Raw genomic sequence first — 230,686 nt, 5'->3', positions numbered from 1 at the left:
TGCGGCTCGACGGCGGATCCCCTGCCCAGGCAGGACTTCTGTTCGCCGAGGCGGGCCGGCGGGCGTTGTCCGGTGGTGCGGCGGAGTCGGCCGTCACGTTGCTCGACCGCGCGCAGAGCCTGCTCACCGACGAGATCAGCCTGCGCGCCGACGTCCTGGAGACGCTGCTGCCCGCGCTGGCGGAGACCGGCGAGTTCGAACGCGCCTTCGCACTCGACCTCTCGACCCTGCAGTCCCTGGAGGGATCGCGGCGCGCGAAGCTCCACTCGCGACTGTCGCGCGTCGCCTTCGTCGCCGGGTGGCTGACCGAGGGCGTGGAGCAGGTGCGCACCGCGAGGGCGTTGCTCGGGCCGGACGCGCCCGACGAGCTGACCGCGCAGCTGGACGTCAACCTGGCCTACCTCACGCTGCACATCCCGAGCCCTGACCGGATCGCGTCCGCGGCGTGCCTGGCTCGGCAGGCGGCGCTGGCGGCGGACCGGGCGGACCTGCCGACGGCGGCGTGCGAGGCGTGGCAGCTGCTCGGCATCATCGCGCGCGAGCAGGACATCGACGAGGCCAACGCGTGCTTCGGCAAGGCGCTCGCACTCGCGGACACGCACCGGATGCCGATCCAGCACGTCTACGCGCTGGTTCGCCTGGCGGGCAACGACTGGCTGCAACACGGCAGCACCACCTCCCTCGACAGCACGCACGCGGAGGCGTGCCGCGCGGGCGCGATAACGGTGGCGCACAACGTGGACGCGATCCTGGCGCTGCAGTCGGTGCTGACCGGCGACTACGCCGCAGCGGCCGAGCAGATCGACAGGTGCCTGCGCACGACCAAGCGGCTGCAGTTCAACTCGCTGATCCGCTACCTGCTGATGGCCAAGGCGACCCTGGCCGCGCACCAGGGCGACCGCGCCGGCACCGACGCAGCCATCGAGGAGTTCGAGGCCGTCGCGAAGAGCGGCGCGCAGGAGCACTCGCTGTGCTTCGGGCTCGCCCGTGCGTTCTGCGCCCTGCTGGAGGAGAACCACGCGCTGGCCGTGGCGGAGCTCGACCGGGCGGTCGAGCTGGAGTCGCAGAACCCCACGACGTTCCACCTGTCCGGCACGCACGGCATGCGGGTGCTGCTCGGTGTGCTCGACGGCCGCTTCGGCTGGTCCGACTACCGGGCATTGACCACGGCGTCCGCCGCGGGCATGCGCTGGAACCGGCAGTTCGTCGAACTGGCGAACGCCGTGCTCCTGGGCCGCGACAACCGTTTCGACGAGGCGCTGCAAGCCTTTCAGCGCGCCGAGGAGGCCGCGTCGATCTACCCGCTGGCCCGGCACCTCGGCTGGCGGCTGGTCGCCGGGGAGGCGCCGGCGTGGGGCGATCCGGTGTCCTGGCTGCGGTCGGCGGAGGAGTTCTTCCACCAGGCCACGATTCCCGCGGTGGCGTCGGCGTGCCGGGGCCTGTTGCGGCAGGCAGGGGCACCGGTGCAGCAGCGGCGCAACGGCACGGACCAGGTACCGCGGCAGCTGCGCGGACACGGCGTGACGGTCCGCGAGTTCGAGGTGTTCGTGTTGCTGGCTGATCGGATGGGCAACAAAGCCATCGGGACCCGGCTGCACATCTCGCCACGTACGGTGGAAAAGCACGTCGCCTCGCTCATCGCGAAGACCGGGCAGCCGGACCGTGAAGCGCTTTCCGCGTATGCCGCAGCCCTCGGACGTTGACTTTTGGATCTGGGCCGAAACGTCGATGGGCATCGGCCGAAAGTCTGATGCAACCTCCGGGACCTATCAGGTGTCCTTATCGGTAGGTTGGTCGAAACGACATGGGGGACGTTCGTGCGCAAAATTGTTCTCGCGCCGCTGTGCGCGCTGGTCACGGTGGCCGTGGCGGCGTGCAGTCCGTCAGGTCCGGAACAGACCAATCCGGAGCTGGCTCCGCGCGGCACGCCGATGACCAAGGTCAAGCCCTCCAAGCAGGACCTGACCACCAAGATCAGCATCTCCGGCAAGGTCGAGATGAACCCGACGTTCGGGCTCGTCGCGCCGGTCGCGGGCGAGGTGCGGTACTTCGACGTCGCCGCGCCGAACGGCACGCCGACGAAGCCCATCCGGGTCGCGACGGTGTGGAAGAACCAGACGCCGAACTACGTCGAGGCCCCGGCGGGGTCCACGTTCAGCGGCAGGCTCGTCGACGACAAGGCGACGGTGACGGCGGGCATGCCGATCGCGTCGGCCAAGCACGTCGGCTACGCGATCGTCGGCGACATCGACGGCCAGCAGGCGTACAAGATCAACGGCGCGCTCACCGACGTCGTGGTGCAGATCAAGAACGGGCCCGGCCCGTTCCCGTGCACCGTGCTCGGCACGATCGCCGCGCTGCCGCAGGGCACCATCCCGGAGAAGCCGCCGGTCACGCCCGACACCAAGGACGAGAAGAAGGACCAGCAGCCCCAGCAGCAGCAGCCCAAGGACCAGCCGCAGCAGCCGAGCTCCTCGACGGGCCTGCGGATCGTGTGCACGGCGCCGGCGGACGTGCAGATGATCAACGGCGCCACCGCGTCGATCGAGGTCACCACGGGCAAGTCGGCGCAGGCGCTGGTCGTTCCCGTCGAGGCGGTCGCGGGTCAGCAGGGCAAGGGCAAGGTCGACGTCATCCAGCCCGACGGTTCGCGCCGCACCACCGACGTGGTGCTGGGCCTGACCGACGGCAAGGTCATCGAGGTCAAGTCCGGCCTCACCGGTGACGAGGAGCTCGCGGTCCCCGGCCCGAACCTGCCGGAAGGCCAGCAGCAGGGCGACCAGCAGCAGAAGCCGACGGGACCGTGATGACGCAGTCCTTCGAACAACCCACGGTCCAGGTGCAGGCACCGCTGCTGCAGCTCAACGGCATCACGAAAGTCCTGAAGGGGCAAGGGGAACCGCGCACCATTCTGTCCGGCGTGGACTTCACCGTCCATCCTGGACAGAGCGTGGCGATCCTCGGCCGGTCCGGTTCCGGCAAGTCGACGCTGCTGTCGCTGATCGGTCTCTTCGACCGCGCCGACGAGGGCAAGTACTACCTGCACGGCGACGACATCACGAAGCTCCCCGAACGCAGGGCCGCGGCGTTGCGCAGTGCGGAGTTCGGGTTCGTCTTCCAGCGCTTCTTCCTGCTCAAGCACCTCACCGCGGCGCAGAACGTGGCGATGGCGCTGGTCAACGGCCAGGGCTGGTCGGCGCGGCGCAAGCGCAAGCAGCAGGTGATGGACGCGCTGGAGCAGGTCGGCATCGCGCACCTCGCGAAGTCCAAGCCCACCAGGCTCTCCGGCGGTGAGCAGCAGCGCGTGGCGATCGCCCGCGCACTCGTCCGCCAGCCGCGCATCATCCTCGCCGACGAGCCCACGGGCGCGCTCGACACGGAGACAGGCAACCTCGTCGTCGAGGTGCTGCTCAACACGACCAGGCAGGGCTGCGGCCTCGTGCTGGTCACGCACGACCACGACCACGCACGCAAGATGGGCCGCGTGATGGAGCTGCGCGACGGGCGGTTCAACTGATGCTTTCCGGCAAGTTCCGGTCCGCCCTGGTCATCGGCGGACAGGGCATCCGTGCCCGAAAACTGCGCACGTTCCTCTCGATGGTCTCGCTGTTCCTGGGTGTTCTCGCCGTCGTGGCCGTGCAGGCGGGCTCCGAGATCGCCGAACGCGCGATGCTCACCGACGTCGAGCTGCAGTCCGGCAAGGACGGCACGGTCATGGGCTACGTCCCCGGCGAGAAGGGCGCGCCGGACATCGTCGAGTCGACGTTCAAGGGCCGCACCGACGCCGTCGCGATGATCAGCTCGCGCGCCGTCATCGGTGAGCCGGGCGTGCGGCCGATCAACGAGGGCGGCATGCCGTTCGAGTACGTCGGCCGCGGCGGCGACTACTACGGCCCGACGATGATCTGCGACTCCAACGGCACCTGCACCGAGCAGAAGCCGCAGGAGAAGAAGCCGGACGGCCAGGCGATCGAGGTCAGCATGGTCGCGCTGACCGGCGACATCCGCCCGTTCAAGCCGTACCGCCCGGTCTCCGGCACCTGGCTCGACTTCGGCACCACCCCGTCGCTCGCGCCGCGGATCGTGCTGAACGAGGAGGCCGCCAAGGGCCTGCGGCAGTACCGCGTGCCCGGCGAGATGATGATCGACGGCGCCACCCACCACGTGTCGCCGCAGATCATCGGCGTCGTGCAGGACGGCTCGCAGCAGCCGCGCGTCTACATGCGTCTCGACGAGCTGCGCACGTGGATGCCCTCGGCCGCCGCGACCACCGAGGCCGACCGGTTCCGCGGTGGCGGCACCCAGCTGGAGCTCTACCTGCAGCCGGGCACCGACGACCTGCAGCAGCTGCTCAAGGCCAAGCTCGCCGGCGCGGGCCTGCCGCAGGACCAGATGCACTTCCAGGTCGTGAAGTCCAAGGAGCGCATGGAGTCCGAGCTGAAGATCCTGCGACTGATCTTCCTCGGCATGGCGTTCCTGGTGCTGCTGATCGGTGTCGCGGGCATCCTGAACGTCGGTCTCGCCACGGTCGGCGAGCGGGTCGAGGAGTTCGCCCTGCGCCGCGCGGTCGGCATGTCCCGGCTGCTGCTCGCGGGCATCGTGCTCGCGGAGACGTTGCTGACCGGCCTGCTGACCGCCGCGCTGGCGATCGGCGCGGGCGCGGCGGGGTTGCAGGTGGCGCTGATGATGTTCGGCAGCCGCTTCCCGTCGCTGGCGGGCACCACCTTCCCGTGGGAGGCGGGTGTCGCCGGTGTGATCGCGGGCCTCGTCGCCGGTGTGCTGGGTGGGCTCATCCCGGCCATCCGCGCGGCGCAGATCCCGATCGCCACAGTCATGCGAGCCTGAGGCGGCTCGTTGCCGGCGAAGCCCCGGACCGCTTGATGCGGGCCGGGGCTTCGTATTCTCCTGGAACTAGTTGAGCTCGTCCGGGTCCGGACCGATGCGGCCACCGCGGTCCAGAGTGGACAGCGCCTCGACCTCGGCGTCCGGCAGCTCGAAGTCGAACACGTCGATGTTCTCCTGGATCCGCGACGGCGTCACGGACTTCGGGATCACGACGTTGCCGATCTGCAGGTGCCAGCGCAGCACGATCTGCGCAGGGGACTTGCCGTGCGCAAGTGCGATCTTCTGCACGACCGGGTCGGAGAGCAGCTCGCCGCCCTGGCCGAGCGGCGACCACGCCTCGGTCGCGATGCCGTGCTCCGCGTTGAACGCGCGCACGTCGGCCTGCTGGAAGTACGGGTGCAGCTCGATCTGGTTGACGGCCGGGACGACGCCGGTCTCGTCGATCAGCCGCCGCAGGTGCGCGGGCTGGAAGTTGGAGACGCCGATCGCGCGGACCCGGCCCTCCTTCTGCAGCTCGACGAACGCCTTCCAGGTGTCGACGTAGTTGTCGCGGGCCGGGGTCGGCCAGTGGATCAGGTAGAGGTCGAGCACGTCGAGGCCGAGCTTGCCCATCGACGCGTCGAACGCGCGCTTCGTCGCGTCGTAGCCGTGGTCGTCGTTCCACAGCTTGGTGGTCACGAAGACCTCGTCACGGGCCACGCCGGACTGCGCGATGGCCGCACCGGTGCCGGCCTCGTTGCCGTAGGCGGCCGCGGTGTCGATGCTGCGGTAGCCCGCCTTCAGCGCCTCCGCGACGGCGGGGGTGGCCTCCGCGTCCGGCACCTGCCAGACGCCGAAACCGAGCTGGGGCATGACAACGCCGTTGTTGAGCTTCACGGTGTTCAAAGGGAAATCCTTACTGTGTCACGGGATGAGCGTCGGTGCGGTGCCGCCGTCTACGCGCAACGCGGCTCCGGTCGTCGCGGACGACAGGTCCGACGCGACGTAGGTGATGAGGTTCGCGACCTCGTGGGGGCGGATCAGGCGGCCCAGCAGCAGCGTGGGACGTTCGGTGCGGACGAACTCCGCCTCCCCGCCGTCGCCGACGCGCTCGCGGATGAACTCCTCGACGCCGGGCGTGAGCGTCGGGCCGGGCAGCACCGAGTTGACGGTGACGCCGGTGCCCTTGACCTCCTGGGCCATGCCGCGCGAGATGGCGATCTGCGCGGTCTTGGTCATGCCGTAATGCACCATCTCGGTCGGCGTGAAGACGCCGGACTCGCTGCTCACGAAGATCACCCGGCCCCAGCCGCGCTCGACCATGCGGGGCGTGTAGTGCCGCGCGAGCCGCACGCCGGACATGACGTTGGTGTCGAAGAACCGCTGCCACTCGGCGTCATCGATCTCGAAGACCGGCTTCGCGCCGTAGATGCCCAGGTTGTTGACCAGCACGTCCACGTCCGGCACCTGGCCGGTCAGCTCTGCCGCGCCCTGTGCGGTCGCGAGGTCCGCCGCGACGCCGCGCACGTCACCGTGGGCGCTGAGCTTGCCGACGGCCTCGGCCACGCGGTCCTCGGCGCGGCCGGTGATGACGACGGCGGCACCCGCTTTGAGCAGCCCCTCGGCGGTGGCGAAGCCGATGCCGGCGGTGGAGCCCGTCACAAGTGCCGTGCGTCCCGACAGATCCATGTCTCTCCCCGGTAGACTTGTTGAAGACGATTACAAGCGTACGCAATAGTTGCACACGCTGTCTATTCGAGAAGGGTTGACCTATGTCACTGGACGACGACGCCGTCCAGGCGCGCGCACAGGGCTGGCGCACGCTCGCGGCGTTGCACGCGCGCATCGAGGACCGCCTCGAGAGAGCACTGCAGAAGGCACACTCCCTCTCCGTCAGCGAGTACACCGTTCTGGACGTGCTCAACCGCCAGGACGGCTTCCACCTTCGGATGAACCAGCTCTCCAACGCCGTGGTGCTCAGCCAGTCAGCCACAACGCGGCTGGTCACGCGACTCGAGGACCGCGGCCTGCTGTCGCGCTACCTCTGCCCGACCGACCGGCGCGGCATCTACACCGAGGTCACCGGGAAGGGCCACGAGCTGCTCGCGCTCGCCCGCCCCACGCACGACGAGGTGCTGTCCGAGTCGCTGTCGGAAGCCGGGGACGTTCCCGAGCTGAAGCCACTCGTTGAGGCGCTCGCCAAGCTCTAGCTGTTCGAGCAAGATCGCGCGCATGGATCTCCACGCCCTGATCCGCGCCGAGGCGCCGTTGGCCGAACAGCAGCGCGCCCTCACCGAACCGGTGCTGGCCGCACTCGTCGACCACGGCGTGCACCGCCTGATCGCCCCGAAGCGCTACGGCGGCGCCGAGCTCGGGCTGCCGCAGTGGAGCCGGGAGGTCCAGGAGCTGTCGCGGTCCGACGCCTCGACCGGCTGGACCGCGATGACGACCACCATCTCGTCGTCGCTGGCCTGGTACCTGCCCGTGGAGGCCGCCGACGAGGTGTTCGGCGACCCACGCGCGTTGATCGCGGGTACCGCCGCGCCGTTGGGCAAGGCCGTGGAGACCGACGGCGGATACCGCGTGACCGGCCGTTGGGGCTGGGGCAGCGCCGTGACTCATGCGTCGTGGGTCATCGGTGGCACGCTCACGCCCGTGGGCCCACGTCTGGCCGTGTATCCGCGTGAGGACGTGACGATCCACGACACGTGGCACGCCGCCGGCCTGCGCGCGACCAGTTCGCACGAGTTCTCTCTCACGGACGCCTTCTTGCCGTTGCGCCGTGCCGTGTGGCCGATCGGCATCACGCCCGGCATCGAGGGCCCGATCACGGTGTTCCCCTACTTCAGCTTCCTGGCCGTGGGCGTCGCGTCCGTGTGCCTGGGCGTGGCCCGCCGCGCGATCGACGAGATCGAGGCGCTGGCCGTCGAGAAGGTCCCGCAGTACGCGACGTCGAGGCTCGCCGAACAGACCGGCGTGCAGATCGAGCTGGCGCTGATGGAGGCGCGGTTGTCGTCGGCGACCGCGTTCCTGCACGAGGCGTTGAGCGCGGCCTGGGAGCACGCGGTGAGCGGATCTCAGACGCCTGATCCCGTGAAGGCGCGGCTGCGGCTGGCCTGCTCGTTCGCCTCGGGCGAGGCCACGGACGTGACGCAGAAGGCGTTCGCGGCGGGTGGCGGCAGCTCGGTGTTCGAGTCCTCTCCCCTGCAACGCTGCCTGCGCGACGTGCACGTGGCGGCGCAGCATACGGTGGTGTCGCGACGGATGCTGGAGACCTACTCGATGCTCAAGCTGGGGCTCGCCCCGGACATGACGAGGTTCTGATGGACGCGCTCGAAGCGATCATGACCACGCGGGCGATCCGCCGGTTCACCGACGAGCCCGTCGCCGTCGACGACGTGTGGACGTGCCTGCGGGCGGCCCAGCAGGGGCCGTCGGGCGGCAACGTCCAGCCCACGCGGTACCTGGTGGTCACCGATCCGGACGTGCGCGCCGAGGTGGGCAGGCTGTACCGCAGCGCGTTCACCCGTTACTCCGAGATGGCGCCGGAACGCACGGACGCCGTCGGCCTGCGGATCGGCCGGTCCGCGAACCACCTCGCCGACACCCTGGCGTCCGTGCCGGTGATCGTGTTCTTCCTCATGCCGCGTCTGCCGTCGCTGGTGGAGGGCATCGACATCGGGCCGGTGCACGCTTCGGTGTACCCCGCTGTCCAGAACTTCTGCCTGGCCGCGCGGGCGCTGGGGCTCGGCACCACGCTGACCACGGTGATCAGGGTGCACCAGGCCGAGACGCTGGAGCTGCTGGGCGTGCCGGAGCGGTGGGAGATCGCCGCGATGGTCCCGCTCGGGCACCCCGCCGAGAAGTTCTCCGTCGCCGTGCGACGCGACGTGGCGGAGGTGACGTCGTTCGACCGCTGGAATTAGTTAGGGTGCATTCATGCCCGACACGCAGTACGAAGACCTGCTCCGCCACGTCCTGAAAGAGGGCGTGCGCAAGGAGGACCGCACCGGCACCGGCACCCGGTCGATCTTCGGCCACCAGCTGCGCTACCCGCTCGCCGCGGGCTTTCCGCTGATGACGACGAAGAAGGTCCACTTCAAGTCGATCGCGTACGAGCTGCTGTGGTTCCTGCGCGGCGACAGCAACGTCGGCTGGCTGCAGGAGCACGGGGTGTCCATCTGGGACGAGTGGGCGTCGCCGGAAGGTGAGCTCGGCCCGGTCTACGGCGTGCAGTGGCGTTCGTGGCCGACCCCGGACGGCGGGCACGTCGACCAGATCGCCGACGTGCTGAAGACGTTGCAGACGAACCCGGACTCGCGCCGGATCATCGTCTCCGCCTGGAACGTCGGCGAGATCGCGAACATGGCGCTGCCGCCGTGCCACGCGTTCTTCCAGTTCTACGTCGCGGACGGCAAGCTCTCCTGCCAGCTCTACCAGCGCAGCGCGGACCTGTTCCTGGGCGTGCCGTTCAACATCGCCTCCTACGCGCTGCTGACGCACATGATCGCCGCGCAGACCGGGCTCGGCGTCGGCGACTTCATCTGGACCGGCGGGGACTGCCACATCTACGACAACCACGTCGAGCAGGTCGAGCTGCAGCTCAGCCGTGACGCGCGCACGTTCCCGGAGCTGAAGATGGCTCCCGCCGCGTCCTTGTTCGACTACAGGTACGAGGACTTCACGATCGAGGGTTACGACCCGCATCCCGGCATCAAGGCCCCGGTGGCGGTGTGATCGGGCTGATCTGGGCCCAGGCCTCGAACGGTGTGATCGGCCGCGACAACGCGATCCCCTGGCGCGTTCCCGAGGACATGGTGCACTTCCGGGAGATCACCGCGGGCTCGGCCGTCCTCATGGGACGCCGCACGTGGGAGTCGCTGCCGCCGCGCTTCCGGCCGTTGCCGGGCCGCCGCAACCTGGTGCTGTCGCGCACCGACCAAGAAGGCGCGGAGACGTTCGACAGCCTGGAGAAGGCCCTCGCGGACGTCACCGGCGACCTCTGGGTGATGGGCGGGTCGGCGGTGTACGCGGCGACGCTGCCGTTCGCCGACCGCGTCGAGGTGACGGAGATCCGCGAGGAGTTCGAGGGCGACACGTTCGCGCCTCCCGTGGACCGTGAGCCGGTCAGCGTCGGCGAGTGGCTGGAGTCGAGCAGCGGACTGCACTACCGGTTCGTCCGCTACTGAAATCGACAGCCCAGACTGTTCAGTCTAGGCTGTCTATCGTGACCGAACCCGCCGCGATCAACCAACGGCTGCGCGTCTTCGTCGGACGGCTGCGGCGCAAGCTGCAGGACGAGTCCTCGGTGCACGACCTGAGCGCACCGCAGGCCTCCGCCCTGGCCAGGTTGTTGCTGCTGGACGAGCCGTCCACCGCCAGTCAGCTCGCGGGCGCGGAACGCGTGAAACCGCAGTCCATGGCCAAGACGCTGGCGTCCCTTTACGAACAGGCCCTGATCGAACGCGCGGCCGACCCCGCGGACGGACGGCGCCAGCTGATCACGCTCACCGCGGAGGGCCGCGCGGCCGCCCAGGGTGCGCGGGCGACCAGGATCGAGTGGCTGACCGAGGCGTTGACCCGGCAGTTCACCGAGTCCGAGCGGCAGGTGATCGCCGAGGCGCTGACGTTGCTGGAGCGCGTGGTGGACGAATGACCACCGCCACGGGGTTCGACCGCCGCCTGATCACCCCACTGGTGGCGGGCGCGGTGCTGAACCCGATCAACACCACGATCCTGTCGGTGGCGCTGGTGCCGATCGGGGCGTCGTTCGGTGAACCGCCCTCGGCGACGGCGTGGCTGATCACCTCGCTGTACGTGGCCACCGCGATCGGGCAGCCGGTGGCAGGCCGCCTGATCGACACCTACGGGCCGCGCAGGCTGTTCCTCCCCGCCACCGCACTCGTCGGGATCGCGGGCGTACTGGGTGCGTTGGCACCGAACCTGGTCGTGCTCGTCGTGGCACGCGTGCTGCTCGGGCTCGGCACGTGCGCCGGCTACCCCGCCGCGATGCGCCTGCTCCGGGACGAGGCCGATCGCACCGGCGAGGACAGTCCCGGCGGCATCCTCACGATCCTGGCGATCGCCACCCAGACCGTCTCCGTGATCGGCCCGCCGCTGGGCGGACTGCTCGTCGACTTCGGCGGCTGGCGCACGACGCTCGCGGTCAACGTGCCGCTCGCCCTGGTCGCGTTCGCGCTGGGGTGGCGCTACTTCCCGCGTGCGCGGCCGGAAGCCGGGGAACGCAAACCTTTGTTCGACCTCGGCGGCCTGAACACGCCGTTGCTGATCACCTACGGCCGCGCGCTGCTCGCGTACCTGGTGTCGTACAGCTTCGTCTACGGCTTCACGCAGTGGCTGGAGGCAGGACGCGGGCTCACCGCGGGTCAGGCGGGCCTGGTGATGCTGCCGATGTTCGGCGTCGGCATCGTCGTGTCGGCGATCACCGGACGCAGCCAGGCGTTGCGCGGCAAGCTGATCGTCGCGTCGGCCGCCCAGATCGTGGCGTGCGTGCTGCTGTTCCTGATGCACCCGGCGAGTCCACTGTGGATTCTCTTCGCGGTCGTGGTGGTCACCGGTGTGCCGCAGGGTCTCAACAGCCTGGCGTTGCAGAACGCCGTGTACCGCCAGGCGGATCCCGCTGCTGTCGGCGCGTCGGCGGGCCTGCTGCGCACGTTCGGTTACCTCGGCGCCATCGTCTCGTCCACCGTGCAGGGACTGGTGTTCGGTGACACCGCCGACACCGACGGCCTGCACGAGCTCGCGGTGTTCCTCGTCGTCGCGAGCGTCGTCTTCCTGCTCGTCAACGTGTTCGACCGCTCTCTGAAAGGCGTGACATGACCACCGCACTGCTCGTCATGGACTTCCAGGCCGGCATCGTCAGCCGCATCCCCGGCGCGGAGGCGTTGCTGGGCAACGTCACCACCGCCATCGACACCGTGCGCGGCCAGGGTGGTCACGTCGGCTGGGTGCGCGTGGCGTTCGACGACGCCGATTTCGCCGCCATCTCTTCCACGAGCGTCATGGCCCGCATGGTGACGCCCGAGACGCGCGACGCGATGCACGCCGACTCCCCCGCCACCCAGCTCCACGCTCAGCTGACTCCGCACGCGGACGACATCGTGGTGCGCAAGACGCGCGTCGGCGCGTTCACCACCACTGACCTCGATGCGCAACTGACCGACCGTGGCGTCACCAAGCTCGTCCTGGCCGGCATCAGCACCAGCGGCGTCGTCCTCAGCACCGTGCGCGAGGCGATGGACCGCGACTACGCGATCACCGTGCTCGCCGACGCGTGCGCCGACCCGGATCCGGCCACCCACGAGTTCCTGACCGGCACGCTCTTCCCCCGGCACGCGACCGTGAGCAGCATCCGGGACCTCTAACGCCGGCCGCCGGGCTCCCATTCGTGCACCTCGACGGCGTCGTAGCGGTCCGCGGTCAGCACCGCCGCCGGGTCGGCCGACCTGACCAGCGCCGCCGTTCCCAGCCACGCGCTGCCGTCGTCGGACAGCAACGGCCCGTACGCGATGAGCTCCTCAGGGCGTGCGGGAACGAGGTCCGCGGCCTCCCCGGAGCCGAACCCGAGCACCAGGTGGCCGCCGCCTCGGGGCGAGTCCCACATGGTCCGCCCGAGCACGTTGCGCCACCGGCGCACCAGCACGTCCCGGTAGCCACCGGCCTGGTAGACGGGCTCGTCGAACGCGAACGCACGGGCCGCCGCCGCGTCCGGCACGTCGACGACGTGCACGCTGCCGGTGAGCACACCGTCCGCGAACGTCGGGCCGCGGGCGATGAGCTCGAAGCCGTCCATGTAGGACCAGTGCTCCTCGATCAGGGCCGAGCGCAACGGCATCGAACCGGGCCGGTCCCGGTGGTAGCAGAGGAACTCCACCTAGAGCCCGACCTCGGTGGTCCACACGGGAAGGACGTACCCCTCGGCCGTCTCCGGCCGGACCTTCGCGAGGTAGGCACCGACGACGTCCTCGAGCTTCGCGTCCGGATCGATCTTCGAGTCGAACGGCAGCGCGTCCTTCTTCGCCGAGGTCGTCGAACACCTCAGGTGCCCTGCCTGCGCGTCGAACCAGACGTAGAACGTCGCGGTCCGCTCCATCAGGGTCACGCGCTCACCGAGGCGTCGCGCGGTGTCCTCGAACGCGGCGACCACCTCCGCCGCCACGGGTGTCTCGTCCTTGCCCTGCCCCAGCGACCAGGTGTTCTCCTCCGCCTGGGCCTGGAGGTCACCCGTCAGCTGCAACGGCTCGTCCGCGACCTCGCGGATCCACTTCGTCAGCGTCACCGGCGCCGTGCCCTCGCGTGCCACGCTTCCACGATCAACTCCTCCAACTCCCCCACCTCGATGTGCTCCAGCCGCACCAGGATCGCGGGATACCCGTTGAAGTGCGGCGTCGTGAAGTAGACCTCGCGGTCCGAAGCCAGCAACGCCTCCTTGGCGCCCAGGTCGGGCACGCGGGCGGCCAGGATCGGCCCGTCCGGGGCCGCCGGTCCCAGCGCTTTCAGGTCGGTCCCCCGCAACGGCCGTTCCCAGACGAAGAGCTTGTCCTTGACCCGCCAGTCGACGACGCCCTCGCGCACCCGTTCCGTGACGTCGGGCATGGCGGTGGCGATCCGGTGCACGTCGTCCCAGGTGGCCATCACAAGCTCCTACAGGTGGTCCGGCGGACGCTGCTGCTCGGCGAGGAACCGTTCGAACTCGGCCCCCAGTTCGTCCGCGCTGGGGATGTCGGTGTTGCCCACAGTCTGGATGAACGCGTCGTACTGCCGCTCGAGCGCTTCCACCACCTGGGCGACCTCCTCCGAGTCCGCGACCTGCCGGTGGATCTCGGCGTCGGCGGCCTGGGCGGCCTCGACCAGCGAGCCGATGGGCAGCGCGAGGCCGGTGGCGCGGGCGAGAGCGTCGAGCAGCGTGACGGCGGCGGTCGGGTACTGCGACTGCGCCAGGTAGTGCGGCACCTGGGCGGCGAAGCCCATCGCGTCGTGGCCCGCCTGGCCGAGGCGGAACTCCAGCAGCCCGGACACGTTGCCCGGCACCTGCACGCGGTTGAAGAACGGCTGGTACTCGCTCACGAGCTCAGGGCGCGTGGCATGACCGATGACGTTCAACGGCCGTGTGTGCGGCACGCCCATGGGAATGCCGTGGAAACCCACGGTCAGACGCACGCCCCACCGATCGATCAGCGAACGCACGGCCTGGATGAACGCCTCCCAGCCGCGGTCCGGTTCCGGCCCGGTGAGCAGCAGGAACGGGTGCCCCGCGCTGTCCCAGAGCAGGTGCACGACCAGTTCCGGGGCGGCGTAGTCCTCCCAGTGGTCGGTCGCGTAGGTCATCAGCGGCCGGCGGGAGCGGTAGTCGATCAGGCCGTCGATGTCGAAGCGCGCGACGACGCGGTTCTCCAGCGTCTCCAGCAGGTGTTCGGCGAGCAGACGGCCCGCGGCGCCGGCGTCCATGAAGCCCTCGAAGTGGTGCAGCAGCACCGCACCCGTGAGGTCCGGGACCTCCGAGTCCACCTCGTACAGGTTCTCCGGGTCCACCGCACGCCTCCTGATCAATCGCTCTCGTCTCGTCCAAGCCAACCACGTGGACACGGAACTGATTCCGCTCGGGTCGATTAGCCCATACGGACCGTGTGCGCGCATCACCTCACGGGTACTCCAGCGCGGTGTATAGGCGCTGGGTGACGCGTGGAGCATTGGTCGCGGCCGTCCTCATTCTCCTCGGAGCGGCGGTGTTCGGCTTCGCACAAATAAAACCCTTCGGTGACGAATCCATCGACCGCAGCCAGCCCGCCATGCTCAAGTCGGTGCGCGACCTGAGCCAGTACCACGCCGCGGCGGGCGAGTTCCAGGTCGTGCTGGACATCGAGAACGACGTCAAGTGGGTGCCGGCGGCCCTGGCGGGCGAACGGACGCTGTTCGTCGCGGCCGGGTCGGTCAACGCCTTCGTGGACCTGGGCACGCTGGCGGACGACGGGCTGGTCGTGTCGCCGGACCGCAAGACCGTGGAGCTGCGGCTGCCGAAGCCACAGCTGGACAAACCGAACCTGCACCACGACAGGTCGTACGTCTTCAGCCAGGAACGCGGGCTGATCAACGACCTGCAGGCGCTGGCGGGACCTCCTGACCAGCAACGGTTCTACGTCGCGGCGGAGGCCAAGCTCGCGGAGGCGGCGCAGAAGTCGGAGATCCTGAAGCGGGCCGAGGACAACACGCGCGTGATGTTGACGGGAATGTTGCAGTCGTTGGGATTCCAGGTGAAAGTCGTAGGCGACTGATACGAACCTTCACCGGCAATCTCGACGAACGTTCATCGGTGACCCACTCGCTCCGGGATAGGATTCGCCGGTGGAAGACGATCTGATGGCCTGGGCACCCGCGCAGGGCGCTGCGCAGGCGCCCGGGATCGCGTTGCCCGGCTTCAGCTCCTTCCGCGTGATCGCGCAGGGCGGCGAGGGCACGATCTACCGCGCCCGGCAGGACGGCCTGGGCCGGGACGTCGCCGTCAAGGTGCTGCAGGTGACCGATCCCGCCACGGTGGCGCGTTTCCGCCGCGAGCTGGCGATCACCGTCGAGCTCGGCCGCCAGCACCCGCACATCGTCACGGTGCTCGACACGGGCACGCTGCCGGACGGCCGGCCGTGCATCGTCATGGAGTTCTACGAACGCGGCTCGCTGCACGACCGGTTGCGCGCCATGGGTCCGTTGCCCGTGCAGGACGTGGTGGCGGCGGGCATCGCGGTGGCGGACGCGCTGGCGTTCGCGCACGGCCAGGGCATCCTGCACAGGGACGTGAAGCCGCAGAACGTCCTGGTGCTCCCGACTTCATACGTGCTGGCCGATTTCGGCATCGCGCGCGGTGCCGACGCGGGGCATTCCGCGTCACTGCAGATGGTCAGCTACCGGCACGCCGCCCCGCAGATGCTGGAGGGCGCGACGCCGTCGTTCGCCGACGACCTCTGGTCGCTCGGCTCGACGCTGTTCACGTTGCTGGAGGGCAAGCCGCCGTTCGCCTCGGACAACCCCGACGAGGACACGCTGCTCTCCTACGTCGGCCGCGTCAGCACCGGCGAACCCCGTCCGCTGACCCGGTTCGACGTGCCCGCGTGGCTGGGCGCGGTGATCACCCGCTGCCTGCGCAAGGACAGGGCCGACCGCTTCGGTTCGGCGCTGGAGCTGCGGGACGCGCTGATGGCCGCGAACGCCGGCACCGCGTTGTCCACTGTGGATCCCGACGCGACGGCGCTGCTGGGTGAGCGGCCCGACTTCTACCCCGAGGGCCCGACCGAGGAGCCCGGCTTCGGACCGCGCGGGTTCCGGCCGGAACCAGAACCGGAACCCGAACCGGAACAAGAGCCCGACGACTCGTGGCAGGGCCGGCTCGAGGATCTGACGTACCGCCAGCACGACTTCGTCCCGACGCCGCCTCCGCGTCCGCAGCCGGTCGCGGTGCTACCGAGCGTAGAGCTGCCTCCCGTCGAACCGATGACCGCGCCGGTCCGCAGGAGCAAACGCGGCGGAGTGCTCGCGTTGCTGGCCGTGATCGCGGTGACGGGCGGCATCGCGACGGGCATCTTCCTCAACCGGGGCGACGACCGCCAGCAGGCCCAACCACCTGTGACGACGACGGCACCGCCCGTGCCGACCTCGGACTCGGCCGACGCGGGACCGTCGCCGAACACCGACCCGAGGTTCATGCCCGTGCTCAAACGCGCGGAGTACCAGGGCAAGGCGATCGAGCTGGAGTGGAGCGACCCCAGCGACGGTCAGGCCGAGTTCGTGGTGGTCGACGTGACCGGCAGCAAACCGAACGCCCTGACGAGGGTGACCGGGGGCAGCACGAAGTACGTCATCGAGGACGGCGGCGGCGACCGGCGTTGTTTCCAGATCGCGGCGCTGGGCTACAACGGCGAACGCGGCAGCTCCGCAAAGGTCTGCGCCAACAAGAACTGACTGTTTCACGACCGTTGTTGTTGCGCACGCACGAACTGGCGTAGGTTGCCCCGGTGCAAAGCGCTCGTTATGCCGGCCCACCGATGTTCGCTCGCGATCGAAAGCGCCGCACTCTCATTGTGTGGGCGGTCATTCCACTCGTGGTCGGCATCGGGATCGGCGTGCTGATCGGCGGTAACCTCCAGTCGCAGTCCCCTCAGAACACCGGCGCGTCGCCCACCTCACCCGCTGTGCCCGATCAGCTCGAATACACGGACATGCCCTGCGACCCCGGCTCGTCCGTCCTCGTCCTGCACTCGCTGGAAGGCGCGATGCCGGAGTCGGAGGTCCGGGTGCTGCTCGACTACGAGACGATGTGGGTGCAGCATCGTGAGAACGCGAACCCCGCGCTGCGCGGCCAAACCGCTTTCCTGACCAGACGCGACGACGTCTGCCCGGTCATCGTCCCGGAGGACACGCGGTTCACCCAGTTCATCTGGCTCGGCCCGTTCCCGTCCGACACCGCGCCCGGTCTGTGCGAGGCGCTGTTCAAGGTCGTCGGGAAGAACTGCATTCCCGCCCAGGTGGTCCGCTGATCCGTCAGCGCCGGAACAACGGCCGCGGGTCGACCGCCCACACCAGCCTGCGCCACCAGGAAGCCTTGCGCCGCACCGCTTTGCGCACCTGACGGGCCAGCCGCCAGCTGTGTTCGTGGTGGACGGGTGCCGGTGCGAACGCGGCCTGGTCGACCATGGCCGCGAGCCGCGCGCCCGGCTCGCCCCACTCGCGCGCCACGTCCGGGACGGTGCGGCTCGGCTTCGGCCGCAGGCCGGCGAGTTGCAACGAGTCGAGCACCTCGTTCCAGGCGCCCACCGGACCGGCCGCACGCAGCCGGACGCGCCGTGAAGTCCTTGCCGCGAAAAGGCCTACGAGCAGCAGCACCGGCGTGAACACCCAGAACGGGAAACCCTTCGGCGCCGGGGGCGCGGCCACCTGGTCGCCCTGCACGGCCGTCGGCTGCACCAGCGGCGGCACCGACGGCAACGAGGTCGGCGTCGGCTTCGCGGTGGTCGACGCGAGCCGGTTGAGCACCTCGCGCTTCGACGCGGCGCTCGGCCCGCTTCCGTTGCCGGACACCGGATCGAACGCGACCCAGCCCCAGCCGCTGAAGTACACCTCCGGCCACGCGGTCGCGTCGGCGGCGCGCACGATCCGCTCGCCGTTCTCCTCCGGCACGGGCTGGAACCCGACCACCACGCGCGTCGGCAGCCCGACGGCCCGCGCGAGCACGGCGTAGGCCGACGCGAACTGCTCCGCCGTCCCCGCCCCCGCACCGGACTCGCCCGCCGCGCCGAACAGGAACGTCTCCAGCCGCGCGTAGGACGACCCGACCGGCGCCTCGGCGTCCGGCCTGCGGTTGAGCCGCACGACCTGTTCGAGCGCGACGGCCTTCTCGTACGGCGTGCGGGCGTTCTGCGTCGCCTGCCGCGCGTAGTCGGCCAACGTGAACGGCAGCCGCGGCAACGCCGTGTACTTCGTTGCGTTGGCAGGAACCTGGGCCTCGGCGAGATCGGCGTCGGCGGGCGTCTCGACGACACCGCGCACCGTGTAGCTCAGCCCCGTCTTCAGTCCTTCCGCGATGACCAGCGACCCGGTGTCCGGGTCCACCATGGCGTCGCTCAGCGACACCGCCTGCGGTCTGCCGACACCCGGCAGCCACTCCCCCTGCAGCCCGGTGATCAGCAGGTCGACGCTGGCGTCCTGGAACTTCCCGCCGGTCGGCAGGTCCGGCGCGTCGACCACGCCGAGCGGGCCGTACGTCGAGGCCGACTCCCAGGAGGCTCCCGAGTACCGGCTCAGCGTCACCAGCCGCACCGGCACCTCGGGCCCGCGCATCCGGAACAGCTCCGCCTCCCCCTGCGCGGCCCACGCGGCGAGCTGCGGCAGCGGGTTGGAGATGGCGATGTCGGTGACCGGCGGCGTGACCAGCTTGCGCGGCTCGAAACCGTTGGTGGGCAACACGAAAGTCAGCAACGTCAGCGCGGCCAGCGTCGTGGCGAGCACGGCGGGCGGCACCACGGGCCCGCGCCGGTCGATGACCAGCCAGCCCAGCGCGAGCACCACGACCAGCGTCAGCGCCACCAGCCCGTACTGGTCCGCGCGGCCCGTGGTGAGCAGCGCCGCCGACACGTACAGGGTGGCCGCGCCGAGCGCCGGCACGAACAGGGCCGTACCGCGCCTGGTCACCGACAGCACCGCACCCGTGGAGATGCCGATGATCAGCAGCAGGCCGGGCACGAGCAGTTCGGGGGTCGCGGGCGCGGGGCGGGCGGCCGTGAGCAGCCTCGGCACGGTGTCGAGCAGCACCCACGTCGGGTCGCGGTCCGGGGACGCGCCGCGGGCCAGGAAGAACCCGCCCGTCATCGCGAGCACCATGACCGCCAGCGCGGCGAGACCTGCCGGCACGAGCCGTTTCAGGGCCAGCGCGAGGAACCCGGTCAGCGCGGCCAGTCCGAAGTAGAGGGTCGCACCGTCCCAGGCCTGCGCCAGTTGCAGCGAACCGACCAGCAGCAGCGCGACGACCCAGCCGAACTTCAGCAGCGAGTTGCTCATCGGGCCACCACCGCGTTCCACGAGTCGACCAGGTCCTCCGCCCGCGCCCCGCTGATCACCAGCACCGACCCGGTGGCACCCACCGGCCGCTTCTCGTCCACCACGAGCACGGTGCCGAACGCGGCCCGCCCCGCCTCCAGGACGAGCGCGGGCACGGTCGTGCCGCTGATCACGGCGACCACGTCGAGGTCGCGCACCGGCACGGTGGGCCTGCCGTCGACGTCGCGCAGTTCCAGGTCCGCCAGCGCGGCCAGGATCGGCGCCGAGTCCTGCTGCTCCTCGAGGTCCGTGCCCCCGGACGACGTCAGCAGCCGCACCGGATGCCCCTGCTCCAGGGCAGAGGTGATGAGCGAGGCCGCCACCTCGACGGCCTCCTCGAAGCGTTGTTCCTCCGCGTAGGACGACGCGCTGTCGTCCAGCAGCACGGCCAGGTGCGGGCGTGCCGGGTCGGCGTCCTCGCGGATCATGAGCGTGCCGGTGCGCGCGGACGTGGCCCAGTGCAGGCGCCTCAGGTCGTCGCCGGGGACGTACTCCCGCAGCCCCACCAGGTCCGTGCCGCCGCGCTCGACGCGTTCGTCGGCGCCGACCTGACCCCGGCGGGCACCGGAGGGCAGACCCCGGACCGGCAGCACGCGCGGCACGACCCGCACCTGGACGACCCCGCCCAGCACGGTGCGCGCCTGTGCCAGACCGGCCAGACCCTTGCGCCGCAACGTCAGCGGGCCCACGTCGAACACACCGCGGCGTTCGGTCGGGATCGCGTAGTCGACGGCCTCGACCGCGCCGGGCGCCAGCAGCGGCACGTCGACGGTCATCGGGGAGCCCGCCACCATGTCGACGGCGTCGAGCGCCACCGGCCAGCGCCCGGTGGACGACAGCTCCAGCCTGCCGTTGCAGCGCGCCAGCCGCGGCACGGTGCGCGGGCGGACCGTGCGCGAGACCGACAGCGGCGACGCGACCAGCACGGAGACGATCGAGGCGACGACCAGTGCGGTCAGCGCCAGACCGAACGCCGCCATGCCCGCGTACCGCCACCACAGACCGACGCCGAGCATCAGCAGGCCCAGCACCGCTGTCCCGGTGCCGCGCACGGTGAGTCTCATTGCGCCGCGGGCTTGGGCACCGCCACGCGCGACAGCACGTCGGACAGCACCTCGGCCGTCGTCACACCCGACAGGACGCTCTCCCGCGTCAGCACCAGACGGTGGGCCAGCACGGGCTCAGCGATGTCCTGGACGTCCTGCGGCACGACGAAATGCCGCCCCTTCGACGCCGCGTACACCTGCGCGCAACGCACGAGCGTCCGCAGACCACGCGTCGAGGAGCCGAGCCGCAGCCGTTCGTCGGTGCGGGTACCGGTGCCCAGGGACGAGATGTACTGCAGGATCGGATCGGCCACGTGCAGCAGCTGCAAGCGGGCGCTGAACGAGCTGACCTCCCGCGGCGACGACACCGTGCGCACGTCGGCGATCCGGCCTGCGCCGCTGCCGGGGCGCAGCACGTCCAGCTCGTCCTCCACCGACGGGTAGCCGATCGAGGTGCGCAGCATGAACCTGTCGAGCTGCGCCTCGGGCAGCCGGTACGTGCCGTCGAGGTCGATCGGGTTCTGCGTCGCCACCACCAGGAACGGGTCGGGCACCGCGTGCCCGACGCCGTCGATCGTGACCGTCCGCTCCTCCATGACCTCCAGCAACGCGGACTGCGTCTTGGCCGCCGCGCGGTTGATCTCGTCGGCCAGCACGATGTTCGCGAACACCGGACCCGGCCGGAACCGGATCTGGCCCGTCTGCGGGTCGTAGACCGAGGTGCCCGTGACGTCCGACGGCAGCAGGTCCGGCGTGAACTGCACGCGCCGCGACAGGCCGCCCAGCGCGCCCGCGACGGCACGCGCCAGCGTCGTCTTCCCCGTGCCCGGCACGTCCTCCAGCAGCACGTGGCCGCCCGCGAACATCGCCACCAGCACCAGGTCGATCACGTCGCGCTTGCCGCGCACGGCGCTCTCGACCGCGTCACCGAGCCGGGTGTGCAGGTCGCGGAAGGCGGAAACCTCACCGGTGTCGATCACTTTTCCTCATCTCCGCGACGAACACCGATGCGCAGCAGGAACGCGCACGCCAGCAGACCCAGGCCACCCGCGCCCATCGGCGCGGTCTCGGCCCCGGCCGGAGCCAGCCGCGGGACGCAGCCGGGTTTGCCCTGACACTCGTCCAGGATGTAGTTCGCGTTCCTGCCCGCGGACTCGACCTGTCCGCCGCCGGTCGCCGCGTAGGCGCGGACGACGATCCGGTTCGCACCCTCCTCCAGCGTGATCCGGGCGGTGGTGGCGTTGCACGGGATGCCGACCGAGTACTCCCAGGTCGTGTTCACGACCTCGCAGCGACCGTTGTGGTTCGCCCAGTCCGCCGGCGGCGCCATGTTCACCGTGCGCGTCGGGATCCGCGGCCCACCGGTGATCCCCGTGATCACCGTGGCGCCCGCGCTCGGCAGGGACGGCGGTGGCGGAGGCGGAGGAGTCGTCGTGGTCGTCGGTGGCGGAGGCGGCGGGGTGTTGGGAGGAGGCGTGTTCGGGGGCGGGGTGTTCGGCGGGGGCGTGTTGGGCGGCGGGGTGTTCGGCGGCGGCGTCACCGTGAAAGCCGCCATGCCCGCGGCACCGGCCGTGGTCGCCGTGGACGCGCGCACCGTCACGTCGAGCCTGCCGCCCGAGCAGAACGTGGAACCCGCGCACGGCACCGAGAGATCAGTGGACGTACCGGCCGACTGCGCCGACACCGAGCCACCGCTGAACGAACCGGAGCCCGCCACGGTGTAGCCCACGACCGGTTCGGCCGACGCGGCCGCGGTCCAGCTCACCGTCACGACGAGCGCCGAGGCGGTGCGCGACTTCTCCCGCACCGTCACCCCCGCGGGCGCGGCCGGGGCCGTGCCACCGGCGGAGGGCGGCGTCGAAGGAGTGGAAGGAGGCGAGGGCACCTCGGTGGTCGGCGGGCCGTTGTTGCCACCGGGGTTGCGCGGCGGCTTCTGCGGCTCGTTCGGGTTCGGCGGCGGGGGCGGCGGCACGGACGGCGGCGGCGAGCGGTCCGGGTCCTTCACCGGGAGCTCGGGGCTGCGGATCGTCAGCGACCGCGTCGCACCGTCCGGGTCGACCAGCACACCGGTGGACGACCCCGGCACGTTCACGAACAACCGGCCGTCGTCGAACACGAGCTCGGGGTCGGCCCCGCCGGACGTGCGCACGTCGTCGCCACCGCGGCTGCCGCCGCGGTCGAGGATGATGACCTTGCCGGATCCCTTGCAGGGCACGTAGACCTTGTCGCGGAACACCGCGGGACGGCCGGGGTTCGGGCATCCCATCGCGCCGACGTCGACCCGCAGCACGCCGCGGCCGACGACCAGCACCACGACCGAGGACGACGGCACCGACGCGGGCACCAGGTCGAGCGGTGAGGTCTGCGCGGCGATCACCTCGGCGTCCGAGCGGTCGGTGGACGAGTCCACGTCCTCACCCGTGCCGTCGCGCACCACGACACCGCCGTCGAGACCGATGAGCGTGACGCCCTGGTCGTGCGGCACCAGCACGGTGCGAGGCCCGGCACCGGTGATCTGGCGCTGCGAGCGCTCCTCGAACCGCTCCTCGTCGTCCGACCAGTCCAGCGACCTCAAAGTGCCGCCGTGGTCGACCAGCCACAGCACGCCGCGCTCGTCCACGACGGCGTCGGCGAGCGGCTGCCCCGCCTGCCAGGTCTGCCCGACGTCGGCCAGCGTCAGCGGGTCGGCGGTGTGCACGGTGCCGGCCGCGCGGTCGACGATGTAGACCATCCCGTTCGCCACCAGCACCTTGCTCGTCGCACCGGGCGGCGCCTGCCGGCGGCCGGAGGCGAGCAGCGTGGCCAGGTCGATGACGGTGATCTCGCCGGTGCGCCGGTTCAGGACGATGAGCCTGCCGTCCTCCTGCGCGATCTCCAGCTGCGAGTCGGGCCCGCTGATCTGCAGCCGCGTCTGCGGCCTGCCCGACACGGGGTTGACCTGCACGACCTCGCCGCGCTGGTCATCACCCAGCCAGGTGAGCCCGTCCGACACCGCGACCGACGTGCGGGAGATGCCCTGACCGAGCGCGGCGCCCGCGAGCACCAGCACCCCCAGCAGTGCCGCGACGAAACTCGCCGACTCCCGCCCTCCACCGGAGATAATGCGTCTGATCCGGTGCCACCAAGACATACCGCGCCCCTCCCTCGCCCGCCGGGGATGCTAACCCTCGGCTATGACAACTTCGGGCGGCGCATGGTTCCCGGATCGCCCGGTCAGCCGACTGGCAGACATCAGGAAGCGTAATGACGGGGTCTGACAGTTTTGAAAACCGAATGGCGTTCCCCCAACTCGACCAACGCTTAAGGCAGAGTGGACGCATGGAGATCCCCGGCATGGGACTTGCCAAGCAGGCGCTCAACACCGCCCTCGACACGACAGTGGCCGTCGCGGCCGTTCCGGCCCGCGTGCTGAGCCTGATCGGCGAGGTCGAACAGCTCGTCCGCAAGGTCAACGGCACGATCGACGCCGTCGACGGCATCGTCGCGAAGGCCGGTGACCTGGTGGACCGCACGGCCAACGTCGTGGCGGACGCGGAGAAGGCCGTCGACGAGGTCCGCGCGATCACCGCGAGCGCGAGCGACGTGGCCGAACGGGCCGGGCTGGTCGTCACCACGGCGGGCCACACCGCGCACACGGCCAACGAGCTGATCGGCATGTTCGAGCCGATCGCCAAGAAAGCCCAGCCGCTCGCGCAGCGGTTCGTGGACGAGCTCTCGCCGCACGAGGTCGAGGCCGCGATCAAGCTGGTCGACGAGCTGCCGGTGCTGACGGAGCACCTGACCAGCGACATCCTGCCGATCCTCGCCACGCTCGACAAGGTCGGCCCCGAGGTGCACCAGCTGCTGGAGGTCACCAGCGACATGCGGCAGGCGATCCTCGGCATCCCCGGCTTCGGGTTCATGCGCAGGCGCGGCGAGAAAAAAGAAGAGGAAGAAGGTGTGAGGGAGCTGGAAAACGGGTAGCCCACCCGAATGACAGCTCTCGCACGCGAAGATCAACTGACCTGGTGGCTGCTGACCAGCGTGTTCGGCCTGCTCGCCGCCATCAACGTCGCACTCGCCGTCACGGAGAGAACGACCTGGCCCTACGCGCTCGCGGCGTTGCTTCTCGCCGCGAGCGCGTGGAGTGCCAGACAGGCGCTCAGGCCTTCCCCGTCGTCTGCTGCGTCAGGTTCGACGAGGCCCCGAACCGGAACGCCCGCACCCGATAGGTCGCGGTTTTCTCGTCTGGAAGTGTGATCACCCCGTACGAGGTCGTGTCCGGGTCGAGCTGCACGGCGACGCGGTAGTCCCCCGCGCCCGCGGGCTTGACCTCGATCAGGTACCCGTCCTCGTCGGACGAGCGGTCCTCCCAGGTGAACAGGATCCCGTTGGCGTGCTTCACCTCCGCCTTCAGGCCCGTCGCCGCCGCCTCGGGCGAGGCCACCGGCTGCGTACCCCCGCCCTCGCGCACGGGCGCGGTCCAGTCCGGCCCCTCGATCTCCGGCACGTCCTCACCAGGGGGCAGCGCGACGTCCACGGTGGCGGAAGCGGGCCCGGTGAACGGCCGCACCCGGTAGTAGAACTGCGTTTCCGGGATCAGGTCCGGATGCTTGTAGATGTTCTTGGCGGGCGCCGCGAACTCCAGGATCGTGTACTCGCCGTCGGCACTGTTCGCGTACTCGACGACCTGCCCGGCCGACCCCGCCTCCGGACGCCACTTCAGCGTCACGTCGATCGGCGAGGTCAGCTCGGACGTCAGCACGGGGTCCTGCTGTTCCTGGCCGCAGGCAGCCAAGAACAGCAGGAGCACCAACACAGTCGTGCGTCGGATCACTTGCGCCAGAACTTGATGTTGCTCCAGACGACCGTGGCAGGTCCTTGACCGCTGGAAGTCCTGTAGGCGCCGAACTTGTCGTAGAAGCTCGAACCCGAGCTCGCGTAGGTGTGCGCACGCGAGCCGTTGATGTACGTGCGGTGTTCCGTGGCCGTGTTGTGCACGGTGTTCACGCGCACGGTCGCACCCACGGTCGCGCCGGTGGCGATGGTGTCGCCCCCGTGCACGGCGTAGAGCCGGCCGCCGCGTTCCACGGCGAGCATCCAGAACGGTCCCGCGCTGGGAGCCTCCCGGAACGTCTGCTTGAGACTGATGCGGGTGCCGCCGAGACTCGTGATCCGGAAGCTCCCCTCGAACTGGCGCGTGCCGCCGGTGTAAGTGGCGTAACGCCGCTCGGCACGCTGGTCACCGCTCGCGGTCGAGCAGGTGAGCTGGAACGTGAGGTTGTCGACGTTGCCACAGCCGCGTTCCTGCACGGTGAACGACGGCGAGTAGCTGGTCCAGGGACCCGTCTCGACCTGTGCCTGCGCCGGTGAGACCGACACGAGCAGACCGGCTGCCAGCGCGATCCCCGCAACGGTGCGGAGTCGTTTGGACATACCGATACCTCCTCAAAGCGTGCTGAGGACAGCACGTTTTCTCAGGGGGCGGTATCGGGAGCGTAGCCGATAATGATCGGATGTTCGACCTCCACCGTCTGCGATTGCTGCGCGAACTTTCCCAAAGGGGAACCCTCGCCGCCGTGGCGCAGGCGCTGAACTACAGCCCGTCGTCGGTGTCGCAGCAGCTCTCCCTGCTGGAGTCCGAGGTCGGTGTACCTCTTCTGGAACCGGTCGGACGGCGGGTCAAGCTCACGCCGCAGGCCGAGATCCTGGTGCGGCACACCGAGGAGGTGCTCGCGCGGCTCGACCAGGCCGAGTCGGAGGTGGCCGCGTCGCTGCACGAGATCACCGGCACGCTGCGGGTCGCGACGTTCCAGACCGCGGCGCTGGCGTTGATCCCTGCGACGCTGGCGCGCATGCGGGACGAGCACCCGTCACTGCGGATCGAGTTCCAGGTGCTCGACCCCGCGGAAGCGCTTTCCGCGTTGAACGCCAGGGACTTCGACCTCGTCTTCGTCGAGGAGTGGCCGGACCAGCCGGAGGCCAGGTTCACCGGCCTCGAGTACCGGGAACTGTGCCGTGACCCGATCCGGCTGGCCGTCCCGCGTGGACTGCCGACGACCGAGATCGGCTCCTACCCGTGGATCATGGAGGCCGAGGGTTTCCCGCAGCGGATCTTCAACGTGAACTGGTGCCGCCACAGCGGTTTCGAGCCGGACGTGCGCTTCTCCTCGACCGACGTGCTGGTGAAGCTGCGGTTCGTGGAACGGGGTCTCGCGGTCGCGTTGCTGCCCGACCTGGTCTGGTACGACCGCGAGGTCACCGTCGACCTGCACGAGCTGCCGGTGCCGATGTCCCGGCTGCTGTTCACTGCGGCACGGGCAGGACGAGGTCAGCATCCGGCCGTGCGGGCGTTCCGCGAGGCGCTGGCGCTCTCCGTAGCGCCGCTCCGACCCCCGCCGTGATCACCAGGGCGATGCCGCACAACGAGATCACGCTCAGGTGCTGGCCGAGCAGCAACGCCCCCGCCAGCGCGGCCGCGGCGGGTTCGAGCGCGAGCACGACGCCGAACGTGCTGGCCTGCAACGTCTTGAGCGCCCTGATCTCCAGCGTGTACGGGATCGCGGACGCCAGCAGCGCCACCAGCGTGCCCAGCAGCAGGATCCTGGGCTCGAACAACGTGGCGCCGGCCGTCGACAGCCCGTACGGCAACGTGAGTGCCGCCGCGATCAGGCTCGCCCCCGCGAGCCCGCCGGTGCCGAGCCCCGCCGTCGCGAGCTTGCGCCCGGCGAGGACGTAGCAGGCCCAGAACGCGGCCGCGAACAACGCGAGCACCACGCCGATCAGGTCGAGCTTCGCCCCGGTGTACTCGTGCACGCCCAAGACGACGACGCCCGCGAGCGCCAGCCCGACCCACACGAAGTCCCTGGGCCGCCTGCTCAGCGCCGCCGCGAGCCCGAGCGGCCCGAGGAACTCGATGGTCACCGCGACGCCGAGCGGGATCCGGTCGATCGCGAGGTAGAACGTGCCGTTCATGCCGGCCATGGTCATCCCGAGCACGAGCGTCTCCTGGCGGAACTTCGGCCGCACGACCACGGCCAGCATCAACGCCGCGATCCCGAGCCTCAGGGCCGTGGCGCCGGGTGCGCCGATCTGGCCGAAGAGCTGGTTCGCGAACGCAGCGCCGAACTGCAGTGAGATGACCGAGCCGAGGACGAGGAAGACCTGCATGCGCTCAGTCTCGGTTCCCCCGTCCCTTCGGTACAGCAAATGTTTTCGAGCGATATCGTTCGGTTTTCCCGAACCTTTAGACTGGCCGGTGCGATGAGACGCAAACCCTCCTCCCCTCTCCCCCAGCGCAACGGCCTGGACGCGGCGCGGTTGAAGCTGCCCTCCGAGGGCTCTTGGCCCTCCCTGCGCGAGCACCTGGTCGAACGCCTGCCGCGGGTCGCCGCCGAGCGCATCGACGAGATGCTGGCCGAGGAACGGATCTGGGGCGTCTCCGGGCCGCTGGGCCTCGACGCGCCGTTCGTGCCCGACTCCTACATCTGGTTCCACCGCGACCTGCCCGTCGAGGTGCCGGTGCCGTTCGAGGTCGGCGTGGTCTACCAGGACGACGACATCGTGGTGGCCGACAAGCCGCACTTCCTCGCGACGATCCCGCGCGGGCAGCACATCATGCAGACCGCGCTGGTGAAGCTGCGCGACTCGCTGGGACTGCCGGACCTCTCCCCCGCGCACCGGCTGGACCGCGTCACGGCAGGGCTCGTGCTGTTCGTGGTGCGCCGCGAGGTGCGCGGCAAGTATCAGACGATGTTCCGCGATCGGTTGGTGCGCAAGGAGTACGAGGCGATCGCCCCGTACGACCCCGCGCTGGAGCTGCCTCGCGTGGTGCGGTCGCGGATCATCAAGGAACGCGGCATCATCACCGCGTTCGAGGAGGCCGGCGAGCCGAACGCCGAGACCCACGTGTCCCTTGTGGAGCATCGCGGTCCCCTCGGCCGCTACCACCTCAAGCCGGTGACCGGCCGCACCCACCAGCTGCGGCTGCACATGTCCGGGCTCGGCGTGCCGATCGTGAACGACGACTTCTACCCCGTGCTGCGGGAGCGTCCGCTGGACGACTTCTCGGCGCCCCTGCAGCTGCTGGCCCACACGTTGTCCTTTGTGGACCCGATCTCCGGTGTGGACCGGTCGTTCACGTCGGGACTGAGGCTGTCCGCCTGGTCATGAGATGTGCGTGCGGCGGGCGTCGATCGGCTGCGGCTCCCAGACCTGGCCCATCCGTTCGAGCAGGCGCCGGGCGAGCGCGCTCGTCTGCGGATGGGTCTCGGTGAACGTCGCCACGACCCGCGCCCGGAACATCAGCCGGCCGCGTGCGGTCGTGCTGTACCAGAACCAGTCCTCGTCGACGACCCTGGCGAGGTGGTCGGTGCCGTCCCGCTCGGCGCGCTGCACGAGCGCGTCCCCGTTCACGAACCACCGCACGCACGCGTCCTCGAGCCCCGCGGTGAACCCGCGTTCCTCGAAGTAGGCCTGCTCCGCGGCCTCCCGCAGCTCGCGGGGCGTCTCGTTGACGGTCGCGCAGGTCGGGAAGCCGATGCGGAGGTAGACGACCTCGGTCAGCCCGTCGCCCAGCGCCGCGCCCTCGAAGTCGACGAACTTCGCGCCGTCCGGTGAGTACATGTCGTTACCGGGACACGGGTCGCCGTGCACCAGGTCGAACTTCCCGGTGTCCTCGAAGACCAGTTCGTCCTCCGCACCCCCGATCTCCACGCCCAGCGCCCGCACGAACCGCAGGAACGGGACGGGGTCCGGGACCGCCTGGCGCGGCAGCAGCCCGGCGTGCTCCGGCCCGGTGGCCCTGTGCAGGCGGGCGAGGCCGCGGGCGTAGGCGATCACCCAGTCCTCCCCGAACGGGTCGGAGCGCAGCCGTTCGAGCACCAGGATCCGCTTCTCGTGGTCGACGTCGAGGACACGCGGCACCACGCCGGTGTGCTCGGCGAGCCGCAGCGCGGTGACCTCACGCTCGAACGCCACCTGGTCACCGACCACCTGCTTGACGACCCGGTCGCCGTCCACCCACACCTGCGACCTATCGCCGCTCGGAAGTAGTTCCACAGCTCCCATCCTATTCTCTGTCCACCGCGAATATTCTCCGGAAAAATAGGCAACTCAGAGCAGAATTGTTCCGCTGTTCGGACCACCGCGTAACAATGCCCGCAAAACCCGCGAATCCATCGGCGTGCAGAACCATGGCGAGCAAGCGGAGCTGGGCAGATTGCCTTCGCTGACCGGGATGAGATTCATCGCGGCGTTCATCGTGTTCGGATTCCACATCAGCGCGGCGGGGTTGTGGCCCTATCTGGATGTGCCGTTCCGTCAAGGTGCCACCGGTGTCAGCTTTTTCTTCATTTTGTCCGGTTTCGTGCTCACCTGGTCCGCCAAACCGGGCACGGCGCCGGCCACCGTCTGGCGGCGCCGGGCGGCGAAGATCTTCCCCAACCACGTCGCGACCTGGCTCGTCGTGCTGGTCGCCGCCGCCGCGGTGACGCCGGCGACGGCACTGACGAACCTGTCGCTGCTGCAGGCGTGGGTGCCGCGCGAGAGCGTCTACTTCAGCCTGAACACTCCCGCCTGGTCGTTGTCGTGTGAACTCGCGTTCTATTTGGCGTTCCCATTGCTGATCAAGTGGCGGATGCGCACACCGTGGCTGATCGCAAGTGCGATGGTGATCGCGATTTTGACAGTTCCGATCATCGCACTGTCAATGCCAGGTCCGATCGAATACTGGTTCGTTTTCGTCTTCCCGCCGGTGCGCGCACTCGAGTTCGTGCTCGGCATGGCCATGGCACGGGTCGTGCAGCAGAAGAAGTGGATCGGGCTCGGACTGTGGCCGGCGAGCGCTTTGTTCGTGGTCGCGTACGTCGGGTCGTGGTACCTGCCGGCCTCGTTCCCGTACGTCGCGGGCACGGTCATCCCGCTGGCGCTGCTGATCCCGGCCGCCGCCGTCGCCGACCTCACCGGCAAGTCCTCGCCGTGGCGGTCGCAGCCGATGGTGTGGCTGGGGACCGTGTCGTTCGCGTTCTACATGGTCCACCAGATCGTCATCCGGGTCAGCGAGAAGTTCCTCGACGTCCACGCGTTCCCGCTGCTCGCCGCGCTCGGGATGTTCGCGGTGTCGATGCTCGCGGCGTGGCTGCTGCACCGGCTGGTCGAGGTGCCCGCGGAACGGTTCATCAAGCGGGCACCCCGGCCAGCACTGGTCACGCCAGTGTCAACGCGTACAGCTCCACCCGCGGATCGTCGGGCAGCGTGACCGAACGGACCGTCTTCGTCGCGTCCAGCCTCAGCGACTGACCGAACAACCGGACAGGCGGCCCGTCAACGCCCTGACCCGCCTTGATGCGGTGCGGCATCTCCAGCACGGTCGGGCCGCCGCCCGCCCAGTCCGCCACCGAGGCGGCGACCTCGGCCGAGGTGCCGTCGGTGTACCAGACGGTGAAGGCGGCCGACACGGGTCCGTTGTGCGACGAGCCCACGACGTGCAGCCATGAGAACTGGCCGGTGGGCAACAGCAGCCCCTGCCCGTGCGCCTCCACGAAGTTCGGCTTCGTGCCGGTGGGGTCGGGCGCCTGGTAGGTGATGCCGCCCCACGTCACGGGACCGGCCGGCGGCAGCAGCGCCGCGTCGTAGCTCCAGCCGCCGCCGTCGAAGTCGCCCGACGCCGAGTCGGCGACCGTGGCCGTGCCGTCGTGGTTGAGCTCCGGCGTCACGTCCACCGAACACGTCGAGAACGCGCACAACGCGGCCGGTTTGACCTCGACCACCGCCTTCAACACCACGGACTCGACCTTCACCGAGATCTCGTACGAGCCCGGCGCGACACCGGCGGGCACCGTCAGCGTCAACGGCACGGTCTTCTGCGTCGGCAGGTGCCGCGACACGATCACGACCGGCTTGGCACCGCTCACCTTCCAGCCCGCGGGCACCGTGGCGACCGGCCGCACGGTCGTCGCGGCCGGCGACTGGGCCAGCACGTCGAGCTGCACCGTCAACGACTGCGCGGCGTCCGAGGTCGGCAGCACGATCTCGGAGCTCCGCAGCGACGCGGACACCGCGCGACGCGAGTCCTCGTTGCCGTCGTTCAACGACGGCGGCTCGTCACCCCGCGAGGTCCCCCACGACGAAGGCTTCGACGACACCTCGTGGGTCAGCTTTCCGCCGCGCTGCAACGAGGACCAGGAGAGCCATGTCTTGCGGACGTCACGGCCGCCGAACGACACGCTCTTGATGTACCGGTTGGTGTCGGACACGCCCTTCGCGGACACGGTCAGCGTCCCGCCCTGCGAGCCGTGCTGTCCGATCCGGACGGTCGCGGACTCGAACTGCGGTGAGGACAACGCCAAGAAGTCCGCGCCGTTGAAGGTCGGGTAGATGCCCAGCGACGAGAAGACGTACCAGGCCGACATCGTGCCCAGGTCGTCGTTGCCCGTCATGCCGTCCGGGCCGGTCGTGAACAACGTCATCGCCGCCCGCACGACCGTCGCGGTCTTCGACGGCGTGCCCGACCACAGGTACATGTACGGCGCGAGCAGGTCGGGTTCGTTGTTCGGGTTGTACGTCGGTTTGCCGTAGTAGTCGTACGGTTCGGTGATCCAGTCGCGCTTCGCAGTACCGGCCGGGTCCAGCAGCAGCTTGTCGTAGACGAAGAACGAGTCGAGCCGCTTCTCGGTCTCCTTGCGGCCGCCCATCAGCGACACCAGCCCGGCCGGGTCCTGCGGCACGAGCCACTGGTACTGGTAGGCACCGCCCTCGTGGAACTGGTGCGAGGCGTCGACCGGGTTGTACGGCGACAGCCACGTGCCGGCGGCGGTGCGCGGCCGGAACTGGCCGATCGAGGAGTCCCACAGGTTGCGGTACCACTGGCCGCGATCGGCGAACAGGCGTGCGTCGGCCTTCTTGCCCAACCCCTTGGCCATCAACGCCAGCGAGGCGTCGGCCGCCGAGTACTCCAGGGTCGCCGAGGCCGGGTGCACGCAGTCGTTGTCGCCGCCCTTGTGCGCGCAGTCCTTGCCCAGTTCCAGGCCGGACGGGATGTAGCCGCGGTCGTTGTAGTAGGTCACACCGGACCGCCCGTTGTAGGGCGAGTCAGCGGGAGGCAGCGACGTGGCGTTGGCGCGCAACAGCTTGTACGTCTCCTCCTCGTAACCCTTGAGCAGCCCCTTCGACCAGGCCTCCACCAGGAACGGCGTCACCGGGTCGCCGGTCATGATGTTGGTCTCGGACGACGCCAAGGCCCAGCGCGGCAACCATCCGCCGTCCCGACCACTGGCCACAACGGACAGTGCGACGTCACGGGCGACCTTCGGTTCCAAGATCTGCAACAGCTGATTTTGTGGTCTGTACGTGTCCCACAGCGAGAAGTTCTGGTACGGCGTGTAACCCGACGCCGTGCGCACCTTGCCGTCGAAGCCCGTGTACTGGCCGTCGACGTCACCGGCGAGGTTCGGGTGCAGCACCGAGTGGTAGAGCGCGGTGTAGAACGCGACCTGGCGATCACGCGGCCCACCGGACACCCGTGCGGCGTCCAGCTGCTTCTTCCACACGTCCTTGGCACCGGCCACGACACCGTCGAAGTCGTAGGAAGGAGCCTCCGCCGCGAGGTTCTTCCGCGCGCCCTCGATGCCGGTGTACGACAGACCGAGCTTCAGCACGACGTCGCGGTCCGCGGTCGCGTCGAACGTGACCCAGGCGCCGTTCCCGCCGGTCCCGGCCGCGTCCCTGGCACCCGGCGTGGGAGCGTTCCCGCGCCACGCGCCGAACGAGGCGAACGGGCGGTCGAACGAGGCCGTGAAGTACACGGTGTGCTCGTCCTTGCCCGCGCAGAACCGGCCGTTGCGCACCCGGCCCTCGATCGTCCTGTCGCCGACGACGTGGATCTCCGAGTCCAGCACCGTCTGGTTGGACCGGCCGGTGTTGAACAGGACGTTCGCCGCCCCGCTCGACGGGAACGTGTAGCGCTGCCACCCGGTCCGCTGCGTGGCCGTGAGCTCGGCGTTCACGCCGTAGCGGGACAGCCCGACGCGGTAGTACCCGGGCTGCGCGGCTTCGTCCGAATGACTGAAATCGGACTTGTAACCGTTGATGTCAACGTTGTCAACGGACCCGACCGTCGGCATGACCGGCAGCTCGCCCATGACGCCGCAGCCGACACCCGACAGGTGTGTCTGCGAGAACCCGTAGATGGAGGTCGCCTTGTAGTCGTACCCACCCTGACCTCCCGTATCAGGGCTGACCTGCACCATCCCGAACGGCACCGAGGCGCCGGGGAAGGTGTTGCCGAAGTTCTGCGTACCCACGAAGGGGTTCACCAGCGCCGAAGGTTCTTCCTCCGCCTGTGCCGCTTGCGCAGGGACTGTTAACCCCAGTAACAGCCCGACTACAACCAGTGTCCGCATGGGAGGCAGTATTGTCCGATCGTCGCCGCCCCGACACCCATCGGAGGTCGGCGATGCGCGCTTTGGCCGCAGTGTTGCTGCTTCTTGTCGCGTTTTGTCAACCGGCGCAGGCCGCGCCCACTCTCGACACCGTCACCACAGCGAGCGTCTACGGGTGCCTGCGCACCAACGGCGCGGGCGTGTACGACGCGACGGTGAACAAGACGTTCGTGACGTACTCGGGGACCAGGCACGACATCTACGTCAAGGCGTTCGACCACGCCGCGAACACGTGGTCGTCGGCCGTCAAGGTCGCCACGCTGAACCTGACGCACGACAACGCCTATCACGACTACCCCGTGCTCACGCAGCTCGGCGACGGCAGGCTGGCGGTCTTCCGCGCCACGCACACGGCGTCGATGCAGCTCTACACCGCGCCTGCGCCACGGTCGATCACCGGCACGTGGACGGCGCGGACGATCAGCACCGACAAGAACACCTACCCCGAGCCGGTCGTCACGGGGAACACGATCCACCTGTTCTACAGCCACAACACGGATCTGTCCTACCCGTACCGCACCTACAAGATGATCAAGTCGACGGACAACGGCAAAACGTGGTCCGCCCCGCGCACGATCATCGACTCGGGCCGCACGGCCGACAGGTACGCCGAGGTGTACGCGTTCGGCGTGACGCAACGCAACGGCCGCGTCTACCTGACCTGGTCGCTGCACGGCGGACCGAAGGGCCACAACGGCGGCGGCAAGAACATCTACGTCGCCTACCTCGACACGGCGTCCGGCACCCTGTTCACGGTCGGCGGCGCGTCACTCGGCACGGTGATCGACTCGTCGGACACCGACAAGGCCAGGGTCGTCACGACCAACCCCACCGATCTCCCCGCGGGCAAGGACCTGCCCGAGGAGAATCCGGTGACGGTGCCGTTGAACGACGGCTCGCTCGTGCTGGGCTACGGCGTGCACACCAGCACCAGCGCCAAGATCGTGCTGTCACGCTTCGCCGGTGGCACTTGGACTTCCACGACGGCCGACACCTCGACGTCGTTGTTCAAGGACCTCACCGCCACCGGAAACGGCGTGGACTTCTCCTACGCCAGCGCGGATCGCAAGCGGGTGCTGGTGAAGTCGTGGACGCCCGGCGGGTCCGTGACGGCGAAGCACGACCTGACGGTGCCGTACTCGGCCGGCGCCGACACGACGTTCTACGCGAACTTCGTGGAGAACCGGCCGAGCGACCTGATCGCCAACACCATCGACTACGAGACCCGCAAGACCAACCACACGGGTACGTGGCCGGTGTTCTCGATTCGAGGCTGATCAGCAGCGCTTGCTGGAGAACGCGGTGAAGTTGTCGTCCTGCTGGACGCTGACCATGCCGTAGGCGGCAGTGCACTGGGACAGGGTGGAGGCCGGCTTGCCCCACAGCTCGACGGGGGCGAACTGGCTGCTGTTGCCGCCCTTGTAGGAGTTCGGTGTGCTGTCGCCGGCACTGCCGTAGACGGCGATCGCGGTCTGCGTTCCCCAGTAGCGGCCGGTGGCGCGGAAGCTTTCCCATACGTAGACGTAGGAGTAGTTCGACCCGCAGCCCGCGAACTGCTTCACGGACGCGATGTTGTTGCCACGCCACTTGATGTACCCGGTCGACCCGATCTGCGCGGCGCTCGCACAGCCGGGCGGCGTCTCCGCGTTGGCGACACCGGGAGCGACGAAACCGAGCAGCACGAACGCGACGGCGATGATGACCCTCTTCATGCGGGTGATCATCGCCGTCCGCGCTGACAACTCGCTGACACACGAGTAAGCAGGAACCCATGCCCGTACAGCTCAACCACACCATCGTCCACGTCAGCGACCAGGACCACTCCGCCCGCTTCCTCACCGAACTGCTCGGCCTGCCCGACCCGGTGCGCTACGGCCCGTTCCTCGTCGTGGAGGTCGCGAACGGCGTCTCGCTCGACTACATGACCGCCCAGGGCCCGATCGCCGAGCAGCACTACGCGTTCCTGGTGAGCGAGGAGGAGTTCGACCAGATCTTCGGCCGCATCCAGGAACGCGGCCTCGACTACTGGGCCGACCCGTTCCACAGCCAGCCTGGGCAGATCAACCGCAACGACGGCGGGCGCGGCGTCTACTGGAACGATCCGGACGGCCACGCGCTGGAGATCATCACCCGCCCGTACGGCTCCGGCAGCTGACGAACCGGTTCACGTATCTAAAAGGTATAGACCACCTCTTGTGCTCGGAGTGCGTTGCCTGCCACCGTGAGAGCGGTAACACGCAGTGGCCGCCCTGACACTCCGAGGAGTTGGTCCCATGTTCAGGACCCGCGCCGCCGCCCTGATCGTCGCGCTGATCGGCGTCTTCACGCTCGTTCAACCGGCGACGGCAGCGCCGTTCATCGTCACCGAAGCGCAGTTCAACCGCATGTTCCCGTCCCCGCCCCGCAACGCCTTCTACACCTACAGCGGCCTGAAGAACGCGATGGCCACGTTCGGCTCGTTCGCGAACCAGGGCAGTGACACGGTGAAGAAGCAGGAGCTCGCGGCGTTCCTGGCCAACGTCTCGCACGAGACCGGCGGTCTGCGCTACATCCGCGAGATCGACCAGAGCGGCGACTACTGCGACGAGACCAAGCCCTACGGCTGCCCCTCGCCCCAGAAGTACTACGGCCGCGGCCCGATCCAGCTGTCGTGGAACTTCAACTACAAGACGGCCGGCGACTACCTCGGCGTCAACCTGCTGGGCAATCCCGAGCTGGTGGCCACGAACGCGACCATCTCGTGGCGGACCGCGATCTGGTACTGGATGACGCAGAACGGTCCTGGCACCATGACCCCGCACAACGCGATGGTCAACTCGCGCGGCTTCGGCCAGACGATCCGCAGCATCAACGGATCCCTGGAGTGCGACGGCCGCAACCCCGGCACGGTGGAGAGCCGCGTCTCGAAGTACCGCTCGTTCACCTCGATCATCGGTGTCGCAACGGGATCGAACCTGTACTGCTAGTGACAAGACAGGTCTAGACCCTTGACTGGTCTGGACCATTGATGCCAACCTCAGCGTGTTCACATACCTGATCCTCCGGGCGCAAAAGACTCCAGGAGTGAGTGACCTTGCTGAGAAAACGAATTCTGGCGTCTCTCGCGGCGGTGACGATGGCGGCGACCGTGGCCGTCCTCGCACCGACCGCGTCTTCACAGGCGGAAGTGTCCGCACAGGCCTGCTCGTTCACCAACTGGGCGGCAGGCACGTGGTACACGGCCGGCTCGATCGTGAAGTACACCAACGGTCAGTACTACGTGGCCGAGCACGACAACCCCGGTTACGACCCGATCATCTCCACTTGGTACTGGGAGCCGACGAGTTGTGACGGCGGTGGAGGTGGCGGCGGTACCTGCACCAGCGCCACGGACTGGGTTGCGGGCCGGCAGTACTACACGGGCAACATCGTGCGGTACAACGGTTCTTACTACATCGCCGAGCACGACAACCCCGGTTACGACCCGGTCATCTCCACTTGGTACTGGGAACCGCACAGCTGCGACGGTGGCGGCGGCGGTGGCGGCGGCAGCTTCGTCGTCAGCCAAGCCCAGTTCGACCAGATGTTCCCGCCGTCATCCCGCAACAGCTTCTACACCTACAGCGGCCTCGTCGAGGCCCTGAGCGCGTTCCCGGCCTTCGCGAAGACCGGCGGCGACACGGTGTCGAAGCAGGAAGCGGCGGCGTTCCTCGCGAACGTCTCCCACGAGACGGGCGGCCTCCGCTACGTCGAGGAGATCGACCAGAGCGGGGACTACTGCGACGAGACCCGGCCGTACGGCTGCCCGGCGGTCCAGAAGTACTACGGCCGCGGTCCCATCCAGCTGTCGTGGAACTTCAACTACAAGACGGCCGGCGACTACCTCGGCATCAACCTGCTGTTGAACCCGGAACTGGTGGCACGACAGTCCCCGATCGCGTGGAAGACGGGTCTCTGGTACTGGAACACCCAGTCCGGCCCCGGTTCCATGACCGGACACGCCGCCATGACCAACGGCTCCGGGTTCGGCCACTCGATCCGCAGCATCAACGGATCGCTGGAGTGCGACGGCCGCAACCCGGGACAGGTTCAGAGCCGCGTCAACAACTACACGCGGTTCACGCAGATCCTCGGCGTGCCGACCGGTGCGAACCTCTACTGCTAGTGGTTGCCCTGACTAGGACTTGAGTGGTCCTGGTTCGGTCGTAGCTTCAATTCATGACCATGGAGCTCAACGACCTGTTGCACGAACTGAACGATCAGCGCAGGACCTTCCGCGTCACAGTGCAAGGTCTCACCGCCGCAGAAGCGGTGAAGCGCACGACCGTCAGCGAGCTCACGCTGGGTGGGTTGCTCAAGCACCTCACCTGGTGTGAGCGCGGCTGGACCCACGTCCTGACCGAGCAGCCGGGCACCCCGCCGGGCATGCTCGACTGGGATCAGTACACCTGGACCGGCGACGACCTCGACGCGTTGCTGGAGTCCTACGACGAAGCGGTGCGCGCGACCGATGAGGCCGTGCGCACCGCTTCGCTCGACAAGCTCGTCCCGCTGCCGTCCGCGCCCTGGGACCAGGACCCGCAGCCGATGTCGATCCGGCGGATCGTGCTGCACCTGATCCGGGAAACCGCGCAGCACGCGGGCCACGCGGACATCCTCCGCGAGACTCTCGACGGTCAGTCGACCACCGCGTTCCTGTACGAGAACTAGGCCGCGAGCTGTTCCTTCACCTGCGCGAGCGACGGGTTCGTGAGCGCGGCGCCGTTCGGGAAGTGGACGGTCGGCACCGTGCGGTTGCCGCCGTTCACCTCCATCACGAAGTCGGCCGCGCCCGGCGTCTCCTCGATGTTGATCTCGACGTACTCGATGCCTTCGCGGTCGAGCGAGCTCTTCAGGATCCGGCAGTAGCCGCACCACGAGGTCGAGTAGACGGTCAGCTGGTCGGGAGCCATCAGGCGCACTCCTCATCGAGGGTTGGTCAGCGTCGTCAGTATCAACGCCCGGCGGCGGGTCCTTCTTCCCAGGGCACCTCTGTGCCCCGCGCCACTGCGGCGAACGGCGATCGTCAGACAATCGTCAGGTCAATTTTCTGCACGGTGAGTGAACATAGTTCGCGCACGACCGAAGATTTCGGCCGTGCAATTGGTCGTGCATTCGCCTGAACCGTGACGATCAATTCAGTCACCCATTCGGCGGCCCGTCACCACGCAGAGTTTCCGATATCGTCTGAATTCCGCCGCCGCTACCGCAGTCGTGAATCAGAAAGGCTCGCCATGCTGAAAACGGTGGCGGCTGCTGCCCTCGCGCTGTCCGCGGTCCTGACCGCGCCCGCCGCGAACGCAGCATCCGATGTTCCTGATTTCGTGACGATCGACGTCGTCACGGTGAACGGTTCCGGCTGCCCCGCCGGCACCGCGGCCGTCGCCGCCGCGGACGACCGCACGGCGTTCACGGTCACGTACAGCCAGTACCTGGCCCAGGCAGGGCAGGGCTCCAGCCCGACGGACTTCCGCAAGAACTGCCAGCTCAACATCAGAGTGAGCTATCCGCAGGGCTTCACGTTCGGCATCGCCCAGGCCGACTACCGCGGGTTCGCCAACCTGCAGCAGGGCGCCACGGGAGTGGAGAAGGGCAACTACTACTTCCAGGGCATGTCCCAGGGCGCGAGCCGCACCCACACGTTCACCGGCCCGAAGAGCGACAACTGGCAGGCCACCGACCGCGCGACGGTGTCGGAAATCATCTACGCGCCGTGCGGGGAAGTCCGCCACCTGAACATCAACACCGAACTGCGCGTGAACGCGGGAACCGCGTCGAAGCTCAACAGCTTCATGACGATGGATTCCACGGACAGCAGTGTGAGCACGAAGTACCAGTTCTCCTGGAAGCGCTGCTGATCCAGGCACCGATTGCCGCCGCCCGTTCATTTCCCTTGAACCCCAGACGGAAAGGTGCCCCATGCTCAACACACTGGCCGCGGCCGTGTTCGCGATGTCGACCATCATCGTCCCGCCCGGCGGCGCCCCCGGCGACACTCCCCCACCGGACCACATCACCATCGACGTCGTGACCATCAACGGCTCCGGCTGCCGGGCGGGGACCGCGGCCGTGGCCGTCAGCCCGGACAACAAGGCGTTCACCGTCACCTACAGCGAGTTCATGGCGCAGGTCGGGCCCCAGGCCCTGCCCACCGACTTCCGCAAGAACTGCCAGCTGAACCTGCGCGTCAACGTGCCGTCCGGCTTCACCTACGGCATCGCGTCCACCGACTACCGCGGCTTCGCCCACCTCGAACGCGGCGCCACGGCCCTGGAGAAGGCCAACTACTACTTCCAGGGCATGTCGCAGACCGAGTACAAGCAGCACAACTACAAGGGCCCGCTCAGCGACGACTGGCAGGCGACGGACACGACCGACGTGGCCGCCATCGTCTACCACCCGTGCGGCGAGAAGCGGAACTTCAACATCAACACGGAGCTCCGGGTCATGGCCGGCACCTCCGACAAGAAGCTCACCAGCTTCATCGCGATGGACTCGACCGACGGGTCCATCGAGACGACCTACCACTTCGCGTGGAAGGTCTGCCCGCCCAAGCCGTAGTACCCGCTAGGTGCCGGGCATTCCGCGAACGGGGTGCCCGGCACGCCCTTGCTCTGGGAAGATCGGTCCCTCGCAACCGTCTGGGGGGACGATGGAGATCCACGCACTGTCCGGAATGGACCAGGGCCCAGAGTTCCACGCGGCGGTGGACGCCATCGCCGCGGTGCTCCCGAAGCCGCGCTACCCGCACCTCCCGGTGTTCCTCGACGACCTGCCGGACTCGTCGGCGCGTCTGGACCTGATGCGGCTCGCCGTGCTCGTCGCGCTGGAACGGGTGGGCAAGAGCGTGCACCCCGTCCCGGTCACCGGGCATTCGGGCCGGCTGCCCGACCACGGGTGGCTGATCTCCCGCGAGGAGCCCTCTCCCGGCCTCACCTTCCTCCAGGGCGAGACGCAGCCGCACGAGCGCATCGCGACCGTGGCCGAAGGCTCGGACGGAGCCGTGCGCGTGACGGTCGGCGGGACGAGGTTCGAGTTCCAGCCGCCGCCAGAAGAGCAGTGCCGGTGGTTGCTGAACGCGGGCGCACGGGGCGCGGCGCTGCGGTTCCCCGTCATGCCGAGCCCAGGTCCGTTCCTGCTCGCGCGGGGGAACGAGCCCGACGAGCTGGTGCTGTGGCGGCTCGGCCTGCCCACCGCCTGGCTGCGGCTGCCCGGCCCGGTCCTGGCCGCGACCTACGTGTCCGCGTCACACCTGAACGCGCTGATCGCCCTGATCGAGGTCGACGGCGAACTGCTGGTGCACGTCACCGGCGACGGGGACACCGACCTGGTCAAGCTGCGCATCCCGATCGACTTCAGCGTCGCTGACGAGGCCGCGCACGACCTGTCACCGCTCTACCTGCACTCGGTCGAGCCCTGGGACGTCCGCGTCTACTTCCGCCGCGCCGGTCAGTGGTGGACGTTGCGCTGGTCCCCCGGCCACGTGCTGCTCGAACCGTCGAACTCCAAGCTGCACCAGCCGGACATCTTTCCCTTCCACACCAAGCTCGACGGCGCGGGCATGGGCCTGCGCGGGCCGGGCTACACCTACGCGTGGGACCGCGGCGGCGCGTGGGAGGCGACGGGAACGGACTGGGAGGACACGCTCATCCCCGTCCCGCCGGGCGAGGACGTGCTGCAGCTGGTGGAGATCGCCGGCGGACCGGCGTTGCTGACCCGCGAGGGCGACGTCGTCCGGGCACGGACGAGGGAGGCCGCGCACACGGTCACCGACTTCGCCGGCCCCCTGGTCCCGCACCACCAGCTGCCCTGGGTGGCGGTGCAGCGCTCGCCCCACCTGGTCGAGATCCTCGACGTCGCGACCGGCGCGGTGCTGCACCGCCTCGACACCGCCTAGATCAGGAAGCGGTACGCCGTCGACCCCGGCTCCACGTGCTGGATCTTGAGCGGCGATTCCTTCATCCGCCCCCACAGCAGGTCGTAGTCCTCGCGACGCCCCAGCTCGATGCACACCAGCGCGGCCCCGGTCTCCCGGTTGTCCCGCTTCATGTACTCGAACTGCACGATGTCGTCGTCCTTGCCGAGCACGTCGTCGAGGAACCGCCGCAGCGCGCCGGGCTCCTGCGGGAACTCCACCAGGAACCAGTGCTTCAGGCCGCGGTGGATCATCGACCGCTCGACGATCTCGGCGTAGCGCGACACGTCGTTGTTGCCTCCGGACAGCAGGCACACGACCGTCGAGTCCGGCGCCACGGAGATCTCCTCCAGCAGCGCCGCCGAGGCGAGCGCGCCCGCGGGCTCCGCGATGATGCCGTCGATCTGGTACAGCTCCAGCATCTCCGTGCAGACCGCGCCCTCGGACACGGTGAGCAGCTCGGCGCCGCTGTCGCGCACCATGGGGAACGTCACGTCACCGGCGCGGCGCACCGCGGCGCCGTCGACGAACGAGTCGACCTCGGGCAGCGTCACCGGGGCGCCCGCCTGGATGGCGGCGATCATGCTCGCGGCGCCGGCGGGCTCCACGCCGATGATGCGGGTGCGCGGGAAGCGCTCCTTGAACCACGTGCCGACGCCGGAGAGCAGGCCTCCGCCGCCGATGGGCACCACGACCACGTCGGGGGCGCCGCCGAGCTGCTGGACGATCTCGAGACCCACGGTGCCCTGGCCCGCGACCGTGCGGCGGTCGTCGAAGGCCGGGACCAGGGTCGCGCCCGTCTGCTGCGCGTACTCCTTGGCCAGCGCGGCCGCGTCGTCGTAGGTGTCGCCGTCCACGACCAGCTGCACCATGCCCTGACCGAGGGCCTGGATGCGGTCGCGTTTCTGGCGCGGGGTGGTCCGCGGCACGTGCACGCGGCCCTCGATGCCCAGGCGGCGGCAGGCGTACGCCATGCCCTGGCCGTGGTTGCCCGCCGACGCGCAGACCGCGCCGCCGAACGCGAACTCGGTCTGGCAGAGCAGGTTGAACGCGCCGCGCAGCTTGTACGAGCGGCCTACCTGAAGGTCCTCGCGCTTGAACCACACGCGCGCGCCGGTCCTCTCGGACAACCGCTGGTTGACCTCCAGCGGCGTCGTGCGTGCGACACCACCGAGCCGGGCTGCGGCCGCGGACACCTCATCAGCGAAGGACATGTCAATACATCTTCCGTGAACGACTTGGGTCTGGCACGCGTACCCCTAGAAGGAAGGGGGCGATGCCGGTGTTTCGCCTTTTGGGCGTGCTAACGCTGCTCATGATGCTCTCCGCGGTTCCCGCGCACGCCCATGGCGCGCCCACTGACCCCGCGAGCAGGGCTTTCCTGTGTTCGCCAGGTCAGCCAACAGCATCATCCCCGCCTTGCCGCAGCGCCATCGCGGCGGGGCTGCCGTCCAAGGAGTGGGACAACATCCGGCTCCCGAACGTGCGCGGCCAGGACCAGGCCATGGTCCCCGACAGCAAGCTGTGCAGCGCCGGCATCGCGAAGTACGCCGGGCTGGACCTGCCGAGCGCGCAGTGGCCGGCGACGAAGCTGAAGAGCACGGACTTCACCTACAAGGCGACGATCCCGCACCAGGGCTCGTTCCGGTTCTACGTGACGCGCGACGGCTACTCGCCGAGCCAGGCGCTGCGCTGGGCCGACCTGGACCAGTTCCTGAACGTGCCCTCTCCCCCGCTCGTGAACGGCTCCTACGAGTTCAAGGTGCAGCTGCCGAAGAACCGGACCGGACGCCACCTGATCTACACGGTCTGGCAGAACACGGACACGCCCGACACCTACTACTCGTGCACGGACGTCGAGATCGCCGCGGCCGCGGCTCCCGCTCCACCGGCCGCCCAGCCCGCCCCCATCGCGGCGCCGCCGGTGAAGGCCGTCCCGCCGACCCAGAACAGCTCCGCGGCCCCGTCCACGAAGCCGTCCGCGCCGAGGTCGAGCGTTCCCCGGCCCGTCCCCGTTGCGTCGAGTGCCGAACAACCTCCTTCCAACGCAACGAGGTTCGGCATGTCGGCCGTGGTGGCCGCACTCGGCGGGCTCGCCGTGCTCGGCGGGATCATGTTGTGGCGCAAAAGAATTCTGTGAACGTCCCGGTCCCCAACAGGTCTAGACCTTCTCTACGATGATCTTCGGGCGCGCAACCCCTGCTACACGAAGGTGTGTACCCGAATGGCTCGAAAACTGTTGGCGTTGCTGGCAATGCTCGCCGCCACCCTCGTCCCGGTCTCGCTCTCGGCGACGAGCACGGCACAGGCGGCCCCGTTCAAGGTCCTCGCGTTCTACAACGGCACGTGGGACGCGGCGCACATCGCGTTCGTGAACGAGGCCAACCCGTGGCTCACCCGCGCGGGTCAGGAGAACGGCTTCACCTACGAGTCGACCCGTGACTGGAACCGGCTCAACAGCCTGACCCCGGCCCAGGCGCAGGTCGTCATCTTCCTCGACGACGCGCCCACCGGTGCCGCGGCCCGCACCGGCTTCCAGCGCTACATCGAGGCCGGCGGCGGCTTCTTCGGCTTCCACGTCAGCGCGTTCACCCAGAACGCGAACGAGTGGCCGTGGTACCACAACACGTTCCTGGCGAAGGGCAACTTCGTCAGCAACACGTGGGGCCCGACGACCGCGGTGCTCAAGGTCGAGACCCGCACGCACCCGTCGACCCTGCGGCTGCCGGAGAAGTTCACCTCGGCCGTCAGCGAGTGGTACAGCTGGGACAAGGACCTGCGGCAGAACCCGAACATCCAGATCCTGGCGAGCGTCGACCCGTCGAGCTTCCCGCTCGGCACCGACCCGAACCAGCAGTGGCGCAGCGGGTACTACCCGATCATGTGGTCGAACAAGAACTACAAGATGATCTACGCGAACTTCGGCCACAACGCCATGGACTACGCGGCGAACAAGCCGCTGTCGTCCACGTTCGCGAGCGCCACGCAGAACAACTTCCTGATCGACAGCCTGCTGTGGCTGGGCGGTGGCGGCACCCCGCCGCCGCAGGGTGAGTTCAAGACGGTCGTCAACCGCGGCAACGGCAAGTGCGTCGACGCCGCGGCCGCGGGTCTGAGCAACGGCACCGTCATCCAGCAGTACGCGTGCAACGGCACCACGGCGCAGAACTTCCGCGTCGTGGCGACGACCGACGGCTACTCCCGCGTCGAGTACCGCAACGACCCGGCCAAGGTGCTGGACGTGAGTGGCCCGTCCACCGCGGACAACACCGGCATCCACCTGTGGGACAACTTCGGCGCGACCAACCAGCAGTGGCGGATCACGACCGGGTCCGACGGCTACTCGACGCTGACGGCCAGGCACTCGAACAAGTGCCTGGCGGCGAACGGCGGCAGCGCTGACGGCGTGCAGCTGGTGCAGACGACCTGCAACGGGTCGGCGGCGCAGAGCTTCAAGATCGGCTAGATCCCAGAGTGCGAAACACGTTCAACCGGCCGGGTCCCGGCCGGTTGGATGTGCTCATGACGACACGACGCGGAACCGTGGCCTGGCTCGTGGGAGCCCTCATGCTCGGCCTCACCTCGGCGAGCGCAGCCGGCACGGAGGCGGCTCCCCCGGGCGAGCAGTACAAGCGCACGGAGCTGTACTTCGGCGGCGAGCTGCAGGACGGCACGCCGATCACCCCGGCGCAGTTCGAGACGTTCCTGGACCGGGAGGTGACCCCGGCCTTCCCCGACGGGCTGACGTGGTTGCCCGCGCACGGCCAGTGGAAGGGCGGCAAGGAGGACTCCTACGTCCTGATCCTGCTGTACCCGCTCTCCGACCGCGGCGCGAACCGCGAGATCGAGGAGATCCGGCGCGACTACAAGTCCCAGTTCGGCCAGGAGTCGGTGCTGCGCGCCGACAGCACGGACAGGGTGTCCTTCTGATCGGCTAGGACGACCGGGAGTGGTTCTGGTCGTCCAGGCGGCCGGAACCACTCACGACCACCCGTTCCCCCGGCATCGGGTCGGTCGGGTGCGAGGCCCCGAGGAACCCGTACATGTCGTTGAGCTGGTGCAGCGCCTGCACCGCGTCCCGCCACACCGGGCAGGGCCACGCGCGATGCCGCCCGTACCAGGCGTGACACGACTTGCACCGGTGCCGCTCGTTCGGCTCGTGCATCCGCAGCAGCCCTCGCCACCAGGGCAGGGCAGCACGAAGCTGCTCACGCAGTTCGAACACCTCGTTGGGCGAGTCCGTCTGCGCGAGCTGGTTCATGGTCTTGTAGACGACGTCGATCACCGAGCGGTGGAACGACCCTTGTCGTTCAGCAAGCGCCATGTCCCGGAACCTCCGCGAAGTGGCGATCGGATGGGCTGACGTGACCGTCCCGGACCGCGCGGACACCCTCCGCAGTTGAGACAGGCACGGGGGGAGTCTATGTTGGGTGTCGGAGGGCTTTCAACTGGTGAAAATCCCGTCACCCAGATAGCCCTTTCCATGGGTGGAGACGCTCACTGCGCGCAACTGGGGAGGCGGCATGGCGGTGCAACGGTCCCTGGCTGACAAGCTCAACCACCTCTTCGCGCGGCACACCGCCCGTTCCGGCCAGGAGTACAGCAACGAGCAGGTCGCGGCGGCCATCGCCGACACCGGCGTGACCATCTCCCAGAGCTACATCTGGCAGCTGCGCAAGGCCAAGAAGGACAACCCGACGTTCAAGCACTTGCAGGCACTGGCAGGCTTCTTCGGTGTGCCCGTGAGCTACTTCTTCGACGACGAGGTCACCGACCGCGTCGACGAGCAGCTGAAATCGTTGCAGGACGAGCAGTCGCGCCTCAACGAGATCGCCTCGGGCAGCGACGCGCAGCTCATGGCGATGCGCGCGGGGGAACTGTCGCCGGACCGCCGCCGCCTGGTCATGGAACTGCTCGACGTCGTCTACCGACAGGAACAGGCCGAGCGCGGCGAAGGATGACTCGTGGCCGAACGAGATTTGCGCAAGCGGTGCCGCCGCCTGCTGAACGAGCTGGACATCCAGCCACCGCTCGACGTGGAGGAGCTCTGCCGCCGCGTCGGTGACCAGCGCGGCAAGCCGATCCGGCTGATCGCCCACCCGATCCCGGTGCCCGGCCCGTACGGCGTGTGGATCGCCACCGCCAAGGCCGACTACATCCTGTACCAGCAGGAGACGTCGAAGGCCCACCAGAACCACATCATCCTGCACGAGCTCGGCCACCTGCTGGCCGGTCACACCAGCGACGAGCAGGACGACGACCTGCTCGCGGGCCTGTACCCCGACCTCGAACCGGACGCCGTGCGGCGCGCGTTGCGGCGCACGTCCTACGACTCCGACCACGAGCGCGAGGCCGAGACGGTCGCGACGATCATCCTGGAATGGGCGTCGGTGCTGGACAAGGTCGCGCCACGCGCGTCGGAGGGGCCCGCGCGCCGCATGTCGAAGTCGCTCGCGGACCGGCTGGGGTGGTTGTAGGTGGAGTACCTCAAGGAGACCCAGGGCATCGTCGCGTTCTCGGCGCTCGCGGTGGTGCTGTACCTGCTGGTGCGGCGCCCGCACGACCCGCGGCTGCGTTCGGTGACGGGCCTGGTGGCCGGCTGGGCGGTCGGCTACCCGTTCGGGCGGGCCGCGGCCAACGGGCGGTGGTTCCTCGGCCTCGACCCGATGGTCTGCCAGCTGATCCAGCACTCGATGCTGCAGGTCGGCGTGTACGGCCTGATCTGCTTCTTCATCTTCTCGGCACTGGACGACGAGAAGGCGCGCAAGCACGCCCTGCTGCAGCTGATCCCGCTCGCCCTGTGCATCAGCTTCATGACGTGGGCGGTGCTCGCGATCCCGGACGACCTGCGGGTGGCGGCGGCCCGCGTGCCGAACTCGCTCGGCGGCGGCCCGACCGGCGTCCTCGCCATCACGGTGTTCTACGCGCTGGGCAACGGCTACCTGCTCTACGGCTTCGCCGCGATGTTCGTGTGGGCCCGCCGCTACGCCCGCGGCGCCGAACCCCGGCTGCGACGCGGCCTGCGGATCACCTCGACGGGCCTCGCACTGCTGGTGCCCGCCGACGCGATCTTCGTGTCGTCCAACGTCTCCCGCTACTTCGGCGAGCCGCTCCCCCGCTGGCTGCTGACCACCGCGGTGTGGTTCCTGCTGCCCGGCGTGCTGCTGTGCGTCGTCGGCGTGATCTACCCGATCGCCGCGATGCGGTTCGCGGCGACTCGCTTGTGGCTGCGGCACTTGCGCGCCTATCACCGGCTCGCTCCGCTGTGGACGTTGCTGAACCAGTCGTTCCCCGAGGACGCCCTGCACCGCGTGCCGTCCCGGCGCGACTCGCTGTCGCTGCGGGGCGTGCACCGGCGCTACTACCGGCGGGTGATCGAGTGCCGCGACGGGCTGGTGCGGATCAGCCCGTACGTCGCGGAGACGCCCGACGAGCTGCCGTTGTCCGACCGGTTGCGGGCCGGGCTGGAGACGCGCAGGTCGGGGGCCGTGACCATGCGACGGCCGATCGCGCTGGCGGTGCCAGAGGAAGACGGCATGGACGCCGACGTGCGGGAGCTCGAAAAGCTCGCGGTGGCTCTCCGCTGAGCTTATGGTCCCGGTGTGGACCTGCCCGTGATGCCGCCGGTGAAACCGATGCTCGCGAAGTCCGTCCCGGCACTGCCACGCGGGGACGGACTCGCGTACGAGCCGAAGTGGGACGGCTTCCGCTGCATCGTGTTCCGCGACGGCGACGAGGTCGAGCTGGGCTCGCGCAACGACAAGCCGCTCACCCGGTACTTCCCCGAGGTCGTCGAGCTGCTGCGGGAGGCGCTGCCGCCGCGGTGCGTGGTGGACGGCGAGATCGTGCTGGTCACGCCCGACGGCCTGAGCTTCGACACGCTCCAGCTGCGGCTGCACCCCGCTGCCTCGCGGGTGCGCAAGCTGTCGGTGGAGACGCCGGCGAGCTTCGTGGCGTTCGACCTGCTGGCCTGCGGGGACTCCGATGTCACCGGACTGTCGCTGGCCGCGCGGCGCGCGATGCTGGAGGAGATCGTCACCGAGGTCCCCGGCGTCTACCTGACACCGTCCACAACGGACCCGGACGTGGCCCAGGACTGGTTCACCCGGTTCGAGGGCGCGGGGTTCGACGGGGTGATGGTGAAGGCCCTGGACGGCGTCTACGAGCCGGACAAGCGTGTGATGTTCAAGGTCAAGCACGAGCGGACGGCCGACTGCGTGGTCGCGGGCTACCGGTGGCACAAGGACGGCGAGACGGTCGGGTCGCTGGTGCTCGGGCTCTACCAGGACGGCGAGCTGCACAACGTCGGCGTGGCCAGCAGCTTCACCGCGGCGCGGCGGCGGGAGCTGGTCGAGGAGCTCAAACCGTTGCTCCACCCCGCCGAGCATCCGTGGAGCGCGTGGGCGACGTACGAGGGTCCCGGCATGAACAGCCGGTGGAACCCCGAGAAGCAGCTTCAGATCGTGCTGCTCGACCCGAGCCGGGTGGCCGAGGTGCGGTACGAGCACGTCCAGGGTGGACGGTTCCGGCACACCGCGCGGCTGGTGCGGTTCCGCGAGGACAAGACGCCGCTGGAGTGCACGTACGAGCAGCTCGAAGAGGTGGCGCCCGCCGAGCTGGACGCCCTGTTCGGTGAGGCCGAACAACGCAGGCGGACAATCGAACCGTGAAGGTGATCAAGCGGGACGGCACGCACGAGATCGAGATCCAGCGATCGAGGTTCCTGTGCCACGTCGCCCGCGTCACCTCCGATGCCGCGGCTTCCGAGTTCTTCGCTCGTGTGCGCAAGGAGCACTGGCAGGCCTCGCACAACTGCACGGCGTTTCGCACTGTCGACACCCAGCGGTCGTCCGATGACGGCGAACCCGCTGGTACGGCCGGCGTTCCGATGCTGGAGGTGCTGACGCGCCGGGATCTCGTGGACACCGCCGTCGTCGTCACCCGCTACTACGGCGGGATCAAGCTCGGTGCCGGTGGCCTGGTCCGTGCGTACGGACGGGCCGTGTCCGAGGCCATCGACTCGTTGGGCACCCTCACCCGCGAACGGCACGAGAGCGTGCTTCTGGCCGTGGACCACGATCAGGCGGGGAAGCTGGAGAACGGGTTGCGCGCGGCCGGGTACCACGTCGCGGACACCGAATACGGTCATGACGTCACCTTCACCGTTCTCACGAAGGACCCGGAGGCGTTCGAGGTCTGGCTCGCCGCTCAGACCGGCGGTTCCGTGACCGCGATCAGGGGCGAGCCGGTGGACCTCGACAGTTAGAACTTGCCCAGATCAGAACTTGTCCGCCCAGTTCAGGGCGTAGTCGGCGACCTCTTCCCAGCCCGGCGTGCCCATGACGAAGTGCGGGCGGTTCGGGAACTCCTTGATCTCGGTGATCGCGGGGCCGGAGTAGCGGCGGGCGTTCTCGCGGTTCATCGACGCGGGCACGACGTTGTCGCCCTCACTCGCGATGAACAGCAGCGGCGCGCGGTTCGGGTTCTTCAGGTCGACCTTGGTCGCGTTGTGGGTGGTGAAGTTCGCGGTCGCGGCCTGCCACAGCGGGCGTCCGGGCGCGGTGATGGCCCACTTCTGCCGCAGGGCCTCGGCCTCGTCCTTCGGCAGGGTGTTCGTGAAGGCGAAGTGCCACTCCTCCGGCGACAGCTCGACGTTGCGCTTGACGTTCGCCGGGTTCTTGAGCACCGGGAACGCGGCCTTGAGCGCCGAGAACGGCAGGCCGAGCGTGCCCTTGGCGGGCGCGGAGTGGATGGCGACACCGGCCTTGCCCAGGCCCCTGTCCAGCAGCTTCTGCGTGATCAGGCCGCCGAACGAGTGGCCCATGATGATCGCGTCCTCCGCGTGGTGCTCGCGGATGAACTTCTCGAGGTGGTCGGTGATCTCGACGACGCCCAGGCCGTTCGCGACCTCCGGGTGTGCCCGCATCTCGGCGACCTCGCCGTAGCCGGGCCAGGTCGGGGTGAGCACCTCGTGGCCGGCCGCCTCGAACCTCTCGGCGACGTTCTGCCAGCTGGCGGAGGTGAGCCACAGTCCGTGAACCAGCACGATCTTCGACATTTCCGTCTCCCTCAGTGGTGGAGAACGCTCGTTCTCCGGTTGTGTTTGCTACAGTAGAGAACGAGCGTTCTCCACAGCAAGGGGTAAACAGGGTGACCACGGACACAGAGACCCGAGAGAGGGTTCTGGAGGCTGCCGACCGGCTGTTCTACGCGAAGAGCGCGCACGCGGTCGGCATGGACGAGCTGCGCACGGAGGCGGGCGTCTCGCTGAAGAAGCTCTACAGCCTCTTCGACGGCAAGGAGTCGCTGGTCGAGGAGGTGCTGCGCCGGCGGGAGGAGGCCATCACCGCCGAGACCATGAAGTACGTGCTGCGCGCGTCGACGCCCGAGGACCAGATCCTCGCGGTCTTCGACTGGATGGCGGACTCGTCCGGGACGACGGACTTCCGCGGCTGCGCGTTCATCAACTCCTACGCGGAGCTGGGGCCGTCCTCGGAGCGCGTGACGGCGGCCGTGCGTCACCAGAAGACCGGCGTGCGGGGAGCGATCGCGGCGATGGTGGCTGCGACCGGGCGGCCGGAGTGGGTGGCGGACTCGATCTTCCTGCTGTTCGAGGGCGCGATGACGAACACGGCGATCACGGTGTCGTCCGAACCGGCCCGCCAAGCGCAGAAAGCGGCGCGCTTCCTGCTGGAAAAGACAGCCTGAAGCGCGCCGCGTTCTACCTGCTATCGGTTACGTGCAGGGCAATGCGTCCGGATCGGCACCCGCCTTGGGCACCCACCGGATGTTCGCGAACGAGGCCTGGAACGCGCCGTCGGTGTAGACGAGGAACGGCGTGTTGACGAGCTCCAGGTCCAGTCCCTTGTCGGAGAAGCAGGAGACCGGGATCTTGACGGTTGACTTCTGCCCGACGGGGAGGTTCCGGAACGCCTGCGTGGCATCGATCTCCGCCATGCACGGGTACTGGCAGTGCGAGCTGATGACCGTGCGGTTGGCAGGAGCCTGGTGCACGATCACGTCGAACACCATGGCCGCGTTGGCGTTGCCGTACCCGCGCAGGTCGGAAGGCGTGGGACTCTGCAGGTAAACCTGGCCGGGGCCGGTGCCGGTCCACGTCGTCTTGAGCGCGTCCTGCTGGACGTTGACGTCGGACTGCACGACGTTGATCTCGGCGTGCGAGGCCTGGCCGTCGGGCCCGACCACGGTGCCGCCCCAGTTCTCGGCGGAACCGATCATCGACTGGTACGGCGCGATGTCCGTGCGGTTGAAGATCTCGAGGTCCTCGGTCGCCGTGCCACCGCCACCACCGGAGCACAGGGCGCCGGGGCTGGTCTCGTCGAGCTTGCCGACGCGGCCGGTCTCCCAGTCGCGCAGGCCGTAGCCGAGCTTGAACAGCGGCTTCTTGGCGGGCTCGCCGGGCAGCGCCGGGCAGGCCTCGCCGGGCCACGAGTAGGACAGCTTGCCGCTGAACCCGTTGTGGCGTCCCTTGATCAGCAGGTCGGCGATGCCGCCGCCCTCGGAGCCCGGCAGCCAGGCGGCCACGAACGCGTCGGAGCGGTTGATCTCCTTGTTCATGTACAGCGCGCGGCCACCGACGTAGACGGTGATGACCGGCTTGCCCTTGCCGGAGACCTTGTCCAGCACGGCGAGGTCCTGCGGCTGCAGGCGCGCGGCCTCGAACGACCGCTTGCCGAGGTCGCCCACACCCTCCGCGTACGGCGTCTCACCGATCACGGCGATGACGGCGTCGAACTGCGAGGCGTCCACACCGTCGGCGGTCGCGGCGAACGTGACGTTCGAGGTGCCCAGGGTGTCCTGGATGCCCTTGAGGATGCTGGTGGCGTTGGGGAAGTCGGCGTTGGTGTTGCCGGTGCCCTGCCACGACAGCGTCCAGCCACCGGTCTGGTTGCCGATGTTGTCGGCGCTCTTGCCGACGACGAGGACCTTGCTGCGCTTGGACAACGGCAGCACGCGCTTGTCGTTCTTCAGCAGCACGGCGGACTCGCGCACGGCCTCGCGGGCGAGTTCCTTGTGCTGCAACGCCTTCGCGTCACCGGCGTGCTCACGCAGCGACGGCTTCTTGGCCTCGAAGATCCCGGCACGCAGCTTGACGCGCAGGATGCGGGTGACGGCGTCGTCGATGCGGGCCATCGGGATCTCGCCGTTCTGGACGGACGCGATCGTGTTGGTGATGAACGCCTTCCAGTCGTTCGGCACCATGAAGATGTCGAGACCGGCGTTGACCGCCTGCGGGCAGCTGCCGTTCGTGCAGCCGGTGACCTGGCCGTGGCCGTTCCAGTCGCCGACGAGCAGGCCGTCGAAGCCCATCTTCTCCTTGAGGATGCCGGTCTGCACGTACTTGGAACCGTGCACCTTGCCCTCGTTGATGACGTCGTTCGTCCAGCTGTTGAACGAGATCATCACCGACTGCGCGCCGGCGGCGAGGGCACCGTAGTAGCCCTGGCCGTGCAGGTTGATCATGTCCTTCTCGGAGAAGGCGTTGACGCCCTGGTCCTTGCCGCCGGTCGTGCCGCCGTCACCGAGGAAGTGCTTCGCGGTGGCGATGACGCCGTCGGAGCTGATGCGCTTCTTCGCGTTGTCCTGCAGACCGCGGACGGCCTCGTAGCCGTAGGCGCGCGTGATGCGCGGGTCCTCGGAGAAGCCCTCGTACGTACGGCCCCAGCGGTCGTCCTGCACGACGGCGAGCGTCGGCGAGAACGCCCAGTCCTGGCCGGTGGCGCGGATCTGCTCGGCCGTGGCCGCGTTGATGTCGCGGATGAGGCACGGGTCCTGCGTGGCGCCGAGACCGATGTTGTGCGGGAAGACCGTCGCACCGTAGACGTTGTTGTTGCCGTGCACCGCGTCGATGCCCCAGATGACGGGGATCTTGGTGCGCGACTGCTTCGACGCCTCGAAGAACGCGTCGGCGAGCGCCAGCCACTCCTGCGGCGTCGCGTTCTTCTTCGCGCCGGGCCAGCTGCCACCACCGTTGAGGACGGAGCCGAACCCGTAGGTCTTGACGTCCTCCGCGGTGATCGCGGCGATCTCGGGCTGCGTCATCTGGCCGACCTTCTCGGCCAGCGTCATGTCCTTGAGGATCGCCTTGATGCGCGCCTCGTCCAAGCGGGCGCCATCGAGCTGGCTCTCGACCTTCGGCCAGCCCTTGAGCTCGGGCAACGACCTCTCGATGCGAGCACAGCCGTGCTCCGTCTTCGGCTGACCGATGACCGTCTGCTGAGGCGGCTTCGGCCAGTGCTGAGCGTCCTGCGCCACGGCCGCCGAGGTTGTGCCGGCGGCGAGCGTCAGCCCCAGCACTGCGGCGAGAGTGCTTCTCCAATGCATGCCGCCGATCCTCAACGGCGTGTTACGTCCACGTCAATGGGAACGCTCTCACGACTTTGTTCCGGAAACTCTCAGGACGAAGTTCCCATACCGGGCCGGGAGTTCGTTCAGAGGACGCGGAGGTCCTGCCGGGGCGTGGTCCAGGCGACCCGGTCGGCCGCCCCGGGATCGGTGAAGGCCAGCACCGATTCATCAAGCCGATGGAACTCGAGGTCGTCCGTCCACGTCTCGTACAACTCCCCTGCGATGAGCAACAAGGGCCGTCCACCGACCATCAAGGACACCTCGGCCACCACACCCTCGTCGCCGTAGACCGTGACCTCGTCGACCGGCCCGGCCGGAAGCTCGCTCAGCACCCGCCAGCGAGTGCCGTGTCCGGGCTCGCGCCACCACTGCGGGTCTTGGACGCGTGCCTCGAACTCCTCCCATTGCGGCCGCCACAGGCCGCAGTGGTCGTAGTGCTCGTAGGTGCCGACGCCGAACCGCCCGCCTTCGAGCACGGCCAGCAGCCCCCACAGCTGCAGGCACGGCACCGCGGGGTCGTGGAACACGTGCGGACCGGCGTCCGGCACGTCCTCGCGCAGCGCGAACTCCACGCCGATCCACGACTCGACGTGCGCGCCTCTCAGCGACGCGAACTCCCGCACCCTGTCGGCCCTCCAGGCCTCCTCGTCCACACCGGCAGTATGTGCGGAAGCCCTGGCAAGTCGCCGCCCAATAAAAGCGAACGGCCCCCGGCTCCAAGCGGAACCGGGGGCCATCACAGGCGTGTGTCAGCCGGCGAGCGCGCGCACCCGCCGCAGCACCTCGTCCGCCCCCAGCGTGCGGGCGACCGCGTGCAGATCGGGACTGGCCTTCGACCCCGTCAACGCCACCCGGATCAGCTGCGCGGCCTCACGGATCGAGCCGGGGTACGCGTCCGGGTTCTTCTTGAGCTCCTTGGGGTTCGGCGCGAACCCGTGCTTCGCGGCGAGCTCGCGGATCTGCCCGAACCACTCCTGGCCGTCCTCCAGGTCCGCGTAGCCGTCCGCGAAGTCCGCGGCGAACGCGGAGATCAGCTCCGGCGACAGCCCACCAAGACGCTCGTCGCTCCGGTCGGACACGAGCGGGAACAGCGACGGGAAGAAGAACCCGTAGGCGGTGCGGAAGTCCGACCACTTGCGCAGGTCCTTGCGCGGGTTCGCGACCTCCGGGCCGCGCTCGACCTGCAGTGCCGCCAGCGCAGCGTCGCGCTCCGAGGCCAGCACCTCCACCAGCTCCGGGTCGTGGGTGGCAGCCCACTCCGACACCAGCGAGATGATCTCCTCGCCGGACAGCGTCGCCACGTAGTCGGCGCAGATGTCGTCGAGCTTCACCAGGTCGACCAGCGGGCCCGCGACGCCGCACTCGGCGAGCGAGATCGGCGCCTCCAGGGCCTCGGCGAGCGGCAGCTCGGCCAGGCGGGCGTTGACCAGGCCGCGCATGTAGTACTGGACGGCCGGCGCCGGGAAGCCCGCCTCGATGAAGAACTCGACGGACGCCTCGGGGTCCTTGCGCTTCGAGAGCTTGCGCCGGGAGCCGCCCTGCTGCTTCATCAGCGGCGCGATGTGGGCGTACTCGACGCGCTCGAAGCCCAGGGCGTCGAACAGCTGCAGGTGCGTCGGCACCGAGGAGATCCACTCCTCGCCGCGGATCACCAGGTTCACGCGCATCAGGTGGTCGTCGACGGCGTGCGCGAAGTGGTACGTGGGCAGGCGCGGCGACTGGTCCGACGCCTTGAGGATCACCACGTCGTTGCGGTTGGCGTCGTGCTCCAGCGGACCCCGGATCGCGTCGACGAACGACGTCCGCTCCCCCGCCTTGCCCGGTGAGCGGAAGCGCACGACGTACGGGCGGCCCTCGTCCAGCGCGGCCTGCACGTCCTCGGCGGTCTTGTCGCGCCAGATCGCCCAGCGGCCGTAGTAGCCGGTCGGCAGCTTCGTGGCCTGCTGCCGCGCGGTGATGTCCGCGAGCTCTTCCTTCGTCGCGAAGCACAGGTACGCGTCACCGGAGCGCACCAGCTCACGCACGTACGTCAGGTAGACCTGCTCGCGCTGCGACTGGTGGTACGGGCCGTAGGCGCCGACCGAGTCGGCCTCGTCGGGCTCGATGCCGAAGTACTTGAACGCCTTGTTGAACTGCTCGACGGCGCCGGGCACCTCACGCGCCTGGTCGGTGTCCTCGACGCGCACGATGTACGAGCCACCGGAGTGGGACGCGAGGTCGCGGTCGATCATGCCGACGTACAGGCCGCCGATGTGCAGGAACCCGGTCGGCGACGGCCCCAGACGGGTGACCTTGGCGCCTTCGGCCAGCCCGCGGGGCGGGTACTGCTCCTCCCAGTGGGACGGCTCCGGCAGGTCCGAGGGGAACAGGGCGTCGACGACGGCACGGTCGAGCATCGCTAGGGGTCTCCAAACCAGGGAAAGAAGTACGCCCAGGTTATCAACGCGCGCGAGCCGAAATGCCGGGCCCCGGATCATCCGCCTAAGCTCACCGGCCATGGCCAAGTACCTCGACGTCCACCCGGTCAACCCGCAGAAGCGCGCCATCGACCAGGCCGTGCGGATCCTGCAGGAGGACGGCCTGATCGCGTACCCCACCGACTCCTGCTACGCGCTCGGCTGCCGCCTGGGCAACAAGGACGGCATCGACCGCATCCGGGAGATCCGCAAGCTCGACGACAAGCACCACTTCACGCTGATGTGCGAGAACTTCGCCCAGCTCGGCCAGTTCGTGGTGGTCGACAACGCGGTGTTCCGCGCGATCAAGGCCTCAACGCCGGGCAACTACACGTTCATCCTGCCCGCGACGAAGGAGGTGCCGCGCCGCATGATGCACGCGAAGAAGAAGACGGTGGGCGCGCGCATCCCGGACCACGTCGTGACGCAGGCGCTGCTCCAGGCCATGGGCGAGCCGCTGCTCACCAGCACCCTGCTCCTGCCGGACGAGAGCGAGCCTCTCGTGCAGGGCTGGGAGATCAAGGACCGGCTCGACCACGTGGTGGACGCGGTGATCGACTCCGGGGAGTGCGGCACCACGCCCACCACGGTGGTGGACTTCTCGAGCGGCGAGGCCGAGATCATCCGCTACGGCGCGGGCGACCCGACCCGGTTCGAATAACTAGGACACGACCAGCGCGTAGTCGGCGTCGGTCGCGGCCGTCTCGACGTGACCGTCCACGTTGACCGAGGTCGCGATCACCTCGACGGTCCAGTTGCCCGCGGCGGGCGTCTGGAGGAGGACGTTCTCCACGGTGTCGACGGTGTTCGCGACGCCGCCCGCCGTGGACCAGTTGCCGGCCAGCAGGCCGTTGTTGCCCCAGTAGACGGTGCCGTCGGGGGCGGTGACCTTCAGCGTCAGGTCGTTGACGGTCGCCTTGGCCGCGGTCGGCGAACCGGCCGGGTCGGTGTAGGCGAGCGTCGCGCGCAACGGCGTCTGACCGTCGGACGCCACGGTGTACTTGCGCGACTGACCGGTGGCCAGCAGGTCGGTCTCGTTCACGAGCACCGGCAGCTTCCAGCCGCCCGCCTTCGCGCGGTCGTAGAGGTTGCGGACCGACGCGGTGCCCCAGCCCTGGTGCGTGCGGGTCTGGTCGTGCGTGGTGCCGGAGAACGCGTGCTGGTCGGCGGTGTTGATGAGCAGCGCCTTGGCCGTCGCGGCGTGCGGGCGGGACGCGAACACGTCGCGGGCCTTGCCGGGGGCGCCGTCGAACACGCCGTCGGCCCACATCTGGAACAGCAGACCGGCGTTGCCGCAGGTGATCGGCGTGGCGCCGGACGTGCCGCCGAACGACGTCGTGTACGCGGTGTCGCTGGTGGACGTGGTGGTGTCGATGCGGTCGTAGAAGTTGGAGATCTCCGGCTTGATGCGGCCGTCGGCGGCGGGGCCGATCGACGCCCCGCCGTTCCACTTGTCGTCGGCGCGCGAGGCGGTGTTGAAGTGGTAGTGGCCGCCGACGGACAGCACGTTCTTCGACCACGCCTGCGGACGGGAGCTTCTGGTGCCCGCGTTGCTCTGCGACTGGCAGATCAGCAGGTCCGTGTCGAACACGATCCGGTCCATCTGCTGCGAGATCGAGTTGTACGCCGTGGTGAGCGAGTCACCCCAGCTGTTCGACTGGAACACGGCCTTGTACTGGCCGGCCGGGTCGACGAGCTGCTTGGTGTGGGCGTAGCGGTCGCCGGTGTTGTAGACGGCCGTGATGCCCTGTCCCTCGGGCAGCAGGCCGCGGTGCGCGGACGAGACGCCGGACGCGAAGATCTGCCCGTACGTCGAGGTGCCGTGCGAGGTGTTCGTCGTGTTGGCGGTGTGCTGCAACGGCGGCCGGGTTCGGAACTCCTGGTGCGTCAGCCGGAACCCGCCGTCCATCACCTCGCCCCGCACGCCCTGGCCCTTGTAGCCGCCGACGCTCTCGACGTAGTTGGCACCGGAGGACTCACGGGAGATCGCCATGTCCGTCTCCGGCGCGGACGCCGGGTCGATCGCGATCACGGCGGGCAGCTTCGCGAGCTGCGCGACCTGTCCCGCGTCCAGGGTGGCCATGATGTGCTCACGGCTGGCGGAGATGACGTTCACCTTGCCGCCCAAGGACCTCACCTTGGCGGCGACGGCCTTCTGGTCGCGCTCGTCCTGCTCCACCAACGTGATCAGGTAGTCGGACGAGCCGCCCAGCGCCATGATCTGCGGCTGGGCCTGGAAGGGGCGCACCCCGCTCACGTAGCTCAGCCGGGTGACGCGCGCGGTGTCCGTCATGCGGGCGAGGTAGGTGCCGTCCTGGACGAACGCGCCGAGCCGCACGCCGAGGCCCTGGAGCTGGTGGCGCTGGGCGTCGTTCAGGGTGGCGCGGAACTGCAGCAGGTAAGCGCTCTCAGCCGGGGCGGCGACGGCAGGAACGCCGCTGATCAGGGCGAACGCGGAAACGACCGACACTATTGTGCGCAGCACGAATACAACCTCCATCGGCAGGGATGGCGGTGGCCGGAGGGAGTCACCGCCCGTGACCAGCACGTTACCGGTGATCACCAGGTCAGGACATCAGTCGTTCGGCGGTGATCATCTCGCGGGACGGTGTAGAAGAATCCGTTCGCCCGCCGATTCCCGTTCACCCGGATGGTGCATCCGGAGTAACGTCCGATCAGGTAAGCCCGACATGCCCGGCAAAGCATTTCCGCGCGGAGGACGGATGCCTGTCTCACCTGAGCAGCTGATGGAAGAACTGCGCACCTTGTGCCGTGGGCGCGGTGTGCAGACTCCCGGTATCGACTTGCACGTCGGACCGGCGCTGCGCCAGGCCTGCGGCATCGTCGAGACGGACGGCGCGGAAGCGGTGCGAACGAAACTGCGGGACTGGGTCGCGAACGCGACGCGCGGTTTCCCGGTCGAGGTCCGCAACGCCGTTCTGGCGCCGCTGGGACTGCACGACGACGCGCAGTTCCGGTTTCTCAACGAACGCATCGAGTGGCTCGCGAAGCAACAGGACCGCGGTGCGCGCACGGTGCGCAGGAGGATGGACGCCGGACTGCAGCGCCTGGTGGAAGTGGCACTGCAGCCGGCCCCGTCGACGGCGCACGTGGCGCCGTCGGAACTGTGGCACGTCAAGGAGTTCGACGCGCTGCTGAAGCTGGACGGTCCGACGCCCGCGTGCACGGAACGCCGGACCGTGGTGGCCGACACCGACGGTGTCAACGAGATCGCCTGGTCGATCACGATCCCCTCCCCCACGTCCGACGGTGCTCCAGGTGACCTGGACGTGGAGGTGTTGCACGGGGTCGAGCTCATCGGCCACGAACGTCCTTCACCGCGGCGCTTCCTGATGAAGCTGCGGTTGCCCCGACCCCTCAACGCGGGACAAACGCACCAGTTTGCACTGGAAGTGCGCGTGCCGCGAGGACAGTCGATGCGTCCGACCTACGTGTTCTGGCCGGAGCGGATGTGCGAGTCGTTCCGGTTGCGGGTGCGGTTCGACCGGGACGACCTGCCGGACTCGGTGTGGCGCGTCGAGGAAGCCCTCGCGCGCGACACCGATGACCTGACGCCTTGGCCGCAGACGCTGCCGCTGGACGAGATCGGTGAGATCGACGTGCAGTTCCCACACCCTCGTCAGGGCCGCGGCTACGGCGTGCAGTGGACGCCACGCGGGTAGCCGGAGACGTTCAGATCATCTCGATGCAGAAGTGCGGTTCCACGGCTGACACCTCCCTTTGATGGCCAGGGAGAACCGCAGTCCGAAGCGGAGTCAGATCACCGTCGCGATGAAGACAGTGCCGGCCATGAATCCCACGAAAAGGCAGATCGCGGCAACCTTCACAACGGTGGCGAGTGAGCAGATCATTCTCATCGAAGAATTCACCTTCTCATTCTGACTGGCTTTCGGGCTGATGTTCTCGCCGATGCACCAAGAGTGGCTTTTCGCCAGTCGAATGAGAACGGGTTTCCTGTTTCACGCTAAATGAGGAAACCCTCTGGGCATTATTTCTGGGTCGTGCGGCGCAGCGCCATCACGAGCAGCGCGTGCGAACTGCCGGCGTGCGGGAGCATGCCCTGGCGGACGAGGTCGAGCGCGTGGCAGAACGGCATGGTCCGCACGCGCAGGTCGGCCTCACCGGGCTCCAGCGCCGGCTCGCCCTGGGTGAGGTCGGTGGCCAGGAAGATGTGGTCGACGTGGTTGCTGAGGCTGTCGGCGCCGTGGATCTGGCCCAGCCGCTCCCACTTCGCCGCGCGCAGCCCCGTCTCCTCCGCGAGCTCACGACGTGCCGCGGCCAGCGGATCGGCGTCCGCGTCGTCGACGGCGCCGCCGGGCAGCCGCCACTCGGTGCCGCCGTGCGTGTAGATCCACTGCCGGGTCAGCACGACCTCGTCGTCGTCCTGGATCGCGAGGACCGTGACCGATCCGGGCGCCACGACGTGCGTGTAGGTGCCGCGACCCCCGTCGGGTCTGACGACGCTGTCGGAGTGCACCTCGAACCACTGCGACCGGTGGACCACGTTGGTCGCCAAGCGCTGCCAGACCATCACCACACCAGCCGCCTCGTCGGACCGCGTCATCACCATGACTCACATGGAACCATCGCCGACCGCTCCAGTTAGCCCCAGTTGATCGTCAATCACAGGCCAATTAATGGACATTCCGCTTTCGGGTGTTTGACGACGTACACACTTCCGGGGGGAGGGGGGTGAAGGCGTTGTCGCCCACGTTCGCCCAGGAGGTTCGCCGCCTGCGCAACGAGCGCGGGCTCTCACTCAGTCAGATGACCGGCCTCGTACCGTACAGCAAGGGACACCTCAGCAAGATCGAGAACGGCCAGGTTCACCCGAACCCCGAAATGGCGAGGCTCTTCGACAACGTCCTTCAGGCTGACGGTCACCTGATCGAACTAGCGGACGCTCCCGCGCGCCCGATCCCCAGCGACCACACCACTCTCCTCACCTTCGACTCGATGTTCGACCACCACCGCGCGCTGGGCCACCGCCTGAGCCCCGAGGTGGTGCTGCCGAGCCTGCGCCCCCAGGTGGAGGCGCTGAGCTCGATGGCCCGGTCGGCCGACGACCCCGACCTGGGGCGCGGACTCTGGCTCCTGGCCGCCCGGTACGCGGAGTACGCGGGCTGGATGGAACAGGAACGCGGCGACGACGCCTCGGCCGCCGAGTTCACCCGGCGCGCCGTGCAGTACGCGGCGAAGGGCGGCGACTCGGAGCTGGCGTCCTGGGCACACGTCCGCATCTCCGAGTTCGCGCTGTACCGCGGCGATGCCCGCGCCACCGTCAGCTACGCGCGTGAGGCAGGCAGGTCCCGTTCGACCGCGGTGCAGGCGGCGGCCGCCCTGCGCGAGGCCCAGGGCTACGCCCTCGCCGGAGCCGCCGACCGCTGCCACGCCGCCCTGGAACGCGCCGCCGAGCTCCAACGAGTGCTGAGCGACTCCCGTTACGGCACAACGAGTCTCATCGACCAGGTGGCCATCGCACGTGCCTGGACGTACCACGACCTCGGCCGCCACGCCGAGGCCGCCGCCATCCTCGACACCCAGATGCCGCTGATCTCCCCCACCGCCCTGCGCGCCCGCACCCGCTTCGGCCTGCGCAGAGCCCTGGCGCACGCCGAGGCAGGCGACGTCGACCACGCCTGCGAACTGGTCGCCGACCTGCTCGACGACATCCGGCAGGTGCAGTCCGCGACCGTCCACATCGACCTGACGGCGTTCAGCAAGTTGTTGTCCCGCTTGAGGCCCGCGTCCGGGCGCGAGGTGGCGGGCGAGATCGGCGACATCCTCTTCGCCTAGGTCCGGAACAGCGTGAGCCCTTCGGTCTCGATCGCCTTGCTCCGTCGGCCGAGACGATCAAGACCGCATCCGGAACCTCACACCGCGGCCCGGTCCTCCCGCTCCAACGCCTCCGCCATCTCCACCCAGGCCTCCGCGACCCCGCGGGCCATGTCCGCCACCAGTTCCCGGCAGTGCGAAGGCACCCCGGACACGACGGTGGCCCACTCCCCGGACGACACCGCGTGCGCCTCCAGCCACCGCAGCACCAACCGGCCGTGCTCGTTGAACCGCAGCGAGGGATCGCGCCGCAGGATCGGCAGCGTGGCGTCGGGATCGCGGACGTCGGCGCGCCCGGCCGGCAGCACCGACTCGGCCCGTTCAGCGGCCCGCATCCGCTCCGGCACCGGGTCCAGCCCGGCACCCAGCCGCCGGCGCACGTCCCGGACGGTCCCCGGCGACACCCCGGCGGCCCGGGCGATGTCGCGCAACGACGCGTCGGGCCGTTCCACCACCATCCGCCCGGCGAGCCTGCGCCCGGCGGCGGAGTTGACCGGCCGGAGCTTGCCGTCGCGGCCCACCCGCACCGGGGCCTGTCCGCCCACGGCGCGCCGCAGCACGCCGACGGACTTGGCCGCCAGGCCGGTGGAGGCGGCGATGGCCCGGTCCGAGCGCTGCGGGTGCGAGCGCAGCAGCCGCCTGGCCGCGGCCTCGCGGTCGGCGGTGGACAGGGTCGAGAGGTTCAGGGACACCGACATGCCGAACAGGTCCTCGGCGGGTCCGTCGACGTACTCGACCTCGACGGACCGGCAGCCGCGCAGCACGGCGGCTTTCAGCCGATGGGTGCCGTCGACGACCTTCATCGTCGGCCGGTGCACCACGATCGGTGACAGATGGGCGCCGGAAGACGCCAGTGAACGGATGAACTCGTCGCTGCAGCCGCGAAGCCGCGGCGAGTCGGCGGAACGCAGCGCTGTGATGTCTACGAGCATGCGAAACCAAGCCCCCCAGGCTGAGTCGTCTCCGGAACCCCCAGGTGTCCGGACGACCAGAGCAGGTTAGCTACTTGTTCAACGGGAGCGCCACTCAATCGCGGGGCAGACATCCATCACCATGTGCAGCCCGGCGTCACGGGCGCGCGCGTACGCCTCGTCGTCCACCACTCCTAGCTGGAACCACACGGCTTTCGCGCCGATCTCCACGGCCTCGTCGACGAACTGGCCGGCGTCCTCCGAACGGCGGAACACGTCCACGACGTCGACCGCGAACGGGATGTCCGCCAGCGCCGCGTACCCCTGCTCACCGTGCACGGTCTCGGCCGAAGGGTGCACCGGCACGATCTTCTTGCCGCGTTGCTGCAGGAACCGCGCCACGCCGTGGGCCGCGCGGGAGGGGTTGTCCGAGAGCCCGACGATGGCCCAGACCTGGCAGTTCTCGAGGATCCAGTCGACGTCTTCACGCATGCCTTCAACACTAACCTTGTGACCCCGGTCACAATTCCCGCAAGCCGGTCGAAACGCACGGGTCCCCGATCGACGCCTGGGTACAAACACGCTCCGGAACACCAGCCAGAGGAGATCGAGATGCGGTTCATGGTCATCGTCAAGGCCAACGAGGACACCGAGAACGGCGTGATGCCCACGACCGAGGAGCTCACCGCGATGGGCAACTACAACGAGGAGCTCGTCAAGGCCGGCGTGATGCTCGCGGGCGACGGTCTCTACCCGAGCGACAAGGGCGCGCGCGTCCGGTTCGACGGCAAGGGTGCGACGACGGTCATCGACGGTCCGTTCACCGAGGCCAAGGAGCTGATCGCGGGCTTCTGGATCTGGGAGCTGCCGAGCCTGCAGGACGCCGTGGAGTGGCTGAAGAAGGCGCCGTTCCAGGAGGGCGAGGTCGAGATCCGCCAGGTCCACGGCGACGAGGCGTTCGGCGAGGCGCTGACGCCGGAGATCAAGGAGCAGGAGGACCGGATGCGCGAGCAGATCGCGTCCCGGGGTCAGTGAGTGCGCGGAAGCGGTACTTCGGGGGCTGAGTGCGCGGTCAGCGCGACGCTCAGCGTGAGCAGCCCGCGCGGCGAGGTCGGACGGCAGCCCGTCAGCCGTTCGATCAGCCGCAGGCGGTGGTCGAGCGTGCTGCGGTGGATGTCCAGCCGCCGTGCCGCCGCCGCGCGGTTGCCGTCCTCGGCGATGAACGCCCGCAGCGCGTCCAGCAACGGCGGCTGCGCCACGACCGGTTCGATCACGCGCACCAGCCGTTCGGTGACGTGCGGCTGGCGCAGCACGGCGAAGTCCGCGAGGACGTTGCGCAGCTCGTAGACGCCCGGCGCGCGGCCAGAGGCGATCCGCAGGACGTCCTCGGCCGTCGCGCGCGCCGCCCCGAGATCACGCCGGGGCGCCCAGGCGACGCCCATCCACACCTCCGCGCCGAGCCGGTCGTGCAGGTCGCGGGCCAGGGCGAGGTGGTCGTCCTGCGCACACGGCAGCAGCACGTAGCCGCCGAGAACGCCGTCGAGCACCAGCGCGTCGGCGTTGTCCCGCACCGCCTCCAGCACCTGCACCGCACCGTCCTCAGTGGACGCGCGGAACGCGATCACGGCGTACGCGAGGGCCAGTCCGTCGAAGGAACCGTTGTCACGGCCGGAGAGCAGTGTTCTGGCGAGCTGGCGGCGGGTCGCCACGTCCTCGACCGGGGGAAGGTCGAACGGACGGAGGATGTCACGCAGCACGTCTCCCAGCAGCCTGCTGTCCAGCACGGTGGTCACGCGTCGCCTCCTTGAGGGGACTGGCGGTGTCGCACCAGAACGTTAGGGAACTGTCGACAGTCGGCACAGCGGCCTTGAGGGAGCCTTAACGTTCGCCCGCGCCCGCTGAATCCGTTCAGCCCCAGGCGTTCGCGCGGCTCATCCCGATCGCCGTGCCCAGAACCGCGAGGTCACGCGGGTTGACCGGGCTCAGTCCGGTGAGCTGCTCGATCTGCCACAACCGGTAGTCGATGGTGCTGCGGTGGATGAACAGCTTCCTGACAGCTACCGCCCGGTTGCCGTCGGCCTCCAGCAGCGCCAGCACGGTCTCGACGAGGACGGGGTTCGCCAGCAGCGGCGCGACGACCTTGTCCAGCTCGTCGCGGACCTCCGGCGTGTCCATCATCGCGCTCTCGAACAGCACGTCGTCGATCCGGTAGATCCCCGGCGGCCGGCCGAGGGACGACACGAGCGCGTCGATCTCGTCCACCTCCCTGCGCGCCAGGGGAACGCGGGCGGCCGGCCGTTCCGCGACGCACAGCCACACCTCGCCGCCGATCTCCGCGGCGACCTCCCGGCACCACGCCAGCGCGGCCGGTTCGGCGACCGGCAGCAGCACGTGACCGGACGACGCCACCAGCACCGTCCCGCGTCTGCGGAAAGCGATCACCACCCGCTCCACCAACGCCCCGCGCACCGAGACCACGGTGTAGAACGCCGCGGCGCCGTCCGGTGCGTCCCCGGCGAGCACCGCGTCCGCCAGTCCTTCGTCACCGGCGCAGAACGACGACATCAGCTCGGCGGCCAGCGCGGTTCCGGCGGAGGCCAGCGCACGGGCGTCACCGCCGTCGTCCAGCATGGCCTCGGTCAGCAACCTGTCGGTGGACCGCAAGGCCACGACCACCTGTGCGACAGGGACTTTCGCCGAACGCAGGCGCGAGCCGACGCGGTGCGCGACCGCCACGGCCGCGTCCTCCCAGCCGTCGGCGTCCGCGGCGGCGGCGCGATAGACGGCCAGGAACTCCTCGTGCAGCAGACGACCGACGTCGAAGAGCACGGGCGACTCCCCTCTTTCACACCTCTGAAGGATTTCAGCGGCCGCGGTGGGGAAATCCCCAGCGTTCTCCAGCGGTACGCCAGTGCCCGCGTCCCTAACGTCGGGTGCATGGCACCTCAGCTGCTCGCCCCGGCGCGGCCGCCGATCCTCGCGCCTTCGAACGAGGCGTGGCGCCAGTTCGCGCACGCCCTCGCCCCCGTCGAGTTCGGCCGCGGCGACGTGCTGCTGCGCCTGGGCGTCCCCGCCGACGACCTCATCGTCATGAGGTCGGGCAAGGCGAAGACGTGCCGCACCTCCCCCGACGGCCGCGAACTGGTGCAGGACTTCCACTGCGCGGGCGATCTGCTGATCGAGCCGACGCTGTTCGACGCGGCACCGTCGGTGTCGACGACGGTCGCGATCACCGACGTGCAGGCCGGCCGGATCTCGCGCGCCGACCTCACGCAGTGGCTCGCGTTGTGCCCGGAGATCACCGAACGGCTGCTGGGCTGCATCGCCCGCCGTCAGCGCGAGTCGCACCAGATGCGCATGGACCTGGTGCAGCTCGACGCCTCCGCGCGCCTGGCGAAAGCGTTGCTGCGCCTGGCAGGACGGTTCGGCACCGACCGCAGGGCCGCGGTGCTGATGATCGAGGACCTCACCCAGGAGGAGCTCGGCCAGTACATCGGGGCGCGCCGCGACACCGTCAACAAGACGCTCTCGGACTTCGCCCAGCGCGGGTGGATCTCGATCGAGCGCAAGAGCATCTTCCTCACCGACCCGGCCCAGCTGTCCCGCCGGGTCCGCGTGGGCATGCCCGCTGTGCCCTCGCAGCGCTGACCAGACAACGCAGGGAGATCCTCACGTGACAACACCGACCCGCACCAGCACGGGCAAGGTCGTGCTGGGAGTCGTGGCCGCCATCGTGGCCGCCTCGATCGGCAACGCCGTCGTTTCCTACCTCGCGCAAGCGCTTGGCGCCGACCCGAACGCCGTGGAAGGCCTGAAACCGCAGGGGTACGTCGTGCTGACCGCGCTGGGGGTGATCATCGCCGCGATCGCGTGGGCCACGATCCGCAAGCGGGCCAAGGATCCCGCGCGCACGCTCGGCAGGCTCGTCCCGATCGTGGTCGTGGTGTCGTTCCTCGCCGACGTCCCGGTGTTCTTCCTTCCGGGCGCTTCGGTCGTCGGCGTGCTCGCACTGATGGTGATGCACGTCGTCGTCGCCGCGGTCTCCGTGCCGATCTTCCGGCGCGTGCTTCCGGTGTAAGAACAGGGAAAACGGCCGGGAGGTACGCCCTCCCGGCCGTTTTCGCGTTCACTCCGAGAGACCGAGCTCCGGCCACACCAGCGTGGTGGCGCCCCAGGTGAGGCCTCCACCGAACGCCGTCAGCAGGACCTTCTGCCCCGCCGCCAGCTCCCCCGACCGCACGCCGTGCGCGAGCGCCAGCGGGATCGACGCGGCGGAGGTGTTGCCGACGTCGGTGATGTTGGAGACGAACTTGTCGCGCGGCACGTCCAGCTCGGCCGACACCGCGTCCAGGATCCGGGTGTTCGCCTGGTGCGCGATCACCCTGTCCACATCGGACGCGACCCAGCCCTGCCGCTTGATGGCGTTGCGGGACGCGGCGGACATGCGCGCGACCGCGTTGGCGAAGACCTCACGGCCCTCCATCTGGAAGAACTTGTCACCATGCGGCACGATGTCGCGCGAGGACCGCTGCCGCGACCCGCCGGCCGGCACGGTGATCAGGTCGGACAGCTCGCCGTCGGAGCCGAGGTCGAACGGCCCGAGCGCGCCCGGCTCGTCCGGTGCCCCCGCCCGCAGCACCACCGCGCCGGCGCCGTCGCCGAAGATGACGGACGTGGTGCGGTCCTGCGGGTTGAGGATCGTCGAGTAGGCGTCCCCGCCGATCATGATCAGGCTGTCCACGATGCCGGCCGTGATCAGCCCGGCGCCGACGCCCAGCCCGTACACGAACCCCGTGCACACGGCCGCGATGTCGAACGCCGGCACGTCGATCAGCCCCAACCGGGACGCGATCTCCGGAGCCGTCGCGGGACAGGGCCTGTCCGGCGTCGTGGTCGCGAGGATCACCGCTCCCGCGCCCGGCACGCCCGCCGAGCGCAGTGCCCGCCGCGCCGCCTCGACCGACAGGTCCGAGGTCGCCATGCCGGGTTCGACCACGTGCCGGGTGGACACCCCGATCCGCGACCGGATCCACTCGTCGGTCGTGTCGAGCTTGGCTGTCAGCTCGTCGTTGGTGACCACCCGCGGCGGGAGCCATGACCCGAGTCCCGCGACCACCGCTGCGCGCATTCTCCGACCTTCCTCACCGTTGCACCGCCAGCACTTCCGGGAGGAAGCGACTGGGAAACCCTTGGAACACCACGGGACGCTGGAACCGTTCGACGGCCCGCACGCCGACGGAGGTGTGGAACGGCGACGTGGTCGCGGGCCAGGGGCCACCGTGGTGCATGGCCTCGGTCGTCGCGATGTCGTTGGGCCACTGGTTCCACACGATCCGGCCCGCGCGCCCGGTCAGTTCGCTGAGAAGCTCGGGCAGGACGTCGTCGTCCTCGCCGTGCACGGTCGCGGTCAGCTGTCCCGGCAACGCGGCGGCGAGCTCCAGCAGTTCGTTGCTGTCGCGGTAGGTCACCACGACGGACACCGGCCCGAAGCACTCGCTGAGCACCTCGTCGTGGCCGTCCAGCACGTCGGCGGCGGTGGTGCGCAACAACGTCGGCGCGTGACCGCCCGCCACGGAACCGCCCTCGACCAGCACGTCGAGGAACTCCGTCAGCGCCTCCACGCCGGTCTCGAACCGCTTCGCCACGAGCTTGTTGAACAACGGCTCCGCCCGCAACGCGCGCACCTCGGCGGCGACATCGCCGGCGAAAGCCTCCGGTACGACGAGAAGTCCTGGTTTGGTGCAGAGCTGCCCGCTCTGCTGCGCGAGCGCCTGGGCGAACCCGCGCGCGATCTCCCGCCCGCGCCTGGCTGCGGCCTCGCGCGTCACGAACACCGGGTTCACGCTGCCGAAGCCGCCGTAGAACGGGATCGGCTCAGGCCGGGTCGCGGCGAGGTGGTGCAGCTCGCGGCCCACGCGGCTGCTGCCGATGAACGCGACGGCCTTGACCCGCGGGTCGAGCACGAGCTGACGGGCCCGGCGCTGACCGTGCACGAGCGCGAACACGCCCTTGGGCAGCACCTCCTCGACGATCTCGGCCGTGCGGTCGGCGAGGTCGGGATAGCTGTGGCTCGCCTTCACCACGACCGGGCACCCGGCGGCCAGAGCCGACGCGGTGTCGCTGCCGGCCACGGAGAACGCGAACGGGTAGGAGGTGGAACCGAAGACCGCGACCGGCCCGAGCGGGACGAGCATGCGGCGCAGGTCCGGCCTCGGTCCGGCGGGCCACGACGGGTCCTCGCGGTCGACGACGACGCCGTTGACCGCGCCCGAGCGCAGGTACGCGGCGAACGAGCGCAGCTGGAAGGTGGTGCGGGCCACCTCCGCGCGCAGGCCGTCCGCGGGAAGCCTGCACTCCCACTCGGCCAGCGAGACCAGGTCATCGGTCTCCCGGTCGAGCGCGGCGGCGACGGCGTCGAGTGCCGCCGCTCGCTCGCCCGGCCTGGTCGCGCCCCACGCACGGGCAGCGTGAGCCGCCCGGTCGAGGATCTCCTCCATGACCGCCTACTTGATGTAGTCGGCGGAGACCCGGGGCGGCCAGCTGGCGACGCTGAGCACGCCGAGGCTGTAGGCGCGGGAGACGAGCGCGGCGCGGTTGGGGGCCTTGAGCTTCTTGAGCATGGTGCCGACGTGGTACTCGACGCCCTGGCGCGACAGGAAGAGCCGCGAGGCGAGGCGCACGGTCGACTCGCCGGTGGCGATGCCCTCGAGGATGCGGGCGTCGAGCTCGGTGAGGATGCGGTTGCGGTCGACCACGACGGCGTTGGGCTGCTCGCCCTTCTCCGGGTTCACGACGACGACGAACTGCACCAGGTCGCCGTGCGCGTCGTGCACCGCGATGCCGGTGATGTCGCCGGTGAACACGGCGTGGCGCGGGCCGATGCCGGCGAGGTGCTCGACGAAGCGCTGGCGGCGGCCCTCGACGAGGCGGTCGAACTGCTTGCGCATCGGGCCGTGCACGCCGGGGTGCAGCAGCTCGTAGAAGCTGCGGCCGAGCAGCGAGTCGCGGGAGTGGCCGAACTGGCTCACGAAGTCGTCGTTGGCCTCGACCACCCGCAGTTGCAGGTCGAGACGCGCGAGGCAGAGACCGGAACGTTCGAGCAGGGAACGGAACACGTCGGCGTCCGGAACGGCGGTGCGGTCATGTGCGAGAGAACCAGCGGCAACAGTGTGCATCAGAGAGAATCCCTCTCGTGCAGAAGCGAAACTTGAGGCGGCCACAAGGCGATCTAGGTTTATTTCCCGATTCTCACCTTGACACGTTGAATCGTAGGAAGATCTGCCGAACCCGGTCAACGAGGTGTGAGGGGTGGCCCCTAATGTTGTGGTAGGGGTGGGCCGGGGGTTCGGGGAGGCGTCCGCGTATTTCGGTAGGACGTTTCGGGTGCGTCTCACCTGATGACGCAGTGGAGTCCTGAGCTGCACGGATGCGGCGTGAGCCGATCGAGACGGCCACCACCCGGTAACTGAGGCGCAGGTCAACTGTGCGGCACATGCGCACAAGAAATTCGTAGATGTGTCGCCGGGGTTACGCGGACGGCGGGTAGGCCCTCGCCAGTGCACCGGGCAGTTCCGTGCGGCGGCGGATGCCGAGCTTCCGGAACGAGTTGGTGAGGTGCTTCTCGATCGCCCGCGAGGTCACGGCCAGCTCGTCCGCAATTTCGGCGTTGGTGAGTCCGCGGACGACCAGTCCGGCGACTTTGAACTCGGCGCGCGTCAATGTCACGACGATGCCGGGTGAATTACCGTCGAGTTCTTCGGCGATTCTCTGGGCGAGCCTTTCCGCGCCGCTTTCCACCGCGAGCCGATGCGCTTCTTCGAGGTGGCGTTGCGCCTGAGGGTCGCCATCGGCGCGTTCGCGCGCGCCGAGCTGAAGCAGTGCCTTGGCCCGTTCGAACGGGTTGGCGTGCAGGACCTGCACGGCCTCCCGCAGCATGCCGGCGCCTTGGGCACCGGGCGTGTAGCGGCCGAGCACGTTCAACGCCCGCCCGATGCCGATCGGCGCGCCCCACTCGACGGCACGGTCCCAGCCTTCCGCCGCCGCCTCTCTCGCGGCCTCGAAGTCACCGAGCTGGGCGTGCAGCCGTGCGACGTTCACGCACCACGGCAGCAGCACGGGATTGCGCCACCCCACGGCGTCGAACATGCGCCCGCAGTCCAGCAGCCGTTCGAGGGCTTGCGCGTGTTCGCCTGCCAGCGCGTCGCCCATCGCGTGCAGCATCCGGTACACGGCCTCCACGCCCGCGGGGTCGTCCCGGTCGCGCCGCGAGGTCAGGAGCTTGCCGATCAGGTCGGGGTCGCGCAGGTCCATGGCGACGGCGGCGAGCCCGATCGCGGCGGTCGTGGTGTCGCCGCGCCAGTCGAGCACGGCCAGGTCGAGGGCGCGTTCGGCCGCCGCGTGCGCCTCCCCCGGCTTGCCCAGGTGCATCAGCACGAACGCCTGCTCGGCGCGGATCAGGGCCTGCTCCACGGTGGTCGCCGCCTGCCGGAGCGCCTCGTCGAGCCACGGCACGGCCTGGTGCGCGGCGTCGGCCACGGCGAGGACCTTGATGAGCAACGGCAACGCGGTGTGCACGTGCCGGGGGTGCGGTGGTTCCTGTGCCAGCACGGTGCTCGCGATCGCCGCGACCTCGTGCGCGGGCAGACGGGCGGTGAGCATGGCGGCGTCGAGCAGCACGATCTGCAGCTCACGTGCGCCGGGCGTGGCACCGCTGATCTGCCCGAGCCGCTGGGCGGAGCCGGCGAGCAGCGCGGGATCCGAGTGCCACGCACACCGTTGCCGTGCCTCGAGCCGGTACGCCAGCTCCTGGTCGTGCGCGAGGCCGGCGGCGACCTGGTCGATGAGGTCGCGCACGGGCCGGGGCGCGGAGCCCAGTGCGGTCGGCGCGATCCGGACGAGCGCCGCGGCCCGTTGCTCGACGTCGCGGAACAACGGCACGGCCGACGCGATGTGCCGGACGGAGGCCGCCGGGTCGAAGAACCGTTCGGCGGTCGCGAGGTCGACGAGCAGCCGGGCGCGTCGCTCGGACGCCTCCGGCACGGTGCGGAGTGCGCGGCGCAGGTAGCGCGCGGCGACCTCGGGCGCACCCCGGCGCATCGCGGTCGCGGCGGCCTCCCCGAGCGTCTCGACCGCCCACCCGCCCCGCACGGTGCTGAGCGCGAGCAGCCGGGCGGCGACCTGTTCGGCCGGCCTGCCGTTGTCGTGCAACAACCTCACGGCCTTCGCCTGCCAGTCCTCCCGTTCGGCGACCGGCATCGACTCCTCGATCGCGTCCCTGACCACCGGCCTGCTGATCACGAGTCCGGCCTGGTCGAGCACGCGCTGGGCCTCGCGCGCCCGCTCCTCGGTGAGCCCGGCGAGCCGCCCGACCAGCTCGTCCTCGCCGAGCACGGCCGCGGCCTTGGCGAAGTCCTGCGCGAACAACGGCTGGGTGGCGAGATCGCGCACGAGCCGTTCCCGCAGCCGCGCGGGCCGCAGCTCCAGCACGTGCGGGACCTGTCCGGCTGTGGGGCTGGTGACGTGGTGCAGCACCGCGCACAGGAACATCGGGTTGCCGCCGGTCACGGCGTGGCAGGCGGTGACGAACTCCTCGTCGGGGTGCCGGCCGGTGCGGCGTTCGACGAGCTCCGCGATCGCCTTGTGCGACAACGGTTCCAGCCGGATCTCGGTGCACTCGCGCAGTCCGCGCGCGTTGTCCCTGGTGGCCGCGACCAGCAGGACCGGCTGGTCCTCCAGCATCGCGGCGAGCACGGCCAGCCAGCGCAGCGACGGGCCGTCGGCCCACTGGAGGTCGTCGATCAGCAGCAGCACCGGCCGCTCGGAGCTGATCGCGCCGACGAGCGCGATGAGGCCGCTGATCGCCGCCTCCTGCACGGCGAACACCGAGTCGGCCGGGGTGTCCTCCTCGAACACGGGCCGCGCCAGCCCCGCAGGGCCGTCGAGCAGCCGGGCGCAGTCGTGGGCGAGCACGGGATCCAGCAGCTGGCGGGCGACCCCGAACGCGAAGTCCTGTTCCAGCAACGAGCAGTCGGCGGTGAGGACGCGGAAACCCTTGGCGTGCGGCCGGATCGCGTCGAGCAGCGAGGACTTGCCGCAGCCCAGCGGCCCGGTGATGACGAACCGGTCGCCGCGGCCCTCGCGGGCACGCCGCAGCGCGTCGGCGAGCCGGCGCAGTTCGTCGGTGCGTTCGAGCAGGATCATCACGAGGCCAGGTAGTCCGCCAGCTCCGCACGGCTGGAGATCCCGAGCTTGCGGTAGGCGCGGGTCAGGTGCACCTCGACGGTCCGCAGCGTCACGAACAGGTGGTCGGCGATCGCCCGGTTCGTGACGCCGGCCGCCGCCAGGTCCGCCACCTTGCGCTCGCTGGCCGTCAGCACCGCCAGGCCGTCCACAGTGGACGGCACGCGCATCCGCCCGCCGGCGCCGAGCAGCAGCGTCCTGGCCGAGTCCGCGAGCGCCCCGCTGCCCGCCCGCAACGCGAGCCCGACCGCGGCCCGCAGGTGCACGCGGGCCTGCCGCTCGTCGCCGAGCTCGGTCCACCGCTGGCCCAGCAGCAGTTCCGTGCGCGCCTGCTGGATGAGCGCGGGCACGGCGGCGAACCCGTCCGAGGCGGCCTTCGCCATGTCCAGCGCGCCGAGTCCCGCAGTCGTGTAGGCCCGTGCCAGCAAGGAGAACGCGGCGGACTCCCGCGACGGCCAGGACTTGGCGAGCCGGTCGGCTTCCCGCACGGCTGCCGTGGCGTCGCGGCCGGTCAGCGTCATGACCTGCACGACGTCGATCCACGTCGGCAGCGCGCCGGGGTCGCTCAGCCCGACCGCGGTCATCACCGCCTGGCAGGCCGCCATCCGTTCGGCGGCCAGCGGGAGGTCGTCGCGCTCGAAGGCGAGCCAGCCGGACGCGCGCAGGTACTCGCGGTGCACGGGTGTGAGGTGCCGGACCTCGTCCTCGTCGACCTCGTCGAGCAGCTTCTCCGCGAGCGGGGTGTTGCCGGTCTGCAACGACAGCCAGGCCAGCAGGACGATCGCGCGCGGCAGCCGCCAGCCGCCGTCGCGCATCACCTGGACCGCCGTGGACGCGTCCTCGGTGGCGCGCGGGAGATCGCCCAGCGACATGTGGACGAGCGCACGTTGCACGAGGGAGCGGCAGCGGGCGAGCGAGTCCCCGTTGCCGTGGAAGGCGTCCACGGCCCGGTCGAGCACGGAAAGCGCTTCCCCGGCATGGCCCGCCACGCGCAGGACCGTCGCGGCCGACAGCATCGACCAGTCGGTCAGCGCCTCCGAGTCGGCGAGGGCGGCCCGCGCGTAACCGACGGCGGTGTCCATGGAACCACCGCCGCGCATCGTGGCCTCCGCGACGACGCCGAGCAGGCACCGTTGTGCCGTCGTGTCTCCCGCCGGCGGTGGCGTGGCCTTCGCGACGGCCGCCGCGACCGCGCGGGCGTCGTCGAGGTCGATCGACAGCTGCACGGCGTCGAGCAGCGTCACCAGGTCCGCGGGCAGCGCGGGGTCACGGGCCAGCCGCAGGAACGTGCGCGTGCGGCCGGTCAACGCGTGCTTCACGGCCAGCGCGGCCCGCAGCCCGGGGTCGGTGGTGCGGTGGAACGCGGCGGCGAGGTGTTCGCACGCCTGCGCGGGGTCGTGCCGCGACAGCTCGGTCGCGAGGCTGACCCGCAGCTCGATGTCGTCGGGCCGGAGCTCGACGAGGCGGCGCAGGTAGCGGGACGCGTCCTGGGGCACCCCGCCCGCGGCCGCCTCGTGCAGCACCTGCGACATCCAGGGCGTGTCGACGGCGGGCAAGTGGACGAGCTGGTCGGCGACCGCCCGCACGTCGTGCCCGAACTCGTCCAGCACGACGGCCGCGCGGTGCCGCAGCTCGGCGACCTCGGCCGGGGCGAGCACGTCGAGCACCCCTGCCCGGTACCAGGCGCGGACGTGGTCGGGCAGGCCCTCGCCGAGCAGGTGGTGCCTGCGCAGGCTGGAGATCCCGTTCTCTGCCACCCGCGCGGACACCCCGGCGAGCGGCCCGACGAGCTCCTCGCGGTCCACGACGACGAGCGCGGTGGCGATGGCGCGCAGGTGTTCCGGCTGGTCGCGCAGCCGTCGTGCGGCGACGAGCTCGACGGACTCCTGGCGCAGCGCCCGCGCGGCGCGGATGTCCGCGAGCACGGTCGTGAGGTGGCTCGGGATGCCTCCGGACAGGCGCAGGCACAGGTTCGTGAACACCGCGTCCGGCGGGAAGTGCAGGGTCGTGGAGATCATGTCGGCGACCTGCGGCGTGGTGAGCGGCTGCAGGTCGACCACGTGCGCACGGGCCAGGTCGGCGTGCAGCGGCGAGTTGTGCGACAGCACGAGGCTGACCGGTTCGTCGCCGAGCCTGCGCAGCACGAAGTCGATCCAGCGCACGGTCGCCTCGTCGCACGCGTCGAGGTCGTCGAGCACCAGGCAGACGGGCGAGCGCCGCGCCAGCGCCACCACGTCGCGCCACATGCCCCGGTACGCGCGGTAGAAGGAGGCGGCGGAACGGTCTTCCAGTTCCGGTACCTCCACACCGGCCTGGGCGAGCAGCCGGCGGGCGACGGCGAGCGGCAGGCGTTCACCCAGGCCGCCCGCGCTCAGCACCGTCGTCCCGGCACGGGTCTCGGTCGCGGCGGCCAGGCGCAGGACGGCGGACTTTCCGGAGCCACGGCCTCCGCGCACGAGCACGGCCTGCGCGCCCCTGCCGAGACGGGCGGCGGTCGTGTGGTGGGCTAACGCGGTGAGCACGCTCTCACGACCGAAGAGCTCCGGTTGCTCGTCCACCGCCTACCGCCTCAGGCTCGAAGAGTGACCCTGCGCTGAGGATAAATGCCCCAGGTGACCGGACCGCAAACTCTGCGAGGCAAGTGTCAAAGTCTGGCACGGTGATTCCGCATTGTGCGGGCCGCGAATCCACCGCCGGTTCCAGTCAGTGAACTAATACGCCACAACGCGGCCCGGCACAACCCGGTACAGGCTCGGTTTCTCCGGGAGGAACGCGAGACCGAAGCGGGTGAGGAACTCGCCGAACTGCGCGTCCACGAAGTCGTCGTCCGGCTTGCCGTCCCAGGTCTCGGCCGCGGCCCTCGCGACGTCGACGGCGGTGCTGTCGTAGACGACGAGGTCCGGCAGGTCGCCCGCGAAGTAGCCGCGTGCCAGCGAGATCGGCGACGAGCTGTCGTCGAGGAAGCCCACCACGTCCCACCTGCCCTCGGTCGCCTCGCTCAGCGCGAGCCGGGCGGCGACCTCGGAGGAGGTGGCGTAGGTGACGCGGTAGCCGCGCCGCACCAGTTCCTCGATCACCGCGAGCGCCGGTAAAGCCTGACCCTGCGCGGGATTGGCGAAGATCGCCACATGCCGCCGTCCCGTGCCGACCTCCTCGGCCATCTGCGATGACCACCCTTCTGCGAACGACGTGCTGCCTGATGCCCGTTGTACGGCATTCAATGCTCGGGAATCTCTCACTTTCCTTTGTTCACGAGCCGGAATCCGCTGCCGGTTTTCTGCCCGAGGTGACCTGTCTCGACGAGCCGGCGCAGTTCCTGTGCGGGCGCGGGTTCCCCGGTGGGAGAGGCGGCGCTGAGCGTCTCCAGAATGGCGAGCGAGACGTCGAGTCCAATGGTGTCGAGGAGCGTGAAGGGGCCCATCGGGTGATGGAACGCGGTCACGATCGCGGTGTCGATCTCGTCGACCGTGACGTCGGTTCGGCCGAGCATGCGAATGGCGTCGTTCAGGTACGGGAACAGCACGTGGTTCACGATGAAACCGACGCGGTCCGCGCAGTCCACCCCGGTCTTGCGCAGCCACTTCACCAGCGCGTGCGCGGTGGCGTGCACGTCGTCGGCGGTGTGCTCGGTGCGGACGATCTCGACGAGCTTCATGACCGGGGCGGGGTTGAAGAAATGCAGCCCGATGACGTCGCGCGGGCGGCTGGTGGCGTTCGCGCAGGCCGTGACGGAAAGGCTCGACGTGGTCGTGGCGATGATGGCGCCGGGTTTGACGACGGCGTCGATGCCTTGCAGCACAGCGCTTTTCACGGCCATGTCCTCGGCGACCGCCTCGATGACGATGTCGGCGCCCGCCAGTGCCTCGCAGCTCGTGCCGACGGTGAGCCGCGCGAGGACGTCCTGGCGGTCCTGCTCGGACATCCTGCCTTTCTGCACGAGTCTGGTCAGAGACGAACAGATTCGTTCTCGCGCGGCCTCGGCCTTTTCCGCGCTGCGGGCGACGAGCGTGGTGGGAATGCCTGCCACGACGAGGATCTCCGCGATGCCCCTGCCCATCAGCCCGGCACCGACGACACCGGCGGCGCGGATCTCGCGCGGCTCGCCGTCGCTGACGCGGTTGCGGGGTGGCGGAAGCAGCTCGCCGCGGTCGTCGTAGCGGTGGAAGCCCCTGCCCGTCTTCCGGCCGAGCCTGCCGTCCGCGACCATGCGGTCCAGCAGCGGCGAGGGGACGTAGGAGTCGTCGCCGGTGGTGTCGTGCAGGTGTCGCAGGGCGGAACGGACGGTGTCGAGCCCGATCAGGTCGAGCAGGTGCAACGGTCCGAACTTGAGGCCACAACCCAGTTTCAGGGCGGCGTCGAGGTCCTCGACGGTCGCGTAGCCCTCGTCGGCGAGGTTCATCGTGCGGTTCATGCAGGCGTACAGCAGCGCGGTGGCGGCCTCGACCGGCCGGCCGCCGAGACTCACGAGCTCGGCCCCGGCGAGCCGGACCGCCTTGCGCGCCAGGTGACAAGCCTCGGCCGAGGCCATGGCCGTGCCGATCAGGCTCACGTGCCGGCCGTGCGGCGGCGGGATGGTGTAGCGCAGTCCGACCACGCGGTCCGGCGCACCGGACGCGATGGCCAGCCGCGCCACGGACAACGTCGGTGTGGTGGTGAGGAAGACCGTGCCCGGCGCGCACTGGTCGACGAGCTGCCGGAGCACGGACTCCTTGATGCCGAAGTCCTCCGGCAGGGCCTCGATGACGAGGTCGGCCCGTTTGAGGTCGACCAGTTCCGTCGCGAGGCTCAGCCGGGGACAGCTCAGCCTGTCGTGGACGCGGGCCAGCACGTCGAGCTCGCTGTCCACGCCGATCACCTCGGCACCGTTCGCGAGCAGGACCTTCGTGAGGCCCTCTCCCAGACTGCCGAGTCCCACCACACCGATCACGAGCATGTCCGGCTCCTTCTTAGAGACCGAGTTCTTCGTCGAGCATCGCGAACATCTCGTCGTCCGAGGCCGACTCGAAGTCCTTCTCGGTGCTGGTGTTCTTGGCCCACCTCGTGCGCAGGACGTCGAGCCGTCCGGCGATCTGCTGGTGCAGCGCACCGTCCACAGTGGCCGCGGCGAGCGCCTTCTCGAACGCGTCGAGGTCGGCGAGCACGCTCGGCAGCCCTGCCTCCGGCGCGTCGGCCAGCAGCTCGGTCTTGAGGTGTGCCACCAGGTCGTTCGGCGTCGGGTAGTCGAACACCAGCGTGGCGGGCAGCCTCAGCCCTGTCGCACCGCCGAGGCGGTTGCGCAGCTCGACCGCGGTCAGCGAGTCGAAGCCGAGCTCCTGGAACTGCCTGTCACCCTCGACCTGCTCGTTCTCGCCGTGGCCCAGGACCTCGGCGACCTGGCCCTTGACGAGGTCGAGCAGCGCGTCCGTGCGTCCCTGGTCGGTCAGCGCGGTGAGGCGGGCGATCAGCGAGTCGGCCGTTTCCTGTCCTGCCACGGCCTTCTTCGACTTGGTGCGCACCAGGCCCTTGAGCAGCGGTGCGACCTCGTGGTTGCGCAGGACCGAGAAGTCCAGCTTCACCGGGAGGGTCGCCGCCGCGCCGGTGCGGAGTGCCTCGTCGAAGAGGGTCTTGCCGAGTTCCGCCGTGATCGCCGGCATGCCGGAGCGCGCCATGCGTTCGGCGTCCTGGGCACTGAGCATGCCGGTGTCCCAGGCGCCCCACGCCATGCTCGTCGCCTTCTGGCCGTGCGCCTTGCGCAGCGCGGCGAGGGCGTCGAGGAACGCGTTGGCCGCCGCGTAGTTGGCCTGACCCGCGTTGCCGAACGTGCCGGCGACGCTGCTGAACAGGATCAGGTCCGCCTGCGGTGCCAGTTCGTGCAGGTACCAGGCGGCGTCGACCTTGGGCTGGAGCACCGGGTCGATGCGGTCCAGCGTCAGGGACTCGAGGGTGGCGTCGTCCAGGACGCCCGCCGCGTGGATGATCGTCGTCGGGTTGTGGGTGGTGATGAGCTCGCTCAGTTCGTTGCGGTCACTGACATCGCAGGCCGCCACCGTGACGTCGGCCGCGAGATCGCTGACGTCCGCCTGGCCGGTGCGGCTCGCGAGGACCAGGCTCTCGACCCCGTGGTTCTCGACGAGGTGCTTCGCGATGATCCGGCCGAGACCGCCCGTGCCACCGGTGATGAGGACCTTGCCGTGGTCGATCGTGGCCTCGCCGCGTTCCGCCCTGGCGAGGCGGCCACCGAGGATCTCGCCGTCGCGCAGGACGACCTGCGGTTCGTCGGCCCCGATCGCCTGCCGCAGCGCGGTGAGGCTGGCGCGCTGGTCGTCGAGGTCGAGCAACCCGAACGCACCGGGGTGCTCGGACTGCGCGACCCGGACGAGGCCCCAGACCGCCGCCGCGACGGGGTCCGGTGCTTCTGTCTTGTTGGCCGCGATGGCGTTCCTGGTGACGAACCAGAGCCTTCCCGGCCTGTTCGCCGTGATCCACTCCTGGACGTTGACCAGGGCGTCGCCCACGGCGGCGTGCGTGGATTCCACGACGTCGTCGGATGCGGCCTTGACCTCGATGAGGACGATCTCGGCGTCGGCGGTCCCGATGGTGTCGTGGACGCGTCCGGCGACGAGGTGGTCGACCAGTCCGAAGTGGTCCTCGCCCGCGATCGCCACGGTGGCGTTGACGGGTTCGGTGGCGTTGATCGGCGTCCAGCCGAGCGTGAAGAGCGCGTCACGGGTGGTGTTCTCGTTGAGCTGCCCCGTGGTGACCGCGCGGACCACGAGCGACTCGACCTCGGCGACCGGGTTCCCCTGCGGGTCGGCGACGACGATGTGCATCGCGCCGCTCTCGTCCCTGGTCGTCCGGACCCGGACCGTCGCCGCGCCGGTGGCGTGGATCTTCACGCCCTCCCAGCTGAACGGCAGCCCCGCTCCCCCGTCCCCTTCCTGCAGCAGCGCGGTGTGCAGCGCCGCGTCGAGCAGTGCCGGGTGGATGCCGAACGCGCCGGGCTCGACCCCTTCGGGCAGCGCGACCTCCGCGAGGACGGCACCTTCGTGACGCCACGCGTTCTTGAGGCCCTGGAACGTGTCCCCGTAGGCGAACCCGATCTCGGCGAACCTGTCGTAGACGCCGTCGAGCTCGATCGGCTCCCCCAGCGGCCACTCCGTCAGCGCGGTGCCACGGCTCTCGTTCGTGCTGAGCGTGCCGCTCGCGTTCTCGGTCCACGGCAGGTCGGTGTCCTCGGGCCTGCTGTAGATCGTGACCGCGCGCCGTCCGTTCTCCTCGGCCCCGACCGCGACCTGCACCTGCACCCCGCCCTGTTCCGGCAGGGTGAGCGGGGCCGCGATCGTGAGCTCCTCCAGCGCGTCGAGCCCGAGCTCCTCACCGGCCTTGAGCGCGACCTCGACCAGCGCCGCACCGGGCACGAGCGCCCGTCCCATGATCACGTGGTCCGCGAGCCAGGCGTGCGTGCGGAGCGAGATCCGGCTGGTGAACAGGTGCCCGTCCTGCCCGGCGAGCTGAACAGCCGCGCCGAGCAACGGGTGCCCGACACTGCCGAGCCCGGCCGCCTTCACGTCACTGGCACCCTCCACGACCTTCGGCCAGTACGACTGCCGGCGGAACGCGTAGGTGGGCAGGTCGATCTTCTTGGCCTGCCCCAGCAACGGCGTCCAGTCGACGTTCGTGCCGCTGACGTGGACCTGGCCGAGCGCGGTGAGGAACCGCGTGACCTCGTCCTCGTTCCGCTTGATCGTCGGAATCGCCCCGTCGACCAGCGGCGTGAGCGCAGCGTCGGGCCCGATCTCGAGGAACGTCCTGTCGCCCAGCGCGGTCACGTTGTCGTGGAACCGCACGGCATCCCGGACGTGGTTCACCCAGTAGTCGACCGTGGTCGGATCCCCACTGGTCTGGAACGGGATGACGGGTTCGTTGAAGGTGATCTCGCCGATCGCCTCCCGGAAGTCCGGCAGCATCGGCTCCATCAACGGCGAGTGGAACGCGTGGCTGACCTTGAGCTGCTTGTACTTCCACTGCTTGGCGATCTTGAGGACCTCGTCCTCCTCGCCGGCCAGCACCACGGTCCGAGGCCCGTTGACGGCCGCGATCGACACGTTGCCCGTCAGATACGGCGTCACCTCCTCCTCCGAGGCGATGACGGACACCATCGCGCCACCCTGAGGCAACGCCTGCATCAGCGCGGCCCTGGCCGTGATCAGCAGACACGCGTCCTCGAGACTCAGCACCCCGGCCACGTGCGCCGCCGCGACCTCACCGATCGAGTGCCCGGCAACATGATCCGGCCGCACCCCGAACGACTCGACCAGCCGGTACAGCGCGACCTCGACCGCGAACAACGCCGGCTGCGCGAACCCGGTCTGGTTCAACGCCTCCTGGTCCGCACCCCACATGACCTCGCGGAGTGCGGGGTCGAGGTGCAGCAACGCACCGTCGAGCGCCTCGGCGAACACCGGGTACGCCTCGTACAGCCCACGTCCCATGCCGATCCGCTGCGAGCCCTGCCCGCTGAACAGGAACGCCACCGGCTTCTTCTCGACGGCCCCGCGAGCCACCACCTCACCGCCGAGCACGACAGCCCGGTGGTCGAACAACGTCCTGGCCGTCAGCAACGAGTACGCGACGTCCTCGGCCGTTCCCCGGGCCTGCAGGATCCGTTCGACCTGCCCGTCCAGCGCGGCGTCACTACGAGCCGACACCACCCACGGCACGGAGTTGTCCACAGGCCCGGAGTTGTCCACAGATTCCCGCGCAGCACCCTGACCAGCACTTTCATCGCGTACGCTGGAAATTGGGGGGATCCCCGGCCCGGCCGGCGCCTCCAAGATCACGTGCGCGTTCGTCCCGCTGATGCCGAACGACGACACCGCCGCCCGCCGCGCCCGCTCCACCGCAGGCCACGCGGTGTTCTCCTGCAACAGCTCGACCGCGCCCTCACTCCAGTCGACGTGCGACGAAGGCGTCGAAGCGTGCAACGTCCGCGGCAACACCCCGTGCCGCATCGCCTGCACCATCTTGATGATGCCCGCGACACCAGCCGCCGCCTGCGTGTGCCCGATGTTCGACTTGATGCCACCGAGCAGCAGCGGCACCTCACGGTCCTGCCCGTAGGTCGCCATCAGCGCCTGCGCCTCAATGGGATCGCCCAAAGAAGTACCGGTGCCATGCGCCTCAACAGCGTCCACATCAGCAGCGGACAACCCGGCAGACGCCAACGCCTGACGAATCACCCTCTGCTGCGAAGGCCCGTTAGGCGCCGTCAGCCCGTTGGACGCACCGTCCTGGTTGATCGCAGATCCACGTACGACCGCAAGAACCGTGTGCCCCAAACGCACCGCATCAGACTGACGTTCCAACACGAGCAGACCGACACCCTCAGACCAACCAACACCATCGGCCGTGTCCGAGAACGCCTTGCACCGCCCGTCCTCCGACAACCCGCGCTGACGGGAGAACCCGACGAACGAGCCCGGAGTCGACATCACGGTCACACCACCGGCCAACGCCAGCGAACACTCACCGGCCCGAAGAGCCTGCATAGCCCAATGCAGCGCCACCAACGACGACGAGCACGCGGTGTCAATCGACACCGACGGCCCCTCAAGCCCCAGCGCATAAGACACGCGACCCGAAATCACCGACGGCGAAGCACCAGTGGAACCGAACCCCTCAGTGTCCGCACCGCCGATGAGCTGCGTGTAGTCGTTGTACATCACACCGGCGAACACACCGGTAGAGCTGCCACGCAACGATGCCGGGGCAATCCCGGAACGCTCCAACGCCTCCCACGCGGTCTCCAGCATGAGCCGCTGCTGCGAGTCCGTCGCGACAGCCTCCCGCGGCGACATCCCGAAGAACTCCGGGTCGAACTGGTCCGCGTCGTGCAGGAACCCACCCGCCCGGACGTACGACGTGCCGGGGTGGTCGGGGTCCGGGTGGAACAGCGTGTCCAGGTCCCAGCCGCGGTTCGACGGGAACGGCGTGATCGCATCAACGCCCTCGGACACCAACCGCCACAGGTCTTCAGGCGACGACACGCCACCGGGGTAACGACAGGCCATGCCGACGATCACGATCGGATCATCCGAAGTGGACACCAGAGCAGGCAGATCGGAGATGCCCGAGACCGCACCGAGCAACGAGTCCTTCAGGTACCCGGCCAGCTGCGCGGACGACGGGTAGTCGAACACCACGGTCGCCGGCAGCTTCAGCCCGGTGACCGCCGTGAGCCGGTTGCGCAGCTCGACCGCGGTCAGCGAGTCGAACCCGAGCTCCTGGAACGCCCGCGCCGGGTCGACCGCCGCGATCGTGTCGTAGCCGAGCACGGCCGCGACCTCGCCACGAACCAGTTCCACCAACGCTTCCAGCTGTCCGGCAACATCCAGGACGGACAGTCGCCGCACCAGCCCGGACGCCGTCTCCGACCCGGCGACCTTCCGCCGCGCCTTGACCCGGATCAGCCCGCGCAGCAACGGCTTCACGTCCCCGCTCTGCTTCAGCACCCCCAGATCGAGCCGCACCGGGACAACCGCGTGCTCCACCCCGGCGACCGCCGCGTCGAACAACCGCAGCCCCAACTCGGACGAGATGGCCGGCATGCCCGAGCGCTGCATCCGTTCAGCGTCCTCGGCCGACAACATGCCCGTGTCCCAGGCACCCCACGCGAGCGACACGCCGGGCAGCCCGTTGAGCCGCCGATGCGCGGCCAGTGCGTCCAGGAACGCGTTGCCGGCGGCGTAGTTGCCCTGCCCGGCGTTGCCGAACACCCCGGCCGCCGACGAGAACACCACGAACCTCGACACCTCGGTCGCGAGATCGTGCAGGTTCAGCGCCGCGTCCACCTTCGCCCGCAGCACCGCGTCGACCCGCTCCGGCGTGAGCGACTCGATCACACCGTCGTCCAGCACACCGGCCGCGTGCACGACACCACGAACCTCGTGCTGCTTCAGCAACTCGCACAAAGCACCACGGTCGGCGACATCGCAGGCGACCACGGAAACCTGAGCGCCCAACGCCTCCAGCTCGCTCACGTCACCGGACCCGCTGCGGCTCACCAGCACCAGCTCGCTGACCCCGTGCGTCTCCACCAGGTGCCGGGCCACGATCCGCCCGAGCCCACCGGTACCACCGGTGATCAGCACCGGGCTCTCCCACGCCACGTCCTCAGCCTCGCCCGAAACCCGTCCGAGACGGGCCGCCCGAGCCTCGCCGTCCCGCACGACCAACTGCGGTTCGTCCAGCTCCAGCACCCCGAGCAACGTCGCCAGCGACGACTCCTCGGCGTCCAGGTCGATCAGCCCGAACCGGTCGGGGTGCTCGGTCTGCGCGCTCCGCACCAGCCCCCACACCGCCGCACCGGCCAGGTCGTCACCCTCGACGGCGCCGCGCGTGACGAACACGAGCCGCCCGTCGCGGTCCTCCCTGATCCATTCCTGGAGCAGCTCCAACGCCCGGTGCGTCACCGTCCGCACCGACTCCGCGTTTTGCTCCCCCGCGACCGGCACGAGCACGACATCCGTGTCCGCCAGCGAAAGCAGGCCCTCGACCCGCCCGACCGACAACCCGAGCACGTCCGGCCCGAGCACGCTGACCGTCTTGCCCGCCTCGGCCGCCGGCACCGCGACCGGCGTCCACCGCACGGCGAACATCGCGTCCAGCTCAGCCGGCTGCTCGGCCGCGACCGCCCGCATCACCAGCGACTCGACCGACGCCACCGGGTTGCCGGCGGGGTCGGCGAGCGCGATCCGCAGCCCGTTGCCGTCGCGCGTCATCTTGACCCGCAACGCCGTCGCCCCGGTCGCGTGCAGCGACACGTTCTCCCACGCGAACGGCAGCCCGGCCGACCCGCTCTCGTCCAGCAACGAGGCGTGCAGCGCGGCATCGAGCAACGCCGGGTGCAGCCCGAACGGCTTGACGTTCACGTCGTCCGGCAGCACAACCTCGGCATACGTGGTGTCGCCGTCACGCCAGGCCGCCCGCAACCCCTGGAACAGCCCGCCATAGGCAAATCCAGCCTCAGCGAACTTCTCGTAACACCTTTCCACATCAACGACTTCAGCCTGCGGCGGCCACACCGAGGCGTCGAACTCGACGCGCTGCTCTCCCGTGGCCAGCACACCGCTGACAACCTGGGTCCACGGCGCGTCCACAACCTCGTCCGGCCGCGCGTGGATCGTGAACGTCCGCCGCTCATCACCCGCCGACACCTTCATCTGCAGCGCCAGCCCACCGTGCTCCGGCAGGACCACCGGCGCCGACAACGTCAGCTCCTCCAGCCGATCCAGCCCGACCTCGTCCCCGGCCCGCATAGCGAGCTCGACGAGCGCCGCACCCGGCACCATGACGCGCCCCATGATCGTGTGCTGCAGGATCCACGGATGCGTGCGCGCCGCCAGCCGGCTCGTGAACAGGAACCCTTCCCCGTCAGCGAGTTCCGCCGACGCGATGAGCAGCGGGTGCCCGACCGCGACCATGCCGATGCCGGACGCGTCGTCCCCGCCGATCCGCACCGCCGGCCAGTACCGCTGGTGGTCGAACGCGTAGGTCGGCAGATCGATCTTCTTCCCACCGGCGTGGAACCCGCTCCAGTCGACCCTCACACCCTCGACGTGCAGCCGAGCCAGCGCCGTCAGCGCCGCAACACGCTCATCCTTGTCCTTGCGCAGCAACGGAATTGCGTCCTCGACCAGCGCGCTGAGCACCCCGTCCGGCCCGACCTCGACGAACGTGGTCGCACCACCGTCACGGAGCCGCGACACGTTGTCCGTGAACCGCACCGCGTCCCGGACGTGGTTCACCCAGTAGTCAACGGTCGTGACGTCCCCACTGGCCACCACCGGAATGCCCGGCTGGTTCAGCGTGATCTCCGCGAGCGACTCGCGGAAGTCGTCCAGCATCGGCTCCATCAACGGCGAGTGGAACGCGTGCGACACCTTGAGCCGCTTGCTCTTCCACCGCTCGGCAACAGCCAGCACGGCGTCTTCCGCACCCGCGATCACGACGGACCGGGGCCCGTTGATCGCCGCGATCGACACCTCAGCCGTGAGGTGCGGCAGAACCTCCTCCTCGGAAGCCTGCACCGCGACCATCGCACCACCCTCGGGCAACGCCTGCATGAGCGCCGACCGGGCCGTGACCAGCAAACAGGCGTCCTCGACACTCAGCACGCCCGCGACGTGCGCCGCCGCGATCTCCCCGATCGAATGCCCGGCAACCTGATCAGCCTTGACACCCCAGGACTCCAGCAACCGGTACAGCGCCACCTCGACCGCGAACAACGCCGGCTGCGCAACCCCGGTCTGGTTCAGCGCCTCCTGGTCGTCACCCCACATGACGTCCCGAACCGCGGGGTCCAGGTACATCAGCACGGAGTCGAGAGCCTCGGCGAAGACGGGGAACGCCGCGTACAGCTCACGCCCCATGCCGACCCGCTGCGACCCCTGCCCGGAGAACAACACCGCCACGGACCGCTGCGACAACGCCGTGCCCGACGCCAGCACCTCGTCCCCGAGCACCACAGCCCGGTGGTCGAAGCGGGCCCGAGTGTTCAGCAGCGAGTACGCCACGTCCTCAGGCGCACCCTGAGCAGCCCTGGCCCGCGCGATCTGCCCGGGCAACGCCTCCGCGGTCTTGGCCGACACCACGAACGGCACCAAGCCGCCCACCGGAGAGCTGTCCACGGCTGAGCTGCCCACGGCGGAGTTGTCCACACCCGCCGAGTTGTCCACAGATCGCCCAGCGGCCCCTTGACCAGCACTTTCATCCGGTACGCTGGAAATTGGGGGGATCCCCGACGCCCCAGGCGCCTCCAAGATCACGTGCGCGTTGGTCCCCGACAGCCCGAACGACGAGACACCGGCCCGCCGCGGCCGCGTCACCGAGGGCCACGGCGTCGCCTCGGTGACGAGCTCGACCGCCCCCTCGCTCCAGTCGACGTGCGACGAAGGCGAAGTCACGTGCAGCGTAGGCGGCACCACACCGTTCCGCATGGCCTGCACCATCTTGATCACGCCCGCGACACCAGCCGCCGCCTGCGTGTGCCCGATGTTCGACTTGATGCCACCCAACAACAGCGGCACCTCGCGATCCTGCCCGTACGTCGCCAACAACGCCTGAGCCTCGATCGGGTCACCCAACGTCGTACCCGTGCCGTGCGCCTCGACCGTGTCGACATCAGCAGTGGTCAGCCCAGCAGACGCCAACGCCTGACGAATCACCCTCTGCTGCGACGGCCCGTTAGGCGCCGTCAGCCCGTTGGACGCACCATCCTGGTTGATCGCCGAACCACGCACGACCGCAAGAATCTGATGCCCATTCCGAACCGCGTCAGAGCGCCGCTCCAACACGAGCAAACCAACACCCTCAGACCAGCCAACACCATCAGCTGAATCCGAGAACGCCTTGCACCGCCCGTCCTCCGACAACCCGCGCTGACGAGAGAACCCGACAAACGCACCCGGCGTCGACATCACCGTCACACCACCGGCCAACGCCAGCGAGCACTCACCGGCCCGAAGTGCCTGCGCCGCAAGGTGCATCGCCACCAACGACGACGAGCACGCCGTGTCGATCGAAACAGAAGGCCCCTCGAACCCGAACGTGTAGGACACGCGGCCCGACACCACCGAAGGCGAGGTCCCCGCCCCCTGGTGCCCCTCGGAGTCAGCCTCGAGGATCTGCGCGTAGTCGGAGTACATGACACCGGCGAACACACCGGTCCGGCTGCCCCGCAACGCATGCGGATCGATCCCGGCCCGCTCCAGCGCCTCCCACGTCGTCTCCAGTAGAACGCGCTGCTGCCCGTCCGTGCCGAGCGCCTCCCGCGGCGACATCCCGAAGAACGCCGGGTCGAACTGGTCCGCGTCGTGCAGGAACCCGCCGGCGCGCGCATAGGACGTGCCGAGGTGGTCGGGGTCCGGATGGAACAACGAGTCCAGATCCCAGCCGCGGTTCGACGGGAACGGCGTGATCGCGTCCACACCCTCGGACACCAACCGCCACAGGTCCTCCGGCGATGACACACCACCGGGGAACCGGCACGCCATGCCGACGATCACGATCGGATCGTCCGAAGTGGACACCAGCGCGGGCAGGTCCGCCAGCACGTCCGCGGCACCGAACAGCTCGGCGTGCAGGTGGTCGGCCAGCGCGATCGCGGTCGGGTAGTCGAACACCAGCGTCGCAGGCAGCCGCAACCCGGTCGCCTCGGTCAGCTGGTTGCGCAGCTCGACCGCGGTCAGCGAGTCGAACCCGAGGTCCTGGAACGCCCGCGTCGCGTCCACCGCGTCGATCGAGGCGTGCCCCAGCACCGAGGACACCTGCGTGCGCACCAGGTCGACGAGAGCCGAGTGCCGGTCGGCGACGTCCATCGCGCCGAGCTTCTGCACCAGCCCGGACGCCGTCGCGGAACCCGCCGCCGCCCGCCGCGCCTTGACCCGGATCAGCCCCTGCAGCAACGGCGCCACCGCACCCCGTGCCCGCAGGGTGGCGAGATCGAGCCGCACCGGAACGGTCAGCGCCGCCCCGCTCGCGACCGCCGCGTCGAACAGCTCCAGCCCCTGCCCCACCGTGATCGGCGGCATGCCGGCGGTGGTCATCCGCGCGGCCTCGGCCTCGGTCAGCTCCCCGGTCATGCCGCTGACACCGGCCCACACGCCCCACGCCATCGACGTCGCGGGCAGCCCGGATGCCTTGCGGTGCGAGGAAAGCGCGTCGAGGAACGCGTTGCCCGCCGCGTAGTTCGCCTGCCCAGCGTTGCCGAACACACCAGCAGCCGACGAGAACACCACGAACGCCGTGAGATCAGACGTCAGCTCATGCAGGTGCCACGCGGCATCAGCCTTGGGCCTGAGCACGTTCGACACGCGCTCCGGCGTCATCGACTCGATCACGCCGTCGTCCAGCACACCGGCCGCGTGCACGACGCCACGGATCTCATGCTGCGCGACAAGTTCCGCCACAGCGGCCCGATCGGTCACGTCACACGCGACAACCGTGACCCGCGCCCCCAACGCCTCCAGCTCCGCGGTATCGGCCTGTCCGCGGCGACTGACGAGCAAAAGCTCCCGAACACCATGTGCCTCAACGAGATGCTTCGCGACAACCGCACCAAGCCCGCCCGTACCGCCGGTGACGAGGACCTTGCCTTCCCACCGAACCTCAGTCTCACCGCTCACCCGCGCCAGCCGAGCGGCCAGCACCTCGCCGTCGCGCACCACAAGCTGCGGCTCGTCGACACCGAACGCCACCGAAACCATTGCGGTGGAAAGGTTGTTGCCACACAGGTCGATCAACCCGAAGCGTTCCGGGTGCTCGGACTGCGCCGACCGCACCAGTCCCCAGACCGCCGCGGCACCCATGTCCTCACCGGTGGTCGCGCCCCGCGTGACGAACGTCAGCCTGCCGTCCCTGCCACTGCTGATCCACTCCTGCACCAGCCCCAGCACACGCGTCGTGTTGTCGTGCGTGCCGCCGAGCACGTCCTCGCCGCCGACCACCGGCACCAGCAGGAGCCCTGCATCGGTGTCCGCGATCGTGCCGGCCACCGGGAACCCGAGGTCGAGCACGTCCGGCCCGATCACCGCGACCGACTCGGGCGCGGCGACGTCCTGCTGCGTGACCGGCACCCACTCGAGCCCGAACAGCTCGCTCTGCCTCGCCTCGCCGAGCTGCTCGACGTTCACGGCCCGCACCACCACGGCCTCGACCGTGGCGACCGGCGCACCCGTGACGTCGGCCAGCGCGATCGTCCTGCGCATGCCGCCCTCGTCGCGGGTCAGCTTGACACGCAGCTCGCTCGCCCCGGTGGCGTGCAGTGACACGCCCTCCCACGAGAACGGCAGGCCCGCGTCGAGCGTCTCGTCCAGCAACGCCGCGTGCAGCGCCGAGTCGAGCAATGCCGGGTGCAGCCCGTACGCAGCCCCGTCGATGTCCTCCGGCAACGCGAGCTCGGCGTAGATCTCGCCGCCGACCCGCCAAGCCGCCCTGAGGTTCTGGAACGCGTGCCCGTAGGCGAACCCAACGCTCGCGAACCGCTCGTAACACTCCTCGTAGTCCATCGCGACGGCTCCGGCAGGCGGCCAGACGGTGGCGTCGAAGTCACCACTGGTCGTGCCGCTGGCGAGGAACCCGGTCGCGTGCTGCGTCCACGGCACGTCCACCGCGTCCTCAGGCCGCGAGTGGATCGCGTACTGCCTGCGACCGTTGCTCTCCGCACCGACCTTCAACTGCACCTGCACGGCACCGCGCTCGGGCAGGACGAGCGGCGCGGCCAGCGTGAGGTCGTCGACCCGGTCGAGCCCGACCTCGTCCGCGGCCCGCATCGCGAGCTCGATGAGCACAGCGGCCGGCACCAGGTTGCGGCCCATGATCACGTGGTCCGCGAGCCACGGCTGCGTGCTCAGCGACACCCGGCTCGTGAACACGACACCTTCGCCGTCAGCCAGCTCCACCGCCGCACCGAGCAACGGATGCCCAACGCCGACCAACCCGAGCCCGGACGCGTCCGACGCCTTCCCAGCACTCGCCGGCCAGTACCGCTGCCGGTTGAACGGGTAGGTCGGCAACGCGACGCGCTTGCCGCCGCCGTAGAACCGCGTCCAATCAACATTGATTCCGTCAACATGTACATGACTGAGCGCAGTCAACATTGATTCAACATCGGACTTGACTCGCGTCAACGTCGGAATCAACCCGTCAACCATCGCAGTCAACTGCGCATCAGGGCCGACCTCGACCAACGTCACGTCACCCAGGCGTGAGACGTTCTCGTGAAAGCGAACGGTGTCGCGAACGTGAGCGACCCAGTAGTCCACGGTGGTCACATCGCCGGATGTTGACATTCCTACAAGCGGCTCACGGAACGTCAGTTCGCTGATCGCCTCGCGGAAGTCGTCCAGCATCGGCTCCATCAACGGCGAGTGGAACGCATGGCTGACCTTCAGCCGCTTGTTCTTCCACCTCTCCGCAACGGCCAGCACCTCATCCTCCGCGCCGGCGATCACCACAGACCGAGGCCCGTTGACGGCGGCGATGGACACACCATCAGTCAGATGCGCGCGCACTTCTTCTTCAGACGCGACCACCGACACCATCGCGCCACCGGTCGGCAACGCCTGCATGAGAGCCGCCCGCGCCGTGACCAACAAGCACGCGTCCTCAAGGCTCAACACACCCGCAACGTGCGCAGCAGCGATCTCACCGATCGAATGCCCGGCAACCTGCGACGGCCGCACCCCGAACGACTCCAGCAACCGGAACAGCGCCACCTCGACCGCGAAGATCCCCGGCTGCGCGAACCCGGTCTGGTTCAGCGCCTCGGCGTCATCACCCCACATGACCTCGCGCAACGCGGGGTCGAGGTTGACGAGCGCGGAGTCCAGCGCCTCAGCGAACACGGGGAACGCCTCGTACAGCTCGCGCCCCATGCCGAGCCGCTGCGAGCCCTGCCCGGAGAACACGAAGGCAAGCGGCCGGTTCCGCACCACACCACTGGCCAGCTCGGCGCCGTTCCACACCACAGCCCGGTGGTCGAACAACGCACGAGTAGTCGCCAACGAGAACCCGACGTCCACAGCGGACACACCACTGGCCACGAGCGCGCTGACCTGCTCGACCTGAGCCTGCAACGAGGCCGCCGACTTGGCCGACACCGCCAACGGCACCGCCCCGGCCAACACTGCTCCGTTTGGCGGAATCGATTCCGATTGGCCGACCCCCTGGGGGGAACCACCCCCCATCCCCATCATCTCAGGCAGGTCTGACAATTCCTGAACCTGCGGAGACTCCAAGATCACGTGCGCGTTCGTCCCGGACACACCGAACGACGACACCGCGGCACGACGAGCTCGAGACACCTCAGGCCACGAAACGTTGCCGGTCAGCAGCTGAACGGACCCCGCCTCCCAGTCCACGTGGGACGAAGGCGAGTCGACGTGCAACGTCTGCGGCACAAGCCCGTGGCGCAACGCCTGCACCATCTTGATCACACCAGCGACACCCGCCGCAGCCTGCGTGTGCCCGATGTTCGACTTGATCGAACCGAGCAACAGCGGCGACGGCCGATCCTGGCCATAGGTCGCGAGCAACGCCTGCGCCTCGATCGGGTCACCCAAAGACGTACCCGTACCGTGCGCCTCGACCACATCGACGTCCGCAGTGGACAGTCCAGCGGACGCCAGCGCCTGCCGGATCACCCGCTGCTGCGACGGCCCGTTGGGCGCAGTCAGCCCGTTAGAAGCGCCGTCCTGGTTGACGGCGGATCCACGCACGACCGCCAGCACGTCGTGACCGTTGCGAACAGCATCAGACAACCGCTCCAGCACGACCACACCAACACCCTCGGACCAGCCGACCCCATCGGCGGAGTCCGAGAACGCCTTGCACCGGCCGTCCGGCGAAAGCCCGCGCTGCCGCGAGAACCCGATGAACGCACCAGGTGAAGCCAGCACAGTCACACCGCCGGCCAGCGCCAATGAACATTCACCGGCGCGAAGAGCCTGCATGGCCCAGTGCATCGCGACCAACGACGACGAGCACGCCGTGTCGAGAGTGACCGCAGGTCCCTCGAAGCCGAACGTGTAGGAGACACGGCCGGACACCACCGAAGGCGACCCACCGGTCGTCTGGTAGCCCTCGGAGTCGCCTTCGAGCAGCAGCGAGTAGTCGTTGTACATGACGCCGGCGAACACACCGGTCTGACTGCCCTTCAACGCGACGGGGTCGATCCCCGACCGCTCCAGCGCCTCCCACGACGCCTCGAGCAACAACCGCTGCTGCGCGTCGGTCGACACCGCCTCGCGCGGCGACATGCCGAAGAACTCCGGGTCGAACTGGTCGGCGTCGTGCAGGAAGCCACCGGACTTCGTGTACGAGGTGCCGACGTGGTCGGGGTCCGGGTGGTAGAGCGAGTCGAGGTCCCAGCCGCGGTTGGCCGGGAACTCCGTGATGGCGTCGCGGCCGTCGACCACGAGGTCCCACAGCTGTTCCGGTGTGGCGACACCGCCGGGATAGCGGCAGGCCATGCCGACGATCACGATCGGATCGTCCGAAGTGGACGTGAGCGCGGGCAGCGTCTCCAGCGGCTGGTCGGTGCCGAACAACTCGTCGCGCAGGAAGCCCGCGAGCACCACCGACGTCGGGTAGTCGAAGATCAGCGTGCTCGGCAGGCGCAGACCGGTGACGCCGGTCAGCCGGTTGCGCAGGTCCACGGCGGTGAGGGAGTCGAAACCGAGGTCCTGGAACGCCTTGGCCGGATCCACCGCGGCCACGCCGTCGTGGCCGAGCACGGCGGCGACCTCGGTGCGCACCAGGTCGAGCAGCGCGGTGAGCCGTGCTTCCGGTGCCATCGCGGTGAGTCGCTGCACCAGTCCGGAGTCGGCCTGGGCCGCGGCGCGCCGTGCCTTCGTGCGGATCAGTCCGCGCAGCAGCGGGCGGATCTCGTTGTGGTCGCGCAACGTCGCGAGGTCGAGGCGCAACGGCAGCAGCACCGCGTCCTCACCGGCGATCGCCGCGTCGAACAACGCGAGCCCCTGCTCCACCGACAGCGGCGGCGTGCCGCCTCGGGACATGCGTTCGGCGTCGGCCTCCGACAGCATGCCGGTCTGGTTCCACGCGCCCCACGCCAGCGACACCGCCGCTAGCCCGGCCGAACGCCGGTGCAGCGCCAGCGCGTCGAGGAACGCGTTGCCCGCCGCGTAGTTCGCCTGCCCCGCCGCACCGAACGTGCCTGCGGCGCTGGAGAAGATGACGAAGTTGTCGAGGTTCTTGGTGAGTTCGTGCAGGTTCCAGGCGGCGTCGACCTTGGGCTTCAGCACGGCCGACAGCCGCTCCGGCGTGAGCGACTCGACCACGCCGTCGTCCAGCACGCCGGCGGTGTGCACGACGCTGCGGACCTTGTGCTTCTTCAACACCTTCTGCAACGCCTTGCGGTCACTGACATCACACGCCACCACGGTGACCTTGGCATCCACATCGGACACATCGGCCTTGCCGGTGCGGCTGACCAGCACCAGTTCCTTGACGCCGTACCGTTCGACGAGGTGCTTCGCGATCACGCGGCCCAGCCCACCGGTGCCACCGGTGATCAGCACCGGCCCGGTGAACTCACCCGGCTCCGCCGCCTCGGCCCGCGCGAGCCGTGCCGCGAACACCTGACCTTCGCGCACCCGCAACTGCGGTTCGTCGATCGCCAGAACCTGCTCGGCCACCTCGGCGTCGGTGTCGATCAACGTGAACCGGCCGGGGTGTTCGTTCTGCGCGGCCCGGACCAGACCGTGCACCGCGCTCGCGGCCAGGTCGTCCTGCCGCGTCACGAACACGAGCCGTTCTGCGCGCTCCTCGGCGATCCAACGCTGCACCAACTCCAACGCACGCGCGGCAAGTGCATGCGTTTGCGCGACGACGTTCCCGTCGCCAACGAACTCCTCCACCACCACGGCGGCCGCACCGGCGCTGGGCAGCGACACCGGCACCCAGTCGAGCCGGAACAACGAGTCGCGGTCCACCGCGTTCGTCTGCCCCACGGACGCCGCCCGCGTCACGAGCGACCCGATCGTCGCGACCGGCGCACCCGTGGTGTCGGCAACGGCGATCACCCACGCGTCCCCGTCGCGCCGTAGCCTCACCCGAACTGACGCCGCGCCGGTGGCGTGCAACGACACGCCCTCCCACGAGAACGGCAGCCCCGCCTCGGCTCCTTCGAAGAACCCGCCCGCGTGCAGCGTGGCGTCGAGCAGCGCCGGGTGCAGCCCGAACGCCGCCCCGTCCACGCCCTCGGGCAGCGCGACCTCGGCGAACACCTCACCGTCGCCGCGCCACACCGCCCGCAGCCCCTGGAACACCGGCCCGTACTCGAACCCGTTCTCCGCGAAGCGCTCGTAGGCGCCTTCGACGTCAACGCTCTCCGCGTTCGGCGGCCAGGCAGTCGCGTCGAAGTCACTGGCAACCGTGCCGCCCGCGAGGAAACCGGTGGCGTGCCGCGTCCACGGCGCATCCTCACCGTCCGGCCGCGAGAACACCTCGACCGCGCGGCGCCCGTTCTCCTCGACGCCCACCGCGACCTGAACCCGCACAGCCCCTTGCTCGGGCAGCACGAGCGGCGCGGCCAGCGTCAACTCGTCGACGCGGTCGAGCCCGACCTCGTCGCCCGCCCGCACCGCGAGCTCCAGGAACGCCGTGCCGGGCAGCAGCACCTGCCCGAACACCCGGTGATCCGCGAGCCACGGGTGCGACCCCAGCGACAGCCGACTAGTGAACAGCACCCCGTCGGCCCCGGCGACGTCGACCGCCGCCCCGAGCAACGGGTGCTCCACCCGCGTGAGTCCCAGCGCACCGACGTCGCCGGCCCTGCGCACCGCCTTCGGCCAGAACAGCTGGTGCTCGAACGCGTAGGTGGGCAGATCGACCTTCCGTCCACCTGTGTACAGCTGCGTCCAGTCAACATTGATTCCGTCGACATGTACTTGACCGAGTGCAGTCAACATTGACGCGACCTCAGCGCGGTCACGCCTCAACACCGCCGTGGAGCCGTCCACCATCGCGCTCAGCTGCGCGTCCGGCCCGACCTCCAGCAGCGTGACATCACCTAGTCGAGTGACGTTCTCATGGAACCGCACCGCGTCTCGAACGTGGTTCACCCAGTAGTCGACCGTCGTGACGTCGCCGGATGTTGACATTCCTACAACCGGCGCGTGGAACTGGATGTCGCTGATCGCCTCGCGGAAGTCGTCGAGCATCGGCTCCATCAACGGCGAGTGGAACGCGTGCGACACCTTCAGTCGCTTGTTCTTCCACTTGCCCGCGACGGCCAGCACCTCGTCCTCGACACCGGCGATCACAACCGTGCGCGGCCCGTTGACCGCCGCGATCGACACGCCCGCGGTGAGGTGCGGCAACACTTCTTCTTCGGACGCGATGACGGACACCATGGCCCCGCCGGTCGGCAACGCCTGCATGAGAGCCGCCCGCGCCGTGACCAACAAGCACGCGTCCTCAAGGCTCAACACGCCCGCAACGTGCGCAGCAGCGATCTCACCGACGGAGTGCCCGACCAGGTGGTCCGGCCTGACCCCGAACGACTCGATCAACCGGTACAGCGCCACCTCGACCGCGAACAACGCCGGCTGCGCGACCCCGGTCTGGTTGAGCGCCTCCTGGTCGTCACCCCACATGACCTCGCGCAACGCCGGGTCGAGGTTGACGAGCGCGGCATCGAACGCCTCCGCGAACACCGGGAACGCCTCGTACAGCTCACGCCCGGCCCCGACCCGCTGGGCTCCCTGCCCGGAGAACAGGAACGCCAGCCGCTTGCCGCCCGCGACTCCCTCGGCGACAACCTCGCCGTCCAGCACCACGGCCCGGTGGTCGAACAACGCACGAGTGGTCGCCAACGAGAACCCGACGTCCACAGCGGACACACCACTCGCCACCAGCGCCGCGACCCGCTCGACCTGAGCTCGCAACGAGGCCGCCGACTTGGCCGACACCGCCAGCGGCACCGCTCCGCCCAACACTGCTCCGTTCGGCGGAATCGATTCCGATTGGCCGGCCCCCTGGGGGGAACCACCCCCCATCCCCATCATCTCAGGCAGGTCTGACAATTCTTTGACCTGCGGAGATTCCAAGATCACGTGCGCGTTCGTGCCCGAGACACCGAAAGACGAGACACCGGCTCGGCGCGGGCGGGAGACCGGAGGCCACTCGCGCGCTGAGGTCAGCACCTCGACAGCACCGGACTCCCAGTCGACCTGCGAGGTCGGCGTACCGACGTGCAAGGTCTCGGGCAGCACGCCATGCCGCAGCGCCTGCACCATCTTGATCACACCAGCGACACCGGCCGCAGCCTGCGTGTGCCCGATGTTCGACTTGATGGAACCCAGGTAGAGCGGCTCAGACCGGTCCTGCCCGTACACCGCCAGCAGCGCCTGCGCCTCGATCGGATCGCCGAGCTTGGTAGCCGTGCCATGTGCCTCGACGGCATCCACATCAGCAGGCGACAACCCGGAAGACGCCAGCGCCGCACGGATCACGCGCTGCTGCGACGGTCCGTTCGGCGCGGTCAAGCCATTAGACGCACCGTCCTGGTTGACGGCCGAACCACGCACGACCGCGAGCACGGTGTGCCCGTTCCTGACAGCGTCGGACTGGCGCTCCAGCACCAGCAGGCCAACGCCCTCACCCCACCCGGTGCCGTCCGCGTCATCGGAGAACGCCTTGCACCGTCCGTCAACAGAAAGTCCGCGCTGACGAGAGAACTCGACGTAGGTGGTCGGCGTCGACATCACCGTCACACCACCGGCCACGGCCAGCGAGCACTCCCCCGACCGCAGCGCCTGCGAAGCCAGATGCAGTGCCACCAAAGATGAAGAACAAGCCGTGTCGATCGTGACGGCCGGCCCCTCGAAGCCGAACGTGTAGGAGACGCGGCCAGAAGCGATCGAGCCCGCACTGCCCTGACCCTGATGACCCTCGAACTCGCCACCGTCCAGAATGGACGCGTAGTCGTTGTACATGACACCGGTGAACACGCCGGTCGCACTGCCGCGCAACGAGGCCGGGTCGATCCCGGACCGCTCCAGCGCCTCCCAGGTGGTCTCGAGCAGCAGGCGTTGCTGCGAGTCAGTGGCCAGGGCCTCACGCGGGGACATGCCGAAGAACGCCGGGTCGAACGCCCCCGCCTCGTGCAGGAAGCCGCCCGCGATCGAGTAGGTCGTGCCCGCGTGGTCGGGGTCCGGGTGGTAGATGCCGTCGACGTCCCAGCCGCGGTTCACCGGGAACTCGGTGATCGCGTCCACGCCCTCGGACACGAGCCGCCACAGGTCCTCCGGCGACGACACACCACCGGGATAACGACAGGCCATGCCGACGATCACGATGGGGTCGTCCGAAGTGGACACCAGTGCGGGCAGCGTCTCAAGAGACTGGTCTGCGCCGAACAGCTCGTCCTTCAGGAAACCGGCCAGCACGACGGCGGTCGGGTAGTCGAACGTCAGCGTGGCGGGCAGGCGCAGCCCGGTGACCTCACCGAGGCGGTTGCGCAGTTCGACGGCGGTCAGCGAGTCGAAGCCCAGCGACTGGAAGGCACGCGACGGGTCGATCGTCTCGCCGCCGCTGTGTCCGAGCACCGCGCCGACCTCGGCACGGACCAGGTCGAGCAGCGCCTCCAGGCGGCCGGCGTCATCGAGGCCGGTCAGCTTCTGCACCAGCGACGACGAGGTGCCGGACGCCGCCGCGCGACGGGCGCGGACCTTCACCAGGCCCTGCAGCACCGCCGGAACCTCGGCCCTGGCACGGAAAACCGGCAGGTCGAGCCGCAGCGGCAACACGAGCGAAGCACCCGAGGACAGTGCGGCGTCGAAGAGTTCGACACCTTCCGCGGGCGTGATCGGCGGCATGCCCGACTTGGCCAGCCGCTCGGCGTCGGCGCCGGACAGCATGCCCGTCTCGCCCCACGCGCCCCATGCCAGCGACACGCCGGGCAGGCTCAGCGAACGCCGGTGCTCGACCAACGCGTCGAGGAACGTGTTGCCCGCCGCGTAGTTGCCCTGGCCCGACGAACCGAAGATGCCCGCGCCGGACGAGTAGACGACGAACGCCGACACGTCGCCGGCGAGCTCGTGCAGGTTCCAGGCGGCATCAACCTTGGGGCGCAACACGTTCGAGAGGCGCTCGGGCGTGAGCGACTCGATGACGCCGTCGTCCAGCACGCCGGCGGTGTGCACGATGGAACGGACCCGGTGCCCAGCAAGGAGGTTCGCGACGGCGTGCCGGTCGGCGACGTCACAGGCCTCGACCGTGACCGACGCGTCCAGCTCCGCCACCCAGTCCGGCGTCTCACCGCGCCTGCTGACCAGCACCAGCTCACGAACACCATGGGCGGCAACGAGATGCCGCGCGATGACCTGGCCGAGCCCACCGGTGCCGCCGGTGATCAGCACCGGCCCTTCCAGCACAACGCTCTCACCGGCGGCGACGCGGGCGATGCGCGGCACGGACACCTCGCCGCCCCGCACCCGCAGCTGCGGTTCGGCACTCGCGAGAGCCGCGTCCGGCAGGTCGCCGTCGGTCTCGATCAACGCGAACCGGCCGGGGTGCTCGGACTGCGCGGCGCGCACGAGGCCCCAGACCGCCGACGCGCCCAGATCGCCCTGCCGCGTGACGAAGACGAGCTTCTCGGCGCGTTCGGCCGCGATCCACTCCTGGATCTTCGCGAGCACCTGGGCCGTCACCGCGTGCGCGGCCTCGACCGGCGAGCCTTCCGTCTCGACGCGCTCGACGACGTGGGCTGCCGGAACCGCTTCGGTGAGCGTGATCGGCACCCAGTCCAGTCCGAACAACGCGTCCTGAGCGGCGCTGAGTTGCTGCGCCGACACCGCCCGCGTGACGAGCGAGCCGACCGTCGCGACCGGCGCACCGGCGGCGTCGGCAATCGCGATCTCCATCGAGCTGTCGCCGGTCGTCCGCAGACGCACCCGCAGTGACGTGGCACCGACCGCGTGCAGCGCGACGCCTTCCCACGAGAACGGCACCGCGCCCTCGGTCCGCTGGTCGGCGAACGCCACCGCGTGCAGCGCCGCGTCCAGCAGCGCCGGGTGGATGCCGAAACCGGCGGTCGTCACGTCCTCGGGCAGCGCGACCTCGGCGAACACCTGGTCGCCCAGCTTCCACGCGGCCCGCAGCCCCTGGAACGCGTGCCCGTAGTCGAACCCGAGCTCCGCGAACCGTTCGTACGCGCCGTCGACCTGCACGGTCTCGGCACCGGCCGGCGGCCACGTCGAGGTGTCGAAGTCGGCGGGCGCGGCACCGGACGCCAGGAACCCGGACGCGTGCTCGGTCCACGGCAGACCGCTGTCCTCGGGACGGCTGTGGATCGCCACCGCTCGCCGGTCGCCCTCGGCTCCGACCCGGATCTGCACCTGCACCGCACCGGACTCGGGCAGCACGAGCGGCGCCGCGATCGTCAGCTCGTCGACGCGGTCGAGGCCCGCTTCGTCGGCTGCCCGCAGCGCGAGCTCGACGAGTGCCGCGCCGGGCACGAGCACCTTGCCGTGCAGCGAGTGGTCCCGCAGCCACGGGTGGGTGCGCAGCGACAGCCTGCTCGTGAACAGCAGACCCTCCGCGTTCCCTCCAGGCCCGGCGAGCTCGACGGCGGCGCCGAGCAACGGGTGCCCTACCGCGCCGAGACCGGCCGACCGGACATCCGAGCGCGTGGACACCTCTGGCCAGAACGTCTGCTGCTCGAACGCATAGGTCGGCAGGTCGATCTTCCGGCCATGTTGACAGAACCTGTTCCAATCAACATTGACGCCGTCAACATTGATTCGGCTCAATGCCGTCAACATTGACTTGACCTCGTCGACATTGCGGCGCACCGCGGGCACGCAGCCGTCGACCAGCGCGGACAGCACGCCGTCGGGTCCGATCTCCACGAACTTCACGTCACCCAACGCGGTGACGTTGTCGTGGAAGCGGACGGTGTCGCGGACGTGGTTCACCCAGTAGTCGACGGTGGCGACATCGCCGGATGTTGACATTCCGACAACCGGCGCGCGGAACGTGAGCCCGCTGATCGCCTCGCGGAAGTCGTCCAGCATCGGCTCCATCAACGGCGAGTGGAACGCGTGACTGACCTTCAGCCGCTTGTTCTTCCACTTCTGCGCGATAGCGAGCACTTCTTCTTCGACACCGGCGATCACCACGGACCGCGGCCCGTTGACCACCGCGATGGACACGCCATCGGTCAGGTGCTCACGCACCTTCTTCTCGGACGCGACCACGGACACCATGGCGCCACCGGCGGGCAACGCCTGCATGAGCGACGCACGAGCGGTCACGAGCTGGCAAGCGTCTTCAAGGTCAAGGATGCCCGCGACGTGCGCGGCGGCGATCTCGCCGATGGAGTGACCCGCGATCCGGGCGGGCTTCACGCCGTAGAACTCGAACAGCCGGTACAGCGCGACCTGGAACGCGAACAGCGCGGGCTGCGCGTGGCCGGTCTGGTTGAGCGCCTCCTGGTCGTCGCCCCACATGACCTCGCGGACGGCGGGGTCGAGGTTGGCCAGCACCGCGTCCAGCGCCTCGGCGAACACGGGGAACGCCTCCGCCAGCTCACGACCCATGCCGATCCGCTGCGACCCCTGCCCGCTGAACAGGAACGCGAGCTCCCCCGGCCTGGCCACACCGCTCGCCAACACCTCGCCACCGAGCACAACGGCCCGATGGTCGAACGACGCGCGCGTGGTCAGCAACGAGAACGCGATGTCCGCCGCGTCCCCCGGCCACGCCTTGATCCGCTCGACCTGCCCGGCCAGCGCGTCAGCCGAGCGCGCCGACACCACGTAAGGCACGGCACCGACCTGCTGAATCGATCCGGGTTGGCCGGCCCCCTGGGGGGAACTTCCCCCCATCCCCATCATCTCAGGAAGGTCTGACAATTCCTGGACCTGCGGAGACTCCAAGATCACGTGCGCGTTCGTCCCCGACACACCGAACGACGACACACCAGCACGGCGAGGCCGAGACACCGAAGGCCACGCCGTCGCGGCCGTCACCAGCGAAACCTCGCCCGCACTCCAGTCGATGTGGGTCGAAGGCTGGTCGACGTGCAGCGTCGCGGGTACAACACCGTGACGCATCGCGTGGACCATCTTGATGATCCCGGCGACACCAGCGGCAGCCTGCGTGTGCCCGATGTTCGACTTGATCGAGCCCAGGAGCAGCGGCGACGGCCTGTCCTGCCCGTACACCGCCAGCAACGCCTGAGCCTCGATCGGGTCACCCAGAGTCGTACCCGTGCCATGAGCATCAACAACATCAACGTCCGCCACCGACAACCCAGCCGACGCCAACGCCGAACGGATCACACGCTGCTGCGACGGGCCATTGGGAGCGGTCAAGCCGTTCGACGCGCCGTCCTGGTTCACCGCGGAACCGCGCACGACCGCCAGCACCGTGTGACCGTTGCGCAGCGCGTCCGACTGACGTTCCAACACCAGCAGACCGACACCCTCGCCCCAGCCGGTGCCGTCGGCGGCGTCGGCGAAGGACTTGCAGCGGCCGTCCATCGCGAGCCCGCGCTGCTTCGAGAAGGCGACGAACGAACCCGGCGTCGACATGACGGTCACGCCACCGGCCAGTGCCAGGGAGCATTCGCCGTTGCGCAGGGCCGAGGACGCGAGGTGCAGCGCCACCAAAGAAGAAGAGCAAGCCGTGTCGACGGTGACCGCGGGGCCTTCGAGGCCGAACGTGTAGGCGACACGGCCCGAGAGCACGCTCTGTGCGGTGCCGGTGCCCTGGTAGCCCTCGAAGATGTCGTCGGACACCAGAGTCGAGTAGTCGTTGGACATCACGCCCGCGAACACGCCCGTTTTGGAGCCACGAACCGATGCCGGGTCGATGCCCGCACGCTCGAAGGCCTCCCACGCGGTCCGCAGCAGCAGCCGGTGCTGCACGTCCGTGGCGAGGGCCTCGCGCGGGGACATGCCGAAGAAGTCCGGGTCGAACGACGGGGCGTCGTGCAGGAAGCCGCCCTGCATCACGTGCGTCTTGCCTGCGGCGTCCGGGTCCGGGTCGAAGAGTCCGTCCAGGTCCCAGCCGCGGTTCGACGGGAAGCCGGTGACGCCGTCGCGTTCCTCGAACACCAGGCGCCACAGGTCTTCCGGCGACGCCACTCCGCCCGGGTAGTGGCAGGCCATGCCGACGATCACGATCGGGTCGTCGGAAACGGCCCCGGTGACCACTTCCGGCACGTACACGTCCGCGCCGAACAGCTCGTCCATCAGGTAGGAGGCCAGGGCGCCTGCGGTCGGGTAGTCGAAGATCAGGGTCGCGGGCAGGCGGATGCCGGTCGACGCGGTCAGGCGGTTGCGCAGCTCGACGGCGGTCAGCGAGTCGAAGCCGAGGCCCTGGAACGTGCGGGTGCGGTCCACTTCGGACGCGCTGCCGTGGCCGAGCACAGCGGCGACCTCGGTGGCCACCAGGCCCAGCAACGCTTCCAGCCGGGCGTCTGAGCCAAGACGCGACAGTTCGGCGACGAGCCCCTCCGCCGCGACGGACTGGGCGGCGGCGCGGCGCTTCGGCGTCTTGATCAGGCCGCGCAGCAACGGCGGCGGCGCGCCCTGGGCTCGCAGCGCGGGAAGATCGAGGCGCAGCGGCAGCAGGAAGGCGTCCGACCCGGCGGCACCGGCGTCGAACAGGGCGAGCCCCTCGGCGACCTTCAGCGCAGGCATGCCGGAACGGGCGATGCGCTGCATGTCGGCGTCCGACATCGCCGCGGTCATGCCCGAGGTCTGCTCCCACGCACCCCACGCCAGCGCGACGGCGTGCTGGCCGGACGCGCGGCGCACACGGGCCAAAGCATCCACGAAAGCGTTGGCAGCGGCGTAGTTGGCCTGGCCGGCACCACCGAACGTGCCCGCGGCCGACGAGAACAGCACAAAAGGCACGTCAGGCAGCAACTCGTGCAGGTGCAGCGCCGCGTCCGCCTTCGGGCCCAGGACAACGGAGACCCGCTCCGGCGTCAAAGACTCGACGACACCGTCGTCCAGCACTGCGGCCGTGTGCACGACGCCACCGACGGAGTGCCGCGACAGCAACGATTCCAGCGCCGAACGGTCGGAGACGTCGCACGCCTCCACGATCACGTCCGCGCCCAGCTCCTGCAACGCCGAGACGTCAGCGGAACCGCTGCGCGAGACGAGCAGCAGCTCACGAACACCATGCTCGGCAACGAGGTGACGCGCCACCAGCTGACCGAGCCCGCCGGTGCCACCGGTGATGAGCACCCGGCCGGACCAGGACAACTGCGAGGCCGGCAGCGCGGCCCGAGCGAGACGAGCGGCGAGGACGACGCCGTCGCGGATCGCCAGCACCGGCTCGTCAGTCGTCAACGCGTGCAGCACCGCACCAACGGAAGCGTCCGAGAAGTCCAGGTCCACCAGCACGAACCGGCCGGGGTGCTCGGACTGCGCCGACCGCACCAGACCACGTGCGGCAGCGGCTGCGAGATCGTCACCGTCGACCGCGCCCCGCGTCACGAACGCAAGCCGTCCCTCGGGCCGCGCCACGAACTCCTGGATCAACCCCAGCACTCGCGCGCAGGTCTCACGAACATCCGTGCCCACAACGGGAACCAGCGTCAGGTCGGCGTCCGTCAACTCGGAGACGACCGGACCGGCGGCCAGTGACAGCACGTCCGGCCCGAGCACCGCGACGGTCTGCTCCGCGAACCCGACCGGCAGCTCGACGGGCGCCCACTCGATGCGGAACAACGAGTCGCGCTCGACCCCGGACCCCAGTTCGTCCACGGGAACCGGCCGCGTCTGCAGCGCCTCGACGGACGCGACGGGAGCACCGGTCGCGTCGGCGACGGCGATCTCCATCGAACCGTCCTCGCCACGCGACAGCCGCACTCGCACCGCGGAAGCGCCCGAAGCGTGCAAAGACACGCCCTGCCAGGAGAACGGCAGCCCGCCACGGCTGATCGAGCCGAGGTCGCCGAACCCGGCGGCGTGCATGCCGGCGTCCAGCAACGCCGGGTGCAGCCCGAACGAGCCACCGTCGGCACCCTCGGGCAGCGACACCTCGGCGTAGACGACGCCGTCACCGCCTCGCCACACCGCCTGCAGTCCTTGGAAGACCGGGCCGTAGTCGAAGCCCATGTCGGTGAAGCGCTCGTACGACCCGGCGATGTCGACGGACTCGGCACCGGCCGGCGGCCACACCGAGGCGTCGAACGAGACCGCGTTGGCACCCGAGCCGAGCACACCGGAGGCGTGCTGGAGCCAAGGCGTGTCAACAGCACCCTCGGCCCGCGAGAAGATCGCGACGCTGCGCTTGCCTTCGGAGTCGGCCGCGCCGACGGAGACCTGCACCTGAGCGGCGCTCTCCGGTGTCAGCACGAGCGGCGCGGCGAGCGTCAGCTCCTCGACGCGGTCGCAGCCGACCTCGTCGGTGGCGCGCACGGCGAGTTCCAGGAAAGCGGTGCCGGCGAACAGAACCCGGCCCATCACGACGTGATCCGCGAGCCACGGGTGCGTGGCGAGCGACAACCGGGACGTGAACAGGTGTCCCGCCGAGCCCGCCAGTTCGACGGCCGCGCCGAGCAACGGGTGGCCGACCGAGCCGAGGCCGGCGCCGCGCACATCGCCCGACTGCGTCTTCGGGCGCGGCCAGAACCGCTGCCGCTGGAACGCGTACGTCGGCAGGTCCGCCTTCTGCGCCCCGGAACCCTCGAACAGCCGCGCCCAGTCGACGACGACACCGGCGACGTGCAGCCGGGCCAGCGCCGTCACGAACGCCAGCTCCTCACCGCGGTCCTTGCGCGCGGTCGGAACGGCGTCGTCGACCATCGCGGCGAGCACGCCGTCCGGGCCGACCTCGACGAACGTCTTGTCGCCCAGCGCGGTCACGGTGTCGTGGAACCGCACGGCGTCGCGGACGTGCCGCACCCAGTACTCGGGCTGGTCGACACGACCCACCATGGGGATCGAGGGGGTGCTGAACGAGATACCGGAGATCGCCGCGCGGAAGTCGTCCAGCATCGGCTCCATCAGCGGCGAGTGGAACGCGTGGCTGACCTGCAGCTGCTTCGACTTGCGGGGCGCGATGCCGTTGAGTCGCTCAACGATCCGGTGCGCCTCTTCTTCAACACCGGCGATGACCAGCGACGCCGGGCCGTTGATCGCGGCGATCGAGACGCCGTCGGTGAGGAGCGGGAGGACCTCGTCCTCCGTGGCCTGCACCGCGATCATCACGCCACCGGCCGGAAGCGCCTGCATCAGCGAAGCGCGCGCGGTCACCAGCGTGCAGGCGTCCTCGAGGGAGAACACCCCGGTGACGTGCGCGGCCGCGATCTCGCCGATCGAATGGCCCGCCACCTGCTCCGGCACGAGTCCGAACGACTCCAGCAACCGGAACATGGCGACTTCGAAGGCGAACAACGCGGGCTGTGTGTAGCGGGTCTGCTCCAGGGCGGCGGGGTCGTCGCCCCACATCACCGAACGCAGCGCGGGGTCGAGGTGCGCGAGAGCCGAGTCGAACGCGGCGGCGAACACCGGGAACCGGGCGTGCAGCTCCCGTCCCATGCCGAGGCGCTGGGATCCCTGTCCGGAGAACAGGAACGCGAGCGTGTGCTCGTCGGCGGCCACACCACGGGCGAGCTCGGTGCCGTCCGGCAGCACCACGGCCCGCTGCTCGAACGACGCCCGCGCCGTCGCCAACGTGAACGCGATGTCCAGCGGCTGCAGGGCGTCCACGACCCCCTGCAGCCGTTCCCGTTGCGAGTCGAGCGCAGCAGCGGTGCGGCCGGACAGAACCCACGGCAGCACAGCGGGAGCGGAGACGACAGGAGCGCCATCGACGACCAGCGCGGGAGCCTGCTCGAGGATCACGTGCGCGTTCGTGCCGGAGACACCGAACGCGGACACACCGGCGCGCAACGGGCGGTCGACCGAGGGCCACGGCCGGGCGTCGTGCAGCAGCGACACGTTGCCCTTGGTCCAGTCGACCTGGGTGGAGGGCGTGCCGAGGTGCAGGGACTTGGGCAGCAGTCCGTTCTGCAGCGCCATGACGACCTTGATCACGCCGGCGACACCCGCCGCCCCCTGGGGGTGGCCGATGTTGGACTTGATCGACCCGAGGTAGAGCGGCTCGGCGCGGTCCTGCCCGTACACCGAGAGGATCGCCTGCGCCTCGATCGGGTCGCCCAGGGTCGTGCCGGTGCCGTGTGCCTCGACGGCGTCCACATCGGACGGTGCGAGGCCGCCGTTCTGCAGCGCCTGACGGATGACACGCTGCTGCGACGGGCCGTTCGGCGCGGTCAGGCCGTTGGAGGCACCGTCCTGGTTGACGGCGGAACCGCGGACCACGGCGAGGATCTTGTCGCCGGCGCGCTGTGCGTCGGACAGGCGCTTCAGCACCAGCACGCCGACGCCCTCGGACCAGCCGGTGCCGTCCGCGTCGTCCGAGAAGGCCTTGCAGCGCCCGTTCCCGGCGAGTCCGCCCTGGGAGGTGAAGGCGGCGAACCCGGCGGGAGTCGTCATGACCGCGACACCACCGGCCAGCGCGAGGTCGCACTCACCGGCGCGCAGGGCGGACGAGGCGAGGTGCAGCGCCACCAGCGAAGACGAGCAGGCCGTGTCGACGGTGACGGCGGGACCTTCCAGTCCCAGCAGGTAGGAGATGCGGCCGGACAGGACGGAGGCGGCGAACGCGGTCGTGGCGTAGAGGCCGACGTCCTCGCCCGAGCGCGAGAGCAGGTCGGCGTAGTCCTGCGAGGTCGTGCCCATGAACACGCCGGTCTTGGTGCCGCGCAACGAGTGCGCGTTCACGCCGGCGCGTTCCAGGGCCTCCCAGGCGGTTTCGAGCAGGAGGCGCTGCTGCGGGTCCATGACGACGGCTTCGCGGGGCGAGATGCCGAAGAACCCGGCGTCGAACGACGCCGGGTCTTCGAGGAAGCCACCTTCGATCGTGGCGGAGTTCAGTTCGGTGACGTCCCAGCCGCGATCGGCGGGGAAACCGCCGATCACGTCCCTGCCTTCCGCGACGACCTGCCACAGCTCCTCGGGCGAGGCGACCCCGCCGGGGTACCGGCAGCCGATGCCCACGATCGCGATCGGTTCCACCGCTGCCGCGATCAGCTGCTGGTTCTGCTTGCGCAGCCGGTCGATCTCCTTCAGTGACGACCGCAGAGCCTCGACGTACTGGTTAGCAGAGGTGGTCATCGCGCTTCCTTCTCGGATCGCCCGCTAGTCCATGACGTCCCCGATCGCCAGACGCAGGAGGGCTTCGCCGTCCATGTCGTCGATCGATTCCGCCTCGGCTGCTAGCACAACATCTCCGGCGCTGTTGTTTTCCCCACTGTCCTGAGCAAGTTGGAGCACCAGGTCCAGCAGACCGGCCTGCCGCAGGCGGCTGATCGGGATCGCCGCGAGCGCGTCGCGGATCGGCGCGTCGGGGTCGTTGGCGGTGGCCGCGGCCTCGCCGAGCAGCTCCGTGCGGACGAACTGGGCCAGCGCGGCGGGGGTCGGGTAGTCGAACACCAGCGTCGCGGGCAGCGCCACGCCGGTGACCGCCTTGAGCCGGTTGCGCAGGTCGACCGCCGTCACCGAGTCGAAGCCGACGTCGCGGAACGCCCTCGTCGGCCCGAACGCCTCCGCGCCCTCGAAGCCCAGTGTCGCCGCGGCCTCCGTGCGGACGAGGTCGAGCACCGTGCGTGCGCGTTCCGCCTCGGGCAGCGCCAGGAGCCGTTCCCTGAGCCCTGAGTCCGTCGTCTCGGGCTCTTCCAGGGCTTTCTGAACGGACGGGATGCCCATCAGCAACGGGCTCGGCCTGGACGCCGTGAAGCTCGGCGCGAACTTCTCCCAGTCCATGTTGGTGATCGTCAGCGACGTGTGGCCGTCCTCGACCGCCTGTTGCAGCGCGGTGATCGCGAGGTCCGGTTTCATCGTGTGGACGCCGCGGCGGCGCAGCTGTTCGGCGCCTTCCTCGTTCTCCGACGCCATTCCGGAGTCCGCCCAGGCGCCCCAGGCGATCGACGTGGCCTTGAGGCCCTGTGCCGTCCGGAAGTGCGCGAGGCCGTCGAGGTAGGCGTTGGAGGCGGCGTACGCGGGTTGCGCGCCGCTGCCCCAGCTCGCCGCACCGGACGAGAACAGGATGAACGCGTCCAGGTCGCTCGTGAGCTCGTGCAGCAGCCAGGCCGATGTCATCTTGGCCCTGAGCAGGCGATCCAGCTGGTCGATGCCCATCGCGTCGGTGGCCGCGTTGCCTTCGACGATGCCGGCCGCGTGCACGACAGCTCGCAGGTCAGGGACCGTGTCGATCACCGACTTCAGGCTCTGCCGATCCGACGCGTCGCAGGCCGCGATGGTGACGCGGGCTCCCAGCGCTTCCAGTTCCTGGCGCAGTTGCGCGGCTCCAGGCGCCTGGTCACCGCGGCGGCTGGTGAGCAGCACGTGCTCGGCGCCGCGGGTGGCGACCCAGCGGGCGACGTGGCCGCCCAGCGCGCCGGTGCCACCGGTGATCAGGACCGTGCCGCGCGGCGTCCACTCGGTGGGCTTCGGCGCGCGCTGGGCCGGGACGAGCCTGCGCCCGTGCACACCGGTGTCGCGGACCGCGAGCTGGTCCTCGCCGCCGCCGTTGGTGATGGCGGCGACCAGGCCCTGTTCGATCTGGCCGTCGATGGTGCCCGGCAGGTCGACCAGGCCGCCCCAGTGGCGCGGCAGGTCGAGTGCGGCGACCCTGCCGAGTCCCCACAGCGCCACCTGTTCCGGGTGGTGCACGGGATCGGTCGCGCCAGTTGAGATCGCCTGTTTCGTGACCGCCCAGAACGGCGCCGTGCTGCCGGCGTCGCCGAGTGCCTGCAGGAGCAGGACGTTCAGCGCGAGCCCGAGCGGTGTCGACGTGAACTCCTGATGCGGCGCGTTCTCGCTGCCGAGCAAGGAGATCACGCCGACCGGTTCGATGCCGATCAGCTCGGTGGCCAGGAGTGCGCGTTCGGCGTTGGCACGGACCGTGATCCGCACGAGGTCGTTGCCGAACGTCCGCAGCACCGCTTCGGTCCACTCGTCGACGTGCTCGGGAACGGCCGCGAGCCAGGTGCCGTTGATGCCGGTGGCCTGGACGCCGCGCAGGAGCTGCCACGAGTCGCGGTAGCGCCAGCCATCCACAGTGGACTGCGTCTGCTGCCTGGCACGCCATTCCCTGAGTGCGGGTAGGACATTTTCAGCGTCGACCCCGAGCGCGCCGGTGAGCTCGCCGTTCTCGACGAGCTGCCAGAACGCGCTGTCCTCGGCGTTGACGATCTTGGCAGCGGCCTTGGGCCAGAACCTGCTGCGGCTGAACGGGTACGTCGGCAGGTCGATCCTGCGGCCCGCGTACTTCCACCGCACGTCGAGCCCCGCGACCCAGGCCTCGGCGAGCGAGGTGGTGAAGCGCTGCCGCCCGCCCTGGTCGCGGCGCAGCGAGCCGACGGTGACCAGTTCCGTGCCGTCCGCCTCGGCCGTGGCCTGCGCGGACATCGTCAGCACCGGGTGCGGGCTCGCCTCGACGAACACGCGGTAGCCGTCCTCGACCAGTCTCCTGGTGACCGCGACGAACTCGATGGGACGGCGCGCGTTCTCGTACCAGTAGCCGGCGTCGAGGATCGCGGTGTCGACGCGTTCGGCCTTGACCGTCGAGTAGAACGCGATGTCGGTCTGGCGAGGCGTGATCGTGCCGAGGAGGTTCATCAGCTTCTCGCGCAACGGTTCGACCTGCGGGCCGTGCGAGGCGACCGTCGAGGCGACCACGCGTGCCCGGATCTCCCTTGCCTGGCACAGTTCCACGAACTCGTTGAGCTCTTGCAGGGCTCCGGCGACCGTGCAGGCGTTGGGGCTGTTGATGCCCGCGATGGACAGGACGGGCCATTGTGCGATGAGCTCGCGCGCTTCCTCGACCGGAAGCGCCACGGATGCGACCGCGCCGTTTCCGACGAGCTCGTCCGCGAACAGCTGCGACCGCAACACGACGATCTTGGCCGCTTCTCGGAGACTGAGCGCCCCGGCGACGTAGGCGGCGGCGATCTCGCCCTGTGAGTGGCCGACCACAGCGGCGGGCTCGACGCCGTTCTTCCGCCACGTCTGGGCCAGCGACACCATGACCGCGAACAATGTCGGCTGCAGGACCTCGATGCGTTCGAGGAGCTCGGCCTCACCGCGCAGCACGTCGATCACCGACCAGCCGACGAGCTCACCGATCGCCGCGTCGCACTCGGTGATCCAGTGCGCGAACGTCGCGTCCTCGTCCAGCAGGTCGACCGCCATGCCGTGCCACTGGCTTCCCTGACCGGGGAAGATGAACACCGGCGCACTCTCTTGCGCGACGCCCTGGACCACTTCGTCCCCGATGAGCACCGCACGGTGGTCGAACGCCGACCGGGTCGTCAGGAGGGAGAAACCGATGTCCTGGGCGTCCGCGTCGAGCGCGCGCACCTGCTCGATGCGCGCACGCAGCGAGGCCGGCGACTTCGCCGACACGGGCAACGGCACCGCCCCGACCTGCGGAATCGATTCGGACTGGCCGGCCCCCAGGGGGTTTTCGGCCCCCATCTCAATCATCGCAGGCAGGTCTGACAATTCCGGCTGGCTCGCCTGAGCTGGGGCTTCCTCGATGATCATGTGCGCGTTCGTGCCCGAGATGCCGAATGCCGACACGCCCGCCCGCCGCGGATGACCGCCGGTCTCCCATGCGCGGGCCTCGGTGAGCAGCTCGACCGTGCCGTCCGACCAGTCGACGTGCGACGACGGCGCGGCCACGTGCAGCGTCTGCGGCAGCAGGTTGTTCCGCAGAGCGAGCACCATCTTGATCACGCCGGCGACACCCGCGGCCGCCTGCGTGTGGCCGATGTTCGACTTCACCGAACCCAGCCACAGCGGCGACGACCGGTCGGCGCCGTAGGTCGCGAGCAACGCCTGCGCCTCGATCGGGTCGCCCAGAGCCGTGCCGGTGCCATGTGCCTCGATGACGTCGACATCGCCCGCGGACAGACCGGCGTTCGCGAGAGCAGCGCGGATCACGCGCTGCTGCGACGGGCCGTTGGGTGCGGTCAGGCCATTCGACGCGCCGTCCTGGTTGACCGCCGAACCGCGGATCACCGCGAGCACCTGATGCCCGTTGCGCACCGCATCGGACAGTCGTTCCATCACGACCATGCCGACGCCTTCGGACCAACCGGCGCCATCAGCGTCGTCGGAGAACGCCTTCGACCTGCCGTTCGCCGCCAGCGCACCCTGACGAGTGAGTTCAGCGAAAGCGAACGGTGTGGTCATGATCGTCGCACCGCCCGACACCGCCAGCGAGCACTCACCGCCGCGTAGCGCCTGCACCGCGAGATGCATGGCGACGAGAGAGGCGGAACATGCCGTGTCGACGGTGACGGCCGGTCCCTCGAAGCCGAACGTGTAGGACAGGCGGCCCGAGATCACCGACGCCGCGAGACCCGTGGCCGCGTGGCCTTCGGTGTCCTCGGCCGACGACGTCAGCAGCGTCGCGTAGTCCTGGCCGTTCGTGCCGACGAAGACACCGGTCTGCGAACCCCGCAGCGAGAGCGGGTCGACACCGACGCGCTCCAGCGCCTCCCACGTGGTCTCCAGCAGGAACCGCTGCTGCGGGTCCATCGCCATCGCCTCACGCGGCGAGATCCCGAAGAACGCCGGGTCGAAGTCCGCGGTCCCGGCCAGGAACCCGGCCTCGCGCGTCACCGACGTCGACAGCACCGACTCCACGTCCCAGTCGCGGTCGACGGGGAACGCGCCCATGCCGTCGCGTCCGTCGACCAGCAGCTGCCAGAGCTGTTCGGGCGTGGTGACGTCGCCGGGGAAGCGGCAGGCCATGCCGACGATCGCGATCGGTTCGTCGGCCTGCGCCACGACGTTCTCCACGGACTCGGCTGCTCCGCCGCGAAGGTGATCGGCGAGGCGGCGCGGCGTCGGGTAGTCGTAGACGAGCGACGCGGGCAACGTCCGGCCGGTCGCCGCCGACAGCTGGTTGCGCAGCTCGACCGCGGTCAGCGAGTCGAAGCCGAGGTCGCGGAACTCCTTGTCCACGCCCACCGCGTGCGGTCCGGCGTACCCGAGCACCGACGCGACGGCCGTGCGGACGATCTCCAGCACATCGCCGCCCGCCGCGATCTTCTGCCGTGCTTTGGGCTTCTCGGGCAGGATCGCGATGGCGACGGTCGGCGCGTCCTCCGCGACCGCCCGCCACATCGACTCCACCGCGAGGTCGGGCCGCATCGTGATCGCACTCAGGTCGGCGCCCACACCGTCCGCCATGCCGGAGCCGGCCCACGCACCCCACGCGATCGAGGTCGCCTTGAGCCCCAGCGAACGCCGCTCCCGCGCGATGGCGTCGAGCACGGTGTTGGCGGCCGCGTAGTTGGCCTGGCCGGGGTTGCCCAGAGCGCCCGCGACCGAGGAGAACAGCACGAACGCGTCCAGTTCGCGGTCACGGGTCAGCTCGTCGAGCACCAGTGCCGAGGCGACCTTCGACCGGAACACGTCCGCGAACCGTTCCGGCGCAAGGCCTTCCAGCACGCCGTCGCTCAGCACGCCGGCCGTGTGCACGACGGCGTTCGGCGAGTAGGTGTCCAGCAGGGCCGCGACGGCCGACCGGTCCGCGACATCGCACGCCACGATCTCCGCGCCCAGTTCCGCTTGCAGTTCAACAGCTCCCGGCGCGTCGAGTCCGCGCCGACTGACCAGCACGATCTTCTCGACGCCACGCTGGTGGAGGTCGCGGGCGACGTGCGCACCGAGCGCGCCCGTGCCGCCGGTGACGATGACGGTGCCGTGCGGCTCCCACATCGCATCGGCCGGCCCAGCCGCGTCGTAACGTCGCGCGAACACGCCGTCGGCCCTGATCTCGACCTCGGGCTCGGCACCGGCGAGCACCGCGGCCAGCTGCGCCACGTCACCGGTGACGTCGACCAGACCGCCCCACTGCGAGGGCAGTTCCAGCGCCGCCACTCGGCCGAGGCCCCACACCGCGCTCTGCGTCGCACTGGTCGCGGCGCCCCGCGTGACCGCCCACACCGGCGCGCTCACACCCCTGCGCGCCAACGACTGGATCAACTCCATCGTCGTGATCACGCCGCGCGGCACGCCGTTGTCGTCAGCCTCGCCGTCCAGCGCGAGCAGCGACACGATCCCGTCGAACGGCGTGTCCGGCACCTCCTGCAGCACAACACCGTTGACGGCCGCCGCGACCTCACGGGCGAAGTCGTCCTCGGCGCCGAGAACGAGCCAGGTTCCGGAGACCGTGCCACGCGGTGTGATCCGCTCCCACGACTCGCGGTGTCGCCAAGAGTCCACAGTGGACTTTGCGCGGTCGACCGGCGCGACGTCGAGCACGGTCGGCCAGTAGCGCTCGTGCTGGAAAGCGTACGTCGGCAGGTCGACCCGCCGCGCGCCCGTGCCCTCGAACAGCGCACCCCAGTCCACGGTCGTGCCGCTGACGTGCAGGCGGGCGAGTCCGGCGACGAACGCCTGCTCCTCACCTCGGTCCTTGCGCAGCAACGGGATGCCGCTGACCATCGCCGACAGCACGCCGTCCGGTCCGATCTCCAGGAACGTGCTGCCGTCGAGCGCACGCACCGCGTCGTGGAAGCGCACGGTCTCCCGCACGTGCCGGACCCAGTACTCGGATTGTTGAACAATCCCGCCGGCCACCAGAGGGATCGTCGGATCGTTGAACGAAATGCCCGCGATGGCCGCGCGGAACTCGTCCAGCATCGGCTCCATCAGCGGCGAGTGGAACGCGTGGCTGACCTGCAACTGCTTGAACTTGCGCCCGCTGAGCTGTTCGACAATCCGGCGTGCCTCGTGCTCAACACCGGCGATGACCACGGCGGACGGGCCGTTGACCGCGGCGATCGACACACCCTCGGTGAGCAGCGGGACGATCTCCTCCTCGCCCGCCTCGATCGCGAACATCACGCCACCAGCGGGCAGCGCGTGCATCAGCGAGGCGCGCGCGGAGATCAGCGTGCACGCGTCCTCGAGGCTGAACACCCCGGCGACGTGCGCGGCCGCGATCTCGCCGATCGAGTGACCGGCGAGCCGGTCGGCCTTGATCCCGAACGACTCCGCGAGCCGGTAGAGGGCCACTTCCAGCGCGAAGATCGCGGGCTGGGCGTGGCCGGTCTGGTTCAGCGCGTCCGCGTCCTCGCCCCACATGATCGACCGCAGCGCCGGGTCGAGGTGCGCGAGCACGGCGTCGAAGGTGTCCGCGAACACCGGGAACCGCTCGTACAGGCCCCGGCCCATGCCGAGCCGCTGCGACCCCTGCCCCGTGAACACCAGGGCCAGATCGCTCTCGGCCACCTCTCCCCTGGCGATCTCGACGCCGTCCACCAGCACCACCCGGTGCTCGAACGCCCCGCGCGACACCGCCAGCGAATAGGCCAGGTCGAGCTGCGAGGCGTCGACCGTGCCGAGGCTCGCGAGCTGATCGGCCAGCGCCTCCTCAGACCTGCCCGACACCACGAGCGGCACCACGGAAGCGGTCGTCGTGACCTCGGGAACCGCGGGCGTGAACTCCGGCGCCTCCTCGATGATCACGTGCGCGTTCGTGCCGGAAACGCCGAACGACGAGACGCCGGCACGACGCGGGTGGCCGTGCGCCGGCCAGTCCCGGCGCTCCGTCAACAGCTCCACGCTGCCGGTCTGCCATTCCACGTTGGACGACGGCGCGTCGACGTGCAGCGTCTGCGGCAGCACGCCGTGTCGCAGCGCCATGACCATCTTGATCACGCCCGCGACACCGCCGGCGGACTGCGGGTGGCCGAGGTTCGACTTGATGGAACCGAGCAGCAGCGGGGTCTCCCGGTCCTGGCCGTAGGTCGCGAGCACGGCCTGGGCCTCGATCGGGTCACCCAGGGTCGTGCCGGTGCCGTGCGCCTCCACAGCATCCACTTCGGACGGTGCCAGCCCGGCGTTCGCCAGCGCCTGCCGGATCACGCGTTGCTGCGACGGGCCGTTCGGTGCGGTCAGGCCGTTCGACGCGCCGTCCTGGTTGATCGCCGAACCCCGCAACACCGCGAGCACGGTGTGACCGTGCCGGCGGGCGTCCGACAGCCGTTCGAGCAGCACCACACCGGCACCCTCGGACCAGCCGGTGCCGTCGGCGGACTCCGCGAAGGCTTTGCAGCGACCGTCCGGAGCGAGCCCGCCCGCGGCCGTGAACGCCGAGTACGCGTTCGGTGTGGTCATCACCGCGACACCACCGGCCAGCGCGAGGTCGCACTCGCCGTTGCGCAGGGCCTGTGCGGCCCAGTGCATCGCGACCAGCGACGACGAGCACGCCGTGTCGATCGTGATGGCCGGGCCCTCCAGACCGAGCAGGTAGGAGATGCGGCCGGACAGCACCGACGCGGAGAACGCCGTCGTCGCGTATGGGCCGGTCTCCTCCAGCGAACGGTTGAGCAGCGACTCGTAGTCCTGGCCGGTGGTGCCGACGAAGACGCCGGTCTGGCTGCCCTTCAACGAGTTCGGGTCGATGCCCGCGCGTTCCAGCGCCTCCCAGGAGGTCTCCAGGAGCAGGCGCTGCTGCGGGTCCATCACGACGGCCTCACGCGGTGAGATGCCGAAGAAGCCCGCGTCGAAGTCGGCGACGGCGTCGAGGAAACCGCCCTCGAACGTGGTGCTGGCAAGCCGTTCCAGGTCCCAGCCCCGATCCGTCGGGAATCGCGAGATCACGTCCCGTCCCTCGAAGACCAGGTCCCACAACGCTTCCGGCGTCGTCACGCCACCGGGGTATCGGCAGCCGATGCCCACGATCGCGATCGGGTCGTCGGTGGCGAGCGTCGCCGCGCGGACCTCGATCCGTTGTGCGCCGCCGAACAGCTCGTCCCGCAGGTGCTCCGACAGTGTCGTCGCGGTCGGGTAGTCGAAGACGAGCGTCGCGGGCAGTGCGAGCCCGGTCGCGGTCTTCAGGCGGTTGCGCATCTCGACCGCGGTGACCGAGTCGAAGCCGAGCTCGCGGAACGCGCGGCCCACCGGGACCTGGTCGCTTTCCTTGTAGCCCAACGTCTTCGCGGCCTCGGCGCGCACGAGGTCGAGCAATGCGCGGTCACGCTCGGCCTCGGTCAAACGGGACAGGCGCTGCTTGAGCTCCGACTCCTCGACGACCTCGTCGGCCAGCGCCGCGCGCACCTCGGCGATGCCGGTGAGCAGCGGGCTCGGGCGTTCGGCGGTGAAACTGGGCGCGAACTTGGCCCAGTCGATGTCGGTGACGGTGAGCTGGGTCTGGTCGTCGGCGACGGCCTGGCGCAGCACCTGCATCGCGAGCTCCGGCGGCATCGACCCGATGCCGATCCGCTGCAGCGCGTCGTACATGCCGTGGTCGGCCGCCATGCCGGCTTCCGCCCACGCGCCCCACGCGATCGAGGTCGCCTTCAGGCCCTGCGACCGGCGCAGGTGGGCGAGGCCGTCGAGGTAGGCGTTGGCCGCGCCGTACGCGGGCTGGCCGCCGCTGCCCCAGCTCGCCGCACCCGACGAGAACAGGATGAAACGAGCCTGTGGCGCCAGTTCGTGCAGGTGACGGGCCGCGGTGATCTTCGTGTCGAGCAACGCGGTGACGTTCTCGAACCGGATCTCGTCGATCGGGGCGTCACCGGTGCCGATGCCCGCCGCGTGCACGACGGTCGTGAGGTCGTCGATGCCCGCGAGGAGGCTCGCCAGGGCGTCCCGGTCCGCGGCATCGCAGGCAGCGATGGTGACGCGGGTGGTGTTCTCCAGCTCTGCCTTGAGTTCCGCGGCCCCAGGTGCGTCGAGGCCGCGGCGGCTGGTGAGCACGAGGTGCTCGGCGCCGGCCTCGGCCATCCAGCGGGCGACATGGCCGCCGAGCGCACCCGTGCCGCCGGTGATCAGGACCGTTCCGGATGCCTGGAACTCCGGGCTGTGGTGCGGATTAGCGCGGACCAGACGGCGGGCGAACACGCCGTTGGCGCGGATGGCGACCTGGTCCTCGGTACCGGTCAACGTGGCCGCGAACCGTTGCGCGGCCTTGTCGTCCAGCGTCTCGGGCAGGTCGATCAGGCCGCCCCAGCGGCGCGGAAGGTCGAGCGCGGCGACGCGGCCGAGGCCCCAGAGCGCGGTCTGCGCCGGGTCGACCTCCTCGTTGCCGACGGCGACGGCGTTGCGTGTGACGGCCCAGACCGGTGCGCTGACACCGGCTTCGGCCAGTGCCTGGACCAGCGTGATCGTCGCCTGCAGGCCGGTCATCGCGATGACGCCGTCGATCGTCTCCGGCAGGCGTGCGATGAGCTCCGCGCGGCTGACCTGTTCGTCGACCTCGAGGTGCGAGGCTCCCAGCGCGTCGATCACGTCCTGCGCGTCCCCGGAGGTGACGACGAGCCACGAGCCGGCCGGGGTCCCGCTGACGACGACCGGGGTCCACTGGTCGCGGTACCGCCAGGTGTCCACTGTGGATTCGGACTTGCGGCGGCTGCGCCATTGCGCGAGCGTCTGCGCGACGCCCTGGCCGACACCCAGGTCCTCGAGGCCGCCGTTGTCGACGAGCTCCCAGAACTCGGCGTCGACCGGGTCGGAGCTGTCCTTGACCAGCTGCTCCGGCCAGAACCGCTGGTGGTCGAACGGGTACGTGGGCAACGCGATCCTGCGGCCACCGGGGTACTGCCACCGGACGTCGAGGCCCGCGACCCACGCCTCGGCGAGCGAGGTGGTGAGGCGCTGTCGTCCGCCCTGGTCGCGGCGCAATGAGCCGATCGCGACGATCTCGGTGCCGATCGCCTCCGCGGTCTGCTGCGCGGGCAGCATCAGCACGGGGTGCGCGCTCGACTCGATCAGCACGCGGTGGCCGTCGGCGATGAGCCTCTCGACGACCTTGGCGAAACTGACGGGCTGCCGCGCGTTCTGGAACCAGTACTCGGCGTCGAGGGTGGTGGTGTCGATGCGTTCGGCCGTGACGGTCGAGTAGAACGGCACGGTGCTCGGCTGCGGCGTGATGTCCGCGAACAGCTCCAGGATCCGGCCGCGGAGCCGGTCGACCTGGGCGCAGTGCGAGGCGACCGTCGAGCCGATCACGCGAGCCCGGACGTCCTTGGCCGTCAGGCTCTCCACGAACTTCTCGAGCGCGGGGACGGCCCCGGCGACCGTGCAGGCGTGCGGGCTGTTGACGCCCGCGATCGCCAGCTCTTCCGGCAGGAGCTTCTCGACCTCGGACGCGGGCAGGGCGATGCTCGCGACGGCGCCGTTGCCGACGAGCTCGTCCGCGAACAGCTGCGACCGCAGCACGACGATCTTGGCCGCTTCGTCGAGGCTGAGCGCGCCGGCGATGTAAGCGGCGGCGATCTCACCCTGCGAGTGGCCGACGACCGCGGCGGGCTCGACACCGTTCGCGCGCCACGTCTGGGCGAGCGAGATCATGATCGCGAACAGCACGGGCTGCAGGACCTCGATGCGGTCGAGGCCGGCGTCGCCGCGCAGCACCTCGATGACCGACCAGCCGACGTGTCCGGAGATCGCGCGGTCGGCCTCGGCCATCCAGTGCGCGAAGGTCTCGTCCTCGTCGAGCAGGGCGACCGCCATGCCGTGCCACTGGCTGCCCTGGCCGGGGAACACGAACACCGGACCCGGCCCGGCCTCGGTCACGGCGCCTTCGACGACCTCGTCGCCGACGATCATCGCGCGGTGGTCGAACCTGCTGCGGGCGGCCAGGGAGAAGCCGATGTCGAGCGGGGTGTGGCCGGCGTTCGCGAGGGCCCCGATCCGCTCGATCTGGGAGCGCAGCGAGCCCGCGGACTTCGCCGAGACGGGCAGCGGCACTGCTCCGTTCGGCGGAATCGATTCCGACTGGCCGACCCCCAGGGGGGAACCACCCCCCATCCCCATCATCTCAGGCAGGTCTGACAATTCCTGGACCAGCGGAGACTCCAAGATCACGTGCGCATTCGTCCCGCTGATCCCGAACGACGACACGCCCGCGCGCCGCGGACGAGACACCGCCGGCCAGTCCCGCGACGAGGTGAGCAGCTCGACAGCACCCGCGTCCCACTCGATGTGCGAGGACGGCGCGGACACGTGCAGCGTCCGCGGCAGCACCCCGTTGCGCAGCGCCATGATCATCTTGATGACCCCGGCGACACCCGCCGCCGACTGCGTGTGACCGATGTTCGACTTGATCGAGCCCAGGTAGAGAGGCTCGGCGCGGTCCTGCCCGTACACGGCCAGCAGCGCCTGCGCCTCGATCGGGTCGCCCAAAGACGTACCCGTGCCGTGCGCCTCGACGGCGTCCACGTCCCCCGGCGTCAGTCCCGCCGACGAGAGCGCGGCCCGGATCACCCGCTGCTGCGACGGCCCGTTCGGCGCGGTCAGGCCGTTCGAGGCACCGTCCTGGTTGACCGCGGTGCCCTTCAGGACCGCGAGGACGTTGTGGCCGTTGCGCAGCGCGTCCGACTGGCGTTCCAGCACGAGCAGGCCGACACCCTCGGAGAACCCGGTACCGTCCGCGCCCTCGGAGAACGCCTTGCACCGCCCGTCCGACGAGACACCGCGCTGCCGGGAGATCTCGATGAACGTCGCCGGCGTCGACATCACCGCGACACCACCGGCGAGCGCCAGCGACGACTCCCCCGTCCGCAACGACTGCGCCGCGAGATGCATTGCCACCAAAGAAGAAGAGCAGGCCGTGTCGATCGTGACCGCCGGGCCTTCCAGACCGAGCACATAGGACACTCGACCGGACGCGACGGACGGCGACGAGCCGGTGCCGTGGTGGCCCTCGAACTCACCGCCGAGCAGCTGCGCGTAGTCGTTGTACATCACTCCGGCGAACACACCGGTGTCGCTGCCGCGCAACGAGACCGGGTCGATACCGGCGCGTTCGAACGCCTCCCACGCGGTCTCCAGCAGCAGGCGCTGCTGCGAGTCGGTCGCGAGGGCCTCGCGCGGTGACATCCCGAAGAACGCCGGGTCGAACTCGGCCGCGTCGTGCAGGAAGCCGCCGAGGCGCGTCGAGGACGTTCCGATGTCGTTGCCGGAGAACAACGTGCCGAGGTCCCAGCCGCGGTCGGACGGGAACTCGGAGATCGCGTCCGTGCCGTCCAGCACGAGCTGCCACAGGTCCTCGGGGGTGCTGACACCGCCGGGGAAGCGGCAGGCCATGCCGACGATGACGATCGGGTCGTCGTCGGACACCGTCCGCGTGGCCACGACATCGCCGGCCGCGCCGAACAGTTCGTCGCGCAGGAACGTCGCGAGCACGTGCGCGGTCGGGTAGTCGAACACCAGCGTCGCGGGCAGCCGGAGCCCGGTGACGGCGGTCAGGCGGTTGCGCAGGTCGACGGCGGTGAGCGAGTCGAACCCGACATCGCGGAACGCCCGCGACGCGTCGAAGTTCTCCAGCGCCAGCACCGCGCCGACCTGAGCGCGGATCAGGTCGAGCAGCGCGTCGAGACGTTCGGCGTCGCCCAGCGGACGCAGCCTCGCGGCCAGTCCGGTAGCCGCGTCCGAACCGGCGACCGCGCGGCGCGCACGGATCCGGATCAGGCCGCGCAGCAACGCGGGAACCTCGCCCTGCGCTCGCAGCGTCGCGAGGTCGAGACGTGCTGGCAGCAGTACTGCCTCACCCGTCGCGAGCGCGGCGTCGAACAGTGCAGTGCCTTGCGCGGGCGTGATCGGCGGCATTCCGGCGCGCACCAGACGTTCCCGGTCGGCGTCGGTCAGCGAACCGGTGAGGCCGACCGAGGCCTCCCACGTGCCCCAGGCGAGCGAGACGGAGTTGCCGCGGTGCTCGGCGAGCGCGTCGAGGAACGCGTTGCCCGCCGCGTAGTTGCCCTGGCCCGCACCGCCGAGAATGCCCGCGGCGGAGGAGAAGAACACGATCCTGGCGTCGGGAAGCAGCTCGTGCAGGTGCCACGCGGCGTCGACCTTGGGCCGCAGCACGGTGTCGAACTGCTCGGGCGTGAGCGACTCGATCACGCCGTCGTCCAGCACCCCTGCGGTGTGCACGACCGACTTGACCGTGTGCTTCTTCAGCAGACGCTGCAACGCCTTGCGGTCGCTGACGTCGCACTTGACGACCTTGACGGCCGCGTCGACCTCCCAGTCCGGCTTCTTCCCGCTCCGGCTGGCGAGGATGAGCTCCGTGATGCCGTGCTCGGCGACGAGGTGCCGGGCGATCACTCCACCGAGCCCGCCGGCGCCGGTGATCAGCACCGGGCTCTCCCACGCGGTCTCCTGCACCGCGGACGCGCGCTGCAGCCGTGGCGCGAAGATCTGGCCTTGCCTGATGCGCAGCTGCGGTTCGTCTGCGGCAAGCGCTTGCGAAAGAACGGCTTCGTCATCGACGTCGACCAGCACGAACCGGCCGGGGTGCTCGGTCTGCGCCGACCGAACCAGGCCCCACACGGCCTGTCCGGCCAGATCTCCCTCGCGGGTGACGAAGGCGAGGAGCTCGGCGCGTTCGCCGGAGATCCACTCCTGGAGCTTGGCGAGAACTCGGGTCGTCAAGGTACGCGTCGACTCGATGACGTTGCCGTCACCCGCGACGTGCTCGATGACGACGTTCTCGGCCGCGTCGGACGGCAGTGCCACGGGCGTCCACTCGACCCGGAACAGCGAGTCGCGGTCGACCTCGTTGCGCGGCAACGTGACCGGCCGCACGACGAGCGACTCGATCGTGGCGACGGGCAGTCCGGTGGTGTCGGCGAGCGCGATCTCCATCGCGTCACCGTGCGAGCGCAACCGGACCCGCAGCTCTGTCGCGCCGGTGGCGTGCAGCGACACGCCTTCCCACGAGAACGGCAGACCGGCGCCGTCCTTCGCGAGCAACGCGGCGTGCAGAGCGGAGTCCAGCAACGCCGGGTGCAGGCCGAAGCCCGCGGTCTCCTCGGACGTGACGACCTCGGCGTACACGTCGTCGCCGGAGCGCCACACCGCGCGCAGCCCCTGGAACGCGAGCCCGTACTCGAAGCCCATGTCCGCGAAGCGCTCGTAGGCTCCCTCGACGTCAACGCTTTCCGCGTTCGGCGGCCAGGCGGTCGCGTCGAAGTCACTGGTCGAGCTGTGGGGAGACAACGTGCCTGACGCGTGTTCCGTCCACGGCCCGTCGTTCTCGGTGCGTGAGTAGATCGCGACCGCCCGGCGTCCGCTCGCGTCCTCGGCCCGCACCGCCACCTGCAGCTGCACGGATCCGTCGAGCACGAGCGGCGCGGAGATCGTGAGCTCGTCGAGCTTCTCGCAGCCGACCTCGTCGCCCGCCCTGACCGCAAGTTCGACAAAAGCCGTGCCGGGCAACAGAACCGTGCCGTTGACGGCGTGATCTGCGAGCCAAGGATGCGAGTGCGCCGACAGCCTCGACGTGAACAGAACGTCTTCGCTGCCCGCAACGCTGACTGCAGCACCGAGCAGCTGGTGCCCGCCCTGCCCGACCCGTCCGGCGGGCCAGAACCGCTGCCGCTGGAACGCGTACGTGGGCAGGTCGATCAGCTTGCCACCGGCGAAGTCCCACCGGACGCCGAGCCCGTTGACATGGGCCTGCGCGAGTGCAGTGGTGAGATGGCCGCCCTCGTTGCGGCGAAGCGTCCCGAGCACCACGGCCTCGGCGTCGTGCTGCTCGACGGTCTGCTCGACGCCGAAGGTCAGCACCGGGTGGGCGCTCGGCTCGACGAAGAACCAGAACCCGTCGCGCAGCAGGGCGCTCGTGGCGTTCTGGAACTCGACGGTCTGGCGCAGGTTCGTGAACCAGTAGCCGGCGTCCATGATCGCGGTGTCGATCGGCTCGCCGGTCACGGTGGAGTACAAGGGAATCGTTCCGGTGCGCGGCTCGATCGCGCCCAGGTCCGCCAGCACCCGCTCGCGGATCGCCTCGACCTGCGGGGTGTGCGAGGCGTAGTCGACCGCGATCATGCGCGCCCGGATGCCCTGCGTCTCGCACTCCAGCACGATCTCGGCCAGCGCCTCGACCTCGCCCGCGACGACGGTGGCCCTGGGCCCGTTGACGGCCGCGACCGCCACCCGGTCACCGAACCGCGCGATCCGCGGCCGCACCTCGTCCACCGGCAGCGGCACCGACAGCATGCCGCCCTTGCGCGACAACACCTCCGCGACGGCCTGCGACCGCAACGCGACCACACGGGCCGCGTCGTCGAGGCTGAGCGCCCCGGCGACCGCCGCCGCCGCGATCTCACCCTGCGAGTGCCCGACGACCGCCTGCGGCTCCACCCCGTGCGAACGCCACACCTCGGCCAGCGACACCATGACCGCCCACAGCACGGGCTGCACGACGTCGACCTGGTCCAGCGGCAGTTCCTGCTCCAGGACCTCGACCAGCGACCAGCTCACGAACGGCCGCAGGGCCGCGTCGCACTCGGCGATCCGGTGCGCGAAGACCTCGTTGGTGGCCAGCAGTTCGCGGCCCATGCCGACCCACTGCGAGCCCTGGCCGGGGAACACGAACACGGTCTTGCCCGCGGTCGTGACCTGACCGGTGATCACGTCCTCGCCGAGCACCACTGCCCGGTGGTCGAACGCCGTGCGCGCGGCCAGCGTGAACCCGACGTCGACGGGGTCGGCTTCGACCGCCCTGATCCGCTGGATCTGGGCTTCGAGGGCCTGCGCGGACTTGGCCGACACGAGCCACGGCACCGTTCCGGACTGTCCCGGCACTGCTCCGTTCGGCGGAATCGATTCCGATTGGCCGACCCCCTGCCAGCCCGGAGCTTCCAAGATCACGTGCGCATTCGTGCCCGACACACCGAACGACGACACACCAGCACGGCGCGGGCGAGACACAGCGGGCCACTGACGCGTCGAGGTCAGCAGCTCGACAGCGCCGGCCTCCCAGTCGACGTGCGACGACGGCTCGGTGACGTGCAGGGTGCGCGGCAGGACGCCGTGGTGCAGCGCCTGCACCATCTTGATCACCGACGCGACACCGGCGGCGGCCTGCGAGTGGCCGATGTTCGACTTGATGGAACCGAGCAGCAGTGGCTCGGTGCGGTCCTGGCCGTACACCGCGAGCAGCGCCTGGGCCTCGATCGGATCGCCCAGCGGCGTGCCGGTGCCGTGCGCCTCGACGGCGTCGACATCGGCGACCGAAAGCCCGGCGGAAGCAAGTGCCGCGCGGATGACACGCTGCTGCGATGGCCCGTTCGGCGCGGTGAGCCCGTTGGAGGCACCGTCCTGGTTGACCGCGGAACCCCGCACGACGGCGAGGATGCGGTGCCCGTTGCGCAGCGCGTCGGACTGGCGTTCCAGCACGACCTGGCCGATGCCCTCGGCCCAGCCGACGCCGTCCGCGGAGTCCGAGAACGCCTTCGAGCGCCCGTCCTCGGAGACGCCGCGCTGCCGGGAGAACTCGATGAACGTCGACGGAGTCGACATCACCGTCACACCGCCGGCCAGCGCGAGCGAGCACTCGCCCGACCGCAGCGACTGGATCGCCCAGTGCATCGCGACCAGCGACGACGAGCACGCCGTGTCGACCGTGACGGCAGGACCCTCGAGCCCGAACACGTAGGACACGCGGCCCGAGGCGACGCTGCCCGCGCTGCCCTGGCCCTGATGCCCTTCCATGTCGCCGCCACCGACGACGGACTGGTAGTCGTTGTACATCAAGCCGGTGAACACGCCGGTCGCGCTGCCCCGCAACGACGCCGGGTCGATTCCCGCGCGCTCCAGGGCTTCCCAAGCCGTCTCCAGCAGCAGTCGCTGCTGGGTGTCGGTCGCCAGCGCCTCCCGCGGCGACATCCCGAAGAACGACGGATCGAACTCGGCCGCGTCGTGCAGGAACCCGCCGGACCGCGTGTAGGAGGTGCCGATGTGGTCGGGATCCGGGTGGTACAGGCCTTCGAGATCCCAGCCGCGATCGGACGGGAACCCGGTGACGGCGTCCACCTCGTCCATCACGAGCCGCCACAGCTCTTCCGGCGTCGTGACACCGCCGGGATAGCGGCAGGCCATGCCGACGATCACGATCGGATCGTCCGAAGTGGACACCAGCGCGGGCAGGTCCGGCGTCACGGCGACGGCACCGAGCAGTTCGTCGCGCAGGTAGGACGCCAGCGTGCCGGACGTCGGGTAGTCGAAGATCAGCGTCGCGGGCAGCCGGATACCGGTCGCGGCGGTGAGGCGGTTGCGCAGTTCGACGGCGGTCAGCGAGTCGAAGCCGAGGTCGCGGAACTGCTGCGTCGGATCGATCACCTGGGCGTTGACGTGGCCGAGAACGCCGGCGACCTCCGCTCGGACGACGTCGAGCAGCGTTTCGAGGCGGTCGGCCTCGGTGAGCGCGGACAGCCGGGAGACGAGCGTGACCGCGGTGTCCGAACCGGCGACCGACCGCTTCGAGCGCGTCCGGACGAGGCCGCGCAGCACCGGTACAACCTCGCCCTTGGCCCGCAGCACGGCCAGGTCGAGCCGGAACGGCGCCAAGGCCTTGGCACCGTGCGCGATCGCCGTGTCGAACAGCTCGACGCCCTGCTCCACCGAGATCGGCGGCATGCCGGCGCGGCGCATGCGTTCGACGTCCACTTCGGACAGATGCCCGGCCATGCCGCCTTCCCAGGCACCCCAGGCCAGCGAGACGGTGTTGGGCCGCTGCTCGGCGAGTGCGTCGAGGAACGCGTTGGCCGCCGCGTAGTTGCCCTGGCCCGCACTGCCGAGCGTGCCGGCGACGGACGAGAACAGCACGAACCTGTCGAGATCACCCGCCAGCTCGTGCAGGTTCCACGCGGCGTCGACCTTGGGCTTCAGCACGGTCGCGAGACGGTCCGGCGTGAGCGACTCGATCACACTGTCGTCCAGCACACCGGCGGCGTGCACGATCGACCGGACGGGGTGCTTCTTCAGCAGCCTCTGCACGGCCTTGCGGTCCGACACGTCGCACTTCGCGACGGTGACGCGGGCGTCCAGCTCGGCGACCCAGCCCGGCTTGTCACCGCGCCGGCTGACCAGCACCAGCTCCTCGACGCCCTGTGCGACAAGGTGTTTGGCGATGACGCCGCCCAGCCCACCGGTGCCGCCGGTGATCAGCACCGGTCCCTGCCACGCGACCTCGCCCCGGACAGCGGTCGCCCGCGCGAGCCTGGCGGCCTTCACCACGCCGTCGCGGATGATCAGCTCGGGCTCGTCGATGCCCAGCGCCCTCGGGACGAGCTCGCCGGAGTCGGTGTCGATGATGCCGAACCGGCCGGGGTGCTCGGTCTGCGCCGACCGCACGAGACCCCGCACCGCCGCGCCCGCCAGGCATCCCTTGCCGGTGACGAACACGAGCTTCTCGGGCCGTTCGTCGGCGATCCACTCTTGGAGCCGCTCCAACGCCTGCGCCACGAGTGCGTGCGTGGCCGCGACGACCTCACCCTCGGCGACGACGTGCTCCACCACGACGTCCGCGGCGGGTTCGGCAGGCAGGTCGACCTCAACCCAGTCCAGTCGGAACAGCGAGTCGCGGTCCGTCGTGCTGAGCTGGTCGGCCTGCACCGCGCGCACCACCAGCGCGTCCACCGAGGCGACTGGTGCGCCGTTGGTGTCCGCGAGCGCGATGGCGAACGCACTGCCGTTGCGGGACAGCTTCACGCGCAACGCCGTCGCACCAGTCGCGTGCAGCTGAACGCCTTCCCACGAGAACGGCAGCCCAGCGCCGTCATCGGTGAGCAACGCGGCGTGCAGCGCGGAGTCGAGCAACGCGGGATGCAGCCCAAAACCGCCGGTAGCCACACCCTCGGGCAGCGCGACCTCGGCGAACACCGTGTCGCCACTGCGCCACGCCGCCCGCAGCCCCTGGAACGCGGGCCCGTACTCGAACCCGTTCTCCGCTAACCGCTCGTAGGCCTCCGTGACGTCGATCGCCTCGGCGCGCGGCGGCCATTCGCCGACCTCGGCGGCGGTCCCGCCGGACCCGAGCACACCGGTGGCGTGCTCCGTCCACGGCTCGTCGACCGCGGCCTCCGCGCGTGAGTAGACGGAGATCGACCGGCGGCCGTTCTCCTCGGCTCCCACGATCAGCTGCACCTGGACACCGCCGCTCTCCGGCAGCACCAGCGGAGCGGCGAGCGTGAGCTCCTCGACCCGGTCCAGCCCGACCTCGTCCGCCGCCCGAAGCGCCACCTCGACCAGCGCCGCGCCCGGCACGAGCACCGCGCCGTGCACGGTGTGGTCCGCCAGCCACGACCGGCGCGACAGCCGCGCCGTGAACAGGTAGCCCGCTCCCCCGGCGAGCTCGACCGCCGCACCGAGCAACGGGTGCTCCACCGCGCCGAGCCCGGCCGACCTGACGTCGGACTTCGCGATGTTCTCCGGCCAGTACGACTGGTGGTCGAACGCGTACGTCGGCACATCGACCCGTCGACCGCCCGTGTACAGCTGTGCCCAATCAACATTGATTCCGTCAACATGTACATGACTGAGCGCAGTCAACATTGACTCAACACCGGACTTGACGCGCGTCAACATCGGAATCAACCCGTCAACCATCGCAGTCAACTGCGCATCAGGGCCGACCTCGACCAACGTCACGTCACCCAGGCGTGAGACGTTCTCGTGAAAGCGAACGGTGTCGCGAACGTGAGCGACCCAATAGTCCACGGTGGTCACATCGCCGGATGTTGACATTCCTACAAGCGGCTCACGGAACTCGATGTCGCTGATCGCGCCGCGGAAGTCGTCGAGCATCGGCTCCATGAGTGGCGAGTGGAACGCGTGGCTGACCTTCAGCCGCTTGTTCTTCCACTTCTCCGCGAGAGAGACGACCTCTGCTTCAACGCCGGCGATGACCACGGACCGAGGCCCGTTGACGGCGGCGATGGACACACCATCAGTCAGATGCGCGCGCACTTCTTCTTCGGACGCGACCACCGACACCATCGCGCCACCCGCCGGCAACGCCTGCATGAGAGCCGCCCGCGTCTGGACTAGCTTCGCCGCGTCTTCAAGGCTGAGCACTCCGGCGACGTGCGCGGCGGCGATCTCACCGATGGAGTGCCCGGCAACCTGCGACGGCCGCACCCCGAACGACTCCAGCAACCGGAACAGCGCCACCTCGACCGCGAAGATCGCAGGCTGCGCGAACCCGGTCTGGTTCAGCGCCTCGACGTCATCACCCCACATGACCTCGCGGACGCCTTGGAGGTGTTCCAACACCTCATCCAATGCCCGCGCGAACACGGGGAACGTCTCGTACAGCTCGCGTCCCATGCCGAGCCGCTGCGAGCCCTGCCCGGAGAAGACGAACGCGAGCGGCTTTCCGCTCACCGCGCCCTTGGCGACGACCTGCCCGCCGAGCACGACGGCCCGATGGTCGAAGGTCGTCTTCAGGGCGAGCGAGTACCCGATGTCCCGTGCGTCGCCGTCCAGCGCGAGTACCCGGCCGACCTGGGCGTCCAGCGACGCAGCCGACTTGGCCGACACCGCCAGCGGCACTGCTCCGTTCGGCGGAATCGATTCCGATTGACTGGCCCCCTGGGGGGATTCACCCCCCAGCCCAATCATCTCAGGCAGGTCTGACAATTCCTGGACCTGCGGAGACTCCAAGATCACGTGCGCATTCGTCCCCGAGACGCCGAAAGACGAGACACCAGCACGGCGCGGACGGGAGACCGAAGGCCACTCGGTGGGCGCCGTGACCAGCGTGATGTCGCCGGCGTCCCAGTCCACGTGCGTCGAAGGCTCGTCCACGTGCAGAGTCGCGGGGACCAGCCCGTGGTGCATCGCGTGCACCATCTTGATCACGCCCGCGACACCGGCGGCCGCCTGGGAGTGGCCGATGTTCGACTTGATCGAGCCCAGGAGCAGCGGCGACGGCCTGTCCTGCCCGTACACAGCAAGCAGCGCCTGAGCTTCGATCGGGTCGCCCAAGGTCGTGCCCGTGCCATGAGCCTCAACGACGTCGACATCAGCCACCGACAAACCGGCCGAAGCCAACGCCGAGCGGATCACGCGCTGCTGGGAAGGGCCGTTCGGCGCGGTCAAACCGTTAGAGGCGCCGTCCTGGTTGATGGCAGAGCCGCGGACCACCGCCAAAACCGTGTGGCCGTTGCGCAGCGCGTCGGACTGGCGTTCCAAAACCAGAAGACCCACGCCCTCGGACCAGCCGACGCCGTCCGCGCTGTCGGAGAACGACTTGCAGCGGCCGTCGGCGGACAGGCCGCGCTGGCGGGAGAACTCGATGAACGTCGACGGCGTCGACATCACCGTCACGCCGCCGGCCAACGCGAGCGAGCACTCGCCGTTGCGCAGGGCCTGGGAGGCCAGGTGCAGTGCTACCAAAGAAGAAGAGCAGGCCGTGTCGACCGTGACGGCCGGGCCCTCGAAGCCGAAGGTGTAGGAGACGCGACCGGACGCGAAGGTGCCGGCGCTGCCCATGCTCTGGTAGCCCTCGAACTCGCTGCCGCTGATCACGACCGAGTAGTCCGTGTACATGACGCCCGCGAACACGCCGGTCGCGCTGCCCCGCAACGAGACGGGGTCGATGCCGGCGCGTTCCAGGGACTCCCAGGCGGTTTCGAGCAGGAGGCGTTGCTGCGAGTCCGTGGCGAGGGCTTCGCGCGGGGACATGCCGAAGAACGCCGGGTCGAACAGCGGTGCGTCGTGCAGGAAGCCGCCGGAGCGCGTGTAGGAGGTGCCGATGTGGTCGGGGTCCGGGTGGTAGAGGGAGTCGACGTCCCAGCCGCGGTTCGTCGGCATGTCGGTGACGGCGTCGACGCCGTCGGAGACGAGGCGCCACAGGTCTTCCGGCGACGCCACGCCTCCGGGGTAGCGGCAGGCCATGCCGACGATCACGATCGGGTCGTCCGAGACGACGGATCGTGCCTCTGCCAACGGAACTGCGGTGTCCGAGCCGAAGAGTTCGTCGTGCAGGTAGGAGGCGAGGACTCCGGCGTTCGGGTAGTCGAAGATCAGCGTGGCGGGCAGGCGCAGGCCCGTGACGGCGGTGAGCTGGTTGCGGAGCTCCACGGCGGTGAGCGAGTCGAAGCCGAGTGACTGGAAGGCGCGGCCGGGGTCGATCTCGTCGGTGCCCGCGTGGCCGAGGACGGTGGCGACCTGGCCACGCACCAGGTCCAGCAATGCTTCCAGGCGCGCAGGGGCGTCGAGCGGTGCCAGGCGGCCGGTGAGGGAGACGGCGGTGTCCGAGCCCGCCACGACGCGGCGGGGACGGGTCTTGATCAGGCCGCGCAGCATCGGTGGGATGTCGCCGCGGCCGCGCAGGACGGGCAGGTCGAGGCGCACGGGAACGGCATTGCCGGCGGTGATGGCCGCGTCGAAGAGCTCGACGCCCTGGTCGACGGTGATGCCGGGGATTCCGGTGCGCGCCATGCGTTCCGCGTCCGCGCCGGAGAGCATGCCCGCGATCCACGGGCCCCACGCGAGCGACGTGCCGGGCAGGCCGTTCGCGCGACGGTGGTCCATGAGGGCGTCGAGGAACGCGTTGGCGGCGGCGTAGTTGCCCTGGCCGACCGTGCCGATGGTGCCGGCGACCGAGGAGAACACGACGAACGCGTCGAGGTCGGTGGTGAGTTCGTGCAGGTGCCAGGCAGCGTCCACCTTGGGGCGCAACACAGTGCCGACGCGGTCTGGCATCAGGGACTCCACGATGCCGTCGTCGAGAACGCCCGCGGTGTGCACGACCGCACGAACCTCGTGCCGTGCCAACAGGTCGGCGACGGCCGCGCGGTCGGAGACGTCGCACGCCTCGACGGTGACCTGGGCTCCCAGCGCTTCCAGCTCCGTGACGTCGGCCTCGCCGCGCCGGGAGACGAGCAGCAGGTCGCGGACGCCATGGGCAGCGACGAGATGACGGGCGATCACCAGGCCGAGTCCGCCGGTGCCGCCGGTGATGAGAACCTTGCCCTGCCAGGAGAACTCGCCAGCCGGAGCGAGGCGGGCCAGGCGCGGCACGAAGGCTTCGTTGCCGCGCAACCGGATCTGCGGCTCGTCCAGCGCGAAGACCTCGGCCGGGACGTCGCCGTCCGACTCCACCAGCACGAAACGGCCTGGATGCTCGGTCTGCGCGGATCGCACCAGACCCCACACGGCGGCCGCGCCCAGGTCACCGGGACGCGTGACGAACGCCAGGCGGTCCTGCCGTTCGTCGGCGATCCACTGTTGCAGGCGTGCGAGAACCCGCGCGGTCAGGGCGTGCGCGGAGTCGATCGGGGTGCCGTCGGAGACGACGTGCTCAACCTCGGCCGCGCCGATCTCAGTGGGAAGCGCGACGGGGGTCCAGTCGACGTGGAACAGGGCCTCGCGCGCGATTCCGGAGTCGCCGGCGGGAATCGGGCGGGTGACGAGGGAGTCGATCGAGACGACCGGGGTGCCGTGGGGATCCGTCGCGGTGATCGCGAACGACTCGCCCTGGGGCCGGATGCGCACGCGCAGCGCGGAAGCGCCGGTCGCGTGCAGCGAAACTCCCTGCCACGCAAAGGGCATGCCTCCCTCGGACGTGCTGAGGTCGGCGGCGTGCAGCGCGGCATCTAGAAGGGCCGGGTGCAGGCCGTAGCGGTCGGTCTCGTCCGCGATGGAGACCTCGGCGTAGACGTCGTCGCCGGCTCGCCAAGCAGCTCGGAGGCCCTGGAACGCCGGGCCGTACGCGAAGCCGTTGTCCGCGAAGCGCTCGTAGAAGCCCTCCAGAGCAACGGGTTCCGCGTTCGCAGGTGGCCACTCTGACGTGTCGCGAACGGTCGCGGGACCGGAGGTGAGGTAGCCGCTGCAGTGTTCGAGCCACGGCGTGTCCGGGTCGAGCCGCGAGTAGACGGCCACGGACCGGCGTCCGGTGGCGTCCTGGGCGCCGACGGCTACCTGGAGCTGTACCGGGTCGTTGAGCACGAGCGGTGCGGAGAGGGTGAGCTCGTCCAGTCGGTCCAGGCCGAGTTCCTCGCCCGTGCGCAACGCGAGTTCGACGAAAGCGGTGCCGGGGAACAGGATTCGGCCGCCGACGACGTGGTCGGCGAGCCACGGCTGGGTGGAGGTCGAGAGCCTGCTGGTGAACAGGACGCCCTGGCCGCCGGCCAGTTCGACCGCGGCGCCGAGCAGCGGGTGGGCGACGGCGGTGAGACCGAGCCCGGACGCGTCGGCGTTCTTCACCGCCGACGGCCAGAAACGCTGGCGCTGGAAAGCGTAGGTCGGCAGTTCGGTCCTGGCTGCGCCTCCGTAGAACGGGCTCCAGTCGACGTCCGTGCCCTCGACGTGGAGGCGGGCGAGCGCGGTGATCAGGGTCTGGGTTTCGGGGCGGTCCTTGCGGAGTGACGGGATGCCGCCGACCAGTGCGGACAGCACGCCGTCCGGGCCGACCTCCAGAAACCGCTTGTCCCCCAGCGTGGTGACGGTGTCGTGGAAGCGGACGGTGGCGCGGACGTGGCGCACCCAGTAGTCGGCGTTCGCGACGTCGCCCAGGCCGGGGATGGTGGGCGCGTGGAAGGTCAGGTGCGCGATGGCGGCGCGGAAGTCGTCCAGCATCGGGTCCATCAGCGGCGAGTGGAACGCGTGGCTGACCTGGAGCTGCTTCGACTTGCGGTCCTCGAAGCGCGCGATGACGGCGCGGGCCTCGTCTTCCGCGCCGGCGACGACGATCGAGTCCGGGCCGTTGATCGCGGCGATCGACACGCCCGCGGTGAGGTGCGGGGTCACCTCGGCCTCGGTGGCCTGGAGCGCGATCATCACGCCGCCGGACGGCAGGGCCTGCATGAGGCGGGCGCGGGCCTGGACGAGCGTGCAGGCGTCTTCGAGGCTGAGCACACCGGCGACGTGTGCGGCGGCGATCTCGCCGATCGAGTGGCCGGCGACGTGATCGGCCTGGACGCCGAACGTCTCGAGCAGGCGGTAGAGGGCGACCTCCAGCGCGAAGATCGCGGGCTGCGCGGTGCCGGTCTGGTTCAGGGCGTCGACGTCGTCGCCCCACATCGTGCTCAGGTCGAGGTGCTGGGCGACCTCGTCGAACGCGCTGCGGAACGCCGGGAACGCCTCGTAGAGCTCGCGGCCCATGCCGAGGCGCTGCGAGCCCTGGCCGGTGAACAGGATCGCGAGCTGCTTCTCGGTGGCGGTGCCGCGCGCGATCTCGGTGCCGTCGAGGAGGACCGCGCGGTGGTCGAACAGCGTGCGCGTCGTCAGGGCGTGGCCGACGTCCTTCGCGGGCGCGGTGACGTCGCGGAGCTGGGCGATCTGGGCGGTGAGCGCGGCGTCGGACTTGGCGGACACGAGCCACGGCGCTGCTCCGCTCGGCGGAATCGATTCCGACTCGCCGGCCCCCAGGGGGGATCCATCCCCCATCCCCATCATCTCAGGCAGGTCTGACAATTCCTGGACCTGCGGCGATTCCAAGATCAGGTGCGAGTTCGTGCCCGACACACCGAACGACGAGATGCCGATCCGCCGCGGCCGATCAACGGACGGCCACGGGGTAGCCGAGGTCAGCAGCGAGACCGACCCAGCCGACCAGTCGACGTGCGACGACGGCGAGGTGACGTGCAGCGTGCGCGGCAGAACGCCGTGCCGCATGGCCTGGACGACCTTGATCACCGAGGCGACACCGGCCGCCGCCTGCGTGTGACCGATGTTCGACTTGACCGAGCCGATGTACAACGGAACGGCACGATCCTGGCCATACGTGGCGATCAGCGCGGCAGCCTCGATCGGGTCGCCCAAAGTCGTACCCGTGCCGTGGGCCTCGACGGCGTCCACGTCCCCAGGCGTCAGTCCCGCCGACGCGAGAGCCGCACGGATCACGCGCTGCTGCGACGGCCCGTTCGGCGCGGTCAGGCCGTTCGACGCACCGTCCTGGTTCACGGCCGAACCGCGCAGCAGACCGAGCACCTGGTGCCCGGCGGCTACGGCGTCCGACAGCCGTTCCAGCACCAGCATGCCGGCGCCCTCCGCCCAGCCGACGCCGTCAGCCGAGTCCGAGAACGCCTTGCAGCGGCCGTCGGAGGCGAGGCCGCGCTGGAGGGTGAACTCGATGAACGAGCTCGGCGTGGCCATGATCGTGACGCCGCCGGCCAGCGCCAGCGAGCACTCGCCGCCACGGAGAGCCTGCATGGCGAGGTGCATGGCGACAGAAGAGGAAGAGCAGGCGGTGTCGACGGAGACCGCAGGTCCCTCGAAGCCGAACGTGTAGGAGAGACGGCCCGACAGCACGGACGCGATGAGGCCGGTGGAGGCGTGCCCGTCGCCGTCCACCGACACCAGGTCCGCGTAGTCCTGGCCGTTCGTGCCGACGAAGACGCCGGTCTGCGAGCCGCGCAGGCCCGCGGGATCAAGACCGGCGCGCTCCAGGGCCTCCCACGTCAGCTCCAGCATCATGCGCTGCTGCGGGTCCATGCCGAGGGCCTCGCGCGGTGAGATGCCGAAGAAGTCCGCGTCGAACGACGCTAGATCGGTCAGGAAGCCGCCTTCCTGCGCCAGCGACTGGTCGCGCAACGAGGACAGGTCCCAGCCGCGGTCGGTGGGGAACGGGGAGACCAGGTCCCGTTCGGAGACGACGGCCTCCCACAGCTGCTCGGGTGTGGTCACCCCGCCGGGGAAGCGGCACGACATGCCCACGATCGCGATGGGCTCGCTGTGCTTCTGCTCCAGCTCGAGGACGCGTTCGCGGGCCCGGCGCAGCTCGACCGTGACTCGCCTCAGGTAGTCGGCAACCTTGTCCTGCTGCTCTTCCTGCACTGGTCCGTCCTCATTTCGTGCGGGCAAACACTGCTTCTACGAGAGGTCGAGCAACTCGTCGTCGATGATGCTCAGGAGGTCCTCGACGGAGACGTTGCGGATGTCTTCGTCCGAAGTGGACACAGGTTTCTTCAGGCGCCCGAGCAGCTTCTCCAGGCGATCACGGATCACGTCGTGCTCCTCCGAGGACGCCGACGCCACCAAGGCCTCGAACCGGGTCAGCTCGGCCAGTGCGGAGCCGTCGGAAGCCGAGGACAGGCCGGTCAGCAGGTGCTCGGCGACCAGGCGCGGCGTCGGGTAGTCGAACACCAGCGCGGACGGCACGGGCAGACCCGTCGCGGACTTCAGGCGGTCGCGCATCTCCACGGCGGTCAGCGAGTCGAAACCCTGGTCCCGGAACGCTTTCTCGGCGTGGATGGACTCGACACCCGAGTAACCGAGAACCGCGGCCGCCTCGGAGCGCACCAGGTCCAGCAGCACCCGCGAGCGGTCTGCCTCGGACAGACCCGCGAGCTTCTCCTGCAACGCCACCTCGGCGCCGGCCACGTCGGCATCGGGCACCAGGGCAGCGACGACCTCGGGAATCGACGAGAACAGCGGCGACGGACGGGACGCGGTGAAGCCGGGCGCGAACCGGGCCCAGTCGGTGTTCGTGACGGTCAGCACGGTCTCGCCGTCCGACACGGCCTGCACCAGCGCGGTCAGCGCCAGCTCGGGATCCATCGGCAGCACGCCGTGGCGGCGCAGCTGGTCGTAGGCGTGCGGGTCGGTCGCCATGCCGGCCTCGGCCCACGCACCCCACTGCACGGACGTCGCCACGAGGCCCTGACCGCGGCGGAACTGCGCCAGGCCGTCCAGGTAGGCGTTCGCGGTCGAGTACGCGGGCTGGCCACCGCTGCCCCACGCCGCCGCACCGGACGAGAACAGCACGAACGCGTCGAGGTCCCCGGTCAGCTCGTGCAGGTTCCGCGCCGCGACCATCTTGGCGCGCAGCAACGAACCGAGCTGGTCGGCCGTCAGCGACGACAGCGGGGCGTCGCCGGAGTCGACGCCGGCACAGTGCACAACAGCGGTCAGATCGGGAAGATCACTCAACAACGACGCAAGAGCAGCACGATCGGCGACGTCGCAAGCCTCGACGGAGACCTCGGCGCCGAAGCCCTCCAGTTGGGCCACCAGGTGCTCGATCCCCGGGGTGAGCGAACCACGGCGCGAGGTCAGCACGATGCGCGAGGCGCCTCGCGCGGCAATGGATCGGGCCACGAACCCGCCCAGCGCGCCGGTACCACCGGTGATCAGGACCGTGCCGGACGGCTTCCAGTCCTCGCCGTGCTCACCGCGCGGCGCGGGCACCAGGCGACGGGCGAACACACCGTTGCCGCGCACCGCGATCTGGTCCTCACCCAGAGAGTTCCTCAGCGCCGCCTGCAGACCCTGCGCGATCTGGTTGTCCACGCTGCCCGGAAGGTCGATCAGGCCACCCCACCGGCGCGGCATCTCCAGCGCGGCGACCCGGCCCAGACCCCACAGCGCGGCCTGCACCGGTGACGTCACGATGTCCCCGTGCCCGGTCGACACGGCACCGCGCGTCACCGTCCACAACGGAGCCTCGACGCCTTCCAGAGCCTTCAGCAGCTCCAGCGTCCCGGACAACGGGAACGGCACGTCACCCGAGTCGTCCGCGACACCGAGCAACGACACGACACCCGTGAACTCACGACCTGTCAGCCCGGAGACGTTGTCCAGCGAGACGGCGACACCGCCGAGGATCTCCACGATGTCCCGCGTCCAGGTGTCCTGCTCCCCCGGTGGCACGACGACCAGCCACGACCCGGAGAAGGCACCGGTCAGCGAGAGCCGGTTCCACGACTCCCGGAACCGCCACGAATCCACCACGGACTGCGCGCGCTGCCGGGTTCGCCACGAGGACAACGCCGGCACGACGGCCGCCGCGACCTCGGGATCGAGCTCCAGCACGGAGGCCAGCTCGTCGTTCTCCACCAGCTGCCAGAACGCCGCGTCGAGCGGATCGGCCCTGCCGACCGCGACCTCGGGCTCCGGCCAGAAACGGGCGCGCTGGAACGCGTAGGTCGGCAGGTCGACGCGAACGGCGCCGGTGCCCTCGAACAACACGGTCCAGTCGACCGGCACACCCACGACGTTCAGGCGCGCCAACGCCGACACCGCGGACGCCTCCTCGGGCCGTTCGCGGCGCAGCACCGGCACCACAGCGGTGTCCAGCGGCACCGCGCCGTTCTCCGTCATCTCCGCGACCAGTGCCGACAGCACGCCATCAGGCCCGAGCTCCAGGAACGCCGACACACCCTGACGTCCCAGCGCCCGCACGCCGTCGGCGAACCGCACGGCCTCCCGCACGTGCCGAACCCAGTACTCCGGCGACGTCAGCTGTTCGCGCACGGCGAGCTGCCCGGTCACGTTCGACACGACCGGGATCTGCGGCTCGGAGAACGACAGTCCCTCGACGACCGCGCGGAAGTCGTCCAGCATCGGGTTCATCAAGGGCGAGTGAAACGCATGGCTGACCGGGAGACGCTTAGTCTTGCGATCGGCGAACCGGGCCACGATCGCCTCGACGCCGTCCTCGGTGCCCGCGACGACGACGGACCGCGGCCCGTTCACCGCCGCGATCGACACCTCGGAACCCAGCAGCGGCAGCACTTCCTCCTCGGTGGCCTGCACCGCGACCATCGCCCCGCCCGGAGGCAGCGCCTGCATCAGCCGTGACCGCGCGTCGACCAGCCGGCAGGCGTCCTCCAGCGAGAACACCCCGGCCACGTGCGCGGCGGCGATCTCGCCGATCGAGTGCCCGCCCACGAAGTCCGGCCGCACACCGAACGACTGGACCAGCCGGAACAGAGCCACCTCGATCGCGAACAACGACGGCTGCGTGTAGCGGGTCTCGTTCAGCACGTCGGCGTCATGACCCCACATCACCTCGCGCAACGAACCGTCCAGGTGTTCCAGCACCGCGTCGAAGGCCGAGGCGAACACGGGGAACCGCTCGTACAGCTCACGTCCCATGCCGAGCCGCTGCGAGCCCTGACCGGAGAACAACACGGCCAGTGGCCGCTCCGAGGCGACACCGCGCGCGATCTCCGTGCCGTCCACGACGACCGCGCGGTGCTCCAACTGCGTCCGCGTCGACACCAGCGACGCGGCGACGTCCAGGACGGGCGCCTGCACCGCCCGGAACCTCTCCAGCTGCGCGTCCAGCGCGACGGAGGTCTTGGCGGACACCACCCACGGCACCACCGAGAGCACCGACGACGGCTCCTCTGGAGTCACCTCGACCTCGGGTGCCTCCTCCAGGATCACGTGCGCGTTCGTGCCGGAGACACCGAACCCCGACACGGCGGCACGGCGTTCCCGCGTCACCGAAGGCCACGGCTGGTCCGAGGTCAGCAGCTCGACGCGGCCACTTCCCCACTCCACGTGGGTCGACGGCGCCGTCACGTGCAAGGTGCGCGGCAACGTGCCGTGCCGCAACGCCATCACCATCTTGATCACGCCAGCGACACCCGCGGCAGCCTGCGTGTGGCCGATGTTCGACTTCACCGAACCGAGCCACAGCGGCAGGTCGCGGTCCTGCCCGTAGGTCGCGAGCAACGCCTGCGCCTCGATCGGGTCACCCAGCGTCGTGCCGGTGCCGTGCGCCTCGACCACGTCCACGTCCGAAGTGGACAATCCGGCGGACGCAAGCGCTTGCCGGATCACACGCTGCTGCGAAGGACCGTTCGGCGCGGTCAGGCCGTTCGACGCGCCGTCCTGGTTGATCGCCGAACCACGCAACACGGCGAGAACCGTGTGACCGTGCCTGCGGGCGTCCGACAGCCGTTCCAGCACCACAAGACCGGCGCCTTCCGACCAGCCGGTGCCGTCGGCGGAGTCCGAGAACGCCTTGCAGCGGCCGTCCGCCGACAGCCCGCCCTGGCGGGAGAACTCCACGAACGTCTGCGGTGTCGACATGATCGTCACACCGCCGGCCAGCGCGATCGACGACTCGCCGGAGCGCAGCGACTGCGCGGCCCAGTGCAGGGCGACCAGAGAAGAGGAACAGGCGGTGTCGACGGTGACGGCCGGACCCTGCAGTCCCAGGGTGTAGGCGACGCGGCCGGACACGACACTGCCCGCCGTGCCTGTCGTCCAGTACCCCTCGGTCCCGGCGGGCGCGTCCAGCAGCCCGGCGCCGTAGTCGTGGTACATCACGCCCGCGAACACGCCGCCGTTGGTGCCGCGCAATGTCGAGGGGTCGATGCCCGCGCGTTCCAGGGCCTCCCAGGAGACCTCCAGCAACAGCCGCTGCTGCGGGTCCATCGCCAGCGCCTCCCGCGGCGAGATCCCGAAGAACTCGGCGTCGAAGTCGGCCGCGTCGTGCAGGAAACCCCCGCTTCGCGTGTGCGAGGCGCCGTCGAACAGCTTCTCCAGGTCCCAGTTGCGGTCGGCGGGGAACGGCGACACGACGTCGGCGCCCGACATCACCAGCCGCCACAGGTCCTCCGGCGACGCCACCCCGCCGGGATAGCGGCAGGCCATGCCCACGATCGCGATCGGCTCGTCCGGCGCGGACCGCACCATCTCCAGCGGCACGACGGAAGCGCGTTCACCGAGCAGCTCCGCCCGCAGGTGCCGGGCCAGCACCACCGGCGTCGGGTAGTCGAACGCGACCGGCGCGGACAGGTGCAGTCCGGTCGCGGCAGTCAGTCTGTTGCGCAGGTCGACCGCGGTCACCGAGGTCAGGCCGAGCTCGCGGAACGTCTTCTTCGACTCGGCGCGCTCGGCACCGGTCAGGCCGAGCACGCCCGCGACCTCCGTGCGCACCAGGTTGAGCAGGAAGATGTCCTGCTCCTCCGGCGACATGGCCACGAGGCGCTGGCGTAAGGCGGAGAGGTCGCGCTCGTCCGGGGTGGCGAGCCGCGCGGAGACGTCGATCAGGCCGCGCAGCAACGCCGGGACCTCGGTCGACGACGTCTGCTCCCGCAGCGCCGCGCTGTTGATCCGCATGATCACGGCCTGCGCGAGGCCGGCCGAGGTCGCGACGTCGAACATCGCGGCGAACTCGTGCGTCGACAGCTCACCCACGCGTGACGCCGTGGTCGGCGCGTCCGTCGACCCGACCGCGAGGAAGGTCGCCGCCAGCTCGCGTTTGCGCCGGTAGCGGGCCAGGGCGTCCAGGAACGAGTTCGCCGCCGCCTGCTCGCCGGAACCGGCCAGACCCAGCGCGCCGGCGACCGTGCAGAGCATGACGAACGCCGTGACGTCGCCGCTCTTCGTGAGCTGGTGCAGGTTCACCGCACCGTCCACAACGGACCGGAACACGTCGGAGCGCGGCACGTTCGCCATCGGCTTCGCGGGATGCTCTCCCTCGCCGTGGATGACCGCGGTGATCGGCCGCTTGAGCTTGCCCAGCACCTCGGCCAGCGCCGCGCGGTCCGCCACGTCGCACGCCGCGACCGCGACCTTCGCGCCCAGCTCGGACAGTTCCGACTCCAGCTGCGCGGTCGCCTCGTCGGTGCGGCCGCGCGGGCTGATCAGCAGCAGGTGGCGAGCGCCGTACGCGGCAACGAGGTGCCGGGTCAGCGCGGCGCCCATGGTCCCGTCCGCACCCGTCACGACAACGGTGCGCTTCGGGTCGATGCGCAGCACCTCGTCGCTGTCGACCGATGCCGAGACGCGCTTGAGCCGTGGCATCAACGCGATGCCCGACCGGATCGCGAGCTGCGGTTCACCGGCGGCCACCGCGAGCGGCAGCACGCTGGTGGACGGCGCCTGGTCGTCGATGTCGATCAGCGTGAACCGGTTCGGGAACTCGACCTGCAACGACCGCAGCAGCCCCCACACCGGCGCGTGCACGAGGTCGCGCACGTCCTCGACACCGGCCGCGACCGCGCCGCGCGTCAGCACGACCAGGCGGGAGTGCGCGAACCAGTCGTCGTTCACCCAGGTCCGCAGCACGCCGCCGACCTTGCGCAACGCGTCCTGCGCGGCCGTCGTGAGCTTGCCGCCGGTGTCCATGTCGTCCGGGCAGCACAGCACCGCGACGTCCGGCGCGGGCTCTCCGTCCACAACGGACACGTGCAGTGCCGCCGCGTCGGGATAGGTGGCGACGTGCACGCCCGCCGACGCCAGCGACACGGTCAGGCCGAACATGTCCGGGCCGACGACGGCCCAGCGCTTGGCCAGTTCAAGAGAGGTGGTGCGCACGGACGGCATCGGCGCCCAGTCCATGCGCAGCAACGACTCGTGCTGCCCGCCGCTCGCCGCCCTCAGCCGGGCGGGGCGGTCGAGCAGCACGTGCCGCGTGATCTTGCCCGACGTCGTGCGCGGGATGTGGTCGATCTCGTACAGCTCTTCCGGCACCTTGAAGTTCGACAGCTGCTCGCGGCAGGCGTCGTACAGTCGCACCGGGTCGAGGCCCTGCTTGCCGGGCACGACGAACGCGATCGGCACCTCGCCGAGGATGTCGTGCGGCTTGCCGACCACCGCGGCGTCGGCGACACCGGGGACCTTGAGCAGCACCTCCTCCACCTCGCCGGGGTGGATGTTCTCGCCGCCGCGGATGATGAGCTCCTTGACGCGGCCGGTGATCGTGACGTAGCCGTAGAGGTCGCGCCTGGCCAGGTCGCCAGTGCGGTACCAGCCGTTCGGCATCGCCTGCGCCGTCGCCTCCGGCTGGTTGTGGTAGCCCGCCATGAGGCTCGGGCCGCGCACCCACACCTCGCCCTCGGCCTCCACGTCGACGTCGACACAGGTGTCCGGGTCGACCAGCCGCACCGCGAGGCCCGGCACCGGCAGGCCGACCGAACCGGGAACCCTGGTGCCCTGCGCCCAGTTCACCGCGATCAGGCCGCACGTCTCGGTGCTGCCGTAGCCGTCGAGCAGTGCGACGCCGAACAGGGCCTCGAACTCGACTCGCAACGCCGGCGGGCACGCCGCACCCGCGGTCAGGCAGCGCTTCAGCGTGCTCGACGAGACCTTGCGAGTGCGCGCGACGTCGACAAGATGGTGGTACATGGCGGGAACACCGCACATGAAGGTGTAGTCGTCGCTTTCCAGCGCGTTCAGCACCTCGTCGGCGGCGAACCCGTCGAGGATGCGCGCCGAAGCGCCGACCGCGGTGATGCCGACGACGCAGAGCACGTGCGCGAGAGAGTGGTGCAGCGGCAACGGCCACAGCACCTTGTCTTCCTGGTTCAGGCCGATGACCGGGGCGTAGCAGGCGGCGACTGACCACAGGCAGCTGCGCTGGGTCGACAGCACGCCTTTCGGCTTGCCGGTGGTGCCGGAGGTGTAGAGCATGAACGCCACGTCGTCGAGGCCCTGGTCGTCGCGCGCCGGCACGGCAGGGTCCCGCGAGGTCAGTTCCTGATACGACACAACGGAACCGCCGCGCGGCAGCTGTTCGTCGCCGCTGACGATCACCTGGAGATAAGGACGGCCCGGCAGGAGCTTGCGGACCTGGTCGACGTGCGCGACGTCTGTAATAACGACACGGGCGCCGCTGTCGTCCAGCACGTAGGCGAGCTCGGCGTCGGCGGAGTGCGGGTTGAACGGCACCGCGACCGCGTTCGCGCGCGTGACACCCAGGTAGCTCTCGATGATGTCGACGCTGTTGCCCAGGAAGATCAGCGCCCGGTCGCCCGGCTGCAGCCGCAGGCCGGCGAGATGCCCGCCGAGCCGCCGGGTGCGCAGCTCCAGCTCCGCGTACGTGACCGCGCGGCGCGAGTCCGCGAACGCGACCTTCTCCGGCACGTTCGCGGCGTGGTAGCGCAGCAGTTCGGACAACGGCCGGATCAGTTCGGTTCGAAACATCCCGACGTCGCTCCCTATTTACTGGCTTGCTGGAGACGTGGCCTGCACCTCGAGCGATGCTAGCCTCGGCCTCATCGGGCGGGTAAGTAGGAAATCCCCTAGCACCCCCCTAGGACCCCCCTATCATCCGTCCGAAAGTGCTTTCTCCTGGCGCAGGAGTTTTGCGGAGCCCGCCCGGTGGCTAATCTTTGATCACCGGCCCGGAAGAGAAGCCCGAAACAATGATTCGGCTCTACTCCGCAAAATGTTTTCCAACTCCTCGGAGGGGCATTCCAATGACTCAGGCGCAGCAGACGGTGAGCCTTCCCAGCTCGGTGTTCACCGGCCTCACCGAAGTCAGCGACGTGGCGGCCACCGGAAACGTTCTCGGTGTCATCAACTACACCACCGAGTGCACCGACCCGCGTGTCGAGAATGGCCTCCTCACCCTCGACCTGCACATGGCGAGCGACCTCGGCGAGGCATTCGCGGAGGTCTGGACGACCACCGGCACCGTCGAGACCGGCGAGCACCACGGCGTCGTTTACGCCCACGACGGCGAGTACCTGCTCGTCGCCGGGCGGATCGCCCCGACCGGCCGCTACACCGAGGACACCCGCGCGGCCTACGTCGCGGCGCTGGACCTGATGGACTCGCTCGGCTACAAGAACTGCTTCCGCATGTGGAACTTCCTCAACGACATCAACGGCGACAACGCCGAGGGCCTGGAGATCTACCGGGACTTCTGCAAGGGCCGCGCCGAGGCGTTCGAACTCTTCCACTTCGGCGACAAGGAGGTCCCGAGCGCGACCGGAATCGGGTCGCAGGGCGGCGGCATCGCGTTCTACTTCCTCGCCTCCCGCTCCGCCGCGCTGACGTCGGTGGAGAACTCGAAGCAGATCGCCGCCTACCACTACCCGCGCCAGTACGGCCCGCGCCCGCCCAAGTTCGCGCGAGCCACCTACCTCGCCGGCACGCACACCGACCGCAGGTCAGGGCAGATCTACGTGGCCGGCACCGCCAGCATCCGCGGCCACGAGACCCTGCACGACGGCGACATCGCGGCGCAGGTGAAGTTGTCACTCGACAACATCGAGCACCTCATTTCCGACGAGAACCTGTCGGACTACGAGATCACGCAGGGCAATTCCTTGCTGAACCTCGACAACATCAAGGTGTACGTCCGTCACCGCTCCGACATCCCGGCGGTGCGCGAGATGTGCGAGGAGCGTTTCTCCCCGAACGCCCGGATCCAGTACCTGAACGTCGACGTCTGCCGCTCCGATCTCCTCGTGGAGATCGAGGGCATCATCGCCTGAGTCTTCCAGCCGAACCAGGAACAGGAGCGAGAACAATGCCTCAGACGGTGAAGCTGAACGAGTTCACGTACGCGAGGACCGCGGCCCCGTGGATGACGTTGCCTGCGACGCAGCAGCCCCACTGGCACCACCACCCCGAGTACGACCTGATCGAAGCCGAACTGTCCGGCGCGCTCCCCCTGGTCGCGCATTCCGAAATCCGCGAGGCGAAGCGTGCTCTTGGTCTCGCCGCCCTCGGCGAGGCACGTGTCCTGCAGCTCGGGGACTGCGCGGAATCGTTTTCAGACATCGACCCGGTGACAACTTCCGGAAAGGTGCGCAACATCGGCCGCATCGCTTCCCGGATGGCGGAACGAACCGGGCAGCAAGTGGCGCGTTTCGGACGCATGGCCGGGCAGTACGCGAAGCCCCGTTCGAGCAACTTCGAAACGATCGACGGAGTCGACCTGCCGTCGTTCCGCGGTGAGCTGGTCAATTCGTTCGAGCCCGACGTCTTCTCCCGCCGCCACGACCCGGAACGAATGCTGCGGGCCTACGACGCCTCGGCCGCCGTCATCCGAGAAGTGCGCGCCCATTGGTCGGGAAGTGCCGAGGAACTCTCCGGTGGTCCGTGGGTCGCCCACGAGGCATTGGTGCTGGATTACGAGAACGCCCTCATTCGCACAGACGAGCGCACCGGCGAGCAGTTCCTCACCTCGACGCACTTCCCGTGGATCGGCGAGCGCACCCGCCAGCTGGAGAACGCGCACGTCAGCATGTTCGCGGCGATCGCGAACCCGATCGGCGTGAAGGTCGGCCCGACCGCCGACCCCGAGACCGTCGTGCGCCTGTGCCAGCTGCTCGACCCGCACCACACCCCCGGCCGCCTGACGCTCATCGTCCGCATGGGCCGCGAGGACATCCACGTCGCTCTGGCGCCGATCGTGCGCGCCGTGCAGCGCGCAGGCCACCCCGTCGTCTGGGTCTCGGACCCCATGCACGGCAACACGGTCACCGCGAAATCTGGGCGAAAGACTCGACATGTCACCCATATCATCGAGGAGGCCACGGCGTTCCGGCACATCCTCGAGACCGAGGGCGCACACGCGGCCGGCTTGCACCTGGAAGTGGCCGCGACCGACGTGACGGAGTGCGTCGGCGGGTCCGTCCCCGATGAGACCGCTCTCTCCGCGCGCTACGAGACCCTTTGCGACCCGCGGCTGAACCCCGAACAGGCGCTCGGAGTGATCGACTCGGTGTTCTGACTCCCCCAGGCAGACAGGGAAACTGATGACGTCACCGCAGCTGGCCGGCCGGTCCGCAGCCGAGAACACCGCAGATGTCGCGGTGGTCGGCTGCGGGCCGGTCGGCCTCGTTCTGTCCATCCTCCTCGCGCACAAGGGATGGCGGGTCGTCATCCTGGAGAAGTACCGCGGCCAGTACCCGTTCCCGCGCGTCGTCGCGTTCGACGGCGAGACCGCGCGCTCGTTCGCCTCGGCCGGCATCGGCGCCGACCTGATGGAGCTCGGCGAACCCCTGGGGCAGTACATGTTCCAGAACGCGGAGGGCCGCGAGCTGTTCAGCTTCGAGGCGCCGTACGAGCCAGGCCGCGACGGCTGGCCGATCGCGACCGTGATGCACCAGCCGACGTTCGAACGCGCCCTGCGCGAGCACGTCCTCACCCTGCCGAACATCACGACGTTGTTCGGGCACAAGGTGGAGGCGATCACGGACCACGGCACGCACGTGTCTGTCGATGCGCCCGGTCCTGATCACTCGGGTGAGGTCACCGCTTCCTGGGTGATCGGCTGCGATGGCGCGAACAGCTTCGTGCGCGACGTCATGGGCTCGCGGATGATCGACCTGAACTTCAAGCACGACTGGCTGCTGGTCGACGTCGTCTTCCACGAGAAGCGCGCGTTCCGGCCGAACGACGTGCAGGTGTGCGATCCGGCCCGCCCGACGACGATCGTCGCCTCGGGGCGTGGGCATCGGCGCTGGGAGTTCATGCGGCTGCCCGGTGAGTCGATCGAAGAGATGTCCACGGTGGAGCGGATGTGGGAGCTTCTCGCGCCCTACGACGTGACGCCGGCGAACGCTGACCTGACGCGCAACATCGTTTACACCTTTCAGGCCGCTATGGCGGACAAATGGCGTTCTGGGCGCCTGTTGCTGGCCGGTGACTCGGCGCATCTGATGCCTCCCTTTGCCGGGCAGGGCATGTGTTCCGGTATCCGTGACTCGGTGAACCTGGCTTGGAAGCTCGATCTGGTGCTGCGGGATCTGGCCGCGGACTCGTTGTTGGACGCCTACCAGGCTGAGCGCGGGTTGCAGGTGCGGCACACGATCGAGATGTCCATCGAGGTTGGGAAGATCGTCTCCGAGCTCGATCCTGTCGCGGCTGCTCGGCGGGACGCGTTTCTGATCGCCATGCAGGCCAAACCCGAGGGGGTTGACCTTGCTCCTTCCGCTTACGCGTTGGAGGACGGGGTGGTGCGGCGGGGTGTCGACGGGATCGCTGCGCCGGATGGGGAGTTGTCGCCTCAGGGAGTGGTGGCGCGTGGAGGGTTGCGGGATCGGTTCGACGAGGTTGTCGGGCGGGGGTGGCAGCTGATCACGACGCTGGATCCCTATGAGGCGTTGGGTGAGGACGAGCTGGAGTTCCTGAAGACGTTGGGGACGCATCTGGTTCGGGTGATGCCTGCTGGGATTCCGCCGAAGATCGCCCGGGCGCATGAGGTCGTGGACGTGGAGCGGTTGTATCTGCCTTGGCTGGCCGGACATCGGAAGGTGGCGGCGCTGGTTCGGCCGGACTACTACGTGTTCGGGTTCGCTGCCGACCGAACCGATCTGCCCTCCCTGGTGAACGATCTGAAGGCTCAGCTGCCACTGCTGTGAGCACGTTGGAGCGCGAGGACTCCCCTGTCGGGGAAGCCCTCGCGCGAGGTAAGCACTAGACCAACGCCGGGACCGGGCGAGAACGAGGTGGCGGCAACACCCAGCTCGGCGTCAACGTGCTGGGGCTGTCGGCGCGTCTCGTCTTGGGCTCTTCGCCCTCGAAGGCATGGAGGACGTTGCGGCGGGCCGCTCGGTCCGGATCCAGCCAGCCCGGCGGGTAGAAGCGTGGCAGGCCCTGCACCATCCTGATCTCCCACTCGCTGTGGTGGATCAGGCGGTGGTGGTTGCGGCACAGCAGCACGGCGTTGTCGACGGAGGTCTCGCCTCCGTTGGACCAGAACCGGACATGGTGGGCGTCGCAGTGTTTCGGCGGGCGCTCGCAGCCGGGGAAGGCGCAGCCCTGGTCACGGGCCACCAGCACACGGCGGATCGCGGCAGGGAAGGTGCGGGCCTTGCGGCCGATGTCCATCGGCTGGGAGCGCTCGCCCAGGACCAGCGGGATGATGCCGGCGTTGCAGGCGAGCTGACGGGCCTCGGCTGCGGGGATGCGCTCGCGGTTGTCGAGCATCGCCTGACCCGCCTGGCTCACCAGGTCCTCGTAGCGCATCGTCAGGGTGAGGCTGACCGGTTCGCCACCGTGTTCGGGCAACTGGTCGGCGCGCAGCATCAGGTCGACGAGCGCGGCCAGCGCGTCACCCTCGCGTTCGGAGCGCGTGCGGAGGTCCGGGCCTTCCTCGGCCGTCTCCGGGCGCGGCTTGGCCAGCGGGTCGAGCAGGGCCTCGTACTTCGCGCCGGTGATCTTGTCGAGCTTCGCCCAGATCTCCAGGCACTCACCCTTCCAGCGCATCACGTGCTGGTTCGCCGGCGGTGCGGGCTCGGCGTCGCGGGGCTCCGGATCGTCCTGGTACAGGCGGTAGGCCAGTTCCCTGCCGAAGGAGCGGACCGCGCCCGGCTCATGAGCCTGCGCGAACTCCACCACCGGGGCTTCGGCCGCGGCGGGAAGCTTCTTCATCACCTCGGCGATCGCGGAGATGTGGTCGGCGGAGAGCGTGCCGTCCGCGACCGCGGTGGCGGTCACCGGGAGATCCGGCTCCAGCCTGCTGCCCGTCGGGGTGATCTCGTGGCTCAGGGCACGCGCGTTCGCGAGCCACTGCCGCGCGGTCTTCAGGTCCCAGCGGACCGCGTGCCGCAGCACCTGCGGCAGGTCCTTGTACCCGAGCTCGGCAGCCGCACCGCGACGGTCCAGCTCGGCGAGCTTCCGCAGCACCGCGTGCTCACGGACCCTGATCTCCACGACCTCGCTGACGACGCTGTTCAGCAGCTCGTCAGTCGAGAGGAGACACGGGTCCGGTTCGCTCATGTGTTCGACACTACCGCAAGATCACGTTTTGATAACGGGCGAGAGCGCGCACGATCGAGTGAAAGCGCGGTGTCCTCGGTGGATGATCAAGCCGTGCTGGGCAGGTACGAGTGCAGGTCCGCCGGGAGATCCTTGCGGTATTTGACGTTCAGCTTCCGGTACACCCGCGTCAGGTGCTGCTCGATGGTCGACGGTGTGATGTACAGCTTCGACGCGATCTCCCGGTTCGTATAGCCCACCGCGGCCAAGGCGGCCACCCGCCGTTCCGCGTCGGTCAGCGTCGCGATCGGATCGGCCGGTTTCTCCTCGGCCGGCGCGTCCTCGCCGTCGGCCTTCCCCCGCGACGGCAGCAACTCCTCGCACAACTCAGCCGCATCACACACATTCGCCACGTGCCAGGCCCGCCGAGCCACGGTCCATGCCCGGCGATGCTCCCGCAAAGCCTGATGCGCCTTGGACAAGTCGGCCAACGCCCGGGCCAGCTCGTACTGGTCCCCGTACTCCTCCAGGATCACCACGGCGTCCTGCAACAACTGCGGCCGGTTGTGCGGCTGGTTGGTAGCGGCCAGCAACCGCAACGCCACCCCGCGAGTGCGCGAGGCGTCCGGCCCCAGCCGCGCCAGCTGCTCGTTGATCAGCCGCTTGGCCTCGTCCCGGTTGGCCCCGTGCAGCAGCCAGGCCTCCGCGGCCGAAGTCCGCCACGGCACCACGCCGGGCTGATCCACGCCCCAAGAAGTCATGAGCTCGCCGCACGACAGGAAATCCGCCAAAGCCGCGTAGTGCCGGGAGGTCGCCAGGTAGTGGTGGCCGCGCGCGTACAGGTAGTGCAGCCCGTACCGCGACTGGAACATCGCCTCGGGCACCGGCTGTTCGAGGAACGCGGCGGCGTCCTCGTGCCGTCCCATCTTGGTGGCGGCGTTGATCAGGATCCCCAGCGGCATGCCCAGCGCCACACCCCATCCGCCGGCGGGCATGAAGTCCAGGGCGTTCTGGGCGTGGTCGAAGGCGGTGGTCAGGTCGCCGCGCCGCAACGACACCTCGGCGCGCACGCAGGAGAAGAAGGCGCGTGCTACCGCGAGGTTCTTGACCCGCGCCTCGTCCAGGAGCTTGTCGCACCACTGCGCCGCCACGTCGAGCCGGTCCGCGTAGACGAGGGCCTGCAACGCGAGCATCGCCGACTCCGGGCCCCACCAGCCGCTGTCGGACGGCCGGGCAGCCTGCAGCACGTGCTCGGCGTCGGTGGCGGAGGCGTCGTTGTTGCCGTACGTCAGGACGTTCGCGAGCGCCGTGACGGCCTTCAGCATCGGGCCGGAGGTCAGGCTCACGGTCCTGGTCTTCACGGCCTCCGGGGTGGTCGTCGCGCGGCGGGCCAGGGTCGGGTGCGAGCAGGCCAGCCAGAGTTCCATGGCGCGCAGGCCGTTGTTCGACGACGAGACGCGCCGGACGCGGTCCATCGCCTCGGTGGACTCGTCGACCTGGCAGTTCCACAGCATCGGCTGCACCAGCGAGGTCACGTCGCGGTCGGAGAGCTGGCCCGCGCGCATCGCCGGCACCACCGTGCCCAGACGGCGGCCGGCCGCGGACGGGTTCACCCGCCACTCGACTCGGACCAGCTTCGCCGCGATCGCCGCGCGTCCGTGCACTTCGACGCACGCCCGGTGCGCCAGTTCCAGGTAGCGCAGCGCCGTGTCGATCTGCTCGTCACGCAACGCGTGCTCGGCGGCCTCCTCGAAGACCGGCACCATCCACGGGTTCTCGGAGTGGTCCGCCATCACCAGGTACGGCGCCACCTCGGTGGCGGGCGCGCCCTCGTCGTGCAGCAGCAAGGCCGCACCGAGGTACATCTCCTTGCGGTCCTGTGTGGACAGATCGTCCAGCACGGCGCCGCGGGCGGCCGGGTCGCGGAACCAGCCGTCGCACAGCAGTCCGGCCTCGTTCATCACGTCCAGCGCGGACGCCACGGTCTCCGCGTCGGCACGGGCCAGGCGTCCCAGCGACTCGTGGGTCGCCTGCTCCCCCGTCACGGCCAGCGCCCGCGCGACGGGCAGCACGTGGTGGTCACTGCGGTGCAGGCAGCTGACCAGCGCCCGCCGGTAGCTGGGGCCGATCACCAGGCCGCCGTCGTCGCGCGGTTTGCAGAGCCTCTGGTCGTCGAGCAAAGACCGCACCAGCAACGGGTTGCCGCCGGACAACGCCATCGCGTCCACGGCGTGCACGGAGGCCTCGAACAGCTCGCCCAGCGCACCCAGCGGCGCCAGCTGGACGTCGCGGCAATGCGGGTGCCGCAACAGTTCCGTGTGCAGAGCGGTGTGCGCGGCGCGCGGGGAGGCGGTCTCGCTGAGCATCAGCAACACCTTCGCCTGGCCGATCCGGCGGATCAGGTACAGCAGCCAGTGCAACGACGACGAGTCGGCGTGCTGCACGTCGTCGATGCCGATCACCAGCGGTGTCTCGGTCGTCAGGTCCAGCAACGCCAGGCACAACGCGTGCAACTGGCGTGCGGAAGGTCCTTCGGCACTGCGGGCGGCGGCGTCGAGAAGTTCGCCGACCTCGTCCGGTGCGTCGAGAGGATGAAAGATCTGACTCGCCACGCCGAACGGCAGGTCGCGTTCGAACGCCGAGCAGGTCGCCTTGACGAAGCAGACACCTGAGGCCTCGCCGAACGCGTGCAGCAGCTCGGTCTTCCCCGAGGCGACCGGGCCGGTGAGCAGGGCGACCCTTCCAGATCCTGACAGGGAGTCTGTCAACAACGTGTCCAAGGTGGACCACTGGTCGTCCCGCTCGATCAGGCCCGCGAGCCTCGCCTTGGTCATGTTGTTGTCAGACGTCCCGGTCATGATGATGTACCTCTCGCCAGGAAAGCCGCCGTGCCGCAGCGCGGTGTGTGCGGTTGAGGCACCACCACGTTCCCCCAGGAGCGCGGGCATGACGGGTCGGCACCGAGCGTCGCAGGCGAACGCATCCCCTTCAAATCGATACGCGCCAGTTCTAGGTGTTCTCCTGGAGTCTCGGTGCTTTCGAACACTAGGTCTTCTTCTGGAGAAGACTGCCGCGTGACGACAGGGCACCGCGCGGTCCGGCAGGCTCGCCGCTACAAGGCGTCAGCCCGGAGGGTGAAGTCCATGAGCCAGCGGCCGATCCTGTTCGTCAGTCTGCCGGAGAGCGGCCTGCTGAACCCGATGCTCGTGCTAGCGGAGGAGCTGTCCCGCCGCGGTGTGGAGAACCTGTGGTTCGCCACCGACGACAAGGGCCGCGAGGAGGTCGAGGCGGCGGCGGTCGGTTCGCCGATCGAGTTCTTCTCGCTGGGGGACGTGATCCCGGAGATGTCCTCGGTGACCTGGCCCGACGAGATCTACGCGAAGGTGACGCAGCGGTCGCGGTTCAAGGCGCGCAAGGCCGTCATCGAGCAGACGAACCGGCCGGAGCAGCGGATTCCCAAGTACCGCGCGCTCGCCGGGCTGGTCGACGAGATCAAGCCGGCGCTGATGATCGTCGAGTCGATGTGCATGTTCGGCTACGAGGTCGCCATCACCAAGGGAATCCCTTACGTGATCAGCAACCCGTTCGTCGCGTCGAACCTCGTGACGTCCGCGATCCCGATCGGCCCCTCCTACACGCCGAAGGACTTCCCGCGCCCGCACACCGGACTGCCCGCCGGCATGTCCTGGAGGCAGCGCTGGGCCAACAGCTTCTTCGGCTGGCGCACCCTCGCGACCGCGTTCACCAAGGCCAACAAGGACCGCAACGCGCGCAACGCCAAGGTGATCGCCGAGCTGGGCATCTCCCCGAAGGCGTACGGTCAGTTCGCGCGGGTCGAGCAGGCCGAGATGGTGCTGTGCTACTCGATCCCGGAGATGGACTACCCGTTCGACGTCCCGGAGAAGATCCGCACGGTCGGCGCGCTGGTGCCCCCGCTGCCCCAGGCGGCACCCGGTGAGCTGGGCACGTGGCTGGACGCGCAGAAGTCCGTGGTGTACATGGGTTTCGGCACGATCACGCGGCTGACCCGCGACCAGGTGGAGGCGTTCGTCCAGGTCGCCCGCGGTCTCGACGGACGGCACTCGGTGCTGTGGAAGCTGCCGCGCGACCAGCAGGAGTTCCTGCCCTCGGACCTTCCCGGCAACCTGCGCATCGAGACGTGGGTGCCCTCGCAGCTCGACGTGCTGGCGCACCCGAACGTCAAGCTGTTCTTCACGCACGCGGGCGGGAACGCCTACACCGAAAGCATTTACTTCGGCAAGCCGATGGTGTCGCGGCCGCTCTGGGTCGACTGCTACGACCAGGCCGTGCGCGCCACGAGCTTCGGTGTCGGACTGACGCTCGACAAGCCGCACACCGTCGACCCGGCCGACGTCACGGACAAGCTGACGCGCGTCCTGGACGACCCGCGGTTCACCGAGAACGCCGAACGCCTCGCCGCGCTGCAGCACGCTGCCGGTGGCCGCAAGACGGCCGCCGACCTCGTCCTTTCGTTGCCCGCACTGTCCTCGAAGTGAGCTGACGATGAGCTACCGCTACCCCGTTTCGATGCCTTCGTTGCGCGGCAACGAGCTCGAGTACACGACGAAGGCCGTGACGGACGGCTGGATCTCCTCGCAGGGGCCGTACGTGCCTCAGTTCGAGGAGGCCTTCGCCGCCTACAACGACACCAGGTACGGCGTCGCCTGCTCGTCCGGCACCACGGCGCTGACGCTCGCGTTGCGCGCCTTGGGAGTCGGCCCCGGCGACGAGGTGATCGTGCCCGAGTTCACGATGATCGCCTCGGCGTGGGCCGTGACCTACACCGGCGCCACGCCCGTTTTCGTGGACTGCGCGGACGACCTGAACATCGACGTCACCAAGATCGAGGAGAAGATCACCCCGCGCACCAAGGTGATCATGCCGGTGCACGTCTACGGTCGTCAGTGCGACATGGACCCGATCCTCGAACTGGCCTACGAGTACAACCTGCGCGTCGTCGAGGACTCCGCGGAGGCGCACGGCGTCAAGCCGACCGGTGACATCGCGGCGTTCTCCCTGTTCGCCAACAAGGTCATCACCTCCGGCGAGGGCGGTATCTGCGTCACGAACGACCCGCACCTGGCGCGGCAGATGGCGCACCTGCGCGGCATGGCGTTCACCCGCGATCACAGCTTCCTGCACAAGAAGCTCGCCTACAACTTCCGGATGACCAACCTGCAGGCCGCGGTCGCGCTCGCGCAGACCGAACGCCTGGACGAGATCATCGCGACGCGCGCGCAGATCGAGAAGCGGTACGACGAGGGCCTTCGGGGCATCCCCGGCATCACCCTCATGCCGCCGCGCGACGTGCTGTGGATGTACGACCTGCGCGCCGAACGCCGTGAGGAGCTCATGGGGTTCCTCGCGCAGGAGGGCATCGAGACCCGCCTGTTCTTCAAGCCGATGAGCAGGCAGCCCGGCTACCTCGACCCGGTGTGGCCGACGCTGAACGCGAACCGGTTCGCCGACGACGGGCTGTACCTGCCCACGCACGCCGAGCTGACCGAAGACGACCAGGACTACATCGTGGCGCGAGTCCGCCAGTTCTACGGGGTGTGAGACATGACGAGCACTGACCTGGTCCCGTTCATGATGCGGCGCCCCGGCGTGCCGTTCCCTCCTCCCGAGTACGAGGGGTTCCGCACGAAACCGGGCCTGACGAAGGCCGCGCTGCCGTCCGGCGAGACGGTGTGGCTGGTGACCAGGCACGAGGAGGTGCGCGCGGTCCTCACCGATCCGCGCATCAGCTCCAACCCGACGCACGAGGGGTTCCCGCGGCCGTCGCGGACCGTGGGCGCGCCGTCCGCGGACGACGTGCCGGGCTGGTTCGTGTCGCTGGACCCGCCTGACCACAACAGGTTCCGCAAGGCGCTGATCCCCGAGTTCACCGTGCGCCGCATCAGGGCGTTGCGGCCGGCGGTCGAGCAGATCGTCGACCACGCCATCGACCAGATGCTGGCCAAGGGCAACGAGGCCGAGCTCGTCGAGGACTTCTCGCTCACCGTGCCGTCGCTGGTGATCTCCGCGCTGCTGGGCGTCCCGAAGGTGGACCGCGACTTCTTCGAGGAGAAGACGAAGGTCCTCGTGACGCTGACGTCGACCGACGAGCAGCGGGACAAGGCGTCCGAACATCTGCTGCGCTACATCAACCGGCTGATCACGATCAAGTCCAAGCGCCCCGGCGACGACCTGATCAGCAAGCTGCTGCAGGGCGGGCTGCTGACGCCGCAGGAGCTCTCGGGCGTCTCGATGCTGCTGCTGATCGCGGGCCACGAGACGACGGCGAACAACATCTCGCTCGGCGTCGTCACGTTGTTGCAGCAGAAGCAGTGGATCGACGACGACCGCATGATCGAGGAACTGCTGCGCTACCACTCGGTCGCGGACCTGGTGGCGTTGCGGGTGGCGATCGAGGACGTCGAGATCGGCGGTCAGCTCGTCAAGGCGGGCGAGGGCATCGTGCCGCTCGTGGCCGGCGCGAACCACGACCCGGAGATGTTCGCCCGGCCGGACGAGTTCGACCCGTCCCGCTCGGCCACCGGGCACGTGGCGTTCGGGTACGGCGTGCACCAGTGCCTCGGGCAGAACCTGGTGCGGCTGGAGATGGACGTCGCCTACCGCGGCCTGTTCCGGCGGATCCCGACCCTGGAGGTCGCCGTTCCGCTGGAGGACCTGCAGTTCAAGTACGACGGAGTCCTCTTCGGACTCCACGCGCTACCTGTGCGTTGGTGAGAAGGGATCGTCATGGCTCGGATCAGTGTGGACACCGGCAAGTGCATCGGCTCGGCCCAGTGCGTGCTGGCCGCGCCGGACGTGTTCGACCAGGACGACGACGGGTTCGTCACCGTGCTCGACGCCAGTCCCTCGGGTGAGGCGGAGGCAACTGCCAGGACGGCCAGGGGCATCTGCCCCGCCCAGGCCATCACCGTGCACGACTGAGGTTCAGCGACCGCGGCGGGGTTTCACGCGCTTGGCAGGCTGCTTCTTCTGCTGAGGTGCTGGGCCCCGTCGCTGCTGTTGCTTGGGCGCCTGCTTCTTCTTCTCGGGCTCCGGCGCGGGCCCGCGGGTGCTGTTGACCGTGCGGCCGCGGACGATGCCGATCATGTGCTCGATCAGCTCGGGGTTCTCGTCGCGGATCGGGAACGACAGCGCGACGCGGGACTGCGGCGCGTCCGAGAGCGGCACGAACTTCAGGTCCTTGCGATGGTGCAGCCGGGCCAGCGACTGCGGCACGACCACCATGCCGACGCCCGCGGCCACGATCTGGATGGCGTCCAGGGTGGTCTCCGGCCGTTCGACGGGCGCCTGACCTGGCTGGGCGTCCCAGCCGAGGGTGTCGTCGAGCGGCTGCCACAGGACGTGCTCCGCCAGGTCCTCGACGGACAGTTCGTCGGCCGCGGCGAACTCGTGGTCCTTCGGGAACACGACGACGCTGGTCTCGGTGTAGAGCGGGATCGCGTGCAGGTCCTCGCGGTCGCCGGGCAGCCGCAGCAGCGCGGCGTCGGCCTCACCGGACCGCACCTTCTCCCCCGCTTCGGCGGCGGTCACCTGAACGAGGGTCAGCGGGGTCTCCGGCAGGCGTTCCTCCCAGACCCGTGCCCACTTGCCCGGCGTCACACCTGGGACGTACGCGAGCGTGAAAGAGCCGGTCACGTGCTGAGGCTACCGGACGAGCCCGTTACTCTTTTCCGCATGAAGTCGCAGCAGACGATGAAGCCCGCCACCGCCGCCAAGAAGCTCGGCGTGTACCTCGAGGCCACGCCCGAGGAGTTCCAGGCCGGCGTCGTGTCGCGCGACGAGCTGAACGAGCTGCAGGCCAACCCGCCGCAGTGGCTGGCGGACCTGCGCCGCAACGGCCCGCACCCCAAGCAGCTCATCGCGCAGAAGCTCGGCATCTCGGCGTCGGGCCTGGTGCGCGCCGGCATCACCGAGGCGCTGACCACCGACCAGATCACCGCGATCAAGGACGAGAACCCGGACTGGCTGGTGCGCGAGCGCGCCACCTACGTCGAGTTCAAGGCCGAGGAGGCGCGCCTGGCGGAGAAGGCGCGCCTCGAGGAAGAAGCGGAGTGACCCCGCTCACCAGGTGACGGGGAACCTCTCCAGGCCGCCGGCGAGGCGGCCGCCGGGGTGCGACTCGAGCTCGGACTCCGGCACCGCGAGCCGCAGCCCCGGCAGGCGTTCGAACAGGGTCGTGTAGGCGACGGCGAGGATGATCCGCACGAGCGGGGCGCCGGTGCAGTGCCGCATGCCGTGACCGAACGTGAAGTGGTGGTTCGGCGAGCGGGTGACGTCGAAGTCGTGCGGGTTGTCGAACGCGCGCGGGTCGAAGTTGGCGAGGCTGAAGTCCAGCATCACCAGGTCGCCCTCCTTGATCGTGACGCCGCCGATCTCGATGTCCTCGCTGGCGTAGCGGGGCAGGACGGGCGAGCTGATCGTGGCACGCATGACCTCGTCGACGGCGCGGGCCATGATCTCCGGGTCGGCCATGGCCTTCGCGCGCTGCTCGGGGTTGCGCAGGAACAGCAGCACGCCGAAGTCGAGGTGGCTCGCGAGACCCGCGAGGCCCGTGAACAGCAGCGTGACGACGTGCAGGCCGATCTCGTCGTTGGTCAGGCCGGTCTCGATGAAGCGCGAGATGACGTCGTCGCCGAGCTCTGACCTGCGGCGTTCACCGATGTCGGCGGCGAAGCCGAACAGCGGGTCCATGCCCGCCTCGGCCGACTCCTGGTCGGAGGCGCCGACGGTGTCCATCATCTCCAGCAGCTTCGCGCGGTCCTCGACGGGGATGCCGACCATGTCGCACAGCGCCTGCTGCGAGTAGTCCATCGAGTAGGCGGCGTGCAGGTCCGCGGGCTGGCCGGCGGCGATGATCGCGTCGATCTTGTCGTTCGCGATGCCGATGACGCGCTCGCGGCGTTCGATGACGCGGCGGGCGGCGAAGCTCTTGGTGTAGAGGACGCGTTTCTTCTCGTGGCGCTCCTTCTCGACCTCGATGTCGTCGGCGGTGATGAGCATGTCGAGCATCGGGTTGCGGAAGTACCTCGGTGCGTTGGCGGGGTCCTTGTGGCTGCGGCCGAGCTTCTGGTTCTGCAGCAGCGCCTTCACCTCGGCGTGGCGGGTGACGAGCCAGCCCTCGTCGCCGGCGGGTGTCCGGATGCGGCACACCGGCGCCTGTTCCTGCAACCGCAGGCGGAGTTCGCTGAACGTCAGGATCGACGGCAGTTCGACCCCGATGAGGGGCAGTTCCTGCGATGTGGTCATCGGACGCCTTCCAGTTTCTCGATACGGGTGCCGAGCCAGTCCTCCAGCACGTCCGCGACGACGCCCGCGTCCTCCTTGACCATCGCCATGTGGTCGGTGGCGACGACGCGGATCTCGTCGGCGGGCACGTCGACCTCCTGCTCGGTCGTGACGAGGTCGGTGCCCTTGACCTCGTTGGCGCAGCGGATGAGCAGCTTCGGGACCGTCGTGTGGAGGCCGGTGTCGATGATGAGCGGGAACCAGTGCGCCATCGCGGACAGGCGGGTGCTGTTCATGTTCACCGCGGGCGAGTCCATGGTGTTGAAGTAGTTGGTGGTGACGGCGCCGAAGTCCATGCCCTCGCTGGAGTTGTAGTTCATGCTCAGCGTGTCGAGCATGATCACCGCTTCCGGCTTGATGCCCCAGGTGTCCTCGAGCACCGCGGCGGCGAAGTAGGCGAGCGTGCCTCCGGAGGAGTGTCCAACCAGGACGAACGGGTCGCCGTCGGTGCCGTTGAGGATGCTTTCCGCGACGAACCTGGCGGCGGCCTCCGTGGTGCGCGGCAACGCCTCGCCCTCGTTGAACCCGATGAGCGGGAGTGCGGAGACGTGCCGTTTGCCGCGCAGGTGGGCGGCGAGCCGCGCGTACATGTGCACGCCGGCGGTGGCGCCGGGCGCGCTGACGCAGACCAGTTTCGGCAGCTTCGGGCCGTCGGCGAGGGTGACGGGGACGGGCAGGTCCTCCAGTTCGGCCGGGCTGTCGAACATCGGGCGCAGGTTCGCGACGGCCTTGAGCAGCCGCAGGCCCTCGACGACCTTGCCGCTCGTGACGCTGTCCATGAACAGCCCGAAGACCGTGTCGCCTGGGCTCACCTGCATCCCGTTGCTGGTCGCGGGCCCGGAGATGGTGCCGAGTTCGGCGTCGACCTTCTTTGCGAAAGCGGCCGGGGTGCCGCTGTCGAACACCGCGCTGCCGGGAAGTTTGAGGTTGAGCATGTCGTTGAGCTGGTTGCGCAGTTCTACGGCGATGAGGCTGTCGAAGCCGAGTTCCAGGAAGTTCTTCTCGGGGTCCACTTTGGACGTGTCGCTGTGGCCGAGCAGTGCCGCGCACGTACCGACGACGAGCTCGCGGATCTGGCCGGCGCGGTCGTCGCTGTCTCGCAACCGGTCGAGGACGGTGACGGCGATCTGGCTCTGCTGCGGGAGGATCTGCTCGTCGACGATGTCGCGCAGCAGCGGGGCAACGCGCTGCTGGTTGCGGCTGACGTGCATGGGGATGACGACGGGTTTTCTCGCGGCCAGTGCGGCGTCGAACAGCGCGAGGCCCTGTTCGGCGGCCAGCGGGGGCATGCCGGAGCGGGCGATGCGGTCCATGGCGGCGTCGCTCAGGCCCGCTGTCATGCCGCTGTCCTGCGCCCACGGCCCCCAGGCGAGGCTGATGGTGTTCGGCCTGGTCCGCGCGAGGGCGTCGAGGTAGGCGTTGGCGGCGGCGTAGTTGCCCTGGCCGGGCGCGCCCATGACGTTGGAGACGGAGCTGTAGAGAACGAGCAGTTTGAGGTCGTGCTGGGCGAAAAGGTGCGCGGCGTCGACCTTGGGGGTGAGGACCGTGGTGAGGCGTTCGGGGGTGAGCGCGTCGAGCAGGGCGTCGTCCAGCACGCCCGCCGTGTGGATGACGGTGGTGAGCGGGCGTTCCGCGGCGGCGAACAGGGTCTGGACGTCGTTGGGGTTGGCGACGTCGGCGGCCGCGATGGTGACCGTGGCGCCCTTGTTCTCCAGTTCCTGCTTCAGGTTCCGCGCGCCCGGCGCCTCTTCACCGCGGCGGCTGGCCAGCAGCAGGTGCTTGACGCCGTGCCTCGTGACGAGGTGTTTCGCCAGTTCGGCGCCGAGTCCGCCGGTGCCGCCGGTGATGAGGACCGAGTCGGTCTCGCTCCACTCGTGGGCGGCTGTGGTCTCGGGCAGTTCCTTGAGGCGCGCGACCTTTGCTTTGCCCTCGCGGACTATCAGCTGCGGCTCGTCGCCGTTGACGAGCTCGGTGAGCAGGGCGCCGGACACGTCGAGGCCGTCGCTGTCGACCAGCAGGAACCGGCCGGGGTGCTCGGCCTGCGCGGTGCGGACCAGGCCCCACACGGCGGCCGCCGCCAGGTCTTCCCCGGTCGCGACGCCGCGGCTGACGAAGACGACGCGGGAGTTCTCGAAGTTCAGCGCTTCCTTGAGGATGCCCAGTGCCCGCTGGGTCTGCGAGTGGGTCGACTCCGGCGTGCTGTCGCCCGTGACGGCCACGACGAACACGTCCGGCGCGGTGTTCTTCGCCGCCTCGGTGAGGGTTTCGCCGTAGCCGCTGACGGACTGGCCCGCCGCGTACAGGACGTGGGCGAGGTCGAACTCGTCACCGCCGATGATCGCCCAGCGCGCACCCGTGATCTTTGGCGCGTCCACTGTGGACTTGATCCAGTCCAGCTCGTAGAGGGCGGGGCGGCTGGCGTTCGGCTGGGTCGCAGGGGCCATGGTGCCCTGCGGCCAGAACCGCTCCTGGTCGAACGGGTAGGTGGGCAGTTCGGTCCTGGTCCCGTTCTTCGGCCAGGTAATCTTGGCTCCGGCGGTGTAGAGCTTGGCCAGCGCGGTGATCAGCGCCGTGACCTCGTCCTTGTCCTTGCGCATCGTCGGGATGGCTTGGTCCACGAGCGCGGCCAGCACGGCGGTCGGGCCGATCTCGACGTGCGTGGCGTCTGCGATGGCATCGACGGTTTGGGTGAAGCGAACGGTGTCTCGGACGTGGCTGACCCAGTACTCGGGTTGTTGAACAGTTCCTTGGGAGACCACAGGGATCGTTGGATTGTTGAACGAAATCTTCGCGATGGCCTGCTGGAAGTCGTTGAGCATCGGATCCATCAGCGGCGAGTGGAACGCGTGGCTGACGTCGAGCTGCTTGGTCTTGCGATCGTTGAACTGTTCAACGATCTTTTGTGCCTCTTGTTCGACGCCGGCGATGACGATGGAGTCCTCGGCGTTGATGGCTGCGATCGAGACGCCGCTGGTGAGGTGCGGGGTCACCTCGGCCTCGGTGGCCTGGATCGCGATCATGACGCCGCCGGTCGGGAGCTTCTGCATGAGGCTCGCCCTGGCCGTGACGAGCTTCGCGGCGTCTTCCAGGCTCAGCACCCCGGCGATGTGCGCGGCGGCGATCTCGCCGATGGAGTGGCCCGCTACCTTGTCGGCCTTGAAGCCGAAGCTCTCCAGCAGCCGGTAGAGGGCTACCTCGAACGCGAACAGCGCCGGTTGGGTGTAGCCGGTCTGGTTGAGCTTGGTCTCGTCCTCCCACATGACCTGTTTGAGGTCTGTCGGGAGGTGGTCGAGGGCCGCGTCCAGAGCCGCTTTGAAGGCTGGGAACGCCTCGTACAGGTCCTTGCCCATGCCTACGCGCTGGGCGCCCTGGCCGGAGAACAGGGCGGCGAACGGCTTGCGGCGCACGGTTCCGGATGCGATGACGTTGCCGTCGAGGAGTACCGCTCGGTGATCGAACGTCGTCGGCCTTGTGGTGAGCAGGGAGTAGGCGAGGTCTGCTGGGTCGCCCTTCAGCGCCTTGACCTGGTCGATTCGAGCTTCGAGGGCGGTGGCCGACTTCGCGGAGACGACGAGCGGGTGCCTGCCTGCCAGCCCCTGCTCGGGCAGGTCTGACAGTTCCTGGACCTCCGCTTCCGGGGCCTCCTGAATGATCACGTGCGCGTTGGTCCCACTCACCCCGAACGACGACACACCAGCACGACGAGGCTTGCCGGCGCGCGGCCAAGCAGCGGCCTCGGTGAGAAGACTGACGCTGCCCGCCGACCAGTCGACGTGCGACGAGGGCTCGCTGACGTGCAAAGTCGGCGGAAGGGTGTCGTGGCGCAGCGCCTCGACGATCTTGATGACACCCGCGACGCCCGCCGCAGCCTGGGTGTGCCCGATGTTCGACTTGATCGCGCCGAGCCGCAACGGCGTCGCGCGGTCCTGCCCGTAGGTCGCAAGGAGCGCCTCGGCCTCGATCGGATCACCCAGCACCGTGCCGGTTCCATGAGCCTCGACAGCGTCCACATCGGACGCGGACAGACCAGCCGACACCAGCGCCGCCTTGATCACGTCACGCTGGGCGGGACCGTTCGGGGCGGACAGGCCGTTGGACGCGCCGTCCTGGTTGACCGCACTACCGGCGACAACGGCGAGCACCGGATGACCGTTGCGCCGCGCATCGGAGAGCTTCTCCACGAGCAGCACACCGATGCCCTCGGCCCAGCCGGTGCCGTCCGCGTCATCGGAGAACGCCTTGCACCGACCCGAAGTAGCGAGCCCGCCCTGCCGCGTGAAACCGGCGAAGTTCGACGAGGTCGCCATGACCGTGACACCACCGGCCAGCGCCAGGGAACACTCGCCGTTGCGCAGTGCCGCGGCAGCCAGATGCAGTGCCACCAAAGAAGAAGAGCAAGCCGTGTCGATCGTGACGGCCGGCCCCTCGAAGCCGAACGTGTAGGAGATGCGGCCCGAGATGACGCTGGCCGCGGTGCCCATGCCGGCGTGCCCCTCGACGTCCTCCTGCGAGGCGATCAGCACGTGGCCGTAGTCCTGGCCGTTGGTGCCGACGAACACGCCGGTCCGCGAGCCGCGCAACGACGTCGGGTCGATGCCGGCGCGTTCGACGGCCTCCCAGGTGGTCTGCAGCAGGAGACGCTGCTGCGGGTCCATCGCCAGGGCCTCGCGCGGCGAGATGCCGAAGAAGCCGGGGTCGAAGTCCGCCGCGTCGTAGAGGAACCCGCCCTGCAGCGTCGCGCTGGTGCCGCCGGCCAGGGTGCCCAGGTCCCAGCCGCGGTCGGTCGGGAACCCGGTGATGGCGTCGCGGCCCTCGGACACGAGCTCCCACAGGTCCTCCGACGAGCGGACGCCGCCCGGGAAGCGGCAGGCGATGCCGACGATCGCGACCGGCTCGTGCCTGCCGGACTCGACCTCCTCCAGGCGCCGGCGGGTCTGGGCGAGATCGGCGGTGACCCACTTCAGGTATTCAACGAGCTTCTCTTCGTTCGGCATCGCCGCAAACCTTCCGTCCGCGTGGTGGGCTCAGCGCTCGGTGCGTCGGCCGAGTTCGTTGTCGATGAAGGCGAACACGTCGTCCACGGTCGCCGAGTTGATGCGGTCGTCCACGGCTTCCTCGGACCTGGCGCCGCCGTACTGGGCGAGCAGGGTGCGCAGGCGGGCGGCGACGCCGGCGCGGTCCTCGTCGGCGCTCGCGGCCAGCACCGCCTCGAACCTGTCGAGCTCGCTCGCGAGCGACGGCCCCGCGTCGTCGCCGAGCAGCTCGCCCGCGAGGTAGGCGGCGAGCTCGTCGGGTGTCGGGTAGTCGAAGACGAGGCCGGCGGGCAGTTTCAGGCCCGTCGCGGACGCGAGGCTGTTGCGCAGTTCCACGGCGGTCAGCGAGTCGAAGCCGAGGTCGCGGAACTGCTTGTCGTTGTCGATCGCCGCGGGCGTCGCATGCCCGAGGACACCCGCCGCGTGGCCGCGCACGAGGTCCACCAGGTACTTGGCCCGATCCTCCGCGGGTACGGCACTGAGCGTCGCCGCGAAGTCCACAGTGGACTGCTCACCGCCCGCCGCACGCTTTCCGCCGCGCACCAGGCCGCGCAGCACCGCCGCGACGGGCCCGTTGGTACGGCCGGTGTTGATGCGGGCGGGAACGAGCACCGCATCGTCACGTGAGGTCGCGTCGTCGAACAACGCCATGCCCTGCCGTACAGACAGCATCGGCATCCCGATGCGTTCCGCCGCGCCGTCCCGCAGATGTGCTGTCATGCCGCCGGTTTGCGCCCACGGCCCCCACGCCAGCGACGTCGCCGGCAGGCCGTGCGCCCGCCGGTACGAGGCCAGCGCGTCGAGGAACGCGTTCGCGGCGGCGTAGTTGCCCTGGCCGGCACTGCCGAGCACGCCCGACACCGACGAGTAGAGCACGAATGCCTGCAGCTTCTGCTTCTTCGTTGCCTCGTGGAGGTTCCAGGCACCGTCGATCTTGGGTTTGAAGACGGTGGCGAGCCGCTCGGGTGTGAGGGAACTGATGATGCCGTCGTCGAGCACGCCCGCGGTGTGGACGACGGCGGTCAGCTTGACACCCTTGACCACCTTCTTCACCGCCTTGAGGTCGGCGGTGTCGCAGGCGGCGATTGTGACGTCCGCGCCGTGTGCCGTGAGTTCCGCCTGCAGCGCAACGGCTTCCGGCGCATCCGGGCCGCGGCGGGAGACGAGCAGCAGGTGCTTGACGTTGCGTTCGGCGACGAGGTGACGGGCCAGTTCCGCACCCAGGCCACCGGTGCCGCCCGTGATCAGGACGGTGCCGTCCGGGTCCCACGCCGTCGTCACGACCGGGTCGGTGACTCGGGCCAGCCGGGCGACGAAGGCCTTGCCCTCGCGGACGCGGACCTGCGTCTCCCCCGCGTCGAGCAGGCCGGTGGGCAGCGGGGTGCTGCCGTCGGTGTCGACGAGCAGGAAGCGTCCCGGGTTCTCCGTCTGGGCCGTGCGGACCAGGCCTTCGACCGTCGCGCCCGCCAGGCCGCTCGTGACGAACACCAGCCGTTCGTCGGACTGTTGGAGCAGCTCCAACGCTTTCGCCGCGAGTTCGTGCGCCTGCTCGACGCTGTCGCCGCTGAACCGCACCTCGCGGACGTCGACCTGCTGGGTCTCCGGTGCGGACACCCATTCCAGGCGGAACAGCGAGTCGTGGTGCTGCTGGGCGGCGAGCGGTGAACCGAAGACGACGTTCCGCGCCGACACGACCGGCGAGCCGCTGACGTCGACGGCGGCGAACTCCCCGTCGCGCAACCTGACCCGCAACGTGTCGGCACCGACGGCGTGCAGGCTGACGCCGTGCCATTCGAGCGGCACCCGCGTGTCCTCGGTGATCCGGGTCGCGCAGTCGAGCAGTGCCGGGTGGACGCCGTAGAACTGGGCGTCCGTGGTGCCCTCCGGCATCGTGACCTCCGCGTAGACGGCGTCACCCGCCTGCCAGAGCTGCTCGCCGATCGCCGTCGCGCCCTTCGGCGGCCACTCGCTGACCGTGAAGTCCGCGCGGTGTTCGCCTTCCACCAGGGTTCCGGAGGCGATCTCGGTGAACGGCTGCTCGTCGTTCGGTCGCGTGTAGACGGTGAGAGCGCGCTTCCCGTTGTCCGGCGGGCTGATCCACACCTGCAGCACGCCGGGCGTGAGCGGCCCGGTGACCGTGAGCTCCTCGACGGTGCCGTAACCGACCTGGTCGGTCGCCCGGAACGCGATCTCGGCGAACGCCGTCTCCGGGAACGCCACCGCGAGCCGGTTGGTGAACACGACGGCGTCCTGCTGCGCCACGCTCATCGCGGCGCCGAGCAACGGGTGGTCGGCGGGCCCGAGTCCGAGCCCGGAGGCGTCGGCGGCCTGGGCCATCGGCGTCGGCCAGTAGTGGTCGTGGTCGAACGCGTAGGTGGGGATGTCGACGCGTTTCGCCCCGGTGCCCTCGAACGCTCTCGCCCAGTCGACGTTCGTGCCCGCGACGTGGAGCCGTGCGAGCGCGGTGAGCCAGGCCGTGGTCTCGTCACGATCCTTGCGCAGCGCGGGAACGGCACCGCCGACGAGCGCCGACAGCACGCCGTCCGGCCCGATCTCCAGGAACGCGTTGACCCCCGCGGCCTCGAGCGTCGTGACGCCGTCGGCGAACCGCACGGTGTCGCGGACGTGCCGCACCCAGTACTCGGGTTCGGTGAGCTCGGGGCCCGCGACGGCGCCGGTGAGGCAGGAGACGACGGGAATGCGGGGCGCGGCGAGGTCCAGCGCCGTGACCACGGCGCGGAAGTCGTCCAGCATCGGCTCCATCAACGGCGAGTGAAACGCATGGCTGACCGGCAAACGCTTAGTCTTGCGCCCCAACGCCTCGAACCCGTCAGCGATCTGTCGAACCGCCTCCTCGTCGCCGGCGAGCACCAGCGACCTCGGCCCGTTGACGGCCGCGATCGACACCAGTTCGGTGGTCGTGACCTCTTCTTCGGTGGCCTCGACCGCGATCATGGCGCCGCCGGCCGGGAGTGCCTGCATGAGTGCGGCGCGCGCGTTGACGAGCTTCGCGGCGTCTTCGAGGCTCAGCACCCCGGCGACGTGCGCGGCCGCGATCTCGCCGACGGAGTGGCCGCCGACGTAGTCCGGTTCGATGCCGAACTTCTCGGCGAGCCGGAACAGCGCGACCTCGAGCGCGAACAGCGCGCGCTGCGTGTTCCCGGTCTGGTTGAGTGCCGCCTCGTCGTCGCCCCACATGACGTCGCGGACGTCCACGTGCTGCAGCACTTCGTCGAGCGCCTGCGCGAACGCCGGGAACCGCTCGTACAGCTCGCGCCCCATGCCGAGCCGCTGCGACCCCTGCCCGGAGAACAGGACGGCGAGCTTGCGCCTCCCCGCCTGCCCCTGCGCGATCTCCACGCCGTCCAGCAGCACCGCGCGATGCTCGAACCGCGACCGCTTGAGCAGCGAGAACCCGACGTCGACCGCATCCGCCTCGACCGTCCTCACCCGATCGATCTGCGCGCGCAGCGAAGCGGGGGACTTCGCCGACACCACCAGCGGAATCGATTCGGACTGGCCGGCCCCCAGGGGGCGTGCGGCCCCCATCTCAATCATCTCAAGCGGGTCTGACAATTCCGGAACGGCCGGGGCGGCCTCCAAGATCACGTGCGCGTTCGTGCCCGAGATGCCGAACGACGAGACGCCGGCACGCCGCACCCGGTCGACCGAGGGCCACGGCGTGTTCTCCTGCAGCAACGCCACCGAACCGGCCGTCCAGTCGACGTGCGACGACGGCGCGGCGAAGTTGATCGTGCGCGGCAACAGCCCGTGCCGCAGCGCCATCACCATCTTGATCACACCGGCGGCACCCGCGGCCGCCTGCGTGTGCCCGATGTTGGACTTGATCGAGCCGAGCAGCAGCGGCTCCGACCGGTCCTGGCCATAGGTCGCGAGCAGCGCCTGCGCCTCGATCGGATCGCCCAGCGTCGTGCCCGTCCCGTGCGCCTCCACCGCGTCGACATCGGCGAACCGAAGCCCCGCCGAGGCCAGTGCCTGCCGGATCACCCGCTGCTGCGAAGGACCGTTGGGCGCCGTCAGGCCGTTGGAAGCGCCGTCCTGGTTGACTGCGGAGCCACGCACGACAGCAAGCACGTCATGCCCAGCAGCCAGAGCATCAGACAGACGCTCGACCACGACCACACCGATGCCCTCGGACCATGCCGTGCCATCAGCGGTGTCGGAGAACGGCTTGCATCGGCCGTCACGCGCGAGTCCGTCCTGCAGCGAGAACTCCATGAACGCACCCGGCGCCGACATCACCTGCACGCCACCGGCCAGCGCCAGCGAACACTCACCGCCCCGCAGCGCCTGAACCGCCAGGTGCAACGCGACCAGCGCCGACGAGCACGCCGTGTCGATCGTCATCGACGGCCCTTCCAGCCCCAGCGCGTACGACACCCGGCCGGCGATGACGCTCGGCGACGTCCCGGTCCCCGAGTACCCCTCCAGCGCCTGCTCGGACGCGAGCATCAGGTGCGCGTAGTCCTGCCCGGACGCGCCGACGTACACACCGGTCCGCGATCCGCGCAACGACAGCGGATCGATGCCCGTGCGTTCCAGCGCCTCCCACGACGTCTCCAGCACGAGCCGCTGGTGCGGGTCCATCGACACGGCCTCCCGCGGCGAGATCCCGAAGAACGCCGGGTCGAACGACGCGATGCCATCGATGAACCCGCCCTGCCCGGTCACGGACTGCCCGGCACCGTCGCCGACGAGGTTCTCGTCCCAGCCGCGGTCGGCCGGGAACCCGGTGATCGCGTCGCGACCGCCCAGCACCAGCTCCCACAGCTCCTCCGGCGACGACACACCACCGGGGAACCTGCAGGCGATGCCGACGATCGCGATCGCCTCGTCCGACACGCGCACCGAGTCCTCGACCTCGGCGGAACCACCGAACAGCTCCGCGATCAGGTGCTCGGCCAGCGCCTCCGGGGTCGGGTAGTCGAACACCAGCGTCGCCGGCAACGTCAGTCCCGTCGCCGTGCCGAGCCGGTTGCGCAGCTCCACCGACGTCAGCGAGTCGAAGCCGAGCTGCCGGAACTCGCGGTCGCCGTCGATCGCGTCGGCCGAGGCGTGTCCCAGCACCGCGGCGGCCTCGCCTCGCACCAGATCAACCAGGGTGCGCACGCGTTCGGCCGGGCGCACGTCCTGCAATCCTTGCAGCGCAACGGTTCCCTGCGCGCGCGCCGCAGTTCGCCGACCGCCGCGCAGGAGGTTGCGCAGCAGCGGCGGCACCATAGTCGTGCTGGCACCGGTGATGATCCGCGCGGGCACGACGAGCGGCTCGTCCACGCCGATCGCCACGTCGAACAACGCCAGCCCGTGCTCCAGCGAGATCGGCGGCATGGACGACTTCTCCAGCCGTTCCAACGCGGCCGCGTCCATCTGCCCGGTCATACCCACGTCGGACGTCCACGCGCCCCACGCCAGCGACACCGCGTGCAGCCCCAGCGAACGCCGATACTGCGCCAAAGCATCGAGGAACGCATTGCCCGCCGCGTAGTTGCCCTGACCGGCCGTTCCGAGCACGCCGGACACCGACGAGTACAGGACGAACTGCGCCTCCGGCACCAGCGAGTGCAGATTCCACGCCGCGTCCACCTTGGGCCGCAACACCTTGGCGAGCCTGGCAGGCGTCATCGACGCGATCACACCGTCGTCCAGCACGCCCGCCGTGTGCACGACAGCGGTAACATCGTGTCCATTGAGGACGGCCGCCAACGCATCCCGGTCGGCCACATCGCACACCGCGATCGTGACGTCTGCGTCCAACTCCAGCAGCTCCGCCGCGCCCGGTGAGTCGAGCCCGCGCCGACTGAGCAGCAACAGCTTCCTCGCACCCCGCGCGACGAGATGCCGTGCGAGCTCCGCACCCAAGCCGCCGGTCCCACCGGTGATCACGACGGTGCCGGACGGGTCCCAGCCCGCGGGCACGGTGATCACGATCTTGCCGATGTGCTGGGCACGGCTCATGAACCGGAACGCGTCGCGCGCCCGCCGCACGTCCCAGGACGCGATCGGCAACGGCTTCAGCACGCCCTGCCCGAACAGTTCCACGAGCGCGACGAGCATGCGCTGAACATGGTCGGGATGAGCTTCGCCGAGATCGAACGGCCGGTAGAAGATGCCCGGCACGTCCTCCCGCAGGTCGGTCTTGCCCATCTCCAGGAACCGCCCGCCCTCGCCGAGCAGCCGCAGCGAGGCGTCGATGAACTCACCGGTCAGCGCGTTCAGCACGACGTCGACCTGCGGGAACCTGCCTTCAAAGCTGGTGTCGCGGGAGTTTCCGATGTGGTCGTCGTCGAGACCGAGGCCGCGCAGCACGTCCTGCTTGCCCTCGCTGGCGGTGGCAAAAACCTCCGCGCCGAGGTGCTGGGCCACCTGGATCGCCGCCATGCCGACGCCACCGGCGCCGGCGTGGACGAGGACCTTCTCCCCCGGCCGCACGTTCCCGAGCTCGATCAACGCGTAGTAGGCGGTGAGGAACACCAGCGGCACCGACGCGCCCTGCTCGAACGTCCAGCCGTCCGGAAGCCTGGTCAGGTAGGGCTCTTCGATGACGCCGACCGGTCCCATGCCGCCGAACAGCAGTCCGAACACCGGGTCGCCGACCTTCAGGTCCGCAACGTCGGGCCCGATCTCTTCCACAACGCCTGCGGCCTCGGCACCGAACGAGCCCGCCTCACCCGGATACATGCCGAGCGCGTTCAGCACGTCGCGGAAGTTGAGTCCTGCCGCCCGGATGGCGACGCGAACCTGTTTGCCCTGCAAAGGCTCCGGCGTCCACGGCGCCAGGACGAGGTTGTCCAGACTGCCCTTTTCCGACGTGTCGAGCCGCCACGACGTTCCGGCAGGCGGCACGAGCGTAGGACCGGTCTGCAGGCGTGCCAACCGTCCAGCGTGGACAGTCCCGCGACGGACGATCAGCTGCTGCTCCTCGGTGACGAGCATGCCGGGCGTCAGTTCGCTGTGTTCGTCCAGGTCGACGAGCAGGAACTGGCCGGGGTTCTCCGCCTGCGCGGACCTGACGAGCCCCCACGCCGCGGCCGCGCCGAGCTCGCTGATCGGTTCGTCCCCGATCGCCGCAGCTCCGCGCGTCACGAACACGACGCGTTCCTCGGCGTTCTGCAAGATCTCCAGCACGCGTTGGCACGTCTCGTGCACCATCGTCGCGTCGCCGTTGACCTCCATGACCCGCGCGCCGATCTCGGTCGCCTCACCGACCTGCACGGGCACCCAGTCGACGCGGAACAGCGAGTCCTGCACGGGGTTGCTGGGCGCGGCCACGGCGGGTGTCCTCACCACCAGCGACTTCACCGACAGCACCGGTGCGCCCTCGACGTCGACGGCGGTGACCTCGACCGCGTCGCCGCCGGTGTGCTTCAGCCGCACGCGCAGCCGCGACGGTCCGATGGCGTGCAGGGACACGCCGTTCCACTCGAACGGCAGACCCTGGCCCGCGCCTTCCACGAACGTGATGGCGTGCAGCGCGGAGTCGAGCAGTGCCGGATGCACGCCGAACGTCGCCGCGTCGTCCACGCTGTCCGGCAACGCGACCTCGACGAGCACCTCGTCACCGTTGCGCCAGGCCTGTTGTGCGCCCTGGAAGATCGGCCCGTACGTGAGCCCGCCCTCCGCGAGCGTCTCGTAGAAGCGTTCCAGGTCAAGACTTTCGGCGTTCGGCGGCGGCCACTCGCTCGTGTCGAACTCGGCCTGGTGCGGCCCTTCGGCGAGCGTGCCGCTGGCGTGCTGGATCCACTCGTCCGTGCCCGATGGCTGCGAGTGCACGCTGACGGGCCGGCGGCCGTGATCGTCCGCTTCCCCGACCCGCACCTGAACGGCGACGGCCTCCCGTTCGGGCAGCACCAGCGGGACGACGATCGTGAGCCCGTCAACGCGGTCGCAGCCGACCATGTCGCCCGCGCGGATCGCGAAGTCGAGGAAACCCGTACCGGGGAAGAGCACCGCTCCACCGACGACGTGATCCGCGATCCACGGATGCGTCGCCAGGCTGAGACGGCCGCTGAGCACGAGCTCGCCGGTGCCCGCGACGGAGATCGCCGCGCTGAGCAACGGGTGCCCGCCGGACCGGAGACCGTAGGCGGCGGGGTCGCCCGCGCGTCCGCCGACCGTGGCCTTGGGCCAGTACCGCGCGTGGTCGAACGGGTAGGTCGGCAGTGCGACGAGCCGGCCGCCGTGCAGCCACGGCGTCCAGTCGACGTCGATGCCGTCGACGTGCAGCCGGCCGAGCGCGGTGGCCAGCGCGGTCTGCTCGGGCTTGTTCTTCCTGAGCGCCGGGATCGCGCCGTCGACGAGCGCCGACAGCACCCCGTCCGGGCCGACCTCCAGGAACCTGGTGGCCGGGATCTTCGCGACGTTGTCGGTGAACCGGACCGCGTCGCGGACGTGGCTGACCCAGTACTCGGGGTCGGTGACGTCGCCGGTGGCGCTGATCGGGATCTTCGGCGCATGGAAGGTGATAGAGCTGATGGCGTCGCGGAAGTCGCCGAGCATCGGTTCCATCAACGGCGAGTGGAACGCGTGGCTGACCTTGAGCCGCTTCGTCTTCTCGAACCGGCTCGCGATGGCCTCGACCTCGGCCTCGTCACCCGCGATGACGACACTCGTCGGCCCGTTGATCGCCGCGATCGACACCACGCTCGTGAGGTGTTTGCTCACCTCTTCTTCTGTCGCCTGCACAGCCACCATCGCGCCGTTGTGCGGCAACGCCTGCATGAGACTCGCGCGCGCACTGACGAGCTTCGCCGCGTCCACCAGGCTGAGCACACCCGCGACATGTGCCGCCGCGATCTCGCCGATCGAGTGCCCGGCGAGGTGAGCGGGCTTGATGCCGAACGCCCGCAACAACTGGAAGAGCGCCGTCTGGAACGCGAACAACGCCGGCTGCGTGTACCCGGTCTGGTTGAGCTTCTCCTCGTCGTCGCCCCACATCACGCTCTTGAGCTGCGGATCGAGGTGCGCCAGCACGTCGTCGAAGGCGTCCGCGAACTCGGGGAACCGCGCGTACAGCTCGCGCCCCATGCCGAGCCGCTGCGACCCCTGCCCGGAGAACAGCACGGCCAGCGTGTGCTCCCCCGCGACTCCACTGGCGATCTCCGCACCATCCAGCAACACCGCGCGGTGCTCGAACAACGCCCGCGACCTCGCCAGCGAGTACGCGACGTCGACCGGCGCCGCCTCCACCGCCCGGATCCGTTCGACCTGCGCCGCCAGCGCCGCCGCGGACTTCGCCGACACCGGCCACGGCACCACCGCTGACCTCGTCGGCACTGGCAGTTCTGGCGCGCGCGGAGCCTCCAAGATCACGTGCGCGTTCGTGCCGCTGATCCCGAACGACGACACGCCCGCGCGCCACGGCCGGTCGACCGAGGGCCAGGCGGTGTTCTCCGTCAGCAGCGACACAGCGCCCGCCGACCAGTCGATGTGCGAGGACGGCGCCGTCACGTGCAGGGTCTGCGGGAGCAGGCCGTGCTGGAACGCCATCACCATCTTGATCACGCCCGCCGCGCCCGCCGCCGCCTGCGTGTGGCCGAGGTTCGACTTCACCGACCCCAGCCGCAACGGCTCGGCGCGGTCCTGCCCGTACACGGTCAGCAGCGCCTGCGCCTCGATCGGGTCGCCCAGCACGGTGCCGGTGCCGTGCGCCTCGACAGCGTCCACATCGGACGGTGACAGACCGCCGGACGCAAGCGCTTGCCGGATGACTCGCTGCTGCGACGGGCCGTTCGGCGCGGTCAGACCGTTGGACGCGCCGTCCTGGTTGAACGCCGAGCCGCGCACGACCGCCAGCACCGGGTGCCCGGCAGCGAGTGCGTCGGAAAGCCGTTCCACCACGAGGATGCCGACGCCCTCGGACCAGCCGGTGCCGTCCGCGGACTCCGAGAACGCCTTGCACAGCCCGTCCGGCGCGAGCCCGCCCTGCCGTGAGAAACCGGAGAACGACGTCGGCGTCGCCATCACCGTGACGCCACCGGCCAGCGCCAGCGAACACTCACCGCCACGCAACGCCTGTGCCGCGAGGTGCAGCGCCACCAGAGCCGACGAGCAGGCCGTGTCGATCGTGACCGCGGGACCTTCCAGCCCCAGCGCGTAGGAGATGCGCCCCGAGATCACCGACGCCGCGAGGCCGGTTCCGGCGTGGCCCTCGAGGTCCTCGCTGGAGGCCATGACGACGTGCTGGTAGTCCTGCCCGTTCGTGCCGACGAACACGCCGGTCCGCGAGCCGCGCAGCGAGGCGGGGTCGACGCCGGCGCGTTCGACGGCCTCCCAGGAGGTCTCCAGCAGCAGGCGTTGCTGCGGGTCCATCGCGAGCGCTTCCCGTGGCGAGATCCCGAAGAACGCCGGGTCGAAGTCGGCGACACCGCTCAGGAAGCCGCCTCGCAACGTCGAGCTCTGCAACGAGGCCAGGTCCCAGCCGCGGTCGGCGGGGAAGTCCGACATCGCGTCCTCGCCCGCGACCAGCAGCCGCCACAGGTCTTCCGGCGAGTCGATGTCACCGGGAAAGTGGCAGGCCATGCCGACGATCGCGATGTCGTCGGTGGTCTGCACGACCGACACGTCGTCAACGTCGGCACCCTCGCCGAGCAACGAGGCCAGCAGGTGCTCGGCCAGCGCGCGCGGCGACGGATAGTCGAACACCAGTCCGGCGGGCAGCGCGAGCCCGGTGATCTCGGTGAGCTGGTTGCGCAGTTCGACGGCGGTCAGCGAGTCGAACCCGATGTCGCGGAACGCCTTGTCGCTCGCCACCGCCTCCTTGCCGGGGTGGCCGAGCACCTGCGCGGCGCGCACCCTGACCAGTTCCAGGACGGGCTCGATCCGTTCCGCGGCGGGAAGTTCCCGCAGTTCGCGGCGCAGTTCCGCGGCCGCCGACTCGCTGTCGCGGCGCGCAGACGCCAGTTCGTCGAGAACCTCGCGGGCGCCGGGCAGTTCGGCCAGCACGGGTGAGGGCCGCAGGCTCAGCAACGCGCCCAGCAGCTGCGGGTGGTGGATGTCCGCGATCACCACTGTGGGCGCGGCCTCCGCCGCGACGCATCGCATAGCCGCGACCGCGAGTTCTGGGTCCAAAGTGGACGCACCGACGAACTTGATCGACCGCGCGACGCGTTCCTCGCCCGCCATGCCGTCGCCGGTCCACGCTCCCCACGCGATCGACGTCGCAGGAAGGCCCTGCTCTCGGCGTTGCGTGGCGATGGCGTCGAGAACGGCGTTGGCGGCGGCGTAGTTGGCCTGACCGGGGTTGCCGATCGCGCCCGCGACCGACGAGAACAGGATGAACGTGTCCAGATCCCGGTCGCGGGTCAGTTCGTCGAGCAGGAACGCCGAGGTGACCTTCGCCTGGAACACGGCGGCGAACCGCTCTGGTGTGAGCCCGTCGAGCACACCGTCATCGAGCACACCGGCCGCGTGCACGACGGCCTTGACGTCGTCGGTCAGCACCGCGGCCAGCTCAGCACGGTTCGCGGCGTCGCACTTCACGACCTCGACGCCCAGTTCGGCCACGATCTCCGCCGCCCCCGGAGCGTCCAGGCCGCGACGGCTCAGCAGCACCACCTTCTCCGCGCCGCGCGCAACGAGATCGCGTGCGACGTGCTTGCCGAGCGCGCCCGTGCCGCCGGTGATCACGACGGTTCCGCGCGGCTGCCACTCGTCAGATGTCCTTGGCGCCACGAGGATCCGTCGGCCGAACACGCCAGACGCGCGCACCGCGACCTGGTCCTCGTCGCTGTTCAGCACCGCCACAACCCGTTGCGCGGCCCGGTCGTCCAGCTCGCCGGGCAGGTCGATCAGACCGCCCCAGCGGTTCGGGTGCTCCAACGCGGCGACCCGGCCGAGCCCCCACACACCGGCCTGCCAGGGGTCGGTGACGGCGTCCGCGCGCCCCGTCGACACCGCGCCGCGCGTCAGGACCCACAGCGGCGCCAGGATTCCGGCGTCCCCGAGCGCCTGGATCAGCGCGGTCGTGCTGATGATCGGCTCGTCCGCCGGCAGGGACACGACACCGGTGAACGGCACCTGCGCATGTTCAGCCAGTCGCGCGGCCAGTTGCTCGCGGTCCTGCCCGGCAGCGAGCACCGTGACGTCCCCGAGCGCACTCAGGAGCGTTTCGTCCGCGTCACCGACCACGAGCCACTTGCCCGGCTTCGCGGTGAGGCCGGAGATCGGCTGCCAGCTCTCGCGGTGCAACCACGATTCCATAGTGGACTGTTCTTTGCGCTTGCCCCGCCATGCCGACAACGCCGGCAGCACACTTGCGAGCGTCTCGCCGTCCAGGTCGAGCGTGGCGGCCAGCGACGCGACGTCCTCCTGTTCGACGGCCGTCCAGAACGCCGCGTCAGCCGGGTCTGCCGCCACTGCCGAGGTCGCCGCCTCCGGCCAGAACCGCTCGTGCTGGAACGGATACGTCGGCAGGCCGATCACTCGCCCACCTGGGTAGAAGCCGGACCAGTCGACGTCGACGCCGCTGACGTGCAGCCGTGCGAGGGCCGTCACGAACGCCCTGCGCTCGCCGCGATCCCTGCGCAGCAACGGGATGCCGCCGACCAACGCCGACAGCACGCCGTCAGGCCCGATCTCGAGGAACGCGCTCGCGCCCTGCTCTTGGAGCCTTCCGACGTTCTCGGCGAAACGGACCGTGTCGCGGACGTGCGCGACCCAGTACTCGGGGTCGGTGACGTCGCCCGCGGTCACGATCGGGATGCGCGGCGCGTGGAACGTGAGACCGGCGATCGCCTGCCGGAAGCCGTCGAGCATCGGCTCCATCAGCGGCGAGTGGAACGCGTGGGAGACCGGGAGCTGCTTGGTCTTGCGGCCCTCGAACCGGGCGGCGACCGCGCGGACCTCATCTTCGGCCCCGGCGATGACCAGCGAGTCGGTCGCGTTGATCGCCGCGATGGACACGCCCTCGGTCAGGTGCGGTGCCACCTCGGCCTCGGTGGCCTGCAGCGCGATCATCACGCCACCTTCGGGCAGCGCCTGCATGAGGCCGGCGCGCGCCTTCACGAGCGTCGCCGCGTCCTCCAGGCTGAGCACGCCGGCGACCTGCGCGGCGGCGATCTCGCCGATCGAATGCCCGGCGAGCAGCCGCGGGACGACTCCGAACGACTCCGCCAGCCGGTAGAGCGCGACCTCGACGGCGAACAGCGCGGGCTGCGTGTGCCCGGTCTGGTTCAGGGCCTCGGCGTCGTCGCCCCACATGACGTCGCGCACGTCTCCGAGGTGTTCCAGCACCGCGTCCAGTGCCTCGGCGAACACCGGGAACTCTTCGTACAGCTCACGGCCCATGCCGAGGCGTTGCGCGCCCTGCCCGGAGAACAGCACGGCGAGCGTCTTCCCTGACGCCTCGCCACTGGCCAGTACATCGCCGTCCAGCACCACGGCTCGGTGCTCGAACAACGCGCGCGTGGTCGCCAACGAGTACCCGACGTCGATCGGCGCGGCCTCGACCGCGCTGATCTGCTCGATCTGGGCCGCGAGCGCCGCCGCGGACTTCGCGGACACCGCCCACGGAATCGATACGGATTGACTGGCCCCCTGGGGGGAACTACCCCCCATCCCCATCATCTCAGGCAGGTCTGACAATTCCTGGACCTGCGGAGACTCCAAGATCACGTGCGCGTTCGTGCCCGAGAGGCCGAACGACGAGACCCCGGCGCGGACCGGGCGATCCACCACGGGCCACGGGGTGTTGGACGTGAGCAGCGAGACGGCGCCTGCGGACCAGTCGACGTGCGAAGACGGCGACGTCACGTGCAAAGTCCGCGGCAGCTCGCCGTGCCGGAACGCGAGCACCATCTTGATGATGCCCGCGACACCCGCTGCGGCCTGGGTGTGGCCCAGGTTCGACTTGATCGCACCCAGGTAGAGTGGCGCTCCAGCGCGGTCGCGGCCGTAGGTGGCGAGCAGGGCCTGGGCCTCGATCGGGTCGCCCAGCCGCGTGCCGGTGCCGTGGGCCTCGACGGCGTCGACGTCCGAAGTGGACAGACCGGCGTTGGCGAGTGCCTGGCGGATCACGCGCTGCTGGGCGGGGCCGTTCGGTGCGGTCAGGCCGTTGGAAGCGCCGTCCTGGTTCACCGCGGAACCGCGGACGACGGCCAGCACGGTGTGGCCGTTGCGCAGCGCGTCCGACTGGCGTTCGACGACCAGCACGCCGGCGCCTTCCGCCCAGCCGGTGCCCTCGGCGTCGTCGGAGAAGGCTCGGCAGCGCGCATCAGCCGCGAGGCCGCCCTGGGCGTTGAAGCCGGCGAAGTTCATCGGCGTGGACATCACCGTCACACCGCCGACCAGAGCCAGCGACGACTCGCCTGACCGCAGTGACTGCGCAGCCAGGTGCAGTGCCACCAAGGAAGAAGAGCAGGCGGTGTCGATCGTGAGCGCGGGGCCCTCGAAGCCGAACGTGTACGACAGGCGGCCGGAGATCACTGCGGCGGCGAGGCCGGTCGAGGCGTGGCCCTCGATGTCGCCGCGCGCCCGCAGCACGAGGTTCGTGTAGTCCTGCCCGTTCGTGCCGACGAACACGCCGGTCTTCGAGCCGCGCAACGTGGCGGCGTTGATGCCCGCGCGTTCGACGGCCTCCCAGGCGACTTCGAGCAGCTGGCGTTGCTGCGGGTCCATGGCGAGGGCCTCGCGGGGCGAGATGCCGAAGAACGCCGGGTCGAACTCCGTTGCGCCGTAGAGGAAACCGCCCTCCACGGTGCCGCCGGCGGCGAGCGCGTCCTGCTCCCAGCCGCGGTCGGACGGGAAGCCCGCGATCGCGTCGGTGCCGTCGGCCAGCAGCCGCCACAGGTCCTCGGGGGTCGAGACGCCGCCGGGGAAACGGCACGCCATGCCGACGATCACGATCGGGTCGTCGGCATCCGCGACGGCCTGCGCGGTGATGTCGAGGTCCGTGCCCTCGCCGGTGAGCTCGGCGAGCAGGTGCCCGGCCAGCACGAGCGGCGTCGGGTAGTCGAAGATCAGCGTCGCGGGCAGCGTCAGGCCGGTGGCCGCAGCGAGGGCGTTGCGCAGTTCGATCGCGGTCAGCGAGTCGAACCCGAGCGCGCGGAACTCCTTGTCCGCGCCCACCGCGTCCGCGTTGGCGTAGCCGATGACCTTCGCGGCCTCGGTCCGCACGACGTCGGTGATGGCGCGCACGCGTTCGGAGTCCCGCAGGCCGCCTAGCTTGGTAAGCAGTCCACCTGCCACGATCTCGCGCGCGGCAGTCCGTCGACCCGCTCGCACCAGGCCGCGCATGATCGCAGGAACCTCACCCTGCGCCGCGCCACCGGATGCGAGCGGTACGAGCAGCGACTCGCCTGAGACGACGGCCGCGTCGAAGAGCGCGAGGCCCTGCTCGACCGACAGCATCGGCATCCGGCGCAGGTCGCCTTCGTCCAAAGTGGACGTCATTCCGGTGTCCCAGGCTCCCCAGGCCAGTGACAGCGCAGGAAGGCCGAGTCCGTGACGGTGGGCCGCGAGGGCGTCGAGGACGGCGTTGGCGGCGGCGTAGTTGCCCTGGCCCGCCGCGCCCATCACGCCGGACACCGACGAGTACAGGACGAGCTGCGCGTCGCCGGCGAGTTCGTGGAGGTGCCAGGCGGCGTCGACCTTGGGCCGCATGACGGTGGAAAGCCGTTCGGGCGTCAGCGAACCGATGACGCCGTCGTCCAGCACACCCGCCGTGTGGACGACGGCCGTGAGCCGCTCGCCTTCCAGCAGGTCCGCGACGGCAGCGCGTTCGGTGACGTCGCAGGCCTTCACCTCGACGTCGCATCCCAGGGCGGTGAGCTCGTCACGCAGGTCGGCGGCGCCGGGTGCGTCGGGACCACGGCGGCTGACCAGCAGCAACCTGCGCTGTCCGCGTGTCGCCAGATGCCGGGCGAGGACAGCGCCGAGGCCACCGGTTCCGCCGGTGATCAGTACGGTGCCACTGGAATCCCATTCGCCCGCAACGCTTTCCGTTGCCCGCGCCAGCCTGCCCGCGAACACCTCGCCCGCGCGGACGACGACCTGGGTCTCCCCCGCGTCGATCAGTCCGCCGAGGCCCGGTAGCAGCGCTTCGGACTCGGGCGCGTCGTCGAGGTCGACCAGCAGGAACCGGCCGGGGTCCTCGGTCTGCGCGGAGCGCACCAGCCCCCAGACGGAGGCCGCCGCGACGTCGTCGCCGGTCACGGCCCCGCGCGTGACGAAGATCAGCTTGCCGGTGGCCTGATGGAGCGCTTCGAGTGCGTCTGCGGCCACGGCGTGCGCTGACTGTGCACCGGCGAAGTGCGCGACCGGCACCTCGGCAGGCGCGTAGGTGACGGGCACCCAGTCGAGGCGGAACAGCGAGTCGGTGCCGGGTCGCGCGTTCAGTTCGCCCAGCGGTGCGATGGTCACGGCGTCCGCGGACAGCACCGGGTCTCCGGCCACGTCGACGGCGGCGAGCTTCAGCCCACCGTCCACAACGGACAGCTTTACGCGAACGACCTCCGCGCCGTTCGCGTGAAGGGAAACGCCCTGCCAGTCGGTGGGAACGCCGTCGAGTCCGAGGAACGCGGCGGCGTGCGTGGCGGCGTCGAGCAGTGCGGGGTGCACGCCGAAACCCTTGGCGTCAACGGGCGACGCGATCTCGGCGAACACCTCCTGCCCACGCCTCCAGGCCGCGCGCAGCCCCTGGAACGCCTCCCCGTGGGGAGTGTTGTCGTAGAAGCCGTCGAGGTCGACGACGGTCGCGCCTTTCGGCGGCCACTCGCTCACCTTGGCCGGCGCCGGAACGCCTTGTCCGAGCACGCCGTTCGCGTGCTCGACCCAGTCCGTGTCGCCGCGCCGCGAGTGGAACCGGAACGCGCCGTCGCGCCCCGTCTGGAACTGCACCTGCACTGCGCCGCTGTCCGGCAGCACGAGCGGCGCGACCTGGGTGAACCGCTCGACGCGCTCGTAGCCCGCGAGATCGGCGGCGCGGAACGCCAGCTCCAGCACGCCCGCGGTCGGGAACACGGCGTGGTCGGCGAGCCACGAGGTTTTGGTGAGCGTGCCGGTGAGGATCAGCTCGCCGGAGCCCGCGACGGTCATCGCGGCGCCGAGCAGCGGGTGGCCGGCCGGGGTCAGGCCGAGTCCGGTGGCGTCGCCCGCGCTCACCGACACCGACGGCCAGTAGCGGTCGTGCTGGAAGGCGTAGGTGGGCACGTCGACGCGTTTGCCGTTGGGGTAGAACGGTTTCCAGTCGACGGCGACGCCCGCGACGTGCAGGCGGGCGAGCGCGGTGATGAACGCGGTACGCTCGTCGCGGTCCTTGCGCTGGCTCGGGATGGCCTCGACGAGCGCGGACAGCACGCCGTCCGGGCCGACCTCGAGGAGCGTCTTGTCGCCGAGGGCGGTCACGGTGTTGTGGAAGCGGACGGCGTCGCGGACGTGGCGGACCCAGTACTCGGGGTTGGTGACGTCGCCGGTCATCGGGATCGCCGGGCTGTGGAACGTGATGCCGCCGATGGCTTCGCGGAAGGCGTTGAGCATCGGGTCCATCAGCGGCGAGTGGAACGCGTGGGAGACCTGGAGCTGCTTGGTCTTGCGGCCTTCGAACCGCGCGACGATGGCGCGGGCCTCGGCCTCGACGCCCGCGATGACCAGGGAGTCCGGGCCGTTGATCGCGGCGATGGAGACGCCTGGGGTGAGGGTGATCTCGTCCTCGGTGGCCTGGAGCGCGATCATCACGCCGCCGACCGGCAGCGCCTGCATGAGGCTCGCACGGGCCTGGACGAGTGTCGCGGCGTCTTCGAGGCTGAGCACGCCCGCGACGTGGGCGGCGGCGATCTCGCCGATCGAGTGGCCGGTGACGTGCGCGGCTGTAACGCCGAACGACTCCAGCAACCGGTAGAGGGCGACCTCGAACGCGAACAGCGCCGGCTGCGTGTTGCCCGTCTGGTTCAGGGCCTCCTCGTCGCCCCACATGATGTCGCGCAGCCCTGGGTCGAGGTGCTGCAGGACCTCGTCGAGCGCGGTGCGGAAGACGTCGAACTCGGTGTACAGCTCCCGGCCCATGCCGACGCGCTGTGCGCCCTGTCCGGAGAACAGGAGTGCGAGTTCGGTCCGCTTTGCCAGGCCGTGTGCGATTTCGGTTCCGTCGAGCAGCACGGCCCGGTGCTCGAACAACGCGCGCGTGGTCGCCAACGAGAACCCGGCGTCCACGGGGTCGGCTTCGAGCGCTCGCACTCGTTCGATCTGCGCCGCGAGCGAGGACTCCGACCTCGCCGACACGAGCCACGGCACCGCCCCGGACTGCGACGCCGACCCACTCGAGGACGCTGCTCCGTTTGGCGGAATCGATTCCGATTGGCAGGCCCCCTGGGGGGAACTACCCCCCATCCCAATCATCTCAGGCAGGTCTGACAATTCCGGCGAGCTCGCCGCTTCCAAGATCACGTGCGCATTCGTGCCCGAGACGCCGAACGACGACACAGCGGCGCGAGGGGCACGACCGGTGGCAGGCCAGGCGACAGCGGAGGTGGCGAGCTCAACGGAGCCGGCGGTCCAGTCGACGTGCGTGGACGGCCGCGAAACGTGCAGAGTCGCCGGCACGACCCCGTGCCGCATCGCCTGCACCATCTTGATGATGCCCGCGACGCCAGCGGCAGCCTGGGTGTGGCCGATGTTCGACTTCACCGACCCCAGCAGCAACGGAGAAGGCCGATCAGCACCGTAAGCCGCCAGCAAGCTCCGAGCCTCGATCGGGTCACCCAACGGCGTACCGGTGCCGTGCGCCTCCACAACATCCACATCGGACGGTGCCAGACCAGCGCGGTCGAGAGCGGCACGGATGACACGTTGCTGCGCACGACCGTTCGGCGCGGTGAACCCGTTGGAAGCACCATCGGAGTTCACGGCCGAACCACGCACCACCGCGAGCACCGGATACCCGAGGGCCTGCGCGTCCGACAGACGAGCCAGCGCGAGCACGCCCACACCCTCGGACCAGCCGGTGCCGTCAGCGTCGTCGGAGAAAGCCTTGCATCGGCCGTTGGAAGCCAGTCCACCCTGACGCGAGAACTCGACCAACGAGCCCGGCGTGCACATGACGTTGACGCCACCCGCGAGCGCCAGCGTGCACTCCCCCGCGCGCAACGCGTGCACGGCCAGATGCAGTGCGACCAAAGAAGAAGAGCACGCGGTGTCAACGGTCAGAGTTGGGCCCTCAAGGCCCAGCGCGTAGGAGATGCGGCCGGACTCAGCGGACGCGGCGATGCCCGTGCCGACGTCGCCCGTCGCGTCGTCGAGGCCGCGGATCAGCAGGTGCTCGTAGTCCTGGCCGTTGGTGCCGATGAAAACACCGGTGCGCGAGCCTCGCAGCGACGACGGGTCGATGCCCGAGCGTTCCAGCGCCTCCCAGGACGTCTCCAGCAACAGGCGCTGCTGCGGGTCCATCGTGACGGCCTCGCGGGGCGAGATGCCGAAGAACGCCGGGTCGAAGTCCGCGATGCCCTGCAGGAAGCCGCCCTGCACGGACACGCTGTGGCCACGTTCGTCGACGCCGCCGCCCAGCAGCGCGTCCACGTCCCAGCCGCGGTCGGCAGGGAAGCCGGTGATGGCGTCACGTCCGGACGCCACCAGCTCCCACAGGTCCTCCGGCGAGCTGATGCCGCCGGGGAAGCGGCAGGCCATCCCGATGATCGCGATCGGTTCGGTGGCGGCGGCGACGAGCTGCCGGTTCTGCTTGCGCAGCCGCTCCGCCTCCTTCATCGCGGCGCGGAGGGCCTCGACAACCTTCTCGCTGGAGGTACTCATTCATCAGCTCCGTCAGTCCAGCCGGACACGGTCATCCCGCCAGCAATTGGAGCAGCGGAAGCGGTAGCGAATTCCTCAGAAAACCGGCGGCCGGTCACTCCCTGGGAAGTGACCGGCCGCCGGGCGATCCGGATCAGTCGGTGTGGCCGTCGAGCGCCGCCTGGATGAGGTCGTCGACGCTCATCTCGTCGATGTCCTCGTCCGCCTGAACCGTTCCCTTGCCGAGGAGCTGCATCAACGGTTCCAGCACGCCGAGCTCGCGCAGCTGGGCGAGCGGCACCCGCGCCAGCAGGCCGCGGATCTCCGACTCCTCCGCGTCGACCTCGGCGACGTCCGGGATCAGCTCGGTCAGCACGTGCGTCGCGAGCTCCTCCGGTGACGGGTGGTCGAACACGAGCGTCGACGCCAGCGACAGGCCGGTGGCGGCGTTGAGCTGGTTGCGCAGCTCCACGACCGCGAGAGAGTCGAACCCGAGGTCGCGGAACGGCCGGTCGGGGCGCACGGCGTCCACGTCGGCTTGCCCGAGCACCTCGGCCGCCCTTGTCCGCACCAGCTCCAGCACCTCGTCGAACCGCTTCGCCGCGGGCAGCGCCAGCAGCTTCTCGCGGAACGCGCCCTCGGCGACCGGGGCCTCGGCGGTGGTGTCCACTGCCAGCTCGCGGAGCAGCGGGTTCGGCCTGAACCCACCGGAGAACCGGCCCTTGTCGACCGCCGCCACGACCGCCGTCGCCAGTCCCTCGCCGACGAGCTGCCGCAGGGCGAGGCACGCCAGCACCGGGTCCATCGAGGCGATGCCGGCACGTTTGGCGTTGGCCAACGCGTCCTCGGTGTCGGCCATGCCGCCGCCACCCCAGGCGCCCCAGGCGATCGACGTCGCCGCGAGCCCCTTGCCCCGCCTGCGGTCCGCGAGCGCGTCGAGCATCGCGTTCGCCGCCGCGTAGTTCGACTGGCCGGGGCTGCCGACCGACGACGACGCGGAGGAGAACAGCACGAACGCGTCCAGGTCGGAGGTCAGCTCGTCCAGCAGCAACGCCGAGGTGACCTTGCTGCGGAACACCGCCTCGAACCGTTCCGGCGTCATCTTGTCCAGCACGCCGTCGTCGATGATTCCGGCGGTGTGCACGACACCCGTCAACGGCTGCGGAATCGCGGAAAGCACTGCCTGCAACGACTTCCGGTCGGCCACGTCGCACGCGGCGATCGTGACGTCGACACCCAGGCCGACGAGCTCCGTGCGCAGCTCGTCCGCTCCCGGCGCGTTCAGCCCGCTGCGGCTGACCAGGACCAGGTGCTCGGCGCCGTTCTGGGCGAGCGTCCTGGCGACGTGACCGCCGAGGGCGCCGGTGCCGCCGGTGATCAGGACCGTGCCGCGCGGCTGCCACTCCTGCGCGGGAACGGGTGCCGGTGCGGCGACGAGCCGCCGGCCGAACACACCGTTGGCCCGCACCGCGACCTGGTCCTCGCCGTCGAGTCCGGAGAGGACGGACGTGAGCCCGTTCGCGACCCTGTCGTCGATCGCCGCCGGCAGGTCGACCAGACCGCCCCAGCGTTCGGGGTGCTCCAGCGTGACGACCCGGCCGAGGCCGTGGATCGCGGCCTGCGTCAGGTCCTCGAAGACCGTCCCGTTGACGGCGGCTCCGTCTCGGGTCGCGCACCACAGCGGCGCGTTGACGCCCGCGTCGCCGAGCGCCTGGATCAGCGCGGCCGTCAGCAGCACACCGGCAGGCGCACTGCCCTCACCGGCTTCAGCGCGTCCCAACAGCGACAGCACACCGGTGAACGACGTCCCCAGCGAACGCAGTTCCTCCGCGATGGCCTCGCGGTCCGGGGCCGTGACGTCGACCCGCACGACGCTCACGCCGAGCGCGTCGATGACGGCATCGGTCCAGTCGTCCTGGCCCGCTGTCACCGCGAGCCACGTTCCGGTCAGTTCGCCGGAGCCCTTGGCGTCCAGCGACTTCCAGGTGATGCGGTGCCGCCAGCTGTCGACCAGCGCGTGGTCGGTGCGCTGCTTGCGCCAGTCGAGCAGCGCCGGCAGCACCTGCGACAGCGCGTCGGTGTCGACGCTCAGGACGTTCTGCAGCGACCCGAAGTCCTCACCCTCGACCGCGGCCCAGAACGCCGTGTCGTCGTTCGCCGGCGCGGCGGGCTTCGCGGAGACGGCCATGGTCGACGGCCAGAACCGCTGGTGCTGGAACGCATAGGTCGGCAGCGTGATCTTGCGGCCCTGTGCGCCGAAGAACCCGGCCCAGTCGACCTTCACGCCGCGGGTGTGCAGGCGGGCGAGCGCGGTGACGATCGACTGCTCCTCGCCGCGGTCCTTGCGCAGCAACGGAATGCCCTCGACCAGGCCGGACAGCGTGGCGTCCGGGCCGAGCTCGACGAACGTGGTGACGCCGCGTCCGGTGAGAATCTTGACGTTGTCCGCGAAGCGCACCGCCTCCCGCACGTGCCGGACCCAGTACTCGGGGTCGGTCACGTCGCCTTCCGCCACCACGGGGATCCGCGGCTGGTGGAACGTCAGCGACTCCACAGTGGACCGGAACTCGTCCAGCATCGGGTCCATCAGCGGCGAGTGGAAGGCGTGCGAGACGCGCAAACGCTTGGCCTTCCAGCGTTCCGCGATGTCGACGACGGCGCTCTCCGGTCCGGCGATCACGACCGACTCGGGCCCGTTGACCGCTGCGATCACGACACCATCGGTGAGGTGCGGCAGGACGACGTCCTCACTGGCCTGCACCGCGACCATCGCACCGCCCTCGGGCAGCGCCTGCATCAGCGCCGACCGGACGGTCACGAGCTTCGCCGCGTCCTCCAGGCTGAGCACACCGGCGGCGTGCGCGGCCGCGATCTCGCCGATCGAGTGGCCGGCCAGGAAGTCGGGCTTGAGGCCCCACGACTCGGCGAGGCGGAACAGCGCGACCTCGACGGCGAACAGCGCGGGCTGCGTGGTGCCGGTGAGGTTGAGCGCGTCCTGGTCGTCGCCCCAGATGATGCTCCTCAGTTCCGGGGCGAGGTGGGCGAGCACCTCGTCGAGCGCGTCGCGGAAGGTACCGAACCTCTCGTACAGGTCGCGGCCCATGCCGAGGCGCTGCGAGCCCTGCCCGGCGAAGAGGAACGCCAGCTTGCCGGAGCGCGCCACCGCGTCGCGGACGACGAGCGGGTTGCGGACGTCGGACGCCAGTGCGGCCAGCGCGGCGGTGAGCTCCTCGCGGGTGCTCGCCAGCACGACGGCGCGCTGGTCGAACGAGGCCCGCGTGGTGGCCGCGGACCGGGCGATGTCGGCGAGATCCGCGTCCACACCGAGCAGACGCGTGGCCTGATCACGCAGCGCGGACGGCGTGCGGCCGGACACGAGCACCGGCAGCAACGCGGGGTTGTCCACAGGCGCCGAGTTGTCCACAGATCGCCCAGCGGCCCCTTGACCAGCACTTTCATCCGGTACGCTGGAAATTGGGGGGATCCCCGACGCCCCAGGCGCCTCCAAGATCACGTGGGCGTTGGTGCCGCTGGCGCCGAACGACGACACCGCAGCGCGCCGTGCACGGTCAACGGCAGGCCAGGCCGTGCGTTCCTGCAGCAGCTGCACCGCGCCGGTGGTCCAGTCGACGTGCGACGAGGGCGTCGAGGCGTGCAGCGTGCGGGGCAGTTCGCCCGCCCGCATCGCCATCACCATCTTGATCACGCCCGCCACACCGGACGCCGCCTGCGTGTGGCCGATGTTCGACTTGACCGCACCGAGCAGCAGCGGCGCCGACCGGTCCTGACCGTAGACGTTGAGCAGTGCCTGCGCCTCGATCGGGTCGCCGAGCTTCGTGCCGGTGCCGTGCGCCTCGACCGCGTCCACATCGGACGGACGCAGCCCCGAGGCAGCCAGCGCCTGCCGGATGACCCGCTGCTGGGCCGGTCCGGACGGAGCCGTCAGCCCGTTCGACGCGCCGTCGGAGTTGATCGCCGAGCCCCGCACGACCGCGAGCACCTCGTGGCCGTTGCGCTGGGCATCGGACAGGCGCTCCAGCACCAGCATGCCGACACCCTCGGCCCAGCCCGTGCCGTCGGCGTCGTCGGAGAACGCCTTGCAGCGGCCGTCCTCCGACAGCGCGCCCTGAGCGCTGAACTCGATGAACCCGACCGGCGTCGACATCACGCACACACCGCCGGCCAGTGCCATCTCGCACTCACCGGTGCGCAGCGCCTGGGCCGCGAGGTGCAGCGAGACCAGCGACGATGAACACGCGGTGTCGACCGAGACCGTCGGTCCCTGCAGGCCGAACGTGTAGGCGAGCCGGCCGGACAGCAGCGACGCGGACTGCGCGGTCTGCCACTCGAGCCCGGTCTCCTCCGGTGACGGCCGGTACTCGCCGCTGCCACCACCGACGAACACACCGGTGACGCTGCCGCGGATCGTGGCCGGGTCGACGCCCGCCCGTTCCAGCGCCTCCCAGGCGGTTTCGAGCACGATGCGCTGCTGCGGGTCCATGACCATCGCCTCACGCGGCGAGATCGAGAAGAAGTCCGGGTCGAAGTCCGGCACGTCGTAGAGGAAGCCGCCGCTGCGGGTGACGCTCTGTCCGCTGTAGAGGGTGGCGAGGTCCCAGCCGCGGTCGGCGGGGAACTCCCCGATCGCGTCGACACCGTCGAGCAGCAGCTTCCACAGGTCCTCCGGCGACCGCACGTCACCGGGATAACGGCAGGCCATGCCGACGATGGCGATCGGGTCGTCGGTCAGGGTCCTGGTGACGAACTCGACCTCGTCCACGCCACCCAGGAGCTCGGCGAGCAGGTGCTCGGCGAGCTCGTCGGGCGTCGGGTAGTCGAACACCAGCGCGGCGCTGAGCTGCAGGCCGGACTCGGTCTGGATCTGGTTGCGCAGGTCGACGGCGGTGAGCGAGTCGAAACCGAGGTCGCGGAACGGAACACCCGGCTCGATCGCGTCGATCCCATTGTGTCCCAGCACCAGCGCGGCCTTCTCGCGGACGAGCGTGAGCAACGCGCCGTGACGTTCGTACTCGGGCAGCCTCTCGATCGTCTGCTTCAGAACCGGTTCGACGACCGCCTTCTTCTGCACGAACCCGCTGAACAGCTTGTTGCTCTGCTGGAACGTGTCCCAGTCGACGTTCGCGACGACGACGTTCGTCCGTCCACTCGCGACAGCACTGTGCAGCGCGGCGATGGCGTTCGGGGCGTCGAGGACCGGGATGCCGCTCATCCGCAGGTGCGCGGTCATGCTCTGGTCGGTCGTGCCCTCCCACGGCGAGAACGCGATGGAGGTCGCCTTGAGGCCACGCGCTCGCCGTTGCCGCGCGAACTCCTCGACGATCGCGCTGTGAGCGGCCTGCTGGGCCTGGCCGCGGAAACCCCACGTGCCGGCAACGGAACCGAAGACCACGAACGCTTCCAGGTCGCGGTCGCCCAGCTGCTCGTCGAGCTGCCGCAGCGAGTCCGCGCCGCCGAGGTGGATGACCGCGGTGACGTCGTCCGTGAGCGTCTCGGTGGTGTTCTCCAGCGCCCTGAGCTGCTCGCCCATCGGCCCTTCCGCGCCGACGAGCAGGATCTTGCCGGTCGGGGTCCACGGCGTCGTGGCCTCGATGCGGCGCAGTCGTGGCACGAACGTGCCTTCGGTGTGGAAGCCGACTTCCTGTTCCTGACGCGGAACGGCCCACGTGTCGGTCTCGACGCGGATGAGGCCGCCCCAGCGTTCCGGCTGTTCCAGCGCGGCGACGCGGCCCTCGCCCCAGACGGCGGGTTCGTCGCTGACACACCACAGCGGGGCGGTGATGTTGTTGTCGGCCAGGAGGTTCAGGATCTCGAACGGGCTGGTGCCGCCGACCGAGATCACGCCGGCGTAGTCGCCGGGCACGAGGTCCGTGACGGTGGTGCCGGCGAATCCCGTGGTGTCCCCGATCGCGAGCCAGGTGCCGTCGGTCGTGGTGGTGACCTGCTGCTTCTCCCACACGACCTCGTACAGCCAGTCGTCGGTGACGGACTTCGGCGTCGTCGTGGGCCAGAAGCGCTCGCGCTGGAACGCGTAGGTGGGCAGCGGGATGCGCTTGGCGTTGGTGCCGGCGAAGTACTCGGGCCAGTCGACCTCGGCGCCGCGGACGTGCAGCGTGCCGAGCGCGAGCGCGAACGCGCTGACCTCGTCGCGGTCCTTGCGTTGTGTGGCAACGGCTCCGTCGACCATCGCGGCGAGCACGCCATCCGGGCCGATCTCGACGAACGTGTCGACGTTGCCCAGGCTCTGGACGTTGTCGTGGAAGCGGACCGTGTCGCGGACGTGGTTGACCCAGTAGTCGACGGTCGTGACGTCGCCGGTGGTGGCCATCGGGATGCGCGGCGGGGTCAGCGTGATACCGGTGATCGCCGCCCGGAAGTCGTCCAGCATCGGGTCCATCAGCGGCGAGTGGAACGCGTGGCTGACCGTGAGCTGCTTGGTCTTCTCGAACTTCTTGGCGATCTTCTGGACCTGTGCCTTGTCGCCCGCGATGACGACGCTGTTCGGGCCGTTGACCGCGGCGATCGACACCTTCTTGGACTTGCCGAGCTGTTTGCGCACCTCGGTCTCGGTGGCGAGGACGGAGACCATCGCGCCACCGGCCGGGAGTGCCTGCATGAGTGCGGCGCGGGCGGTGACGAGCTTCGCGGCGTCTTCGAGCGTGAGCACCCCGGCGATGTGCGCGGCCGCGATCTCGCCGATGGAGTGCCCGGCGACGTGGTCGGGCAGGACGCCGAGGCTCTGCACGAGCCTGGCGAGCGCGACCTCGATCGCGAACAGCGCGGGCTGGGTGGTGCCGGTCTGGTTGAGCTGCTCCTCGTCCTCGCCCCAGATGATGCTCTTCAGTTCCGGGTCGAGGTGGGCGAGCACCTCGTCGAGCGCGTCCCGGAAGGTGCCGAACCGCTCGTACAGGTCGCGGCCCATGCCGAGGCGCTGCGAGCCCTGGCCGGTGAACAGGAACGCCGTCGTGCCCGCCTTGCGCGCCACACCGCTCGTGACTTCGACACCGTCGATCAGCAACGCACGGTGCGCGAACTGCGCCCGCGTCGTGGCCGCCGAGAACGCGAGGTCGAACTGGTCGGCGTCGATCGCGCGGATCTGGTCGACCTGAGCGCGCAGCGAAGCGGAGGACTTCGCCGAGACAACGACGGGAGCCCCCTTGGGGGGACGCGAAGTCCCCACTCCAATCATCTCATCGGGGTCTGACAGTTCCTGAGCGTCCGGGGCTTCCAAGATCACGTGGGCGTTGGTGCCGGACAGGCCGAACGCCGAGACGCCCGCGCGGCGTGGGCGGCCCGCGGAAGGCCAGGCCGTGTTCTCCGTGAGCAGCGAGACCGGGCCCGACGTCCAGTCGACGTGCGAGGTCGGCGCGTCCACGTGCAGGGTGCGGGGCAGCACGCCGTGGCGCATCGCCTCGACCATCTTGATCACGCCCGCGACACCCGCGGCGGCCTGCGAGTGGCCGATGTTCGACTTCACCGAGCCCAGGTAGAGCGGTTCGGAGCGGTCGGCGAACGTCGCGAGGAGCGCCTGCGCCTCGATCGGGTCGCCGAGGGTCGTGCCGGTGCCGTGTGCCTCGATAGCGTCCACATCGCCCACGGACAGACCGGCGTCCGCGAGAGCGCGGCGGATGACGCGCTGCTGCGAGGGGCCGTTCGGGGCCGTCAGGCCGTTCGAGGCGCCGTCGGAGTTGACGGCGGAGCCGCGCACCAGGGCCAGCACCTCGTGACCGGCGGCGAGCGCGTCGGACAGGCGTTCCAGCACGAGGATGCCCGCGCCCTCGGACCACGCCGTGCCGTCGGCGCCGTCGGCGAAGGCCTTGCAGCGGCCGTCCGGGGCGAGGCCGCCCTGGGTGGTGAACTCGACGAACGAGTCGGGGCTCGACATCACGCTGACGCCGCCCGCGAGAGCGAGAGAGCACTCACCGGAACGGAGCGCGCGCATCGCCCAGTGCATCGCGACCAACGACGACGAGCAGGCCGTGTCGATGGTGACCGCGGGTCCTTCGAGTCCGAGGACGTAGGAGAGGCGGCCGGACATCACCGACGCCGTGTTGCCGGTCGCCAGGTAGCCCTGGATGTCCGGATCGAGCGAGCGGCGCAGGACGTTCTCGTAGTCCTGGCCGTTGGTGCCGACGAACACGCCCGTCGCGCTGCCCTTCAGCGACAGCGGGTCGATGCCCGTGCGCTCCAACGCCTCCCATGCGGTTTCCAGCACCAGGCGTTGCTGCGGGTCCATCGCGAGCGCTTCCCGCGGCGAGATGCCGAAGAAGTGCGCGTCGAAGTCCGCGACGCCGTTCAGGAAACCGGCCTCCAGCGACGCCGACGCACCGGCGCCCAGCGCGGCCAGGTCCCAGCCTCGGTCGGAGGGGAACGAGCTGATGCCGTCGCCGCCGGAGGAGACCAGGTCCCAGAACGCCTCCGGGGACGTCACGCCGCCGGGGAAGCGGCAACCGATGCCGACGATCGCGATCGGGTCGTCGTCGACGCGCTGCGTGATCACCTCGGCGGGCACGTCGCCGACCTCGCCCAACAGGAAGTCCGCCAGGTCGTAGGGGGTCGGGTAGTCGTAGAGCAACGACGCCGGCAGCGTCAGTTCGGTGGCGACCTGCAGGCGGTTGCGGAGTTCCAGCGTGGTCAGGGAGTCGAAGCCCAGGTCGAGGAACGCGCGGTCCGGGTCGACGTCGGAGGCGTTGCCGTGGCCCAGGACCGCGGCGATCTGGCCGCGCACCAGGTCCAGCACGGCGCGGTTGCGCTCGGCCTTCGACAGGCCAGCCAGTGCCTTGCGGAACTGCGGCTGCTCGTTCTCGACGACCTTTTCCGTGGTGTGGAAACGTTTGACCTCAGGCAGGTCGCCGACCAGCGGTGCCGGGCGCAGACCGGCGAGCGCGGGCAGGAACCTTTCCCAGTCGATCTCGGCGACCAGCACGGCCGCGTCGCCGTGCTCGATGGCCTGTTGGAGTGCCTGCAAAGCGAGTGCGGGCTCCATCGGTGTGAAACCGCCGCGCTTCAGGCGTTCCGCGACACCGCCCGCGACCGCCATGCCGGCCCCGCCCCACGGGCCCCACGCCACCGAGGTGGCCGGAAGTCCCTGCAGGCGGCGGTGTTCGGCGAACGTGTCGAGGAACGCGTTGGCCGCGGCGTAGTTGCCCTGGCCCGCGCCGCCGATGACACCGGCGGTCGAGGCGAAGAGCACGAACGCGTCGAGGTTCTCCGTGAGCTCGTGCAGGTTGCGGGTCGCGTGGACCTTGGCGCGCAACAGGTTCGTGAACGACGTGGCGTCCATCGACTCGACGAGGCCGTCCTCGACGACACCCGCCGCGTGGAAGACCGACGTGACCGGGTGCTCGGCGAGCAGTGCTGCCAGAGCGTCGCGGTCGGCGACGTCGCAGGCCTTGACGAGCACGCGCGGGTCGTCGAAGTCGGCGGTTCCGGTGCGGCTGACCAGGACGACCTGTTCGGCGTCGTGGTCGAGCAACCACTGCGCGACCTGCTTGCCGATCGCGCCCGTGCCGCCGGTGACGAGCACGCGGCCCGGCCGGTAGTCGCGGTGCAGCGCACTCGGGGTGCTGTGGATGAGACGGCGGCCGTAGACGCCGGACGGCCGCACCGCGACCTGGTCCTCGCCCGTGCCGGCCAGCACGCCGGGGATGCGGCGCGCGGTGTTCCAGTCGAGCTGTGCGGGCAGGTCGATCAGGCCGCCCCAGCGCGTCGGGTGCTCCAGCGCGATGACGCGGCCGAGGCCCCAGACCGTGGCGCTGTCCGGGTCGGCGATCTGCTCGCCGCCGCCGACCGACACGGCTCCGCGCGTCGCCACCCACAGCGGGGCGTCCTGTCCGGCGTCGCCGAGTGCCTGCACGACAACGGAAGTGCGGACCAGTGCGTCTTCGGCGTCGGCGTTGATCGCGAGCAGCGACAGCACACCGGCGTAGTCGCCGCGGACCTGCTCGGCGAGCTCGGATCGCGTGGTCGCGTTGACCACGACGGTCTCGACGCCCAGCGCGTCGATCAGGTCGGACGCGTCGTGGTCGGTGAGGACCAGCCACGGGCCGGTGAGGGTCGATTGTGCGGTGATCGGCTTCCAGGTGACGGCGTAGCGCCAGGAGTCCACAGTGGACTTCTGGTTGCGCGAACGCCACTGCGCCAGTGCGGTGAAGTCCTCGCGTTCGACCGCAGCCCAGAAGTCGTCGTCGACGAAGTCTCCTTCGGCGACTGCCGCAGCGACGGGCTCCGGCCAGAAGCGCTGGTGCTGGAACGGGTACGTCGGCAGCTCGACCTCGGCGCCGGCGCCCGCGAAGTACGCGGCCCAGTCGACGGTCGTGCCGCGCACGTGCAGGCCCGCCAGTGCGGTCAGCAGCGTGACTACCTCGTCGCGGTCGCGGCGCAGTGCGGGGACCAGGACCGCCTCTTCGGTGAGCGACTCCTGTGCCATGCCGGTGAGCACGCCGTCCGGGCCGAGCTCCAGGAACGCCCGCACGCCCTTGCTCTCCAGCTGCGTGACGACGTCGGCGAACCGGACGGCGTCGCGGACGTGCCGGACCCAGTGGTCGGGCTGGTGAACAATTCCAGCGGTCAGCACAGGGATCGTCGGGTTGTTGAACGAAAGCCCCTCGACGACACCGCGGAACTCGTCGAGCATCGGCTCCATCAGCGGCGAGTGGAACGCGTGGCTGACCTTGAGCCGCTTGGTCTTCGCGAACCGGGCCGCGATGGCCTCGGTCTCGGCCTCGTCGCCGGCGATCACGATGCTGGCCGGGCCGTTGACGGCGGCGATCGAGACGCGGCTCGTCAGCAGCGGCGTGATGTCGGCTTCTGTCGCCTGGACGGCGATCATGGCGCCGCCGGTCGGCAACGCCTGCATGAGGCGGGCGCGGGCGGAGATCAGGGCGCACGCGTCGTCGAGGCTGAGGACATTGGCGACGTGTGCGGCGGCGATCTCGCCGATGGAGTGGCCCGCCAGGTAGTCCGGGGTGACGCCCCACGACTCGACGAGCCGGTAGAGGGCGACCTCGACCGCGAAGATCGCGGGCTGGGCGTAGCCGGTCTGGTCGAGGGCTTGTTCGTCGCCCCACATCACGTCGCGCAGGGGGCGGTCGAGGTCCGCGTCCAGGTAGGCGCAGACGGCGTCGAGGGCGTCGGCGAACACCGGGTAGCGCTCGTACAGGTCGCGGCCCATGCCGAGGCGCTGCGAGCCCTGGCCGGTGAACAGGAACGCCGTGCGGCCGCGCGTGGTCTGGCCCCGCACCACGGAGCTGTCCGGCTGGTCGTCGCGCAGTGCCGTGAAGCCGCGGACCAGTTCGTCGCGGTCACGGGCGATGACGACGGCTCGCCGTTCGAACGTGGAGCGCTTGGTGGCCAGCGACGCGGCCAGGTCGGTGAGGTCCGCGTCGACGTCGACGAGGCGGCCGGCGACCTGCTTGAGGGCCTCGTCCGCGCGGGCCGACAGCAGTACCGGCACCGGCACCGCACCGTTCAGCTGCTCTTCCTGCGGAGCCGCCTGAGCCGGGGCTTCTTCGAGCACCACGTGGGCGTTCGTGCCGGACAGGCCGAACGACGAGATGCCCGCGCGCTTCGGGTGGTCAGTCTGCGGCCACGACTCCTCGGTGGCGAGGAGCTTGATGGAGCCCGAGGACCAGTCGACCTTCGTCGACGGCTGGTCGACGTGCAGGGTCCGGGGCAGCACACCGGCCCGCAGTGCGAGCACCATCTTGATGATGGACGCGACACCCGAGGCCATCTGGGTGTGGCCGATGTTCGACTTCATGGAGCCGAGCAGCAGTGGTTGCGTGCGGTTCTGGCCGTAGGTCGCGAGCAGCGCCTGGGCCTCGATCGGGTCGCCCAGGGCCGTGCCGGTGCCGTGCCCGTCGACGGCATCCACTTCGGACGGTTCGAGGCGCGCGTTGGCGAGGGCCTGGCGGATCACTCGTTGCTGTGACGGGCCGTTCGGGGCGGTGAGGCCGTTGGAGGCACCGTCCTGGTTCACCGCGGAGCCGCGCACGACGGCCAGGATGCGGTGGCCGTTGCGGACCGCGTCGGACACCCGCTCCAACAGCACCAGACCCACGCCCTCGGCGAGGGTCATACCGTCGGCGGCGTCGGAGTAGGCCTTGCAGCGGCCGTCCTTCGCGAGCGCTCGCTGCCGGGAGAAGCCGACGAACGCGCCCGGCGTCGCCATGACCGAGACGCCGCCGGCCAAGGCCAGGGACGACTCACCGTCGCGCAGGGACTGGCAGGCCAGGTGCAGTGCCACCAAGGAGGAGGAGCAGGCCGTGTCGAGGGTGACGGCGGGGCCCTCCAGGCCGAACAGGTAGGAGACGCGGCCGGACAGCACGCTGGAGAGCGTGCCGGTGATCATGTGGCCCTCGTCGCCGGGCTGGTCGGAGCCGCCCGCCGAGTAGTCCTGGTAGGAGGCGCCGATGAAGGCGCCGGTCAGGGTTCCCTTGAGCGACTGCGGGTCGATGCCGGCGCGTTCGATGGACTCCCAGGCGGTCTCGAGCAGGAGGCGCTGCTGCGGGTCCATCGACAGGGCCTCGCGCGGGCTGATGCCGAAGAAACCGGGGTCGAAGTCCGCGACGTCGTGCAGGAAGCCGCCCTGCACCGAGTAGGCGCCGCCGGGGGCGTCCGGGTCGGGGTTGTAGAGCGAGTCGCCGTCCCAGCCGCGGTCGGCGGGGAAGCCGGAGATCGCGTCGACGCCGTTCATCACGACGTTCCACAGGTCTTCCGGTGTGGCAACGCCTCCGGGGTAGCGGCAGGCCATGCCGATGATCGCGATCGGCTCGTCGGACGCCGCCGAGGCGATCACCTGGGTGGTCGCCGGGGTGTCGGCGCCGAGCAGTTCGCCGAGCAGGAACTCGGTCAGCGCGAGCGGGCTCGGGTGGTCGAACACCATCGTGGTCGGCAGCGTCAGACCCGTTGCGGCGGCGAGCTTGTTGCGCAGGTCGACGGCGGTGATCGAGTCGAAGCCGACCTCGCGGAACGCCCTGTGCTCGGTCAGCGCGTCGGTCGAGGCCATGCCCAGCACGGACGCCGCCTCGGCGCGGACGAGTTCGAGCAGCTGCTGTTCGCGTTCGGCGGGCGGCAGGGTCCTGAGCCTGGCCGCGAGGTCGTTGTCGGAGGACGTGGTCTGCTCGGCCGCGACGGCGAGGGCGCGAACCTCGGGCAGTTCCTCGAAGAGCGTCGACGGGCGCATCGCCGTGAAGACCGGGTGATAACGCTCCCACGCGATGTTCGCGATGGCGATCTCGGTCTCGTCGTCCTCGATCGCGCGCTGCAGACCGGCGAGCGCCAGCCGTGCCTTCATGAACTCCAAGCCGCTGCGGCGGATCTGGTCGGTGTCGACACGGCCGAGGCCGATGTCGTCGGACCAGATGCCCCACGAGACCGAGGTGCACCTGAGTCCGCGGGCGCGGCGGTTGGCGGCCAGCGAGTTCAGGTAGGCGTTGCCGGCCACGTAGGACGCGTGGTTGCCCGAGCCCCACATACCCGAGATGGACGAGAACAGCACGAACGCGTCGAGGTCCTCGGTCAGCAGCGCGTCCAGGTGGGCGGCGCCGTCGACCTTGGCGGCGAGGATCTCGCTCAGACCCTCCACAGTGGACCCGTCGATCGAGTGCAGGCCGATCACCGCGGCGGTGTGGACGACCGAACGGATCTCGCGGCCTTCCGCGCGCAGGTCGTTCAGCATGCGTTCGACGTCGTCGCGTTTCGCGATGTCGCAGGCGACGACCGTGGTGGGCGTGCCGAGTTCCTCCAGTTCCGCGACGAGCTCTCGGGCGCCGGGGGCGTCGAGGCCGCGGCGGCTGGTCAGCACCAGGTGCTCGGCGCCCTTGTGGGCGAAGAAACGAGCGACGTGCGGGCCGAGGGTGCCGGTGCCGCCGGTGATGATCGTGGTGCCGCGCGGGGTCCAGTCCGGGCCGGCGGGACGTGCGGGGGCCCGGACGACACGGCGGGCGAGCGTGCCGGACGTGCGGATCGCGAGCTGGTCCTCGTCGCCCGCGTTGGCCAGTGCCGAGACGAACCGGTGTGCCGCGCGCTGGTCGAGCCGCTCCGGCAGGTCGATGGAGCCGCCCCAGCGTTGCGGGTGCTCCAGCGCGGCGGTCCAGCCGATGCCGATCGCCTGCACCTGCGCCGGGTGGTCGACGGTGTCCGCGCGGCCCGTGGACAGGGCGTTGCGGGAGACGTTCCAGACCGGGGCGTTGACGCCGGCGTCGCCGAGGGCGTTGATCAGGTGGACGGTCAGCAGCAGACCTGTTGGCAGGCCTAGGGTTCCGGGGCTCTCGTCGGTGGGCAGCAACGAAACGATGCGATCCGTGCTCTCGCTGAGCTTGGCCGTGATCGAGGCGCGGTCGTCATCGGCGTTGAGGACGATTCGGTGCACGTCGCCGAGCGCGGCGATGACGTCGGTGTCGTCGATGGCGTCGGTGGTGATGACGGTCGTGGTGCCGGTGAGCTTGCCGTTGTCGAGTCCGCGCAACGGCTTCCACGTCGTGCGGTAGCGCCAGGAGTCCGTCGTGGACTGGTCACGGCTGCTCTGGCGCCAGGTGTTCAGCGCGGGCAGGACCGCGGCGAGGGTGGCCTCGTCGAGGTGCAGGCTCTGGGTGAGGGTGGCGAGGTCGGACTGTTCGACGGCCTGCCAGAACGCGTTGTCGGCCGGGTCGGAGTCGGGTGCCGCGACGGGGTGCTGGGGCGGGCCGATCCAGAAGCGCTCGTGCTGGAACGGGTAGGTGGGCAGGTCGACGCGGGTGCCGGTGAGGTGCCACTGGACGGGGTAGCCGCGGACCCAGACCTCGGCCAGCGACTGCAGAACGCGCTGCAGGCCGCCGATGTCGCGGCGCAGCGTGCCGGTGACGACACCGCGCTTGCCCTCCAGCGCGTCCTGCACGCCCGGCGTGAGGACCGGGTGCGAGCTGACCTCGACGAACATCTGGTGGCCCGCGCCGATCAGCTGCTCGACGGCTTCGTGGAGGTGCACGGTCTGGCGGAGGTTCGTGAACCAGTACTCGGCGTCGGTGTTCGCGTCGTTCCACTCGCCGGTGACGGTGGAGAGGAACTTCGTGTGCGGGGTGAGCGGGGTGATGGTGGCGAGGTCGTTGAGCACGTCCTCGCGGATGTCCTCGACCTGGGCCGAGTGCGAGGCGTAGTCGACCTCGATGCGGCGGACCCGCACGCCCTGCTCGACCAGCTTGCCGCAGAACGCGTCCAGCGCCTCCAGGTCACCGGAGACGGCGACACTGCGCGGGCCGTTGGTGGCGGCGAGGCTGAGGCGGTCGCCCCATTCTTCGAGGTGGGGCTGGACTTCTTGGGCGGACAGGCCGATGGACACGATGCTGCCGCGGCCCGACATGACGCGGCCGATGGCCTGGCTGCGCAGGGCGACGACCTTGGCGGCGTCCTCGAGGCTGAGTGCGCCCGAGACCGCTGCCGCGGCGATCTCGCCCTGGGAGTGGCCGATGACGGCGTCCGGGGTGACGCCGTGGTGCTTCCAGACCTCGGCGAGCGACACCATCATCGCCCAGCTCGCGGGCTGGACCACGTCGACTCGGTCGAGGCTGCCGTGGTTGCGGATGACGTCGAGGAGGTTCCAGTCGGTGTTGGGCTGCAGGGCCGCGGCGCACTCGGCCATGCGGGCGGCGAAGATCGGCGACTCGTCGAGGAGTTGCGCGCCCATGCCGACCCATTGCGAGCCCTGGCCGGGGAAGATGAACGCGACCTTGCGCTCCAGGTCGGCGATGCCCCTGGTGTCGGTGCCGTCGATCAGGGCGGCGCGGTGGTCGAAGCTTGGGCGGAGGGTGAGGCTGTAGGCGATGTCGGCCGGGTCGGCGTCGACCGCGCGGATGCCTTCGAGTTGGGCGCGGAGGGCGGAGTCGGACTTGGCGGACACGAGCCACGGTGCCGCCCCGACCTGCCCCAGCACTGCTCCGTTCGGCGGAATCGATTCCGATTCGCCGGCCCCCAGGGGGGATCCACCCCCCATCCCCATCATCTCAGGCAGGTCTGACAATTCCGGACCAGCCGGGGATTCCAAGATCACGTGCGCGTTCGTGCCACTGATACCGAACGACGACACGGCGCAACGGCGGGCACGGCCGGTCTCAGGCCATGCCGTCGTGTCCTGCAGCAGCGCGATGGTGCCGGGACTCCAGTCGACGTGCGTGGACGGCTCGGCCGCGTGCAGCGTGCGGGGCAGAACGCCGTGCTGCAACGCCATGACCATCTTGATGACGGACGCGACACCCGCGGCGGACTGGGTGTGGCCGATGTTCGACTTCACCGAGCCCAGCAGCAGCGGGCGGTCGGCGTCGCGGTCGCGTCCGTAGGTGTTGAACAGGGCCTGGGCCTCGATCGGGTCGCCCAGTGACGTACCGGTGCCGTGCGCGTCCAGAGCGTCGATGTCGGCCGTGGTCACGCTGGCGTTGGCGAGGGCCTGCATGATGACGCGCTGCTGCGACGGGCCGTTCGGGGCGGACAGGCCGTTCGAGGCGCCGTCCTGGTTCACGGCCGAGCCGCGGATCACCGCCAGGACGCGGTGCCCGGCGGCGAGCGCGTCGGACTGGCGCATCAGCAGGAGCATGCCGATGCCCTCGGACAGCGTCATGCCGTCCGCGGTGTCGGAGAACGACTTGCAGCGGCCGTCCTTCGCGAGGGCGCGCTGGCGGGAGAACGCGATCAGCGGCTTCGGGTTCGGCATGATCGTCGCGCCGCCGGCGACGGCGAACGCAGACTCGCCCGTGCGGAGTGACTGGCACGCCAGGTGCATTGCCACCAAAGAAGAAGAGCAGGCGGTGTCGACGGTGACGGCCGGGCCTTCGAAGCCGAACACGTAGGCGACGCGACCTGAGAGCACCGATGGCGAGCTGCCGGTGACCTGGTAGCCCTCGGAGCCGCCGTCACCGCCTCCGTACTCGATGTAGGAGGAGCCGATGAACGCGCCGACCTTCTTGCCGCGCAACGCCGCCGGGTCGATGCCCGCGCGTTCGACGGCCTCCCAGGTGGTCTCGAGCAGCAGGCGCTGCTGCGGGTCCATACCGGTGGCCTCGCGCGGGCTGATGCCGAAGAACGCCGGGTCGAAGTCACCCGCGTCCGGCAGGTAGCCGCCGGCGGTGGTGTAGGTGGTGCCGGGGCGGTCGGGGTCCGGGTCGTACATCTGCGCCATGTCGAAGCCGCGGTCCGCCGGGAACTCCGTGATCGCGTCGGTGCCGGCGAGCACCATCTCCCAGAACGCCTCGGGGGTGTTCGCGTCGCCGGGGAAGCGGCAGCTCATGCCGACGATCGCGATCGGCTCGTCCGAGTCGGTGTTCGCCGTGTAGGTCAGTGCTTCCTCTGCCGAGCCGAGGAGTTCGGCCAGCAGGTGCTCGGCGAGCACGACGGGGGTCGGGTAGTCGAAGACGAGGGTGGCGGGCAACGGCAGACCGGTGGCGTCGGACAGCTTCTTGCGCAGCTCGACGGCGGTCAGCGAGTCGAAACCGATGTCGCGGAACGCCCTGCTCTCCCCCACCTCCTCGATCGAGGTGTGGCCCAGCGTCGCGGCGGCCTCGGTGCGCACCAGCTCGACGAGCTTGCGCTTCTGGTCCTCTTCGGACAGTGCACGCAGGTTCTTCGCGAACTCCGAGTCGTCGCGCTTGACCTCCTCGACGACCGCGAGGGCCTTGACCTCGGGCAGGTCGGACAGCAGCGGCGCCGGGCGGACCGAGGTGAACAACGGGAAGTAGGTGTCCCAGTTGATGTCCACGACGGTGACGCACGTGTCATCGTGCATCACGGCGCGGTTCAGTTCCACGACGGCCTGATCGGGCTTCAGGAACGTGAGGCCGCGGCGCGCGAGGTTGTCGGACATGGCCTCGTGCGTGGCCATGCCGACCTCGGCCCACGGGCCCCACGCGATCGACGTCGCGCGCAGCCCACGGGAGCGGCGGGCCTCGGCGAGTGCGTCGCAGTAGGCGTTCGCGGCACCGTAGGCGGCCTGGCCGCCGCTGCCCCACACGCCCGCGATCGAGCCGAACAGCACGAAGAAGTCGACCTCGCCCACCAACGCGTCGAGGTTCGCGGCGCCGATCACCTTGGCGGACAGGACGTTCGCGAACTCCGGCAGCTCGGTCAGTTCGAGCGGGGCGTGCTGCGCGGCACCGGCGGTGTGCACGACACCGGACAGATCGGTGATGGATGCGATGACCGCTGCCAGCGCGTCGCGGTCGGCGACGTCACAGGCCACAATGGACACGCGTGGGCCGAGCTCTTCCAGTGCCGACTTGAGTTCGGCGGCGCCGGGAGCGTCCATACCACGGCGAGAGGTCAGCACGAGGTTCTGAACCCCGCGCTCCGCCAGCCACTTCGCGGTCGTGGCACCGAGACCACCGGTGCCGCCGGTGATCAGCACCGTGCCGTGCGCGGCGTAGTCCGACGGCAGCGCGTCGACCGGGCGGTGCGCGAGACGTCGTCCCAGGACACCGGACGAGCGGACGGCGAGCTGGTCCTCGCCCTCGAGTCCGGCGATGCAGGAGACGAAGCGGCGCAACGAGTTCTCGTCGAGCACCTCGGGCACGTCGATCAGACCGGCCCAGCGCTGCGGGTACTCGAGGGCGGCGGCACGGCCGAAGCCCCAGACCGCGGCCTGCGCGGCGGACCTGACCTCGTCCGAGGTCTCGGCGGCGACGGCACCGGACGTCACGGTCCAGATCGGCGTCTCGACGGCCTTGACCAGCAGGATCGACTGCTCCAGCCCGGCCGTGAGGACGTCGGAGGGCGACTCGTCGAGCGCCGCCAGCGACACGATCAGGTCGCACTCGGGCACGTCGGCGACAGCGGTGACGACGGTGACCTCGGCGCCGTGGGCGGCGAGCACCGCGCGGTAGGGCTCGGCGTCGACGGCCGGGGTCGTGAAGACGGTGATGCGGCCGGACAGGACCGGCGTGCCCGTGACGCGGACCGGTGCCCACAGCACGCGGTAGCGCCACGAGTCGAGCAGCGACTTCTCCTGGTTGCCCGCACGCCACGACGACAGCGCCGGGATGAGGGAGTCCAGCGACGCGCTCTGCTCCTCGCCGAGCCGCAGCAGGGCCGCGAGCTCACGGGCGTCGCCGCGTTCGATGGCCGCCCACAGCTTGGCGTCGGCCGGGTCCGCGTCCGTGTCCGTCACGGCCGGAGTCGTGGAGCCCAGCGGCCAGTAATACTCGTGCTGGAACGCATAGGTCGGCAGCGCGACCCGCTGCGATGGGCCGAAGTAGGTCTTCCAGTCCACGGACACACCGGTCGCGTAGAGACGTCCCAGCGCCAGGGCGACCGAGGCCTCTTCCGAGCGGTCCTTGCGCAGCACCGGGATCGCGCCGTCGACGAGCGCCGACAGCGCGCCCTCGGGACCGATCTCCACGAACGTCGTGACACCGGCGGCACGAGCAGCCTCGACCGCGTCGTGGAAGCGGACGGCCTCGCGGACGTGGCGCACCCAGTAGCCGGACTCGTGCACCGTCCCACCGGCGAACAGCGGGATCGTCGGCTCGGCGAACGAAAGCCCCTCGACCACCTGGCGGAACTCGTCGAGCATCGGGTCCATCAGCGGCGAGTGGAAGGCGTGCGAGACGTCCAGCTGCTTGGTCTTGCGGCCGCCGAAGTGCGCGACGACGGCAAGGACTTCCGCTTCGACGCCGGCGATCGTCACCGACTCCGGGCCGTTGATCGCAGCGATGGAGACACCGGCCGTCAGCAGCGGGGTGACCTCGGCCTCCGTCGCCTGCAGGGCCACCATCGCGCCGCCCACAGGCAGTGCCTGCATCAGCCGGGCACGCGCCGACACGAGCGTGCAGGCGTCGTCCAGGGACAGCACATCCGCCACGTGCGCGGCGGCGACCTCGCCGATCGAGTGGCCGACGACGGCGTTGACCTTCACACCCCACGACCGCACGAGCCGGAACAGCGCGACCTCGAACGCGAACAGCGCGAGCTGGGCGTTGCCGGTCTGCCGCAGGTCCTCCTCGGAGGACCCCCACATCACGTCGCGGACGGGCATCCGGTCGAGCACCTCGTCCAGTGCCGAGGCGAACACCGGGTAGCGGGCGTACAGCTCGCGGCCCATGCCCAAGCGCTGCGAACCCTGTCCGGAGAACAGGAACGCCACCTTGCCCGGCGCGGTCTCGCCCTCCACCAGGGCGGCGTCGGAGTTCTCCGTCGCCAGCGCACCCAGCGCCCGCAGCAGCGACTCACGATCAGAGGCCACCACGGCCGCCCGCTGCTCGAACGCCGAACGCGTCGTCGCGAGCGAGAAAGCCAAGTCGTGCAACGAGACGTCGGACGACTCGACGTAGGAACGCAGACGCGCGGCCTGTCCCCGCACGGCACGGCGAGTGCGGCCGGACAGCACCACCGGTACGACGACCGAGGAAGGCTCGGACGGCGCGGCCTCCGCGGACGGCGGCTGCTCGATGATGATGTGCGCGTTGGTGCCGGAGATGCCGAACGACGAGACACCCGCACGGCGCGGACGGTCGGCCTCAGGCCAGGCACGCGGCGAGGTCAGCAGTTCGACGGCGCCCTCGGACCAGTCGACGTGCGAGGAGGCGGACGTGACGTGGAGGGTCTGCGGCAGCACGCCGTGGCGCATCGCCTGCACCATCTTGATCACGCCCGCCACACCGGCGGCGGCCTGCGTGTGGCCCATGTTCGACTTCACCGAGCCGAGCAGCAGGGGTTCCGTGCGGTTCTGGCCATAGGTGGCCAGCAGGGCCTGGGCCTCGATCGGGTCGCCCAGGGTCGTGCCGGTGCCGTGCGCCTCCACGACGTCCACATCGGACGTCGCCAGGCCGGCGTTCGCCAGCGCGGCGCGGATCACGCGCTGCTGGGCGGGCCCGTTCGGGGCCATGAGGCCGTTGGAGGCACCGTCCTGGTTCACCGCGGAGCCGCGGATCACGGCCAGCACGGGATGTCCGTTGCGCACGGCGTCGGAGAGACGTTCCAGCACCACGACACCGGCGCCCTCGGACCAGCCGACACCGTCGGCCGAGTCGGAGAACGCCTTGCAGCGGCCGTCCGGCGAGAGGCCGCGCTGCCGGGAGAACTCGACCAGCGCGGTCGGCGTCGACATGACCGTCACACCGCCGGCGAGCGCCAGCGAGCACTCCCCCGCCCGCAGCGCCTGCATCGCCCAGTGCATCGCGACCAGCGACGACGAGCACGCGGTGTCGACGGTGACCGCGGGGCCTTCCAGGCCCAGGGTGTAGGAGACGCGTCCGGACACAATGGACGGTGAGGTGCCGGAGCCCTGGAAGCCCTCGAAGTCACCACCGGCCAGCCGTGCGCCGTAGTCGTTGTACATGACGCCCGCGAACACGCCGGTCTGCGTGCCGCGCAACGAGACCGGGTCGATCCCGGCGTGCTCGATCGCCTCCCACACGACCTCCAGCAGGATGCGCTGCTGCGAGTCCGTGCCGAGGGCCTCGCGGGGGGACATGCCGAAGAAGCCGGCGTCGAACTCGCCCGCGTCGTGCAGGAAGCCACCGGAGCGCGAGTACGTCGTGCCGGGGTGGTCGGGGTCGGGGTGGTAGAGGTTCTCGAGGTCCCAGCCGCGGTTGGACGGCAGGCCCGACACGGCGTCGCCGCCCTCGGACACCAGCCGCCACAGGTCGTCGGCCGAGCCGATGCCGTCCGGGTAGCGGCAGCCCATGCCGACGATCACGATCGGGTCGTCCGACGTGGCGGCACGAACCTGTGCCGGCACGACGACGTCCGTCTCGCCGTCGAACAGCTCTTCCAGCAGATGGGCGGACAGCGCGTCGGGCGTCGGGTAGTCGAACACCATCGTCGCGGGCAGGCGCAGGCCCGTCACCGCGGTCAGCTGGTTGCGCAGCTCGACGGCGGTGAGCGAGTCGAAGCCCAGGTCCTGGAACTGGCGGGACGGCTCGATCTCGTCACCGGACGCGTGGCCGAGCACGGCCGCGACCTGACCTCGGACGAGGTCCAGCACGGCGTCCGAGCGTTCCTCCGCGCCCAGCACCGACAGGCGGCGGATCAACGTGTCCGCGGTCTCCGAACCCGAGGCCGCACGGCGCGTGCGCATGCGGATCAGGCCGCGCAGCAACGGCGGCACCTCGCCGCGCTGCCGCAGCGTCGCCAGGTCGAGGCGGGCCGGCACCAGCACCGGAGTCTGGGCGGCGACACCGCGGTCGAACAGGGTGAGGCCCTGCTCGACGGTCAGCGGCGGCATTCCGGTGCGCGCCATGCGTTCGGCGTCCGCGTCGGACAGCATGCCCTCGACGGCCCAGGCGCCCCACGCCAGCGAGACGGTGTTCGGGCGGAACTCCGCCAGGGCGTCGAGGAAGTGGTTGCCGGCGGCGTAGTTCGCCTGGCCGGGCGTGCCCCAGGTGCCGGCGAGCGACGAGAACAGCACCAGCGGCACCGAAGGCAGCGCCTGCGCGAGGTTCCAGGCGGCGTCGACCTTGGGACGCAGCACCGTGTGCAGGCGCTCCGGGGTCAGCGACGAGATCACGCCGTCGTCCAGCACACCCGCGCTGTGCACGACCGAGGAGATCTCGTGCTCGGCAACGAGGGCGGCGAGCGCGTCGGCGTCCGCGACGTCACAGGCGACGACGGAGACGGTGGCGCCCAACGCTTCCAGGTCCGACACGTCACCCGTGCCGCGACGGCTGACCAGCAGGAGGTTCTGGACGCCGTGCTCGGCGACCAGGTGCCGGGCGATGACCTTGCCCAGGCCGCCGGTGCCGCCGGTGATCAGGACCTGCCGGCCCCAGTCGATCGGCGTCTCCTCGATCTCGGCGCGGGCCAGGCGCGGCGCGTAGACCTCGCCGTCGCGCAACGCCAGCTGCGGCTCGTCGGATCCGGCGGCCGCGGCGAGGGCGGCCTGGGAGGCCTCCGTGCCGTCCAGCTCGATCAGCGAGAAGCGGCCAGGCGACTCGGACTGCGCCGAACGCACCAAACCCCAGACCGCGGCGGACGCGAGGTCCGAGCTGCTCGTCACGAACACGACGCGTTCGTCGCGCTCTTCCTGCAGGAGGCCGAGGACGCGCTCCGTCAGTTCGTGGACCGATGCGACGACGTCCTCGTTCCCCTGCAAGGGAACGATCAGGACGTCGGCGTCCGCATCGGGCACCGTCACCGGCACCCAGTCGACCTTGAAGAGCGAGTCGCGGTCCGCAGTGGACTGTGCCGCGACCGGGCGCACGACCAGCGAGTCGACCGACGCCACCGGCGCACCGGCACCGTCGACGGCGGCGATGGCGTAGGCGTTGTCGCCGGAACGGGTCAGGCGGACGCGCAGCGAGGAGGCGCCGGTCGCGTGCAGCGACACGCCCTCCCACGAGAACGGCAGCCCGGCCTCGCCCTCGCCGGAGACGATCGCGGCGTGCAGGGCGGCGTCGAGCAGTGCCGGGTGCAGGCCGAACCCTGCCGGGTCGACGCCCTCGGGCAGCGCGACCTCGGCGTAGACGACGCCGTCCTCGCCACGCCAGGCGTGTTGCAGTCCCTGGAAGACGGGCCCGTACTCGAAGCCCATCGCGGCGAAGTTCTCGTAGCAACCCTCGGTGTCCAGCGCGGTGGTGCCGGCGGGCGGCCACACGGTGGTGTCGAAGGAGAGGTCCCGCGCGGGCGCGCCGAGCACGCCGATCGCGTGCTGGGTCCACGGTTCGTCGTCGGAGCCCTCGGCGCGCGAGTAGATCTTGACGGTGCGGCGGCCGTTCGCGTCGGCGTTGCCGATCCACAGCTGCACCTGGACGCCGCCGCGTTCGGGGACGATCAGCGGCGCGGTCAGCGTGAGCTCCTCGACGCGGTCGCAGCCGACCTCGTCGCCGGCGCGGATCGCGAGCTCCAGATAAGCGGTGCCGGGCAACAGGACCGCGCCGCGCACGGCGTGATCGACCAGCCACGGGTGGGTCTGCCGGGTGAGGCGGCCGGTGAGCAGCGCACCGTCCTGGTCGGCGAACGACACGGTGGCGGTGAGCAGGGGGTGTTGCGCCGCACCGAGTCCGGCGGCGCGCGGGTCGTGGAAACCGCCGCCGCCCTTGGGCCAGTAACGCTTGGCCTGGAACGCGTAGGTCGGCAGGTCGACGCGCTTCGCGTTCGTCCGCTCGAAGTAGGCGGTCCAGTCGACCTTGGTGCCGCGGACGTGCAGGCCGGCGAGTGCGGTGGTGATGGCCTCGACCTCGTCGCGGCCCTTGCGCAGCAACGGGATGGAGCCCTCTTCGACCAGCGCGGACAGGATGCCGTCCGGGCCGATCTCCAGGAACTGCGTGACGCCGTGGGTCTGCAGCCAGCTGATGCCGTCGGCGAACCTGACGGCCTCGCGGACGTGCGAGACCCAGTAGTCGGCGGTGGTGATCTGCTCGACGCGGGCCTGTTCGCCGGTGACGTTGGAGATCAGCGGGATGATCGGTGCTTCGAAGGTGATGGTTTCTACGGTTGCCCGGAACTCTTCGAGCATCGGCTCCATCAGCGGCGAGTGGAACGCGTGGGAGACGCTGAGCTGCTTGGTCTTGCGGTCTTCGAAGTGGCTTGCGACGGTTCGGGTTTCCTCTTCGGCGCCCGCGATGACGATGCTGGCAGGGCCGTTGACGGCGGCGATGGAGACGTTCGCGGTCAGGTGCGGGGTGACCTCGTCCTCGGTGGCCTGGAGGGCGATCATGACGCCGCCGGCCGGGAGGTTCTGCATGAGGCTCGCGCGTGCCGTGACCAGTTTGGCCGCGTCTTCGAGGCTGAACACGCCTGCGATGTGGGCGGCGGCGATCTCGCCGATGGAGTGGCCGGCGACGAAGTCCGGCTTCAGGCCCCAGGACTCGGCCAGGCGGTAGAGGGCGACCTCGATGGCGAACAGCGCCGGCTGGGTGTTCTCGGTCCGGTTGAGGGCTTCCTCGTCGTCGCCCCAGATGACGGTTTTGAGGGACGGCGCCAGGTGGCTGAGGACCTCGTCGAACGCCTCGGCGAAGACCGGGAAGCGCTGGTGGAGGTCGCGGCCCATGTTCAGGCGCTGGGCGCCCTGGCCGGTGAAGAGGAAGGCCTGTTTTGCCCGGGTGGCGGTGCCCTGGACGAGGCCGGGGGCGGGGGTGCCGTCGAGGAGGGCTTCGAGGCCGGTGCGGAGGTCGCCGACGATCGCGGCGCGGTGGTCGAACGAGGCTCTGGTGGTGGCGAGGGAGTAGGCGAGGTCGAGCGGTTCGGCGTCGACCGCGAGCAGTCGTTCGGCCTGGGCGCGCAACGCCTCGCGGGAGCGGCCCGAGATCAGGAACGGCACGGCTCCGGCACTCGGCACCGGTAGGGCTTCGGCCTGGTCAGACGCGGCGCCCTCGTTCGGAATCGATACGGATTCACCGGCCCCCTGGGGGGATCCACCCCCCATCCCCATCATCTCAGGCAGGTCTGACAATTCCTGGGCGGGCGCTTCCTCGATGATCGTGTGCGCGTTCGTCCCAGACAGCCCGAACGACGACACGGCCGCACGACGAGGCTGACCGGTGGCAGGCCAAGGCGTGTTCGAGGTGACCAGCCGAACCGCACCGGCCTCCCAGTCGACGTGCGTGGACGGCGCGTCCACCCCCAGCGTCTGCGGCACGACACCGGCGCGCATCGCCATGATCATCTTGATGACACCCGCCACGCCCGCCGCGGCCTGCGTGTGGCTGATGTTCGACTTCACCGACCCCAGCAGCAGCGGCTGCTCAGGGGAGCGGTTGCGACCATAGGTCGCCAGGAGCGCCTGCGCCTCGACCGGGTCGCCCAGGACGGTGCCGGTGCCGTGCGCCTCGACCACGTCGATCTGGTCGCTGGTCAGGCGCGCGTTCACCAGCGCGGACTTGATGACCCGCTGCTGCGACGGGCCGTTCGGGGCGGTCAGGCCGTTGGAGGCGCCGTCCTGGTTGACGGCGGAACCGCGCAAGACGGCCAGCACCTCGTGGCCGTTCGCCCGCGCGTCCGACAACCGCTCCAGCACGAGCATGCCGACGCCCTCGGCCCAGCCCGTGCCGTCGGCCGCGTCGGCGAACGAGCGGCAGCGGCCGTCCGAGGACAGGCCGCCCTGGCGCGAGAACTCCACGAAGGTCGCGGGGTTCGCCATGACGGTGACGCCGCCGGCCAACGCCAGCGTCGACTCACCGGCGCGCAGTGACTGCATCGCCAGGTGCATTGCCACCAAAGAAGAAGAGCAGGCGGTGTCCAGGGTGACGGACGGGCCGACGAAGCCCAGGGTGTAGGAGATGCGGCCCGAGATGACCGAGTTCGAGGAGCCGAGCAGGACCATGCCCTCGCCGCCCTCGCCGGGGCCGAGCTGGTAGTCCTGGTTCATCGCGCCCGCGAAGACGGCCGTGGAGGTGCCCTTCAGCGCGTGCGGGTCGATGCCCGCGCGTTCCAGGGCCTCCCAGGTGACCTCCAGCAGCACGCGCTGCTGCGGGTTCATGCCCAGGGCTTCGCGGGGCGAGATGCCGAAGAAGTCGGCGTCGAAGTCGCCGGCCCCTTCGAGGAAACCGCCCTGGTCGCTGGACGACAGGGCGAGCATCTCCGGATCCCAGCCGCGATCGGTGGGGAAGGCACGGATGCCGTGGTCCCCGTTCACGACCATCTGCCACAGATCTTCGGGACTCCGCACACCGCCGGGGAAGCGGCAGCCGATGCCGACCACGGCGATCGGTTCCGCCGCGGCCGCCTCGAGATCCTGCAGGCGCCGCTTGGTGCGCTGCAGGTCCGTGCTGGCCCGGCGGAGATAGTCCCGGAGCTTCTGTTCGTTGTCCATCCCACAACCCATCTCGAGACGCGACCTGTCAGGAATCCTCGCGTCCGAGCGCCTGGCATACCCCTAGAAACGGACAGGGGCACCCCTGCGGCGAGGGGTGCCCCTGAACGAAGAAGCTCTTACCAGGTAACGGGAAGCTCCCGCAGCGAGTAGACGATGGCGCCGTCGCGAAACCGGAGCTCCTCCGCCGGTTTCGCGAGCGCCAAAGTAGGAATCCGGGTGATCAGCGTCAGCAACGCGACCTGGAGCTCCACCCTGGACAGGAACTTCGCGATGCAGCTGTGGATGCCGTGCCCGAACGCCAGCGGCGTGGAGTCTTGGCGCGTGATGTCGAGCTTGTCGGCGTCGGAGTACACGCTCTCGTCGCGGTCCGCGGACGAGAGCAGGGCGATGATCCCCTCCCCCGCCTTGATCTGCTGGCCGGCGATCTCGAGGTCCACCCTGGCCACCCGGCCGACACCGCACTGCATGACGTTCTGATGCCGCAACAGTTCCTCGACCGCGCCAACGATCAGGTCCGGGTTCTCGCGCAGCTTCACGAGCTGCTCCGGATGTTCCAGCAACGTCAGGATGCTCAACGCGATCGACGACGCCGTGGTGTCGTACCCGGCCGACAGCAGCATCATGCCGATGACGACTGCCTCTTCGCGTTTCAGCTCGCCTGCGGCCATCTGGTTCACGACCAGTCGGCCGAGCACGTCGTCGGTGGGCGTCTTCTCCTTCTGTGCCACCAGCTTCGTCAGGTAGCCGAACAGAGCGCCCGCGGCGGCGTTGCGGTGGGCCTGTGACGACGTTGTCTCGACGAGCGTGTTGATCCAGCGGCCGAACGCGAGACGGTCCTTGTAGGGGACGCCGAGCAGCTCGCACACGACGGTCAACGGGATCGGGCGTGCGAAGTGCGTGACCAGGTCGACCGGCTGCGGGCCCTTCATCAGGGCGTCGATGCGCTCGTCCACCAGTTTCTGCACCGCCGGACGGACTTCCTCCGCCCGTTTCTTGGTGAACATCGACATGATCATGCGCCGGTACCGGGTGTGCTCCGGTGCGTCGACGGTGACGAACGCGCCCGGCTGCGGGTCGACCGGGAACAGGTAGCGCGGGTAGCCGGGGTTCATCACCTCGGCCGAGAACCGTTCCGTATCCGCGAGAAGTGCCCGCACGTCCGCGTACCTGGCCACGAGCCACGCCGTGTCGCCCGCCGGTGTCGTCACCTTCTGCACGGGCCGGTCGGCGCGCAGCCGGGCGTACTCCGGTGGCAGGTCGAGCGGGTTCTGCGGATCACGGGCGAAGGGGAACGGGCACGCCGAGGCCGGCGCGACTACTTCTTCCGTCATAGCGGGAACCTTCACTAAGAGGAGCGGAATCGGTTGATCGCGTCGATGTTTCCGCCGCGCAGCTCGTGGTCCAGCACGCCGAGACCCTCGGACGGCGCCAGGCACAGCACCCCGACCTTGCCCTGGTGGGCGTTCCGGTGCACGTCGTGCGCCGCCTGTCCCGTCTCGTCGAGCGAGTACACCTTGGACAGTGTGGGGTGGATCTTCCCCTTGGCCACCAACCGGTTCGCCTCCCAGGCCTCGCGGTAGTTCGCGAAGTGCGACGAGACGATGTGCTTCAGGTTCATCCACAGGTAGCGGTTGTCGTACTGGTGCAGGTATCCGGACGTGGAGGCGCAGGTGACGATCTTGCCGCCCTTACGAGCCACGAACACCGAGGCGCCGAACGTCTCCCGGCCGGGGTGCTCGAACACGATGTCCGGATCGTCGCCGCCGGTCAGTTCGCGGATGCGGGCGCCGAATCTCTTCCACTCGCGCGGGTCCTGCTCGTGCTCGTTCTTCCAGAACCGGTAGCCCTCCGCGGAACGGTCGATGATCAGCTCCGCGCCCATGGACCGGCAGATCTCGGCCTTGTCCGGCGAGGACACGACGCAGACCGGGGTCGCGCCGCCGTTCAACGCGAACTGCGTGGCGTACGAACCGAGTCCGCCCGACGCGCCCCAGATCAAGACGGTGTCGCCCTGCTTCATGTTGCCGCCGTTGGTCGACACCAACTGCCGGTACGCGGTCGAGTTGACCAGACCGGGCGAGGCGGCCTCCTCCCACGTCAGGTGCTCGGGCTTCGGCATCAGCTGGTTCGCCTTGACCAGCGCCAGGTCGGCCAGGCCGCCGAAGTTCGTCTCGAAGCCCCAGATCCGCTGCTGCGGGTCGAGCATCGTGTCGTTGTGGCCGTCCGGGCGCTCCAACGGCACGTCCAGGCAGTGCGCGACGACGCGGTCGCCCGGCTTCCACACCGTCACGCCGGGCCCGACGCGCAGCACGACACCGGCCAGGTCCGACCCCACGACGTGGTACGGCAGCTGGTGCTTGCCGCCCAACCGGCGCAGGAACCCGAACGTCGACACCGGCTCGAAGATCGACGTCCACACGGTGTTGTAGTTGATCGCGGACGCCATCACGGCGACCAGCGCCTCACCCGGCGCGAGCTCCGGCGTCGCGACGTCGCGGACCTTCAGCGACCGCCGCGGGTCCTTCTCCCAGGTCGGGAGGCCCGCGAACATGTCGGCGTCGCTCTCCTCGACCACCACCGCGCGGTAGCTCTCGGGCACCGGTAGCGCTTCGAAGTCCCGCGCCACCGCGTCGTCAGATTCGATGGCGCTCAGGATTTCGCTCATGCACCCCAAGGTAGGAGGACCTGCCCTAGGGAATGCCCGAGAGAAACGAGCCCTGCAAGTCTAGGGATAACCGGTGCGCCCACTGAGGTGTGCTGGGTCGTGTGCTCGCCCGATTCCTGAACCACCACCTCCGGCCGTACCGGGGAACACTCGTGCTCCTGGTGGTGCTCCAGCTGGTCCAGACCGCCGCGACCCTGCTGCTGCCCACGCTCAACGCGCAGATCATCGACAACGGCGTGCTCCTCGGCGACGCCGGCTACATCTGGGGCACCGGCCTCACGATGCTCGGGGTCGCGGCCGTGCAGATCCTCACCGCGAGCGGCGCGATGCTGCTCAGCTCCCGCATGTCCGCGAGCCTCGGCCGCGACCTGCGCGAGAAGGTGTTCCGCAGGGTCATGGACCTGTCGGCGCGGGAGGTCGACCAGATCGGCGCGCCGTCGTTGATCACCAGGACCGTCAACGACGTCCAGCAGGTCCAGAGCATCGTCCTGACCACCACCGACGTGGCGGTCTCGGCGATCATCATGTGCGTCGGCGGCGTCGCGCTGGCGTTGGTGCAGGACGTTCCGGTGTCGATGATCCTGATCGCGCTGGTCGTCATCGTGATCACCGGCCTCACCCTGATGCTCAAGCGGCTCTCGCCGTTCTTCAAGGCCATGCAGAGCTATCTCGACCGCATCAACCACCTGCTGCGCGAACAGATCATCGGGATGCGGGTCATCCGCGCGTTCGTCCGCGACCAGCACGAACGCGGCCGGTTCGACGCCACCAACCGTGAGCTGTACGGAACGTCGCGGCGGGTCGGCCGGATCATGGCGACGATGCCGGTGATGGTCATGACGATGATGAACGTGCTGACGATCGGCATCATCTGGTTCTCCGGTCATCGCATCGACGAGGGCACCATGCAGCTCGGCGCACTGCTCGCGCTGCTGTCCTACGTCACGTTGATCATCATCGCGATCATCATGGCGATGCTGGTGTTCACCGAAGCACCACGAGCCGCCGTGTCCGCGAACCGCGTGAACGAGGTCCTGCACGCCGAGTCGAGCATCGTGCCGCCGAGGAACCCGGTGCGCGAGATGGCCCAGCGCGGGCACCTGGAGCTGCGCGGCGCCACGTTCGGCTACCCCGGCGCCGAGAAACCGGTGCTGCGGGACGTCAGCCTCGCCGCCAGGCCGGGTGAGACGATCGCGATCCTCGGCAGCACCGGCAGCGGCAAGTCGACGCTGCTGTCGCTGGCGCTGCGGCTCTACGACGTCACCGGCGGCCAGGTGCGGATCAACGGCACCGACATCCGCGACCTCGACCCGTCGGTGCTGCACCGGATCGTCGGGTACGTGCCGCAGAAGGCACATCTGTTCAGCGGCACGATCGCGTCCAACCTCCGCTACGGCAAGGAGAACGCGACCGACGAGGAGCTCTGGCACGCGCTGGAGATCGCGCAGGCCGCCGAGTTCGTGCGACCGCTCGGGCTCGACGCGCCGATCTCGCAGGGCGGCTCGAACGTCTCGGGTGGACAGAGGCAACGCCTCGCCATCGCGCGGGCGCTGGTGCGGCGCCCCGAGATCTACCTGCTCGACGACTGCTTCTCCGCGCTCGACCTCGGCACCGAGGCCCGGCTGCGCGCGGCACTGGACCGTGAGCTGCACGACGCGACGATCCTGCTGGTCACCCAGCGGATCAGCACGGTCGAGGCGGCGTCGCGCGTCGTCGTGCTGGAGGACGGCCAGGTGGTCGGTTCCGGCACGCACGCCGAGCTGATCGGCACCAACCAGACCTACCGGGAGATCGCCCTCTCCCAGCCAGTCGGAGGGACCGTCCGATGACCCTGCTCGCCGATCCCGAAGTCCGGTCCGAACTCGAGGAACCCCGCGGGCCCAGCACCACCAGGAGACTGTTCGGGCTGCTGGCGCCGTACCGGGGCAGGCTCGTGGTCATCGGGTTGCTCGCGATCGTCACGATCGGGCTCAACCTGCTCGGCCCGATCCTCCTCGGCCGCGCCACCGACCTGATCTTCACCGGCCTCGTGAGCCGCGGCCTGACCGCGGGTGCCACCGAGGAACAGGTCCTCGCCCAGCTGAGGGCCGAGGGCAAGGACACCCTCGCGAACGTCATCAGCACCGTCGACTTCGTACCGGGCCAGGGCGTCGACTTCGACACGCTCGGCAAGCTGTTGCTGCTGATCCTCGGCCTGTACATCATCGGATCGATCTCGATGCTCATGCAGGGCAGGGTCGTCAACAACATCGTGCAGCACGCCGTCTTCAAGCTGCGCGAGGAGATCGACGCCAAGCTGACGCGGCTGCCGTTGTCCTACTTCGACCGCAACGCGCGCGGCGAGGTGCTCTCCCGCGTCTCCAACGACGTCGACAACCTGCAGCGGACCGTGCAGCTGTCGATCGGGCAGATGCTCACGTCGGTGATCTCGGTGTTCGGCGTGCTCGCGATCATGCTGGTGATCTCCGTGCAGCTCGCGGTGCTGGTGCTGATCTGCGTGCCGATCGCGCTGGTGCTGGCGGCATGGATCTCCAAGCGCGCCATGCCGAAGTTCGCCGAGCAGTGGCAGTCGACGGGAGCGCTGAACGCGCACGTCGAGGAGATGTACAGCGGCCACGCGCTGATCACCGCGTTCGGCCGGCAGGAGCAGGCCGCGCGCGAGTTCGCCGAACGCAACCAGACGATGTTCCGATCATCGTTCAGCGCTCAGGCGATCTCCGGGTTGATCGGGCCTGCGACCCGGTTCATCACCGACCTCAACTACGTCCTCGTCGCCGTCGTCGGCGCGCTGCGGGTGGCATCGGGATCGGTGTCGATCGGTGATGTGCAGGCGTTCATCCAGTACTCCGGCATGTTCTCCCGGCCGATCATCGACGTCGCGAACTTCTCCGGCCAGCTGCAGTCCGGCCTCGCCTCCGCCGAGCGCGTGTTCGAGCTGCTGGACGAACCGGAGCAGTCACCGGCGCCCGCCAAGCCCGCGACCGTCGCCCCGGTGCGCGGGCACGTCGAGTTCTCGCACGTCTCCTTCCGCTACACGCCCGAGAAGCCGCTGATCGACGACCTGTCGCTGACCGCGGCGCCCGGCAGGCTCGTCGCCATCGTCGGGCCGACCGGTGCCGGCAAGACGACGCTGGGCAACCTGCTGCTGCGGTTCTACGAGGTCGACGGCGGCCGGATCCTGCTGGACGGCACGGACATCACGTCGCTGACCCTCGAGGAGCTCCGCTCGGCCATCGGCCTGGTCTCGCAGGACACCTGGCTGTTCGAGGGCACGATCGCCGAGAACATCGCCTACGGACGGCCTGGAGCGACGCGTGAGGAGATCGTCGAGGCCGCGAAGGCCATGTGCGTGGACCGGTTCGTGCGGTCGCTGCCCGACGGGTACGACACCGTGCTCGACGAGGAGCACGGCGGGCTGTCCGCGGGCGAACGGCAGCTGATCACGCTGGCCCGCGCGTTCCTCGCCCAGCCCGCGATCCTGCTGCTGGACGAGGCCACCTCCTCCATCGACACCCGCACGGAGGTCCTGATCCAGCAGGCGATGACGTCGCTGCGGGCAGGACGGACGAGCTTCGTGATCGCGCACCGGCTGTCCACGATCCGGGGTGCCGACCTGATCGTCGTGATGGACCAGGGCGCCGTGGTGGAACGCGGCACGCACGAGGAGCTGATGGCGGCCAAGGGCTTCTACGCCCGGCTGTACTCAGCCTGAAATCGGTCGTCACCTGGCCGGGCGTCGTGTCACGCTGCTGCGCATGACCGTTTCTCCGCGCATCGACACGCCGCTCGGCCCAGTCACGTTCGTCGTGCGCGCGGACGGCGCCGAGGTGGAGCTGGGCATCACGAAGACCGAGGCCGTGATCCCCAGCGAGTATCCGCCTGTCGAGTTGTGGACGGCGGCGTGGCGCTTCACCGCACGAGAAGCGGTGACCGGCCTGGAGGTCACCGTCGGACTGACGGCGACGGCGCCAGGCGTCGACGGCGGCCCGGACTCGGGCGAGCGCCTTCACGCCGTCACGCTGGAGAACGCGGACGCCGTCGTGTCCGTCGGCGGACCGGACGAGGAACGGCTGTCCGCGGAGTTCGGCCTCGAGTGGACCGTGCACTTCCTCGACGACCGCACGCTGACCTGGTCGCTGCCGGCGCTTGAACCCTCCGGCACCGCCCGGCTGACCCTCGCCGTGGCGTGGAGCGGCCCGACCGATCTCCCAGCGACGTGGTGGGCCGTCGACCTGCCCTGACCGAATCCCCGCGCAACAGAAAGGATCCACAGCCGCAAACTACAGCGGCTGTGGATCCGGGAGGGTGGATCTCTACCAGCTGGCGGCGGCCAGCAGTTCGCCGTACTGGTGCTCGGTGGCGACGTGCTTGAGGTCGGCCTCCACCATCATCTTCATCAGCGCCGAGAAGTCGACCTCCGGCTTCCAGCCGAGCTCGCCGCGCACGCGGCTGGTGTCGGCGCACAGGATCTCGACCTCGGCCGGGCGGACCAGCACCGGGTCGATGTAGACGTAGTCCTCCCAGTTGAGGCCCACGTGCTCGAACGCGAGGCGCACGGCGTCGCGCACCGAGTGCATCTCACCGGTGCCGACGACGTAGTCCGTGGGCTCCTCCTGCTGCAGCATCAGGTGCATCGCGCGGACGTAGTCGCCGGCGAAACCCCAGTCGCGCAACGCGTCCAGGTTGCCCAGGGCCAGCTTGTCCTGCAGACCCTGCTTGATCTTCGCGACGCCGAGGGAGATCTTGCGGGTCACGAACTCCGCGCCGCGGCGCGGCGACTCGTGGTTGAACAGGATCCCGCCGACCGCGTACATGCCGAACGACTCGCGGTAGTTGCGCGTGATGAAGTGGCCGTAGGCCTTCGCCACGCCGTACGGGCTGCGGGGGTGGAAGATCGTGGTCTCCCGCTGCGGCGTCTCGGCGGCCTTGCCGTACATCTCCGACGACGACGCCTGGTAGAAGCGGATGTTCTTGGACGACGCGCCGTTGTGGCGGCTGCTGGACAGGCCGGAGACGATGCGGATCGCCTCCAGCACGCGCAGCACGCCCATGGCGTTGACCTCGGTGACGAGCTCTGCCTGCTGCCACGACATCGGCACGAACGAGATGGCCCCGAGGTTGTAGACCTCGTCGGGCTGCACCAGGTCCACAGCGGACACCAGCGACGCCTGGTCCATCAGGTCACCGTCCACGAAGGACAGTTCCGACATGAGCCGCGAGACCCGCATCTTGTGGGGGTTCGCCTGTCCCCTGACGAGGCCCCACACGTCGTAGCCCTGCTTGAGCAGGTGCTCGGCGAGGTACGACCCGTCCTGGCCGGTGATCCCGGTGATCAGTGCCCGCTTGGTCATCCCGTTTTCCTCTCATCGCCTTACCGCTCGGTCCGACACGGGACGGACCTGAATCCCTTGCAAAATTAGGGGTTCAGGCACTAGGGGATTCGCCGGAAACGAAGTCGGCGACCGCACTTCTGTTGTCCGACAGAAAGAAATGGCCGCCGGGGAACACCTCGAGCGCGAAATCGCCGTCCGTGCGTTCACCCCAACGCTCCACCTCGTCCACCGACGCCTTGGGATCGGCGTCGCCGGTCAGCGCCGTGAGCGGGCAGCGCAGTGCCGGGCCCGGCCGGTAGCGGTAGGTCTCGGCGGCACGGTAGTCGGCGCGGATCGCCGGGAGGACCATCCGCACCAGTTCCTCGTCGTCGAACACCCGCGCGTTCGTGCCTGCCAGCTTGCGGACCTCGGCGATCAGGCCGGCGTCGTCGCGTTCGTGCACGCGGTCGTCGCGCTCGATCTGCGGCGCACGACGGCCGGAGACGAACAGGTGGTCCGGTTCGTTGCGCAGCGCCACCTCGAACGCGATCATCGCGCCCATGCTGTGCCCGAACAGGTGCAGCGGGCGGTCACGGCGCAGCAGGGGCGCGATCTCTTCCGCCAGCGAGCGGATGTCGTCGATCAACGGCTCTGACCTGCGGTCCTGCCGTCCGGGATACTGGACGGCGATCAGCTCCGCGCGCCCCTCGAAGTGCCGGGCGAACGGCTGGTACCAGCTCGCCGAGCCACCCGCGTGCGGGAAGCAGACCAGGCGGGGCGCTCCCGCGGGCGCCTCTGCCAGCCGCCGCAACCAGAGATCGGTATCGAGTGTGGACGCCACAGCCTCGATGCAAGCACCGTTCGGGCTGAGGAAACGCCTGGAAACGGCTAGCGTGGCGGGCATGGGCAAGTCCCCGGCTGTGGAGCTCGAGGTTCTGGACCGCGTCGTGCGGATCTCGAACCCCGACCGCGTCTACTTTCCCGCGCGCGGCGAGACGAAACTGGATCTCGCGAACTACTACCTGTCCGTCGGTGACGGAATCGTCCGCGCGCTGCGGGAACGGCCGTGCATGCTGCACCGCTTTCCCGAGGGCGTGACGGGCGAGAAAGTGCACCAGAAAAGGCTTCCGAACGGCGCGCCGCCGTGGGTGCGGACCGTCCGGGTGCATTTCCCGCGTTATAACCGCCACGCGGACGAACTGTGCGTCACGCACCTCGCGGACGTGATCTGGGCGGTGCAGATGTCCACTGTGGAGTTCCACCCGTGGAACTCGCGCGCCGCCGACACCGAGAAGCCCGACGAGTGGCGCATCGACCTCGACCCCGGGCCCGCGTGCACGTTCGACCGCGTGCGGCGGGTGGCGCTGGTGGTGCAGGAGGTCCTGACCGAGCTGGGCGCGACGGGGTTCCCGAAGACGTCCGGGTCGAAAGGACTGCACATCTACGTGCGGATCAAGCCGGACTTCGGCTTCCAGGACGTGCGCAAGGCGGCGCTGGCGTTCGCGCACGAGGTCGAACGACGCGCGCCGGACGACGTCGAGACCACGTGGTGGCGCAAGGACCGCGACCCGGCGCTGGTGTTCGTGGACTACAACCAGAACACGCGCGACCGCACGATCGCCAGCGCCTACTCGGTGCGCGGCTATCCCGAGGCGACGGTGTCGACGCCGATCCGGTGGGACGAGATCCCGGACGTCGACCCGCACGACTTCACCATCGCCACCGTGCCGAAGCGCTACGCCGAGCTGGGCGACCTGCACGCCGGGATCGACGACGCGGTCTGGTCGATCGAGCCGCTGCTGGAGTGGGCCGCCCGCGACGAACTCGAGGTTCCCGATGAGCAGTAGCCCGATCAAGTTCTCGTCGCTCGACCAGCCGTTGTTCGGCGGGCTGCTCAAGGGTGACCTGGTCGACTACCTGGACTTCGTGGCCGGCCGGTTCGTGCCGGTGCTGGCGGGGCGGCAGCTGTCGGTGTGGCGGATCCTGCGCGGCCAGGACCCGTTCATGCAGAAGAACGTCCCCAAGTACACGCCTTCTTTTGTGAAGACCGTCGAGGTCTGGGCGGAGGCGTCGCACCGCAAGATCAAGTATGCGATCTGCGACGACGAGCAGACGCTGATGTGGTTCGCGAACCAGCGCGCCGTCGAGTACCACGTGCCGCTGTACCTGGGTGATCACTTCGGCGAGGACCACCACCAGACCCACATGGTGCTCGACGTCGACCCGCCCGAGGGCGCCGGTTTCGACGTCGTGGTCGGGTCGGCGCTGCTGATCCGCGAGGCGCTCGTCGCCGCCGGTCTGGAGAGCATCGTGAAGACGAGCGGTGCCAAGGGTGTGCACATCTTCGTGCCGCTGGAGGAGCACTCCCCCGACGACGTGGCCGCGGCGACGCGCGCGGTGGCGGTGCGGGCCGAGAAGCTCGACCCGTCGCTCGCGACCACCGCGTACATCCGGGCCGAACGGGGCGGCAAGGTGTTCCTGGACTCGACCAGGGCCTGGGGCGCGACCGTCGTCGCCGCCTACAGTCCCCGGCTGCGCGAGGGCCTGCCGATCTCGTTCCCGGTGCCGTGGGAGTCGTTGGGCGACGTCACGCCTGCCGACTTCACGATCAGGACCAGGTTCGACGGCGACCCGTGGACGTCGCTGATGCCGAAGCCGCAGCGCCTGCCCGACGACCTGATCGCCGAGGGCCACACCATCCCGGTCGCCCGCGTCGTCGCCATGCACGAGGGCAAGCGGCGCAAGGCTCAGCGGGAACGCGAGAAGTAGGCGGCGAGCGCGGCCACCAGCGGCAGCGTCACGTGGGCGACGCTGGTGAACGTCGGCTCGCCGGCGGAGACGTAGTCGTTGGCGCGCACCAGCAGTCCGGCGGCGATGGTGACGTAGGCGGCCAGTCTCACCGGGCCCGTGGTCAGTGCGGCGATCATCGGGATGACTACCAGGCCTGCCAGGCCGGCGTGGGTGACGAACGGCGGGACTTCGGCTGTGAGCATCAGGACTGCGTCCAGCAGGAGCAGGGCCGGGGCGATCGTGGCCGGCCACCACCGGTCCCGCCAGATGCGGTAGGCGGCCAGGCAGGTCAGAGCGGCTGCCGTGGCGATCAGTGTCGTGTCCGCGCCGTCGCCGTTGATCTCGGTCAGGCTGTTGCCTTGCGCCGCGACCACGTAGATGCCCGCTGCTCCTAGCGCGCCGCCGGTCAGTGCCAGCCACCACGGGGTTGCTGTGGTGGCTACGGCCAGGGCGGTGGCTGCCAGCGCCAGCGGGATCCACGTGAAGGTGGTGTCGCCGCCGCTGAACAGGCCCGTTATGCCGGCCAGCAGTCCTAGGGCGGCTCCCGGTGCCCATGGGTGGTCGCGGCAGGTGATCACGAACAGCGCCGCTACCAGGGCCCATGGCCAGACCGCGGCGAAGACGAACGTGTTGGGGCCGGTGTCGAGGACTCTGAGGATGCCGCCGGGGATCTCCATCAGGCCCAGGACGAGGAGCACCAGGGCCAGGCCTGCGGTGAGGCGGGGCAGGGCGTTGGTGAGAGTGGCGAGTGCGGGGTGGGCGGCCGACTCGCTCGTTGTGGAACTGCCGACTGCGGAGCCTGCAGCCGTGGGGACACCAGCCGCAGCGTCCGGTGCCCGCTGGGGAACCGAGGCGGTGCGGGCCGCGCCTGAGCCGAACGCGGTGAGCGCAGTCCGGCCCTGCTTCTTCGGAATCGATTCCGCCTCGCCTGCCCCCAGGGGGTCGGAAGGCCCCACTCCTATCGTCTCAGGCGGCACCGACAGTTTCCGCGCGGCGCGGTCGTCCCTGCTCAGCAGCTTGGAGGTCGGCGCGGGCGCGGAGGTCGCGGGTGCAGGGGCAGCGAAGGCAGCGGGTGCCGAGACCGGCTTCTCCCCCAAAGCCTCCCGAGCCGCCGCGGCCACCATCCGGCTGTCGTCCTCCGACAACCCGCGCAAAGCCAGCCGGGCCGCCAGCGCCCGCCCCTCGTGCGCCACCGACAACATCCGCCGCAGCTCCGGCACCGCACCCGCCCGCACCCCCGGCAGCGAGTGGTCGATCGCGTCCTGCAGTTCCGAGGGCAGCGCGGCCGGCACGGTGACCGGGCGGGCGCGCCGGGCGATGCGCAGGTCTCCGCGCACGTCGAGCATCCACTTGCCGGGGGTCTGGTGCGGGGTCACCCGGCGGACTCGGTCGTAGACGTACTCGTAGAGCTCGTCCAGGCCCACGTGGCCGTCCTGGTCGCGGTCGGCGTCGCCCGATTCGAGGCCGTCGACCAGCGCCGAGGTGAAGACCGACGGTTCGCCCTCCGACGAGTCCGCGACCGCGGCGCCCTCGAAGGCGTACTCCATGGACGACGAGGCCGTGATGACGGCTCGGCCGCTGCCGCCGAACTGTTCCTCCAGGCCGACGGAGCCGCCCGCGCGGGCCACCATGCCCCGGCCGAACGCGCCGGAGTAGCAGCAGTCCAGCAGTAGCACGATGCGGCGGGAGCGGGAGCGGTTCATGCGGCGGGCCACGAAGTCCGCGCCCACGGCGGTGCCTGCCAGGCGGGACAGTTTGGTGCCGGAGGTGGCGAAGTGCAGTTCGCCGGCCTCGTCCTTCACGCCGTGGCCGGAGAAGTGCAGCACCAGGAGGTCGTCTGGCTCGCGGTCGGCGAAGAAGTCCTCGACGGCCTCGTTCACCTCGGCGGCCGGGGAGTTGATCAGCGTGCGCACGTGGAAGCCGCCGATGCGCGGGTCCGCGAGCACCTCGCCCAAACGGGCGGCGTCGTGGGCGGGGGCGCGCAACGACGAGAGGCCCGGGTCGGCGAACTCGTGGCTCGCGATGATCAGGGCGTAGCGGTGGAGGTGGCGGCCCAGCCACTCGGAACGCCGCGCCAACTCCTCCTTCGTCGGGGCGCCGGTGAGCTCCAGGGACTCGCCGTCGGCCTCGACCGTCACGGAACGCTCGCGGCGCGCGCCCAGCCACGACGACACGGCGTTGATCAGCGCGGCCAGGACCGTGGACTGGGAGACGGTGGTCAGCAGGGTGCCGAGCTCGTTGACGTCGAGGGCCTTGGCGCCCTCCGGGGCGTCGCCGGGGACACCGGAGAGTGCGACCAGTTCCCGCAGCTCGGACCGCAGGAAGCCGGTCAGCTGCTCGATTCGCTCGTCGTCGGCACCGTCTTCGTGCACGCGTAGTGTGACGTCGGTCATAGCGGCCTCCTACCGGGAGGTCGCTCGCCGGGCGCCGAGCATTACGACGGGTCGGAACCCCGGAACGCGCCCCACCACAGGCCCAGCACCCCGGCGATCACGGTGGCCGTGATCCAGCCGGTGAACCCGCTGCCGTCCAGGTAGGCCCAGAACAGGCCCACGACCGGCGCGGGCACCATGAACACCGCGTCGACCCGCAGCTGGGCGGCCAGGCCGCGGGGAGCGCGCGTCTCCGGGTCGGGCTGCGCGGGGTTGTCGAGGCGACGGCCGCGCGGGTGCTTGGTCACCGGGCGGCCGGACGGGTAGACGGTCACACCGTCGATGACGGCCACTCGCCCACCACGCAGCTCGATCGACGCAGGCGACGGCAGCGTCACGAGCACCGGGTCGTAGTAGACGGGCAGCCAGCGCTCGACCGGCCCGTCGATCTCCAGCCAAGACCGCACCATCAGCCCGGACTGCAACCGGATCCGCCGCACGGACACCGTCACAGCCGAGGAACGCGCCGGACGCACCGCCAGCAGCACCCTCACCACACCGGCGAGCACCACCAGCAACGCCACGGCGACGGAGAACGTCACGCCGCCCAAGGCGCGGTCGGTCTCCAGGAACAGGTCGGCGCCCGGAATCACCGCACGGGACGGGTCCTCGGGGTCGAACGCCACCTGCGTCTGCCTCCCGACGACCCTGGCGCCGTTCTCGTACGCGACGCGCGCGGTCCCGGACGGCCAGCGCACCTCGACCGCACCGTCCGAAAAGGACACGACCTCGCCGGTGTCACGGGCCGTCAGGGACGCCATGACGGCGCGGTCGTCCGAATAGGACAGCCACGACAGCAGCGCGACCACGAAGCACACGACCAGCACGACCGCCGTGGCGAACAGGCCATGACGCAGTGCACGAACCCGGGAACGCAGCAAGACAAGCTCCAGACAAAGAGAAAACGGCCCGGCGGAGAGACCCGCCGGGCCGTCACAAACCTAACTACATCACTCGGTGAAGCCCATGTGGATGTAGTCGTACGGACGGTTCGCGTACGCGACGGCACCGAAGTTGGCGACGTTGCTCTTCACCGCGACCGCGCCGGGCAGCTGGTACAGCGGCAGCTGGTGGCCCAGCTCCCAGATCTTCTTGTCGGCCTCGTTGGCCAGCTCCAGGCGCTTGGTGTCGTCGAGCTCACCGTTGGCCTGCTCCAGCAGCTTGTTGACCTCTTCGGAGCCGATCCGGCCGTAGTTCTGGTTGGTGCTGGCCGGGTCGAGCGTGTAGATGCCCTTGCTGTCCGAGATCGGCGTGGCCGAGGCCAGCCAGCGGAAGCCGGTCATGTCGAAGTTGCCGACGTTCACGAACTGCTTGAAGAAGTCCGTCGAGGGGACGGCCTGGATGTCGATCTTGGCGCCGACCTCCTTCAGCTGCGACTGCACGAGCTTCGCGATCTGGTCGGAGGTGGGGTTCGGCGTCGGGATGATGTAGCGGACGACGAGCTCCTTGCCGTCCTTCTTGCGCGTCTCGCCCTCGAGCTTCCAGCCCAGCTCGTCGAGCTGCTTCTTCGCGGCTTCCTTGTCGAACGAGGCGACGGCCGAGTTGTCCTTGTAGCCGGCCGAGCCCAGCAGGAAGAAGTGGTTACCGGTGACCTGCGCGTCGCCCTTGATCATCTGGCCGAGCAGCGCCTTGGTGATGGTCTTGGTGTCGATGCCGCGCATCAGGGCGACGCGGAGCTTCGGGTCCTTGAGGATCGACGAGTCCGCACCGTTGAACGTGATGTGCGAGTAGTCCGGCGTGATCGCCTGGCGGATCGTCACACCCTGCATCGACTTGGCACGCGTGAAGTTGTCGATGCTGGAGCCGATGTCGAAGAAGTCGATCTGGCCGTTGGCGAGCGCGTCCGCGAGCGCGGGGCGGTCGACCTGACGGAACGTGATCTTCTCGAGCTTGGGCTTCTCGCCCCACCAGGCCGGGTCCTGCACGACCGTCACGAGCTTCGCGGTCCGGTCGATCGTGCCGATCTTGAACGCACCGGCGGTGATCTTCGGGGCGTCGGCCCAGCCCTTGTTGAACTCCTCGGCGGAGGAGGACATGGACTTCGGGTAGAGGGGCGTGAAGATGGTGCCCTTCCACTCGGCGAACTTCTTCTTGAAGGTCACCTTGACGTCCTGGTCGGACGCGCCCTTCTCGACCTTCTCGATGTCCTCGTAACCGGTGGTGCCGGCGACCTCGTAGGCCTTGTCGGTCCCGTTCAGGGACTTCCACATGGCCTCGAAGTCCTGCCACGAGATCGCGGTGCCGTCGGACCACTTGGCCTTCGAGTTGATCTTGAACTCGAGGACCTGCGGGTCGGAGGAGGCGAGCTTCGCGTCGTCGAGGACGTCCTTGTTGATCTCGAGCGTCGAGTCGGCCTTCTGCTTGAACAGGTTCGGCATCAACGTGTCGATCATGCGACGGCCGTCGGCGTTCGTGCCGTCGAGCTGGTTGTAGTTCCAGTTGTCCGGCAACTGGTCGACCGGCCAGCGGAACTCGCCGCCGGCCTTGACCTTGGCTGCGTCCTGCGGGTTGATGTCCGCCTGGCCGATCGTGTTGTCCGCGCCCTTGAGCCCGGAGTTCGCGTTGTTGCTGGGCCCCCCACACGCGGTAAGCGTGAGGGCGACGACGGCAAGCGCGGTCACTCCCACCTTGGTACGTCGACTCACTGTCGTGAACCTCCCTCGTGCCCGGACACCAGTTGCCGGGGACACTGTTCCTTCGTGCTCGCAGGTCTTCTTCTGAGGCGACGGGTGCATCAGAGGACCTGACGGATCTGGGCGAAGTGGCAGGCGGCCTCGTGGTCGGGGGCCTGGACCTCGCGCGGTGGTTCCACTTCGATGCACTTGCGCTGCTGCTCGGGCGGCAGCGAGGCGTGCAGGAAGCAGCGGGTGCGGAAGCGGCAGCCGGACGGCGGGTTCGCCGGGCTCGGCAGGTCGCCGGTGAGGATGATCCTCTCCCGCTGACGCTCCTTCACCGGGTCGGGGATCGGGATCGCCGACAGCAGTGCCTGCGTGTACGGGTGGCGCGGCCCCTCGAAGACCGAGTCCACCTCGCCGATCTCGATGATCTTCCCCAGGTACATGACGGCCACCCGGTCCGCGATGTGACGCACCACCGACAGGTCGTGTGCCACGAACAGGTAGGCCAGGCCCAGCTTGGACTTGAGCTCCTCCAGCAGGTTGATGACACCCGCCTGGATGGAGACGTCCAGCGCCGACACCGGCTCGTCGAGCACGACGAGCTTCGGTTCGAGCGCGAGCGCCCGCGCGATGCCGATGCGCTGACGCTGACCGCCGGAGAACTCACCGGGGTAGCGCGACAGCTGCTCGGGACGCAGGCCGACGAGCTTCATCAGCTCCGGCACGCGCCGGTTGATCTCGTCCTTGCTGTAGCCGTGGACCTGCATCGGCTCGGCGATGCAGTCGTTGATCGTCAGGCGCGGGTCGAGCGACGCCATCGGGTCCTGGAAGACCACGGACATGTCGCGGCGGATCGCGAAGCGGCGCTTGGCGTCCACTTCGGACGACTTCGTGCCGAGCACGGAGATCTCGCCGCCCATGGGCTTCTGGAGGTTGAGGATCTCCATCAGCGTGGTGGTCTTGCCGCAGCCCGACTCGCCGACGAGGCCCAGGGTCTCGCCCTCGCGGACGTCGAACGTGATGCCCGCGACCGCGTGCACGGTGCCGACGCGGCGCTTGAACACCACGCCCTTGTTGACCGGGTACTCCTTGACGAGGTTGTCGAGGCCCAGCACGACCTCGCGCTGCTCGCGCGGGATCTTCGCGACCTCGGGCTCACCGGCCACCTCGGCACCGAAGATCTCGACAGCGGCCTCGGCGCCCTCGGCGTCGGTCGCGGCGATCTCGTTGGTGCGGATGCAGGCGGCGAGGTGCTCGACCGAACCGTCGACGTCCACCAGCGGCGGCTCCGCGGTGTGGCAGGCGTCGACGACCATCGGGCAGCGCGGCGCGAACGGGCATCCCGGGGGGAGGTCCGTGAGCGACGGCGGCTGGCCCTTGATCGGCACCAGCGCCTGCTTCTCGCTGACGTCGAGGCGCGGGATCGAGCCGAGCAGGCCGAGCGTGTACGGCATGCGCGGCTGCTGGTAGATCTCGTCGACCTTGCCCTTCTCGACGGCGCGGCCCGCGTACATGACCATCAGCCGGTCGGCGAACCCGGCGACGACGCCGAGGTCGTGGGTGATGATCACGATGCCGGCGCCGGTGACCTCCTGCGCGGTCTCGAGCAGCTGCAGCACCTGCGCCTGCACCGTCACGTCGAGCGCGGTGGTCGGCTCGTCGGCGATGATCAGGTCGGGGTCGTTGGCGATCGCCATCGCGATCACCGCGCGCTGCCGCATACCGCCGGAGAACTCGTGCGGGAACGCCTTGGCGCGTTCGGCGGCGTTCGGGATGCCGACCAGGTCGAGCAGCTCGACCGCGCGCTTGGCTGCCGCCTGCTTGGACACCTTGCGGTGCACCAGGATCGCCTCGGCGATCTGGTCGCCGACGGTGAACACCGGCGTCAGCGCGGACAGCGGGTCCTGGAACACCATCGAGATGCGCCGGCCGCGGATCCGCGACAGCTCGGTGTCGCCGCGGCCGATGAGCTCACGGCCCTGGAACTTGATGGAACCGGTGATGCGCGCCGAGGACGGCAGCAGGCCCATGACCGCGAGCGAGGACACGGACTTGCCGGAACCGGACTCGCCGACGATGCCGAGGACCTCGCCGGGCGAGACCTGGTAGCTCAGGCCGCGCACGGCCTGGACGCGACCGGACTCGCTCGGGAAGGACACGTGAAGGTCCTCGACCTGCAGAACCGGTCCGTCGACGACCGGGTCCGCCGGTGCGTCGAACTGGATCTCCGAGGTGGTCATCAGGCGGCCTTCTCCTTGGTGTCCTTCTTCTCCTTGCGGCGCACGCGCGTGGAGGTGGGGTCGAGCGCGTCACGAAGCCCGTCGCCGACCCAGTTCACCGCCAGCACGAACACGACGAGGAAGCCCGCCGGGAACAGGAACAGCCACGGGAAGGTCGTCGCGGACTCGGCGTTGCCGCCGATCAGGGTGCCGAGCGAGACGTCGGGCGACTGGACGCCGAACCCGAAGTAGCTCAGGCCCGTCTCGGCGAGCACAGCGGAACCGACGTTGATCGTCGCGTCGATGATGAGCAGCGACGCCATGTTCGGCACGATGTGCTTGGCGATGATCTTGCGTGCGGGCTGGCCCATGAACTTGGCCGCCTTCACGAACTCGCGTTCCTTCAGCGTCAGCGTCATGCCGCGGACGATGCGGGCGGTGATCATCCACTGGAACGCCGCGAGCATCAGCACCAGCAGGAACCACGACTTGCCGCGGAACCACGGGCTCAGGATCGCGATGATCAGGAACGACGGCAGCACCAGCAGCAGGTCGACGACCCACATGAGCGCCTTGTCGGCGACACCGAGGAAGTAGCCGGCGGCCGCACCGACGATCGCGGCCACCGTCGTCGAGATCAGCGCCACGAGCAGGCCGATGATCAACGACTTCTGCAGCCCGCGCATCGTCAGCGCGAACATGTCGGTACCGATCTTGTCGGTGCCGAAGATGTGTTCGGAGTACGGGGGCTCCAGGAACGCGGTGTAGTCCTGCGTGTCGTAGGTCCACTTCGACAGAAGCGGGCCGACGAACGCCATCAGGTACATCCCGATGATGACCACCAGGCCGACCAGGGCCAGCTTGTTGCGCATGAAGCGGATGAGCACGAGCCTGCCGCGCGTCATCGCCTTGCCCGGTTCGGGCGCGGCGTCGACGGGGCTTCCCGAGGCGGCACCGGTGGTTCCGGCGGCGTCGCCCTCGTTGAGGATCACGGTCACGTCGTCGTCACCTTGCCTAGTTCACGCGGATTCGGGGGTCGAGCGCGGCGTACAGCACGTCGGCGAGCCAGCCGGAGAACAGCACGCACACCGCGACGAAGAGCGTCACCGTGGCGGTGATGTTCGTGTCCTGCGCCGAGATGCCGGTGACGAGCCAGTCACCCATGCCGAACCAGCCGAAGATCCGCTCGGTGAACGTGCCACCGACGACGAGCAGGCCGAAACCGAACGCGAACAGGGTCGCCATCGGGATGAGCGCGGTGCGCAGGCCGTGCTTGAACAGCGCCTTGCGGCGGGTCAGCCCCTTGGCCTGGGCGGTGCGCAGGAAGTCGCTGCCCAGGACGTCGAGCATCGACGAGCGCTGGTAGCGGCTGTAGTAGGCGATCTGACCCAGCGCGATCGCGAGCGTCGGCACGATGAGGTGCTGCAGCCGGTCGCCGAGGTGCTCGAACCAGTTGCCCTGGAAGCCGGGTGTCGTCTCACCGACGAAGATCAGCACGTTGGTGCCGATCGTGTCGTTGATCCCTTGAGCACCCATCTTGAGCAGCGTGCCCAGCACGAACACCGGCGTGGACAGCAGTATGAAGCTGAACAGGGTCGCGAAGTAGTCGCTGAACTTGTACTGCCGGATCGCGCTCACCACACCGAGCAGCACGCCGAAGAGGATGCCGATCGTGATGCCGAGCAGGAACAACCTCAGGCTCACGCCGATGCGCCTGCCGAGCTCGTCGGTGATCGGGCGATCGGTGATCGTGCGGCCGAAGTCGCCCTGCACCACCCCGCCCATCCATGTGACGAACCGCTGCGGAATCGGCTGGTCGAGGTGGAGGTCTCTCTTCTTCGCCTCGATCGACGCCGCCGGTGGCGGTGGGTTGCGTTGTTGCAGCACCCCGATCGGGTCAAAGGTGGCGGAGGCCAACGTGAACGCGAGGAACGTCGCCACTAGGGCGAGCACCACGTAGTTGACCAACCGCCGCAACAGAAATCCGGCCACCCGTGTTCAGTCCTCTCCCCGGTGGTTGCGACATCGGCACACTGGATTGCAGTGGACGAGTTGCAAGAGATTAACCGCCGATCTGGCGGACCGCTGCCCACCCCCACCATTACGCGGAGGCCCACTGACCGGGCCATAGTCACCCATGCGTGGAGGAAAGGTCGGCCGAACTGCCACATCAACAGTTGACTCTCGCCAATTGTGTGCCGAAGCGTGACCATTGTGCGGCCGGATCGCCGTATTCACCGTGAAGTTCTGTCTCACCACGGATGGATGTGACGCATCTGGGTGAATGCATTGACCAGAAGACGTGGGACAAGCAGCGCAATGTGATCAGAAACGGTCATCACGCTGCGGAGCACTTCGCATCTCGACGGTTACTGCATCGATCAGGAGCAGGTCAGGCCTCCGTCCAGCGGACCGGGAGCTGCGCCACCCCGCCGACCAGCTGTTCCGTCCTCCTGCTCAGCGCGGAGACCTCCGCGGCTAGACCGAACGCCGTGAAGCGCGTCACAAGGGCGTCGAGGGTCTCGGCCAGTTCGACCCTCGCGAGCGGCGCGCCGACGCAGAACCGGAAGCCGTGACCGAACGACAGGTGCGGGTTGGGCGTCCGCTGAACGAACGCGGCGGGGTCCGGGAAGTGCTGGTCGTCGAGGTTGGCCTGGTCGATGCCGAGCAGCACCAGATCGCCCGCGGGGATGGTGGTGCCC

At 69.7% G+C, this 230,686-nt stretch carries 111 protein-coding genes and 1 pseudogene (2 of these 112 only partly in view); 55 read left to right on the top strand and 57 right to left on the bottom strand.

What is annotated here, in order from left to right; translation table 11 throughout:
* From ACSHWB_RS28125 to ACSHWB_RS28110, 4 genes are all read left to right on the top strand, one after another.
* Positions 1-1,703, top strand: the 3' portion of a protein-coding gene (locus tag ACSHWB_RS28125) for an AAA family ATPase (RefSeq protein WP_439656292.1). 1,174 nt of this gene lie to the left of the window's left edge; only the last 1,703 of its 2,877 coding nucleotides appear in the window; the start codon falls outside the window, past its left edge; the stop codon is at positions 1,701-1,703.
* Between the two features lie 114 nt (positions 1,704-1,817).
* On the top strand, positions 1,818-2,807 hold the full coding sequence (locus tag ACSHWB_RS28120; protein ID WP_439656291.1) for an efflux RND transporter periplasmic adaptor subunit: 990 nt from the start codon (positions 1,818-1,820) through the stop codon (positions 2,805-2,807).
* Positions 2,807-3,517: an ABC transporter ATP-binding protein gene (locus tag ACSHWB_RS28115; protein ID WP_439656290.1), complete on the top strand. Its 711-nt coding sequence runs from the start codon at positions 2,807-2,809 to the stop codon at positions 3,515-3,517. The genes ACSHWB_RS28120 and ACSHWB_RS28115 overlap by 1 nt, the downstream gene beginning before the upstream one ends.
* The gene (locus ACSHWB_RS28110) at positions 3,517-4,845 is read left to right on the top strand and encodes an ABC transporter permease (RefSeq protein WP_439656289.1); all 1,329 of its coding nucleotides are present in this window, start codon (positions 3,517-3,519) and stop codon (positions 4,843-4,845) included. The genes ACSHWB_RS28115 and ACSHWB_RS28110 overlap by 1 nt, the downstream gene beginning before the upstream one ends.
* Before the next feature lie 66 nt (positions 4,846-4,911).
* On the opposite strand, the gene ACSHWB_RS28105 is transcribed toward ACSHWB_RS28110, so the two are convergent.
* The gene (locus ACSHWB_RS28105; protein WP_439664676.1) at positions 4,912-5,697 is read right to left on the bottom strand and encodes an aldo/keto reductase; all 786 of its coding nucleotides are present in this window, start codon (positions 5,695-5,697) and stop codon (positions 4,912-4,914) included.
* Between the two features lie 51 nt (positions 5,698-5,748).
* Complete coding sequence (locus ACSHWB_RS28100; RefSeq protein ID WP_439656288.1) at positions 5,749-6,513, bottom strand: SDR family NAD(P)-dependent oxidoreductase; 765 nt, start codon at positions 6,511-6,513, stop codon at positions 5,749-5,751.
* An 83-nt stretch (positions 6,514-6,596) separates the two neighbouring features.
* Between ACSHWB_RS28100 and ACSHWB_RS28095 the strand changes: the two genes are divergently transcribed.
* The 8 genes from ACSHWB_RS28095 to ACSHWB_RS28060 are packed head-to-tail and all read left to right on the top strand — an operon-like array spanning position 6,597 to position 12,209.
* Positions 6,597-7,034 (top strand): MarR family winged helix-turn-helix transcriptional regulator, encoded by a 438-nt coding sequence (locus ACSHWB_RS28095; RefSeq protein ID WP_439656287.1) that lies wholly within the window; start codon positions 6,597-6,599, stop codon positions 7,032-7,034.
* A 22-nt stretch (positions 7,035-7,056) separates the two neighbouring features.
* Positions 7,057-8,148: an acyl-CoA dehydrogenase family protein gene (locus ACSHWB_RS28090; protein WP_439656286.1), complete on the top strand. Its 1,092-nt coding sequence runs from the start codon at positions 7,057-7,059 to the stop codon at positions 8,146-8,148.
* On the top strand, positions 8,148-8,750 hold the full coding sequence (locus ACSHWB_RS28085) for a nitroreductase family protein (RefSeq protein ID WP_439656285.1): 603 nt from the start codon (positions 8,148-8,150) through the stop codon (positions 8,748-8,750). The genes ACSHWB_RS28090 and ACSHWB_RS28085 overlap by 1 nt, the downstream gene beginning before the upstream one ends.
* 13 nt (positions 8,751-8,763) lie before the next feature.
* On the top strand, positions 8,764-9,561 hold the full coding sequence (locus tag ACSHWB_RS28080) for a thymidylate synthase (RefSeq protein ID WP_439656284.1): 798 nt from the start codon (positions 8,764-8,766) through the stop codon (positions 9,559-9,561).
* On the top strand, positions 9,558-10,013 hold the full coding sequence (locus ACSHWB_RS28075; protein ID WP_439656283.1) for a dihydrofolate reductase: 456 nt from the start codon (positions 9,558-9,560) through the stop codon (positions 10,011-10,013). The genes ACSHWB_RS28080 and ACSHWB_RS28075 overlap by 4 nt, the downstream gene beginning before the upstream one ends.
* Before the next feature lie 38 nt (positions 10,014-10,051).
* Positions 10,052-10,480, top strand: a complete 429-nt coding sequence (locus tag ACSHWB_RS28070; RefSeq protein ID WP_439656282.1) for a MarR family winged helix-turn-helix transcriptional regulator — start codon at positions 10,052-10,054, stop codon at positions 10,478-10,480.
* Complete coding sequence (locus ACSHWB_RS28065; protein ID WP_439656281.1) at positions 10,477-11,664, top strand: MFS transporter; 1,188 nt, start codon at positions 10,477-10,479, stop codon at positions 11,662-11,664. Before ACSHWB_RS28070 ends, ACSHWB_RS28065 begins: the two co-directional genes overlap by 4 nt.
* Entirely contained in the window at positions 11,661-12,209 is a 549-nt protein-coding gene (locus ACSHWB_RS28060) for a cysteine hydrolase family protein (RefSeq protein WP_439656280.1), read from the top strand. Before ACSHWB_RS28065 ends, ACSHWB_RS28060 begins: the two co-directional genes overlap by 4 nt.
* On the opposite strand, the gene ACSHWB_RS28055 is transcribed toward ACSHWB_RS28060, so the two are convergent.
* The 4 genes from ACSHWB_RS28055 to ACSHWB_RS28040 are packed head-to-tail and all read right to left on the bottom strand — an operon-like array spanning position 12,206 to position 14,376.
* Positions 12,206-12,718, bottom strand: coding sequence for a YciI family protein (locus tag ACSHWB_RS28055; protein WP_439656279.1), 513 nt, complete (start codon positions 12,716-12,718; stop codon positions 12,206-12,208). The genes ACSHWB_RS28060 and ACSHWB_RS28055 overlap by 4 nt on opposite strands.
* Complete coding sequence (locus tag ACSHWB_RS28050; RefSeq protein ID WP_439656278.1) at positions 12,719-13,147, bottom strand: hypothetical protein; 429 nt, start codon at positions 13,145-13,147, stop codon at positions 12,719-12,721. It lies immediately after the preceding gene.
* Positions 13,120-13,479: an MmcQ/YjbR family DNA-binding protein gene (locus tag ACSHWB_RS28045; RefSeq protein WP_439656277.1), complete on the bottom strand. Its 360-nt coding sequence runs from the start codon at positions 13,477-13,479 to the stop codon at positions 13,120-13,122. Before ACSHWB_RS28045 ends, ACSHWB_RS28050 begins: the two co-directional genes overlap by 28 nt.
* A 9-nt stretch (positions 13,480-13,488) precedes the next feature.
* Complete coding sequence (locus tag ACSHWB_RS28040) at positions 13,489-14,376, bottom strand: proteasome assembly chaperone family protein (protein ID WP_439656276.1); 888 nt, start codon at positions 14,374-14,376, stop codon at positions 13,489-13,491.
* A 257-nt stretch (positions 14,377-14,633) separates the two neighbouring features.
* Between ACSHWB_RS28040 and ACSHWB_RS28035 the strand changes: the two genes are divergently transcribed.
* The 3 genes from ACSHWB_RS28035 (at position 14,634) to ACSHWB_RS28025 (ending at position 17,366) form a co-directional block, all read left to right on the top strand.
* Complete coding sequence (locus tag ACSHWB_RS28035; RefSeq protein WP_439656275.1) at positions 14,634-15,116, top strand: DUF4230 domain-containing protein; 483 nt, start codon at positions 14,634-14,636, stop codon at positions 15,114-15,116.
* Positions 15,117-15,186: 70 nt separating this feature from the next.
* Positions 15,187-16,791 (top strand): serine/threonine-protein kinase, encoded by a 1,605-nt coding sequence (locus ACSHWB_RS28030; RefSeq protein WP_439656274.1) that lies wholly within the window; start codon positions 15,187-15,189, stop codon positions 16,789-16,791.
* A gap of 140 nt (positions 16,792-16,931) precedes the next feature.
* Entirely contained in the window at positions 16,932-17,366 is a 435-nt protein-coding gene (locus ACSHWB_RS28025; RefSeq protein ID WP_439656273.1) for a hypothetical protein, read from the top strand.
* A 4-nt stretch (positions 17,367-17,370) separates the two neighbouring features.
* Here the strand turns inward: ACSHWB_RS28025 and ACSHWB_RS28020 are convergent, their stop codons facing one another.
* Genes ACSHWB_RS28020 through ACSHWB_RS28005 form a run of 4 tightly spaced genes read right to left on the bottom strand, consistent with a single transcriptional unit; the run spans position 17,371 to position 23,598 of the window.
* Positions 17,371-19,383, bottom strand: coding sequence for a transglutaminase domain-containing protein (locus tag ACSHWB_RS28020; RefSeq protein WP_439656272.1), 2,013 nt, complete (start codon positions 19,381-19,383; stop codon positions 17,371-17,373).
* Complete coding sequence (locus ACSHWB_RS28015) at positions 19,380-20,474, bottom strand: DUF58 domain-containing protein (protein ID WP_439656271.1); 1,095 nt, start codon at positions 20,472-20,474, stop codon at positions 19,380-19,382. The genes ACSHWB_RS28020 and ACSHWB_RS28015 overlap by 4 nt, the downstream gene beginning before the upstream one ends.
* 8 nt (positions 20,475-20,482) lie before the next feature.
* Entirely contained in the window at positions 20,483-21,448 is a 966-nt protein-coding gene (locus ACSHWB_RS28010) for an AAA family ATPase (protein ID WP_439656270.1), read from the bottom strand.
* Entirely contained in the window at positions 21,445-23,598 is a 2,154-nt protein-coding gene (locus ACSHWB_RS28005) for a hypothetical protein (RefSeq protein WP_439656269.1), read from the bottom strand. Before ACSHWB_RS28005 ends, ACSHWB_RS28010 begins: the two co-directional genes overlap by 4 nt.
* Positions 23,599-23,786: 188 nt before the next feature.
* Here ACSHWB_RS28005 and ACSHWB_RS28000 point away from each other — a divergent pair, with 188 nt between their 5' ends.
* On the top strand, positions 23,787-24,431 hold the full coding sequence (locus tag ACSHWB_RS28000) for a hypothetical protein (RefSeq protein WP_360030549.1): 645 nt from the start codon (positions 23,787-23,789) through the stop codon (positions 24,429-24,431).
* A gap of 178 nt (positions 24,432-24,609) precedes the next feature.
* On the opposite strand, the gene ACSHWB_RS27995 is transcribed toward ACSHWB_RS28000, so the two are convergent.
* Positions 24,610-25,260 carry a fibronectin type III domain-containing protein gene (locus ACSHWB_RS27995; RefSeq protein WP_439656268.1) on the bottom strand — a complete coding sequence of 217 codons (651 nt, stop codon included), beginning with the start codon at positions 25,258-25,260 and terminating at the stop codon, positions 24,610-24,612.
* Positions 25,261-25,280: 20 nt separating this feature from the next.
* The gene (locus ACSHWB_RS27990; RefSeq protein WP_439656267.1) at positions 25,281-25,883 is read right to left on the bottom strand and encodes a hypothetical protein; all 603 of its coding nucleotides are present in this window, start codon (positions 25,881-25,883) and stop codon (positions 25,281-25,283) included.
* An 80-nt stretch (positions 25,884-25,963) separates the two neighbouring features.
* On the opposite strand from ACSHWB_RS27990, the gene ACSHWB_RS27985 reads away from it, so the two are divergent.
* A complete protein-coding gene (locus ACSHWB_RS27985) occupies positions 25,964-26,851 on the top strand; it encodes a LysR family transcriptional regulator (RefSeq protein ID WP_439656266.1) in 888 nt (295 codons plus the stop codon).
* Here the strand turns inward: ACSHWB_RS27985 and ACSHWB_RS27980 are convergent.
* Positions 26,754-27,617 carry an EamA family transporter gene (locus ACSHWB_RS27980; protein ID WP_439656265.1) on the bottom strand — a complete coding sequence of 288 codons (864 nt, stop codon included), beginning with the start codon at positions 27,615-27,617 and terminating at the stop codon, positions 26,754-26,756. The genes ACSHWB_RS27985 and ACSHWB_RS27980 overlap by 98 nt on opposite strands.
* A gap of 93 nt (positions 27,618-27,710) precedes the next feature.
* On the opposite strand from ACSHWB_RS27980, the gene ACSHWB_RS27975 reads away from it, so the two are divergent.
* Entirely contained in the window at positions 27,711-28,619 is a 909-nt protein-coding gene (locus tag ACSHWB_RS27975; RefSeq protein WP_439656264.1) for an RluA family pseudouridine synthase, read from the top strand.
* Here the strand turns inward: ACSHWB_RS27975 and ACSHWB_RS27970 are convergent.
* Complete coding sequence (locus ACSHWB_RS27970; RefSeq protein ID WP_439656263.1) at positions 28,614-29,507, bottom strand: hypothetical protein; 894 nt, start codon at positions 29,505-29,507, stop codon at positions 28,614-28,616. The two genes, ACSHWB_RS27975 and ACSHWB_RS27970, sit on opposite strands and share 6 nt — an antisense overlap.
* Positions 29,508-29,685: 178 nt before the next feature.
* Between ACSHWB_RS27970 and ACSHWB_RS27965 the strand changes: the two genes are divergently transcribed.
* Positions 29,686-30,705: an acyltransferase family protein gene (locus ACSHWB_RS27965; RefSeq protein ID WP_439656262.1), complete on the top strand. Its 1,020-nt coding sequence runs from the start codon at positions 29,686-29,688 to the stop codon at positions 30,703-30,705.
* Here the strand turns inward: ACSHWB_RS27965 and ACSHWB_RS27960 are convergent.
* Entirely contained in the window at positions 30,653-33,847 is a 3,195-nt protein-coding gene (locus ACSHWB_RS27960) for a GH92 family glycosyl hydrolase (RefSeq protein WP_439656261.1), read from the bottom strand. The genes ACSHWB_RS27965 and ACSHWB_RS27960 overlap by 53 nt on opposite strands.
* Positions 33,848-33,900: 53 nt before the next feature.
* Between ACSHWB_RS27960 and ACSHWB_RS27955 the strand changes: the two genes are divergently transcribed.
* The gene (locus ACSHWB_RS27955) at positions 33,901-35,163 is read left to right on the top strand and encodes a BNR-4 repeat-containing protein (protein ID WP_439656260.1); all 1,263 of its coding nucleotides are present in this window, start codon (positions 33,901-33,903) and stop codon (positions 35,161-35,163) included.
* Here ACSHWB_RS27955 and ACSHWB_RS27950 read toward each other — a convergent pair whose 3' ends face one another.
* The gene (locus ACSHWB_RS27950; protein WP_439656259.1) at positions 35,164-35,598 is read right to left on the bottom strand and encodes a hypothetical protein; all 435 of its coding nucleotides are present in this window, start codon (positions 35,596-35,598) and stop codon (positions 35,164-35,166) included.
* A gap of 59 nt (positions 35,599-35,657) precedes the next feature.
* Here ACSHWB_RS27950 and ACSHWB_RS27945 point away from each other — a divergent pair, with 59 nt between their 5' ends.
* From ACSHWB_RS27945 to ACSHWB_RS27930, 4 genes are all read left to right on the top strand, one after another.
* Complete coding sequence (locus tag ACSHWB_RS27945) at positions 35,658-36,041, top strand: VOC family protein (protein WP_439656258.1); 384 nt, start codon at positions 35,658-35,660, stop codon at positions 36,039-36,041.
* Between the two features lie 118 nt (positions 36,042-36,159).
* Positions 36,160-36,852 carry a chitinase gene (locus ACSHWB_RS27940; protein WP_439656257.1) on the top strand — a complete coding sequence of 231 codons (693 nt, stop codon included), beginning with the start codon at positions 36,160-36,162 and terminating at the stop codon, positions 36,850-36,852.
* Positions 36,853-36,953: 101 nt separating this feature from the next.
* Entirely contained in the window at positions 36,954-38,030 is a 1,077-nt protein-coding gene (locus ACSHWB_RS27935; RefSeq protein ID WP_439656256.1) for a glycoside hydrolase family 19 protein, read from the top strand.
* A 53-nt stretch (positions 38,031-38,083) separates the two neighbouring features.
* The gene (locus tag ACSHWB_RS27930) at positions 38,084-38,575 is read left to right on the top strand and encodes a DinB family protein (RefSeq protein ID WP_439656255.1); all 492 of its coding nucleotides are present in this window, start codon (positions 38,084-38,086) and stop codon (positions 38,573-38,575) included.
* Here ACSHWB_RS27930 and ACSHWB_RS27925 read toward each other — a convergent pair.
* Entirely contained in the window at positions 38,572-38,817 is a 246-nt protein-coding gene (locus tag ACSHWB_RS27925; protein ID WP_090069138.1) for a mycoredoxin, read from the bottom strand. The two genes, ACSHWB_RS27930 and ACSHWB_RS27925, sit on opposite strands and share 4 nt — an antisense overlap.
* A 321-nt stretch (positions 38,818-39,138) precedes the next feature.
* Between ACSHWB_RS27925 and ACSHWB_RS27920 the strand changes: the two genes are divergently transcribed.
* The 3 genes from ACSHWB_RS27920 to ACSHWB_RS27910 all read left to right on the top strand — a co-directional run bounded on the left by ACSHWB_RS27920 (position 39,139) and on the right by ACSHWB_RS27910 (position 41,801).
* Positions 39,139-39,762, top strand: coding sequence for a DUF4360 domain-containing protein (locus tag ACSHWB_RS27920; RefSeq protein WP_439656254.1), 624 nt, complete (start codon positions 39,139-39,141; stop codon positions 39,760-39,762).
* Positions 39,763-39,823: 61 nt separating this feature from the next.
* Positions 39,824-40,465 carry a DUF4360 domain-containing protein gene (locus ACSHWB_RS27915; RefSeq protein ID WP_439656253.1) on the top strand — a complete coding sequence of 214 codons (642 nt, stop codon included), beginning with the start codon at positions 39,824-39,826 and terminating at the stop codon, positions 40,463-40,465.
* 91 nt (positions 40,466-40,556) lie between these two features.
* Positions 40,557-41,801, top strand: a complete 1,245-nt coding sequence (locus ACSHWB_RS27910) for a hypothetical protein (protein ID WP_439656252.1) — start codon at positions 40,557-40,559, stop codon at positions 41,799-41,801.
* On the opposite strand, the gene ilvA is transcribed toward ACSHWB_RS27910, so the two are convergent.
* Positions 41,798-43,033 (bottom strand): threonine ammonia-lyase IlvA, encoded by a 1,236-nt coding sequence (ilvA, locus tag ACSHWB_RS27905; protein WP_439656251.1) that lies wholly within the window; start codon positions 43,031-43,033, stop codon positions 41,798-41,800. The genes ACSHWB_RS27910 and ilvA overlap by 4 nt on opposite strands.
* Before the next feature lie 86 nt (positions 43,034-43,119).
* On the opposite strand from ilvA, the gene ACSHWB_RS27900 reads away from it, so the two are divergent.
* The 3 genes from ACSHWB_RS27900 (at position 43,120) to ACSHWB_RS27890 (ending at position 45,749) form a co-directional block, all read left to right on the top strand.
* Entirely contained in the window at positions 43,120-43,959 is an 840-nt protein-coding gene (locus tag ACSHWB_RS27900) for a lytic polysaccharide monooxygenase auxiliary activity family 9 protein (RefSeq protein WP_439656250.1), read from the top strand.
* Between the two features lie 84 nt (positions 43,960-44,043).
* On the top strand, positions 44,044-45,285 hold the full coding sequence (locus ACSHWB_RS27895; RefSeq protein ID WP_439656249.1) for an RICIN domain-containing protein: 1,242 nt from the start codon (positions 44,044-44,046) through the stop codon (positions 45,283-45,285).
* 56 nt (positions 45,286-45,341) lie between these two features.
* Positions 45,342-45,749 carry a DUF3574 domain-containing protein gene (locus ACSHWB_RS27890; RefSeq protein WP_439656248.1) on the top strand — a complete coding sequence of 136 codons (408 nt, stop codon included), beginning with the start codon at positions 45,342-45,344 and terminating at the stop codon, positions 45,747-45,749.
* A 4-nt stretch (positions 45,750-45,753) separates the two neighbouring features.
* Here ACSHWB_RS27890 and ACSHWB_RS27885 read toward each other — a convergent pair whose 3' ends face one another.
* Positions 45,754-46,143: a hypothetical protein gene (locus ACSHWB_RS27885; protein WP_439656247.1), complete on the bottom strand. Its 390-nt coding sequence runs from the start codon at positions 46,141-46,143 to the stop codon at positions 45,754-45,756.
* Between the two features lie 199 nt (positions 46,144-46,342).
* Between ACSHWB_RS27885 and ACSHWB_RS27880 the strand changes: the two genes are divergently transcribed.
* From ACSHWB_RS27880 to ACSHWB_RS27860, 5 genes are read left to right on the top strand one after another with little or no spacing between them, the layout of a single operon-like run.
* Positions 46,343-46,780: a helix-turn-helix domain-containing protein gene (locus ACSHWB_RS27880; protein ID WP_360030588.1), complete on the top strand. Its 438-nt coding sequence runs from the start codon at positions 46,343-46,345 to the stop codon at positions 46,778-46,780.
* A 3-nt stretch (positions 46,781-46,783) separates the two neighbouring features.
* Positions 46,784-47,296 (top strand): hypothetical protein, encoded by a 513-nt coding sequence (locus ACSHWB_RS27875; RefSeq protein WP_439656246.1) that lies wholly within the window; start codon positions 46,784-46,786, stop codon positions 47,294-47,296.
* On the top strand, positions 47,297-48,406 hold the full coding sequence (locus ACSHWB_RS27870; RefSeq protein WP_439656245.1) for an MAB_1171c family putative transporter: 1,110 nt from the start codon (positions 47,297-47,299) through the stop codon (positions 48,404-48,406). It abuts the gene before it with no gap.
* Positions 48,407-48,421: 15 nt separating this feature from the next.
* Positions 48,422-49,489 carry an ATP-dependent DNA ligase gene (locus ACSHWB_RS27865; RefSeq protein ID WP_439656244.1) on the top strand — a complete coding sequence of 356 codons (1,068 nt, stop codon included), beginning with the start codon at positions 48,422-48,424 and terminating at the stop codon, positions 49,487-49,489.
* The gene (locus ACSHWB_RS27860) at positions 49,486-50,085 is read left to right on the top strand and encodes a YigZ family protein (RefSeq protein WP_439656243.1); all 600 of its coding nucleotides are present in this window, start codon (positions 49,486-49,488) and stop codon (positions 50,083-50,085) included. Before ACSHWB_RS27865 ends, ACSHWB_RS27860 begins: the two co-directional genes overlap by 4 nt.
* A gap of 12 nt (positions 50,086-50,097) precedes the next feature.
* Here the strand turns inward: ACSHWB_RS27860 and ACSHWB_RS27855 are convergent, their stop codons facing one another.
* Positions 50,098-50,877, bottom strand: a complete 780-nt coding sequence (locus tag ACSHWB_RS27855) for an alpha/beta hydrolase (RefSeq protein ID WP_439656242.1) — start codon at positions 50,875-50,877, stop codon at positions 50,098-50,100.
* 92 nt (positions 50,878-50,969) lie between these two features.
* Here ACSHWB_RS27855 and ACSHWB_RS27850 point away from each other — a divergent pair, with 92 nt between their 5' ends.
* Positions 50,970-51,527 carry a TetR/AcrR family transcriptional regulator gene (locus ACSHWB_RS27850; protein WP_439656241.1) on the top strand — a complete coding sequence of 186 codons (558 nt, stop codon included), beginning with the start codon at positions 50,970-50,972 and terminating at the stop codon, positions 51,525-51,527.
* 27 nt (positions 51,528-51,554) lie between these two features.
* Here ACSHWB_RS27850 and ACSHWB_RS27845 read toward each other — a convergent pair whose 3' ends face one another.
* The 3 genes from ACSHWB_RS27845 to ACSHWB_RS27835 all read right to left on the bottom strand — a co-directional run bounded on the left by ACSHWB_RS27845 (position 51,555) and on the right by ACSHWB_RS27835 (position 56,584).
* Positions 51,555-54,164 (bottom strand): glycoside hydrolase family 3 protein, encoded by a 2,610-nt coding sequence (locus ACSHWB_RS27845; protein ID WP_439656240.1) that lies wholly within the window; start codon positions 54,162-54,164, stop codon positions 51,555-51,557.
* A gap of 107 nt (positions 54,165-54,271) precedes the next feature.
* Positions 54,272-54,841: a hypothetical protein gene (locus tag ACSHWB_RS27840; protein WP_439656239.1), complete on the bottom strand. Its 570-nt coding sequence runs from the start codon at positions 54,839-54,841 to the stop codon at positions 54,272-54,274.
* A 96-nt stretch (positions 54,842-54,937) separates the two neighbouring features.
* Positions 54,938-56,584, bottom strand: coding sequence for a glutamate--tRNA ligase (locus ACSHWB_RS27835; RefSeq protein WP_439656238.1), 1,647 nt, complete (start codon positions 56,582-56,584; stop codon positions 54,938-54,940).
* A 100-nt stretch (positions 56,585-56,684) separates the two neighbouring features.
* On the opposite strand from ACSHWB_RS27835, the gene ACSHWB_RS27830 reads away from it, so the two are divergent.
* Complete coding sequence (locus ACSHWB_RS27830; protein ID WP_439656237.1) at positions 56,685-57,305, top strand: L-threonylcarbamoyladenylate synthase; 621 nt, start codon at positions 56,685-56,687, stop codon at positions 57,303-57,305.
* Here ACSHWB_RS27830 and ACSHWB_RS27825 read toward each other — a convergent pair whose 3' ends face one another.
* On the bottom strand, positions 57,306-59,129 hold the full coding sequence (locus ACSHWB_RS27825; RefSeq protein WP_439656236.1) for a S8 family serine peptidase: 1,824 nt from the start codon (positions 59,127-59,129) through the stop codon (positions 57,306-57,308). It lies immediately after the preceding gene.
* Positions 59,130-59,367: 238 nt separating this feature from the next.
* Here ACSHWB_RS27825 and ACSHWB_RS27820 point away from each other — a divergent pair, with 238 nt between their 5' ends.
* Positions 59,368-60,327, top strand: coding sequence for a hypothetical protein (locus ACSHWB_RS27820; protein ID WP_439656235.1), 960 nt, complete (start codon positions 59,368-59,370; stop codon positions 60,325-60,327).
* Between the two features lie 326 nt (positions 60,328-60,653).
* Here ACSHWB_RS27820 and ACSHWB_RS27815 read toward each other — a convergent pair whose 3' ends face one another.
* Entirely contained in the window at positions 60,654-61,235 is a 582-nt protein-coding gene (locus tag ACSHWB_RS27815) for an NUDIX domain-containing protein (protein ID WP_439656234.1), read from the bottom strand.
* A gap of 86 nt (positions 61,236-61,321) precedes the next feature.
* Between ACSHWB_RS27815 and ACSHWB_RS27810 the strand changes: the two genes are divergently transcribed.
* On the top strand, positions 61,322-62,461 hold the full coding sequence (locus ACSHWB_RS27810; protein WP_439656233.1) for a helix-turn-helix domain-containing protein: 1,140 nt from the start codon (positions 61,322-61,324) through the stop codon (positions 62,459-62,461).
* A gap of 77 nt (positions 62,462-62,538) precedes the next feature.
* Here ACSHWB_RS27810 and ACSHWB_RS27805 read toward each other — a convergent pair whose 3' ends face one another.
* Together ACSHWB_RS27805 and ACSHWB_RS27800 are read right to left on the bottom strand one after the other, a co-directional pair.
* The gene (locus ACSHWB_RS27805) at positions 62,539-63,432 is read right to left on the bottom strand and encodes a ParB N-terminal domain-containing protein (RefSeq protein ID WP_439656232.1); all 894 of its coding nucleotides are present in this window, start codon (positions 63,430-63,432) and stop codon (positions 62,539-62,541) included.
* Positions 63,433-63,510: 78 nt separating this feature from the next.
* Positions 63,511-63,903, bottom strand: a complete 393-nt coding sequence (locus ACSHWB_RS27800; RefSeq protein WP_439656231.1) for a CoA-binding protein — start codon at positions 63,901-63,903, stop codon at positions 63,511-63,513.
* A 120-nt stretch (positions 63,904-64,023) separates the two neighbouring features.
* On the opposite strand from ACSHWB_RS27800, the gene ACSHWB_RS27795 reads away from it, so the two are divergent.
* Positions 64,024-64,446 (top strand): YciI family protein, encoded by a 423-nt coding sequence (locus tag ACSHWB_RS27795; protein WP_439656230.1) that lies wholly within the window; start codon positions 64,024-64,026, stop codon positions 64,444-64,446.
* Here the strand turns inward: ACSHWB_RS27795 and ACSHWB_RS27790 are convergent.
* Entirely contained in the window at positions 64,440-65,204 is a 765-nt protein-coding gene (locus ACSHWB_RS27790; RefSeq protein ID WP_439656229.1) for a PucR family transcriptional regulator, read from the bottom strand. The two genes, ACSHWB_RS27795 and ACSHWB_RS27790, sit on opposite strands and share 7 nt — an antisense overlap.
* A gap of 115 nt (positions 65,205-65,319) precedes the next feature.
* Positions 65,320-66,240 carry a PucR family transcriptional regulator gene (locus ACSHWB_RS27785; RefSeq protein WP_439656228.1) on the bottom strand — a complete coding sequence of 307 codons (921 nt, stop codon included), beginning with the start codon at positions 66,238-66,240 and terminating at the stop codon, positions 65,320-65,322.
* 108 nt (positions 66,241-66,348) lie between these two features.
* Between ACSHWB_RS27785 and ACSHWB_RS27780 the strand changes: the two genes are divergently transcribed.
* Together ACSHWB_RS27780 and ACSHWB_RS27775 are read left to right on the top strand one after the other, a co-directional pair.
* A complete protein-coding gene (locus ACSHWB_RS27780) occupies positions 66,349-67,059 on the top strand; it encodes a Crp/Fnr family transcriptional regulator (RefSeq protein WP_439656227.1) in 711 nt (236 codons plus the stop codon).
* A 25-nt stretch (positions 67,060-67,084) separates the two neighbouring features.
* Positions 67,085-67,489 carry a DUF6069 family protein gene (locus ACSHWB_RS27775; protein WP_439656226.1) on the top strand — a complete coding sequence of 135 codons (405 nt, stop codon included), beginning with the start codon at positions 67,085-67,087 and terminating at the stop codon, positions 67,487-67,489.
* A gap of 48 nt (positions 67,490-67,537) precedes the next feature.
* Here the strand turns inward: ACSHWB_RS27775 and ACSHWB_RS27770 are convergent, their stop codons facing one another.
* The 10 genes from ACSHWB_RS27770 to ACSHWB_RS27725 all read right to left on the bottom strand — a co-directional run bounded on the left by ACSHWB_RS27770 (position 67,538) and on the right by ACSHWB_RS27725 (position 143,609).
* Entirely contained in the window at positions 67,538-68,539 is a 1,002-nt protein-coding gene (locus tag ACSHWB_RS27770) for a beta-ketoacyl-ACP synthase III (protein ID WP_439656225.1), read from the bottom strand.
* 13 nt (positions 68,540-68,552) lie between these two features.
* The gene (locus ACSHWB_RS27765) at positions 68,553-69,908 is read right to left on the bottom strand and encodes an aldehyde dehydrogenase family protein (RefSeq protein ID WP_439656224.1); all 1,356 of its coding nucleotides are present in this window, start codon (positions 69,906-69,908) and stop codon (positions 68,553-68,555) included.
* Positions 69,909-69,914: 6 nt separating this feature from the next.
* Entirely contained in the window at positions 69,915-70,586 is a 672-nt protein-coding gene (locus tag ACSHWB_RS27760; RefSeq protein ID WP_439656223.1) for a PAS domain-containing protein, read from the bottom strand.
* Between the two features lie 352 nt (positions 70,587-70,938).
* Complete coding sequence (locus tag ACSHWB_RS27755; RefSeq protein ID WP_439664675.1) at positions 70,939-73,611, bottom strand: ATP-binding protein; 2,673 nt, start codon at positions 73,609-73,611, stop codon at positions 70,939-70,941.
* Entirely contained in the window at positions 73,611-76,208 is a 2,598-nt protein-coding gene (locus ACSHWB_RS27750) for a LuxR C-terminal-related transcriptional regulator (RefSeq protein ID WP_439656222.1), read from the bottom strand. The genes ACSHWB_RS27755 and ACSHWB_RS27750 overlap by 1 nt, the downstream gene beginning before the upstream one ends.
* Positions 76,209-76,361: 153 nt before the next feature.
* Complete coding sequence (locus tag ACSHWB_RS27745; RefSeq protein WP_439656221.1) at positions 76,362-76,811, bottom strand: hypothetical protein; 450 nt, start codon at positions 76,809-76,811, stop codon at positions 76,362-76,364.
* A gap of 74 nt (positions 76,812-76,885) precedes the next feature.
* Positions 76,886-78,583 carry a 3-hydroxyacyl-CoA dehydrogenase family protein gene (locus tag ACSHWB_RS27740; protein WP_439656220.1) on the bottom strand — a complete coding sequence of 566 codons (1,698 nt, stop codon included), beginning with the start codon at positions 78,581-78,583 and terminating at the stop codon, positions 76,886-76,888.
* A gap of 13 nt (positions 78,584-78,596) precedes the next feature.
* The gene (locus ACSHWB_RS27735) at positions 78,597-108,356 is read right to left on the bottom strand and encodes an SDR family NAD(P)-dependent oxidoreductase (RefSeq protein WP_439656219.1); all 29,760 of its coding nucleotides are present in this window, start codon (positions 108,354-108,356) and stop codon (positions 78,597-78,599) included.
* A gap of 24 nt (positions 108,357-108,380) precedes the next feature.
* A complete protein-coding gene (locus tag ACSHWB_RS27730; RefSeq protein ID WP_439656218.1) occupies positions 108,381-135,779 on the bottom strand; it encodes a type I polyketide synthase in 27,399 nt (9,132 codons plus the stop codon).
* Positions 135,780-135,815: 36 nt separating this feature from the next.
* Positions 135,816-143,609, bottom strand: a complete 7,794-nt coding sequence (locus ACSHWB_RS27725) for a type I polyketide synthase (RefSeq protein ID WP_439656217.1) — start codon at positions 143,607-143,609, stop codon at positions 135,816-135,818.
* 275 nt (positions 143,610-143,884) lie between these two features.
* Here ACSHWB_RS27725 and ACSHWB_RS27720 point away from each other — a divergent pair, with 275 nt between their 5' ends.
* The 3 genes from ACSHWB_RS27720 to mhpA are packed head-to-tail and all read left to right on the top strand — an operon-like array spanning position 143,885 to position 147,784.
* Positions 143,885-144,907, top strand: coding sequence for an FkbO/Hyg5 family chorismatase (locus tag ACSHWB_RS27720; protein WP_439656216.1), 1,023 nt, complete (start codon positions 143,885-143,887; stop codon positions 144,905-144,907).
* 35 nt (positions 144,908-144,942) lie between these two features.
* Complete coding sequence (locus ACSHWB_RS27715) at positions 144,943-146,151, top strand: 3-deoxy-7-phosphoheptulonate synthase (protein ID WP_439656215.1); 1,209 nt, start codon at positions 144,943-144,945, stop codon at positions 146,149-146,151.
* A 25-nt stretch (positions 146,152-146,176) separates the two neighbouring features.
* Positions 146,177-147,784 (top strand): bifunctional 3-(3-hydroxy-phenyl)propionate/3-hydroxycinnamic acid hydroxylase MhpA, encoded by a 1,608-nt coding sequence (mhpA, locus tag ACSHWB_RS27710; RefSeq protein ID WP_439656214.1) that lies wholly within the window; start codon positions 146,177-146,179, stop codon positions 147,782-147,784.
* A gap of 55 nt (positions 147,785-147,839) precedes the next feature.
* Here mhpA and ACSHWB_RS27705 read toward each other — a convergent pair whose 3' ends face one another.
* Both ACSHWB_RS27705 and ACSHWB_RS27700 read right to left on the bottom strand, forming a co-directional pair.
* A complete protein-coding gene (locus tag ACSHWB_RS27705; RefSeq protein WP_439656213.1) occupies positions 147,840-149,144 on the bottom strand; it encodes a DUF222 domain-containing protein in 1,305 nt (434 codons plus the stop codon).
* 86 nt (positions 149,145-149,230) lie between these two features.
* A complete protein-coding gene (locus ACSHWB_RS27700; protein WP_439656212.1) occupies positions 149,231-151,981 on the bottom strand; it encodes an AAA family ATPase in 2,751 nt (916 codons plus the stop codon).
* Positions 151,982-152,266: 285 nt separating this feature from the next.
* On the opposite strand from ACSHWB_RS27700, the gene ACSHWB_RS27695 reads away from it, so the two are divergent.
* The 4 genes from ACSHWB_RS27695 to ACSHWB_RS27680 are packed head-to-tail and all read left to right on the top strand — an operon-like array spanning position 152,267 to position 156,083.
* Positions 152,267-153,640, top strand: coding sequence for a glycosyltransferase (locus ACSHWB_RS27695; RefSeq protein ID WP_439656211.1), 1,374 nt, complete (start codon positions 152,267-152,269; stop codon positions 153,638-153,640).
* Positions 153,641-153,647: 7 nt separating this feature from the next.
* A complete protein-coding gene (locus ACSHWB_RS27690; RefSeq protein WP_439656210.1) occupies positions 153,648-154,703 on the top strand; it encodes a DegT/DnrJ/EryC1/StrS family aminotransferase in 1,056 nt (351 codons plus the stop codon).
* Positions 154,704-154,706: 3 nt separating this feature from the next.
* On the top strand, positions 154,707-155,876 hold the full coding sequence (locus ACSHWB_RS27685; protein ID WP_439656209.1) for a cytochrome P450: 1,170 nt from the start codon (positions 154,707-154,709) through the stop codon (positions 155,874-155,876).
* 12 nt (positions 155,877-155,888) lie between these two features.
* Positions 155,889-156,083 (top strand): ferredoxin, encoded by a 195-nt coding sequence (locus ACSHWB_RS27680; RefSeq protein WP_439656208.1) that lies wholly within the window; start codon positions 155,889-155,891, stop codon positions 156,081-156,083.
* Positions 156,084-156,086: 3 nt separating this feature from the next.
* On the opposite strand, the gene ACSHWB_RS27675 is transcribed toward ACSHWB_RS27680, so the two are convergent.
* Entirely contained in the window at positions 156,087-156,797 is a 711-nt protein-coding gene (locus tag ACSHWB_RS27675) for a LysR substrate-binding domain-containing protein (RefSeq protein WP_439656207.1), read from the bottom strand.
* A 57-nt stretch (positions 156,798-156,854) separates the two neighbouring features.
* Between ACSHWB_RS27675 and ACSHWB_RS27670 the strand changes: the two genes are divergently transcribed.
* On the top strand, positions 156,855-157,217 hold the full coding sequence (locus tag ACSHWB_RS27670; protein WP_439664674.1) for a DUF5997 family protein: 363 nt from the start codon (positions 156,855-156,857) through the stop codon (positions 157,215-157,217).
* A gap of 6 nt (positions 157,218-157,223) precedes the next feature.
* Here ACSHWB_RS27670 and ACSHWB_RS27665 read toward each other — a convergent pair whose 3' ends face one another.
* The 6 genes and pseudogenes from ACSHWB_RS27665 to ccrA form a co-directional block, all read right to left on the bottom strand.
* Positions 157,224-158,408, bottom strand: coding sequence for a cytochrome P450 (locus tag ACSHWB_RS27665; protein WP_439656206.1), 1,185 nt, complete (start codon positions 158,406-158,408; stop codon positions 157,224-157,226).
* Positions 158,405-163,441 (bottom strand): annotated as a pseudogene (locus tag ACSHWB_RS27660) (SDR family NAD(P)-dependent oxidoreductase); the annotation flags it as partial. The gene ACSHWB_RS27665 and the pseudogene ACSHWB_RS27660, both read right to left, overlap by 4 nt.
* A gap of 30 nt (positions 163,442-163,471) precedes the next feature.
* Positions 163,472-183,238: a type I polyketide synthase gene (locus tag ACSHWB_RS27655; protein ID WP_439656205.1), complete on the bottom strand. Its 19,767-nt coding sequence runs from the start codon at positions 183,236-183,238 to the stop codon at positions 163,472-163,474.
* A gap of 133 nt (positions 183,239-183,371) precedes the next feature.
* Positions 183,372-209,945: a type I polyketide synthase gene (locus ACSHWB_RS27650; protein ID WP_439656204.1), complete on the bottom strand. Its 26,574-nt coding sequence runs from the start codon at positions 209,943-209,945 to the stop codon at positions 183,372-183,374.
* Positions 209,946-210,064: 119 nt separating this feature from the next.
* Entirely contained in the window at positions 210,065-211,279 is a 1,215-nt protein-coding gene (locus ACSHWB_RS27645; RefSeq protein ID WP_439656203.1) for a cytochrome P450, read from the bottom strand.
* 14 nt (positions 211,280-211,293) lie between these two features.
* Positions 211,294-212,613, bottom strand: coding sequence for a crotonyl-CoA carboxylase/reductase (gene ccrA / locus ACSHWB_RS27640; protein ID WP_439656202.1), 1,320 nt, complete (start codon positions 212,611-212,613; stop codon positions 211,294-211,296).
* 101 nt (positions 212,614-212,714) lie between these two features.
* Between ccrA and ACSHWB_RS27635 the strand changes: the two genes are divergently transcribed.
* Genes ACSHWB_RS27635 through ACSHWB_RS27625 form a run of 3 tightly spaced genes read left to right on the top strand, consistent with a single transcriptional unit; the run spans position 212,715 to position 216,854 of the window.
* Positions 212,715-214,442, top strand: coding sequence for an ABC transporter ATP-binding protein (locus ACSHWB_RS27635; RefSeq protein ID WP_439656201.1), 1,728 nt, complete (start codon positions 212,715-212,717; stop codon positions 214,440-214,442).
* Positions 214,439-216,325, top strand: coding sequence for an ABC transporter ATP-binding protein (locus ACSHWB_RS27630; protein WP_439656200.1), 1,887 nt, complete (start codon positions 214,439-214,441; stop codon positions 216,323-216,325). The genes ACSHWB_RS27635 and ACSHWB_RS27630 overlap by 4 nt, the downstream gene beginning before the upstream one ends.
* A 43-nt stretch (positions 216,326-216,368) precedes the next feature.
* Complete coding sequence (locus ACSHWB_RS27625) at positions 216,369-216,854, top strand: hypothetical protein (RefSeq protein ID WP_439656199.1); 486 nt, start codon at positions 216,369-216,371, stop codon at positions 216,852-216,854.
* Positions 216,855-216,926: 72 nt separating this feature from the next.
* Here ACSHWB_RS27625 and ACSHWB_RS27620 read toward each other — a convergent pair whose 3' ends face one another.
* Positions 216,927-217,964, bottom strand: a complete 1,038-nt coding sequence (locus ACSHWB_RS27620; RefSeq protein ID WP_439656198.1) for a GDP-mannose 4,6-dehydratase — start codon at positions 217,962-217,964, stop codon at positions 216,927-216,929.
* Between the two features lie 73 nt (positions 217,965-218,037).
* Complete coding sequence (locus tag ACSHWB_RS27615) at positions 218,038-218,766, bottom strand: thioesterase II family protein (protein WP_439656197.1); 729 nt, start codon at positions 218,764-218,766, stop codon at positions 218,038-218,040.
* A 61-nt stretch (positions 218,767-218,827) separates the two neighbouring features.
* Here ACSHWB_RS27615 and ligD point away from each other — a divergent pair, with 61 nt between their 5' ends.
* Positions 218,828-219,772 carry a non-homologous end-joining DNA ligase gene (ligD, locus tag ACSHWB_RS27610; protein ID WP_439656196.1) on the top strand — a complete coding sequence of 315 codons (945 nt, stop codon included), beginning with the start codon at positions 218,828-218,830 and terminating at the stop codon, positions 219,770-219,772.
* Positions 219,762-220,694 (top strand): DNA polymerase domain-containing protein, encoded by a 933-nt coding sequence (locus ACSHWB_RS27605; protein ID WP_439656195.1) that lies wholly within the window; start codon positions 219,762-219,764, stop codon positions 220,692-220,694. Before ligD ends, ACSHWB_RS27605 begins: the two co-directional genes overlap by 11 nt.
* Here the strand turns inward: ACSHWB_RS27605 and ACSHWB_RS27600 are convergent.
* From ACSHWB_RS27600 to ACSHWB_RS27570, 7 genes are all read right to left on the bottom strand, one after another.
* Positions 220,673-223,108, bottom strand: coding sequence for an effector-associated constant component EACC1 (locus tag ACSHWB_RS27600; RefSeq protein ID WP_439656194.1), 2,436 nt, complete (start codon positions 223,106-223,108; stop codon positions 220,673-220,675). The two genes, ACSHWB_RS27605 and ACSHWB_RS27600, sit on opposite strands and share 22 nt — an antisense overlap.
* 41 nt (positions 223,109-223,149) lie before the next feature.
* Positions 223,150-224,028 carry a hypothetical protein gene (locus ACSHWB_RS27595; RefSeq protein ID WP_439656193.1) on the bottom strand — a complete coding sequence of 293 codons (879 nt, stop codon included), beginning with the start codon at positions 224,026-224,028 and terminating at the stop codon, positions 223,150-223,152.
* A 69-nt stretch (positions 224,029-224,097) separates the two neighbouring features.
* The gene (locus tag ACSHWB_RS27590; RefSeq protein ID WP_439656192.1) at positions 224,098-225,768 is read right to left on the bottom strand and encodes an ABC transporter family substrate-binding protein; all 1,671 of its coding nucleotides are present in this window, start codon (positions 225,766-225,768) and stop codon (positions 224,098-224,100) included.
* Between the two features lie 113 nt (positions 225,769-225,881).
* Positions 225,882-228,005 (bottom strand): dipeptide ABC transporter ATP-binding protein, encoded by a 2,124-nt coding sequence (locus ACSHWB_RS27585; protein ID WP_439656191.1) that lies wholly within the window; start codon positions 228,003-228,005, stop codon positions 225,882-225,884.
* Positions 228,005-228,982, bottom strand: coding sequence for an ABC transporter permease (locus tag ACSHWB_RS27580; protein ID WP_439656190.1), 978 nt, complete (start codon positions 228,980-228,982; stop codon positions 228,005-228,007). The genes ACSHWB_RS27585 and ACSHWB_RS27580 overlap by 1 nt, the downstream gene beginning before the upstream one ends.
* A gap of 16 nt (positions 228,983-228,998) precedes the next feature.
* Positions 228,999-229,976 carry an ABC transporter permease gene (locus ACSHWB_RS27575; protein ID WP_439656189.1) on the bottom strand — a complete coding sequence of 326 codons (978 nt, stop codon included), beginning with the start codon at positions 229,974-229,976 and terminating at the stop codon, positions 228,999-229,001.
* A gap of 400 nt (positions 229,977-230,376) precedes the next feature.
* A protein-coding gene (locus ACSHWB_RS27570) for a cytochrome P450 (protein WP_439656188.1) crosses the window boundary here: on the bottom strand, positions 230,377-230,686 show its 3' end. It continues 809 nt past the right edge of the window; 310 of the gene's 1,119 nt are visible here — the last part of the coding sequence; its start codon lies off the right edge, out of view; it ends in the stop codon at positions 230,377-230,379.

The sequence above is a fragment of the Lentzea sp. HUAS TT2 genome (assembly GCF_051853195.1).
Classification (GTDB): Bacteria; Actinomycetota; Actinomycetes; order Mycobacteriales; family Pseudonocardiaceae; genus Lentzea.
Note: the sequence above shows the minus strand (reverse complement) of the source record. Positions and strands in the feature narration are given on the sequence as shown.

Excerpts from the sequence above, each read along its gene's own strand:
- ACSHWB_RS27915 (WP_439656253.1), top strand. The coding sequence starts at position 39,824 with ATGCTCAACACACTGGCCGCGGCCGTGTTCGCGATGTCGACCATCATC.
- ACSHWB_RS27780 (WP_439656227.1), top strand. The coding sequence starts at position 66,349 with ATGGCACCTCAGCTGCTCGCCCCGGCGCGGCCGCCGATCCTCGCGCCT.
- ACSHWB_RS27980 (WP_439656265.1), bottom strand. The coding sequence starts at position 27,617 with ATGCAGGTCTTCCTCGTCCTCGGCTCGGTCATCTCACTGCAGTTCGGC.
- ACSHWB_RS27965 (WP_439656262.1), top strand. The coding sequence starts at position 29,686 with ATGAGATTCATCGCGGCGTTCATCGTGTTCGGATTCCACATCAGCGCG.
- ACSHWB_RS27835 (WP_439656238.1), bottom strand. The coding sequence starts at position 56,584 with ATGCTCGACCGTGCCGTCGTCGACGCCCTGTTCCCCTCGGACCTGCCG.
- ACSHWB_RS27945 (WP_439656258.1), top strand. The coding sequence starts at position 35,658 with ATGCCCGTACAGCTCAACCACACCATCGTCCACGTCAGCGACCAGGAC.
- ACSHWB_RS28020 (WP_439656272.1), bottom strand. The coding sequence starts at position 19,383 with ATGAGCAACTCGCTGCTGAAGTTCGGCTGGGTCGTCGCGCTGCTGCTG.
- ACSHWB_RS28045 (WP_439656277.1), bottom strand. The coding sequence starts at position 13,479 with ATGGCCACCTGGGACGACGTGCACCGGATCGCCACCGCCATGCCCGAC.
- ACSHWB_RS27910 (WP_439656252.1), top strand. The coding sequence starts at position 40,557 with ATGGAGATCCACGCACTGTCCGGAATGGACCAGGGCCCAGAGTTCCAC.
- ACSHWB_RS27805 (WP_439656232.1), bottom strand. The coding sequence starts at position 63,432 with ATGCTCGTAGACATCACAGCGCTGCGTTCCGCCGACTCGCCGCGGCTT.
- ACSHWB_RS27745 (WP_439656221.1), bottom strand. The coding sequence starts at position 76,811 with ATGGCCGAGGAGGTCGGCACGGGACGGCGGCATGTGGCGATCTTCGCC.
- ACSHWB_RS27885 (WP_439656247.1), bottom strand. The coding sequence starts at position 46,143 with ATGGCGCTTGCTGAACGACAAGGGTCGTTCCACCGCTCGGTGATCGAC.
- ACSHWB_RS27895 (WP_439656249.1), top strand. The coding sequence starts at position 44,044 with ATGGCTCGAAAACTGTTGGCGTTGCTGGCAATGCTCGCCGCCACCCTC.
- ACSHWB_RS27700 (WP_439656212.1), bottom strand. The coding sequence starts at position 151,981 with ATGACCGGGACGTCTGACAACAACATGACCAAGGCGAGGCTCGCGGGC.
- ACSHWB_RS27795 (WP_439656230.1), top strand. The coding sequence starts at position 64,024 with ATGCGGTTCATGGTCATCGTCAAGGCCAACGAGGACACCGAGAACGGC.
- ACSHWB_RS27650 (WP_439656204.1), bottom strand. The coding sequence starts at position 209,945 with ATGGACAACGAACAGAAGCTCCGGGACTATCTCCGCCGGGCCAGCACG.
- ACSHWB_RS27830 (WP_439656237.1), top strand. The coding sequence starts at position 56,685 with ATGGCCAAGTACCTCGACGTCCACCCGGTCAACCCGCAGAAGCGCGCC.
- ACSHWB_RS28105 (WP_439664676.1), bottom strand. The coding sequence starts at position 5,697 with ATGCCCCAGCTCGGTTTCGGCGTCTGGCAGGTGCCGGACGCGGAGGCC.
- ACSHWB_RS28110 (WP_439656289.1), top strand. The coding sequence starts at position 3,517 with ATGCTTTCCGGCAAGTTCCGGTCCGCCCTGGTCATCGGCGGACAGGGC.
- ACSHWB_RS27600 (WP_439656194.1), bottom strand. The coding sequence starts at position 223,108 with ATGACCGACGTCACACTACGCGTGCACGAAGACGGTGCCGACGACGAG.
- ACSHWB_RS27960 (WP_439656261.1), bottom strand. The coding sequence starts at position 33,847 with ATGCGGACACTGGTTGTAGTCGGGCTGTTACTGGGGTTAACAGTCCCT.
- ACSHWB_RS27880 (WP_360030588.1), top strand. The coding sequence starts at position 46,343 with ATGGCGGTGCAACGGTCCCTGGCTGACAAGCTCAACCACCTCTTCGCG.
- ACSHWB_RS28005 (WP_439656269.1), bottom strand. The coding sequence starts at position 23,598 with ATGTCTTGGTGGCACCGGATCAGACGCATTATCTCCGGTGGAGGGCGG.
- ACSHWB_RS27920 (WP_439656254.1), top strand. The coding sequence starts at position 39,139 with ATGCTGAAAACGGTGGCGGCTGCTGCCCTCGCGCTGTCCGCGGTCCTG.
- ACSHWB_RS28035 (WP_439656275.1), top strand. The coding sequence starts at position 14,634 with ATGCTCAAGTCGGTGCGCGACCTGAGCCAGTACCACGCCGCGGCGGGC.
- ACSHWB_RS27955 (WP_439656260.1), top strand. The coding sequence starts at position 33,901 with ATGCGCGCTTTGGCCGCAGTGTTGCTGCTTCTTGTCGCGTTTTGTCAA.
- ACSHWB_RS28000 (WP_360030549.1), top strand. The coding sequence starts at position 23,787 with ATGGAGATCCCCGGCATGGGACTTGCCAAGCAGGCGCTCAACACCGCC.
- ACSHWB_RS28085 (WP_439656285.1), top strand. The coding sequence starts at position 8,148 with ATGGACGCGCTCGAAGCGATCATGACCACGCGGGCGATCCGCCGGTTC.
- ACSHWB_RS27950 (WP_439656259.1), bottom strand. The coding sequence starts at position 35,598 with ATGAAGAGGGTCATCATCGCCGTCGCGTTCGTGCTGCTCGGTTTCGTC.
- ACSHWB_RS28090 (WP_439656286.1), top strand. The coding sequence starts at position 7,057 with ATGGATCTCCACGCCCTGATCCGCGCCGAGGCGCCGTTGGCCGAACAG.
- ACSHWB_RS27670 (WP_439664674.1), top strand. The coding sequence starts at position 156,855 with ATGAAGCCCGCCACCGCCGCCAAGAAGCTCGGCGTGTACCTCGAGGCC.
- ACSHWB_RS27800 (WP_439656231.1), bottom strand. The coding sequence starts at position 63,903 with ATGCGTGAAGACGTCGACTGGATCCTCGAGAACTGCCAGGTCTGGGCC.
- ACSHWB_RS27690 (WP_439656210.1), top strand. The coding sequence starts at position 153,648 with ATGAGCTACCGCTACCCCGTTTCGATGCCTTCGTTGCGCGGCAACGAG.
- ccrA (WP_439656202.1), bottom strand. The coding sequence starts at position 212,613 with ATGAGCGAAATCCTGAGCGCCATCGAATCTGACGACGCGGTGGCGCGG.
- ACSHWB_RS27605 (WP_439656195.1), top strand. The coding sequence starts at position 219,762 with ATGAGCAGTAGCCCGATCAAGTTCTCGTCGCTCGACCAGCCGTTGTTC.
- ACSHWB_RS27680 (WP_439656208.1), top strand. The coding sequence starts at position 155,889 with ATGGCTCGGATCAGTGTGGACACCGGCAAGTGCATCGGCTCGGCCCAG.
- ACSHWB_RS27655 (WP_439656205.1), bottom strand. The coding sequence starts at position 183,238 with ATGAGTACCTCCAGCGAGAAGGTTGTCGAGGCCCTCCGCGCCGCGATG.
- ACSHWB_RS27725 (WP_439656217.1), bottom strand. The coding sequence starts at position 143,609 with ATGTTTCGAACCGAACTGATCCGGCCGTTGTCCGAACTGCTGCGCTAC.
- ACSHWB_RS27765 (WP_439656224.1), bottom strand. The coding sequence starts at position 69,908 with ATGGAGGAGATCCTCGACCGGGCGGCTCACGCTGCCCGTGCGTGGGGC.
- ACSHWB_RS27720 (WP_439656216.1), top strand. The coding sequence starts at position 143,885 with ATGACTCAGGCGCAGCAGACGGTGAGCCTTCCCAGCTCGGTGTTCACC.
- ACSHWB_RS28095 (WP_439656287.1), top strand. The coding sequence starts at position 6,597 with ATGTCACTGGACGACGACGCCGTCCAGGCGCGCGCACAGGGCTGGCGC.
- ACSHWB_RS27585 (WP_439656191.1), bottom strand. The coding sequence starts at position 228,005 with ATGACCACCTCGGAGATCCAGTTCGACGCACCGGCGGACCCGGTCGTC.
- ACSHWB_RS27855 (WP_439656242.1), bottom strand. The coding sequence starts at position 50,877 with ATGTCGAAGATCGTGCTGGTTCACGGACTGTGGCTCACCTCCGCCAGC.
- ACSHWB_RS27820 (WP_439656235.1), top strand. The coding sequence starts at position 59,368 with ATGCCTGTCTCACCTGAGCAGCTGATGGAAGAACTGCGCACCTTGTGC.
- ACSHWB_RS28065 (WP_439656281.1), top strand. The coding sequence starts at position 10,477 with ATGACCACCGCCACGGGGTTCGACCGCCGCCTGATCACCCCACTGGTG.
- ACSHWB_RS27735 (WP_439656219.1), bottom strand. The coding sequence starts at position 108,356 with ATGACCACCTCTGCTAACCAGTACGTCGAGGCTCTGCGGTCGTCACTG.
- ACSHWB_RS28060 (WP_439656280.1), top strand. The coding sequence starts at position 11,661 with ATGACCACCGCACTGCTCGTCATGGACTTCCAGGCCGGCATCGTCAGC.
- ACSHWB_RS27760 (WP_439656223.1), bottom strand. The coding sequence starts at position 70,586 with ATGCACACTGTTGCCGCTGGTTCTCTCGCACATGACCGCACCGCCGTT.
- ACSHWB_RS27925 (WP_090069138.1), bottom strand. The coding sequence starts at position 38,817 with ATGGCTCCCGACCAGCTGACCGTCTACTCGACCTCGTGGTGCGGCTAC.
- ACSHWB_RS27645 (WP_439656203.1), bottom strand. The coding sequence starts at position 211,279 with ATGACGGAAGAAGTAGTCGCGCCGGCCTCGGCGTGCCCGTTCCCCTTC.
- ACSHWB_RS27695 (WP_439656211.1), top strand. The coding sequence starts at position 152,267 with ATGAGCCAGCGGCCGATCCTGTTCGTCAGTCTGCCGGAGAGCGGCCTG.
- ilvA (WP_439656251.1), bottom strand. The coding sequence starts at position 43,033 with ATGTCCTTCGCTGATGAGGTGTCCGCGGCCGCAGCCCGGCTCGGTGGT.
- ACSHWB_RS27985 (WP_439656266.1), top strand. The coding sequence starts at position 25,964 with ATGTTCGACCTCCACCGTCTGCGATTGCTGCGCGAACTTTCCCAAAGG.
- ACSHWB_RS27975 (WP_439656264.1), top strand. The coding sequence starts at position 27,711 with ATGAGACGCAAACCCTCCTCCCCTCTCCCCCAGCGCAACGGCCTGGAC.
- ACSHWB_RS27990 (WP_439656267.1), bottom strand. The coding sequence starts at position 25,883 with ATGTCCAAACGACTCCGCACCGTTGCGGGGATCGCGCTGGCAGCCGGT.
- ACSHWB_RS27665 (WP_439656206.1), bottom strand. The coding sequence starts at position 158,408 with ATGACCACATCGCAGGAACTGCCCCTCATCGGGGTCGAACTGCCGTCG.
- ACSHWB_RS27755 (WP_439664675.1), bottom strand. The coding sequence starts at position 73,611 with ATGATCCTGCTCGAACGCACCGACGAACTGCGCCGGCTCGCCGACGCG.
- ligD (WP_439656196.1), top strand. The coding sequence starts at position 218,828 with ATGGGCAAGTCCCCGGCTGTGGAGCTCGAGGTTCTGGACCGCGTCGTG.
- ACSHWB_RS27890 (WP_439656248.1), top strand. The coding sequence starts at position 45,342 with ATGACGACACGACGCGGAACCGTGGCCTGGCTCGTGGGAGCCCTCATG.
- ACSHWB_RS27845 (WP_439656240.1), bottom strand. The coding sequence starts at position 54,164 with ATGCATTGGAGAAGCACTCTCGCCGCAGTGCTGGGGCTGACGCTCGCC.
- ACSHWB_RS27715 (WP_439656215.1), top strand. The coding sequence starts at position 144,943 with ATGCCTCAGACGGTGAAGCTGAACGAGTTCACGTACGCGAGGACCGCG.
- ACSHWB_RS27930 (WP_439656255.1), top strand. The coding sequence starts at position 38,084 with ATGACCATGGAGCTCAACGACCTGTTGCACGAACTGAACGATCAGCGC.
- ACSHWB_RS28115 (WP_439656290.1), top strand. The coding sequence starts at position 2,807 with ATGACGCAGTCCTTCGAACAACCCACGGTCCAGGTGCAGGCACCGCTG.
- ACSHWB_RS27620 (WP_439656198.1), bottom strand. The coding sequence starts at position 217,964 with ATGACCAAGCGGGCACTGATCACCGGGATCACCGGCCAGGACGGGTCG.
- ACSHWB_RS27685 (WP_439656209.1), top strand. The coding sequence starts at position 154,707 with ATGACGAGCACTGACCTGGTCCCGTTCATGATGCGGCGCCCCGGCGTG.
- ACSHWB_RS27625 (WP_439656199.1), top strand. The coding sequence starts at position 216,369 with ATGACCGTTTCTCCGCGCATCGACACGCCGCTCGGCCCAGTCACGTTC.
- ACSHWB_RS28100 (WP_439656288.1), bottom strand. The coding sequence starts at position 6,513 with ATGGATCTGTCGGGACGCACGGCACTTGTGACGGGCTCCACCGCCGGC.
- ACSHWB_RS27705 (WP_439656213.1), bottom strand. The coding sequence starts at position 149,144 with ATGAGCGAACCGGACCCGTGTCTCCTCTCGACTGACGAGCTGCTGAAC.
- mhpA (WP_439656214.1), top strand. The coding sequence starts at position 146,177 with ATGACGTCACCGCAGCTGGCCGGCCGGTCCGCAGCCGAGAACACCGCA.
- ACSHWB_RS28080 (WP_439656284.1), top strand. The coding sequence starts at position 8,764 with ATGCCCGACACGCAGTACGAAGACCTGCTCCGCCACGTCCTGAAAGAG.
- ACSHWB_RS27630 (WP_439656200.1), top strand. The coding sequence starts at position 214,439 with ATGACCCTGCTCGCCGATCCCGAAGTCCGGTCCGAACTCGAGGAACCC.
- ACSHWB_RS27740 (WP_439656220.1), bottom strand. The coding sequence starts at position 78,583 with ATGCTCGTGATCGGTGTGGTGGGACTCGGCAGTCTGGGAGAGGGCCTC.
- ACSHWB_RS27940 (WP_439656257.1), top strand. The coding sequence starts at position 36,160 with ATGTTCAGGACCCGCGCCGCCGCCCTGATCGTCGCGCTGATCGGCGTC.
- ACSHWB_RS27815 (WP_439656234.1), bottom strand. The coding sequence starts at position 61,235 with ATGGTGATGACGCGGTCCGACGAGGCGGCTGGTGTGGTGATGGTCTGG.
- ACSHWB_RS27770 (WP_439656225.1), bottom strand. The coding sequence starts at position 68,539 with ATGCGCGCAGCGGTGGTCGCGGGACTCGGGTCATGGCTCCCGCCGCGG.